Origin of the sequence: Paenibacillus bouchesdurhonensis, assembly GCF_900155685.1 — a bacterium.
GTDB lineage: Bacteria > Bacillota > Bacilli > Paenibacillales > Paenibacillaceae > Fontibacillus > Fontibacillus bouchesdurhonensis.
Genome location: NZ_LT732548.1, coordinates 2,748,294 through 2,978,979 on the forward strand (window position 1 = coordinate 2,748,294; position 230,686 = coordinate 2,978,979).

Consider the following 230,686-nt stretch of genomic DNA (forward strand, 5'->3'; position numbering starts at 1 on the left):
CGCAGGGCCGCCCTGCGGGGCGCGGGGGCGCTGCTGCCTCGTATGGCAGCAGCAGCTACGCGCCCCCACAGGGCGGCCGCATGCCGGAAGCGCTGTACGGCTCGCCAGAGGCGGCGCCGGAGCTTCCGGCCTTCCCGGAGCTGACCCTGATCGGCCAGCACCATGGCACCTATCTGATCGCTCAGAATGAGGAGGGGTTGTATCTCATCGATCAGCACGCCGCTCATGAACGGGTCAACTATGAATACTACTATGAAAAATTCGGACAACCTGCGGACGCGTCCCAGGAGCTTCTTATTCCGATTACCTTGGAATTTACGTCGGCAGAGAGCGAGAAGCTGAAGGAGCGTCTGAACTGGTTCGAGAGCGCCGGGGTCATCCTGGAGCACTTCGGGGGCGGAACCTTCCGCGTCGTCTCGCATCCCTACTGGTTCCCTTCAGGAGAAGAGGCGGCTATTATCGAGGAAATGGCTGAATGGGTGCTCCAGGAGCGGCAAATCGACCTTGCGAAGCTGCGGGAGAAATCGTCGATTCTTGTCTCCTGCAAAGCTTCGATCAAGGCGAATCAGAAGCTGACGCCGGAGGAAGCGAATACCCTTATTCAGCGACTGGCGGCCTGCAAGCAGCCGTACACCTGTCCGCATGGTAGACCGATTGTCGTCAGCTTCTCCACCTATGATTTAGAGAAGCTGTTCAAGCGAGTCATGTGATCGGAGGAAGAAGATTGATAATTACGACCGGAGAGCATCATGCGCCAGCCGCCGTAGAACGTGCCGCGGCTCTTGCAGCAAAGTCCGGCTGTCGCTACGTCCCGAGAAACCGGGCATCGATGGCAAGGCTTGCTGAGCTTCATCCCGGCGAGGATATCCTCGTTATACTTGAAGGCGGAGCGCGCCTGCATCGTCCTGGCGAGCAGCCGATGACCTTCCATCCCAGTATGTCCTTTGTGCGGGCCAAAAGGCTGCTCAAAGGCGAGAAGGACACCATGCTGGAAGCAGCAGGCATTAGGCCCGGAGACACGATAGTCGATTGTACGGCGGGGCTGGGGGCGGATGCCATCGTATTCTCCCTTGGCGCCGGACTGGAAGGCAAAGTGATCGCCATGGAGGATTCGCTGCCGCTTTGGGCACTCATGCATGAGGGGTTCACTTATTATGCGTCCGGGCTCCAGTCGTTCGATGATGCGCTTCGGCGCATTGAGCCGAAGCGCGGGCCTCATCTGCGGCTGCTGCGGCAAATGCCGGATCAGAGCGCAGATGTCGTCTATTTCGACCCTATGTTCCGTGATCCGGTACGGGAATCCTCCTCTATTTCTCCTTTACGCGCGTTTGCCAACAATAACCGCTTGGAGGAGGCGGCGATTGCCGAAGCCTGCCGTGTAGCCCGCAGAACGGTCATCTTAAAAGAGAAAATTGGAAGCGGCGAGTTCGAAAGACTAGGATTTCACGTCCTTGGCCGCGGCCGATCGAAAATAACGTACGGAGTGATTACCCCTTGAACAGGCAGCATAAACCCAAATTGCTCGTGCTTGTCGGACCGACCGCAGTAGGCAAGACGCGTCTCAGCATTGAGATTGCCAAGGCCTTCTCCTGCGAAATTATATCCGGCGATTCGATGCAGGTGTACCGGGGGATGGATATCGGTACGGCTAAAATTACGCAGGATGAAATGCAGGGAGTTCCCCATCATCTCATCGATGTGCTGGAGCCGGACGAACCGTTCTCGGTCGCTCAGTTCCAAGAATGGAGCAAAGCGCTTATTCCAGAAATCCATGATCGTGGTCATCTGCCGTTTATCGTTGGCGGAACCGGCCTTTATGTGGAATCGGTTTGCTATGAATACCAATTTACGGAGGCGGGTGTGGACGAAGCTTTCCGCGAAGCTCAGAAGCGTTTTGCCGCGGAAGAGGGGGTTGAGGCGCTGCATCAAAAACTGGCCAGAGTCGACCCAGATTCGGCAGCTAGACTTCACCCTAATGACGTGCGCCGGGTCGTACGGGCATTGGAAATTCATCACCTGACGGGCGAGACTTTATCGTCTCAATTGGAGGGGCAGACGAAGCAGTCTCCCTATGATTTGTGCTTTATCGGTTTGACAATGGACCGTCAAATGCTTTATAACCGTATTGAACAGCGAATCGACGAAATGATCGCTAACGGACTGGTAGATGAGGTAAAGGGACTGCTGGATAAAGGATACAACAGGGATATGATATCTATGCAGGGACTCGGCTATAAGGAGATTGCAGAACATCTTCAGGATGGTGTGCCCCTTCACGATGCGATAGAGAAATTAAAGAGGGATACTCGGCGATTTGCCAAGCGCCAGCTCTCTTGGTTTCGGCGGATGAAGGACATTTCGTGGATCGACGTGGGTGACGGTCAAAATTTTTCCGGGAATTTAAAGGCCGCTCATGCTATAATAGCAGGAAAGTTTCCCACTGATCTTGAATATAATTCAAAACACTAATGATTTCTATTGGGGGTACGACTAATGAACAAGTCCATTAATATCCAAGATACGTTCTTGAACCAATTACGCAAAGAGAGCATCCCTGTTACGGTCTTCTTAACCAACGGTTTTCAGATTAGAGGCACGATTAGAGCGTTTGATAATTTCACGATCGTGATCGACAGTGATGGCCGCCAGCAAATGGTGTACAAGCATGCAATTTCGACGTTTCAGCCGCAGCGGAATGTTTCGCTGATGCAAGAAAATCAGAACGAGGCATAGGCTGGTTGAAACTTTTTTAAAGCTGTTACGTTTAATGGTATAGGAAATGGAGCAGAGCAACCTGACAAAAGGTTGTTCTTTTCTTTCCGCGTATAATGTGAGAGCGGCAAGAAGGGAGTCAGAGATAACCATGTCTACAAAGAGACCTTCCAGATTGGAAAGAAGCAGCAAGCCGGAACAGAAGTCGACGAAGCCGAAGCCGAAGGCGAAGAGAAAGAAGAAGCTGACGGCCAAGCGAGTATTGTGGACTTCGTTTTTTACGATTGCGTTTGCTATATTTTGCGCCCTAGCGGGCTACCTGTACATTACGATCAACGGCGAGAAAATACTGGCAGAGAACGAGGGAAAGCTGACGGTCTATGAGACGTCAAAGGTATATGACCGTAATGGCAACCTGATGGGTGAATTGTCCCTGGAAAAAAGCGAACCGGTTACCTCGGAGCAAATTCCTAAGCTCTTGAAGGACGCATTCATTGCCACGGAGGATAAGAGATTCTATGATCATAACGGAGTCGACCTGTGGGCGATCGGGCGGGCCGCCGTGAAGGATATCGTTGCGCGCAAGCTCGTTGAGGGCGGCAGCACGATTACCCAGCAGCTTGCGAAGAACATCTTCCTTGATTTTGACAAGACATTTTTCCGGAAGGCGACTGAAGTGTCGATTGCGATGGCGCTTGAGCGTGATAAAACGAAAGATGAAATTATTACTTTGTATTTGAATCGGATTAACTTTGGCGGTACGGTGTACGGCATTAAGGCCGCATCGATTCGTTATTTCGGCAAAAGCGATTTGAATGATCTTGAATTGTGGCAAATGGCTACCCTGGCGGCGATGCCGAAGGGACCATCCAAATACAATCCGCTTCGCAATCCGGAGCTGTCCATGCAGCGCAGAGCGGTCGTGCTCCAGTTAATGTACGAACAGGGCTATATTACGCAGGCCGAGATGGAGCACGCCAAAGCGGTCGTGTATGATTATGAGCCCCCGGCAAGGAACCAAAGCTTCGAAGCTTTTAAGGATTATGTGCTTGAGGAAGCGGAGCGTAAATGGGGCATCACGGAAGACCAGTTGAACCGCGGTGGGTATAAAATTTATACGACGATGGATATGAAGGCGCAGAAAGCGCTGGAGAAGGCGTTCGATAATGACGACTTCTTCGAGAAGAGCAAGGATGATCAGCAGGTGCAGGCCTCCATGGTCATTATGAACCATGAGAACGGAAGCCTGGTGGCTTTGCTAGGTGGTCGCGATTACCAACGCAAGGGCTTTAGCCGTCTCGACAGCCGCAGACAGCCGGGCTCGACATTCAAGCCGATCGTATCTTTTGCTCCAGCACTGGATACAGGCAAATTTACTCCAGATTCCATGGTCAGTAATGAGAAGCAATGCTTCGGCAATTATTGTCCTAACAATTTGGGCGGGTCCTATTCGAAGACCATGAGCTTTAAAACCGCGTTGACGAAATCGATCAATATTCCTGCGGTCTGGCTGCTAAATGAGGTTGGCGTTGGCACGGGCGTGAAATACGCGACCGAGATGGGCATCACCATGGACAAGGAAGATCGCAATCTGGCGATCGCGCTAGGCGGGCTGACGCATGGAACGAATACGCTGGAAATGGCATCTGCTTTCAGTGTGTTCGCAAACCAAGGCAGATACAATGAGCCTTATTCGATCAAGTCGATCGTTGACCACAGCGGTAAAGAGGTTCATAAAGCGGATGCGCCGAAGCAGAAGCAGGTGCTGAAGGAGCAAACTGCTTATCAAATGACGCAAATGCTGCAGGATGTCGTGAATGAAGGCACGGGGAAAAAGGCAAGAATCAACCGTCCGGTTGCCGGTAAGACGGGAACGACGCAGCACGGCATCAAAAATCTGAAGAGCAGCAAGAACCGTGACGTCTGGTTCGTCGGCTACACGCCGGAATGGACGGGAGCGGTTTGGATGGGTTACGACAATGTTGATAAGGATCATTTGCTCAACGGAAGCAGTGGCCAGACCGCAGCATTGTTCGCAGCCGTTATGAAGGAAGCGCTGGAGGGCGTTCCGGTTAAGGACTTCCCGGTACCGAAGAACATGCAGGAAACGGAGCCGCCAGTGGAAGAGCTTAGCACACCGAGCGGACTCACCGCTTCTTATAGCGAGGATACGCAGACGGTATCTCTCAACTGGAATGGTGTTGACCAGGAAGGCGCAGTTTACCGCATTTATCGCAAGGAAGCTTCCGAGACGGAATACACCTATTATTTGGATTCGGCCACGACGGCGATTGAAGATTTGAGTGTTGTGCCGGGCACAAGCTATGAATACTATGTTACCGCATATGATCCGGTCAATGATACAGAGAGCAGCGCCTCTAATAAGGTAGTGGTCGATATTATTGACGAAGAGCCTATGGACGACATCGAACCCGACCAGGATGATCAGATCCCGTTACCGCCTGATCAAGGCGAGGATGGAAGCGATCCAGGTCAAGGCCAGGGGGGAGATAGCCAAGTCGGCCCAGGTCAAGGAAATGGCCACGGCCAAGGCAACGGCCAAGGCAACGGACAGGGTAATGGTAATGGCAATGGATCAGGCAACGGTTCAGCTACGCCTCCAGGCCAGGGCGGCACGGGGGAGGGCAGCGGAAATTCAGGAGGGACAGACGGCTCCGAAGCCGCGGATCCGGGAAGCGGAGATGCGGTTACACCTCCACCGGAGGACGGCGGCATGGTAGATCCGTTCGCAGATCCTGCTGCCGGAATGAACTCGGGCGGTTAAGCTCAAGTACAATATAGCTGAACGCTTCAAAGTAATTTGCACCGACATTTTTCCGACAATGGGAATGTCGGTGTTTTTTTTGTTTTGCTCGGCGGTAATTGCCGTTTAATAAAGTTAAGCTGCTGAATTTCAGTTTTGTGACTCTCTTTCAAATATGGTAAGCTGAAATTACATTGTGTTGAAAGGGTTTATACCATGAAGCGAAAATTTGGAGACCGAGCGAACTGGCGACGCATCACCCAGCGTCAATTTAAATCAAAGTATGTGGAAAGCGACAAGTTTACAGGCTATGTTACATTGTACACTATCTTTGCGCTGCGAGATCCCTTGTGGAAGACTTACGGTGGGCACACCTTTCGCATCGCAGATAAAGGCTATACCTGGCTCCAATATTATCCGAAAGGAAGCCACTATGTCGTTACGGCGATGTTCGATGACAAAGGCGATATTGTGGAGTGGTATATCGATGTGTGCAAAAATCAAGGCATTACCGATCAAGGTGTGCCCTGGTTCGATGATTTGTATTTGGATATTGTTGTGCTCAAAAATGGGGAAGTATTTTTAATGGACGAGGATGAGCTGGATGAAGCGCTGACGAAAGGCCATATCACGGTGAAAGACTACGACATGGCGATGGAGACGGCTAGGCATGTGCTGCAGGCGATTAATCAGCAGAAATTTCCTTATTTCAACATGTCCCTGGAGCATTACCGCAGCGGTTTTATGGATTCTGAGCCGTTTCGACCGGGAGGTTAATATGTTTCAATCTGGCAGGAGGTCAGGCAAGACCTCATATTTAAACATGAAGCAGGGCAGACCGAAATCGCGTCCGCTCTACATTCGGCTGTTGCGCTGGGTGCTGGTGCTGGCCCTGCTTGGCATCGGCTGGTTCCTGTACGTGCTGGCGCAGATTGGCAGCGTGGAACGCAGTCCTGCTCTAGCAATTAAAGATATGCCTGCAGCGGATGTTGGGATTGTCCTTGGTGCGTCCATGTGGGGCGATCGGCCTAGTCCAGGACTCGAAGAGCGGCTTCGCCATAGTCTGGAGCAGTATCAGGCTGGAAAATTCAAGATGTTCCTGCTCACGGGAGGCCTGGATCAAGAAGGGTATAAATATACCGAGGCCGAAGGCATGGCCAATTATTTGGAAGAGCACGGCGTGCCGCGGGAGGCTATGCTGCTGGAGAACAAGGCGACGAGCACGTATGAGAACTTAAAGTTCAGTCAAGAAATAATGAAGGAGCACGAGCTTAGCTCTGCACTCATTATGACTCATACCTTCCATGGGAACCGTGCTCTTGAAATCGCCGAAGTGTTGGGTTATGAGCATCCGAAGCTGTCCTTAACCAAATCGAAGGTGCTGCAGCCCATTCCGAATACGGTGCGGGAAGTGCTGGCGTATACGAAATGGAAATTGGTTCAGGCCGGACTTGCGCTGGGACTGGATTTATAGTCTTCTAATAAAGGCCCGGAAGAGAGAATACACTGGAAGAAGAGAGTGATCCTACCCCTTATACGAAGAGGTGATTCTACGATGCCAGGGCATGTTATGGCCAGAAGCGGATCTTCCGAAGAGAGGCCTTCCAGACAAATCAATGTAATTCTCCGAAATCCCGAGCAACCCGTCGTAACGCAGAGCATTCCTGACGCGGACTTGCAGTCAACGGCCAAAGCAATCCCTCAACAAGGCGTATTCGCAGAAATCCAGAAAGAATTAGATCAGCTCATAGGTCTTCATCATATTAAAGACTTAATGTATGAAATATATGCGCTGCTGCAAATTACGGAAATGCGTTCTGAAGCGGGACTATTATCGAATCCCCAAGTGTACCATATGGTGTTCAAGGGAAATCCAGGAACGGGCAAGACGACGGTCGCCAGAATCGTTGCGAAGATGTTCCAGCGGCTTGGAGTGCTCAGCAAAGGGCACTTGATCGAAGTTGAGCGTGCGGATCTCGTTGGGGAATATATCGGTCATACAGCCCAGAAGACGAGAGATTTGGTGAAAAAAGCGCTCGGTGGTATCCTGTTCATCGACGAAGCCTACAGTCTGGCGCGGGGTGGAGAGAAGGACTTCGGCAAAGAAGCGATCGACACGCTCGTCAAAGCGATGGAGGATCAAAAAAATCAGTTTATCCTTATCCTGGCAGGCTATTCCGACGAGATGGACTTTTTTCTGCAATGCAATCCCGGTATGCCCTCGCGTTTTCCCATCGTGATCGATTTTCCCGACTATACCGTGGATCAGTTGATTCAAATATCGGAGGGAATGGCGAAGGAACGGGACTATATTCTGATGCCGCAGGCGATACTCAAATTAAAGCAGCATCTGCTGCGGGAAAAGTGTGAGGGCGAGCATGCTTTTAGCAATGCCAGATATGTCCGCAACGTCATTGAACGCTCAATACGCAGTCAAGCTGTACGCTTGTTGACGCAGTTTAGCGGCAGCAGCTCGCCCGGCAAGCTTGAATTAATGACGCTGCGGCAGGAGGATTTGAAGCTGGATTTGAAGGAAGAACGGCGCCTATAAGGAGCGAAAGATGGATGACAAACTCGCTGTATGAGACAAAGACGGAAATCCCTGATCGGGCGATTCTAGTTAGTTTGAATACCTTGGAAGTGAAGAGAGGCGGGATTGATCCCGCCTATTCTATGGATGAGCTGGTGCAGCTGGCCCAGACTGCTGGCGTCGAGGTGGTGGACACGCTTGTCCAAAATCGGGATAAGCCCGATTCGAAATGGTTTATCGGCAAGGGGAAGGTCGATGAACTGCACGAAGCGATTCAGGATTACGATGTGAATACCATCATCTTCGATCAGGAGCTGTCAGGGGCTCAGGTTCGTAATCTTGAAGATATTTTGGATGTGAAAATCATTGACCGGACACAGCTGATACTGGATATTTTTGCTCAGCGGGCGAAGACGCGCGAAGGGATTATTCAGGTAGAACTCGCTCAGCTTACCTATTTGCTGCCGCGCTTATCCGGCCATGGCAAAAATTTATCCAGGCTAGGCGGCGGGATCGGTACCCGTGGTCCGGGCGAGAGCAAGCTGGAGACGGATCGTCGACATATTCGCCGGCGGATCGGTGAGCTGAAGCGGCAGCTTGAGGAAGTGACCCGCCATCGCAAGCTGCACCGGGAACGGCGCAAGGAGACTGGCGTCGTTCATTTAGCTCTTGTAGGCTATACAAATGCGGGCAAATCGACACTTCTGAAGGCGCTGACTTCGGCGGACGTATATATCGAGAATCAGCTGTTTGCCACGCTTGACCCGACAACCCGGGCGCTTGAGCTGCCTAGCGGCAAAGAGGTGATTGTGACCGATACCGTTGGCTTTATTCAGAATTTGCCGCATGATTTAATAGCAGCCTTTCGTGCCACGCTAGAGGAGGCGAACGAAGCTGATTTGGTTCTGCATGTGGTCGATGCATCTTCACCAATGCGAGAGGATCAGATGCATGTGGTCGATCGCATTCTGGATCAGCTTGGAGCGGGAGGCACACCGCAAATCGTGCTGTTCAATAAGAAAGACATATGTTCTGCGGAGCGGCTTGAAATGCTCCCGTCCGGAAAGGGATACTTGAAGGTCAGCGCCTTTGATGAAGGCGATTTGCTGCGTATTCGGGAAGCGGTGCAGCAGCATTTGGCCGGGGGAACATATACCTTCCGCATCCCGGCCCTTCGTGGAGATCTTGCTTCATTGCTCTATCGGGTGGGTAATGTGATAGAACGGGGTATTGAGGAGGACGTGATCGTTTATCGTGTAATCCTTCATCAGAAGGATTATGAGAAGTATGGCTCTGAGCTCGTTCCATTTAAGAGTAATCCGGGACTGGACAGCGAATAAGTTCACAGGCTAAGTGCCTTTTTAGCAGATGGAGCTTTGAAGATCGATAGGATACGAAATTTTAGTAGCAATGAATTTTGAAAGCATGGGCAGAGGAGAGTTTTTACATTATGGCAGTTTTTGCAGAAGAAATCGTAGCATGGTTAGAAGAAGCGGAGCAGCAGGTCGCTGAACAATTCCGCGTGATTGATCGAATTGTCGACCGGAATCAGTGGAAGGTGATCGAAGCCTTCCAGCGGCATCAGGTAAGTGATTATCATTTCGCAGGCTCTACTGGATATGGCTATAATGATCGCGGACGTGAAGTGCTTGATCTTGTGTATGCCGATGTGTTCGGCGCCGAGGCGGCTCTGGTGCGTCCGCATTTTGCGTCCGGCACGCATACGATTGCTACGGCGCTATTTGGTGTACTTCGTCCCGGGGATGAATTGCTTTACATATCCGGCACGCCGTATGATACCCTTCACAAAGTCATCGGAGAACCCGGTGATGGCACGGGCTCGCTGCAGGACTTTGGCATTCGCTATGACGAGGTTGCACTGCTAGAGAACGGCGAGATCGATTGGGATAGTGTGAAGGCAAAGCTGAACAAGCGAACAAAAGTGATCGGGATTCAAAGATCACGCGGCTATGACTGGCGAGATTCCTTTACGGTCGCTCAGATCGGTGAAATGGTTCGTAAGGTAAAGGAAATGAGGTCGGATTGCATTGTATTTGTTGATAATTGCTACGGCGAATTCGCTGAGGAGTTGGAGCCGACGCAGGTAGGTGTCGATTTGATGGCGGGGTCTTTAATTAAGAATCCGGGCGGCGGACTAGCCGAGACGGGCGGTTATATTTGCGGCCGCACTGATTTGGTGGAACTCTCTTCCTATCGATTGACCGCACCGGGCATTGGCGGGGAAGTAGGAGCGATGCTAGGGACGACTAGAGGTATTTATCAAGGATTGTTCCTGGCCCCGACGACGGTTGGGCAAGCGGTGAAGGGGAGTATTCTGGCCGCTGCCGTGTTTGAGCGTGCCGGATTCGAGAGTCGCCCGCGCTGGAATGCAGATCGCACGGACTTGATTCAGGCGATTGCATTCAGCGGCCCGGAGCAGCTGATTGCTTTTGTACAAGGGATTCAGCGCGCCGCGGCTGTGGACGGCTACGTTGTGCCGGAGGCCTGGGACATGCCGGGGTACGAGCATCCTGTAATTATGGCGGCAGGCACCTTTATTCAAGGGGGCAGCCTGGAATTGTCTGCAGACGCTCCTGTACGCGAGCCCTACATCGCCTACATGCAGGGCGGATTAACCTACTCACACGTCAAATTCGGCCTATTAACGGCCTTGCAAACGATGAAGGATCGAAATTTATTATAAGAAAACCTTACATGCTTGTTGACATGTCAGGTTATCTGACATAGAATATTTTCGTGAAATATATGCGGAAGGTTGAGAGCGGTGAGTGAGGAGATTCGCAGAAACATGGCTTTGTTTCCGATCGGTATCGTCATGAAGCTTACCGATTTAACGGCTCGGCAAATTCGCTATTATGAGCAGCATCAATTGATTATGCCGGCCCGTACATCGGGGAATCAGCGTCTTTTTTCATATAATGATGTTGAACGATTGCTTGAGATTAAGAAACTGATTGAGAGAGGCGTCAACATGGTAGGAATCAAGCAGGTTCTTGCGCCTGTAGTTAAAGAATCTCAGGAAACTGCGGAAATGACGAAAGATACCGAACAGAAACGTAAAGAGCTGACGGATTCAGAGCTTTATCGCCGGCTGAAGCAGGAGCTGGTAACTGGGAACAGAATGGGTCAGGTATCACTGATCCAAGGGGAGTTATCCCGCTTTTTCAAAATCTAGAAATCGATAGGAGAGAGAGATCTTGAGTTATTCCAAAGAAGACATTTTACGCATTGCCAAAGAAGAAAACGTGCGATTTATCCGTTTGCAATTTACCGATTTGCTCGGAACGATCAAGAACGTAGAAATTCCTGTCAGTCAATTGGAAAAAGCGCTTGATAACAAAATGATGTTCGACGGATCTTCCATTGAAGGATATGTTCGTATCGAAGAATCCGATATGTATCTGTACCCGGATCTGGACACTTGGGTCATTTTCCCGTGGGTTGCCGAGGATCGTGTGGCACGGCTTATCTGTGATGTTTACATGACGGATGGCACTCCATTCTCCGGAGACCCGCGCAACATTTTGAAGCGAGCACTGAAAGAAGCGGAAGAAATGGGATATACCGCAATGAATGTAGGCCCAGAGCCTGAGTTTTTCCTGTTCAAAACCGATGAAAAAGGCAACCCGACGTTGGAGCTGAATGACCAAGGCGGTTATTTCGACCTTGCTCCAACAGACCTGGGGGAAAACTGCCGTCGTGAAATCGTCCTCACCCTCGAAGAAATGGGCTTCGAAATTGAAGCATCCCACCACGAAGTAGCTCCGGGTCAACACGAGATTGACTTCAAATATGCCGATGCGATCAAGGCGGCTGACCAAATCCAAACATTCAAACTCGTCGTTAAGACGATTGCTCGTCAGCATGGGTTGCATGCGACCTTTATGCCTAAACCGTTGTATGGCGTGAGCGGCTCCGGTATGCACTGTCACCAGTCCCTATTTAAAGAGAAAGTGAATGCTTTCTATGACGAAAGTGATGATCTTGGCCTAAGTAAAGATGCCCGCCACTATATGGCTGGTATTCTGAAGCATGCCCGTGCGTTTGCAGCGGTAACGAACCCGACCGTAAACTCCTATAAACGCCTTGTTCCAGGATATGAAGCGCCTTGCTACGTGGCATGGTCTTCCAGCAACCGCAGCCCGATGATTCGTATCCCGGCTTCTCGTGGACTAAGTACTCGCGTAGAGGTTCGCAATCCGGATCCGGCAGCTAACCCATACTTGGCACTGGCTGTTATGCTTAGAGCTGGCCTTGACGGCATCAAGAACGAGCTGGAGCTTGTGGCTCCGGTTGATCGCAACATCTATGTGATGTCCGAGGAAGAGCTGATCGAGGAAGGCATCCCAAGCCTGCCGTCCGATCTCAAAGAAGCTTTAAACGAAATGGTCAACAGCGAAGTGATTTCCGATGCGCTTGGCGAGCACGCTCGCACGCACCTGTATGAACTGAAAGAGATCGAATGGGATATGTATCGTACGCAGGTTCACGAGTGGGAACGCGATCATTACATTAGATTGTATTAATTTGAGGAATCCCCTGGCGCTATAGGCGTTGGGGGATTTTTGTTGAGTTAGAACAGAAATAAACAGATATTCAATTCAACTTATAATTGTATTTCTTGTATCTAACCAGCCCACGATGCTGATCAAAGTGAATTTAGATGGTTTTCTTGTGGTTATCATGGGAATTAGGAGGTATAAGGCGGAAAAGCATTTTTAATTGCAAGGGATACAGTTTTTTGTAAAAAACATCTATTTCGTTCAAAAGTAAATCCAGGAAATCCAGTTATTTAATTTGAACACAAAGAGTAAAGGAATCAAGATGCACAGCTTCGTATAACAAGCCTAGAAGAGAAAGAACCTCCAAGCTTCTATGATTCCTGGAACTATCCAGATTGGGCAATGGTAATTGCTGCAATATGAAATTGTGACAGAGGAGAGCATTTTGAGAATTATACCATTTCTAAAACAGGAAATTTCTGATAGCATGAAGTATAATAATATATTCTCATTTAAGGATAAATATAATAATAGAGCATGGACGGAATGGAGCGATGAAGATTCGGCTTATTCGAAAAGTGATGTCTTCGATTATTATTCTGGTGCTGTTACTGACATCAGTATCATTTGCTGATAATAGCGGGAAATATATAGCTAATCCTTCCATCCTGTCTTCTGAAATGCTAGGCAAAGGATTGTCCGGGGATTTTAAAATTTATGTGTACATGGTAGATGGCTCGATCCTTGATCTTGAAATAAGTGCAGAGCAGTTTTAAAGTGGAGAAGAGTATGCTTTTCATCTTCAGGTAATTAATGAAAATAGCAAGGAGTTCGACGGATGACAAGCTCGAGAGCTTGTCATTTTGTCGTTCGCTAAAATGACCTCGTTGTCGAAATGATTCCATAAATCATCTTGCTAGCGCTTACACTTGGAGTTAGGATAGTCATTGAGGTGAATAGGGATGGACAAAAAATGGCTGGCCGCCGCAGCGGTCTTGATTGGCATACTTACATATCTGTTTATCGGCTTTGCGCACCATTCTGGCAAAATGAGCAGGATCGTAAAGGAATTGCAAGGACATGAGGGCAATGAGACGAACCGCTATCATATCGTATTAATCGAGCAGGAGCGCTATCATCCGTATTGGGAGATGGTGGAGAAGGGTGCGGAACAAGCTGCGGAAGAGTATGGGATCGATATCGAATTTGCCGGAGCCGTCCGCAATAATATGGATGAGCAGCTTAATTTACTGGAGAAAGCGATCGCCGCCCGGGTAGATGCGATTATTGTGCAAGGGCTGAATGAGGAGAAATTTACGCCGCTCATCGATAAAGCGGTGGCGCGCGGTATCCCAGTCGTGACGATCGATACCGACGCACCGGATAGTAAGCGGCTCGCATATGTGGGAACGGATAATGTGGCGGCTGGCGAAAGCTTGGGACACCTTGTGGTGAAAAAGACAGGCGGATCGGGCAAGATCGGCGTCATTATCGGCAGCGACCTTGCCGAGAGCCAACTGCAGCGGCTGGATGGGCTAAGGCAGGTAGTGGAGCAGTACAGTGGACTAGAAATTGTCGCGGTGCGCAGCTCCAATATTTCGCATATGGAGGCGATTCAACAGGCATCCGAGATGCTGCGCGAGCATCCGGAGATCAGTATCATGGTCGGCACTAGTGCGACGGATGCACTAGGGATGTTGCAAGCCGCCAAAAGTTTAAAGCGCGATGAACTGACGATTATTGGTTTTGACAATCAGAAGGAGACTCTGGCCGCGATCCGCAGCGGCGAGATTCAGGCGACGGTGGCGCAGCAGCCTTATTTGATGGGCGGGACAGCGGTCAAGCTGCTTTATGATCACTTCCAGGGAGAACCATTGCTTCCCGCCTACTACACGGAGGTTAAGGTGCTGGATGGCAGTAATGTGCAGGAGGGAGAGAGTCTGTGACGATACGGAAGAAGCTGTTTATATTTATACCGCTACTGGTAATTCTGCTGAGTTCGGTTTCCTTCTTCCTGTTCGAGAGCGGCAAAACAGTGCAGGAAAGCTATCATTTAATGATGAACCGCATTTTACTATATAAAGAAGTATCTTATGAGGTCGGTGAGAATATGCGGTCGATGAACCGCTATATTATGCAAATGGATGCCGAGAGTATGCCAGAAGTAATCAAGCATCTGAATGCCGTAAAGGAGCTGCGCACCGAACTGGACAGTTTGGCGACAATTGGGCCAAGTGATTTGCCGCTAGTCACCTATCGAAATATTATCGATACGTTTATTGAGCAGGCAGAGGGGATGATCGCACAAATCGATGCTCATGATTCAGGCATAATGGCTGGGCAGTATATCGAAGCAGAAAAGACGGAGCGATTCATTCGCGAAGAGGCTCAGGCGCTTGTCGATCTTGAGTTGGAACAGTACAAGCCAATCTACCAAGAAATGATGTTTACTTCAGAGCGGTTGAATACGCTCGGTATTTTGCTCGTAATTACCGTGGCGGCACTCAGTATTCTGCTGGCACTTTGGCTTTCAAAGAGTATTACGGGGCCGATTCGCCGTCTTGTCGCCACCGCCAAGCAAATTTCGAAGGGACGAATGGATACGAAGGTGCCAGAGAGTGACAACCATGATGAAATCAGCATTCTGTGTCGGGCGTTTAACGGGATGATCGATAACATCCAGCGGCTGATGGATGAAAATATGGACAGCTTGGAAAAGGATCGTCTCGTAAAAGAGCTGGAGCTGAAGACGCTGCAGAGTCAGATCAATCCGCATTTTTTATTCAATACGTTAAATTCGATTTCAAAGCTTGCATACATTGAAGGAGCAACAAGAACGAGCGATCTTGCCGTTTCCGTCTCCCGCTTGCTTCGGTACAATCTGCAAAAGCTTGATCAGGCGGTGCCGCTTCGCGAGGAGGTGGAGCATGTGAGCGAGTATTTGAATATCCAGAGAGCAAGATTCCGTGACCGGATCGAATTCGTGATGGATATTGATGAACGGGCTCTGGATTGCATGATTCCGTGCCTAACATTACAGCCGATTTTGGAGAATGCATTCGTTCACGGGATTGAGCAAATGGAGGCCGGGGCTATGTTAAGGCTCGGGATCAGCTATACCGAAGCCGGCATAGTGATCGAGATACGGGACAATGGCGTGGGAATGAGCAAGGAGACGGCGAATATGCTTCTCCAATCGATCCGTGAGGACTCGCCGCGTTATGGCGGGAGAAAGGGACAATCCACCGGGCTAGGCACGCATAATGTGTTCAAAAGGCTGCATCTATTCTTTGACGGGCAAGAGCGCATCGAGATCGAAAGCGCAGAGGGAACGGGAACCGCAGTGGTGTTCACCTTGCCCTTTCGCCTCGCGGCTTAATTGCGGATGATCTGCTCAGTGGCTAGGCGGCGTAAGCTAAATACGCTAAAGCTTAATCGGACATTTTTATATCAAAAAAAATGGGGATTAAAGTGGGGGAATGCAAATTGTACACATTGCTTATAGCAGACGATGAAGCTCTTGAGCGTGAGGGGCTGGAGCTTATGATTCAGCATATGATGCCGGATACATTTACGTTTCTTCATGCAGAGAACGGCAGAAGAGCCATTCAACTCGCCGAAGAAACAAGACCGGATTTTATTTTCATGGATATTAAGATGCCGGGCATTCAAGGGCTGGAGGCGGTGCGTGAAATTTTGGCCAAATACCCGATGACTAGAATCGTGATGATCACGGCTCATGATTATTTTACCTACGCCAAGGAAAGTCTGGCCTTAGGGGTTCGCGATTATTTGCTCAAGCCAGCCAAGCGGGAAGAGGTTCTGGACGTGCTCAAAACCTTGATCGATGAGACAGAGGAAGCACGGCGGGAGAGGAACGAGCGGCTGGACATGCAGGAGAGGCTGTCACAGCTCATACCTATCGCGGAGAATGAGCTATCCCTTATGCTGATGCTGGATTGCGTGCAGGAGCTGGAATTGTCGCAGCTTGCCAAGCTGTTGCAATTGGATTGGCGGAAGGGATATGCGATGGTGTTGTCATTTGCCCGGCATGCAGCTAAAGAATGGGAAGGATTTCAGCTTGTTAAAAGAGATGTCTACGAAGCCGTCAAACAGTTCGCGAAGCCGAATTTATCCTGTCTCGTCAGCCCTATGGTCGGCCATCAGATGGCGTTGTTCATTCCTTTTCAGCCTGGACAGTCAGGATACTACCAACGTGTCAGTTCTCTCGATTGGGGCGGGCGTATCAAAAAATGGGTAGAGGAACGCTTCGACCTGGCGCTCTCCGTCGGAATTGGTTCGATCCGGGAAGGCTGGGAAGGGATGAGCCGATCTTACCGGGAAGCGGTTCGCGTATGTGCGAATGATCAGGGTATCGTTAGCGTCCGGCATTATGATGATATTACTCTGAGCACGGGGCAGGAAATTATTTTCCAGGAGGAAGAGAAGAAGCTGCTGGATGCGCTTTTGCGGCAGGATAAGCTAGAGGTGTCGGAACGCTTTGCTCTATTCTGGGAACGGCTGACGCATAGCGAGCTTCCTGCTTTTCCGCAGCTGCGGGGAGAGGTAATTGGATTGCTGCTGTACTTATGTCGGGGGGCGCAGTCAGGGGAAGGAACTGAACTAATCGCCTCGCTCAGTTCGTTCGAGGAACGGGAAGCGCTGCGGCAATGCGCCCAAATGTGGCTGGATAAACTCATCGATGGATTAAAGGAAGAGAAAGATCGCAGCCGTTCTCATGTGCTGCAACGGGCACTGCTCTATATAGGCCAGAACTATAAAACGGATATTTCCATGGAGCAGAGTGCAGAGTACGTGAATCTCAGCCCTTATTATTTCAGTAAACTGTTCAAGCTGCACACGGGAGAAAACTTCATTGATTACGTGACGCGGCTGCGTATCGATGAAGCCAAGAGACTGATTGGAGAGCAAAGCCTCAGCATGAAGGAAATTTGTTTTGAGATCGGATATAATGATCCGAATTATTTCAGCCGGGTCTTCAAGCGAACGATGGGCATTACGCCCAGCGAATATCGTCAGCAAATCGAGAAGCCAAGCCCTTGTTAACCAGCAAGGGCTTTTTTGTTATCGTATTTTTGATTTCAATGAAAATAGATTAGAACAATAAAGTGCTATGAAAACGCGAAGGATGAATTTCATTACATCAAGCTGCAATTCATTGAAGATGGAGAGCAAAGAAGTGCAGGGAATCGTCCGTCCGCTGTGATTGATCGGATGCTAAGATTTGAATGTAAGCGCAATCAAGGCGATTAATCAACGAAAAGGGGCGAAAGTAGAATGAAAAAATACGGTCAACTTTTACGGATGAGCTTAGTGGCTATTATGTTGGCATCCTCACTTGTAGGCTGCAGCATTGTGTCGGATGGCAGTACCAGCACCAAGAACAACGCAGGGACAGAAAATAATACCGCAGGCAAAGATGAAGGCAAAATCGTCATTGGGCTATCGATGGATACGTTAAAGGAAGAGCGTTGGCAGAAGGATCGGGATATTTTCTCGGCCAAAGTCAAAGAGCTCGGCGGCGATGTGAAGGTGCTGGCCGCGAACGGCGATGATGCCACGCAGCTTAGCCAAGCGGAGCAGTTGATTTCTCAAGGCGTTGACGTACTCGTTGTTATCGCGCACAATGCGGAAGCTACCGCGCCGATCGTAGAGAAGGCGCATAAAGAAGGGATCAAGGTTATTGCGTACGACCGCCTGATCAACAATGCCGAGGTGGATTACTACATTTCATTTGATAATGTCCGGGTCGGGGAACTTCAGGCCCAGGCCGTCATCGACCGGGCGCCGAAAGGCAATATCGTCTACATTGGCGGAGCTGATACGGATAATAACGCGCATATGTTCAAGACGGGGGCAATGAACATTTTGAAGCCGCTCGAAGAGAAGGGCGATATTAGAATCGTATATGATCAATTCTCAAAGGATTGGAAGCCGGAAGAAGCTTTGAAAAACATGGAGAATGCGCTAACCGCCGTGAAGAATGATGTGCAGGGCGTTGTGGCGGCGAATGACGGAACGGCAGGCGGAGCGATTCAGGCCCTGACTGCACAAGGCATGGCTGGCAAAATTCCGGTATCCGGTCAGGATGCGGATCTGGCCGCAGTGCAGCGGATCGCGGAAGGCACGCAGCAGATGACGGTGTATAAGCCGATTAAGTCGATCGCCACGAAGGCGGCCGAGATGGCCATGGCGGCAGCGAAAGGTGAAGACATTGCGACGGACACGACCGTATACAACGGCAAATTCGACGTTCCGTCCGTTCTGCTCGATCCGATTCCGGTTAGCAAGGATGAGCTCTCCATTTTGATCGAAGACGGTTTTCATAAGCTGGAGGATGTCTACAAGAACGTTCCAAAAGATCAGTGGCCGCAGCAATAAGCTCAGTTCATCCGTCAGGGGAGGCACGGGGCATAAATGTTGAAAGTCTGGCGCTGCTGCTGGCTGCACAAACTGTCCCTGTCCCTTGCTGATGACTCGGCGTCAGAAGGGAATAGAAGCCTATGTACGTGTTAGAGATGGTAAACATTAGCAAGGAGTTTCCAGGCGTCAAAGCACTCGATCAGGTGAATTTCAAAGTAAGAAAAGGTGAAATTCATGCGCTTTGTGGGGAGAATGGTGTCGGTAAATCGACATTGATGAAGGTACTCAGCGGTTTATATCCGACGGGAGCCTATAGCGGGGAACTTGTCATCTGCGGTGAGAAGCAGCAATTTCATAGCATTACGGATGCGGAGAAAGCGGGAATTACGATCATCCACCAGGAACTGGCGCTTGTAAAGGATATGACGGTGGGTGAAAACATTTATCTCGGCGCCGAGCCGCAAAAGCATGGGGTAATCCACTGGGATGCGCTGTATCACAATGCTGCTCTATGGCTAAAAAGAGTGGGGCTGAACATTTCGCCGAACACTAAAATCGGCAGTCTGGGCATCGGTCAACAGCAATTGGTGGAAATCGCCAAAGCGTTATCCAAGCATACACAAATTTTGATTTTGGATGAACCGACGGCGGCGCTGACCGAAAGTGAAGTGGCGATTTTGATGAGCATTTTGAATCAGCTGCGCAGGGAGGGTGTCTCCTGCATATATATTTCGCACAAAATGCCGGAAGTGTTCGAGCTTGCGGATTCGATTACAGTGCTGCGCGACGGACAGACGATTGCGACGCTGGAACGCCACCAAACGAATGATAACCAAGTCGTATCGTTGATGGTCGGCCGGGAATTGACGGAACGCTACCCCAGGGTCGAGCATATGCCGGGAGAGACCGTACTGGAGGTAAAGAATTACAATGTATGGCATCCTGAACAGAGGGATCAAAAAGTGATCGAAAATGTAAATTTCACCTTACGCAAGGGAGAAATCTTAGGAATAGCCGGATTAATGGGTGCAGGACGCACTGAGCTGGTTAGCAGCCTGTTTGGCGCCTATGAAGGACGTTCTACAGGGGAAGTTGAAATTGAGGGCAAGGCAGTCCGCATCCGATCGGTTGCTGACGCGATTGAGGCGGGTTTCGCTTTGGTCAGCGAAGACCGCAAGCGTCAGGGACTCGTGATGAATATGGATGTAAAGACGAATACGACGATGGCTACGATGAGCAAAGTGTCAAAGCTTGGCGTTATCAATGAGAACGAAGAGATTAAATGGGGAATGCGTTATGTGCAGGATTTGAAGACGAAAACAGCATCGCTTGAGACGGCTGTCGGTACTTTGTCCGGCGGAAATCAACAGAAGGTCGTCATCGGCAAATGGCTGATGTCAGACCCTAAGATCCTTATCATGGATGAGCCGACCCGGGGGATTGACGTTGGAGCGAAGTACGAAATATATCATTTGATGAATCAGCTTGTGGAGCAGGGCGTAGCCATTATTATGATTTCCTCGGAGCTTCCGGAGGTGCTGGGGATGAGCGATCGGATTCTGGTGATGAGTGAAGGGAAATTTGTGCGCGAGTTCGCTTGGCGTGAAGCGACACAGGAGAATATAATGCAAGCTGCAACGGGAGGGAAATAACTATGCTACAAAATGAACTTCAGAAGCAAGAAGCTCCCGCAGCGAAAACGTCGCTCTGGGGAAGCCTATTCGGCAAAATGGACGTACGCGCTTATACGATGGTCGGAGCACTCGTACTCATTTGGATACTGTTCGGGATACTGGATCCCACGTTTTTGACCGCACGTAATCTTTCTAACTTATTTACGCAAATGTCAGTAACCTCGATTTTGGCCATCGGAATGGTGCTTGTTATCGTCGCGGGTCATATCGACCTGTCGGTCGGCTCGATCGTAGGTCTGACGGGCGGGATTGCCGCCATTCTGAGCAACTGGATGGGGCTTCCGCCGATCATCGTCATCGTTGGTACATTGGCAGCTGGCGCTATACTGGGGATGGTGCAAGGCTGGCTCGTTGCCTATAAAATGATTCCCGCTTTTATCGTTACGCTCGGCGGGATGATGGTGTTCCGCGGTGTGCTGATGGGGGTTACGGAATCGATGACGATTCCGGTATCCGATCCGGTGCTGGCGATGCTGGGCAACGCTTATTTTGCCAGAGGGTTCGGGATCATTATCGCAGCTATCGCTATTGGATTGTTCGTGTGGAGTGCCTTTAAAAAGCGCCGCTCCCGGCAGAAGTATGGCTTCGAGGTAGCCCCGCTTGGCGTGGATATTATTAAAGTAGCCGTGGTCTCCTTGATCATCGTCTCCTTTGTGCTGATCATGAACAACTACAAGGGCATTCCGTTTCCAATTATCTTCGTAATAGCATTGGCCGTCATCTTTTATTTCCTGTCCACGAAGACGACGTTTGGACGCCATATCTACGCTATTGGCGGAAACAAGGAGGCAGCCCGCTTATCGGGGATTAATATCCACCGGAAAACGATGCTGATTTTCCTGCTCAGCGGTCTGCTCAGCTCGATCGCTGCCATCGTCTTAACGTCCCGTCTAGCATCGGCGACGATCACCGCAGGTACGATGGCCGAGATGGATGCCATTGCCGCTTGCGTCATCGGCGGCACCTCGCTGATGGGCGGTGCAGGCACCGTCATCGGCGCGCTGATTGGCGCCCTCGTCATGACCTCGTTGGACAACGGCATGTCGCTGATGGGGCTGGAATCGTTCTGGCAATATGTCGTTAAAGGTTCCATCCTCGTCTTCGCCGTCTGGCTGGACATTTCCAACCGCCGCAAAGGTGTGAAATAAGCAGACTGAAGCTAATAGAATATACTGATTGCTCAAGACCTAGGGGTTTCTTCTGTTAAGAAGGAACCTGAGGTCTTTTTGCTGTTATGCGGAAAATAGACATTAATCTCTATTTTCCTGTTCTTAAAGTAGGATAGGTTGCTAGCTAACTTGGTAATAATGATTCAGGCCCTAGGATTCAAAAATGTCAATTCGACATTATAAATCAATATCCAACAAATTAAGCCGATTGATTTCTAGTTAAATATTGATATTGTAGGAATAATATCTCAGAAAGGGTGATGTTTTTGTCAACGTTTAGAAGAAAACTCTGTACTAGTATCTTGGTTATTGTAGTACTCATTTCTCAGTCGACAATTTTATTCGCTGACACCCAGAAGTCCAAGCTTTCAGTAGTTAAGGTTCAACAGGAGGAAGGGCCCGCAATCCCGGATGATAGTCATAATGAAGAAAATCCAGATCCGAATGCGGAAGGCTTAGAAAGTGAAGGAGCCGATCCAGACACCGAATCTTCTTTGGAAACAGCAGAAGAAGTAGCGGAGGAGGATGTTCCGACAATCCCTGAAGATGAAATAGAAATTTCATCTGATCCTGATAGGGAGGAGCTGCTAGAAACGCCATATCCATTTCTGAAGGCAATGACTTTGTTAGCCGGTCAGCATGTATATGAATTTGAGAACATTTACACAGGCAGCCACTCGGGAGCACGTCTCACTTTTGTCAAAGAAGATGTATCCAGCGGAGGTCGCCATGCATTCTATGAATCTAATGCGACTGGGGATTGGATTGAATTTTCTTTTGAGGCAGAGGAGGGCATTTACCAGCTAGATTTGAGAATCAAACAGTTTAAGAACCGTGGAATTTCGCAAATATACATAAATGGTTCGGCTGTGGGTCAACCCTTGGATTTTTATAACCTGACAGCTAGACATATTGATACGGAGATCGGACAGATTATCTTGGATGACAGGTTAACACATACGATTCGCTTTGAAGTTATCGATAAGAATCCGGATAGTACAAGTTATATTCTAGGTCTGGACGCCATGTATTTAACTAACCAAGAAACGTTACCGGTTCTAGATGCCCCAACTAACTTAAAGACGGGAATCCAATCAGATACTACAGTGAATTTGGAGTGGAGTCCATCTGCCAATTCATCCGGAGCAACGATCGAGTCTTACGAAATTTTTGTAAATGACGTACTGTCAGCTGCTGTTCCTGCTGCGAAGAATCAGTATACCGTTGTTAATCTGACACCAGGCACATCTTACGCGTTCAAAGTAAGGGCGAAAAGTCACGGGGGAGATTACTCGGAGTTCAGCAGCACGATTCAAATCGAAACCCTATCAGGCGTCTACGTTTATGAATTTGAAAGCCTTGAAGGGGCAACTCATTCAGGTGACAGGCTGAGCCGTATTGAGGAGAATGTATCCAGCGCGGGGAAACACGTTTTTTATGAATCTAATGCTGCAGGGGACTGGATCGAGTTTCCTTTTGCTGCCGAGGCAGGAATCTATCAACTGGATTTAAGAGTCAAGCAATTCAATAATCGCGGTGTTTCGCAAATTTACGTAGATGGGATCGCTATTGGCCAGCCGCTGGATTTATACAATCCATCAGCAAGACATATCCATACTCAGGTCGGTCAGATTACCTTAGACAATAGGGCGGGGCATACGATTCGTTTTGAAATCATGGATAAAAACTCTGCCAGTTCCAACTATATACTAGGCCTGGATGCGATGTATTTGACGAAGCAAGCACAGCCGACTGCACCTCAAGCGCCATCCAATTTAATATCCGATATTCAATCGGATACCACGATCAATTTGGAATGGACCGCTCCTGTTCAAGATCCGGGTATTGTTATTGAATCTTATGAAATTTATCAGGACGATGCTTTAGCAGCGACTGTTGCTGGAACAAAAACATTTCATACTTTGACTGGCTTAACGCCAGGGACGGAGTACTCCTATAAAATCAGAGCCTTAAGCGAGCATCAGCTCGCCTCGGAATTTAGTGAGAGCATAGTTGTATCGACACTTTCCGGCAAACTGATTTATGAATTTGAGCAGCTGCCAGGCATTACGCATTCGGGCGATAAGCTTAGCATGCTGGAAGAAAGCAAATCCAGCGCGGGACTCCACGCTTTCTATGAATCCAATGCTACAGGAGATTGGATTGAGATGCCTTTCACTGCTGAGAAAGGTACCTATCAACTGGATATGAGAATCAAACAATTTAATAATCGGGGTATTTCACAAGTTTACGTCAATGGTTCAGCTATTGGGCAACCTATAGATTTCTATAATCAATCTGCTAGACATATCGATACTCAGGTGGGGCAAATCGCTTTGGATCAGAGACCAACTCATACGATTCGTTTCCAACTTACTGGCAAGAATTCGGCAAGTACGAATTATATTCTTGGCTTGGATGCGATGTATTTAACACCTGTGAACATTGACACATTCGAGCCTAACGACACGCCGGAGACCGCAACCGCAGTCAATGTTCTCCAAACCTATGAATCGTATATTTCCAGCAAGACAGATGTGGATTTCTATAAGTTCACGGCCCTGGAGGGGGACACCTATTTCTTGACCTTACAATCTCCAAGCGACCATGAATACAAATTAGAGATACTGAATGCCAATAAACAACCTGTTTCAACGCTGAGACAAACTCAGGGCGGGGATGAAGAGGTTTCCGTTTATTTAGCGAAAAATGCGTTCATATATATCAAAGTGACTTCCTTGAACGGTGATTTCAGCTTTGAGCCCTATCGTTTTAGAATCACGCCGGCTCCTACGAAACAATATGTTTACGATGATGCTAACCGGCTAACTAGAACGGAATATGTCCAAGGATTGTACCGTTATCAAATTCAATACGAATATGATCGGAATGGAAATCTGTTAAAGAAAAAAGTGGTAAGAACTATAATTACTCCTTAATGAGGTGGAAAAAATGAAAAAAACGAAAATAAATCGCAAGTGGCTTGTATTACCGCTTTGTGCTGGGCTTGTTGCTTCTCTAATTACTCCGGGCTCCATTGGGTTTGCTGAAGAGTTCGTCGGAAAGATGAACGAAGTGATGTTTGGTTTGCCGTCGCGGGATCATATGATTCAGGTTCCAGATCAGGAGCCACATCTTCAATTTGAATTAAATCATGATTTGGAACCTTTTACAGGGTTTCATACGGAAGAACAGGTCGTGTTTGAGAATGAAGAAATTCAGCCTGAAGTGAATCCCGCAGTTGCCCGAACACTGACGGTTGACGTGGAAAAGAAAGACCTGTTCCAGCTAACCGAAGAACAAATGGAAGAGCTGGTTACCGGCGGGTATTCGATTGAAGATGTATACCAGCTGGATCATTTAGCCAATAAGCTAATCATTGAACCCATGGAATTGGCGGAACGTAGAGATGCCAGTGGGCTGGATTGGAATGAGTTGGAGGTGCAGGTCACTAGGGAAAATCAACTGAAGCAGTTATCCCAATTATCCGAAGAGCATCCTCAGGCCTATGCCCAACTTAGTCGTGAGACGCTAGAAGATGAGGAACAACTCATTATATTAATTGCTTTTGACATGGGGAAAGGAACAATTGCGGAACTCATCAAGGCCTATCAAACGGGCGGTGAACAGGCGGTTGCCAACTATCAGCCTCAACCGAATGCGAAAATGCAGACCCAAAGCGTTAAAAGCAACAACAGCAATTCATCTGTCGATGCGGATGTTCTCAAGTCCATCCGTTCGATTGCAGAGGAGACAGGGATTTCTGAAAGTGAACTGATCCAGCAATACCACGCTGCTAAAGAAGCGAGCAAACATGCTTTGGCAGAGAAGGAGTAGCGAAATGAGAAAAGTCGCAGCATTTATTCGAAATTGTATCGTTGCCGTACTGGTATTTGTTATCGCTTCTCAATCAGGCGTCTCCAGTGTACATGCTCAGATCGATAGTCAGCAGCTTGAAAGGGTATTGAATGGCCTGGTTACGCCCAAGCTTGTGAATGAATCCAATAAACCTAATCTATCAGATCGCAGCATGGTATCCGAGACCGTTGATCCAGCCTCAGGAACACTTGCGCTTTACGAAACGGATGTTAGTCTACCCGGAAAGGATGGCTTGGATTTAACGTTAGGACGCATATACAATTCTAACCAAGCCGAAGTAGGAACGAAACGTGTATCTGTGACATCGAGCACTTCTCAACGGGCGGGATGGGGATCCGGTTATTATGTCACCATACTCTATTGGGACAAAAATACCAACAAATACGGCACTCATTTTCCAGGATATTATTCTACTACTACTGCAGCACACAACATAGCTAACCATTATATTAAAAATCAACCTGATAGCAGCCGTGTCTACTTGGATTATGATATGGAGTACAAGGATGTTCTCTACATCCAAGTGACCTACACGACAACGACGAAAATTTATCCTGATGAAAATTCATATAGCCGTCTAAGGTATGATTTGGGCGGTGGTTGGTCCCTTGCCTTCCCGTCTTTACAAATCGAGGGAACTTATCTTCATTATCATGATGGAGCTGGAGCGGCTTATACCGTAAAATTTGATGCGAATAACCGGGGGAAATTGGAAGATTACAGTCGAAATGATGTTGAACTGTTAAGAGATACCGGATATTCAAACGGTCAGATGACTTCTACCTATGTGCTCGTCGATCAGAATAAGAAAAAGACTTATTTCGGGAGCGACGGAAGACTGCTTGGGATTAAGGATCGGTTCAATAATGAGATAAAGTTCACACATATTAATCGAACATTGAATGGCCGGAGTTATCCTGTAATTTCAAAAATAGTGGATTCTATTGGTCGAAATGTTGATTTTGCCTATCAAAGCAATTTGACTGATCCTAACTTTGACAATCAAAACATGACGGAGAATATTACGATAACGATTAGTCATCCTTCTACGTCAGAAAGACGTTCTATTGTTTATGCCAAAAAACGTGAGGAAGTTAGTATATTTGAAAATGGTTCGCTGATCGGGCGCAGATATGAGCCGTATTTATATCGAGTAACCGATATGAAAGGCTACAGCACTTACTATGAGTATTATTTGGCGTCCGAAAAATTTAACGCAACCAGTAAATCGCTTAATAATTCTGCCGGCACCGCAGTCTATTTATTGCAATATGCGATGTATCCTCATTCCTCTTCATTTTATGAATATACTGTGGTACCTCGAAATTGGGGGGGCCAGGGCGCATATCAAGCTTTTCAAGTGACCAAAAGATGGGATGGGTTAAATCGCTACAATTATGATGCGGCAAATCCATCGATGTATGCTGAGGGACCTTATAACCAACGGGATTATACTTATTTCGGCGATGTGACAGGATATCCTACCTATTATGCCGAGGAGTCCATTCCGGAGTCCTACCGATTCGGGTCGGAATATGTGAATCAGGATGGAATCAGAACAAAGTACACTTTCAATGGCAAGAAGCAATTGCTAATGACCGAGCAAACGGCTGCGAATGGAGAAAAAATTACAGAAACAGTACAAGCCTTTCACACAGCTTATAAATATAAGCCGACAAAGATCGAAACGAAGACAACTAGCGGAACCAGGGAGAACAAGCTTTATCAAACATATGATTACTACGACTGGGGGGATTTGAAAAGTACAACACGCCCATTAACTGCTGCTCAGTTAAATGATACAACTCAAGTTCAGCAGCATACGACAACCTATGATTATGATACAAACTATAGACTGCCGATTAAAATTGAATATTATCAATCGGCTGACAACTTGCTTACTGAGCAATTTACGTATGACGCCCAGGGAAGGCTAAAAACAGCACAAAATGCTAATGGAGAAATGACAACATATCATTTTACGCAAGCGAGTGACGGCAGAACCGAAGAAGTAATCATGCCGCTAGAGAATGGCAAGACGGCGAAAACGGTCTCGCATTATAGCCAAAGTGGATCCTATCAGCTATTCCCTACCACAATAAAAAGCTATTATACGAATGAGTCAGGCCAGCAAGTAGAGGTGTCGGTTCAGCGGACATATAATGTGCTGCTTGGACTGATGACTTCCGAGACGAATGCAGACAATAAGACAACACAATACCAGTATGATGTCTACGGAAGATTGACCAAAACGCTCTATCCCGCGACCAATAACCAAAGCGGAGAGCGTTATCAAACGGAAGAGGTCTTTGTGTATAACGATCAGACCGTAGATAACACTCCTAATTATTTTGATAGTGAGAATAAATATCTGATCACGACGCGGGTTGATTCGCATACGATGACGACGCGTTTAAGTGATAGTGCCGTCAATTACGACAACATTACACACGAGTTTTACGACGGATTTGGAAATGCAGTCCTTATTGGGCAGCTGGACAATACAACTAACCGTCATTTAATTGTCGCGCAATATCATTATGATGTTATGACTAGGCCCAATTATGTGATAGATACGAGTCACAATGTATCCACTGCTAAATATGATGCTTGGGGAAGAGCATTCGAATCTACAGATCCGTTTGGAAATTTGTATCGTACGGATTATGACATCATTGATCGCAAGAGTACCTCCTATATGGTGGCGGCGAGTGATATTGCCTCTTTCCGTAATAGTCCACAGGATGGCTTGAAACGAAACGTATTAGAAACGACCTCTGATCAGTGGGGACGAGGGATATCCTCCAAGGCATTTTCAAATTGGCCGAATCGGACGGCAGGTGTTGTGCAAGAAGACGTTGCTTATGATCATTTGGGAAATGTGATTAGCTATACGAATCCGAATCGGAACACAACAAGCTATAGGTATGATAAGCATAATCGCTTAATATCGGTGGTAGACGCATTAAACCAGACGACTTCATATTCGTATAACAAGCTCGGACAGCTTCAATCCATATCACAAAGCGAGGGGAGCAAAACCTGGGCAACGACAAAAAGCCATGATGAGACAGGATTTTTGCGGACGAGTACGGATCCTGCTGCCAATCAGGATGTGTTCACTCGAAACAAACTCGGACAAATTGCTAGCCGCAAAGATCCGAATAACACTCTTATTAGCTACGCTTACGATGAAACTGGCCGCAATATCATTAAAGTTGCTGGATCAACCACTTTAAAAAATGTATATCAATATCGTATTTTTGGCCCTTTGCGTCAAGAGGAAATCCGTAATGGCTCCAATTATATGACAGTGTATAATGATTACAATATCTTCGGTTCCTTGAAATACAAAGCGACCGTATACGATGGAGTTGCCACGGTTGTCCGCCATGAATATGATGACCAGAATCGATTGAAGAACGTGGCTGACGCCTTCGATTACTTTACACATTATTCGTACGATAAGACGCGAATTAGCCGGGTACAGACCAACGGTACGTATTCATTGACGACTGCCGAAAATGCGAATGCCCAGTACATCTACGAACCGGACGGCAAGCTGAAGCGGGTGACCTATCCCAAACTGACGGATGGCAGTTTCCTGACCAGTGATTATGCCTATGATGGTATTGGCAGACTCTTGAAAGTCACGAATAAGAAAGGGACGACGATCCTATCCGAGTACCAATATCAATATGATGCCAATGGCAACATCACCGCCGTGACGGATGGGGCGGGTACGACGAGCTACCAGTATGATAAGCTGGATCGGTTAATTCAAGTAAAACGCCCTTCCGGTCAGACCATCGTCTATACTTACGATGCTAGGGGGAACCGCAAGACGCTGAAAGGCGACAGCCTAATTGAAGACAGCAATGAACAGACGTACACCTTCAACATTTGGGATCAGCTTAAGAGTGTGGCGAAAGAGAATGTGACGACCGAGTTTGAGTATGAGATGCAAGGACTACGGCTGTCTAAGACGACCACTACAACACCAGCCCACGAAAGTGGAACGGCTACTCCCCCTACGCCAGTTACGGAGAAAGTACGTTACGCGTATAACAATAGTGGCCAAGTTATTTCCGAATCTGATGCTTCGAATCGGGCGATAGCGAATTACGTCTGGGGCCCGGATCGGATGCTCGCCAAACGGGATGTAGCCACAAACAAGAAGTACTACTATCTCTATAACGGCCACGGTGATGTCGTACAGATTGTGGACGAGAACGGCACGAAGGTCAACAGCTATCAGTACGATGAATGGGGCAACATCCTGGCTCAGGAAGAGGGCATTCGCAACTCCTTCAAATATGCTGGGGAGATCTTAGATCAGGAGACGGGGCTATATTATTTGCGGGCTAGATATTATAATCCAGAGATAGGGCGGTTTGTAAGTAAGGATACGTATGAGGGGAACGTTACAAATCCGCTTAGTCAGAACTTGTATACGTATGTGCATAATAATCCGTTGATTTATACTGATCCAAGCGGACATAAAGTTTGGCTAATACATGGTACTAATCTTAAAAAACGAAAAAATCCTGAAGCAACCTGGACACCTGAATTTATTGATTATATAGGAAATTTATATAATGAAGATGTTGCTACTCCACGCTGGTCAGGGGGGAAAACAGGAAATAATAAGGCTGCTAGAGAGAAGGCTGCTGAAGCTATAGCCGAGGATATATTAAAATGGCAAGAAAAGAATCCTGATGATCCCATTAGATTAGTAGGCCACAGCCACGGTGGAAATGTTGCTATTTTGGTTGCTAACATACTAGGTGAGAAAAAAATAAAAGTCGATACTGTTGTAACTGTTGCAACTCCAGTACGAGGGTATCAACTTAAGCAAGAAGTAGGACAGCATCTTCATGTGTATAGTGATCGAGATAGCATTCAAGTAAATGGGGGTACCCCATGGTTGTTATTAAAGGCAGGACGGACATTTTCTGCAGCAGCCAATGTGAAAATTGATGTAGATAAAAAATACAATAACATTGAGGCTCATTCAGCAATGCACTCAAATGTAGATGTGTGGAAACAATATATACAATCACTTTTAGCAGATTTCTATGTAAAACCATAATTAATTCACCGATATATAAGGACTACGCTTAGTAGTCCTTATATATCTAATAAGCATAACAAAGGGGGGATATTATTGTTGCTTTTAATAAGAGGCGTATGGATACTAGCTCTTTTAATTAATCTATCCGCTGTTATGTGGTTTATCTTTGGGACAACAGCAAATTTTCAACGAGGAATGGATCTAGTATCAACTGTCATTTTTGTCTATTTTGGAATACCATCGATATTGTTGATTGTTTTATCAATATTTTTAATTATCAAAGGATGGATTCCTTCATCTCCATGGCGTATAGTTGCTGTTTCCATACTAATATTGGGCCTGCTATCCTTAAGTCCAACATTGTTTAAGTACGTAGACACTAGTGGATGGCTAGAAGAGAATGTTACAACTGACACATTACAAATTACATCGGATAATGCGTATGAGTATAACCTCGAGATAATTAATTTGTTTCAAAGGAATAGTTATGCTCGGCTACATCTTAAAAGTACATCAACAGATGAAGAAATACGTATTCCATTAGACATCCCAGTGAAAGAGATTGTTGTACTGTTCGAAGAGAAGAATTATCATTTAATTTTTCTGAAAGCGACTTCAGAAGCAGATGTTTATATATTACATCCGACATCAAAACTGCCCTTTCCTAATGAAAAATATAAAATTGATGTAAAGAAAAAAGAAGCAGTGAAAATACCATGAAGTTCACTACTATACTATATAAAATAGATGATTTCCACTGTTATCAATAATTTTATACTAAGCCACATGCGAGAGTAACAGGTCAAGACCCTATTTAGTGAACATTGAAAATAAAGCTAGGATGCGAGCTGACGCCGGTAAAGTATCGGCGTCAGCTTATTTAATTTCCACTGTGGCCGTTGTTGATTATAAAATCGTATGTGTATCTCTTCCAAGTTGCGGATATGATAGGGATAGAGCTCTTCTGTTTTGAGATGCGAGAATGACTTGAAAAATAACAATATAAGGAGAGAGGATTAGTTTGGTAACTTTTCTTTATCCATATGAATTAGATGGTAATTGGGACTATGTTCGAGAAAATGGGATGTGTAGCATCCTTCCTAATTTTCTGAAGTAGATTTTTTCAGAAAAGATTACAAACCTTTAGAATTATTCTCGGATGGCTTAGCGTTGGTTCTTTTCCTAAATTATTGGTTTGGTTATATTAATAAACAAGGGGAAGTTGTTATTCCTGCAAGTACTAAAGTTGGTAGTTCCTATTCTGAAGAAATGGCTTATTTCTACAATCCCACAAAATCTAAATACGGCACATTAAGTTAAAAGGTGAAATTTCTATTCCACCTCGGTATGATTTTACCCTTTGTTGAGGGGCTTGCATTTGTCAAACGAGGTGATCAACCTAAAGTGCTTGATAAGCAGGGTAAGACCTTATATTATTTTCCAAAGGAAATCCAGATTGACTTAGAAACATATTCTAATAAGTCAAAGCTTATTTCAATTACAGATACTATGAGGAGAAATTAATCCTACGGCCTTCGGGGCAGATAATTAATGTAAGCAAGCCAGCGCTTTAATATAAGGTTAGCTAGTCATTCTTCTTCCTGTAAAATTATATTAATGAAACACATAAAAGCTTAGTTCTTCGTGAAGTTTTAGCCGCAATTGAGTCATTTTTCTCAATTGCTGTTTTTTAATAATGGAACGGGTCATTCAGGTAGTAACGGCACTAGACACGCTAAAGCTAGTAAATGATGACTAGGAATGCAAACTGAAATTTCAAACAAATTTCCAAAAAAACATTACAATATCTTTGGCTCCTTGGATGCCTTCGATTACTTCACGCATTATACGTACGATAAGAAGCGAATTAGCCAGGTTCAGATCAACGGTACATATTCATTGACGACTGCCGAAAATGCGGATGCCCAATACAGCTACGAACCGGACGGCAAGCTGAAGCGAATAACCTATCCGAAACTAACGGATGGCAGTTTCCTAACCGGTGATTATGCCTACGATGGTAAGGGCAGAATCTTGAAAGTCACGAATAAGAAAGGAATGATCCTATCCGAGTACCAATATCAGCATGATGCCAATGGCAACATCAGCGCAGATGTTCCTGACGAGAATGCTACAAACTTTGGGCGAACAATTTTCGATGCGGGAGTAGGGAAATGGTATCCAGAAAGTTCATTTCATATTAATTGGGATAGGACTGTAATATCAGATGCATACATTGGTTGTGCTTATGATAGTCAATGTGGTGGTTTTGTTGGTGCAGCTATAGTTGAAATCCCTGCAGCATATAATATTGCTAAGTCTGGTGGTTCAAAAAGTACTGGCTTTGTAAAAGGGTTAATAAATAAAAAAATAACTGCTAACACCAAAAGTTATAAAGATATACAAAGGAAACATTAATATCTATTCGCGCGTAATGTAATGTGAACCTAAGTTGGCTATTAAACGCTGTCGCTACACCAGACGGGAAGACAGATGAAGATGAATTCGAGAAAAGGCTGATTGAAGTTTTTAGAAATCTTGATGAAGGAAATAATTGAGTTTATATGAGTAAAAATGAATTTAAGATCATCAATCTAATATATACCTTTATTCCTCTAGCAAGCTACCAAACAAAGTTAGACAAAGCACAGCAAGAAATACAGTGACTTTAAGGAGTTACAAACAAAATTCGCAGCCATAAGTGCAGTAAACAACAATTCAAATTAGAATATGTCAAATGCCCTAAGCTGTCAAAAAGATACTTTTATCGAAACGCGCGTAATTATGATCGGCGGTCAGGCTGAAATTTTCTATGGTAAGTGCGATTATTCCGAAATTGAAACTAGTCAAGTAGAAAAGGAGAAAATCAATAAAATACATAATACCCAGAAAAAGGTATACAAAAATGCAGATATTTGGTAATATATGTACATGATACCTTTTTGAAGGCTCTTTATGTCATATTTTCTTTGAGGACTTCTGCCGAATTCGTATGGGATAGGAATGAGATTGAGGCTTGAATTTGTGTAAAGGTGACAAAGCTGAAGTTTGGAGAGGATTAAGATGTTTAGAAAAGACGATCAGATTTATGAAGCTCAAGAAAATGGAGAATTTGTTCTGCTCAATCTCCGAACAGGGCAATTTTATGGGCTAAATCATATTGGGAGCGAATTTTGGAAACTCTTATTTACTACCGAAATGAGTGAAATTCACCAATATTTTGAAAAGGCATATAAAGCCGATCCGGTCATTGTGCGTCGCGACCTCGAGGCCCTATTAAGTGATCTCATCCGGAACGGGCTGGTACATAGATCATGAAAAGATATTTTCAATTTATACAAGTCGCGTTTGCTCTTATTCGATTTCAAATCGAACTTCGAATATACGGTTTTCAAAAGATTTTCCCTAAATATGTCGAACGATATCCGATACCCAAGCACTCAGAAAATGAACGAAATCATATTGGTCAAATGAATCATTTACTACGTACAATCGACATGGCATGCGCACTGGCTCCATTTAAAGCAGAATGTTTACATCGGTCATTTCTCGGTTTTCGATTTGTTAGGACAAAATGCTCTATACCTGTAGATCTAGTGATCGGAGTAAAAAAATTTCCATTCACCTCACACGCATGGCTTGTTCTTAATGATAAAAACATTAATGAAGCCGAGGGATACACAAAACAATTTATTATCATTCTAAGTTCGAAAGGATTGAAATAATATACGATGCGATGGTTCTCAGGAGTCATAAAACTTGATCATTCTGAGCTTTCATTTGAGGAAATTGGAAGGATAAATCGTAATACATCCTTTAATTATAACGTCTATAAACATCAAATTATTCAAAAATCGTTGGCACTTTTCAGTATCGATTCTTCCTATGAACATAATCCCATAACACACAAAGACAATTGTTATTTTGTTGGCGATGTACGGCTTGACAATAGAAAAGAGCTTTTAACTCTGTTGCCCTTTTTAGGAGCAGACATATCTGATGAACAACTTATTTTACACTTGTTTCAAGAAAAGGGACCCGATGTATTTTCCATATTGCTCGGAGAATTTTCATTTTTGATCTGGGATACATCTCGTTATCAAGCAATATTCGTTCGCGATCAGCTTGGAATAAAGACATTATTTTGGTCTCTTCAAGAAACGACACTTTACTTTGCTAGTGACATTTTTTTAATGGAATCTTGTATACGGTTACAGCGTATTAACGATGAATATTTTTTTGATTTCTATAAGTCCAATGCAAGCGCCGACAATGATATCACACCATTTAAAGATTTATTTCGGATTAGGAGCGGAACGAGGGTATTGGTTGATACTAGAGGAGCAAATTCTCAACGCTATTGGAGTATAGCGAATGTCAATCAATCGATTAACTATCGAGATTTGAGTGAATACATCGAGCACTTATTCCATCTATTAGCGGAGAGCGTTCAATATCGGCTCAATTCTACACATCCCAATGCTGTCTTAATGAGTGGCGGGTTGGATTCGACATCTGTTTTTGCAATTGCACAACATCTATCCAAGTTCAATTCCGGTTATAAGACTTTTGCGGTAAGTGGAGTCTTTAATCTTCATAAGTCAAGTGATGAAAGGGAATATATTCATCCTGTTCTTCAACAATACGAGGTCGAACCGCGCTTTGAAGTTTGCGACGACTATGGAGTATTTTATAATTTTCCTCAAGACACATCGTTTTCATTTGAACCTGCTGTCAACGCCGCGACATATGCCTTGACTAGAGCAACAATTGAGCGGAGCGTCAAGGAAGGAGCAAAGACAATCCTGACTGGTTATGGTGGTGACCATGTTATGGGAGGATCAGAAGCAGTTCTCGCAGATCTAGCTGGACAACTAAAAATAAAAGCCTTGTTCAGTCATTTATATCCGTTCGCGCTTCATAGACGGTTGTCTGTCCCGAAAGTGCTCTGGCATAGTGCGATTGCTCCTCATCTTAATCTCGGATTAATAAAAGAGTGGACGACCGATCGAAAAGCAGAATATATCTATGAGCTAAAAAAAATAAATACGTTTAATAAACAAAATTTTTTTCGTCAAATTTCGGGTACAAAAGCACGCATTTTTTCTGATCGAGTTATCGCAGCGGAATTTGGCGTTGATATTAGCCATCCATTTCTTGATCGGCGATTAATTGAATTCCTATATTCGATTCCGGGAGAGCTGTGCTGGAATGCCGGAACGACGAAGTGGCTACTTAGGCGTACGATGCAGAACAAATTGCCTAATGAAGTGATTTGGAGGGAAAACAAAACCGATCATCTCTCGCTAACCTTTCAAGGTTTGCGGCAGAGTTGGCCGGTTTTGTATCCCGCTATTGAAGAAGGAAGAGTATGTCGATTTGGATTTATCGACTTGAAAGAATGGCGAGCAGCATTAGAGCTATGGAGACAAGGCCATTTGACAAGAGATGACATATGGGTTTTATTGGCGATCGAGATTTGGCTGTATAGGCTTGAACAAAAAACGAGTGTGTCATGATCTGAAGATTAAATATCGGTGTGCGTACCCGCAAAGGGAGTTAAAATACAAATTATTTGGGAGGAATTCTAATGAATTATTCAACTCCAATGCTTACTGTTTACGGAGATTCAAGCAATTTGATCAAAGGTGATTGCGACTGGGGCACTGAAAATTGGTGGGCAGACAAAACGGGATATTATAAATATACGTACTCCGACTGCATTATGACGGTAACTTGCGCCACCATTGGTGATTGTCATTGTGGGTCAACTTCCATGTGTACAACGTCTCAACCAAGGGATCAATGCAGTTCTGATAACGATTGCTAATCTATATCATTAAGTAATCTAATTGCAGGTGCGCACATTCTTTTTTCACTGCTATCGGAAGTGAGTGATTAGATGATAATATTTTCTTTATCCATTAGCTTAGCACTTATATTGATCCTCGTGATAACCGCTAGGAGACAGATATTTCAGCAAGAAAATGCTTTAGCGAGCATGATGCCTGTTAGAGAAGTTAGGAATAAATTGTATGGAGGGTTTACTGGCTTTGTTTTATGTCTTGATTTTACGCGTTATCCGAATACTCGGAAGATGAGAGATTTCATTTGCCAACATATTGAGAGCGAAAAGATTCTTATTTATGACATTTCTATGTTTAGCTCTAGCGATATGTCAATGTTTCAAGGGATTACTGATTATTTTTATCCGTCACTTGGATGCGTTAAAGAAGGGATCCTGGATCAGGATATGATTGTTCTAAACAGATTTGACTCTGAATATAAAAATCAAATCGTAGAGTTTATTAAACATTTTGAAAAGGAAAATGAGCATGATTAACTGGCTGGGTATCCTCCAATGGATGACTGCGATCGGAATGGCAGTTATCTACTATAAAAGCAGCACACAAAAATTACGAAATGCGTATGGCTTTTACTGTATCGTTACAGGGGACTATAAATTGACAAACAAGCAAAAAGCAACCGTACTTTCTCCCTTTCTTGGTGCAATTGAACTCATCACTGCCCTTTGGCTGGTTGTACCTTGGATGCAGGTGTTTGGCTTCATGATGGTTGCGTGTTTGCAGATCCTATTTCTATTTGTGTTGATACCAAGGAAAGGGCTTGTACTCAAGAATGGATGTGGATGTTTTGGCTTAAACACTCCTAAAGAGATTACAGGTCGTGATCTTGTTAATAACAGTGCGATATTATCTGTTGTATTAATATTTATCGGTATTAATTCGTTGGGAGTATGAAATTGTAGGAGGGCCGAATGTTGGAAATTACTTCGCTTTTGATGGCTTATGCAATTGCGATTACACTCCTTTTGTCTGGTATTAGTAAGATTTACGATATTCAAGGTACGATAAGAAGTGCAATTGCCGTTGGGATTTTACCGACTAATCTTGCCCGTGGTTTTGGCTTCTTACTGCCGTTTGCGGAAGTCATACTAGCGGTAATCTTATTTATTACTTCAGAATCGTATCTGTTGCTCGCTGCCTTGCTTCTTGTGTTTGTCTCGTTTGTAATTGCGAATGCAAAAGTAATGCTTGAGAAAAAAGACCTCGCCTGCCATTGTTTTGGAAGATTTATAACAGGTGAGATGGGATTAGGAACTTTGATGCATTCGCTAATCTTAATCATCTATTGGATTCCTGTTTGCATACAGCCTACAAATTATACTAAACTGCTTCACACCATTCATGATCCTAGTTCAATAGCTATCATTTTTATGGGAATTCTTTGTTTGGTTGGAACTGGAATGATTTCTCGTCTCATCGATTAAATGAGGAGGTTAGAATCTTTGGTGCAAAGTCAACTTGCTCTTTGGATGTTATTGAGTATTCAAACAGTGCTCCTATGTACCCTGGCTTTACAATTTCGCAAACAAAAAAACGGGGGGGGATTGCCCCCCGGCATGCGCATTCCGAATATTCCAGTTGAAACGGCAAGCGACACACAATACTTACGAAGCATTGCTAAGGAAAATAATATTACTTTTATTTTGCTCGTCTCGGGCGGGTGTAAATTTTGTGTGGCCGTACTTAAAGAACTTTCAAAACAGTATAACGATCAAATGATTCCAATTCGAATTCTTTATTATGGGAAAAAAGATGAAACGATAGATATTCCTACAGAAATTCCTGTATACCAGATCAGAAAAGAGATGACTAGTCTTTTAAAAATTAATAAATTTCCATTCGGTTTAATATTAGATCAGAAATCAGTTATTTTGCGCCGGGATATTGTATCTGTTCAACAATTAGAGTCTTGGCTAAAAGCACAGCTAGAAAACTTCCCTGAATTTACGGGTGAATAGGGATGAACCAGGGGGATATACGTCGCTTATCTTTGGATTCATTACGGCATATTAAATTAATATTTATGATCGGATGGAAAGCGCATCCTAGATTGATGTCTGTATGGATCTTCATCATGTTTATTTTGGCCTTTATACCTACTGTTCAAATCTGGCTTCATAAAACCCTGATTGATCAAGTTTCGACTTTATCAACAGGACAAGGGTCTATTTACATCGTTATGTTTTCTTTATTTATTTACTATGGCTCAGGATTCGTGTTGGTTACCATAACAGAAATCCAAAAATACATTTACACAATTGTTCAGCAAGATGCCAACATGAAGATGAAACATGACTTGTTGAAAAAGATTAACGACGTCCCTCTTCAACACTTCGAAGATCATGCATTTTTCAATCAAATGACGATGGCTCAAACTGCATTAAATTTGGGATGTTTTGATTTCATACAGTACTTGTTTCAAGGGATGAGAACTCTACTAACAATTATAAGTGTATTTGGACTTTTAGCATACGTCAGTTGGGCTCTTCCCTTGGGATTAATTGCGTCTACGTTTCCCGGGATTCTCTTACTATTTATTGCAAAAAAGAAACGTTTCCGTTTTACGCTTCACAGTACGGAAGAAGGACGTGAAATGGATTATTTGTACCGATTATTGCAGCTTAAAGAATCAGCGCGTGAAATAAGAATCTTTCAACTTGCAGAACACCTGATATCGCGGTGGAAACAAATTCAGTTAACCTTTCGAGAGTTCCAACTAAAGAATAAAAAGCAAGAAGCTCTCGGTGGTACTTTTGGTTCGATGTTTATGACATCCTCTGCGATTGTTGTGGGTTTGTTATTACTTTGGCAAGTAAAAGATGGGGCGATTAGTATTGGTAGTTTTGTAGCATTAATTGCGTCAGTATTAACCATTCAGGGTATGGTGGGCAGTTTGGGGGCAGCGGTGATGCAACTGTGGGAGAGCCTGTTTAATCTAAATCATTATTATTCATTTCTGAACAAGAATATCGAAACGGAGCAGGGAACTCTTTCTTTTCCAAAGCCTCATTTTCACGCAATAGAATTCCAAGAAGTTAGTTTCCGATATGGAAACCATAAAGAGAGTATTCGGAATGTTTCACTCCAAATTAGGCAAGGTGAAAAAATTGCTATCGTAGGGGAGAACGGTGCGGGTAAAACAACATTAGTCCAACTGATGCTAGGCCTCTATTCTCCAACACAGGGGCGGATATTAATTGGCGGGCTAGATATCCGTGAAATCGATCAAACTTCTTTCCTAGCAAATGTCACTTGCGTATTTCAGGATTTTGTACGCTACCGTCTATCGTTACGCGACAATGTCGGTTTCGGGCAACTTGCAGAAATCGAAAATGATGAAAAAATTAGAGATGTGCTTGAAAATACAGGTTTAAATTCATTAGTAAAACAATTACCGAAGGGTCTGGAAACGAAATTAAGCAGTCAGTTCATTTCAGGACAAGAACTTTCAGGGGGACAATGGCAGCGAGTAGCGATAGCTAGAGCTCTAATGAAAAATGCAGAGATCGTTATACTAGATGAACCGACAGCTGCACTAGATCCGCGTACCGAAGTAGACATCATACAACAAATGCACCAACTATCGAATCAGAAAACAAGTATTATCATTTCGCACCGACTTGGTCCAGCTCGATTATGCGATCGTATAATAGTTATGAAGCAAGGTGAAATAATTGAAATTGGAAACCATAAGGAATTGCTTTCGTTAAACGGGGAGTATGCTAAAATGTACCACACCCAATCGCAATGGTATCAAGACACCGAAATCGAATCGAGGCGAGCACTTTGACTGTGATTCTGGAAATAGAAAAACTCAGCAAATTCTATACAACGCATTCAGAAATGACGTATGTCATTAAGGATATTAACCTAACTATATCGCGTGGAGAATTCATTGTCGTCATGGGGAAAAGCGGCTCTGGTAAAACAACTTTACTACAACTTATCGGAGCATTGATTGATCCGTCTGATGGTAATATACGAGTGGATGGTCAATCTTTGCAAGAGATTTCCGTTGAACCACATGCCACACAATACCGAAGAGAAAAAGTCGGATTCATATTCCAGTTTTTTAATCTCATTGCTTCGATTAATGCCGAAGACAATGTTGCTATGCCCTTGTTGCTGGCAGGCGTGAAGAAGAAAGAGGCTTATGATAAAGCGAGAGATCTGCTTGAGAAAGTAGGTTTACTCAACAAAAGAAAACAATACCCCCACACTTTATCGGGTGGGGAGCAGCAACGTATCGCGATCGCGAGAGCACTCGTGCAAAATCCTTGCCTACTGCTTGCTGATGAACCAACAGGAAATTTGGATTCAGTAACGACCTCTCATATTTTGTCTCTGCTGGTTCAACTTCAAAAACATCGTAATCAGACCATTTTGTTAGTTACTCACGATCCTCAAGTCGCTGCTCATGCGGATCGGGTCATTTTTTTACACGATGGCAAACTGGTTCTTGATCATGCTAATGATAAGGCATGTGACCACAATAAGCGAGTTTCGGTTATCGTCGATCTTCAACTTGAATCGCAAGGAAAGGTTGGTATCTGATGGTTATTCTGATGCTAGCCCGGAAGATGCTTCTTGCGAAAAAGAGCAGAATGATGTATATGCTCGTCGGCGTAATGTTAGGTACGATTCTTTTAACTAGTGTAGTGCTCTTGGGTCAGATGCTTCATGCTTCAATAAAAAAACAACAGTTTGTTCAATTTGGATATACAGATATTATGGTGGGATATAGGACTGCTGAACAAGGACTTACCCCAGAACAAATAGATCAAATTACAAGCAGTACGATGGTTCAAGGCTTTGCGCAAATATTGGCGGCGCCTAAGATTCCCGGGCTTTCTCCTGATTTTTATGTTGTTGGGGTTGATAATTCCGAAATTGCGAAATCAACCTATAAATTTACGCAAGCCCTGCAGCCCTTTGAAATTGTGTTGACCGAGAGGCTTGCCGAACGTTGGGGTGTCGAATTACACGGCAAAACATCCATACCGTCATTTCCATCTTCACAGCCCTGGGTGGTAAAGGAAATTATTCCTGATCGTTACGGACCAGACGGCCCGTTGCCGGATTATGCCATTTTTCATCTGCAATCCCTGCAAGAGAATGTAGGAAGCGACGTAAAAGTTAATCTTCTTTTAATAAATTTAGTCAAAGATCATGATAAGCAAAGGTTTTCGCGGTTTGTGAAGGATAACTTTGATCCCATACCGGATGTGGATATCGTAGGTGACTCTGAAGAGGGAGATAAATTAAATAGTTTTCTCGTCATCGGATATGCATTAGGGGTTATGGTTGTATTTGCTAGTGGTTTTATGATGCTGAGTAGTTTCTACATTACTGTTCAACAGAGAAAAAAAGAGTTAGCTCTTCTACGTATGATCGGTGGAAGTCCGAGTCAATTGAAGTTGATGGTCTGTATAGAGGGGTTGGCGATTGCCATTATCGGGTCATTTCTCGGCTCGCTTATGGGTGTATTATTAACAAAGTTAACTATAAACTGGATGGCTCGATATCTTGCGATCCCATTATTTTCAGTGTCAATTTCATATGAGTACGTTGCGGTCACTGCAATAAGCATCGCTTTATTTGTTTTTTTAACTTCCTTGATTCCTGCCCATAAATCCTCAAGAGTTTTGCCAATGGAATTCCTTAATGAGATACTTGATGAAAATTTGCGTCCTCGGAATACTCAGAAATGGATAGCGGTCGGATTATTGGTGATTAGTCTTCTTTGCGCAGGTATAGGCAGATGGGGGGATCAGGAAAGTTCCTTGCATGTTCTGTTCTATGTAGTAGGAGGATTAATGATCTCCAGCTCCCTTTATATGTTCACTCCCTTTTGGATATCACCTGTTTTGCGCATATTGTCCCCGCTCCTTGAACGAATAGCAGGCATAGAATCCAAAATTGCTGTTCAAAATCTGATTTTTCAACGAGCCCAAAGTACATTGGCTGTTATTATCATTGGTTTATCCATGACATTGACTATTCCGATTGTCACTATTTATACATGGATTGGAGATAACATGTTGAAGCAAATAGAGTCAAATTACATCTCTGATATTTTAGTATCGAGCAATAAAAGCATGCGTTCCACTGTTCCGTTGGAAATACAAGAAGATTTGCAACAAATACCAGGTGTGAAAACGGCTATTGCGGTTAGCGTCAATCGGACATTAATTCTGGATAATTATGATTTCTCAAAGAGCAATCAGAGATGGTTGAATTTAAAGTCATCTCCTTCTCCACTTTTTAAAAATGAACACAATAAACCTGTTTTGAATCGAGAAGTGGCGAACTATAAATTAGTAAATATCCATTCTCTCGTCAAGGAACTTAATCTGCAATTGCCACAAGAAATCGAACTACAAAATGCGGTAATGATAACAGCGCGTTACGCCGAAATGTTGGGTGTTAGGAAGGGGGATACTTTGGAGTTTTTAACCGTTCCTTCAGCTTATAAAGAACCTTACCGCCAGGTGAAAGTTACGATTGCAGCAGTACTAGATCAGTTGTATGCAAACGAAGACACGCTGCTGCTTTTGGATTGGAACAACTCTGCGCTCACAGGACTGGATCAACCCAATGTGCATAGTGTCATGCTATACGTCGATCCGACCCAGAAAGCGCTTGTGGCTCAGCATATAAAGATGCTTCAAATGAATAAATATGACGAAATTAATTGGAGCGACAGATCTACTCAGTTGCAGGAGCTGTCAAAGCAAATGTCCGAGCGCATTTTGATATTGGGAGCGACTTTTGTGTTGTTGCTGATAATGGGACTGAGCGGGATGGCTAATCATCTATCGGCCATCCTCCTGACTAAACGTCGTGAAATGTCAATACTTCGTATGATAAGTGCAACCCACGGTCAAATTCGGAAGATTATTATCGTTCAATGTGGATTATTTGGCATGATAGGAATTGTCATCGGAGTTATCACGGGGTGGCTCATCACTTTATACTTTTCACAGATAGACAATGGTCACATTTATAATGCTATAAGAGAACAAGTATATATTGTAATATGTGTTGTGGTTTTTACTTTTATCTTATCGTTCCTATTAGGAAGCAAAGAAGCCAGAATGGTTTCTGAGTCCAAGAAGTCCAACATTCAAATGGATTAGTAAACAGCTTCACCGATGGTTCTCCCTTGGTCAAGACCCCATTTAGTGGACATTGAAAAAACACCTAGGCTGTAAACTGGCGACGGCAATCTGCCGGCGTCATGTTGATTTAATTTGCGTTACGGCCGTAATGGGAAAATATTCACTCCTACTAATAAAGATTGGGAAAACTTCATTCATATGATTATGTAGAAGATCCGATGCTTGGTAATACAGGGAGGTTGAAAGGCAAAGGAGATCCTAAACCTTAGGGGCATCAAATGAGTATAAACTCATCAAAAATGGCAAAATGGTTATTTGAAGATATACAACCAGTCATATTACTTCCAGGTTATGGAGGAAAAAAAGAGGGTTGAAAGAGCTAGAAATGATAATAGATCAAAGTGCTGAAGAATATTTAAAATCTATTATTAATGAAATGATTAAATTATTTCAAATTTCCGAGGAAGAAGCATACGGACGAATCAATAGATTTTGGTCTGGAAAGAATCTAGTTGGTGACCATATCATGCTTTACCATCTTAATGAAAATTATTGGGCAAACACGATTTATTATAGGAAAAACTCGTACTGGTGGTTACGAGAAGGTGAAAAAATAGAACCTTTACCGTACCCATAAGAATGGATCACATGGAGTAACATAACTCCATGTGGTTTTCTAAAAGTATATTCTATTGCTACTACTGATTGGTTCAATGCTTCTGTATAAGTTGGTGCAACTACTATAAATACTGTGAGGAAGTATTTAAACCACAATGCGTTTAATTCTCGAAATGTGATTAGCTATACGAATCCGAGTCGGAACACAACAAGCTATCGATATGATAAGCTTAACCGCTTAATATCTGTTGTGGACGCTTTTAAACCAGAGGACTTCTTATTCGTATAACAAGCTCAAACAGCTTCAATCCACGTACAAAGCGAAGGCAGCAAAACCTGGGTAACGACAAAAAACTATGATGAGACAGGATTTTTGCGGACGATTTACGGATCCTGCTGCCAATCAGGATGCTTTCACTCGAAATAAACTAGGACAAATTGCTAGCCCAAAGATCCGAATAACGCTTATTAGCTATGCTTACGATGAGGTTGGCTGGAATATCATTAAAAATGTAGGATCAACAACAGTAAAAATGTCTACCAATCGTATATTTGGCCCGCCGCGTCAAGAGGAAGTTCGTAATGGCTCAAACTACATGACGGTGTATAATGTTTACAATATTTTGGTTCTTTGAAATACAAGGCTACCGTATACGATGGAGTAGCCACAGTTGGTTGTCCGGCATGAATGTGATGACCAAAATCGATTGAAGAACGTAGCGGACGCATGAGATTATTTCACGCATTATACGTAAGATCGCGAAAGCAACCACTGGGATTTCACGAATACGCTCTATTGGGACAGTAGATTTAGGAATCCTGGTATCAATAAGTGGTAGCTTCCTAGCCAGTGATTATTCACGGACTAGGCAGTTTCAGACCAACTGCTCGCTCTCCATTTGATTTTCATTTAAAATTTCATTAAATTATTTATATGTCAAATTTAATGAAAGGGTTGAAGTGATGGCAGAAAGCAAGCCAAAAACAAGTAAGGCAGGTAGTAGAAAGTCGAATGTAAGCAAACCAGTGGAATTTATTTCAAAGATTTTATTTATTACAATCGGAGCGATTATAGCTGGGGTTGCTTTGGAATTATTCCTCGTGCCCAATGCGATTATCGATGGTGGAATAACGGGGATATCGCTGATGTTAACGAATATTACAGGCATTCCTTTAGGGATCTTCCTCTTTGTGATCAACCTTCCATTTATATTTGTCGGCTATAAGCAGGTAGGCAAAAAGTTCGCCCTCGCTTCACTTTATGGTATTGCTGTACTCTCTTTAACGACGGGGTATTTGCACCACGTGGAGGCTTTTACGCACGATAAATTACTCGCTGTACTATTCGGTGCTCTTCTTCTTGGTGTAGGAGTCGGGTTAGTGCTAAGGCTTGGGGGAACGACGGATGGAGCGGAGATCGTAGCTATTTTAATTTCGAAAAAAATAAATGTTTCCGTGGGTCAGATCATTCTCATCATTAACATTTTTATTTTTATCGCTGCAGGCTTCTTGCTTGGCTGGGATTCGGCGATGTATTCGATTTTTACTTACTATATTGCCTCTAAGGTAATGGATGTTATTGTACAAGGTCTCGATGAGTCGAAGTCAGTCACGGTCATTACGAAGCAATATGAGGAAGTAGCAGAAGCGATTATGAGCAGTCTGGGGAGAAGTACGACCTACTTGTATGCTAGAGGCGGTATGAACAAAGAAGATACTCAGGTCATTTACTGCGTAGTCAGTCGGCTGGAACTGTCCATGCTAAAGACGGTCATTCGCGAAATTGATCCTGGAGCGTTCATTGCGATTGAGACCGTGTCTGATGTTACGGGCGGTAGCTTTACAGAGGAAAAAACGCATTGATGTGTTAAGGGAGGCTGCAGCCATGCACCTGTCAACGGGGAGGGTATGGGGTATTCTGCGTTAACGCATCGCTTGTTAAGTAGAGGATGACCAACCGAAGTAACCCTGGGGCACAAGCTCCAGGGCTTATTGCTGTTTACATCAGCGGCTAATCTCCGGTAAGCTTAATATAGCTAATTGTATATCTGAGGGGATAGGGTATGTGGATTTGGATGATTGGATTATTCATTATCGTTATTATTGCTGCCGTATGGGCTGTTATTGCCATAACTAAGAAGAACAGCTCCGAAAGGCGAAAAGACAATATCGTTCAACTCACCAAAAGACGGCGCGCCATGAAAAATTCGGAGACTCTAGCTTCACGAAATCAGAAATGTTCCAGGTGCAACAAAGCGAAGAGGCTCATTTTCTACTCGAATGATTGGGGCCATGTTGCCGGATTATGTAAAGAGTGCAGAAAAGAAATAGGGGATAAGCAGGAGCTATACCCGATATAAAGCATAGGTTTGCTGCATACCTTCTTTATTATGCGCTTAATCAGCGCGATTGGAGGGGAGCTGAAACGATGCCCTATATCAAAGTCGAACGAGGGGTAACTATATTTGTCGAAGATGTGGATCCTGGCCCCGGAACTATGCCGATCCTATTTATTCATGGTTGGCCTGTCAATCATAAAATGTTTGAATACCAGTGGAATGTCCTTCCCAAATATGGGTACCGCTGTATTGGCATTGATTTGCGCGGGTTTGGAAAATCCGATCGACCGTGGACGGGGTATGATTACAATAGACTTGCCGATGATGTATTTGCCGTTGTGACAGCGTTAGGCCTAAATTCATTTATACTTACAGGCTTCTCGATCGGAGGAGCGATTGCGATCCGCTATATGGCTCGTTATTCAGGTCATGGCGTGTGCAAGCTGGCGTTGATTTCAGCGGCGGCCCCTCGATTTTCAAAATCGCCTAACTATCCTTATGGACTTCCTGTCCAAGATATTAATATGCTCATCAATCAAACCTATAGAAATCGCCCGCAAATGTTAGTAGAGTTTGGAGAGAAATTTTTCTATAGTAAAATTACTCCTGCCTTTCGGGATTGGTTTCAGGATTTAGGGCTGGAAGCTTCCGGCCATGCAACAATTCAAGGATTGGTAACCTTACGGGAAGAAGATTTGCGTCATGACCTGAACCGAATTTTGGTTCCGACAGGATTATTCCACGGCGCTCATGACCAAATCGTCCCCTTTGCCTCGGCAGAGGCATTGTACCGGGGGATACCGCAGTCGGAGCTTTATCGGTTTGAAAGGAGCGGGCATGGCGTGTTCTACGATGAGCTAGAGGCATTTAATGAAGCTTATGTACAGTTTTTGCGTAAATAGATAAGTTTATAGTTGAAAAAAAGAAAGGGCGTACCTCTCGGGGTATGCCCTTTCTTGCATTGCAAATTAGTGTAGATCTCGGAATAGGCCGACGACTTTCCCAAGTATAGTCACATGCTTCAAACGCAGAGGCTCCATGGTCGCATTCTCAGGCTGAAGGCGAATATGATCCTTCTCCTTTTAGAATGTCTTCACCGTTGCCTCATCGTCTTCGGTCATTGCAACGACGATCTCGCCATTGTTGGCTGTTTGCTGCTTACGCACAATAACATAGTCTCCGCTATGAATTCCAGCTTCAATCATGCTGTCGCCAACGACGGATAACATAAAAATTTCGCCTTCTCCTGCATAATGCTGTGGAAGCGGAAAATAATCCTCGATGTTCTCGGTAGCTGTTATAGGAACTCCCGCAGTAACTTTGCCGATTACGGGAACGCGAGCTACAGAATGAGCAAACAGGCCGAGATTCTCCGAATCCTCTTGTCCCAGCAATTCGATTGCTCTAGGCTTCGTAGGATCACGCCGGATAAAACCTTTCTTCTCTAGCCGATCCAAGTGACCGTGTACAGTGGAACTGGAAGCTAGTCCGACGGCTTCGCCTATTTCGCGTACGGAAGGCGGATAACCTTTCAATCTTACTTCTGAGCGTATAAATTCAAGAATAGCTTGCTGACGGCTAGAAACTTTCGACATAATCCATCAACCCCATTTAGTAACGTTTGGAAAAATTATAACATAGAACTTCCGTTCGCACAAACATAAGTTCTAAATATGATGAGCCTGATCGAAATATGGTTAGATATACATACTCCTAGTCCAATTTTGCCGCATAACATAGCTTCAAAGTAGGTGTCAAAAAAAAGGGGAACAATTGTTCTAAAAACTATTGAATCAAACAAGTGTTCGTGTTAATATGAATTCAAATCATAAGAACATCTGTTTGGAGTGATAATTTTATGTTGAGATACAGTACTTATCAGAGCATTTATGATCGTAAACCGAATTCACGGAGCCAAGGCACGCTGCGGACAATCGCCTCCCGATTGAATGAAGGGCTCACGAACTCTATTTCGAATATTGTTTCTAAAATAACTTTGTTCAAAGTGATGCTATTTATTCTATTAGTAGCGACTGCATGGGCCGGGATGGTTACGGTTGTTGCCTCTTCACCTGATCATGAATACGATGTGGCAGAGTCCGTTGTGGTCAAACGGGGGGATTCTCTATGGAAGATTGCTGCAGATCATAAGCCGAGTAATATGGATACGAGAATTTATATCGATGCTATTAAGCGTGCGAATAGTTTAAAGGGCAGCAATATTCAGCCTGGGGATATTCTGGTTATGCCTGCGAGATGAGTATTCGTATTTCCGAGCTGTCTAAATACAAACCATATTTATGTGAGCATTTTGCATAATTCCGTTTTTGACATAAAAACAGCAGGATCCAATTGGATCCAAGCAAAATGCAGCTAAATTCTAAAAAAAGGGCAGACATTTTTGCCTTTTGTAATTTTTAAGCTGCTGTTTCTTTTTTCTTACAGCGTGCTGATAATGCGGAGACAAGCAGTACAATAGCATTTAGATACTGGTGAGTCGTCACTTTCTAAATCCCCCAGACATGCATGTCGTCTGCGGTAAGATAGGTTTTCATTCTGAAGTTGAATCTCTCTACGCTAGTGCGTTCGTTGTAAAGTCCTTTCCAGCGTCTGGTATCCCGATGTGGACTGCTAAACCGCCGGATGTTGTCCTTTGCATCTACTTAACCACCATACCGTAATTGGAAGAAGAACAGGCGCTCATTTTGCTGCAATAAATCTTAAGAAGAAATTAGGCAACTGGACTTGGGTAAGTCCAAAAGTTGCGTAAAAAGTAAATAATCCAAAGTAATAATTTACACACATTTTTAAGGTGTAATATAAAAAATAATAAAATTTTAAAAGGCATTTGGGAAAAAAGAGCTTTCCCAATGCCCTGTGTCTTTACTAAAAGGGGTTATTATTACGAATTATTTTAATTACATAGCGTTTTTGATGATTTCCATAACCTCTTGTAATTTAGGTTTACGTGGATTAGTTGCTGCAGTGGCATCTTTCATCGCATTTGTAGCCAATGTTTCAATATCTTCTTCTTCAGCCCCTAGTTCTGCGAAACCAGCTGGAATATTCAGGTCTCGACTCATCTGTTCAATCTTCGCAATACCTTTTTCAGCAGCTTGACGAGTGCTTAAACCGTCTACATTTTCGCCTAATGCTACTGCGATTTCAGCAAAGCGTTCTTCTCTAGCAATTAAGTTGAACTTACATACGTGCGGTAATAATATAGCGTTACATACTCCGTGTGGATAGTTATAAAATCCGCCGAACTGGTGTGCAATCGCGTGTACATAACCTAATGAAGCGTTGTTAAATGCCATGCCAGCTAATGATTGAGCATAAACCATTTGTTCACGAGCTTCAATATCTTGTCCATTTGCCACTGCTTTTGGTAAATATTTTGGAATGATTTTAATTGCTTGGATTGCAAGTGCATCTGTAATTGGTGTTGCTGCTGTTGACACATATGCTTCAATCGCGTGCGTCAATGCATCTAAACCTGTTGCTGCTGTTAGTGAAGGTGGCATACCGATCATTAATTCAGGGTCATTGATCGATAACGCTGGTGTTACATGTTTATCTACGATCGCCATTTTCACTTTACGCGCTGTGTCAGTAATGATCGTGAATTTTGTTACTTCACTACCTGTTCCTGCTGTTGTATTGATAGCGATCAAAGGAACCATTGGCTTCTCCGACACATCTACACCTTCGTAGTCATGGATTTTCCCGCCATTAGATGCAACAATTCCAATCCCTTTACCTGCATCATGAGAGCTTCCTCCACCAAGAGTAACGATGCTATCACAGTTTTCGGCTTTGTAAGCTTCTAAACCTTCTTCTACGTTTTTATCAGTGGGATTAGGTTCGGCTTTTGGGAAAATAGAAACTTCCACGCCTGCTTCACGAATAATACTTGCGATACGTTCTGATAATCCTAATCCATGTAAACCTGCATCAGTTACTAATAATGTTTTCTTAGCCCCTAAACCTGCAAGTCGAGTTCCTGCTTCATTGACTGACCCAGGACCAAATAAGTTTACTGACGGCATATAAAATGCGCTTTGTTTGTTAGCCATAAAATACACTCCTATTCCGTTTTTGTTTGTATGATGTTAGCTGCATAGAAGATATATGGCAAAAACAACCACCTGAATTGCAACTGCCTTCCCTTTTCAATTCAATTGCTTGCATTTATTTTCTGTAAAAAAAACATAATTATACATCATAGTTTGTCATTTGAACGTATGAGGAATAAAACGGAAGAGAATGTAGAACTCCGTTAATATAAATGTTGAAATAATCATTTGTAGCGGCAATCGTTGATTAATCAGTAATTGTAGCATTGCATTTATATATTCACGGCGTCCTGCAAAAATAGGTGGATTGTTCAGTTTGACTGGAGCTGGCTTAACACTTATTCTTGAAGGAGATACTGTATTGGCTAGGTCGCTAATTATCGCCCTGTAATGTCGCGTTTGTCGCCCTTATCCAATAGAAACCATATCCAGGCTAAGTGTCTTGACAAGCTCTATTTGTCATGTCAATGTAATGATGAATACCCGCGCGCGGTACGGCCGATTTCACGGCATTTTGGCTAGTATTGTGACATTAGAGGTTTCATGAATAAACCATCAGGAGGATAATATGGATATAGATGCAATGGTTCAGCGTATTAATGAATTAGCACGAAAAAATAAAGCCGAAGGGCTGACAGAAGATGAGATGCTGGAACGTGCGCAGCTGCGCGAGACCTATCTTCAGAACATAAGAAGAAATTTCCGCCAGCAGCTCGAATCAATCGAAGTGGTGGATAAATAAGGCCGGCCCATGGGTCCGGCTTTACATATGAGCAAGGAGGGTTCTTATAGATGGAATACGCATATCTTGGCAAAAGCGGTTTAGCCGTTTCGCGGCTATGTTTGGGGAGCATGACCTTCGGAGGTCAGACGGATGAAGCGGAATCGGCCAAAATGATCCATGCTTTTCTCGATCAGGGAGGCAATTTTATTGATACGGCTGATGTGTATACCGAAGGACGCTCCGAGGAGATCGTCGGTAAACATATTAAAGATCGGCGCTCGGAAGTTATTTTAGCAACCAAGGTTCGCATGCGAACGTCATCCGATGTTAATGGGTTTGGCGCTTCGCGCAAGCGAATCATGGACGGCGTTGACGCCAGTCTGAGAAGGCTAGGAACCGATTACATCGATCTCTATCAAATTCATGTCTGGGATGCGGATACCCCGGTTGAAGAAACGCTGCGTGCCTTGGATGACTTGGTTTCCTCCGGGAAAGTGCGTTATATCGGGTGCTCAAATTATTTGTCATGGCAGTTGATGAAAAGTCTTGGCATAAGTGATTTTAGAGGATATTCTAGGTATATTTCTTTGCAGCAGCAGTATAGTCTAGTCAATAGAGAAGCCGAGCGCGAAATCGTCTCACTTTGCGCGGAGGAGAAGGTTGGAATTATTCCGTGGGCTCCGCTGGGCGGCGGCTTCTTGACCGGAAAATACCGTCAGGGCAACACGCCAAGCGAAGGCCGTCTAGGTACGGCAAACTCTGGGGAAAGCAGCTGGGAGAACCGTGCGTATGACAAGAACTTTGCGATCTTAGACACCGTACTTAAGGTGGCCGAAGAAACGGGCAAAACCCCTGCGCAGGTGTCGCTGAATTGGCTGCTCGAGCAGCCTTGCATAACATCTCCGATCTTTGGAGCGAGTAAATTTGAGCAGTTCGAGGAGAATATGGGCTCGGTTGGCTGGAGATTGCCGCTTGAGCTGCGTCAACGCTTGGATGAGGCAAGCGCGTTGCCCAATGAATATCCCGCCCGGTTTTTAAGCAAATTTAGCAGAAACATTTAATCACCTAGGAGGAAGAACGATGGCTTCATTTGACAGAAAAGTTGAGCGCAACCAGATGAAACTAAACAAGAAGGGGAAAAATCCACTAAACAACAAGGGCAGCGGACGGATGGGCACGGGGAGTGCGATGGGAGCTAGAGGAGACGGTGATATTTTTAAAGGTAGAAAATTAATTCTGCCGCTTTTGTTGATCCTTCTGGCTGGACTATACGCAGGCGTAGCCTTAGCGGGTGGCGGAGCAGAGGTAAGTACAACGATGTTCTGGCTTACTATTGTTCTCTATGTCATTTTGGCCGTTGCATTATTCCTCAATAAGCCTTATTTGCGAGTCAATAAAAACTATTTGTTCACGGCGAAATTTAATCGCGATCGGATGCTGGAAGCCGGGCAAATCAGCAAGATCACTGCTTCTGCAAACAAAATCGTAATCACGCCAAAAGCTAGCGGACAGAACTGGGTGTTCCACCGTAGACGTAATTTGTTCGATACCTCGGCGATAGCAGAGCGATTGGAAACCTTCGCGAAAACGCATAAAGTTAATTTCATTAAAGAATAAATGGAGTACAATCTAGATGATGTAATAATTAATATATAGGGAGAAGAGAGGACAGATAAAGATGACAATCAAGGCGGTATGTTTCGATCTTGACGATACGCTGCTCTGGGACGAGCGTAGTGTGCAAGAGTCTTTTACAGAGACGTGCTTAAAGGCCCAAGCGGCGGTAGGCACTGATCCGGTGAAGCTGGAGGAGGCAGTGCGCAAGGAAGCCAGAGCGCTATATGAATCGTACGAGACCTTTCCATTTACAAAAATGATCGGGATCAATCCTTTTGAAGGTTTGTGGGCTCATTTCTCGGCTGGCGAGCAGCCTGAATTCCGCAAATTGGAGCAGTTGGCACCGGTATATCGCAAGGAATCCTGGCGCCGCGGTTTGCTGGCTTTAGGCATAGACAACGAAGAGCTTGCATCTGAGCTTGCCGAACAGTTCGGCAAAGAACGCCGTTCCCGCCCGCATGTATATGAAGAGACATTTCAGGTGCTGCAAGAGCTTCAAGGAAAAGTAAAGCTGCTGCTTCTTACCAACGGCTGCCCGGCGTTGCAGCAGGAGAAGCTGGATGGCGTTCCGGAACTGGCATCATTTTTTGACGAAATTATCATATCTGGGGCGTTCGGCAAAGGCAAGCCGGATTCGACGATATTCCAGCATGCGCTGGAGCGGCTTGGCGTTGAGGCGAAGGAAGCGATCATGGTTGGGGACAAGCTGACCACAGATATCATCGGTTCGCTTGGCGTTGGCATGACGGCAGTTTGGGTCAACCGTGTTGGTCTTACGCGGAATGATGAAATTGTTCCAAACTATGAAATCAAGCATTTGTCCGAGCTTCATGAGATTATTGCTGCAAACTAGAACAGAACGAACAATAGAAGAAGCTGCTCCTGATGTCCACGTCTTGTGGAGGTCGGAGCAGCTTCTTTTTAAATGAGCTTTGACTTAAAATTTAAGCTTTCTGGAAGGTTGGATCATCGTACGGATGGGCGATCCAGCCATTCTCTTCTACGAAGAGGCGGACAGCTACGACTTTGCGCTCATCGGTTAATGTGAAGAAATGCGCCGTATTCTCCGGTACGGAAATCAAATCCCCTGGTACGAGATTGACATCAAAATAACCTGTTTCATCATCGCCTTTAATGATAAACGTTCCGGCTCCAGAAACAATGACGCGGATTTCATCTTCCGTATGCGTATGAACCTGCTCGAATTTGGCAAGCAGTTCCTCGATATTTGGTGTTGCTTCACTTAATGTAATAACATCCCACGTACGATATCCCCGGCGTGCGACCAAATCTTGAATTTCAGCATCAAAGGTATTAAGAATTTCACTTTTTTGTTCATCGGACAAAGTGAAATTGTTATGAAGCTCAGCAGGCAGTTTGCCCACGTTCCAATGCTCATAAATTACCTCGTATTGTCTTAGGAATTCCCGAACATTGTCGTCTCCGGAAATGATTTCGTTCGTGTTTCTTATTCTGATTTCCGCCATGGGATTACCCCGCTTTCATATTGATATGATTGCATTATATCCGATACCTCCCCGGGTTGTCGACACTTAAATTGATTTGAGGCTTATCAGTCTTATCTCATGCCGTAAAAGGGTTTGCACAATCATGTAAATAGGTTGGAGCCCTTTTCTTTAGCGCTTTGTTCTGTTAAACTAAATGTTAATGTTTTGTGGGAGGGATAAAGATCATGAGTAAGCCTAGCTTAGAGTTCAGAATGAAAGAACGAATATTGATCCTCGATGGTGCCATGGGTACTATGATTCAGCAGGAGGATTTATCGCCAGCGGATTTTGGTGGCGAAGAGCTGGACGGCTGTAATGAGATGCTCGTGCTCACCCGTCCTGACGTGATCCAGGAGATTCACGAGAAGTACTTGGAAGCCGGAGCAGACTTAATTTCAACGAATACATTCGGTGCGACATCCGTCGTACTAGCTGAATATGATATACAAGATAAGTCGCGTGAAATCAATCTGGCAGCGGCCCAGTTGGCGATCGCCGCTGCCGAGAAGTACAGTACGCCCGACCATCCGAGATATGTTGTCGGGGCTTTGGGCCCGACGACCAAGACCTTGTCGGTTACTGGAGGCGTCACCTTTGATGAATTGATCGACAGCTATGAGGAGCAGGCGCTTGCATTGGTCGAAGCGGGGGTAGATGTATTGCTGCTTGAGACATCGCAGGATACGCTGAACGTGAAGGCTGGCAGCATCGGCATTGCCCGTGCATACGAAGCAGCGGGCAAGAAGCTGCCGCTGATGATTTCGGGTACGATCGAGCCGATGGGCACGACGCTCGCGGGACAGAACATCGAGGCCTTCTACATCTCGTTGGAGCATTTGAAGCCGATATCCTTCGGTCTGAACTGTGCTACAGGCCCTGAGTTTATGCGGGATCATATTCGTACTTTATCCGATATGTCCAGCGCAGGGGTAAGCTGCTATCCGAATGCGGGGCTGCCTGATGAGAACGGTAATTACCATGAATCCCCAGAATCGCTGGCGATGAAAATGGGTGCTTTTGCCGAACAAGGCTGGCTGAACATTGCCGGAGGCTGCTGCGGAACGACGCCAGAGCATATTGCTGCGCTTGTAGAGACGATGAGCCAGTATGCCCCGCGTGAGCTCAGCGGCAAGCATCCTGCAGCCGTGTCTGGTGTAGAGACGGTATATCTTGAGGAAGATAATCGTCCGATAATGATCGGTGAGCGGACAAACATTTCTGGTTCTCGGAAATTTAAACGCCTGATCAAGGAAGAGAAGTTCGATGAAGCATCTGAAATTGCTCGTTCCCAGGTGAAGGGCGGAGCAATGGTCATCGATATTAACCTTCAGGACACGGATATTGACGAAGCATATGCGGTGAAGAATTTTTATCCGATGGTGACGAAGAAGATCAAAGCACCGATTATGATTGATTCCACCTATGATCATATTATTGAGTTGGCGCTCAAATATTCCCAAGGCAAAGCGATAATTAACTCCATTAATCTTGAGGATGGGGAGTCGAAGTTTGAGCAGATCGTTCCGCTTATTCATCGATACGGTGCTGCGGTCGTCTGCATTCTGATTGATGAACGCGGCCAAGCGGTATCCCGTGAAGCGAAGATGGAAGTGGCCACACGGGCCTACGAACTGCTTGTTAATAAGTACGGCATGCAGCCGGAAGATATTATTTTTGACCCGAATATGTTCCCGGTTGGCTCCGGAGATCCTCAGTACATCGGTTCTGCTGTAGAGACGATTGAAGGGATCCGTATGATTAAGGAGAAATACCCGAGAGCCAAGACGATTCTCGGTCTGAGCAACATTTCCTTCGGTTTGCCTGATGCCGGACGCGAGGTGCTGAACTCTGTCTACTTGTACCACTGTACCAAAGCAGGTCTCGATTATGCGATCGTTAATACGGAGAAGCTTGAGCGATATGCTTCGATTTCGGAAGAAGACCGACGTTTAGCGGAGGAGCTTATTTTTAATACGAATGATCAGACGCTTGCTGCGTTTGTCGCTGCTTTTCGGGACAAGAAGGTTGAGAAGAAGGTTAAGGCTGATAATTTGACCCTAGAGGAGCGGCTTGCCAGTTATGTCGTGGAAGGCAGCAAGGAAGGGCTGATTCAGGATCTGGAGGAGGCTCTTAAGAAATACAGCGCCCTTGAGGTCATTAACGGCCCGCTGATGGCGGGTATGGAAGAAGTTGGGCGCCTGTTCAACAACAATGAGCTGATCGTGGCAGAGGTTCTGCAAAGCGCTGAGGTCATGAAGGCCTCGGTAGCGTTCCTGGAGCCGTTTATGGAGAAGGACGAGTCCTCGGTCAAAGGTAAAATCCTGCTAGCCACGGTAAAAGGCGATGTTCATGATATCGGGAAGAATCTGGTGGAGATCATTTTGTCCAACAATGGTTACCAAATCATTAATTTGGGTATAAAAGTACCACCGGAGCGTATTATTGAAGCTTACCGTGAAGAGAAGCCTGACGCAATCGGTTTATCCGGTCTGCTCGTGAAGTCTGCACAGCAAATGGTATTAACCGCTCAGGACTTGCGCAATGCGGGAATCGAGGTTCCGATTCTCGTGGGGGGAGCTGCGTTAACTCGCAAATTTACGAAGACCCGGATTCGTCCGGAGTATGATGGCATGGTTATTTATGCCAAGGATGCGATGGACGGGCTGGATTTAGCGAACAAGCTGATGGATCCGGTCAAAAGAGAAGAGATGCGCGTAGAAATGGATGCCGAGAAAGAGGCGGAGGCCAATGTGGCAGTAGCGGTTAAGGAGCTGCCGAAGCTGACTCGCGTCGAGCGCTCTAACATATCTACGGATGCGCCCGTATTTAATCCGCCGGATTTGGAGCGGCATATTCTGCGTAACTATCCGATAAGCCATATTATTCCGTATATCAATATGCAAATGCTGCTGGGACACCATTTAGGACTTCGCGGCTCCGTGGAGCAATTGCTCGCTAAAGAGGATCCAAAGGCATTGCAATTGAAGGAAACCGTCGATCAAATTCTATACGAAGCAGTCACGGACGGCATTGTTCAAGCCCAGGCGATGTATCAATTTTTCCCGGCGCAATCTTCTGGGAATGAGATCATTATTTATGATCCGGAGGATCATTCCAAGGTGCTGAAGACGTTTGATTTCCCGCGTCAACGCGTCGAGCCGTTCCTCTGCCTGTCGGACTTCTTGAAATCCGTCGATAGCGGCATTATGGATTATGTCGGTTTCCTCGTGGTGAGTGCTGGTCAGGGAATACGCGACCGCTCTGAGAAGCTGAAGGAGCAGGGCGATTATCTTCGCTTTCATGCTCTGCAATCAGTAGCTTTGGAGGTCGCGGAAGGCCTTGCAGAACGGGTTCATCACATGATGCGCGATACCTGGGGCTTCCCTGATCCGCAAGATATGACGATGAAGCAGCGTTTAGGCGCACGTTATCAGGGAATTCGCGTATCCTTCGGTTATCCGGCTTGTCCTGATTTGGAATACCAAGGGCCGCTGTTTGATTTGTTGAAGCCAGAGGATATTGGCGTCGAACTGACGGAAGGCTTTATGATGGAGCCGGAAGCTTCGGTATCCGCCATGGTATTTGCACATCCACAGGCGCAATATTTCAATGTAGAAAAAGCCTAACGATAAATTAACGAAACCCTCCGTTATCGGAGGGTTTTGACCATATGGACGGAAGGAGAGAGAAGAATGGAGCTATATTTCATGGGGACTAATGCAGGCGTTCCTTCGTTAGAGCGTAATGTCACTTCACTTGCGCTCCGCATGCTTGATGAACGTCGGACGTTCTGGTTGTTCGATTGCGGAGAAGGAACCCAGCATCAGATTCTTCGTTCTCCTCTCAAGCTTAGCAAGTTGGAGAAAATTTTTATTACACATTTGCACGGAGATCACTTGTTCGGCCTGCCGGGGCTAATATCGAGCCGCGCCTATCAAGGCGGGGAGGATCCGCTGACGATATATGGTCCGGTGGGATTGAAGCAGTATATTCGTACCTGTTTGGAGCTCAGCGAATCGCATATCAGCTATAGCTTGGATATTGTGGAGCACGACGGCGGGCTTCTCTTTGAGGATGACACCTTCCGGGTAGAAGCTTCACTGCTGGAGCATCGGGTGACCAGCTATGGTTATCGGGTGACCGAGAAGGATTTGCCGGGCAAGCTTAATACAGGCATATTAGAGAGCTATGGCATTCGTCCAGGCCCGCTCTATGGTAAATTAAAGCGGGGGGAGAGTGTGGTAGCGCCGGACGGACGTATACTACACGCATCTGCGGTACAAGGCAAGCCTAAGAAAGGCAGAGTCGTGACGATTCTCGGGGATACTCGGCCATGCGAATCCGTGCATTCATTAGCTAGAAATGCTGATGTGCTCGTGCATGAATCAACGTTTCTTCATAAGCTGAAGGATACGGCGCATACTTATTATCACAGTACGGCACGCCAAGCGGCAGAGGCTGCACGGGAAGCGGGAGCGAAGCAGCTATTCCTCACTCATCTCAGCTCACGTTATAAATATGAGGAGCAGTTGATGCAGCTAGAGCAGGAAGCGCAGGCTATTTTTCCGAATTCCACAATAGCGCGCGAGCATGTCTTGTACGATGTGGAACGGGCAGCTCAACCATAATATTTTCCGGGAAAGCGCAGGAAATGACAGGCCGCTTCAAAGTTTGATAAGGGCTAAGCGTGGAAACTTATCCTGCTTCGATGCCTTTCGACTTGATGCGGCTCTAATTTGCTTGTTGGTGTTTAAGAAGGGGTGAAATTTGCCTCTGCTTTGTTTTTCTATGTAGAATATAAGAAGCAATCGTTTATGGAGGTACAGACAATGAGGAAAATTCCTTTTGTTTTGCATGGTTTTGGTACAATCGCTAAGACGCATATCGTTGCACTACGGACGCTGCCTGTGATTAAGAGGCTTCCATTTGTGCCTGTACTGGATACGCTGGTGACTCGACGTCCTGATTTACATAAAGAACAGGCCTCTGCAATGGGCTTTGAACACATAACAGACAGTCTTGAGGAGGCCGTTAACCGGGAATCGGTGGTGGCGGTGAGTGTATGCACTCCTAACGCGCTTCATCCCGACAGCATTCGCACGGCTGGGGAAGCGGGCAAGGCGCTTTACTGCGAGAAGCCAATTGCCGATAACTATAGTGAATCTGTACAGGCTGCGGCTGGATTCCCTAAACAATTAACCGCACAGGTTGCGTTGATGTTCCGCTATCATCCTGCAGTACAGCGAACGACGGAACTGCTTCGTCAGGAGAGCATCGGCCAAATCCTGCAGTGTAAAATATCTTATCTTCGCTCCGGTTATCTGGATCAGGAGCGACCCTTCAGTTGGAGGGTCAGCAGCGAATTATCCGGGGGCGGGGCCATCACGGATATCGGGGTGCATGCGCTTGATCTCATCTGTCATTGGTTCGGAGACTTATCCCATATTGATGGCACTACCGAGACATTTGTAAATGAACGCAAGGTAGAGCCAGGAAGTGAACGCAAAGTGGCGATAAAGGTCGATGATTGGGCAGCTATAAATTATGAGACGGTTACAGGTGTTCGTGGTATGGTGGAAGTATCACGCATAGCATGGGGAAGTGATGCTTTTTCCGTTCAGATTGTCGGAACTCGGGGAAGCATTATTATGGATCTGGAAAAGGACACCTATCCACAGGTACAACTGCTTCGAGGTGCTTTGAGCCACTTCCCGGAGCCTGCTGGCCTGAAGCTGCTCCCTGACGCCAAGGCAACGATGGGCGTATTTGTAGACTCTCATTTTGCTGCACTGCATCACTTCATGCATAGAATCGTTGGCAACGATGAATTTCAAGGACTCGCGCCTACACTTGGCGATGCATTGCGGGTGGAGAAATACGTCGATCAAGTTCGGAAGAAGGAGTGAAATCATTGACTAGATGGAGTGCTTATTTGATTGATCTGGATGGCACTATGTATCATGGCAGCCGCATGATGCCTGGGGCTGATGATTTGATTAATGCAATGAAATATAATCATATACCGTACTTATTCGTAACCAATAACTCTTCGAGAACGCCCAGTGACGTGGCAGAGCATTTACGGCAGATGGGAATCCCTGCAGAAGCGGAAGATGTCTGCACCTCCGCTGTTGCTGCCGCAGAGTATATCGCAAGTATGCAGCCAGGCGCCAAAGTGGCGCCGATCGGTGAATATGGCTTAATTGAGGCGCTCAAGCAGGCTGGGTTAACGATCGAAACGGAGAATCCCGAATATGTGGTGCAGGGTATTGACCGTTCGTTCTCCTATGATAAGCTGGCGCAGGCCGCGAAGTGGATCGCAAACGGTGCCCGATATATTTTGACGAATCCGGATTTGCAGTTGCCTGGACAGGAAGGGATTATGCCTGGAGCTGGTACGATCTCTGCTGCAATTGTGGCGGCTTCAAGCGTAGAACCGGTGATTGTCGGCAAGCCCTCGGGTATTTTGATGAAGCATGCGATGGAGCGTTTGGGTGTACAACCTGATGAGACTGCGGTAATTGGTGATAATATGCTTACGGACATCTCGGCGGGCGCCCATGCGGGCTGCGGAACGATTTTGACATTGACTGGGGTAACGAATCGCACTAACCTCCCGGGACTCATAGAGAAGACAGGTGTTACTCCGGATACTATTTGTGAAAATATAACCGATGTCCAATCCTTGATTGTGAACTCGCTGGAATCAGCCACCTAGGCCTAATGAGATAGAGAAGGGAAAGATGATGATGCCGGAACTGCCGGAAATGGATAATTATCGAATTCAATTATCCAAATATGTGTTGGATTTGCCAATAACGAATATTGTGATTAATCGGGAGAAGTCAGTCAACGTGGAGCCTGATGCTTTTATAAATGCTTTGCTGAACAGACAGATTATTTTTATAGAGCGTCGTGGCAAACATTTACTGTTCCATTTGGATAATGGGCGAAGACTTGTGCTGCATTTAATGCTTGGGGGACTTTTATACCTAGGTTCATTGGAAGATCGACCTGACCGAAATACGCAAATTGAAATTTCTTTTGCGAACGGTATGGTGCTATATTTTATCGGGCTGAGACTAGGTTACTTGCATTTGCGCACGGCGAAGGAAGCGGAGGAATTGATGTCCGATTTAGGGCCAGAACTGTTTGACCGTAAAATGAATGAAGAGAAGTTCAAGGCCATTTTCAGAAAGCGCCGGGGCAGTCTGAAGACAGCACTGATTAATCAGGAGATCGTTGCCGGGATTGGTAACTGCTATGCGGATGAAATTGCGTTTGCTGCAGGGCTGCGTCCCTCCGCTAAGTTGCAGAATTTGACCGAGGATGATCTGTCGGGGTTGTATCAGGCAACCCGGGATGTCTTGATCCATGCCACCGAAGCAGGAGGCTACATGGAACATCCATTGACGAAGGATGATCCGTTGACGGGCGGCTTTAATGAACTGTGCCAGGTGTATGATCGGGAAGGGGAGAAATGCAACCGCTGCGGGGACGATATTGTGAAGACCGAGATTGCTGGTAAAAAGGTCTTCTATAGTCCAGGCTGCCAGCATGAGCGTTAATCAGCCAGCAGTAGGCGGACATCTTAGTATCCGGGGTGGATATGCTGCGGCTGCGCTAATTGCTATCTCTTCTGGCGCAAGTGCATTCCAGTATTTTCCCAAGAACCCAAGGAGCTTAACGGTCAAGGATTTTGATCGTCAAGACGCGGAACGCTGCCGGGTGCTTTGCGAGAAACATGGGATTGTAACTGTAGCTCATACCCCTTATCCCAGTAATTTAGCGGTGGATATGGATACAGCGCGCGAGCAGTTTGAAAGAACCGTAAACTCTCTGCGAAATGATCTAGAAATTGCAGAAGCCTGCGGATCTATGGGGATAATTGTTCATTTTGGCACATATAAGGCTGGAAGCCCCTTACAAGGCTATCAAAATATTATACAATGTATTAATCATGTGCTCTATGGCTGGAAAGGCAGAGCTAAACTAATTATCGAGAACCAGGCTGGTGACCATGGTGAGATGGGAATGACTCTGGAGGAGCTCGTTCAGATTCGAAAGTTATGCCATTCACCCGAAAGTATAGGCTTCTGTCTCGACACATGTCATGCCTTTGCCTCTGGAATGTGGGTAGGTGAGGATGACGATGTTTTTGTCGGCAAAGCAACGGAATTGGATTTTTGGAATGGATTAGCTGTGATTCATCTGAATGACTCGAAATATCCGGCTTATTCCCGTAAAGATCGTCATGCTCGCATAGGTGAGGGTTACATTGGAGAGGGTGGCTTCCGCAAGCTGCTCCAACTGGAACAGGCACAAGGAATACCATGCATTTTTGAGAGTGAGAAAGGCGAAGATGGAACCTATAGAGAAGATATGGAACGGGTGAGGCGGTGGGTGAAAGCCTAGTGCTGGAATTCCGCGGGAAAGGACGAAGAGCATTGATTCATGTATATATGGATGATTTACGGCGCTGTCCCTTAGGATTTACGTTAGTTAGGACCGTCGATGAATGTATAGAACTTCTGCGAATTTCCGAAGTCGACATCCTGTCACTAGATTACGATATGGGTCCAGGAGAGAAGACCGGGGCGGAAGTTGCCTCAGCGATCGCGAGGGAAGGATTATATCCTAGGGAGATTTTCTTGCATACCTCGAGTATAGCGGGAAAGAAAAGCATGTACGAAATATTGTATCAGAACAAGCCAGAGTGCGTAATTCTGCATAACGGACCGATTCCATTTGACCGCCTGGATGAAATTGAGAGTTTGACCAGAAGAAGCACCCGCAAATAGATCCGATAAAATTGAGCCGCATGTTGATACGGCAATTACTTCTGGGGGTTTTACAAGTTGAAAATTCAGGAAATGGAAGCAAACGGGACAGCGGAAAAGCTAGGTGCGGCTACCCATTGGATTTGTACGGCGAACCATGGCTTTGCGCCGTATGCTCAAGAAGAGCTGCGTAGAATGTTCGGTGCGGTAAAGAGCACAGTCATCATTCCCGGTGAGATGCTGCGAGTTACCTTGCAGAAGGAGGCGGAGCAGGTGATCGGTGCGATCTTAAGCAAACCGCCCATTTTTTTGCGGCACCTTTTCCATATCGATTGGGAATGGCATGTGCTGGAACAAGGGGATTTAGCAGAGGCTATCGATGCTCTGTCGGCATTTGTTTTGTCTGATCCAAGGCTGTTGAATGCGGGTAAAATAGCTGTCCAGCCTAGAAAATCTGAGCAATCCTTATGGAATGGCAGTGCGTCAGAGCTAAGGGAGCTGCTTCAAGACAAATTATGTGGGCTGAAAGCTGAGTTTGTCGTTCGCGATGCGGATTACATCGTTTCTGTATTTGTGGGAAAAGAGTTCGTTTATGCGGGAATATCGCAGCCTGAGTATAATATATCCGACTGGAATGGCGGTGCTGTACGATTTCAGCGAGAGGAAGGACAAATCTCCAGAGCAAAGTTCAAACTTCTTGAGGCTGAGCTGACCTTTGGCATCGATTTCACGGCATATCGGGAAGCACTGGATATTGGGGCAGCTCCTGGCGGGTGGACATCATTTTTGCTGGAGCGCGGAATTAAAGTTACGGCTGTAGACCCGGCCAAGATGCATCCATCCTTAAAGAACGAGCCGAGACTTACGATTATAAGAAAAAATGCAGGAGAAGTGAAGCTTCGAGAGCATCAATTTGACCTGCTAGTCTGCGATATGAGCTGGAGTCCGAAGCTAACGGCGAAGCTGGTTAGTGAATTGCTATACGCGTTGGTGCCTGGGGGAACAGCCATCATAACCGTGAAGCTGTTGAGCAAGAAGCCGATGGCGCTTATTCAAGAGGTGATTGAGACGTTTCAGCAGTCACGCATGCAGGTGCAGAGGGCCAAGCAGCTGTTCCATAATCGAGATGAAATTACGTTGTATATGATTAAATATTAATGAGGTTAAATAAAAAGGTTACAAAAAGTGCTTTACAAAACATACCGTAATCACGTATACTGATTCCAAAATTATACATTAGCCAGTGAAGGGAAAGCATCCCATGATTCTGCTCCGGCGTAACCGGAGAGTAGAGGCATGGATGCTTTCCCTTTTTTGTGCATGGAAGGAGGCTTACGATTGGCGTTGGTTGAGAAGCTTGCTGTCGGTGATATCCTCGCGGGCAGATACAGAATCGAGCGGTTGATCGGCGCGGGCGGGATGAGTCGCGTGTATCTCGTCGCGGATTTGAAGCTGTCTGGCAAGACATGGGCGATGAAAGAGGTGCGAGCCGCGCCTCATATGCATATTTCGATGGAAGAAGAGGCTGCACTGCTCATTGCCCTTAACCACCCCAGATTGCCAAGAATGATTGACATCTGCAGACAGCCGGAAACGGGACACTTTTACATGATTATGGACTATGTGGAAGGAGTGCATTTAGATCATTATGCAGTCGGGCAGGGAAATGATTTATCTCTGCAAATGCTTGTGTCCTTTGGTCTTCAAATCTGTGAAGGACTACATTACTTGCATAGCCATGAACCCCCGATTATTCATCGGGATTTAAAACCCGCTAACTTACTAGTGGATCAGAATGGAGAGATTCGGTTTATCGACTTTGGAATTGCGCGAAGATACAAGGAGGATCAGCAGGAAGATACCGTGCTGATCGGATCAGTCGGCTTTGCCGCGCCAGAACAGTACGGAGGCAGACAAAGCGATGGACGTACAGATCTGTATTCCCTGGGAGCTGTACTGCTCTATTTAGGAACCGGAGGCCTTCATAGTGGTTGGTCTGAGAAGGCGGCAAATGTAATGCGGCACAACGGATATGAGCCAATGCTCCCGGTTTTGCACAGGCTGCTGCAGGCTGAGCCGCAGGACAGGTACAGTACTGCACTGGATACAAGCCGGGCATTATCGATGATTACTGTGGAACCGCAAAGTGAAAAGGCTCGGCCGGTGAATCGATGCAGCGTCATCGCTGTGCTTGCGGCGAGTCCAGGCGTGGGTGCTACACATACGGCTATTATGTTAGCCCACACTTTATCCCGTGTTTCGAAGCGTGTAGCTATTGTTGAAATGGAGACGAAGTCAAGAGCGTTCCGGCAATTGGGGCAAATCGTTTCAGGCAGCGTGATGTGCAGGACGGAGCATTCTGTTACCCCGCAGCGGTTCCATATTCACGCCGTCGATTATATTCGCCATCCGAGCCGCGCCGAGTGGATCGAACTGCTTGCGGACGGCTACGATTATGTGATATGTGATCTTGGCTCTAATGCCCGCAAAGAGTTGCTTGAGGAATTCATACGGGCTGATCTGCCGATTATCATCGCTTCCGGGGCTGAGTGGAGAGAGGAAGATGCGATGTTAATCGGCGAACGAGTTGGGGAGGGCATTCGGCGAAAATGGGTTTGCCTCGTTCCGATGGGAGGACGGAATGCCATTCGCAGACTGCGTAAGCCGCTTGGAACCGAACGGGTGCATGAGATCGGGGCGGAGAACGATCCTTTTGAGCCTGGGGAAGAAATGATGGCGGCATTGATGAAAGTTTGCAGTCCCGTGCTTGCAAAGACTTCAAGAATGGAAGGCAGAGGATTTGGCTTAAAGAGAAAACGGTGGAAAGGAAGGGGTGACTAGATGTCCAGACTTAGGCAGCGGACGAAGCAGTTAATTATCGTTGGCATAGCAGGAGCCGGTGCAGTCGGTATCCTCTTTGCCGGTTATGCCATATACCAGGTGAAGCACATGCATGACATGAAGACCTCTCTTGTAAGACGTTATGAGACCCAAATTCAGCAGCTGAAGGACGAGAACAAGCGCCAATCGATTTCAGGCTGGGCACTTTCTCGCGACATTTCAGCGGGACATCCAATCCGTATAGAAGACATTAGAAGAGTTGAATTGCCGGCCGACAGTGTCCCCGCTAATTTTATCAAATCAAAGGATGAGATCGCAGGTAAAAATGCCAAGATTGCTTTGTCCTCGCTAACGCTGCTGACACCAGGGGTATTGTATGCGGATGAACCAATACCCGATGATCTTCGTTGGCGGGAAATGGGATTTATTCAGCTCCCTGCGGCGCTTGAGAGGAATGACGTTGTAGATGTGCGGATTCAGTTTCCTACCGGACAGGATTATATTTTGCTGTCTAAGAAGAAAATAGAGCAGTTGAGTGGGGAAGCGGTTACGGTGACACTGGACGAAATGGAGATACTGTCATTATCCAGTGCAATCGTGGATGCCTATTTACATAAAGCTTCGATTTATGCCCTTGCTTATGTGGAACCGCAATTGCAGGCGAAGGCGATCCCGACCTACCCGGCTAATGAGGCCGTCCTGCAGCTAATTAAGAAAGATCCCAATATCATTGCGCGGGCTGAACATGCTCTATCCCTTGCTACTCGGCGAATTTTAGAGTCCGATTTATCCGGCGTGTCGCCCCAGAAAGCCGCCGAATTTGCAGGGGGCCAGGCTGATCGAACAGCAGCATCGATAAAGCCGTCCTCCGGCGACGGCTTCGAAATGAGCCCCTAATACGATATAAGGAGACGATTTGGTGGAACGATGGGTATTTATCGGTGCCGTAGATAAACGTGATTTACTGCTTTACATAAGCAAAGTATTGGCTTCATCAGGTCATCGTGTATTGCTAATAGACGCAACCGACAAGGGGAAATACCGATATGTGATCGGAGGGATCGTTGAAGAGGAGGAACTGATCGAATTTAATGGGTTTGATGTTGCGCGAGTCGGAACGAATATAGGCGATGTGCACATTAACAGCTATGACTATTGTCTTTACGACATTGACCATGTGTCACAGAATAACGGTCAACTTTGGAGCATAGCCGAGAAAATCACTTGGGTGGCAAGCTATGATCGATATGAAATTGCAGAGAGCATCGATTTTTTTAGTCAACTATTTAGGATATGGCCGCAGCTTCAAGGAATGAAGGTACATTCTGTGTTTACACGAACGATGGACAGCCACGTCGATGAACGGTATGTAATGAGCCTAATGGATCAGCTGCCAATTGAATGGATATCCACTGAAATAAGAGTACCCTGGGATGAAATTAATATGGCGGTTCAAACAGAGAACGAGCATTCGCAAACCTTGCGCATGAATCGTATAACAAGGGTTTATAAACGAGCGCTTACAGACCTGATCACCCAGTTGGGTGGCTGGGAAATTAAAACGGTAAAGAGAGCTTTTCGCAAAGCTGAAAGGAGAAAGGCATGAGTAAAGTCGTATTTTGGGATTTAGGTTATGGAGGCTCAGCTGAAGTAGCGGCTGCCTTTGGTGTACAGGCTGCTCTTTGTGATAAATACCATTTGCTGCTTATGAATTGCGGATACTCGGGAACAGGCCTTGGGGAAGGATTTCCTGCGCGTGATCTTGAGCATGATCGTGATCTTAGCTTGCCTATACAGGATTATGGAATGGAGGCGCTGTTGCGGCTAGCCGAAAGTGGGCGCCTATTCCAAGCCAATATGACGGACTATACTTATCCGCTACTGCAGGGACGACTTGATTTGGCGGATGGCATAAAAACCATTAATGATCTGAGGCATCCGTCATTTGCTCATTTAGAAGCAATATTGGATATAGCTGAGCGTTATTATGACATCGTTGTTATGCAGACATCTGGCTCTTGTTCTTTATTTACAGATAGAGAACGGGAGGAAGACACTCTAATAGCCGTCTTAAGGCAAAATCGGGTTGAGTTGGATACGTTTTTTGAAATCGTCGGATCTAATGCAGCTAGAGGAAATACGCCCTTGGCTGTTGTCATTCACCAGTATGACGCAGCTTCAAAATGGAGCTTGCCAAATATTAAGCGCCGTTACAACTGCAAAATACCGATGATCGGTATTCCCTACCATACCGAATTTAGTGATGCTTGGAACGGGCAGGATATCATATCGTTTTTTCGCAGGTACAGATTGTTGAAGGGGCGGGGGTATGAGCGGGAACAGTTCCTTTTTAGCTTTAAGGAGCTGGCTCGTTTAGCGCTTGCCGATCAAGGGCGAAGCAAGACCTCTGCTGTTGACGACAAGGTGAAAGGGGCGTGACCCGTGAATCAGTTCGCGAACTTGCTTGGTATCTTTGTTGTTCTGCTGCTAGGCATCGCGTACATCTGGATTAAAGCACGAACGACTGAGAAGATGGCTCCAGCGGTAGAGACATATGAGGAAACCTACTCCATAAATACGCTTATTGCATATGTGAAGAAGCAGCTTCATGAATTGAGCCGAGCGCAGATCAACGATTGGGGAATGAGTGAGGAGGCTTGGAATCGGAAGTTAAAGAGTAGATCCGAACTGCGAAAAGCGCTTCGAGGGTGTACTTGGGGTGATCGAAATGACAAGCGTTATGTGAAGTCTTATATTAAGGATTTGCTGCTCAAGGGCTGTGGTCTGAATGAGCGCACGATCGACAATTACATCCCTTTTCATCAACGCGATTTGTTAACGGCACAGGATCGCTTCGAAATCGTTTTATACTTATTCTCCCTTCGTTATGGGGATGAGGCATTATCGATGTTAATTGATACGTATCGCTTGGATCTACCTAAGGAATCGAATTTCGATCATGCTGCGATTTATGATATTACGGGCGAAGACATCGAGGAAGTGTTTTTTTTGGAGTACCGAGAGCTCGATTTTCGCGAGAAACTGGATATTCTAGTGCAGCGCGTATACCAGCAGTATAAGGGCTTCTCTGTAGTGGATGAAATTCGGGAGCAGCGTATCGATGGATTTAGCGGTGGAGTAAACGGGATTACTGTCATAGAGGATAACTGGCAGCCTCTAAGTTCTATTCAATCACTAGAAGGCTGGAGTGAAGAAGGGCTGGAGGATGAAGATGGTTGCGTGAAAGCACGAGTCTGGGATAGCGTGTGGATTTTTTATAAAGGAAAAAGCATTCGTTTATCCTTTCTGACCTTCGGGTGTGAGACAGAGCTCAAGCGAGTTTGCCAGAACATTTATAAATACAATTTGCCTGGCCAGCTATCGGAGGCAAACGGCTACAAGGTTAATGAAATGAAGGATGGTTCGAGAGTCGTAGTAGTCCGCCCCCCCTTTGCTGAAACATGGGCTTTCTTCGTTCGAAAATTCGATATGAGAAGCGCCGCTCTGGAACAGCTTATTGAAGGAGACAATGCTGAGCTGCCTATACAATTGCTGAAGTTTTTAATGAAAGGCAGCAGAATCACATCGATCACCGGCTCCCAGGGTTCCGGAAAAACAACGCTGCTGATGGCCTTAGTCAAGCATATTTATCCTTCCTATACATTACGAGTTCAGGAGATGTCTTTTGAGCTGAATTTACGCAAATTGTACAGCACAAGAAATATATTGACGTTTCGAGAAACGGAATATATATCGGGTCAAGCCGGGCTGGATTTACAGAAGAAAACAGATGGTACCGTAAACATCCTGGGTGAGGTAGCTAGTGATGATGTGGCAGCGTGGATGATTCAGATGGCTCAGGTGGCCAGCATGTTCACTTTATTTACTCATCATGCCAAAACATTTCGTGATCTAATCGAATCACTTCGTAATTCCCTTCTCAAATCGGGAATGTTCCGTGATGAGCATGTCGCGGAAATGCAGGTCGTCAGCGTAATCGATTTCGATATCCATTTGCGAAAAAGTATGAGCGGTCAGCGTTATATTGAGAAAATCACGGAATGCGAGCGGGATGAGCGGGGATACCGCGAACGAATTGTGCTGGAGTATCGGAACGGGCAATATTCGTCCGTTGAGCCGATCTCTGATCGAATGAGACGGGAAATGGCCCGCGAAATGACAGATGAAGACAAAGCGGTATTTACGCATTTTCTCGGAATCTACTGGGGGGAAGAAATTGGAGCTTAAGTCCGTATTAATATGGATTCTCTTCATTTGCCTGCTGCTATTCCTCGGTTTATTAGCGGCCTCCAAACGAATGTCACGTCTTGAGTCTCGGAACGAAATCAGCAATCGTCCGGCAATGGCTTTCGTTCGCCAGCGCATTACCGGCTTGCTTATCCGATCCTATGCTTTATTTATGAAAATAGCTCCTCTAAGATATTATGTGCTCAAAGTTCGCGGTAAATTATCGCATCTGCATATGTACGCCGAGTTTGAACTTCGCCGAAAGACTATGCTGCTGGTCTATACGTTAGTGCTCACTTTTGGCTTAGGAATAACCATGCTTACCTGGATGAATCCAAGCTTTCTATTTTTCCTGACCCTACTCATAGCGACAGCTGTATTGCAGGGGCTTTTTCTCGACGGGTTCGTGAATCGAATCGAGCGCAAGCTGCTGGAGCAAATGCTGGAGTTTTTTGCAGCGGTTAGGCATGCTTATCATCGCCACGGCATGATTGTTGATGCGATTGACGAAGCGGCGGAAGGACTCGGCGAAGAAATTGGCTCTCACGCGTATCGGATTAATGAGGCACTGGCTGCTCCCAAGCAGGAAGAAGCGTTGGAGCAATACTATGAGACTGCGCCTAATCGATTTCTAAAAGCATTCGCCGGGATATCCAGCTTGGTGCTGGAATATGGGGATAAGTCAGCAAAGCAAGGCTCGGTTTATTTGCGGGCGATCGCCAGCTTGACACAGGAAATTCACTTAGATCTAGTTCGCCGGAACAAATTAGATTACTTGCTAAAGGGCCTGCATATTATTGCCCTTGCACCATTATTCTTTACGAAGCCGATTGAGGTGTGGGCGAGACAGAACTTCCCGCTCATGGATTATTTCTATCTAAGTAAAGCCGGAATTGTGATTAAGATCATTATTTTTCTTATCATACTAGTTTCATATATTTTGCTCCAAAAAATAAAAAATGAAGAGGAGACATCATATCGTGCTGCTGGCAACAAAGTTCCTTGGGAAGCGCGAATCTATAAAACGCAGTGGATTAGAGCAGTTGTCCAATGGTTTGTTCCTACGAGATCATCACTTTCTTATTATCGGTTAAGCCGGTTATTTAAAGATAATAATCTGACAACGAAAGTTGAGTGGTTTCAACTCAGGAGGATAGGGCTGTTTATCATTGCCTCCTTGTTTACTATCGTGCTATGCATCACCCTGCATATGGTGAGCCAGAGCAGAATACTGCAGGAACCGCCGGAAAGCACGACATTCTTTGGCTCGATGTCCCGGCAAGAGGAGGAAGAAGCGAAGCAAACTGCCGCTATGGAGAAATTAGCGATGAAGGAGCTCAGCGGCTCTTCGGCAATAGATTACGATACTGCCTTCAAGTCGACAGAATTGGCGGTTGCTGCTCATGGAAAATCGTTAAGCCGTGAAGAACTGGCGATGATGGCAAAACGGATTATAAATAAGCTGGATCGTTACAACCATGAATATTTAAAGTGGTGGGAGGTTGCAATTGCATTGGCGTCTGGTTGCGTAGCTTATGAGACTCCGCTCTGGCTGTTATGGTTTCAAAGAAGAATGAGACTAGCGGATATGCGCCATGAAATCTATCAATTTATGACGATGATCGGGATTTTTAAGGAACTGGAACGGATCTCTGTGGAGGAGATTTTGGAATGGCTGTACGTTTATGCCGTTATTTTCAAAGTACCGATAGAACGATGCCTGCTGAATTATAGCCAAGGTGCCGAGTCCGCATTGAGAGAGTTGAAAGAGGAGGTATCCTTGGAAGAATTCGGGCGGCTCGTAGATAAGCTGCTGCTAGCTGCGGAGAAGATTGCTATCGTCAAGGCATTCGATGATTTGGAATATGAAATGTCGTTTCAATTTGAGCGTCGCCGTCTCGATTATGAAAAGTCGCTGGAAACCCGAGCCGGGCTTGGCCGCTTCATTGGCTTCTCGCCTATGTATAGCCTAGTATTCGCCTATTTAGTTATTCCATTGATTTGGATGAGCTTCAAACAAATGGATATGTATTTCGAGCATATACAAAAATTATAAAGACTAGGGAGGATATGAAATGAATAACGCTTCATCGGCATTAAAGGTTGCTGCAGGTATTTTTCTGACGATTGCACTAATAACGATCGTTGTCATATTGTTCGTATCTGCACAGGAAGCAACTAAAACCGCGCAAAATAATTTTTCCGATATTCAAACAGAGCTTTCGCAGGCATCATTTACCGTTTATGACGATACAACCGTCAGCGGGTCGCAGGTAACGAATGCCCTCAGGAAATTCAAGGATCGGGAGCAGTTCGGAATCCAGGTCAAGACCGGGAAGAACAGAAACGGGCAATGGTACGGCAATATGCTGCGTGTAGGAGACAGCGCATCCATTGAAGATTATGGCGCCGTTGTGAGCGATAAGGTTGGCAATATTAATAATTCCTGGAATGAGGTTTTGGACGAATATGTTAATCCGAGTGGCAAGTTCAAGGCTAAAGTCATCAAGGACAACTCTAATGTCGTAAGAGGAATAATTTTTACGCAGACGACTGTGCTGGCTATTCCTTAATAACATGTATAACAGTTTAAAAAGTATGTTATGGCTCCTGTTTGCTTGCATGATTTGTTTTAGCGCAGTTTGGATTGCATATGATCAGACCAGGCTTGAGCACGGAGTGCTGGATCAACTGGTACCGTTTACGCAAGGGCAGAAGGATAGCCTCTACACGGGGAGCGGGATAGCTGTGCGGCATGAGCAATATTCAGGAGCGGAGATCATGCATAGCTTAAGAGAACTGGCTATACACTGTATCACTGTTGAAATAGACGGTGTAAGAGCAGATTTGAATGGAGTAGACAGCGACGATTATTCTGTTCAGGATGCTTCCGTGATTAGAGCCTCTGGTCTTTTGGATCTAACGGCAGGCTATGGGGTTCAGATGGAATATGACATGGATGGACGTGCACGAAAAATATCCTTTTTTAAAGAATAAGGGGCTGTGCGATGTCAAACGCGCTATCAAAAATTACGGCCGCGATATTGGCTGTCGTCTTGCTGTATTTAGTTCCGGCTGTTCAGTCGGCTCAGCGGGAAAAGGATTATAGAGTGCTTGCGGCTTATAATACGCTTGTTCGCTTTACGGATGCGGTTCGGAATAAAGGCTACTTATCGCGGGGTATGTACAATGACTTCGTAAATGAGCTTGCTACAGCTGGGGGAGAATACAGGATTGATCTGGAGTATCGGCATAAAAAATATCATCCAGAGTATAGCGATCCTGCTGACTCGAGCACCTTTCTTGATCGTTTCAGCGTCCATTATGAAGCCTATTATAGTCATGATATACTGCCGCTCTTGTTTCCGCAGGATCCCGTTTCTGGTAGAGAGGAGGAGCCTATGTATAGGTTGGAGGCTGAGGATTATTTCACTGTAACAATTACTAATCTGAGTCGCACACCGATTATGGTGTTCCATGATATCTTGTATGGGGGGACAAGAACCCATAGTTCGGAAGTTTTGAATTACGGGGGCATGGTGCTTAATGAAGATTACTGATTGGGCCATTATTTTCGTGCTGCTTGCTGCGCCTGTTCTATGGCTACTTCAACTGCATACCGGTGATGTGCGTGAAGTTCATCGGCTGCAGGTTCGTTATACGACTGCTCTACATACAGCTGTGCAGGATGCGGCTAGCGCTCTGAATCTGAATGAGCTGCAGTATTTCGAAATGGGCTACAGCTCAGTAAAGTATATGAGAGCGGATAAAGAACAAGCTCTATCTGCATTTATTCGTACGATGTCGGTCAATCTGGGAATCGAGGACGATGATCTAAGTCTGGGATCAATGATGACTTACATCCCGGCTATAGTAATCCTAGAATATGACGGGTACTCTATTTATGCGGTTGATGAGAGTGCCGAAAATCTGAGCAAAACGCCTGAAATTTCACATCGCTGGCGTCCTAAGAAGCCATATGTGTATATGGATCAATTGGGAAATAGCGTATCCTTCACGCTCGATGATGCTTTAACAGCTTATGAAAGTTCTACCGGTCAATGGTATAGGGGCAAACTGGATGAGTTGCAGCGGATAACGAGCATTCCCTTGCTTCAGGATACAAATACGTTTGAGCAGGTAAGAAGATTCACGATTGTACGAAGTATCGAAGATGAGCTTGCTGGATACATGAATCGGCATAATGAATATGCTGCGCGCCTGGGTATGAATTATATTTTCACGCTGCCGATCTTAGGACAGGAAGACTGGAATAATACATTGAATGATGTTGGAGTGCTCGCATTTTTGCAAGGCATCCCGGTAGGTGACCGCTATTACAACAATTATGCCTTTGGCGGCGGCCGTATTGTTCAAAGCGCGCCATTGATCGGAGGTGTGGACGACGCAACAGGGCTGAAATACCAGTATAGGGATAGATGCGCTCATCGTTATCGTGGTGAACAAATTTTTGCTAGGCGGCGAGATGCAGCGGCTCAAGGATATTTTGAGGCTGCTTGCCCTTGATGCTTTAAATAAAACAGTTTCAGACCTTCTCCTACTTGTGCTAAAATAGGTTCTTGAATGTCATATAGAAGGAGTATTGGTCGCAAATATGAGTTTATTAACTGTAGAGAACGTCTCCCACAATTTTGGAGACCGGACTTTATTCAAAAATGTTTCGTTTCGCCTGTTAGCTGGGGAGCATGTCGGCTTGGTTGGAGCTAATGGCGTAGGCAAGTCAACTTTAATGAACATCTTGACAGGACAGGTTCTAAAGGATGAAGGCAAGGTGGAATGGACACCGAAGCTTCGTTACGGCTATCTCGATCAGCATACCAAGCTGACTCCCGGCAAGACGGTTCGTGATATATTGAAGGATGCATTTCTTCCGCTGCTTGAGCTGGAGAAAGAAATGATGGCAATTACCGAGAAGATGGCAGATGCTTCACCTGAAGAATTAGAATTGCTTTTAGAGCAAATGGGTGAGATTCAGGAGCAGCTGGAGATCGGTGATTTCTATTTGATTGATGTGAAGGTCGAGGAAATGGCGAATGGACTCGGTTTGTCTGCGGTCGGCCTGGATCGTGACGTGTCTGCGCTCAGCGGCGGGCAGCGTACGAAGGTGCTTCTGGCTAAGCTATTACTGGAGAAGCCGAACGTGTTGCTGCTGGATGAGCCTACGAACTACTTGGATGTGGAGCATATCCAATGGTTGACCAACTATTTGCAGAACTATCCGTATGCTTTCATTCTTATTTCCCATGATACGGAGTTCATGAATAAGGTCGTCAATGTTATTTACCATCTGGAATTTGCTAAATTGACCCGCTATTCAGCCAACTATGAGAAGTTTCTCGATATGGCGGATATTAATAAGAACCAGCATATCGAAGCATATGAAAAACAGCAGGAATTCATTAAGAAGCAAGAGGATTTTATACAGCGGAATAAAGCCAGGTATTCGACATCGGGCCGCGCGAAGAGCCGGGAGAAGCAATTGGATCGCTTGGAACGGATCGATAAGCCCGAAGAAGCCGCAAAACCCGTATTTGGCTTCAAGGAATCCCGCGCGAGCGGCAAAACCGTATTCGAAGGCATCGATTTTGAAATCGGTTATACGCATGCGCTGCTTCCAAAAATGTCGATGACGATTGAGCGCGGGGAGAAAATTGCGATCGTCGGCTGCAATGGCGTCGGTAAATCAACGCTGTTAAAGACGATTCTTGGTAAAATACCTCCGATCAGCGGGAAAACGTATCAAGGAGATTTCCTCTTCCCGGCTTATTTCGAGCAGGAGGTTCGCGCCGGGAATGCTACGCCGATTGACGATGTATGGAATGAATTCCCACATCTTAACCAGCATGAAGTGCGAGCTCATCTGGCGCGCTGTGGTCTGAAGAACGATCATATCACCCGCCAGCTTAGAGCGCTGAGCGGTGGCGAGCAAGCCAAAGTCCGCCTTTGCAAGCTAATGATGAGAGAGACGAACTGGATCTTATTCGACGAGCCGACGAACCATTTGGATGTCGTAGCCAAAGAAGAATTGAAGAGGGCGTTGAAGGAGTTTAAAGGCACGGTGCTGCTTGTGTCTCACGAGCCGGATTTCTATGAGGACTGGGTTACAAAAGTATGGGACGTGGAGCAATGGTCCACTCACTAAACAGAAGTTCCATGGAAAGGAGCTGGTCTGAGAATGCCAGCCAAAAAAATTGAATTCCCAGCGGCGGCAAACGCTGATCCAAGGGGGCGCATGGATCGATACTCTAGGCAGGAACGTTTTGCGATGATCGGCATAGAGGGACAGCGCAAGCTGTCCGCGAGCGCTGTTCTTATTGTCGGCGCAGGAGCGCTTGGAACGGGAATTGCCGAAACGCTTGTTCGTGCCGGGGTAGGCCGAGTGGTTATTGCCGACCGGGATTACGTGGAATGGAGCAACTTACAAAGGCAGCAATTGTTTGCTGAAGAGGATGCCGAGCGACGCTTGCCTAAGGCGATAGCGGCCCAAAAGAGGCTGCAGGCGATTAATAGCGAGGTGACTATTGAAGCGCATGTTATGGATGTAACTTACGCTGAAATCAGCTCCTTACTTCCAGGCATCCATTTGATCCTGGATGCCACCGATAATTTTGATACGAGAATGGTCATTAATGACATCTCTCAGAAGCAAAGCATTCCATGGATATACGGTGCGTGCGTCGGCAGTTATGGAATTACGTATACGATATTGCCGGGGGAAACGGCCTGTTTGAACTGCCTGCTAGGTTCGGTTCCACTCGGTGGTGATACTTGTGATACTGCGGGTATTATCCCGCCGACAGTTCAGACCGTTGTTGCCCATCAAACGACGGAGGCGCTAAAGCTGCTGACAGGGCAAATCGAAAGTCTTCGAGGAACCCTGCTGACCTTCGATTTATGGCGAAATGAGCAAGCTTCGCTCAAGATGAATGCTGCCAAAAAACCAGACTGCCTATCCTGTGGACAAGGGGCTACTTACCCGTATTTATCGCATTCAGGCTCGCGAAAGACAGAAGTGCTATGCGGCAGAGATACTGTACAGATTCGGCCGGCTCAACCTCGGAAGTGGAATTTGGAGGAAACGGTCAAGGCATTAACCCGTTTGGGGGAAGGAACCGCCGAATTCAATAATTTTCTTCTGACCTATACGATCGGAGCGCGTCGCCTTGTCTTATTTAAAGACGGCAGGGCGCTCATCCATGGGACGAAGGATATTGTCGAGGCGAAAGTGCTCTACGATAAATATTTCGGTTAATGCGATTCGTAAATCTGTGTAGCAAACCATTTCCGGTTATTTGGGGAATGGTTTGTTTGCATTTTGACCATCTTAATAAATGAATTTAGGGATGTGGATGCATAAAGGTGGGCGGCGAAAAGTATGGAAGTTCACATATTGTCGGCAGGCGGGGAATCCCAAGAAAGCAGCCGGTTATACCAACAGCTGAACGACGCGGGATATGGTGTAACTTGGTTTCGCAATAAGGATGTTACGAAGGAAGAACTGCTTAAGCAGAAACCGGATATCATGCTGGTTGAAAAAGGGCGCTCAGAAGTGGACACTATGGAACTGCTTCGAGCGCATGAGGGAGTGTTATCGTTCCCCGTGATTGCCGTACTGCTTGAACGCAGCACAGAGCAGTTAATTGATGCATTTGCAGCGGGAGCGAGCGATGTTGTCGATGGCAGTGTGCCGTTTAAAGAACTGGAGACGCGCATGGAGAATTTGGTCAAGCTGTTCATGAGCATGAATGATGGTCAGCCAAGTGAAATCATATTTGAGGACTTGCGAATCGAGCCGAAGAGCCGTAAGGTATTCCGCGCAGGAGAAATCATTAAGCTGACTCCTAAGGAATATGATTTGCTCGTGTATCTTACGAAGCGTGCCAATACTGTATGCGAACGAGAGGCCATATTGCAGGAGGTATGGGGATACGATTTTGCGACGGGTACGAATGTAGTGGATGTATATGTCCGCCATCTGCGCAAAAAAATCGACCGCGGCAGAACGCGTAAAATTATTCATACGGTTCGGGGGACGGGCTATATGATACATTAAGCTTCGACCTCTGTTCCTGTTAGACAAACAGCAAGCTCCCCTTTAAGCAGTCGGTATATTTTTTAAACCAGTCTGCTTAAAGGGGAGCATATTCGAGTTGCATAAATACGTACTAGAGTACGCGACGAGCTTTAATATAAGTTCTTTTCCATGTTCCGGAGTTCAAATCAGAAATCGTTACACCTGGTTTTCCATAAGTATGCAGAATTTTTCCATTTCCGACATAGACAGCGACGTGAGTGATATTTTTACCTGTAGAACGACTGCCGCTAGAGAAGAATACAAGATCTCCTGCCTTCAAATTCGATTTGGAAACAGCTTTACCAACTTTAGATTGAGCTGCAGATGTACGAGGCAGGTTAACTCCATATTGCTTGAAAATATGTTTCATGAAGGAAGAGCAATCAAATACTCTAGTAGTAGATGTCGATGCACCGAATTTATAAGGTGTGCCCATATATTTTTTTCCGAAATTGACAACTTTAGTTCCTTTAGAAACGGCTACACTTTCCGCAGATAGGGATGCTGCTTGTGCTGTGCCCGCACCGCTAGCAAGCAAAGTACCAAATCCGAGCGCTGATACAATACCTACCGTCAATACTTTTTGGGATATAGTATGCATTTTCATGTTGTTGTTGTACCTCCAAAGTTTTTTTTGACCGGCTTGATTTGAAGTATAACAGGTTTGAAACCAGCTATAATTTGGTAGAATTGCGGAAATCACTGTCCCTCTTAGCCTTAAAGCTATTTATTAAAAATCTATTAAAGTTTACAAAAAATTAAGAATATAGCATGCATTTGAGAGGGAGAAAGAAAAGAAACCCTGATAGATCAAGGTTTCTGAAAGAATTACAAACTTGGAAGCAATGGTTACAATTTTGTCTTTTGTTAAGCTTAATCTCGGCTTTGTATGATCAGGAGCAGGCCGCTCTCGATCCGAATGGTTCCTTCCTGTTCTGCAAGCTGATTGCTAATGCCTAATGATTGTCCCATTCGAAGCGTTGCATTTTCAAGCGGGTACTTAAATCCCGTCAAGCAGATACCGGTTACTTCGGGCGTAAGAGGTACTAGGGATACATAGGTGAAGCCTCGTTCCTGGATGATGCTGTCGGAACCGGTAAGTGTAATATAGTTATGGGTGTCGTATATGGCACTTTGTATTTGGTGCTGCAATCCCCGCAGCATAATTTGAATGTTGGCGAGGGTATGATCCAGTCTTGTGCCGGTTACACCCATCATGACGATTTCTGTAGCTTGATGATCCATGGCAATAACATAAGCCAATTCAGTATCGGTTAAATCTTTGTTTACGGGATCGCAAGTGATGATCTCGCCGCTGACGCTTTTGACCTTGTCCAGCTCATTCTGCGTAATTGAATCGAAGTCGCCGACGGAGATATGAGGATGTATTCCGTGTTCTACGAGAAATAACGCACCTCGATCTGCACCGATAATCAGATCATCCTGACGAATTTCTTCTAAATATACAGGACTCATATTGCCGCCTGCAAAAATAAGTACTCGTTTTTCTGTCATCTCTCTACTTCCTTTCCTATTGCGGAACATACCCCGACTACAGTATAAAACAGATTTGATGCTTGCACAATTTTACCATGGCGGACTAAAATGGATTTAGAGTGGCGTCTGGTCAGACAGGCGGGATAGTGAAGACAGGAGTTGACGCATTGTACTCATTATATAGGAAAGAAAGAGAGAAGCCGAAAAGCAGCTTCCCCTATACAGCGAGAAAATGAAAGCGCCACCACGCTCATGGGGCAGCTTCTTTTTCTTAATTTAAGTTATTTTTTTCGTCACTAATTCAGAAAATGGAGTAATGCATCCGGCAGCTCGTTTTGCCAGAAGCCCCAAAGATGCTTGCCGTCCTTTTCTAAATATTGAACCTTGGCGCCTCTTTCTTCTAAAAGGGCCTTTGTCGTTCGGTTTAACTCGACAAAGTTATAGGTTCCGGTATCGGTCGTGTAATGATCTTCCTGCAGACCGACGATCATATATAAGGAAAGGAAGGACAAATCGGATTCCTCAGTTACCAGTTGCTGGCTTTTCTCGTAAAACGCGCCGGACAAGCTGATGACTTTGGAAAACAGTTCACGGTTTTTCATCGCGATATGAAGCGATACGGTTCCGCCTAGAGAATCTCCGGCCAAGATCCGTTCATCGGGCTCGCGGCGAACCGGATATTTGCTCTCAACGTAGGGAATAATTTCTTCAGTGAAGCAAGAAACGTAAGCGTCGAAACGGTTGCCGAAGGGAGCGTATTCTTCCGTTCGAACCGATGTATCGACCTCTACGCCTACGATAATGAAAGGATCTAATCCTTCATCCAGAATGAGGCGATTAGCATGCGTGGCAATTCGGCCGTAATTGAAAAACTCTTCTCCGTCCTGACAATATACGACAGGATAACTGAGTATTTCGTTATAGCCCGGAGGCAAATAAATGCGTAGAGAGCGTTTTTCACCTAAGTATTTGCTGTTAATTTCCTCCTTGATAATTGTACGTTTTAAATAGCGCGAATCCGTCATTATACAACACACTCCCGTCTTCATATTTTGCTTTTGAATGGCTGATAAGATAAGATAACCGTTAGAGTACCTGTACAATTCTTCGGCCATAAAACGGCCCGCTGTTATAGTAATATAAATACTCTGTTATACATACAAAGATAACTGTAAAGTACAAATTACCGGAATATCTTTGACTTATTGAGTGAAACAGATGTATAATAATTCTATAACAGCAGAACATGATAATCAAATTTTTTGTCGAGGTGAAGAAAATGAGCAAGAGCAAGATTCCTTATGAAGTTTACACAGAGGAAGTCGAAGCTTTGTCCGTGCTATCGCCGGACGGTGAAATCGTTAACAAAGATAAAGCTCCAAAATTAAGTGATGATCAATTGAAGGAACTAATGTACCGCATGGTATTTACCCGTACTTGGGATGAAAGAGCGATCAATCTGGGACGCCAAGGCCGTCTTGGTTTCTACGCTCCAGTATCCGGTCAAGAAGCAACGATGGTTGGAAGTCAGTTCGCATTGGATAAGAATGACTTTATTTGCCCGGGCTACCGTGATATGCCGCAGCTCGTTTGGCATGGTCTCCCGCTGTACCAAGCGTTCCTGTATTCCCGCGGGCACCAGCATGGCGGTCAAATCCCGGAAGACGTTAATGTACTTATGCCACAAATCATTATCGGTGCCCAAGTACTGCATGCCATGGGTATCGCAATGGGTTATAAATTGAAGAAACAGCAGCAAGTCGCTATCACGTATACAGGTGATGGGGGTTCCTCCGAGGGCGATTTCTACGAAGCATTGAACTTTGCTGGAGTCTATAAACTGCCGGTTATTTTCTTTGTGCAGAACAACGGCTATGCAATTACTACTCCGTTCTCTAAACAAACGGCAGCTCTGTCGATCGCGCACAAAGCGGTTGCAGCAGGCATTCGCGGCGTGAAAATCGATGGTATGGACGTGTTCGCTGTAATCAGTGCAGTTGAGGAAGCCAGAGAGCGCGCTCTCAAAGGCGAAGGCGCAACATTGATTGAGGCTGTAACTTACCGTTTCCGTCCGCACTCCTTGTCTGACGATACTTCCAAGTACCGCACGAAGGAAGAGGAAGGCGAGTGGAGCGAGAAGGACCCGATTGCACGTCTTGCTAAATATTTGGAGAAAAAAGGTCTATGGACAGAAGAAGATACAGCTCGCGTTAAAGAAGAAGCAAAAGCAACGGTGAACGAGCAAATTAAGAAAGCAGAACAAACCGAAAAAATGACCATTCCTGGTCTGATTGATAGCATGTTCGAAACTACGCCTAAACATCTGGAAGAGCAAAAGGCAGATTTCCAATAATCAAAGGCACCTAATAGGGCACTCTGGATGCTCGGCAGTATCGGTAGTAAAAGTTTGATTGTTTCTTAATGAGGAGGATATGAATCTAATGGCACAAATGAATTTAAAAGAAGCGATTCGTGATGCGATGCGCGTGGAATTAGAGCGTGATCCTAGCGTCCTAATTTTCGGCGAGGACGTCGGTAATGTCGGTGGCGTATTCCGCGCCACAGAAGGCTTGCAAAAAGATTTCGGCGAAGAGCGCGTGTTCGACACGCCGTTGGCAGAATCCGCAATAGGTGGTATGGCGGTAGGTTTGGGCGTTCAAGGATTTCGACCGATTGCAGAAATCCAGTTCGTAGGTTTTATTTTTGAAGCTTTGGATCAGATCGTTGTGCAAGCAGCCCGTATGCGTTATCGCTCTGGCGGCCGCTACAACGCTCCAATCGTATTCCGTACCCCGTTCGGCGGCGGTGTTAAAGCGGCTGAGCTTCACACAGATGCACTGGAAGGTTTGATCGCGCAAACTCCGGGTATTAAATTAGTAATCCCATCTAACCCTTACGATGCGAAGGGCTTGATGATTTCCGCAATCCGCGACAATGACCCGGTATTCTTCATGGAGCACTTGAACCTGTACCACGCTTACCGTGAAGAAGTGCCAGAAGGGGAATACACGGTTGAGCTAGGTAAAGCGAAGGTTGTTCGCGAGGGCTCCGATGTAACGATCGTGTCATATGGCCTCATGGTGCACACTGCTGTTAAAGCGGCGGAAGAATTGGAGAAAAACGGCATTAAAGCAGAGGTCATCGACCTGCGTACGCTTGTGCCTCTGGACATTGATACTGTTATTGAATCGGTTAAGAAAACGAACCGTGCGATTATCGTCCAAGAAGCGCAGAAATCAGCAGGAATCGCTGCTGAGGTCATCGCTCAAATCAACGAGAAAGCTATTCTTCACTTGGAGGCGCCTGTACTTCGTGTAGCTCCGCCGGATACCATATATCCGTTCGCGCAAATTGAAGATCAATGGCTTCCGTCTCCGGCTACGATTATCGCAGGAGTGAACAAAGTACTCGAATTTTAAACTTATTGAACTAGGAGGTCTTCCAGGTGGCTAAATTTGAATATCGATTCCCTGAGCTTGGTGAGGGACTGCATGAAGGCGAAATTATTAAAATGCATATCAAAGTCGGCGATAAGGTAACCGACGACGATATTATTATGGAAGTACAGAACGACAAGGCGGTCGTTGAAGTGCCTTGTCCGGTAAACGGTACAGTACAAGAAGTGTTCGGTACGGACGGCGCCGTATTCCGCGTAGGGCAAGTCGTTGCGGTCATCGATGCTGAAGGCGACATTCCAGAGCAGGCAGCTCCTCCAGAAGAGCAAAGCGCACAAGAAGCAGATGCTGCGCAAGGCGGAGCAGATACGAAAGACTCTCCGGCTACCGAGAATCCAGCTGCAGGCAAGGATAGCGCTGCTGCTCCAGCAGCACCTAACCGCGAAGTTTTGGCTACGCCAAGCGTTCGCAAGTTTGCTCGCGAGAAGGGCGTAGATCTTAGCCAGGTTCAAGGCTCCGGCAAGGCCGGCAAAATCACCCGCGAGGACGTAGAGGCATTCCTGAACGGCGGCGGAGCGCCAGCTTCTGCTCAAGAGAGCGCCAAGACCGAGGAAGCAGCACCAGCTGCAGCAGCGGCTTCGACAGCTAGCGTAAGTGCTGAAGAAGAACGCGTACCGTTCAAAGGTATTCGTAAGGCGATTTCCAATGCGATGGTTAAATCTGCATACACAGCTCCTCACGTTACAATCATGGACGAAGTTGACGTGACTGACCTTGTTGCGTTCCGTACGCGCATGAAGCCAATCGCTGAGAAGAAAGGCACGAAAGTGACTTACCTTCCGTTCATCGTCAAAGCGCTTGTTGCAGCTGCTCGTCAATTCCCTGCGCTTAACGCTTCGATCGATGAAGAGAACAACGAGATTGTATACAAGAAACATTATGATATCGGTATCGCAACCGATACGGACAATGGTCTGATCGTTCCAGTCATCAAGGATGCTGACCGTAAGAGCATCTGGATGATCGCTGATGCGATTCGTGATTTGGCTACTCGCGGACGTGAAGGCAAGTTGGCTGCTAACGAGATGAGAGGCAGCACGATTTCTATTACGAACATCGGCTCTGCTGGCGGTATGTTCTTTACACCAATCATTAACTACCCAGAAGTAGCTATCCTTGGAACTGGCCGTATTAGCGAGAAGCCGGTTGTGAAGAACGGTGAAATCGTCGTAGCTCCGGTTATGGCTCTGTCCCTCAGCTTTGACCATCGTCTGATCGATGGCGCAACTGCTCAGTACTTCATGAACTATATCAAAGAGCTGCTCTCCAACCCTGAGCTGCTCGTAATGGAGGTATAACAACATGGTCGTAGGAGACGCTTCTCTTGATATTGATACACTGGTAGTCGGTGCAGGTCCCGGCGGTTATGTGGCAGCCATTCGCGCTGCCCAATTGGGACAAAAGGTATTGATTGTCGATAAATCAGAGCTTGGCGGTGTGTGCTTGAACCGTGGATGTATTCCGTCTAAAGCATTGATTTCCGCTGCTCACCAATATGAGTCCGCCAAAAATGCGGATGCGTTCGGTATTTCTGTGGAAAATGTGAAGGTAGATTTCACTAAAACTCAGGAATTCAAGAACAGTGTCGTTAAAAAAATGACCCAAGGCGTTGGCGGCTTGCTGAAAGGCAACAAGGTCGAGGTATTCAACGGCGAAGTGATGTTCATCAATGAGAACGAAGCTCGCGTATTTAACGATTATGAAGCGCCTCGCTACCGCTTTAAGCATTGCATTCTGGCAACGGGTTCCCGTCCGATTGAGCTTAAGCCATTCCCGTTCGGAGGACGAATTCTGTCTTCAACGGAAGCATTGGAGCTGCCAGAAATTCCAGGCAGCCTCGTCGTAATCGGCGGTGGATACATCGGTGCAGAGCTTGGTCAAATGCTGTCCAAGTTCGGTACCAAAGTTACGATCATTGAAGGTATGGATACAGTACTTCCTGGCTTCGACAAAGACATGACTCGTCTTGTGGCAAAAAGCATGGAGAAAACGGGCATTGAGATCGTAACGAACGCAAAAGCGGAAAGTGCGGTGCAAACCGATAAGGACGTTACGGTTAAATATTCCGTAAACGGTGAAAACAAGGAAATTACGGCAGACTATCTGCTGGTTACTGTAGGACGCCGTCCTAACACGGACGGTGAACTAGGCCTTGACCTTGCCGGCGTTGAACTGGACGATCGCGGACTTGTTAAAGTTGACCATCAAGGCCGTTCATCCAATCCGAAAGTTTTCGCAATTGGCGATATCGTTCCTGGTCTGGCGCTCGCTCACAAAGCTTCCTACGAGGGCAAAGTGGCGGCTGAAGCAATTGCAGGACTGCCATCCGTTGTGGACTATAAAGCTATCCCTTCAGTAGTCTTTACAGATCCTGAGTGCTCCAGCGTCGGTTTGACCGAGAAGGATGCGAAGGAGAAGGGCATCAAAGTAAAATCCGGCAAATTCCCGTTTGCTGCCAACGGACGCGCGACTTCCTTGAATCAGCCTGACGGTTTCATGAAGCTTGTTGCCAATGCGGAGAACGATCTGGTCATCGGCGCGCAAATCGTCGGTATCGAAGCATCCAACCTCATTACTGAAATCGCCCTTGCGATTGAAATGGGTGCAACGCTTGAAGATATCTCCTTGACGATCCACGCTCACCCAACGCTGGGTGAAATTGCGATGGAAGCGGCAGAGGTTGTCGAAGGCAAGCCGATCCACATTATTTCTCGTTAATTGTTACGTGTCATTCCGTAACTCCTAAGAGTTACACAAACTCCTAAGCATATTGATGAGCTGCTTCTGCAGGTTTATATAAAACCTGCTGGCAGCTCTTTTTTTGCGCAGACTGAGAAATTATTAACAAAATAGGCGTTTAATAGGCGTTTAACTGGTAAAATGAGTTGGTGATGGTTATTAGAAATAATCAGGAGGGCTATAATGCCGATCATTTATAGAAAAGCTATTACGTTAACTTCGTATATCTTGGTTAACCTGCTAACTTTTATTATGACTAGGAGCACTGATTATTTTGGCATGAGCGCTGGATTAACTACCTTAACCCTAGCTGTGATAACGAAGTTATTTCCGGATTTTAACGGTTTTAAGTTCAAGGATAATTTTTCGTTTCTATTTATGATTGTCGCAGGTTTCTGCTCCCTATTAATAATGCTGATATAATTGCTAAATTTCCACTAAAAGAATTACAATAAATATACCAAGAGTCGTTATTATAATGGTAAGATGTAACTATAGTTTACAAAGCTTGTATGAATCTATGAAATCGCTTGCGTAGAAGGGGAGGACGGTTGGATGCAGAATAGGAACAAGATCAGATCCCTAGCTATCACAGCTTTAGTGATCTTGGGCATAACGATAACTCCCCCGGTTGAAGCCAATCATCCGCTGATCGTATCATTGAATGGACAGCAACTAAAGTCCCGGTTTGAAGTGAACAACGGCCAAGTCTATGCACCACTTCTTCCTCTAGCCGCAGAACTGGGCTATAAAGTGAATTGGAATAGGCAAAGCGCTCAGATAGATATCGTCACTGATTCTGCAAGTCGTGTGCGAGAACAGTCAGTTGCAAAGATCACGAGCAAGCAGGTAGCGGATTGGATCGTCGAGCAGGGCGCAGAAGACCGTTATTATGTGGAGGGTCTGTCCTTTGAGCTGCTGGATCTGGACGGCGACGGGGAAGTGGAAATTGTAGCGGCAATTGACGGGGGCGTGCACCTGGGGAATTATTTTATATTTAAAAAAGCTTCCGATGGAGAATACCAAATGGTTTTCGAAAGCCGCTGGAAGGTGGATTCCTTAAAGCTGGGCGAACCGATCCAGGTAGGAGACAAGCTGTTATACGAAACGCTTGAGCGTACCGGTGGGACCGGGCTTGATGTTGAAATTGCCCACCTTTGGTATATCGAGCAGGGACAGGTAGTCGAAGCGTGGAAAGGGGCTGTAAAGGAAATGAATGCGATGATCCCAGACTCTTATTCAATGACTGTAGCTGGATACCGCATTCAAGATGACCAGTTGTACTACTGGAGAACTTTAAGCCTGCTAGAGGATGACGCTGAGACATTACAGGGAACGCCTGATACTAGACTGACTATGTTTACATTTGATGGAGCTTCTTTTATACAAAAATAAGATCAGAAAATCAGGAAGAAGGGTGCAATAGAATGCACTCTTTTTTTGAGAATATAGAAATTATAATTTACAGCTTGGTTGAACAAACTTGAGCTATCTTTCCGAGCTGAATATCGAGCCGCATCAGCTCGATGTCATTCGCAACGAAATGAACCTGTCCTATGGTTCTACATATGGAATTTATCGAGAAGAGGAAGAAATCGCTTCTCTTACTCATAAAATGATACAGCGGCGAGTTGAACTGCAATTCTTTGCGGATCAAGCTTCGTATCATATCGCGAAGCAGGCCGATGAGCTGACCGTGCCCGCTTATTCTATGCCGGTTACAGGAATCAGCCAATAGCGCGCCATGTGCCGGATCGCCCGCATTCACCAAGCATCCATAGTGTCGATTGATGGAGTTTCCCAAGGAGCCCTTCTTGAAACAGTTAATTCGATAAGAAAGAGTGGTGATTGAGCTGAAGCGCTCCCTTCATATTGGCATGATCGGTCTAGATACTTCGCATGTCAGTATTTTTGCTAAGCTGCTGCATCGCGGTCGAACGGAACCAGCATCGAGGCTGTCCGGCGCGACGATCGGGTGCGCCTATCCTGGAGGTTCCCCGCGAATGGAATTAAGTTACAGCCGAGTAGACCGATATCGTAATGAGCTTGTTCAGCAGTTCGGCGTTCAAATGCTCGATAGCATTGAGGCGGTAGCAGAGGCATCGGATGCGATAATGATCGAATCTGTCGATGGCACTACGCACTTGGAGCAATTCAGAAGAGTAGCTCCCTACGGCAAGCCTATATTTATAGATAAGCCTTTTACGACAAGCCTGGAAGATGCTTATGAAATCTTTTCGCTATCTGAGCGAAATAAAGTACCGGTGATGAGTTCTTCTTCACTGCGCTATGCAGCAGCTTTGACGAATGCGCTGCAGCGAGAAGAACAAGGCGAAATCATCGGGGCGGATGTACGCGGGCCGATGCCCTTTGTGCAAGGACAGCCGGGTTATTTCTGGTATGGCGTTCATACGGTGGAAATGTTGTTTGCGATTATGGGTCAAGAGTGTCGGCAGGTTCATACGATCTGCAGCGGCGAGCATGAAATGATTATAGGTTGTTGGTCGGATGGACGTATCGGTACTGTGCGCGGCAGAAGACGGGGCGGCAGCTTTGGGGCAGTCATTCACAGGCAGAGCGGCAGCGACTATGTGGATATTCAAGCTGGAAGCACTTATTACGAGAGTTTGCTGGAGCAGGTCATCGGCTTTTTTCACACGGGCCACTCTCCTGTATCGCTTAAGGAAACCCTTGCGGTCATTGGTTTTGTGGAGGCTGCCAACCGTAGCCGACAGACGGGCAACGCCTGTTTTTTGTAGCTAAAATGCATGCTGATTACAGTCAAGCACCGGAAGGTGCATTTTTTTGTTCTTGTGCTTCAGTGCGGCCTTTTCATAAGTCGCTTCTGGAGCATTTTGTTAAATCTAATTTTAATTCACCGCTATTTGCTATACAATATGATGTACTTGCTTAGGTAGTATGCATTAGAGAAAATAACCCGAGTGATTGAGGGGGGATTATGATGATTCATGGATTATATGAAGCGCATTTGCCCGTGAAAAATTTGGAGGTCTCGATGGATTTCTATAGCAAATTGGGTTTAAAGCTAGCTTGGCGTGATGAGGATACTGCTTTCTATTGGATTGACGAAGGCCGGAGCTGGCTTGGGCTGTGGGAAGGCCGGGAGCATGCAACCCCATATCATCCCTCTTTGCGTCATATCGCCTTTCGCGTATCGTATGAGGATCTGAAGCGGTCATTGGTCTGGCTGGCATCTATTCAGGTAGAGGCTGTCCCATTTGGCGGCAGAACGTCGATCGAGCCCTTTGTTCGTCCCTATCAAGGCAATGCTTCGATTTATTTTGATGATCCGGATGGAAATAGTCTGGAGCTGATGTGTTATGTGGAGGTTCCTGAGGAGTTAAAGCATATTACGAATAAGCTGTCCATAAATGAATGGGAGGATCTCTCGCGTTCATACTCGAAATAGATAACAGCGCACTTGAGGAGAGATGGGCTTTGTACGAGGAGCGATTAAAGCGATTGATCGCGGATTGCGAGCCGTTGATGAGCGATTTACGTACCGTGCGGCGGCTGAAATTGCCCGACTGTTATATAGCGGCAGGGTATATTCGGAACTATGTGTGGGATGTGCTGCATGGATACAGATTTCGTTCGCGGCATGACGATATTGATGTCGTCTACTTCGATAAGGAGTGTTGCACCGAGGGCAGAGATATGGAACTGCAATCGCAATTAATCGAACAGACAGGAAATGAACGATGGTCGGTTAAAAATCAGGCGCGGATGCATTTGAGAAACGGAGCAATGCCATACACATCCACGCTCGATGCTATGAGCCGATGGCCCGAGACTGCAACGGCTATTGGCGTTCGCCTGACGGCTTGCGATGAGCTGGAGCTCTATGCCCCTCATGGACTGGACGATCTATTTAGCATGGTTGTGAGACGGGGCCCTTTTTTTGCTGATCGGCACGATTATTTGGAGCGGGTTCATAGGAAGAACTGGTTAGTAGATTGGCCTTTGTTGACCTGGATCAAAGACTAGGCGGGCTCACGCATTTTGTAATGGGGTATTTCTAATTGAAAGAGCGGAGAGGAAGATCGTGATCATGAGACGGGTTGATGTAGTATATACCTTGCTGGTCAATGAAGAGGGAACGAAGATTTTGATGGTCAAGAATAGCGGCAGGGATACGTGGACGCTTCCAGGGGGCGCGGTGGAGCAAAACGAGACGCTCGAAATGGCGGCAATCCGGGAAACCAAGGAGGAGACCGGGCTGGATGTGGAAATCCAAGGCGTAGCCGCTGTCAATGAAGGGGTGTTTACGGAACTTAAGCAGCATGTCGTATTCATAACTTTTCGTGGCATCATTGCAGGAGGCCGTATGGAAATTGTCAGGCCTGACGAAATTCTCGCGGTGGATTGGATCGATGTGGAGCAAGCTGACGAACTGATGCCTTTTTATAAAGAGAAGCTTAAGGACATCGTGAGAAGGGATGCGGAAGTAGCCTATTATGATGAAGGGGTTATGACCAAGTAAGGCGTAGTGGAAGGGGGTAGGGAGCTATAGGAATGTGATAATTTATGGCGATCCTTACTTTCCGGGCAAATTTAGCTCAAACTTTGCTATAATAACTAAGAATATGACTAAAGACTACAGTTCGGGGTGCGATATATGAGAGCGTATTTAGATTTATTGCAGGATGTGTTGGATCATGGGACGGCAAAGGAAGACCGTACAGGGACGGGGACGCTGTCCGTATTCGGCCGTCAGTTACGATTTGATTTAAGTCAGGGATTCCCGCTTGTCACGACGAAGCGAATTCATTTGAAATCGGTAATTCATGAGCTGCTCTGGTTTCTTAAAGGGGAAACAAATATAGCGTATCTTAAAGAAAATAACGTCCGTATTTGGGATGAATGGGCGGATGAGAACGGTGATCTGGGCCCGGTGTACGGCTCTCAATGGCGATCCTGGGAAGCGCCGGACGGCAGAAAGATCGACCAAATCGCCAACGTCATCGAAGCGATCAAGAACAATCCCGATTCACGGCGCCATCTTGTCAGTGCCTGGAATGTGGCTGAAGTGGATCAAATGCAGCTGCCGCCCTGCCATTTTGTCTTCCAATTTTATGTTGCGGACGGAAAGCTATCCTGCATGCTGACCATGCGTTCGGTAGATACTTTCCTAGGACTTCCGTTCAACATCGCCAGCTACGCCCTTTTGACGCATATGGTGGCTCAGCAGTGCGGATTGGAGGCAGGCGAGTTCATATGGTCTGGAGGCGACGTGCATATTTACAGCAATCATTTGGAGCAGGTGAAAACCCAGCTTGCCCGGGAGCCATATGAGCTGCCAAAGCTGGTCATTAAGCGCAAACCGGATTCCATCTTTGATTATGTTTATGAAGATTTTGAGTTTGTCGGCTATGAGCACCATCCGGCGATTAAAGCAACGGTTGCCGTATAAATTAGCAGTTTAGCAGTTTAGTAGCTTTAGAAGGGAAAGGGAGTACTGTATGGGAATATCGTTAATATGGGCGATGGATCGGAACGGCTTGGTCGGTAAAGGCAACGATTTGCCCTGGAGACTGCCTAACGATATGAATTTTTTTAAGCGGCAGACTAAAGGCAAGACGGTCGTAATGGGTCGGAAAACCTGGGAATCGTTAAAAATCAAGCCTCTTCCTGGGCGCCGCAACATCGTGCTTACGGGTGACCGCTCTTACGAAGCGAAGGGTGCAGAAGTGGTGCACGCTGTGGAAGAGATCCTAAATATGGCGAGGGACGGCGAGCTGATGATTATCGGGGGAGGCAGCGTGTACGGGCAGTTTATTCCCTATGCGGATCGTTTACTGGTTACCCGAATCGAGGAGGAGTTTGAGGGAGATGTTCATTTTCCTTCCTTCGACTGGTCGCAGTTTGCATTGGTTGAAGAGATGGCTGGTCTTCGGGATGAGAAGAATTTATATGATCACCGATTTATGATCTATGAGCGTCGCTAGAATAGTATTAGAGGGGTTCCTACTAAATATGATATAATATAGTGTGCTTTAGAGCTGCGCTGAGCGCAGCTCTTTGTTATGGTAGCGAAACAGAAGTGAACGTGTAATTGTGAAAGAGAGGCGGCTTTATCGATGAAAACGCTCGTAATCGCAGAGAAACCGGACATGGGTCGAACGATCGCTGCCGTCATCGAACCGAGAGCGAAGAACAACCGGTCGTATTTGGAGGGCGAGAATTACATTATTACCTGGGCGATCGGCCATTTGCTTGGCTTAGCAGAGCCGGACGCTTATGATGAGAAGTATAAGCGATGGAATTTCGGTGATTTGCCAATTTTGCCGGAACGATTCAAAATCGTTCCTAACCCGAAAACGAAGGATCAGCTTAAGATGATCGGTGAGCTGGCCAAACGCTGTGATCGCATAGTGAACGCCTGTGACGCCGGAAGGGAAGGCCAGTACATATTTGCCCTTATTCAGCAGCAATTGAAGCTGATGCAGCCCGTGAAACGGCTATGGATTTCCGATTTGACGGCGGAAAGCATTCAAAAAGGCTTTGACACCCTGCATGAAGAAACTGAATTCGAAAATTTGACGCAAGCGGCAAGAGCGCGGAGCGAAGCGGATTGGCTGATCGGAATGAATGCGTCGCGCGCTTTTACGACGAAACACCGGACGCTCCTTTCCGTTGGCCGGGTACAGACGCCGGTGCTAGCGCTCATTTATGACCGGCAGAAGGAGATCGAAAGCTTTGACTCGCTGACTTATTATGATATCAAAGCGGAGCTCGAGCAGCTTGGTCGAAAGTATACAGGAACTTGGCAAGGGGAGCGGATGACGGATGCCGAGAAAGCGGCGGCTATCGCGGATAAAGTGCGGGGGAAAGAAGGCCGAATCCGTGAATATGAGGTCAAGGATACGAAGGAGTATCCGTTCAAGCTGTACGATTTGACGCTGCTGCAGCGTGATGCGAATGCGAAGTACGGGTATTCGGCCAAGAAGACACTGGATTTGGCTCAGGCGCTCTATGAACGACATAAAGTTATTTCTTATCCCCGGACGAACTCGAACTACGTTACCGAACAAAACATCGATGGGATGCATAAAGCGCTGCATATGCTGAAGTCGGGTCCTTATCAGCAGTTAGTAGAGGGCGCAAATCCTCGGCTGGTGCATGTGAATAACAAATCGGTCTGTAATCCGGCGCGAGTTGAGGATCACCATGCGATTCTTCCTACGCTTCGGCGTGCCGGAACGCTTAGTAAAGAAGAGCAGAATGTTTATGATCTCGTCATCAGGCGCTTTCTCTCGCATTTCTACCCACCGGCGGAATATAAACAGCACTCGGTGTTGACCGAGGTCGAAGGGGAAACATTCAAGACGAATGTAAAGGAGCTGTTGTCTTTGGGCTGGAAGGTGTGTCAGCCTGAGGATACCCGTTCTGGCACCCGAGGGAAGAAGAAGGATGAGGAGGAAGAGCAGGAGGAGCTGGTCAGCGAACCGTTTCACATCGAGAAGGATGAACCTGTACAGTGTCTGAATGCGGAGGCAAAGGAGAAGGCGACACAGCCTCCGAAAGCTTATACGGAAGGAACTTTGCTAAAAGCGATGGAGAGTGCGGGCAAGCAACTGGAGAACGAGGAGCTAAGGGACGCAATGAAAGATGCGGGCCTCGGTACGCCGGCAACGCGTGCAGCGACGATCGAGCGCTTGAAAAATGTCGGATACATTACGATGCAGGGTAAGCGCATCACCGTGACCCAGAAAGGAAGAACCGCCATAGAGCTCATTCGCCACGCCGGAGTCGAGCTGCTGACTTCGCCAGAAATGACGGGGCAATGGGAGCGTAGGTTGTATCAAATTTCGAAGGGCGAGGCAGCTAGAGAAAAGTTTATGGACAACGTCAAAAGGTTCACCCTATCGATCATCGATAAGGTGCGCGTCCAGCCCAAGGCCGATGCTTCTTTATTTGAAGTGGCGGAGGAAGAGCGGAAAGGCAGCCGCAGCAAAGGCGCGCGGGGCTCTCGTCAAAGCAAGTCACCCGGACAAACGGGTAGCTCGGCGACCACGGCTGCTCACGCTGCGACTGCGAAAAAGACCTCTTCCTCCCCGGCGCCAGGTTCGATGCAGCCGCTTGCCCCTTGTCCACGTGAAGGCTGCGGCGGGCAATTGATTGAAGGCCGCAAAGGTTATGGCTGCACCCACTATAAACAAGGCTGCGGATTTGTAATATGGAAGGAATACGCAGGAAAAAATATATCGGTCAGCATGTTATGTTCACTGATCAGCAAAGGCCAGACGCAGTTATTGTCTTTCAAACAGCCTGAAGGCGACTTTAAAGCTCGAATCGTGCTGGCTGATCCCTTGAGCGGGAAGCTGGATTTAAGCAAAGTTGAAGAATAACGGACAAGAGGAATGGTTTACCCGACAATACAACAAGGTTGCCTATAAGCATAGGCAACCTTGTTGTATTGTGATGGAAGCAACCCACGGCGTATGACGAGTGCTTCTACAGCATGTTTCTCCGGGCAGCCATGGCAAGGCTCTCGGCGATTATGCCGGGTACTTGCTCCAAGGAGGAGATGGTGTACATGGATGTATCCGTATTTTCTTTAATATCTATAAGATTGTACGACCATTCATTCGGATGCTTAATATAAATAGAGTTAATTCCCGCGGTAAGCGCAGGGGCGATGTCCGTGCGTAGGCTATTGCCGATCATCCAAGTGCGTCTTCGATTAAATTGACGCAGTTCTAAAATTTCCTCCAGCGCTTCGGCATTTTTATGCGCACGGATATAAATCCGATCATCGAAATAAGTAGACAGCTTCATGCGATCGATTTTGCGCTGCTGAATGAAGTCGTCGCCACCCGTATATAGATTGAGCTCATGCCCTTGCCCGCTTAATACATTGAGCGTCTCCAGCATGCCGGGATAGGGCTCAACCTCCTGTTCATAAACGCTCATACCGAGATGGGCTAGATGCTCTTCTTCCGCCAAATGTGTATCTCTGCCGGTTACAGAGCTGAAATAGCGGTAAGTATCAATGAGTGATTGCGCAAAATGATTGCTTACGAAGCCTACTTTCTTCACGCCGGCAACATCGATTTCCGTTTGCTTAGCGATGATTTCTTTCGTTGTAAGGCGCTCTGCGTCAAACCATTCTAGCAGTTGACGCGCAAAACGATCCAATATTTCCTCGAAATATTTATTACAGTGAATCAGTGTGTCATCCAAATCAAAAATAATTTGCTGTCGTAGGCTCAATACAGTCACTCCTTAGTTGCAGCGAGACAATAATACTATAACCGGATATAAGACTCCAAGAACATCTGAAGCTCAGCTGCTCCATCCGGGCGAATGGTGAATTTCTCTGTTTTGGCGTCGACAAGGTGAACGCGGAGCAGGCCGGCTACACGCAGCCGCATAAGATGATGCATGAGCTTATCTTCGGATTCATTCAGATTATTTATCATTTCCTGCAATGATTTCGGTTCATTCGCAACATAGCGAAGCAAGCGCAGGCGCTCAGGATTGGCGAGGGCGCGTGTCAAGCGTAAAAGGCAGGTAGGTGGTTCGTCCTCGTCGAGCTCTGGTATATCAATCGGATATTGGATAAGCAAAGCGCCGCTGTAAAAGCAGTAGGTATTAATCGGTCTAAAATGGACAGAAGGAACAAGTACGACCTGTTCGATCGGCAGCCCAGGCTCCAGGACGATGCCGCCGGATGCATACTCGACAAGTGCTTCGGGATCCATTTTATGCAATAAGGTAGCTTTCTCGGCAGCATCTTCTTCGAGTAGAGGACTGTACTGCGGAGCGACGTCCATGAAGTACAGAGCATTCCATTTACGAAGTAAAGGGATATAGCTGCTGCGTATTCGTTCGACTTCCTCAGTTGTCATATCAGGAATATAGGATTTACTACTATGGTAAAGGATATCATTTGCAGTTTTCTCGAGATCATCCAGGAAGGCTGCAACATTGCGGCTGGGACGATCTATGGCCCATGCATAGAGAACATCGTAATCGCTGAAAGGAAACTTTGCGGCGGCGGTGAAAGCTTGCTGTGCATCCAGGTTTAAGCGAGAGCTGATGTCTTCAAGCCATTCCATTCCTACATCTAAATTGTTTACCCATTTACGGGTCGTAAATACAAGGAAGCTGCTTATGAGCTCATATATTGGAGAAACGTCAACTTTGACATTGTATGCCATGACAAGAAACCTCCCAGACTTCTTTACATCATAACCATTATGGCTTGTTTGCTATGAAATTGTCTACTATAATGTTTATTATTGCAGGCAGTCGGTTGCTGGCTTATTTGAATTATATCCTACAAGTGATTGCAGAAAGTCGTCATCTGTTGACGATTTTCTTTCTTTTTAGTGAAGGAGCAGACATTACATCTATGGAAATACAACAAAAACGTTTGATTTCACCTGTATTTATTCTAATTATGGTAGTTATCGTCGCTGGATTGAGCCAGGGACTGCTGCTGCCCGTTTTATCGATTTTTATGGAAGAAAGGGGAATCTCCTCCTCGGTAAATGGATTGCATGCCGCAGCGCTCTATGTCGGTTCCTTCGGCATGTCACTGGTTGCGGTGAAAGTGCTCGAACGCATCGGTTTTAAGAAATTGATTCTCTGGGGAATGGTGCTGGTTACAGTCGCACTGCCGATATTTCCGTTGATCTCCAACCTAGAGGTTTGGTTTGTCCTCCGACTACTCGTCGGGATCGGGGATAACGCGCTGCACTTTGCCTCCCAGCTCTGGATGCTGCTCATCACGCCCCCGCACCAGCGAGGCAAAAATATTTCGATCTACGGCATGTCATATGGAATCGGCTTCAGTATTGGACCTTTAGCCATAAAATTGCTTCCTTACGGACGACTCGTCCCTTTTTTGCTGCTCGCTATACTTTTTGCGTTGGTTGCGCTGCTCGTATATTTGAAAATGCCGGATACGGTACCTGACAAAATGAACGAAGGACAGGAGCAAGCGACTGGCCAGCGAAAAGTTGCCCGAATATATCGATTGGCATGGTTTGCATTGATCCCGTCGCTGCTGTACGGCTATATGGAAGCAGCTATGAATAGCAACTTCCCGATTTATGGGCTGCGCACTGGACTGACTGCAGGGCAAATATCGACATTATTGCCGTTCTTCGGTATCGGCGGACTTATTCTCCAACTGCCGCTTGGTTATTTAAGCGATCGCTATGGACGAAAAATCATTCTCATGATCGCTGGTAGCTTGGGAGGCCTGCTGTTTCTCTTCGTACCTTTAATAGGTAATCATTATTTCGGATTAATGCTGATATTCATGGTTACCGGCGGATTGGTCGGTTCTTTCTTCTCGCTGGGTCTGGCTTACGCCGCAGATATTCTTCCGCGCCACTTGCTTCCGACGGCAAACGTGATCGCTTCTATTCATTTTAATCTTGGCAGTATTGTTGGCCCGAATTTCGGCGGGATAGCCATGCATTTCGGTTCGGCGGGGTTATTGTTCGTGTTATTAGGATTGTTTTATTTGTTATTCACGATAGCAGGTTTTGCTTTCCGGCCGGAAAGTGGGAATAAATCAGCAAATATGAAGATGGTGTAATGGATTTTCAGAGCTATTTCCAATAAACTAAAGGAAGAGAAGCATTGACCAAAGGAGAATTGACATGATTAAGGTGAATAACCTCAAGAAATCAGTAGAAGGCAACACCAAAGAAGTACTGCACGGGATTAGCGCCGAGTTCGAAGCCGGCGAAATGATCGGAGTTGTCGGGCCTAGCGGCAGCGGTAAAAGCATACTGCTCCAATGTCTCGCTCTTCGCGAGAGCTGGAATGATGGGGATTATGCCTGGGATGATAAAACCATTATTCGCGGTGGCGGTAAAGGAGCGAGAAAATACCGTTCAAAATGCGCATACTTGGAACAGAACCCTACATTGTATCCTGAGAAAACAGCCTTGAAAAACGTGCTGATTGGACAAGCAGGCCAAACCTCGCTGCTTCGGAGGCTGACAGGCATGGTTCGTTCGGATGATTATATGGGAGCGATGGACGAGCTTGAGAAATTCGGCCTGCTGGATAAAGCGCATCTGAAGGCCGGCAACCTGAGCGGAGGGGAGCGCCAGCGCGTCGCTATATGCCGAGCGCTCGTGCACGGTGCGGGCTTTATCGCTGCGGATGAACCGGTCATTGGTCTTGATCCTCATTCTGCGGACAAGGTGATGGCTACGCTCAAAAATTTATGCACCGAGCAGGGAACGACAGTGGTCGCTGCTCTTCCTATAGAGCTGGCCGAGCGGTTCTGCACTCGAATTTGGGGCATATACGATGGGGAGCTCAAGCTTGACATCAAGGGCAGACGTCTTACCGGAGAAGAGAAGCGGCAAATCGATTTAGCATGAAAAGAGTGATACGATGAATGTGAATAGATGGCTTCCCTTATTGGGAAGCGCATTGCTGCTGCTTGTACTAAGCGGATGCAACTTTATGATGGATCCAAAATTGTTAATGAAGGCTCCCGAGCTAAGCTCAGAGAAGGAGACGCTTAGAAGCGTCATTAATGCCGAACTGAAAGGGGCGGAGATTCGGCCTCGTGACGCAGCCGATATTAGCTCGATTCGGGTCGTCGATCTGAATAAGGACGGCGTAATGGAAGCGGTAGTGTTCTACGAAACTCCGCTGGAAAAGGTCAAGGTTCATGGCATGATTTTGGAAAACAGGGACGATACATGGGTGCCGAAGGTTAGATTCGATGGAGAGGGCCAGGTGCTCGAATCGTTTGAGCTCAAGGATGTCACCGGCAATGGCGAGATTAATATCGTTGCAGGGTTCTCTAGCGGGGAGAAGCAGACTCAGAAAGGGCTTATCGTATATTCGTACACAGGTACGTCGGTCGAAAGAATTCTTGAGCTGCCTTACAATTACTTCATAATAGATGACCTAAATAATGATGATAAGCTGGATATCACGGTCGTGTCGCTGAAGAAAGATCAGTACTCGACGATAACGACATATCAATTTGACCAATCGTTTCAGGAGCTGGATAAACTGCAGTTGGATAATGCGGTTAGTGGCTATTATAACGTGGTTCATGGCAACATTACGGCAGATAAGCGAGGCATTATTCTCGACGCCATTTCGGGAGAGCTCTCCGGTTATTCGATCATCGTCGTGATGGAGGACGGGAAACTTGTGGATCTCATCCCGGATCAGAGCTCAACGCTCAAAGATTACCAAATTATGAGCGGGGATGTTAATGATGACGGTATTCTGGAGATCGGCATGCTTGAAACCCCGAGAGGCTGGGAATATATTGCTTTTGATGATATCCCATGGCTGTTCTCTTACTATCAATGGGATCCGGAGAAGGGATTAACGTTCGTCATGCAGCAATACATGGACTTGGCTGGACGATTCTATTTCAACCTGCCGAAGGAATGGTGGGGCAAAGTTACGATTGATATTAAATCCATCAAGGATGAGCATATCAAGTTCGTTGATATTGATACAAATGCCACACTTGCGGAAATTCGATTCTTCTCTTTGGCAGAGTGGGAGCTGGTTCAGGAAGATTGGGCGTTATTCGCACGCGACAATGATAAAGTCATCGGATTCCTCAGTCATACTGATTTGAAAGTGAATAAAGGCGAGAAAGAAATTAAGCGTTGATCGTTTCATGTTAACAAAAGGGAGGAAGGCAAAGTTGAGTAAAGTGTTAATCTTGGAAGATGAAGAATCCATTCGCAGTTTTATCGTAATCAATTTGAAGCGCAATGGCTTTGAAGTCATCGAAGCGGCTGATGGCAATGAAGCTTTGGAGCGTTATAACAGCATTCCGGATATCGATATCGCTTTACTGGATGTCATGGTTCCGGGAATCGACGGATTCGAGGTATGCCGCAAAATCAGGGAAACCAATGAACGGATCGGCATTATATTCCTGACCGCAAAGGTACAGGAGCAGGATAAGGTGTATGCTCTCTCTGTCGGAGCCGATGACCATATCAGCAAGCCTTTCAGCCCTACAGAGCTCATTGCACGCATTCAATCCCTACTTAGACGGGTTAATGTATACCGTGAGAATAGCGCAAAAGTAAGCTTTACTTCCGGGCCGTTCACACTCGATCTAATCAGCAAGCAATTCAAGAAAAACGGTCAGCTGATTGAGCTTACGCCAACCGAGTTTTCATTGATTCAGTATTTTTTGGAGAAGGAGAACACGCCGCTGAGCCGTGACCTGCTGCTGGATCACGTTTGGGGCAAGGAATATATGGGCGATCCCAAAATTGTTGACGTAAATATTCGCAGGCTCCGTCAAAAAATTGAGAACAACCCTTCCGAACCGACCTTCCTGCAAACTGTATGGGGTCATGGTTATAAGTGGAAGGGCGAGGGGCAATGATCAAAAAAGGAATTGGACGCCAAATCGTCCTGCATTATTTCATCGTAGTATTCGTAACCTTGTTCATGGTTGAGGTCATATTTGCATTTGCCTTAAGAACGTATTACTACCAAACGATAGAGAACCATATGTCCAATCATGCTACCCGGACTTCGGATTATTACCAGAAATTCGTAAAGCTGTACGCTGAGAGGGATCCGGATTATTTCACAGAGATGCTTCGCACGTTTGAACTGGATAATACGGAGCTGATGATCTTGAATCGCAAGGGCGAGGTCATGGCGAGCAGCACTCAGTTTCAGGCGGAAAAGGCGATTCAAACGAGTGATGTCCCGCAGGCTGTCGCTGGTGTAGTCGGCACATGGGTAGGAAGACAGTCTACTGGAGAGTGGGTCATGTCTGTCTCGACCCCGCTGCAAGTCCGGGGAGAGAACCGTTATATCGTCAGGTACGTCACTTCGCTGGAGGACGTAAATGCCAAGCTGATGAATTTGACGCTGCTCTCCGTCGGCGTTGGCTCAGCCGTGCTTGCTTTGGTTACCTTATTTAGCATCGGACTGGCCAATTCGATTGTGAAGCCGATCAATAATATTCGAGCCGTATCTGCCCAAATGGCTAAGGGGAAATTCGATGCAAGGATCAAAGGGAATTATAAATTTGAGCTGGGTGAGCTGGCCTCAACCTTGAATTATATGGCGGAGGAAATCGTCCGCAGCAACCAGATCAAGGATGATTTTATTTCTTCAATCTCCCACGAGCTTCGCACACCGCTTACGGGCATCAAAGGCTGGAGTGAAACTTTGACATCCGGCGGCTTTGATCCGGAAGAGACGAAGATCGGGATGCAGATCATCTCAAAAGAGACGGAACGGCTGATCGGTCTCGTCGAGGAGATGCTCGACTTCTCGAAGCTTCAGCAAAATGAAATGAAGCTGGTCATCGGAAGGGTTAATTTGAAGGAGCTTTTACAGGAAATCATGCTTAACGTTTGGGCTAAGGCGGAGCAGAAGCAAATTCAACTGAAGCTCGATGACCGCACGGAACGTCCTGTCATTATTATTGGCGATGGAAATCGCCTTAAGCAGGTATTTTTAAATTTGGTGGATAACGCCATTAAATTCTCCAATGAGAACAGTTGGATTCATCTCGTCATATCCTTGAAGGACAGCGGTACAGCACTTGTACAAGTGGTGGACAGCGGTATCGGGATTAGTGAAGAGCATATCGGCAAGGTGAGAGACCGCTTCTTCCAGGTCAATCATAACCGAGGCGGTACGGGATTAGGACTGGCAATCAGCCAGCAGTTGGTTGAGCTGCATAAGGGTGAGATGCATATTCATAGCGAGCTTGGTGCCGGAACAACGGTATTGGTAACATTGCCTATGTTGGAGATGGCCGGGGAAGCGGATTCCGATGCGCCTTCTTTAGAAGGCGAGGCAAGTTCGGTGCTGGCGGAAGTGAATGAACAGAATGGATATGATGGGATGACCGAGGATGAATAATCAAGTATGGGATGAAATCAATACACAGTACGGTACATTTGCAATCGCTCTTGCTAATGCATCGGATAAAGCGATTGTGCGTGAAATGTTGATCGAAGCGGCGGTATGGATGGCAGGACTCGGAGTACAGCAGTGGAATCCGGAGCAATTTACCACGGACGAAATCGATCAGTATTTTGCAGAGCGGGAAATTTATCTGCTGATCCGGGAAAATAAGCCTGTAGGCATGTTTACGCTGCAAAGCAGCGACCCTGAATACTGGGGAGCTCTTAACGAAGAGGGCTTCAGTTATCTCCATCGGTTAACTGTCCGTTCTGCCTGGCGGGGCAAGCAGCTTGGCGGGGCTATGATCGAATGGGCTGCCAAACGCACGAAACAGCTGAATAGGAAGGCGCTGCGCCTGGATTGCTGGGACGGAAATATTAAGCTGAATCGTATGTATGAAAGCATGGGGTTTGCCCTTAAGGGCTCGGGAAAGAAGCAGGGAAGAGGTTATAACTTATATGAAATGAACATAAATACGCAGTAATTTTTAAAGAGCGGATCATGAGGATCCGCTCTTTGTTATATACATAATAATATAGAACTTGGACAAGGCTCCTAGGAAGACAATCCTTCGGCGCGCAGTCGTGCTGTATTGTCGTATACTTCCTTGAGTAAGCGGGAAGGCTGGGTACGGACGGCAGGTTTTGCCAGCACGGTCTCGTTAGGGCCGATCACAAGGATTTCGTTGGCTGTCCCTTTAATAATTGCACCGTCTTTGATGATCGCTCCTTCGCCGATGATCGCCCGCTCAATAAGGGCGTTCCTGCCAATTTCTACGTTCGGCATAACTATGCTTTCTTTGATTTTGGTGTAACGGCCAATGACAGTGCCGCCGAAAATGACGGAGCGCTCGGTGCAGCCTTCGACCGTGCAGCAATCATGCACCATTGATGATTTGACCTCGGCATACCGTGTCTTGACGGAGTTTAGCTTCGTCCGTATTTCACGGGTGTACATAGGCCATTTATCGTTCAGCAATGCCCAATTACCGTCTCCGCTCAGAAGATCCATATGAGCGTCCCATAAGCTTTGTACGGTACCGACGTCGCGCCAATAACCTTTAAATTCATAAGCATGCAGCGCCATGGAACCTGCAAGCATCTTGGGAATGATGTCTTTGCCAAAATCATGACTGGAATGGGGGTCGTTCGCATCTTCAATTAAATGCTGCTTCAAGAAATCCCATTTAAACAGGTAGATCCCCATTGAAGCTAGGTTGCTTGCTGGCCGCTCCGGTTTCTCAGCGAATTCCGTAATTCGATACTGTTTGTCGATCGACATGACACCGAAACGATGGGCTTCCTCCCAAGGAACTGGCATCACCGATATGGTTGCGGATGCTCCCTGGCTCATATGGGATTTTAACATCTCGCGATAATCCATATGGTAAATATGGTCACCGGACAAAATAAGGACATTGTCTGGAGAATAACGATCTACGTACTCCATGTTTTTAAAGATGGCATCGGCAGTACCCACATATTCTTCATTTCCTGTGCTGCTTGCACCATAAGAAGGAAGCAAAGCAATACCGCCGTTCTCCGTTCTGGGCAAACCCCAAGCTTCACCGTCTCCAATATGCTGATGGAGCGAATCTGCTTCATATTGTGTCAGAACACCGATCGTATCGATTCCTGAATTTACACAATTGCTGAGAGGAAAATCGATAATACGGTATTTGCTACCAAACGGCACTGCCGGCTTAGCCTGTTTGGACGTGAGGGGAGATAATCTTCGGCCTTCCCCTCCGGCCAACAGCATGGCAATGCAATCCTTTTTGTTCATGTCGTTTTCCCTCCCTGTGGATTTTCAATGTAGTACTTACATAAACGAGATATGCAGACGTTGAAACGATAAGAAGAAATAATTGATGAAAAGTTTACATTTTATTTTTCAAAGCTAACAATCGGTATTCAATGTTGAAATAAATGGGTAATTTAGTTGGTGGAACTTTATAAAAAGCAGGTGATCCGTTGTTATTTCCAGAGCAATCGTCCAAACAGGTCATTTCTGAAAACGATATTTACTTATTTCATGAAGGTACGCTGTATCGCAGCTACTATGCATTCGGCGCCCATCTGACGGTTGAGGATGGCCGAACAGGCGTCAGGTTTACCGTATGGGCACCACATGCGCTTCGTGTTGGTGTAGCGTCTGATTGGAATCAATGGAGTGGGCAGAACGATTTATTATATAAGATACCCGATTCGGGAATTTGGACTCGCTTTTTCCCGGGTGTTGAGGAAGGAACTTTTTACAAGTACGAAATTACGGGCTCGAATGGAGACACCTTTCTTAAGGCAGACCCGTTTGCTTTCCATGCTGAGGTGCGGCCCGCAACAGCTTCTGTCGTCAAGTCGCTGTCTGGCTACCGATGGAATGACGGAAATTGGAGGAGAAAGAACAGAGTGCCATTCCGCAGGCCCTTGAACATTTATGAAGTTCATTTCGGAACTTGGAAGCAGAAGAAGGATGGCCGTTTTTTCTCCTATCGGGAAATGGCTGATGAGCTGATCCCTTATGTCGTGAATATGGGGTATACCCATATCGAAATTATGCCGCTGGCCGAGCATCCTTATGATTTGTCCTGGGGTTATCAGGCTACCGGTTATTATGCGCCGACGAGCAGGTACGGCGAGCCTGCGGATCTCATGTACTTTGTCGACCGCTGTCATCAGGCAGGCATTGGCGTCCTGCTTGACTGGGTACCTGGTCATTTTACGAAGGACGCGCATGGCCTGCGTATGTTCGATGGAACGCCGTTGTTTGAGTACGCCGATCCTCTACTGGCAGAGAAGCCGGGCTGGGGGACGCTAAGTTTTGATTTTTCCAAGCCGGAAGTTCGTTCTTTTCTGATTTCCAATGCCTTGTATTGGATGGATTTTTATCACTTTGATGGTCTTCGCGTGGATGCGGTCACAAGCATGATTCGTTTGGATTTTGAGAAGAAAGACGGCGAATACCCGCTCAATGATCGGGGAGGCATCGAAAACTTAGATGCTATCCGATTCCTGCAGCAGCTCAACCAAACCGTATTCGAATACTATCCACATGCTTTAATGATGGCCGAGGAATCCAGCGCATGGCCGCTCGTAACGGCTCCCGTCACGGAGGGCGGTTTAGGCTTCAACTATAAATGGAATATGGGCTGGATGAACGATACGCTGGAATATATCGGGAAGCCGTTCTGGGAGCGGCCGAATCATCACAACTTACTAACCTTTCCTATATGCTACGCTTATTCAGAAAATTTCATCCTGCCTTTTTCCCATGATGAAGTGGTACACGGCAAGAAATCACTGCTCGACAAAAATCCGGGCAATTATGAAGAGAAATTCGCAGGGCTGCGTCTGCTGCTTGGTTATCAACTTACATCTCCAGGGAAGAAGCTGCAATTCATGGGCGGAGAGTTCGGTCAATTCATTGAATGGAAGGATCAAGACCAACTGGACTGGTTCCTCCTGGAATATGATTCCCATAGACGCATGCTGGAATATACGGCAGCATTGAATAAATTGTATTTGCAGGAGCGGGCATTATGGGAATTGGATCATAGTTTTGAAGGCTACCAGTGGATCAACCCTCATGATGCAAATCAAAGCGTCATTTGTTATTTGCGAAAGGGCAAGAAATCCGGGGATACAATTCTCGTCATCATTAATTTTCAGTCTGCAGCACGGTCGGATTACCGTGTAGGCGTACCAAAGTCTGGAGAATATAAGCTTATATTCAACAGTGATGACATAGCTTTTGGCGGCACAGGGTCGATACAGCAACGAAACTTGGCTTCCGTGAAAATACCTTGGCATGAGCAGCCCCACAGTTTGGTCATGGATATGACTCCACTCAGCACGACGATTTGGAAGAAGACGGTGAAGCGACAAGCTGCTACGACGAAGAGGAGGACGAAGAAATGAAAATACTGTTCGCTGCGGCGGAAGTAGCGCCGTTCATCAAAACAGGCGGTTTGGCCGATGTCATAGGAGCACTGCCTAAAGCGCTGCATCAGGCGGGGCATGATGTTCGCGTCGTGCTGCCGAAGTACCGGGATATATCCGCTGAATACAGTGACCTCCTTGAACACTGGGGTGCGGTTGACGTTCCCGTCGGCTGGCGTCGGCAGTATGGGGGCATCGAATATTTGGCGTGGGAGGAAATCCCGGTTTATTTTATCGATAATGAATATTATTTTGGCCGAGAGGGGGTATATGGCTATTGGGACGACGGGGAAAGATTCGCTTTTCTAAACCGGGCCGTATTGGAAATGTTGCCTGCCATTGATTTCGCGCCTGACATTCTGCATTGTCATGATTGGCATACCGCCATGATTCCGCTGCTGCTGAAGGAGCATTTTCGCCATGACCCTTATTACGCTGGCATTCGTACCGTATTCACCATACACAATCTGTTGTATCAAGGATTGTTCCCATATGAAGTGCTTGGTGACCTGCTGAGTTTGCCGCACACTTATTATACGCCGGAGGGCGTCGAATATAACGGTGCTGTAAGTTTTATGAAAGCAGGCTTGGTGTTTTCAGAGCATGTTACAACAGTAAGCCCAACTTATGCTAAAGAGATCAGGACGCCGCACTATGGATACGGAATGGATGGATTGCTACGGTCTCTCGGAGAGCGGTTATCCGGTATTGTCAACGGTGTGGATACGAAATTGTATAATCCTGCAACCGATAAAGCACTCGCGGTCAATTATAAGACAAGCGGATTAAAAAAACAGGAAAACAAGGTCGCCTTGCAAGAGGAATTGGGCTTGCCGACCTCGCCGCGCATTCCTATCGTGGCCATGGTTACGCGTTTAGTCGAACCGAAAGGTCTTGACCTGGTCATACGTATTCTTGACGAATGGCTGCAAAGTGATGAGGTACAGTTCGTTATCCTTGGTACAGGCGACCGTGCTTATGAGGATTGGTTTCGAGAAGCGGCGCAGCGCCACCCTGAGAAACTATCCGTACAAATTACGTTCAGTGATGCACTTTCGAGACGGATATATGCGAGCAGCGACCTATTCCTAATGCCGTCAAAATTCGAGCCCTGCGGCATAAGCCAGCTCTTGGCTCTGCGATACGGGAGTATTCCCGTGGTACGGGAAACGGGAGGGCTGAACGATACCGTGAAATCTTACAACGAGGAGACCGGAGAAGGGAACGGCTTCACATTTACAAACTTCAATGCTCATGATTTGTTATATACGCTGCGTCGGGGCATAGACTACTATCATCAGCCGGAGCACTGGAAGCGGCTGATGCGCAATGCCTTTGCCGGGGACTATAGCTGGGGGGCATCTGCCAGACAATATATTGACATTTACAAGAGGGCAGCAGCGCAAAGCTTCTAACTGGATCAATAATGAATCTATAAGGTATTGGGAATGCAAAAAATAAATGACTCCGATGCACCTAAGACAGGTGTATCCGGGGTCATTATTATTTATAAGAGGGTTATTTAAGTTTGCGGAATAATATGCGATATCCGAAGGGATCAAGGCTGATATTCATAACCCCTTTATCGGGCATAACGCGTTCATCCGTCAAAGCGTCATACCAGTCGTTCGTATCCATGGGATGCGATAGCGTGCGCTTCTTCTCCGTATTGTTCATCCAAATGGTAAAATGAACTTTCTCGTCTATTCGTTCATAAATAATGCATGGGTCATGGCTGTCCGCGTGCAGAAAGCGAAACCGCCCCTCGCGTAAAGCGTTGTGCTTCTTGCGCAGAGCAATCATTAATTTATAGAAATCATACAGCTCGCGGTCTTGTTTATTCGAATCCCAGATCATGCATTTGCGGCAATCCGGATCTCCGTTTCCAGATATTCCGACCTCATCACCGTAAAAAATACATGGTGTGCCAATATACGTAAACAGAAATACGACACAGAGCTTCAGTTTGCGCTTATCGTTGCCAACGCTAGTGAGCAGTCTTGGCGTATCATGGCTGCACAGCATGTTGAATATAACTTCATTGGTTTGCTGCGGATAACGCATAATAAGAGCGCCCATATCATTAGAGAAGCTATACCCGTCCATGCCGCCATTGAAGAAGGCGAGTACTTTCTCAGCGAAGGGGTAATTCATTACGGAATCAAACTGATCACCAAGCAGCCAATTCAAGGAATCGCTCCACACCTCGCCGATGATATACGCTTCAGGGTTTACTCCCTTTACAACATGTCTGAAATCGCGCCAGAAGTGATGATCCACTTCATTCGCGACATCAAGACGCCAACCGTCAAGATTAATTTCTTTGATCCAGTATTCGGCTACGCCAAGCAAATAGTTTTTCACTTCGGGATTTGCGGTGTTGAACTTGGGCATGTTTCCATAGAAACCAAAAGTGTCGTAAGTGGGAATGCCATTTTTGATGGAAGCTGGGAATTCATTGATGTGGAACCAATCGATGTATTTCGAATCTTTCCCATGCTTCAGCACATCCTGAAACGGAGGGAATTGTTCGCTGCAATGATTAAATACGGCATCAAGCACCACCCTTATACCTCTATCATGACAAGCCGTAACAAGCCGTTTTAAGAGGGCGTTGTCCCCAAAATGAGGGTCGACGTTCTTGTAATCGACCGTAGCGTATTTATGGTTGGAAGGGGAGGTGAAGAGCGGCGTAAAATAGATTGCGTTAATCCCGAGATCTGTTAAATCGTCGAGGTGATCGAGAACTCCCTGTAGATCGCCTCCGAAATAATTGTCGATTTTGGGCGTGCCGCCCCACGGCTCGGTATGCTCAGGATCGTTCGACAGGTCTCCATTCGCGAAACGCTCGGGCATGATTTGATAAAATACGGCTTGCTTGGCCCATTCAGGCACTTTAAAAACATCGATTTCGTGAATGTAGGGAAATTCATATAATTCTCCTGGCGGTGTGGGAGGATCATGTCCAATTCCACTATCCTGCATATAGACGGTTTCGTTGCCGGCCATCAGTTTGAAGGCATAGGAGAGCCGTTTATATTTAGGCTTTACAGCGATTTCCCAGTAATCGAACATCGCGTCATGGGCTGCTTTTTCCATCGCAAATTCCTGATAGGTCGTTTGCCAGTCATATTTGTCCCCGGTCATGGCGAATACTCGCTCTACGTCATCTCGTTTGGTGCGCACACGCAGATGAATCGTCGATGGATTATAAGCATAGGCCCACTTATCTCGAGGCACGTGGTACAAAGCTTCCAGTAGCATGTGGCCACCTCCTTTAACATCGTACTACAGCTAATTAATAACCAATAGTTCCTTGTTATGAACCATTATTCCCTGAATAAGGTGCAGACATGAATCATGGCGCATAATGATTTGTTTATGCAATACGATAATGTGATAAAGGGCACATGATGATGGCTAAGTTAAGGGATGCGAGCAGGATCGGAGAGTATGACTGTTAAATAATGCAAGTGGAGTAAGGGGAATAAAGTGAATGATGAAGAAGCTCAATTGACCGGAGGTATAATAACAGAGTGAGGTAGTAAGAAATTTGTCGAAAATTTCTTTTGCATATATATGCATTATGATTTATAATTAGCCCAGTGAAATCATGAGACGATAATTTATTTTCATAACAATCAAGGAGAGAGACAGATGAAAAAATGGGGTATATTATTAATGGCAGTAATGCTGCTAACTACCGTGTTGGCAGCTTGTGGACAGGATAAGGAAGCAAAGAACAGCACGCAGGGCTCGGGAGCGAGTAAGAAATTGATTCTTGGCTTGAGCGCGGACTTTCCGCCTTATGAGTTTCATATCAAAAATGACAAAGGCGAAGACGAAATCGTCGGATTCGACGTAGAAATCGCCAAAGAGATTGCGAAGGATATGGGAGCCGAATTGGAAATCAAGGATATGGTGTTCTCTTCCTTGCTGAATGAGCTTGGTAGCGGTCGGGTAGATATGGTCATATCCGGGCTAAGTCCATCACCGGAGCGTGCTAAAGAAATCGAAATGTCGCAAATTTACTATAATGCGAAGCAGGCCGTCGTCGCTCGCGAAGCGGACAAGGATAAATATGCAACCCTTGAATCGCTGGAAGGCTTAAAAATAGGCGTTCAAAAAAGTTCTATCCAAGAAGACATCGCTAAAGAAATCCCTGGGGCCAAGCTGACATCTCTGGCGAAAATCTCCGACATTATTATGCAGCTGAACTCGGGCCGCGTTGACGTAGCGATTATTGAAGGTCCCGTAGCCGAATCGTTCGTAAAGAATGTTGAGGGAATCGTTATTACGGATGCTGTGCCGGTAACTGAGGATGAAGGCTATGTGGTAGGAATCAAAAAAGGAAACAAAGAGCTGCTTGACCAGGTAAATGCCACTTTGGATCGTCTGATCGAGGATGGCAGCATTGAGAAATTCGTAGAAGAAGCCAGCGAACTGTCAATTAGATAAACTGGGATTGGCTATTTCACGGAAAAGACAAGATAGGCAGAAAATAGCGGAGAATTTTCGCTATTTTTCTGTTTTTTTAGAAACAGTCGACAGCGAACCAGTTTGTCTTTAAGATATAAGGAGTGCATGATTCGAATGCCTCTGCTTCCTTATATCCACGTTTTTTCGATCATTGGAGGAATGATAGGCTTATGGATTTTTTTGTTGATTTTGCAACGATGTTTTGGGAATATCGCAGTTATTTTTTGACTGGACTGCAGTATACTTTGTGGCTGGCGGCTCTTGGCGTATTTTTCGGGTTTATTCTCGGATTATTTGTGGCTTTGATCCGCATGTCGCCATGGGGGATCGTTCGCTTTATCGGACATGCTTGGGTTGAGTTTTTGCGTGGTACGCCAATGCTTGTTCAACTGATGATTATACACTATGGGTTGGCTTACATGTTTGATATTAATTTCGATCCTATCCAATCGGGGGCAATTACGCTGTCGATCAACAGCTCTGCGTATCTAGCCGAAATTTTCAGGGCTGGGATTCAGGGCGTGGATCGGGGACAGAGCGAAGCTGCTCGATCACTCGGGATGACGAAGGGGCAGACGATGCGCTTCATCGTTATTCCGCAGGCAGTCAAAAATGTGCTGCCAGCCATCGGGAATGAATTTGTGGTCATCGTCAAGGAATCATCGATTGTTTCTTTTATCGGGGTAACCGAAATTATGTTCCAGGCGGGTGCCGTGCAAGGCATTACTTATAATGGAATGCTTCCATTCCTGATTGTTGCCGTGATGTATTTTATCGTTACATTTACGCTTTCCCGTATTTTGGGTCGCTTCGAAAGGAGATTGCAGGCTAGTGATAACCGTTAAGGATCTGCATAAGAAATTCGGTCAACTGCATATTTTGAAAGGCATTGATCTGGAAATTAACCGCGGCGAGGTTGTCGTTGTAATTGGGCCGAGCGGGTCGGGGAAGAGTACATTTCTTCGCTGCTTGAACCGGCTGGAGGAGCCGACCAGCGGCGAGATTATTTTTGAGGGCGAGCTTATTACGGAGAAGCGTCACAATATTAATAAAACCCGCGAAAAGATGGGGATGGTGTTCCAGCATTTTAATTTGTTCCCGCATAAGACGGTGCTGGATAATATCCTGATGGCTCCGATTCAAGTAAAGAAGCAGGACAAATCCGCGGCACAGGCCAAAGCGCTTGAGTTGCTGCGTAAAGTGGGTCTGGAAGACAAGAGTGCAGCATATCCGTCCCAATTGTCGGGAGGTCAGAAGCAGCGTATTGCGATAGCCCGGGCTTTAGCGATGGAGCCGCATGTCATGTTGTTTGACGAGCCGACGTCGGCACTGGATCCCGAAATGGTAGGAGAGGTGCTTGAAGTCATGAAGGGGCTAGCCCTGGGGGGAATGACGATGGTCATCGTCACCCACGAAATGGGCTTTGCCCGCGAGGTAGGGGATCGTATTCTGTTCATGGATCAAGGTGTTATCATCGAGCAAGGCACGCCGCAGCAAGTGTTCGGTTCGCCTCGCAACCAGCGTACACAAGATTTCCTAAGTAAAGTACTATAAAAAGATCACATTATTGAAGCATGACCTAAGGTCGTGCTTTTTTGGCGTGCACAGGCAATTCTTTAATTTTTTGTCATAGCTGCCGAAATGATTTTTCCATGATAAATGCTGGGTTTATTGCCATTGGTAACATTTGCATCCTCCACAGGTTACAAAATTGTGATATATTCAATACGGCCGAAACACTGCTAAAGCAGGTGCGGGGGACGCATTATGACAAGCGGATGTAAAATGAAGAGTCATTTGCATAGTTTGTCTCGGGGTGAAGCGCAGAAGGATTTGCGCCGGGAGCTATCCTTTTTCCCGAATCCGACAACTAACTCCGCAGGCAAGGTTAAAGGAGGAGCAACATGTTTAAACAACTTAGAGGACGTAAATTTGCGAAGGGGATTAAGACAGCGGTGGTTGCAGCAGGTCTAATAGGAACGCTGCACGCGATGCCGGCTTATGCAGATTCAGTACATACGGCAAAGGATGGAGATACATTCTTCTTCTTGGCCAAGCAGTACGGAGTCAACATGGACAAGCTTATGCAAGCGAATCCAAACATACAGGCAACGAATATTTACAAAGGATTGAAGATTACGATTCCAGGTGAAAGCGTGCAGGTGCTTTCAGCTCCTGGCCAAGATGTAGAGGCGCTTTCTACGCTGAAAGTCCTATCTGCGGATCGCGTAGTTCAAGCTTGGGGGAAGACATTCAACTATAAATCTACGGTCAATGTGAAGGCAACGGCTTACTCCGCTGCGGCGAGTGAGAATGGAAAATGGGGCCCGGTTGATTATTACGGAAATCCATTAAAGCTTGGCACGATCGCCGTTGATCCTAATGTTATTCCGATGGGTACAAAGGTGCTCGTAACCGGTCATAGTCATCCTGATCTGCCGAAAAATGCGTTTGTCGCGACGGCAACAGACCAAGGCAGTGCAATTAAGGGGAATCGCATCGATATATTCATTCCGGCCACTCCGCAGAAAGTTAGTCAGTTTGGCTTCCAGGATGTGAAGCTTTACGTTTTGGATTAAGCTAGATAGATTAGAATTCATATCATCTTCCATGATCGTAAAAAGGACGTTCCACTAGCAAGGTCTAGATATTAGACCTGCTGGGATGTCCTTTTTGTGTATTTCTTAGTGCGTACGGTTATAAGGCTTTCTGTTCATGCAGTAGGTCGGGAATTGTCACGAAATGGTATCCGCGATTTCGCAGAGTCCGAATGATATCGGGCAAAGCTTCGATCGTCCCTGTCAAATTAGACCCGTCTCCGCCGCCGGCATGCTGTAGAACAATAGATCCTGGCCCAACCGCGCTGAGCACATTATGCTTCACTTTTTCTTTGCTGAGCGCTTTCCAATCCAAGGAATCAACGTTCCAGTTGACGATTTTGTAGCCTTGCTTCTTGGCCCACCTGAGCTGCTCTTCATTGATTTCACCGTAAGGTGGGCGAATAAAGCGAGGCTTGTAGCCAATAAGCTTCACGATTACTTTCTCGGTTCGTTCGATTTCATTCTTGAATTCCAACGCCGACTTCTTCTTGAACAGGGGGTGGCTGTAGGAATGATTGCCCACTATATGCCCTTCACGGTGAATTCTCCGCAACAGTTCGGGATGCTTCTTGGCCCGGCTGCCTACCACGAAAAAGGTGGCTTTAACCCCATGCTTTTTTAATACATCCAACACTTTGGGGGTGAAGCGAGGATCTGGAACATCGTCGAAAGTTAGGGCGATCTGCTTAACCTCGGGTCCGTTGAATTTGAAGGTTTCGGAATATTTGCGGCGTAGTTCTCCCAATGTCATGGGCTTGGCTTCGGCAATAACGGATTGGTCGGAGGAGGTGGATTCCGGGTACGGTAGTGCTCTGGCGGAAATGGGAGCCATTCCCGTAGCAAGCGCCAAGCAGATCAGCATCGCAAACGGCGCTTTAATGAAATTGAACATGGATTACCTTCTCCTTTAGCCACTGAATTGTTATCTATTGGTATGCCCAAAACGGCATATGATTATGACCTCCAGCCGAATTGATGTTTATTCGTTCTGCAAAATGATTACATCAAAGGATATGTGCTAAATGTCACAGACTTGCTTGCGCAAAAATAGCATCTTAAATAAAGCAGTAGTCGGTGCTTATATGCTAGAGAGGTGAGAAAACATGGCGGAAGTTATGGCAAATGTAGAAGTAGCCCCGAACATATTCAGACTCAAGGCAGCAGGAGAGTTTGCGGGACGGATGGGACAGTTCTATATGGTTCGGGCGTGGGACAAGTATCCGCTGCTCTCCAGGCCGCTTAGCATCTTTGATCGGGACGGGGCTGGCATTGAGTTTCTGTACCAAGTGACAGGAGAGGGGACAACGCTCCTCAGCAATTTGCAGCCCGGAGACGAGTTGCAGCTCGAAGGGCCGTTTGGCAATGGATTTCCGGAGCTTGAGGATGCGGGAAGTATAGCTTTGGTAGGAGGCGGAATCGGGATTGCTCCATTGTATTATGCGCTGCGTCGTTATCGTTCCCCCGACGTATATCTAGGGTTCAGCCAAGAGGCATATCTTACCGAGCAATTTGAAGCCGCAACAACGGGCAAAGTGGTTGTGGACGTGGGCGGCATCGTGCTGGAGCAGGTGGATTTTCAGGCCTATGATACGATTATAGCCTGCGGACCGGAGCCCATGCTTAAGGCTGTGCAGCGCAAGAAATTGGAATCTCACAGCACGGCCGAAGTCTACGTTTCTCTGGAGAATCGTATGGCCTGCGGCATTGGCGCTTGCCTCGTGTGCAGCGTAAAGTGTCAAGATAAGCGGCGAAAGGCTTGTACGGATGGCCCGGTGTTTCTAGCTGAGGAGGTGGTGTTCGAATGATCAATATGATGTGCAGCATAGCGGGGGTTCATTTTAAAAATCCGATCGTCATGGCCTCGGGCACCTTCGGCTTTGGCCGGGAATACGGTTCCTTATATGACATTAACCGTTTGGGCGGCATTTCCGGGAAGGGATTGACCCTGCACCCGAAGGAAGGAAATAACGGAATTCGTGTTTATGAGACCTCATCCGGAATGCTGAACAGCGTTGGGCTGGAAAATCCGGGGGTCGAGGCGTTTTTACGCGAGGAATGCGAATATTGGGCGGGTCTGAATCTAGCTCGTATAGCGAATTTGGGCGGCAATACACTTGAAGATTACGTCGAGGGGGCACGCTTGATAGAGGAGGACGCAGTTCTGCGCAAGGCGAACGCCAAGCAAGCTGTTGATATGATTGAGCTCAACATTTCTTGTCCGAATGTTAAAGCCGGTGGAATGGCCTATGGCATTAAGACTGAAATAGCCCGCGAAGTCGTCAGGGAAATTCGGCAAGTGACGGCATTGCCATTAATGATCAAGCTGTCGCCTAATGCCGAGGATGTTGTTCAAATGGCGGTCATGTGTGAGGAAGAGGGCGCGGATGCGGTTTCTCTCGTCAATACATTTTCCGCGATGAAGATAGATATTTACAAGCGCCGCAGTGTGTTTGAGAATTTGTATGCAGGACTGTCAGGGCCGGCGATTAAGCCGATTGCCCTGCGAATGGTTCATCAGGTCAGCCAAGCTGTGTCCATCCCTGTAGTCGGAATGGGCGGTATTCGAAGTGCGGAGGATATTATTGAATTCATTATGGCCGGGGCTGCGGTTGTTCAGGTCGGGACGCACAATTTCGTTGATTTGCGGGCGGGAGAGCATCTCATTGATGAGCTGCAAGCCTTCATGGAGCGTGAGAAGATCGCATCCTTGGACGAGATTAGAGGGATTGTGTAGTATGGAGCGATTTAAAGACATCACTATGCAAGCGATCATTGTGGGGAAGGATTTGCTGCTCATCGTGTCTGGGGGAGACCGGCATATTGGGGCTACATCCACAGCGTACTGGGAGCAAGGGCAGGTTTGCGTGGAGACCAGCGTCGTTCCCGGACATAAGGAGCATGTTCTTAGCGAGGAATTGGCTCTCCGGGCGGCGGCGAAGCTGCGCCAAACCGTCACACTCGTCATGGGCATACATTACGACCAGCTTCAGCGTGATGACATTGATCGTATATGTGAGCATGTCAGCTCGATGATGGATGATTACTTATCGCAAAATGACGGGTTTAAGTTTAAAATCGATTGTAATTAGGTTAATGATTTGGAGCAGACCTTGCCGGGTTGCTCCTCTTTTCGTTGGATAGATTGATTTTCGGATGAATAAAGCTATAACATGGATATTATGGCACATGAATAGCAGGATAGGCAGATGGAGGAAAGGTAAAATGACAAACAAGTTGAGTGTTGATAAATTTCGCCGTAATATCGTCTCAGTTCCGGAGGCTCAAGCAAAGATTCTAGCTTATGCTCAGCAAGGTGAAATGGAGCTGGTTCCAATTACGGAGGCCAAGGATCGAATCCTTGCACGCGATGTGACCGCACCCCATCCGTTTCCCCATTTTCGCCGTTCGGGAATGGACGGGTATGCCTTGCACAGCTCGGATACAAGGGGAGGCAATAATGACCAGCCTGTGCAATTGGAGGTCGTTGACGATATTCCCTGCGGTTCCCTTCCAACGGCAAGTGTGAAGCGTGGTACCGTCTCACGAATCATGACTGGAGCGAAGGTGCCGGATGAGGCGGATGCCGTCATGATGTTGGAGATGACTGAACCTTTCGAGCGGGAAGGAAAAAGGTATATTCGCATTAAACGGGAAATTGAACCGGGTAATAATATTACTCCAGTCGGACACGAGCTTACCGAGGGAGAATTGATTATGGAAAAAGGGCGGCGAATCGGAACGGGGGAAATATCGGTGCTTGCCACATTTGGCATTCATCAGGTGCCGGTTGCAAAGAAGCCTCAGGTGGCTATATTCTCGACCGGCTCAGAGCTGCTGCACATTGAGGACCCTCTTCAGGACGGCCGAATTCGCAATAGCAACACATACATGCTGGCAAGTCAGATTCGAGAAGCCGGCGGTGAGCCACATTTGCTGGAGGCAATTGAAGATGACTTAGACAAGGCGAGACATAGAGTGGAGGCAGCCTTTGCTGAGTACGACATCGTTATTACGACCGGGGGGGTATCCGTCGGCGACTACGACATTATGGCGGATCTCGTCCGCGAACCATCGACAGAAATGCTGTTTAATAAGGTGTCGATGCGTCCGGGGAGCGTAACAACCGCGGCGGTGAAGGAAGGCAAGCTGCTGTTTGCCCTCTCGGGTAATCCGGGGGCCTGCTTTGTCGGCTGCGAGCTCTTCGTCCGTCCGTTTATTGGTACAGTTTTGGGAATCCCCGAGCCTTTCTTGCCCAGATATCGAGCGGTATTGGGTACAACCTATCATAAGGTCAATAATTTTACCCGGTTTGTGAGAGGCAGCTTGACGTTTGAGGATGGAAGGCTCGTTGCCTATCCGGCTGCCCTTGATGAATCAAGCGTCATGGTTACTATCAAGGACAGCGATGTTCTGATCGTCGTACCGCCTACGAATAAAGGTGTAGAAGCCGGGGAACTGGTCGATGTCCTCTTACTGCCCGGAGGCAAGCTCACGTCGAAGTAGAAAGGAGAAGGTATTAAATGTCGGTTATTCAAATCGTAGGCTATAAAAATAGCGGTAAGACGACGCTGATCGGCAAACTGCTGGAAATACTGAATGCGATGAATTTACGAGTGGCTGTCATTAAGCATGACGTACACGGATTCGAGGCGGATCGGGAGAGCACCGATACGTTCCGCCACCGTCGGGCCGGCGCGGTCGCAACGGCAATTACTTCTCCTTGGCGAACCGCTATTATAGAAGAGCAGGAGACGAGGCTCAGCGATCTGATCAAGCATTTTGAAGATTATGATATGACAATCATTGAAGGCTTTAAGCAAGAGAGCTACCCGAAGATAGTGTTGATCCGCGATAAGGAGGATCTTGCGCTGCTGCAGGAATTGACACAGATACGCGCTGTGGTATTTAGGCAGGAGGCCGAGGAATGCTTGGATAATGACGGAACCGGCGGTGTGCTTATCGGCTCGAAAGTACCTTGTTACAAAGCAGATGAAGTCGAAGAAATTGCGAAGCTCGCCATTGTTTCGATCCTATCTTCAGAGAGTTAACGACAAATCCCCCTCGAGACAGCTTGGAGGGGGATTTAAAGTGGCTTGGGCAACAACACTAGGAGTCGGAGAGGGAGCGCCGTTCAATCGCTTCAGACATCGTTTTGTCCGTTAGATGCGCATATACCTCCGTCGTCTCGGTTGAAGCATGGCCTAACTGCTCCTTCGTTTTGTAAATATCGTTTTGCAGGTAGTAGTCCGTTGCGAAGGAGTGACGCAGCTTATGCACGGTTAAATAAGGCTTGCCAAATCGTTTGGCATACTTAATAATCATCGCCTGGATGGCTCGCTTCGTCATCCGCTTGCCTTCCTTCAGGCCATTTGGAAGCGCGACGAATAACGCTTTTTCCCGTTTGGGCGTGTTATAGCGCGTTTGGCGCAGCTCCAAATATTCGATCAACTCGTCTTTGGATTGTTCACGGAAATAAACAGGCGTTTTAAAGGTCTCATCATTGTTCCCTTTTCGGAATACATAAATGATTTTATTGGCTATATCTAAATCGTCGACATTTAAATTAACGACCTCCGAGACCCGAAGCCCGGAATTCAAAATAAGGCTGGCGATACAGGCGTCTCTTTCTTTATTGAGCTCATGGGCATAGAGGGCTTGCTTGTTGTTATGAACGTCCGCTCCGTAACCCTCACGGATATATCCAATAAAATCAAGCAACTCCTCATCCTCCAGCAGCTTGCCCTTAAGCTTGGCCGCGGTATCCTTGGGCTTATGGATTCGTTTGATCTCAACCTTAGCCATAATATTGCGTTTGAGTAGAGGATAGAAATCCTCGTCCTCGGCAATTTGACTTAAATAGTGAAAGAGCGATCGCAGGGAAGACATTTTGCGGGATACGGTGATTTTAGTGTTGGTGCCATCGACTCGTGTAGTTAGGTGAAGACGGAACCCTACGATGCTCTCCATACGGAGCGTCTCTAGATCCAACAGTGTAATTTGGGTATTGCTTTCCGCAGTAGAAAGACCCTCGGCACGAAGCCAGTTAAAGAACGACTCATAATCCCTAATATATTCCAGCAAAGTGGATGGAGAGAGATCTGGAAGCTTATAATCAATAAATTGTTGGACGAACCAAGGCATGTGAACAACTCGCTCATCGAGTTTTTTACGATCAATTGCCTTTTGAATATTCATGTAGGTGTACCTCCGAATTCAATCGATTATGCTCTATATTGTAGCACAGATGAAGCAGCGCCTGCGTTGAAAAGGGTCAAATCCTCACAAGAACGCTAATTATAACCACTAGAATGAAAAACACACTATATGAAAAATTCATAATAGGAAACCATAAAATTCTCAGCATATCTAGCTACTTCTAAATAAGTTGCATCATATTCAGCACTCTAGCACCTTCCCAAGGTTAAAAAGTATATTTAAACAAAAACAACCTGAGATGATCAAGCCTCAGGTTGTTGTGTGTAATATTTACAGCTCTAATTTCTCGATTTCTTCCTTAAGTTTGCGTGCGGAATGCTGAAATTTCTCCAACTCTTCACCATTCAGTTTCAAGTCAAGTACTTCCCGAACCCCATTGCGGTCGACGATGCTTGGTACGCCAAGATATACGTCGGATACCCCGTTATAATCGTTAAGCAGGGTGGAGACGTTCAGTACAGACCCCTCGTCTTGTAGGATGGAGGTGACGATCCGATCCAGCGCCAAGGCGATTGCATAGAAGGTAGCTCCCTTGGCATTGATGATTTCATAGGCCGCATTTTTAGTGCTGTTGAAAATATTGGTTCGATCTTCCTCCGTGAATTCCAAATCGATGCCTGCTACATTGGCAAGACTCCAAAGCGGTACTTCAGTGTCGCCATGCTCCCCGATAATATGCGCGTGAATGCTGCGCGGGTTGATCTTCTTGTTCTGGCCGATCAAATAGCGGAACCGCGCGCTATCCAGCAGCGTACCCGAGCCAATGACCCGATTGGAAGGGAAGCCGCTCTTCTTCAGTGAGACATAGGACAGAATATCTACGGGATTCGTCGCTACAAGAATAATTCCATGATTGTTGTACTTCACAATATTCTTGATGATGCTGTCGAAAATGCCCGCATTACGTTTAAGCAGGTCAATGCGCGTCTCACCAGGAGCTTGGGATGCACCGGCTGCAATAATGATAATATCAGCATCCTTGCAATCGCTGTAATCCCCAGCCCACAGTTTGACCCCGCCTGTAAAAGGCATCCCATGATTCATGTCCAGTGCTTCCCCAAGCGCTCTTTCTTTATTCGCATCAATAAGCACCAATTCGGATATACGATCACGCAGCAATAATGTATAGGCTGTTGTAGCACCTACAGCACCTGTTCCAATAATAACAACTCGGCTAGATCGCAATTGTGTTGTCAATTTATCATCTCCTTCTAAGCTATGACGGATATGTATTAACCCATCTTCATTGTACATGAATCGATTAAAATTTAAAGCACATTCTGAAAGTTTAAAATATTCGTTATCTTAATTAATAAAATTGTAGTTAAAAAATAAAAATTATGATCATTTCTAGTTTTTGAGATATTTCACAAATTCTAATGAGAACTTTGTAACCAGAGGGTAACCTTTCTGTAAGGACGTACCCCCTCTTTTTATATTATTCTAGTAATACATAAAGAGAGAGGGAAATGGTGATCAGCATGAAGATGTCGAACAAGGATAACACACAGCACAAGGCAATTACTCGAAAAAAGTCGAATAAACGACTTAAAAACCCGCTAATGATTCTGGCAATATTATTATCATCTGTAGCGTTAATTATGTCCGCAATTGTAGCGACATCTTACCTGAATGTTCAATCCGCTGAACTAAATATCGCGTCTGTCGTAATTCCTAAATTCGCCGGAAGCAACGAGAAAAGGCCAGTTCCAGATAAAAGTTCTCCCGAAGCTGAACAACGTCAGAACGAATCTGAAGTAACGGAAACCGATAACGAGCCTGTAACTACCGATGTCTCCGAAAGCGCTCAAGAGCAGGGTAACCAGTCGGAATCTCCCGCAAATGCGGAGCAGCTTCCCGAGCAGCCGAAGGCATCCACACCCAAAGTGGCATACTTAACTTTCGATGATGGCCCAAGCAAGTATATGGATGAAATTGTAGACATTCTGAACGAATATGGCATACATGGAACGTTCTTAATGAGAGCTCTCTAAAAGCAGCTTCAGAGCAAGGGAATTATATCGGATTACATAGTATGACCCACGATAAAAATTTATTATACAAAAGCGGAAGCTCGGTTAAATTCATGAAGGAATTCAATAAAGTACAGAGCATGGTTGAGGAGATCACTGGAAATACTCCCTGGCTGATTCGTGCCCCGTATGGCAGCAAACCGCTAATTAATAAGGAATTTCGAAATGATATCGTAAAATCCGGATATAAAATGTGGGATTGGACTGTAGACTCAAAGGACTGGAAGCATACGAACAGACCGGATAAAGTGATGCAGGAGATCAAGCGTCAAGTGCATCGGGAAGTCGAAGTCATTTTGCTTCATGAGAAAAAACAAACCGTCGAAGCATTGCCCCAAATCATCGAGTATTTAACCAATAAAGGATATGCCTTTGCGGTATACAAACCGGATCAGCATTTTTCTGTAAATTTCGCGAACGATTCCCGTTTGTAAAAGGCTATTAATCTATGTTTCTAGTCTATGATATAATATGATCTGATCTGCAGGTTGAAGCTGGCAAGTGAGGTGCTGATATTTGAGTTTATTATATAAATTAACTGGGGCATTGCTGGTTTCATGCCTGCTGCTAACATCCTGCTCCTCAAAGCAGAATGAGGTAGTAAGTCCGGTTCAGAATGAAGCGGCGGAGGAAGGGCAAACCATTACGATAGAGAACCCAGAGGTATTAATGGAACAGACGTCTGCCAATAAGGAGGAGGGGAAGCAATACCAAATCCAAACGCGGCTCACCGATTTTCATCTTCTTAGTGAAAGTGCTGGTATTGCCTGGGGATCGACTCGCAGTGAATTGCGTCTCTATCTGACTCAGAACAGCGGCAAAACATGGACGAGCATATCGCCAGCCGCTTCGGTTCAGTTTCCATACCATCCGAAGTATAATCGCGATATATTCTTTATCGATGCAGCCCATGGCTGGATCGTTCGTAATCCGGTAGGCTCAAGCGATGCAATCGTGCTGCGCACCCGAGACGGAGGTGCGACCTGGAAGATTGCTTCGCTGCCGGGTTCGGATAAAGTTGCCGCGATCTATTTCACGGATGATACCCACGGTTGGATATTAGCGGCCAAAGCATATCCGGACAAGGAAGAGAAGACGTTGTTTCAAACGGAGGACGGGGGAGCAACCTGGTCTAAGATCATGAGTAGTCCGTCTGAAGCGGATGCAGCGCAAGATCATGTTCTTCCAAATTCCGGGGCTGAGATATCGATGGTATTTCGTGATCGGATGACTGGCTATGTCAGTATGATCAGCTCCGGTATTCCAAAGCTGTATACTACGGATAATGGAGGCATCAGCTGGTCCGAGGTGAAGGACTTCTTCTCCACGGCCAAGTATAAGTCTTGCAAACAATTTATTGCAGGCGAGCTGCAGTTCTTCTCAGAAGAGCCACTAAATGGCTGGATTCCCGTAGGGTGTGTGAAAGAGGAAAGCACGAAATTCAACGGTTATTATACGGCCGATAACGGAGCAACCTGGAGTTTAGCGCCATTTGAATCATTCTGGCAAAACGGGTTGAATGAATCGCTGAAGCCTACTTTTGTGAGCAGCAGGGAAGGGTGGCTTCTACATAATACGAAGGTTTACCATACTTCGGATCAAGGCAAGAGTTGGAGTGAGCTGCCGGAAAGCAAGGTGCTCACAAATATCTTGGCTGAATACCCGGAGATCGTCAAGCTGCGGTTCTCATCTACTAAGGTAGGCTGGCTGCTCGTTGCCCAAAGCAACCAGAAACGCTCCTTATTGCTGCAGACCTTAGATGGGGGCAGCAGTTGGCGAGTTCTATAGACATCTCACAAAACAAAGCCATTTTTTCCGTCTGACGGGATAAATGGCTTTTCTGTATGATTTATAAAATAAAGTTCATATGATTGTGAAAATTATCACATTGTCTTATGGGAGTATGTGATATATTTAACTCAGAAAGAACAAACGCGATACCTACTTATAAAATAGGAGTGATTGAGATGAAAACAAATAATCAAGATCAAGTAACTCGTAACCTGCTCCAATTTTGCTACCATTGCGAAGATGCTCATCTGTGCACGACAGAAGAAATATGCAAAGCTTGCTGGGCCGAGAATGGTGTGTATGAGGCTGAGGCAGAAGCAAACGGAGCGGAAGAGACTCGTCAATTGTTACAAAGCTACTATGCATAACTCCATATCTTACAGACGATCAGCATAACCTTCGGTTCAAGGCTCAGGAACCGGAGGTTATTGTTGTTTCTAAACGATTATTCCGAGCGATTGAATTAATCATGGGTGCTATGACAAGTTTCACTGTCCAAGGCATATACATAGAAGAGAAGAACAGGGGCGACAAAAGCACTATAATCTTGTTCTGCTTACCGGCGTGAACGTTGAGGGAGGGAGAAGGATGCAATCTTGGGTGGAAATGTTCAGCGTGATGAACACTGCACTTCCAATTTTCTTCATCATCGTCCTAGGGATCATTCTCATTTCTGTGGGCCGGGGAATACTAAGGTACGCCTTTAACTCGAAACAGCCGCTGCTCATTGTCCCAACAGTTATCGTCGGCAAACGTACGGAGGTTTCTCATCGCCATAACACGGATACCGCAGTCACCCATACGGACAGCAAGTACTACATTACCTTTGAGGTGGAGAGCGGCGACCGCCTTGAATTTGCAGTAACTGGACAGGAATACGGACAATGTGCGGAAGGAGATCAGGGGAAGCTTTCATTTCAGGGAAAACGTTACTTAGGATTCGAGCGTTTGGCGAGGTCATCTTTGAATATAGATGAAGGATATCGCGATTATAGGCGTAATTATTAGACAAGAATAATGGGCTCCAAGCAGTCGCTGCATAAAATAATAAGAGAGCTGGCCCGATCGGGACAGCTCTCTTTGTAATGCATCAAGAGTAAGATAGTGCTTTAACCTGGGCCGTACTGGCCAGAATATCCTGGGCGACTTTGCGTCCACTCGAGAAGGCTCGTTCTGCCAATTCGCCCTTGCCCTCGCAGCCGTCTCCACAGAAATAGAATGGAACTTGATCAAGCTGATTAGGCAGGAGCTTGTTGGTGTGGATATTCTTAACGCTGGCCACCATCGCTTTCTTGGAAATGCGCTTGACAGCCGTATTGTCGCGCCAGCCCGGGTAGTAAGTATCAAAAAGCGCTTCCATTTGCAATGTTTTACTCTCTAAATATTGTTTCTTCTGATCATCGTCCGGGAAGTCATCGTTTAGATAGGCGATGCCCTGCAGCAACTGGCCGCCTTCCGGGACAATAGTGTGATCTGTAGCCGAAACGTCACTGATAAACAGCTTATTGTTCATGTCACTAATATAGTGGAAGGGTCGATTGATGACTTTGGAAAATCCAACGTCGTATACAAGAACTTCAGTAGATGTATTGTTCTTGTAAGGTTCAAGCGATTTGCCCCATGGTGTCGAATCAAGCAGCTTGGCAACCTGCTGTACCGGCATAGCGAAAATGACTTGATCAAAGACTAATGATTCGCGAGTTTTGGTATGAAGTAGAAATTTGTCATTTTCAATCGTGATCGATTCTACAGGTTCTTTTACAGCAATTTCCCAATCTTGGTTCTGAGAAATTTTGTCTACCAACTGATTAGTGATGGTCGACCAGCTGCCAAGGATGTAGTTAACCGGCTTATGCGAGAGAAACAGGTTTTGATAGTATTCAGCGATCACTTCGCCGGATACTTTTCTAGCCTCTTCAGGAGTAATGAAGAAGTTGGAGCTAACTAAATGTTCCCACAGTTCTTTGACGTCAGGAGAGGCATTTGATTTATTCAAATAGTCACCTAACGTTGGATAATTCTTCAGCTGATGAATATTAGTGATGACAGCGGCAATTTCGGCAACGAAGCGAATTTTCTCCATCGCCGTTAGGACGCCAGTCTTCATAATATTTACGAAATCAAGCGGAGCGGGGGTGACCTGACCATGCTTAGTATATACAACATTACGTTTATCCACCTGCTTGCTGTGAAAGCGAAGATTGAGCTCATTCTCCATATTCAGCAACGTATGTCTATCCATACCGTAAACCGCATGTGCTCCATAATTTAGTGTGAAACCTGATTTTTCATAAGTAAAGGCTCTTCCACCCAACTGTGGGCTACGCTCGAACACTGTTCCCTGTATCCCCGGACTATCGGACAGATAAGCAGCGGCTGTTAACCCAGAAAGTCCACCGCCAACAATCGCGATTCTCATTAGTCGTACCTCCCATTCGTTTTGTGAAGCGGCATGGATAACCACTTCTCGCAACATTTTGCTCCGAATCGAAGCATGGATTCACTATTAGTATATGCTATTCATGTAAGCGCGTCCATAGAAATAGACACGATTTGTTCAAATTTGCAATCGTAATCATTGTTACCCTTGGCAATATTGGGTTGACGAATAGGTTAAAGTAAAAAAACAGGCACAAATATGGGCAAATGCACATAGGATATATCGTTCATAAGAGACTGAAGGAGGAAAGCCCGTTGGCTGTCATAAAAGCAAATTCAGCGGATGTCAGACTGCTAGCCCGGCTCATGCGAGCTGAAGCTGAGGGTGAAGGTGAGCAGGGCATGATGATGGTCGGCAATGTAGGAGTGAACCGGATCCTCGGCAATTGCCTCGACTTTAGAGACATCCGCAACATGGATCAAATGGTATTTCAATCACCAGGGGGATTTGAAGCTACTCAGAAAGGATATTTCTATCAAAGAGCCCGCGATGCCGACATCCGGCTAGCACAGAGAGTGATTAACGGCGAACGTGTATGGCCTGCGAGCAACGCATTATGGTTTTTCAGGCCTGCAGGGGATTGCCCAGCTACATGGTACGACCAGCAGAACACAGGAAGGTTTAAGTCTCACTGTTTCTTTACCCCGACTTTTGAAAATTGCCCATCTGTATTTTAAGAGATGATTTTATTTTTCCATAAGAAAAACCCATATTATTCAAGGAGGTTGTTATCCCATGTTCAATCCAAATTATCGGCCGGTGACCTATAAAATCGGCAGCGGCCAATCCGGCACCTACGGCGGTGGGGGCGGTTATCCTACCCATACCCAATATCCATCCCAAGGCGGAATGTCTTATCCGCCCCAAGTACCAAGCGGCAGTCCCATGACGACGACGGGGACGGTTGTGCCGACTTCGATCCCACAGTTCGAGCAATCATATATCGAGAACATTTTACGCTTGAACTTAGGAAAAGTTGGCACCTTTTACATGACATATGAAAACAACTCCGAATGGAACGCAAAAGTATTTAAGGGCGTTCTTGAAGCCGCAGGTCGTGACCACATCATTATCAGCGATCCGACAACAGGAGTTCGTACGATCTTACTTATGGTGAATTTCGATTATGCTACCTTCGATGAGCCGTTGGCTTATCAATATCCTGGAACGATCGGAAATCCGCAATCAGCGAGATAACGAGATTCAATATGATCTTATTTCCGTCAAAACAAGGTTGTCCTTTAAAGAAAAGGGCGGCCTTGTTTATATTTGGTTGTCTTTTTTACAGACTAAACTTGGAAAATGACATCAAAACGATAGGAAAAGCCAGCAAAAGCTATGCATGGCTGTACCAACAGCGACTTTCTGTGGAAAACAAAATAAATTAGCCCTGTACTCTTGTCTGTTGTCATACGGTGCCGTTTGACTGTGTAGTGTATAATAATATAATTAGATGTAAAAGGTCATGAACCTGTGTCACAGTCAAATTAATTCAAACCGCGAAGGAGGTGCACCTGTTCTCCGCTTTGGTTAGCGGGAATAGGAAACGTATTGACTGACCCTTTACCGAGTATTTATCATGTAGGACTTATGATTATATTAGTTCTGCTTAACGGATTTTTCGTATCGGCTGAATTTGCGATTGTGAAAGTTCGCGCAGGCCGAATCGATTCCTTGATTGAAGAGGGGAAGAAGAGCGCAAGAACGGCTAAAGGACTCATGAGCCGCTTGGATGGCTATTTGTCCGCCTGCCAGTTGGGTATTACGCTTAGCTCTCTTGGTCTCGGATGGCTTGGTGAGCCAGTTGTGGCACGTCTGTTGAATCCGATTTTTCAGCTAACGGGAATAGGGAGTAAGACCGCTTATACTATTTCGCTTATTACTGCATTTTTAATTATCGCTGTACTGCATATTGTGCTTGGAGAGCTGGCTCCAAAAACTGTAGCTGTCCGCAACGCAGAGAAGGTGACGCTATTGTCGGCTCGCCCTATGCAAGTATTCTATAAGCTGATGTTTCCGATGATATGGGTGCTGAATAGCCTGTCGTCCGGGCTGCTCAAAATATTTGGCATCGAACCGCTCAAAGAACAGCATGATCCTGCACATACCGAGGAAGAGATCAGGGTCATGATGAAGGAGAGCAGCGAGATCGGTCTTATTGACAGTACGGAAATGTCACTCGTCGACAATATCTTTGAATTTGCAGATACAACAGCACGGGAAATTATGATACCTCGAACCGAAATGATTTGTCTATATACTCAGAATACTCTGCATGAGAATTTAGAAATAGCCTTGGAAGGAACACGTACACGTTATCCGGTGTGTGCTAACGATAAGGATCACGTGATTGGCTTTATTCATATAAAGGATCTGATCCGTTCGAATTCAGCGAATTATTTAGATTTACTCCGACCGATCATGGCGGTTCCGGAGTCTACTCCGATCAGCGATTTGATGAAGCGGATGCAGCGTAACAAGACGCAAATTGCGATTCTGATCGATGAATACGGAGGAACATCCGGGCTTGTCACGCTTGAGGATATCGTAGAGGAAATCGTTGGGGAAATACAAGACGAATTCGATGAAGAACGCCCTGGTATCGAGCAATTGGGCGAGAACGCTTACTCCATCGATGGACTTATGCTGATTGAAGCAGTGAACGACCGATTCGGCTTAGAGCTTGATTCCGATGATTATGATACGATCGGAGGATGGCTATACTCAAGAATCCAAGTGTTGCCGCCTCAGGCTGGGCAGTCCGTGGAATACGGTGGTTATCTGTACATGGTGGAACAAACCGACAACAAGAGAATATCGCGCGTAAGGCTTGCTAAGCAAGAGCTGATTCCACTTGAGGGAGCGGGCGCGTAACATATATAACGCATGAAAGAAGGGTGCCCGCGGAGGGCACCCTTCTTTCATATTAATTATTCAAGCCGTTAGCGATCTTGAGCAGTTCGCTCTTATCGAATTGTCCGGCAGCCAAGAAGCAAATGTCACCGATCATAAAGGTGATCTGGGCAATCCTTCCTGGCGTGTAATAAGCAACGGTACCGTTATCTAGAGTGAGGGTCTCGATGTTTTCCTCGTAGGGCATTCGAATAATCTCATCTTCCTTCAGCGTCTTGAACATCATTGTCAACTGCTCATGCTTCTTCGTTTCGAACAATAAATATACGCCTTCCATCAAGCCGGCGTCTACGGAATCCGGCGTAGGGTTCTGTGCGGTGATTAATTCTGCAGAATTAAACATGTAGCCCTCCGGCATATAGGCGATCTTCGGAAGCTCAAAGGGCAGGCTGTCACGCAGATCTGCCATATGGGCCTTCATGGACAGGGGGAATAATTTGGGACAAGGCAGTTCCTCGGGATTTATCATGTCATCTGAAGAATCGTTAGCGAATATTACGCTAGTGTCCTTCAACTGACGACCATTCCCAAATATAATCTGACTCATTCCATTTCCAAAGTTTCTTAATTCCTGATAAATGGGGGAGACCGCTTGCGTCACGATGGGCGGCGTAAACAATACTGCACTAAACAACACGAAGGCAGTAATTACGGCGATAATCTTATATTGCCGCAGCCAGTGCAGTCTTTTCCGGCGTTTGGCCCGCTTCAGAAGCAGGGGCTTGACCTTACTCCAGGATTGTTGCTTATAAGCATCCGTGTAGAGAGGCAGTTCCTCGGCGGCCTCCTCGAAAGCTTCATCAAACAGGGCGTTAAACTCCGCGGGATATACGGGATCGCGGGGACTGCTTCGTTTCAATATGGTCACCCCACTCTTTAAACAGCATTTTTTTGATTCCTTCTCGGGTACGGTGCAGCCGCTGCCTGACGACATCCTCACTGACGTTCAGCCTTTCGGCGATTTCCCTATAGCTCAGACCCAGCTTCCAGCGATATTCCACCAATAATCGGTATTCCGGCTTTAGCTTTTGCAAGTAATCGACAATAGCCTCCTCCATCAATTTGGTTTCCACCATCTGTTCAACCGAGCCGCTGGGATTGATAAAAGGGTCTATTTCTATATAAACACTATCTGTATCCAAATGGTTACGGTACTTTTTACTTTTTCTCAAAAAATTAATGGCTGTGTTCCGCGTAACTACTTTAAGCCAGGATTTCATTCCAGCTTCGCCGTCAAAGCTAGGCTTATGATCTACAACTTTCATAAAGGCTTCTTGTATAATGTCTTCCGTTGTTTGATGATCCTTAACGATATAATAAACAGATCCGTAGACGAGGTCGTAGAAAGCATAATAAATCTCTTCCTGAACGTTCTCTGCCAAGTCGTTGAAATCAGCGACGAGCAACCACTTCAGGCGTTCAGACATGATTTTCTCCTCTCCAATTCCATAAAACCGTATTTCATTTTCACCTATATGCATTCTACATGATTTTAGGAGCAAGAGGAATCTTTTCCCTGTAAAAGAAATCTTAAACTTAATTATGAATCTTTCTTTTGTCCAAGCTTTGGGGAGGTGACGCAAACGTTACTTTAATCTACAATGGAGTAGTTGGCTGGCATACATACAAAGATGTTTACATCAGGAGAGGAGCTTTGCATTTTACATGAAACGCTTAATATGGATGGGATGCTGGGCTTATTTATTGATCGGTATGGCGCATGTCGTTGTTGGATCAATTATGCCTAACTTACTTGAGTATTATGGTAAAGAGTATACGGCCGGGGGGAGCCTTATTTTTGCGCAATTCGCCGGATTTCTTGTTGGGGTTCTCGTCTCGCCGCTGCTCATATCTAATTTTGGCAAAAGAACAGGCATTATTATCGCCACAGGCATGCTCTGTATCGCCGAAGTAGGCTACACTTTGCTGCTTCCATGGGAGTGGGTGTATGTAGCCGGTACGGTCGCCGGGTTTGGATTCGGCATGATTGAAGCGGTTATCGGCACCCTGATCATCGTAGCTGTAAAGGAAGGTACTGCAGTTGCCATGAGCAAACTGGAGGTATTCTTCGGCATCGGGGCCCTGGTCATGCCGCTGATCGCCGGTTGGCTGATACGGACAGAAATGTGGCGGTTTTCCTTTCTATTCATCGCTTTGTCGGCTTTAATGATGCTGTTGGCCTGGTTGAAAAGTGATTTCGGGGAATTAAATAATTTGTTGAATGAGAAGGAGGCAAAGCAGGAGAAAAAAGGGGCGCTGCTAGCGCAATACCAAGGGTTCCGGGGGCTATTGCTCATCGTATTCACAATTTTCTTCTTCCTCTATGTCGGAACGGAAATGAGCTTCGTGAACTTCTTGCCGTCCTTGCTGATCGAGAAGTTGGGCACCGACAAATCGACGGCTGCGTTTAGCGTTACTTTATTTTGGATAGCTATGACCGTTGGGCGAGTGTTCTGCGGCATTATTGCTGAACGTATATCCTACGGTCGTTATGTGTTATGGAGCTGCGCGGCAAGCCTTGTACTGATCTCTCTATTTTCGATTACTGGGCAGTTATCCGTGATGCTTGCTCTTATTTCATTATTTGGATTGTTCATGTCTGGTTTGTTCTCTATTGCCCTCGTTTTTGCAAGCAAGCTGCTGCCTGGAGCAGAGGAATCTACGCCAAGCATACTGATCGCCGCAGGGGGAACAGGGGGAGCTATTCTGCCGCTCGCTATGGGGAGCAGCATGGACATCGTTGGAGCAGATACGGCAGCCTGGATGTTGGCCGCATTTGTCGCTTTATTATTACTCCTTAGCATATTAGCCGTATTAATTGAACGATCTCGTTCTAAACGTATTGCCGAAGCCTGAGACATTTGTCATAATCAATGGAAGAAGGAAGCGAAAGGGGTTAACGAATAGTGAGCTGGATGTATGTTGTAATTATCGTCATGGTCATCATCGCAGGTATAGGTACACTCTTGGTGGGAACATCCAGACAGAACAAGACGGGAAACCCGAACTATGATAAGCGGACGAAGAAGAATATGGTAGGGTTAACGCTTATGTATGCCGCGTCTATTATTGTTGTCATCGTATTGGTTGCGATGATCCTTGATTGATGATTGGGAGAAGATGCAAAGAGCCAAGTCAGCGATAGGTTTTATGCCGACTTGGCTCTTGTTCAGTTGTTTGGAGCGTGATGAATTTAAATCGCCCAGTTGCCTTTCGAGAATAATTGCTCTTGTTTGCCGTCCGCGGTAATGCCGTAAATGTCCATTTCTGCTGAACCAATCATAAAGTCCACATGGACGAGGCTATCATTGATCCCGGCTTCCCGCAGCTGCTCCTGAGACATGCTAGTGCCGCCTTCCAGCGTAAATGCATATCCTGCGCCGATCGCCAGGTGATTGGAGGCATTCTCATCAAATAATGTGTTGTAGAAGAGAAGGCCGGATTGAGATATCGGAGAGTTGTGCGGCACGAGGGCTACCTCACCTAGATATCTCGCGCCCTCATCCATTTCAACTAGCTGTTTCAAGGTTTCCTCGCCTTTCTCGGCCTTGAAATCTACAATTTTACCGTTCTCGAAGGTCAGGGAGAACTGATCAATGATATTTCCGCTATAGCTCAGCGGCTTCGTACTCGATACTGTTCCATTGACGCCAGTCTTCAGCGGGGCAGTAAATACTTCCTCGGTTGGCATATTCGCCAGGAAACTAACGCCCTTATCATTGTCGCTTTCCGCGGCAACCCATAAATGATCGGCCGGAAGTTCAATGGTCAAGTCCGTACCCGGAGCGATATAATGCAGCTTCTTGAACTTCTTATCGTTGAGATAATCCGCTTTTTGGCTAAGATTGGCAATGTGCTCTTTCCAGGCAGCTACCGGATCGGCCTGATCGACCCGAACGGTGCGGAAAATCGCCTCCCACAGCGCATCAACCTGCTGCTCCGCAGGCAAATGCGGAAATACCTTGGCTGCCCAAGCTTGCGAAGGAACGGCAACGATCGACCAGGTAAAATAGTTGGCCATTTGCAGCTGGCGATATTGGCTCATCGCTTTGGAATAGGTTTTCTGATGATTGGTTAGACGTTCGGTTTTAACACCATTCAGCAAATCAGGATCCGCGGAAATAACGTGCAAGACGGCGGCGTTATTTTCAATGTACTCCAGCATTTCGCCAGCATACCATTTGGGCTCGTCTAGGAAGGTTTCATCAGCGGCCATATCAAACCGCAAGCGGGTAACGGTATCATCGCTCCAATTCACTTTTACGAAGCGAGCCCCTTCGTGATAAGCTTCCTTTACGATTAGGCGAACCAATTCTGCAGAATCCAGGGTCGCATTGATAATAAGATTTTGGCCTTTCTGGATTTGAACGCCGATCTTTACGGCAAGCTCCGCATATTTCTGCAATTTCTGTTCGTAATCTGTCATATTTGTAACCCTCCATGTGTAATAAAAAATTAGCTATCCTTATATTGTACTACGAATCGGAAAGTGTATCCAAGCGACAGCGATCTAAATATATTTATATCGTGTATTGTTTTTTAGTCAGCCGATGATGAAATCACCCTCAGGGTAGCGGTACAGTTCCTTGCGTGACTTAGGCGTAGTTAGGGCATAAGCCAAAGTCAGCGGGCCGATTCGGCCGAGAAACATAACCAATGCAAGAATCACCTTGCTCAGATCTGTTAGCTTTGTCGTGACATCCAGGCTAAGTCCAGATGTCGCGAATGCCGAGGTTGTCTCGAACAGCAATGCCAGAAAGGTGCGATCCTCAATGGCCGACAAAATCATAGCTGTTAAAATGACAAGGAATAAAGCCAGCCATGTCTGAGTGATCGCCCGCAGAATAGATACTTTGGACAATCGCTTGCGAAAGAATACGATATCTTCCTTTCCACGCAGCATGGCATACATAGCACCGATTAATATAGCGAATACAGTTACCTTGATTCCGCCGCCTGTCGAGCCCGGAGCCGCACCGATGAACATCAGGAGGAGGAGCAGAAACTGTGTGGATTGCTGCATATCCGCCACACTCATAGTAGAGACCCCGCCTGAACGTGCGCTAACCGAGTGGAAGATCGAGGCGAAGATTTGATCCATGAGCGACAATTCCTGAAAATCAGGGGATTTGAATACCTCCATGACAAAGATCAAAAGCGCTCCGGACACAATAAGTATTCCCGACACGGTAAGCACCACTTTGGAATGCAGGGACAGTCTGCGGGTGACACGATAGGATAGCAAGTCCGACATGACGATGAAGCCAATGCCGCCAAGCACAATCAATATGATGACTACAATGTTGACAAAAGGGTCGCTTACATATGCGGATAGTCCGCTATAGGGTCCATGAACGGCTCCGAACAAATCAAAGCCTGCATTGTTAAAAATGGAGATACTGTGAAATACTCCATAATACAGTGCTTGCTGCAGGGGCATATCAAATGACCATCTTGCGGCAAGCAGCAAAGCGCCGATCGATTCTATGACAAGGGAATATACTGTAACTCGGCGGATTAGCGACACTAGACCTTCCAGCGTATTTTGCTTCATCGCCTCCTGGAGAACCAGCCGATCGCGGAGAGAAATACGCCGATTGAAGGCGAGGGCAATCATCGTTCCCATAGTCATAAAGCCTAGGCCGCCTATTTGGGTAAGTATCATTAAAGTGAGCTCCCCAAATAAAGAAAATTGGGTCGCAGGATCGACGACGACGAGTCCCGTTACGCAGACCGCTGACGTGGCCATAAAAAATGCGTTGATCAGGCCGAGCTTCTCTCCGTTTGCCGAGGCTGGGCCAAGCGACAGGAGAAAAGTACCGATAATAATAATAATCGCAAATCCAAAGGTTAATATTTTTGCTGGTGATAAAGAATCTTGCTTTTTTTTGCGCTTAAGCACGAAGAATGCACCTCAATTGAACTTCTTGAAATAGATACAAAACGTGTTACGATATGTTAAGCTGTACAAGGAAGTTGGCTACGGTTACAGTATACCGATTATAGAGCAAATCTTTCGAGATTTACACTGTTTGTCAGCAAACGATTAATTTATTTGCAGAGGAGAGTCGACCACGAATGGAACTGCACATCATTGACGCAAACATGCATAAACAAGAGGATGGTACTTACATAGGCAAAACTGTATTTAAAGTCGAGTCGCATAAGGCCAATTATGAAATTACCTTCTTCAGCAAAAAGGGTCAGGATTGGGACTATAGCTTACATTATGCGGACGAACCGGGGATTGAAGAGCAATTCCTTATCGTTGATGCACGCATTGAAGAGGATGATGAGTGGTTTGATCGGCTGCTGGACGCAGCTTGGGATACGCTAGCAGCACAATGAGCCGAGTCATTGATTGATTGTGTAGGCTGAGGGGAGGAAATTGCTTGCTGCAGAAGCCATTTTATCGTATAAGCTTAGGAATCATTATGATTCTAACGATTATACTTTTATTGTCCAAGGTCAGCTTTATTTTTATGCCGGTCGTCGCTTTAATTAATATTTTGATTGTTCCGGTCATGCTGTCCGGTTTTTTATATTATTTGCTGAGGCCGATCGTCCAGTTCCTGGAGAGGAAGAACTGGAATCGAATGCTGTCCATTTTAACCATTTACTTGCTCTTTGCCGGAGTAGTCACGATCTTCCTGATGGTCGTCTGGCCTCCGCTGCAAAAGCAGGTGACTGATTTCCTGAACAATGTACCGCTGCTGCTTCGGGAGATGCAATCTCAGTTTACTGAGATTCGGCAGTCTAAGCTGTTCTCGATGTTCAGCAATGAGAATGCAGAAATCTCAGAGAAAATTACGGAATATATTAATTCGGTAATCGATGCGGCCACGAAGTCAATTTCTCATATCGTGACCTTCTTGAACGATTTCTTCATCGTCGTAGGAACGGTGCCTATTTTGTTGTATTACATGCTGAAGCAGGATGATCGGGTAACGCCTACCTTGACCAGAATGCTTCCCAAACGCTATCGCCGCGACGGTGAGCAAGTTATTCATGAAATCGATAATGGGCTGAAAGGTTTTATCGCCGGGCGCATGATTAGCGCAGTATTGCTCGCTGTAATGGGCTTTATCGGGTTCTGGCTTATCGGTCTGCCATATCCGCTGCTACTTGCGATCGTAGGGGCGCTGTTCAATTTCATTCCTTACTTTGGGCCGTTTCTTGGAGCTATACCTTGCGTTATTGTTGCATTTACCGAGTCGCCGTCCATGGTGCTGTGGGTGATAATTATCGTTGTTGTATCCCAGCAGATTGAGGGCAACTTGATCTCTCCTTATATTTATGGCAAGACGATTAATATCCATCCGCTGACAACGATTGTCCTATTGTTGATCGCAGGCGATTTTGCCGGCATTCTCGGGATGATTCTGGCGATTCCTGTGTATATGATGGTGAAGGTCATTATCGTTCGCGTATATCAATTGTACTTGTCTGGCAAGCAGGGAGAAGAGGATGAAGAGGCTTTAGATACCCCAGGCATCCCTTTGCAGCATAAGCCTGTTACTACATCGGATGAAGCACAGCCTTAAGCTCATTTCACTCAAATGGTGATAAATGTCATATCTCCATCCCTATCCGTTGGGAGATGATTAACCTACAGGCTATCATTAATTCTCGGGGGATGATAAGTATGGCAGCAATCGCCAAAGGCGGGAAGTACTTCTACGCATGGAGTACAATACTTCCTGACGGATCTTTTTACCTGCCGGATCAAGCCCTGCAGGAATACAATATTAAGCTGAACTCCAAGATTATTTTAATGACGGGTCGCAATACGACGAAAGGCTTCAGCGTCGTGTGCAAAGATTTAATTCCCAATTCGCCACTCGCAGCGATCTTTGGCAGCTTACCTGAACTGCAGCAGCATACTATTCCTGAAGGGCAGACCGTTACCTTTAAGGAACGGATGTTCTGCTGGGCTTTGTTGAACCAGAATCGCTATATTACTTTACCGCTGAAGACATGGCAGCAGTTTGGTTTGAAGCCTGGTGACAAACTGCTATGTCTCCGTGCGACTCATTTGGCATTTAATATTTTGTCGGAAGGTCCTTATATTGAATTGGCTAAGCAAATGAGAGATATTCTTGTGTACGAGTAGTTGTTGAATTATTGATTGTTGAATGCGGTTCCACCATGGGCATCTATTTCTCCAGCAGGAGAGGCAGATGCCTTTTTTATTGTTCCTTTTTATATGTCCATAATGGGGAAAAGATCGGGTAATTATAAGGGGAAGGTTACACATAACGAGGTTATTTAGGAAAAATGCTGCTGTAGTAAGGAGGGAACGGGGGGCATATTTTTTAGTGAAAGAAACCATGGTTCCATTGTATAATAAAAAAGTAATTTCCAGAATTTAGCCCCAGCCCTAATTAGTTTACATAATAAAATTATGGTACACCAGGAGGTCTGTGTATGAATGCACATGAAATTGATTATGAAATTATTGGTAGCGAGATGCAATGCGTTGAAATTCAACTGGATCAAGGTGAAAGTGTAGTAGCCGAAGCTGGAAGTTTTATGATGATGGATCAGGATATTCGAATGGAGACGATATTTGGAGATGGAAGTCATTCGGGGGGAGGCTTAATAGGCAAAATGATTGGAGCCGGTAAAAGGCTCCTCACCGGAGAGGGTCTGTTCATGACCGTATTTACGAACACCGGATACAACAGACAAGGCGTGACGTTCGCTTCGCCTTATCCGGGCAAAATCATTCCGCTTGATTTGCAAATGCTGGGCGGCAAAATTATTTGCCAGAAGGATTCATTCCTATGCGCTGCAAAGGGCATAGCGATAGGTATCGAGTTTCAACGTCGGCTTGGTACGGGTTTCTTTGGAGGAGAGGGCTTCATTATGCAAAAAATTGAGGGAGACGGACTTGCCTTTGTTCATTCCGGCGGGCTGGTACTCGAGAAGGATCTGGCCCCAGGCGAGGTGCTGCGCCTCGATACTGGCTGCCTAGTAGCGATGACAGCCGGAATTGATTATAATATTGAATTTGTGAAAGGCATCAAATCCGCGCTGTTCGGGGGCGAAGGTTTATTCTTTGCTACGCTCCGCGGCCCAGGTAAAGTCTGGGTTCAATCCTTGCCATTCAGCAGATTGGCGGATCGGGTGCTCTTTGCGGCGCGTTATTCGAGCCGGAAGGATGAAGGCAGCGTCCTAGGGGGACTGGGCAATTTATTTGATGGCAAGTAAACACGGTTATGATGCAGGATATTGTTCGCGATTTAGCGAGCAACGCTGAACAATTAACTTTTATCATCTTGAAAAAGGTCGATCTCTCGAATAAGAGGAATCGACCTTTTTAGTGGCATGTATGGACTCAAGGCTCTTGTTTGGCAATTTTAGCGACGTTGTTCAGTTTATTGCGGATTGGATGCTTGGTTAGCTTCTTGCTTACGATTTTGGCCTCGAAGCTAATGATTTCTCCGATTTCGAGTTCAACCTTCTTCATGGTTGCGCTATGGCTGGACCAAGCATCGCCTATTTCCATTTCAGGATCGGTGATCGCCACATTCTCGTAGATAACAACCTCGTCATCGTTATCGGAAAAATGGTTCGGGATCGTAGTGAATTCTTTGACCGTTGCCACCATTTTTACTTTGCCTTCTGGAAGCTCAACCTTGGCTTTCACGGATTTTTTGCCGCTGGCCTTTGCACTTGCTTCGCCAGCCCCCGTTTTGTCCTTCGTTTCATCAACTTGCATTTTTGCTTCTGTCTTGGGAGGAGTCGCCTTAGATTCGGCCTTTCCTTCAACTTCTGTCACTGTTTTGGCAGCAGGTTCCACGTCTGCTTCAGCGGCTTCAGTTGCTGCGTCCAAGTTTTTTATTCCATAATTTGCAGCCTGCATTTCCTTCAAGTAAGAAGGATGGATGCAGTGCTTCTGATTGTTGTCCAATTGAATGACAGCCGTAATATGATCGACATAGCCGATAATGCTGCAGCCTTCATTTAACCCATGGCCCTTATAGTAAAAGGCTTTAATTTTAGATGCCTTACTCGATAACAGGCCCCATTCCTTACACTTGTCCATCAGCTCCGTTTCATCTACGAAGGCCGTATACGTATCTGGTTCGATCATAAACGAATGCACCATGTTTTCTCCGCCTTTATTGTTTATTCCCTACTATTTTATCATGTTTTTCGCGGAAAGCGGCAATTTGCTCGGAAGCGCCATCGCACTTTTGCTGCTTAATAGAGGAATCTCCAAAGATAGAACGTTGCATAAGCCTCCCAATCCGTCCATGCCGCAGACAGTTTACGGATCTCTCTCTTCGTTGGTTTACGCTCACTGCCCGTTAATTTCTTGATCGCATTATGCAGGCCGACATCGTCAATCGGAAAAGCGGACGGTATGCGTAGACAACGCATTAATACGTAATTGGCCGTCCAAGGCCCGATGCCGCGGATCGAGACAAGTATTTCCTCTGCCCTTCCTGCACTTCCGGCCTCCAGCAGTATTTCCTTGGTCAGTGTACCGTCCGCAATAAGCTGAGCCGCACCGATCAGGTATTCACATTTCTTCACGGTCATTCGCAGCTCACTTAAATCCTGAACCGTCAATCCTGCGATGTCGGCGGCAGAAGGGAAAACCCAGTGCTGCCTACCGTCACATACGATAGGCTTGCCGAAGCGCTCAACAAGCCTTCTTTTTAGCGTATAAGCATAAGTCAGATTGATTTGCTGACCTAGAATTCCCCAGCTTACCGCCTCGAATAAATCGGGAATGCCGATAATGCGAAGTCCATGGAACAAAGAGACGGCCTGCTGCAGCAATGGGTCTGTCCGGGCTAGCTCGTAGAAGTGCAGCAGATCGCGATCCAGGTCGAACCACTCTCTAACATATTTCGTTACTTCTTCGTGAATCCAACCGCTTGTTGGAGGTCTGTTTCCTTGGAAGGTCACTTTTAAGCTGTGATCTGCATTTTCGCTAATTTCAATCACTGGGGTAAATTGTCCGACTGGTATCGCCCGGTAGATCCGTCCATCCCGGATCTGAAATAAACATTCATTAGGCGACCTCGATAAATAATTCAAGTTTTGCGTAAAGCTAAATGGCTCTCGTACGGGGATAATGAGATGCCTCTCTGGGCTTGTATTCATTGCGCTTCCTCCAATCCTGCTGATCCTTGTTCTCTAGTTGTACCATGAATAATAAATTATTAGTTTAGAAATCTTGCTATTACATTGGATCGAGCGTTCAAAACAACGAATCGAGAGTTATACTTGTCATGGAGGCGAATAGACAATGAGTAAATTAGGACAGCCGCTATCTGATGAGAAATGGCAAGCTATCATTCAAAATGACGCTTCTTGTGATGATAAATTTATTTATGCGGTGGAATCGACCGGAATTTTTTGCAGGCCATCCTGTAAGTCCCGAGTGCCGAAGCGGGAGCATGTGCGTATATTCGACAATACACAGCAGGCTCTGGCCGCAAGCTTTCGGCCCTGTAAAAGATGCAAGCCGATGAGCGGGCCGCTGCCTGAGGAAGAGTGGGTTGAGCAGATTGCAGGATATATTGACGCTCATTACTCGGAGAAGCTTACGCTAGGAACCTTGGCCGGTATGTGCCACGGCAGTCCGTATCATTTACATCGAACGTTCAAGCGCGTCAAAGGAGTGACACCTGCCTTCTATATCCTTCAAACGAGAATCGATAAAGCCTCGGAATATTTGCAGAAGACCGATAAAGCAATTTCCGAAATCGCTCTAAGGGTAGGTATGGGCAGTACATCTTATTTCATAACTGTATTTAAAAAAATGAAGGGCCAAACGCCTGCAGAATATCGTGAGAAGAGTACAACTATGAATTCATCGGAGGTGCTAAATTATGAGAATGACAAATGAAGCTGTATTGTATTGGACAAGGCTGTATACGGACAACTGGAATATCTGCTTCGCTGCCACGGCAAAGGGGCTGTGCTACGTTGGTTCCCATAATCATTCCTTTGAAGAGCTATCGGCTTGGGCTAACAAAAAATATCCGGACTATAAGTTGGTTGAAGACGAGGAGAAGATGCAGCCCTATGCAGAGGAATTAGCCCGGTACTTGCAGGGAGAGCTTCAAGGCTTTTCCGCGCCAATTGATGTCCAGGGCACCGCATTTCAACAGATGGTTTGGAAAGCCCTATGCGAAATTCCCTATGGACAAACGCGTACTTATTCCGATATCGCACTTAGCATCCATAAGCCGGCTGCGGTGCGTGCCGTTGGGGCAGCTATTGGAGCTAATCCTCTACTGATTGTCGTACCGTGTCACCGTGTCAACGGGAAGAACGGGACACTTACTGGCTACCGAGGTGGGCTGGACATGAAAGCTCGACTGCTTAGACTGGAATTGGAATTTTAATAAATTGTTTTGCCCTTTAAAATATTATGCTAAAATGATATAGGTAATTCTGAAATTAAATTTCTATATATTTGAAAATATGTAAATATGAGTAATTTGTCCTATTGATTTTCTAGTTTTTCTCGACTAATCTGTGGAAGGGAGACGATGTTCACAATTCTGTCAGAAAATGCAGACGTGTGCATTTCCTCACCACACCTTAATCGGGAGGATGAATTGTATGAAGAAAAAAATTAGTTTTTTCCTCGCATTATCGTTAGTGCTGACGCTATTTGGGGCGGTTCAAGCTTCCGCAGCGTCCATAACGGTAGACTCTACAATTATCGTTAAGGCAGGAGAAACGTTTGACGGTAAAGGCCAAACCTATGTTGCCAACCCGAAGACCCTAGGCGACGGCAGCCAAGCTGAAAACCAAAAGCCGATTTTCCGTTTGGAAGCGAATGCAACACTGAAGAATGTGATCATCGGAGCGCCAGGAGCTGACGGAGTTCACTGTTACGGAAATTGTAACGTCACCAACGTCACGTGGGCGGATGTAGGCGAGGATGCACTCACTCTGAAGGCTTCTGGAACCGTTAACATTACAGGTGGAGGCGCTTACAAAGCTTATGACAAAGTGTTCCAAATGAATGCAGCCGGTACAATTAATATTAAGAACTTCAAAGCGAATGATATCGGCAAATTGGTGCGGCAAAACGGAGGTACGACATTCAAGGTAGTGATGAATGTGGACAACTGCGACATTTCTAAAGTCAAGGATTCAATTTTGCGCACAGACAGCAGCACAACGACCGGAAAAATAACGAATACGAGATATTCTAACGTCCCAACTCTGTTCAAGGGCTTTGCATCTGGCAATACGAGCCAATCCGGGAATACGCAATATTAATTGTAGCTTCATATTTTAAAGTTACGGCCTGCAATTGACGATAGCAGTTGTCAATTGCGGGCCGTTTGTATATTTTAAATATTAAGGTTGACCTTCACGTTACGTCAAAGTGTACAGTTGAATTGTCAGGAGGTGATTCCATGGAATATACCGTGCAGAAGCTGGCCCGATTAGCTGGGGTGAGCACAAGAACGCTTCGTTATTATGATGAGATTAACATTCTTAAGCCGGCAAGAATCAACTCATCAGGATATCGGATTTATGGGCAGGCGGAGGTAGATAGATTACAGCAAATTTTGTTCTATCGAGAGCTGGGTCTTCCGCTGGAACAAATTAAAGCGATCGTAACCTCACCTGCATTTAACAGCGTTCTGGCGCTTCAAGAACACCGTGAGCAGCTCCTTGACAGAAGACGGCAATTGGATATTCTTATCTCCAATGTGGATAAGACAATTGCTACGCATGAAGGGAGAATCAGTATGACTGACCGAGAGAAGTTTGAAGGGTTCAAGCAAAAAATGATTGTTGATAACGAGCAAAAATACGGCAAGGAAATCCGCAAGAAATATGGGGACGAGAAGATTGACCGATCCTACGACAAATTGCGTGGTATGAGCCAGGAGCAGTATGAAGAGGTTGAGCGACTTGCTGAAGAGATACATCGGGCATTGGCCGAAGCTTATAAGACAGGCGATCCTGCAAGCGAAGCAGCTCAGCAAGCGGCTAAGCTGCATAAGCAATGGTTAGGCTATTATTGGAGCGAATATAGTAAAGAAGCTCATGCCGGATTGGCGCAGATATACGTCGACGATGAGCGATTCACAGCATATTACGATATGCACCAGCCGGGAACGGCACAGTTTCTCCGTGACGCTATCCTCATTTATACAGGGATAGAACAATGAATCTGAGCACCTTAATTTTTGAACAGGAACTTTAAGGCTAAGCATTTTTGTATCTTCGCTCTGATTCATTAAAACATGGAAAGGGTAATAATAAACAAGTGGGAAGTGGTCATAATCAATGAACAGACGGAACGACAGAATACTGTGTATTCCGAAAGGTAGTTGATTCACCATGTACTCTCTCAGAAGGAAGAGAAGATCGATCCTTCGTCGATTATTCTCTGGCACCCTAGCCGCCTGAATGGCTGCATAGCAAAATTTCATAATTAAATGAAGCAACCGCTTCCCACGTTTAAAGACTCTGCGCCCCTGGCGTGGAGTCTTTTTTTTTGCGCTTGGTGGAGGAACACGCAGGAATTATTAGTTTTACTAATCAAAGATATAAGATCATTCTAATTGACCGCCTGAACTTGCTATGATAAATTTTATTAAATGACAAATTAGATAGTAATACTAGGAATTAGTTTAAATTCTATGTATACTGCGTGAGGTGGATATTATTGGAACTACAAGTTAGTAACAGTCCTTTTAGTCAAGAGCAGGCGGAGCTGCTCAATCGTCTTCTTCCTACGCTATCGGAAAACCAACGAATTTGGCTCAGCGGATACTTGTCTGCATTACAAGGCGCTGGGGCGGTAACGGCTGCAGCTACGCTCGTTCAGGCGGTAGCTTCTGTGGAGCCAGCCATTTCCAAAGAAGTAACTGTACTTTACGGCTCGCAGACAGGAAACAGCCATGGGCTGGCTAACAAGCTGTCGAAGAAGCTGGAAGAACAGAGTTACCAGGTTACTTTGACATCGATGGGCGATTTTAAACCTAATGGACTAAAGAAAATCGAGAACTTATTTATTGTTGTCAGCACGCACGGCGAAGGAGAACCGCCAGACAGCGCTATTCCATTTTACGAGTATCTTCATAGCAAGCGTGCGCCAAAGTTGGAGGGACTACGTTATTCTGTACTTGCGCTTGGCGATACTTCCTATGAATTTTTCTGTCAGACGGGCAAGGATTTTGACAAACGTTTGGAGGAGCTCGGCGGTGAACGGATTACTCCGCGCGTAGACTGCGATGTCGATTTTGATGAACTTGCCGCGGAATGGATGGGGCTCGTTCTGAGTGAGCTCGGCAAACTTTCTGCATCAGGCACTGCGGCGAGCAGCGTAAGCACGATTGTGGCAAGCAGCGGTACGGAGTCTGAGTACTCGAGAACCAATCCCTTTAACGCGGAAGTTTTAGAGAACCTGAATCTCAATGGCCGCGGATCGGATCGGGAAACACGCCACATCGAGCTTTCCTTGGAAGGTTCCAATCTTCAATATGAGCCGGGGGATAGCCTAGGCATTTATCCGGAGAATCACCCGCTACTCGTCGATGAGTTGATTGCGGCCATGGGCTGGAACGGCGAGGAAAGTGTAACCGTGAATAAGAACGGCGAACAGCGGACGCTGCGTGACGCATTGCTGCGCTACTATGAAATTACGGTTCTTACAAAGCCGCTGCTGGAGCAAGCCGTACAGCTCAGCTCCAGTCAGGAGCTGAAGAAGCTGCTTGAAACAGGGCATGAGCAGGAGCTGCGCGCCTATTTAGCCGAACGCGATTTGCTAGATTTGGTGACGGATTACTCTTTTGAAGGGGTTAGCGCCAGTCAGTTTATTTCAATTCTACGCAAAATACCATCGCGGCTTTATTCCATTGCGAGCAGTTCCAAGGCGTTTCCGGATGAGGTACATCTGACTGTTCGTTCCGTACGTTATGAAGCTCATGGCCGCAACCGATATGGCGTATGCTCCGTTCAGCTTGCGGAACGGGTAGAGCCCGGGGATACATTGCCGGTATATATTCAACATAACCCAAGCTTCAAACTTCCTGAGAATCCGGATACGCCGATTATAATGATCGGGCCAGGGACAGGGGTCGCGCCTTTCCGAGCTTTTCTTGGGGAGCGGGAAGAGACAGGAGCAGAAGGGAAAAACTGGTTGTTCTATGGAGACCAGCATTTCTCTACCGACTTCCTATATCAGGTGGAATGGCAGCGCTGGCTGAAAGACGGCGTATTGACCCGAATGGATGTCGCGTTCTCTCGCGACACCGACAAGAAGGTCTACGTCCAACACAGGATGCTTGAGAAGAGCCGGGAGGTTTATGAATGGCTGCAAGAAGGAGCCGCAGTGTATGTGTGCGGGGATGAGAAGAAGATGGCTCATGATGTGCATGCCGCTTTGGCCACCATACTTGAGCAGGAGGGCGGTCTTAGCCCAGAGCAAGCAGCGGAATATTTGACGCGTATGCAGCAGGAGAAACGTTATCAACGGGATGTATATTAAACGGGGAGTCCCGAGGATTACGAGAGGAGAATGGCCAATATGTCAGATAACAACTTAATGTCGCCAAACAGTGCACCGCACAGCGATGTTGAAGATATTAAAATTAGAAGTAATTATTTGCGCGGGAGTCTAGAAGAGACGCTTGAGGATCCAATTACGGGCTCCATACCGGAAGATGATAATCGGCTGATGAAATTCCATGGCAGCTATATGCAGGATGATCGTGATTTGCGGAACGAGCGCCATAAACAGAAATTGGAGCCAGCCTATCAGTTTATGCTTCGAGTGCGCGCGGCGGGCGGTGTCGTTACACCGGAGCAGTGGCTGATGATGGACAGCGTATCCCAGAAATATGCGAACGGAACCATTCGTCTGACAACCCGGCAATCCTTTCAGCTCCATGGTGTTATCAAATGGAACTTGAAGAAAACCATTCAGGAAGTGAATGAGGCATTGCTCAGCACGTTGGCCGCATGTGGCGACGTTAACCGAAACGTGATGTGCAATCCCAACCCATACCAGTCGGAAATTCATTCCGAGGTATACAACTGGGCGAGCAAGGTAAGCGATCATCTTGATCCGAGAACCAATGCTTACCATGAGATTTGGCTTAACGGTGAAAAGGTGATTGACAGCAATGACAGCCAAGCGGAGCAGGAGCCTATTTACGGACATGTCTATTTGCCGCGTAAGTTCAAGATTGGCGTAGCTGTACCGCCTTCGAACGATGTTGATGTTTTCTCGCAGGATTTGGGGTTCATTGCGGTTGTAGAGAACGGAGAGTTGAAGGGTTTTAACGTCTCTGTGGGCGGCGGCATGGGAATGACGCATGGGGATACAAAAACCTATCCGCAGGTGTCCAAGGTAATTGGCTTCTGCCTGCCGGAGCAAATGATTGATGTAGCGGAGAAGACTGTTACGATTCAGCGGGATTACGGTGATCGTTCTGTCCGGAAGCATGCCCGCTTTAAATATACGATTGATGACCGGGGAGTCAATTGGTTTGTCCAAGAGCTATCGAATCGGCTTGGCTGGAGCTTGCAGGAGGCAAGACCGTTTCATTTCGAGCACAACGGCGATCGATATGGTTGGGTGAAGGGCAGCAATAACAAGTGGCATTTTACGCTATTTATCCAGAATGGCCGCATTAAGGATGAGGAGGATTACAAGCTGATGACAGGCTTGCGGGAAATAGCCAAGGTGCATACAGGCGACTTCCGCTTGACACCGAACCAGAACCTGATCATCGCGAATGTAAGCAGTCAAAAGAAAAAGAAAATTGAAGGTCTTATTAAAGAACATGGCCTGACAGACGGTTTGCATTACTCCGCCTTGCGAAGAAACTCAATGGCGTGCGTAGCGTTTCCTACCTGCGGCCTCGCCATGGCTGAATCTGAGCGCTACCTTCCATCCTTGCTGGATAAGATTGAGCCCATGCTGGAGCAAGTCGGCTTGCAGGATGATGATATTGTTATTCGAATGACCGGCTGCCCGAACGGCTGCGCCAGACCGATGCTGGGGGAAATTGCATTTATCGGCAAGGCACCTGGGAAGTACAATCTGTATCTTGGCGGCGGGTTCTCTGGAAACAGACTGAATAAATTATATAAAGAAAACATCGGTGAAGATGAGATTTTAGAATCCTTGCAGCCGATTATTACGCAGTACGCCAAGGATCGAGAAGAAGGCGAGCATTTCGGCGACTACGTCATTCGTGCTGGTTATGTCCAGGAAGTAACGGATGGACAGAACTTCCATTCTTAGGTTGTTGATTTTGATCGGATATTGTGAATAATCAGAAAATAGGATTTGAAATTAATTATTATAATGAATAATTAACTAGATTAATCATAATAAGAGTCATAACAAGTGCGGGAATAGAAAGAACGGTACAAACGAAGTGCTTCCCTTTAACGGCGAGGCACTTCGTTTTGGCTATTATTTCATCCAACTTTCCTGGTTTATTGTATGGTTTCGCAGGTGTATTCCTTAGGAAAAATCGTATCTATTATGTCGAATTTATGTCAAATTTCCCTTAAAATCGCAGTTAGTTCATTTCGAAAACTTGGAAATTCACGTCGTAAAATGTATTAATTTGTCGCTTTATGCCGAAATAATAAGGTTGAATTGGATTTCTCGATTCGATATAATATGTACTAATTAATGGATTGTGTTCCGATTATCGGATTCACTGGAACGGTAATTAAAGTTTGGATTTAAGTTATCAACATGGCAATATTACACCGTATAGGCTTACAAAGGAGCTTCTTAACAACATCCACCAAGAATTAATATGCATAAATCATCTTTTAATTTTGGAGGATTTGAAATCTATGGGGTGGTATGTTTTATTTGTACGAAATGGGTATGAAGATCATGTGCAGAAAAGTCTAGAGAAGATAAGCGATAATAATATAGCTCGTTGTATAGTTCCCACGAGGAAAATACCGGAAAGAAAAAAAGGGCAAATCAAAGATGTTGAGAAAATTATGTTCCCTGGATACGTTTTTATTCAAACTCAGATGACTAAATCGATTTACTATACTCTTAGTAGTCATCCGCTAATTTATTCCTTATTAAACTATCGCAATAGAAAGGATTTAAATTATAATCAGCGAAATTCAGATACTACAATCCAGGATTCGGATGATTTTTGTTTCAAACAAGTGCCAAAAGAAGAGATTGAACAAATCCTGCAACTTCTTGACGATCATGGGAAAGTCGATTACTCAAAAGTACATCTATTGGATTCCCGGATTAAAGTTATTTCGGGGCCGCTAAAAGGCAAAGAAGGAATAATCAAAAAAATCGATAAGCGTAAAAATCGAGCTAAAGTGAATATAAATTTAATGGGTTGTCATAGAATGATCGATTTAGGGATAGAAGTTTTAAGTTATAAAAACTGAAAAATATAATCGATGTTTCGGCACGTTATACAGATTCAGTTGGACATAGGGGAAGTCATGTAGTGCTTCGCAAACAAAGCATGAAAGGGCGAAGCTATGCGTTTTAGTACATAAAAAAATAAAAGAATGGTGTTTGTAGCCTAGAATTATTTATTTTTTTAAACTGCGTCCAGATACATGGATACGCAGTTTTTTTATATTGATATCATGTATTAATAATATTTCTCAATATAATGCAGGGGGAACGAGAATATATGCCGAGGACAAAGATTCGGAATAAGATTGTATTGATTACTGGAGGAGCATCGGATATTGGGAAATCCATTGCACTTGAATTACTTCATAATGATAACACTGTTATTTTGTGGGATATTAATGAAAGCGGTCTCAATGCTTTTAAGGAATCCACGTTAACACCAAGAAGTACTTTAATAACGCAAAAAGTGGACATGACCATATCTGAAGAAGTCAAGCAAGCCTTTGAGAAGATATCTTCTCAATATAAGCAAATAGATTATGTGTTTAACATTGTAGGGTATGGGTTGGTCGGGGAAGTTAAGGATATGAGTATTCAAGATTGGACGCAAATAATAGATACGAATATTTATGGGGTTCTATATCCAACCATATTTGCTTATGAATTAATGACCAAGCAGGGTTCTGGCCACATCGTTAACATGTCTTCACTCGGCGGACTTATCCCGTCTCCATTTAATACAGCTTACTCGACGACTAAGCATGCAATCGTAGGTCTGTCCTCCTCTCTTCGCGAGGAAGGCAAAGCTCGTGGTGTGAAGGTTACCGTATTATGTCCAGGGGGCATTCGAACAAAACTGTGGGACTCCGTCAGGTTGATCAACCTACAACGTGATCTGTTTAAGAAACTGGTTCCAGAAAAAACACTGCAGTTGCCGAACGAAGCAGCTAAAATCATTTTGCTGAATGTGGAAAGAAACAAAGGAATCGTTATTTTTCCCGCTTTTGCAACCGTTTCCAATATAGTTTATAGATTTTTTCCTATGATTTTTCGGAAGGGGATCCAGATGTCCGTAAAAAGTTTACGGGCGATTCGGGAGGAAAGCTCATGAAACAAAGCAAATTTAAGGTTGAGCCTTTAGATCAAATTATGTACATAGCAGAAAGCGGTTCTGATCAGCAATTCCGTTGTTATCTTGAATTCGATGGAAAGTTAGAGGAGGAGAGACTGAGAACAGCAATTAATCTTAGTCTGCAATTAGAAGAAGTGCTTATTCATAAGTTATCAAAAGGTTTCTTTAGGCTTGCTTGGGAGAAGCTAGAATCATCTGATATAGATATGGTATTCCGCTTCAAATTAACCGAAAATGTTGAGAGGGACATAGAGCAATTTTTTATTCAGAAAATTGATACTTGCGCTGGCCCGCAAATTCGTATTGGTTTGTTTCGAGATGGGGAGAAAGATTATTTGGGATTTGTCATTCACCACGATGTATCAGATAGCACAGGATTAATGAAATACATAAAAAAACTAGGTGAAATCTATAATCGTTTAAATAAAGATCCAGCCTATATTCCCAACTCATATAAAAAGGTGGATCGCAGCATTCAACCCTTATTAAGGAAGTATAGTGCAATCGAGCGGTATAAAAAGATGCTGCCCAGTTCAGACATTAAGATCAAAGGTCAAATTGATCCTTTTCCTTGGAGCCAGCAGAATAATGATCGGAGGGAGAGGTTTCTTCTTCATCGGATATCATGGGAACAACTAAGCAGCATATATGATTATTGCCAGCGTAACGGATGTTCATTTAATGACTATTTTCTTACAGTATTCTACAAGGCTTTCTATACGTTGCGAAATCAGGAAACTGGAAATCAAAGAGAGCATAATCCTCTCTTCTTGACCGTTGATTTTAGAAATTATAACCGAATTCATCATGAAAACTGCATTCTGAATTTCAGCTCGGGCATTCTTGCACAACTAGATATTAATCCTTCTGACGAGTTTAAAAAAGTGTTAGCCGAGATCATGGTCTTTACGAAGCAAGTTAAAGTTGATTTGGTTAACTATGGAAAGCAACAGGTGCCAGGAATCAACACAGTTTTTATGTTAAATGCTTTATTCAAAATAATGCCTTTTAATATTGTCCAAAAGCTGTCTAATGTGATGCAGCGAAAGGTGCTTGGGATCCCTTACTTATCGAATATAGGGAATATAACAAGAGCGGTTAACGCGTGGGATGGGCTGCGGATTGTAGACGCTTACTTTTTGGGGCAGATTGTATACTATCCGAAATTTTCTTTGGTTCTCTCCCAATTTGAGAAGGAAGTAACCATCTCGGTAGGCTTTTTAGGAGGTGATGAGGATGTTGAAATGGTCCAGAGGTTCTACAGGTTATTGGATCAGAATTTAGTTACATAAAGGAGGGAAATAGAGAGGACAATTCGTATAATCTTTGGAGGTGCAACGATTGAAAACGATTTTGCAAACTTGTGATTTAACGAAAAAATATAAAGATGCAACAGTAGTGAACGGAGTTAATATTCATATTGAGAAAGGTGAGGTTTACGGTTTCATTGGTCAAAATGGCGCTGGAAAGACAACATCCATTCGTTTAATCCTGAATTTGTTAAATCCGACAGGCGGCCATGTAGAGTTGTTTGGTGAAAAGGTTACAAACCAAAATATTTACAAACACTTGAAAAAAATAGGCTCTATTATTGAAATTCCGGGTTTCTACTCCAATCTATCCGGACAAGAAAACCTGGAAATCCATCGAGTTCTTATGAATGTGAAGGACAAGGCGGAGATCAACCGTGTGCTGGAGCTAGTGAATTTAAAAGATGAAAAAAATAAAAAAGTAAAGAATTATTCGCTAGGTATGAAGCAGAGATTAGGTATTGCTAGAGCTATGCTGCATGACCCTGATTTTTTAATCCTAGACGAGCCTACGAATGGATTGGATCCAAAAGGGATTGTAGAGGTCAGAGATTTAATTGTTGAGATAGCGAAAAACCATGGTAAAACGATTTTTGTATCATCGCATATCTTGGCGGAAGTAGAGAAAATGGTGAGTAAAATAGGAATTTTGCATCGAGGAAGATTGTTGGAGGAAATTGATAAGCAAGAGTTTCAAAATAAAAGCAAGAAACAGTCCATATATAAAGTCAGTGATGTCAATGAATCGATGAAACTTATACAGAAACAGTTTAATATCAATCAAATGACGGTAGATGGTGATATGCTCATTGTTAAGAATTCGGACGAACATATGAACGGATTAATTACGAAGCTATTGGTCGAAAACAATATCACAGTTAAGGAAAGTAAAGTTGTTACGCCTTCTCTCGAGGAGTTTTTTATTAAGCTAACGGAAGAGAGTGGGGAAGCGATATGAGCAAACTTGTCTATCTAGAATTTTTGAAGCTTAAGAGATCCTATATTAACATATTTCTCTTCTTATCCATGTTTCTCCCTATATTATTCATTGTAATTCAGTATTTCCTCTCGCAAAATGAGGAAACGTTTTTTCTCACCATTACGAATAACACCAGCACGATATCCATTAGTATTTTCTCCATTATTATGATTTTGGCCAGCTATATTATGGCAAGGGAATATAAGGAGAATATGTTCAGCTATTTGTTCATTACACCCAATTCTAGAACCAAAGTATTAATAAGCAAGTTACTGCTCTTATTCATCGTGATTTTACTGTTGGAACTGATTACTTTTGTCACGCTAATCATTATTCATATGTTTGTTGGAGAGTTCACGATGGAGAAGGCCGGCATGCTGCTTGAAGCATGGATACTCAGTTCATTGATGTTTTTTTTACTAACGCCTCTTGTCGTATATATTGTATTGCTTAGGCGAGGGTTTGTTTCTTCTTTACTAATCTTGTTAGCGGGCTTTATTTTCACGTACCCTTTTATTTACAAAGAGTATTATTATTTTCTTCCGCATCTAATTCCTTTGGTAACCGTTTCGGATCACTTAGGTGCCGATGTGAACGCTGCAAACGGTTGGATGACGATGGCTATCATGCTAGGGGTGTTCTTTTTATTTACTTTCCTATCCATCAAAAAAATCAACAGGAAGGATTGATATCCAATAAGAAGGCTGATTTATATAGAATTTAAAAAGCTCCTATCCTCTAAAATACTTTGGATGATTGTGGTTGGTGCAGTTATGCCAGGCATTATTGCTTCTTTGACTTTATTGGATCAGGAACATTTGAAATGGGATGAATTCCATCATGTAGCGCTTTTTATATTTAACATTCAATCTATTTTAACGTTTTCGGCATTTGCCAGCTATATTTGGGCAAGGGAGTATGAGGAAAATATGATGGAAGAACTCTTATGTTATCCATTTCCCAAATATAAGTTATTTCTTTCAAAACTGTTTATACTGCTTCCAGTCATTGCATGTACTTCTCTCTTGTTTGTGTTCAATAGCGGTGTTATGGCAAGGTTCCTAACCGAAGGAGGCATACCTGCAGAATTGCTTGTGGAGTATTTGCTCATCATTGGCCTTATGATACTTATGCATTTTATGCTTATGCCCTTCATGCTTTTGGTTTCGATAGTCTCAAAACAGGCCGTAACCGGTATCGTCATTGGGGTGGTATTTATGCTGGTATGTACGATTTTTTACAATACATCTTTTATTCAATACATCCCTTTTATTATTCCTATGGTACTGACTGACCATCTGTTGGGCTTTGATAAACTTATTTTGTCAGGGTATAGGGCTCCCACGGTGATCTTATTATCCACCTTTGTTGCTTCGTTAGTTGGATGTTTATGGCTTTTGAAAAATAGTATTCTTTTTGACAAGAACTAAGGAATTGAAGCCCGTTTAATGTAATCAGATTATAATTCAATTCAATAAGGAGATCATGATGGGGAGTATATCTGGAATCCTAAGTTATCGTATGACTAAAGCAGAGAAAGAGTCTTCGATCCGGTCTATGATGCAGCATCTTCACCACCGGGGGCCGGATGCGGAAGGATGCTACGTCGATTCACTTGTAGCGCTGGGTTCCACCCGATTAAAAATTATTGGTCTTTCCAATGGAAATCAGCCGATCTACAATGAGAGCAAAGATTTGGTAATGGTATGCAATGGTGTGATTTTTAACTACCAGGAACTGAGGGAGCGACTAAGGTCAATAGGACATTTGTTTGCAACTGAAACCGATGTTGAAGTTCTGCTTCATTTATATGAGGAATATCAAAACGATTTTCTGTCATATGTCAATGGACAATTTGCTTTCGCGATCTACAATATCCTCACCGGAGAAATCATTCTAGGCAGAGACCGGACGGGCAATTGTCCACTTTTCTATCACCAGACGGATGACAGCTTTTACTTTGCGTCTGAAATGAGAGCGCTTCCTGAACAGATGATTCAGAGATCCCTCTCCATTGATTCGCTATACGAATCGATATGCTTGTGGAGCGTACCGCCACCGAATACACTGTTCAATCAAATTTATCAAGTCGTTCCCGGTGAAATGCTGCGAGTCAAGCTGAATGCGAATGAGAAGTTGACCGTGGAACGACAACGTTATTGGAGTCTTATGTTTACACCCACCTTCGAAGGCGACTTTGAAGAGGCTGTTCAAGAGCTGCGCTGCACGATGCTGGAGAGCGTGCAGCGAGCGCTGACGGCCGATGTGCCGGTCGGATTGTATTTGAGCGGTGGTGTGGATTCGTCCATTTTGGCATGCATTATTGCCAAACAGCTTGGGAAGCAAATCGACACCTTTTCTATTCAATTTGAAGATGATAGCCTAAACGAATCCCATTACCAGGATATGATCGTCAACGAGATCGGCAGCTATCATCACACCATTCTTTGTCGGAACGGTGATATTGCCCGCTATTATCCGGAAGCAGTGAAACGTGCTGAGACTGTACTTTTCCGATGTGCTCCAGTTCCGTTATATATGCTGTCACAATCTGTTCAAGATTCCAACTTTAAGGCGATACTTAGTGGAGAAGGAGCAGATGAAATGTTTTGGGGCTACGATACCTTTCGAGAGCTAGCGATCCGTAAATTTTGGAACAAGGCTCCTGATTCTCAAATGAGACCGCAATTATTTAAAAAAATATTTCCTTATTACAATCAGTTTCGAGATCCGAGGTATTTTCAATTTATTAAAGCATTTTATAAGAAGGATCTCACGAAGACCGAGCATCCGTTTTATTCCCATCTGCCGCGTTGGAAGACTAATCAAGCTTTAACCTCTTATCTTTCAAGAGAACGAATGGACGAATTGTCCATCAGTTCCTTTGGTGAACGTTTGGAGAGCAATTTGCCTGATTCTTATTTTTCTTGGAATCACACAGAACAAGCGCAGCAGCTTGAACTAATTACTTTATTGAACGGATATCTTCTCTCTTCACAAGGCGATCGGATGCTGATGAGTCATAGCGTTGAAGGAAGGTTCCCTTTTCTGGATACGGAGTTGGTTAAGCTCGCCAGCGCTCTACAGCCCAAATGGAAATTGAATGGATTGAGCGATAAGTACATATTGAGAGAGGCTTTTAAAGAGATTATTCCCCATGATATTTATAAACGTAGCAAGTTTGCTTATCGTGCTCCTGATTTCAAGAGTTTCTATCAAAATGACCGCGTCGAGGATTACATTTCGGAAATGATGAGTGAAGAATACACTCGTACGGTAGGAATGTTCGATCCAGTAAAGGTAAAGCTGCTTCATGAGAAAGGGATGCGAAAGGATTTTCGTAATATCACGAATGCGGACAACATGGCGATTAACATCATTATATCAACTCATTTGTTGCATCATTATTTTATTAAAGTCTCCTAGGAGGGATTAGGTTGGGTAAAGATCAATTAACTGAAAAAGTGTTTCAAATGTATCAGGAGTACCCGTTCCCCGGAGATGTTCAATATCAGACGGAGTACTTGTTTCCTTTAATGCGATTTTTTGCTGAAAAGGCGGGGCCAGGCAAGCGCAGCATCTTGGAGCAGGCCAGAGTTATTGAGATAGGATGCGGTACAGGAAATACTTTAGTTGGTTTAGCGGAGAAGTACCCATCTGCTAATTTCACCGGTATTGATATGACGGTCAATTCGTTGAACATCGCTCAAAAAAAAGCAGAAGATAAAGGTTTAACCAATATTCGGTTTATGGAAAAAGATATATTGAACTTGGATCTTGAGGAACAGTTTGATGTAGTTATGTGCATAGGGGTTCTTCACCACTTAGCTGATATGGAAAAGGGACTGGAGAATATCGCCAATTTGATGCATGAAGACAGTTATCTAATTCTATGGTTGTACGGGAAACATGGTAGATATCGTTTAAACTTGAATCAACAAATGCTTGCGGTTCTTCTGAAAAATGTTGAGAGCCTGAGTGAGCAGGTTGCAATCACCAAAGAAGTTCTTGAGAAGGCAAATGACGGTCTCATGTCTTGCCATTTCAATGTTCCAAATTCAAAAATGGAAGACGATTGGGAGGAATCCTTACAGTTTGTTATTCAAGAAGAAAGCTGGCTCGTCGATCAATTTCTGCACTACAATGAGAAAGTGGTAGACATGATGGAGATTGTGGAACTCGGGAATAAATGCGGATTACAGCTAAGCAAATGGATAGGCGTATCCGAAGATATTGCCGATTACATACCATCCGAAGAAGTAATAAGACAGTTTGCTGTTTTAGAAGAGGATGACCAAAGGTTTGTGCTTGATCGGCTGTTGAAGCCGAATTATTACACTGTTGCCTTGCAGAAAAAAGGTACATAAAACAACCCAATTGGAGGAGATTCATTGTGGAAGAAGTAAAAACTACGATTATAGATTTTATAGCGAGCAACTTTATCGTCAACCTGGAACAGCTAGAAGAAAATGATTCTTTGGTAGATAGAGGAATCGTAGATTCAACTGGCATTATTAGTATCGTATCCTTCATTGAGGATACATATGAATTTCAAATTAAAGATCATGAAATTACGATTGAAAACTTTGGAAGCATTCATTCGATTGTGCAATTTGTTCAAACACGTATTGAGAAAACATCAGCCTAGGTACTGGATTCGAATCAATATAAAGCAGAGGGAGCTTTTATGCCATTCACTCATTCTTCAAAACCCGTTGTATTTTTGTTTTCCGGTCATGGAACTCAATATTATCAAATGGGTATTGACTTCTATACACGACATGCTGTTTTTAAGCAATGGATGGATACTCAGGATGAAATTATCCAACGAATAGGCGGTTACTCAGTATTGGAGCAACTGTTTAATCCAGCGAATAAAAAGAGTGATCATTTTGATGCAATCAGATATACGCATACCTCTTTGTTTATGGTGCAATATGCGTTGGCGCGACTATTAATGCAAGATGGTATTCAACCTGATTTAGTGGCTGGAACAAGTCTGGGAGAGTACGTGGCTCTTACTGTGGGGGGGGCAATCCCGCTTGAAGATATGCTTCAGATGCTAGTAGATCAATCGGATTGGCTATTATCATGTGAAGCGGATGGCGGAATGATGACCGTGCTGGATGACTACGAAACGAGGATTCAGGATTCCATCATTGTTGGCAATGCTGAGTTGGCAGCAATTAACGATCCCAGGAATTTCGTTTTGGCAGGGGAGCAAGATGCTTTAAAGCGAATCGAAATTTCCTTGAAAGGCATCTGCCCTTGTTTTCGTCTTCCCGTAAAATACGCCTTTCATTCGTCATTTATGGATCAGTTTCAAGAAATACATAAGTCATATTTCCATCAGATAAAACTGTCAGCAACGCGAATTCCTTATTACTCCTGTGTATACGGCAAACAGTTGAAGGAGTTATCTTCTGAATACTTATGGGAAGTAGTTCGCAAGCCGATTCAGTTTCTTGATACCCTTAGAGAGCTTGAATCGCGCGGGCCTCTATCTTATGTTGATTTAAGTCCGACAGGGACATTGAGTAATTTTGTGACCCACTCACTGGAGCGAGAATCGCTATCTGATGTGTTCCGGTTAATGAATCCTTATCAGGAGCGAGGAAAAGATTATTATGCGGACTTCCAAGCGAAAATACAAAAAACCAAAGCAGAAACAGGTAAGGTGGCGAAAAATATGAAAGCATTTGTATTTCCAGGACAAGGTTCTCAAAGGCTGGGAATGGGAAAGGATTTGTTTGACGAATTTAAGGATGTTACTGCACAAGCAGATGCTATTCTTGGCTATTCCATACGAGACCTTTGTTTAAATCAGGCCGACTTGTTGGATAAAACAGAATACACTCAACCAGCCATCTACGTGGTGAATGCCCTACATTACATGAGAATGATGAGAGAGCAGGATCCGCCTGCTATGCTGGCCGGACACAGTCTAGGAGAATACAATGCACTACAGGCTAGTGGGGTCATTAGCTTTGAAGACGGGTTAAGGCTAGTGATCAAACGTAGTCAGCTAATGGCGCAGACAAGTGGTGGAGGTATGGCCGCCGTTATCGGCCATACCTATCCTGAACTTCAACATATAATTGGAGAGCATGGTTTTTCACTGGATATAGCCAATCATAATACACCTACCCAAATTGTAGTTGCCGGGCTGCAGGATCAACTGGAACAGCTTGGTAACATAATATTGGGCAGCGGAAAAGGGAGATATGTCCCCCTTCGGGTAAGCGGTCCTTTTCATTCTAAGTATATGAGCGGGGCGAGCCGGGCTTTCATGCCTTATCTGGAGAAGGCGACTTGGCGGATACCCGAAATTCCGGTCATAGCGAACGTTACAGCCCAACCTTACGGTTACCATAATATTCATACTTTGTTAGCCGAACAAATTGATCATTCGATCCGATGGACGGAAAGTATCCAATATATGCTGCGAGAAGGAATAACCTCGTTTATCGAGGTTGGCGACAGTATCATATTGTCAAGAATGATTCAGGAGATCAAGCAAGATGAAGTGAATCGGGCTCCGTCAGGGCAGCATGCGCAAGCGAGGGAAGAAGTCGCTGCATCGGCACCGACAAAAGAAGCGCCTAACGTTAATCCGCCTGTCGCAAAAAAAGGGGCAACCCAGCTATTAAACTTTTTTGACAGCAGCGAATTTTTGGACGATTATGGGGTCAAGTATCCATACGTTTGTGGAGGCATGCGCCACGGGGTCTCCTCGGTTTCTCTCGTTTTGCGTGCAGCCAAAGCTGGAATGATGGCTTATTTTGGGACGTCTGGATTATCGATAGATCGAATAAGTCAAGCGATAGACGCTCTTAAGCAAGGTACAAGCAGTGGATATGGCATGAACCTTACCCCCAATTATGTGGGTCAGAGCCTGAATGCTAGTCTGATTGATTTATTTTTGCAAAAAGGGGTTTGTCATTTGGAGCTTTCTGGGTTTATTACGATGGATCCAGCCGTCATTAAGTATCGACTGAAGGGCTTGAAGCTAGGGGCTAACGGCTCAGTCATATCAGAACATAAAATCATGGCTAAGCTGTCTCGCCCGGAAATTGCCGCGATGTACTTAAGTCCAGCTCCGCAGGCAATCGTAGATCAATTGCTGGCAAGCGGAGAAATTACCGAGGAACAAGCCTTCCTGTCAAGGAAAATTGCTATAGCTGACGATATATGCATTCATGCGGATTCCGCGGGCATGACAGATCGGGGAAGCTCATTTGTCATTTTTCCTTCGATCATGCGGATGGCAGAGCAGTATCAGTCCATGCACGGCTATGCAAAGCAAGTCAGACTGGGAATCGGAGGAGGCATTGGCTGTCCAGATGCCGCAGCAGCAGCATTTCTGCTGGGAGCTAAATTTATTGTAACGGGATCCATCAATCAATGCACTGTTGAAGCAGGGACAAGCGATATCAGCAAGCAACTGCTCGCTTCCATTGGTGTGCAAGATACAGAGATCGCTCCGTCTGGGGAGATGTTCGAGCTTGGTGCTAAGGTGCAGGTTTTAAAGAAAGGTGTCTTTTTTCCAGCCCGGGCCAACCGACTGTATGAAGCTTATAAATTTTATCCATCATTAGATGATATAGATCCCGTTTGGAAAGGGCAGATTCAAAAGCAATATTTGGGACGGAGCTTTGAGGAGATCTATGAAACAATCGCTTCCGAAATGCCTGCTGAGGCAGAACAGGCGCAGAAGAATCCTAAATATAAAATGGCACTCATTTTCCGTCAATATTTCCGTCTTTCTACACAGGCTGCTCTGGAAGGTAACCCGACACAAAAGGTAAATTACCAAATACCCTGCGGCCCTTCGATGGGAGCCTTTAACCAATGGATAAACGGCACTCCACTTGAAGATTGGAGACTGCGGCACGTCGATGAAATCGGATTGAAAATAGTAGAGGAAGCCAAGTGGATGATGAATAAGCGGTTAGAAATGTTCTCGTTAAGTTCCAAATAGCCGTACTCGCTACTAAGTTAAATCACTGATATAGGGAGATTATAGATGATTAAGACTGGTGATGTTTTAGGATTAAAAGAGATTAAGATCTCCTTTACGAAAAAGGAGTTATCCTTGTTTGCCCATCTTAGCGGCGATTTCAATCCCATGCATATGGATGCGTTATTTGCCCGAAAGTCGCCCTATGGACAGCAGATTGTATTTGGAGCGTTGAGCACGATTGCTTGTCTTCAACTCATTGAGGATGACAGATTTCTACAACCGAGTGAAATAGAAGTGTTTTTTGAAAAACCGGTTTTTATGAACAAGGTCTATAGTGCAGTATTAGAAGAGAAAAGCGAGGATACGGCCGTGATTGGTTTGTATGATGGCCACACAACCTGTCTTCGTCTTTCGTTGCGAGCGTCAGTACCCACAAAGGCTTTGGACGAATGGGTATGTCCGATGCCGGAGGATAACTCCGAAATGTTAATGCAACCGATGGACATTGACGATGAAGCGTTAATTTCTGCATACAAAAATGTATGCGCTTACAAGGTTGATCCGATACAGCTTAAGAAATTTGCGGAGGATGTCGGCTGGAGAAACGTGGCACAAGGAATCGGCCTAGTAAAGGTACTTTCTTTATGCAGTTATATCATCGGGATGGAGTTTCCCGGAAAACGAGCTTTGTTTTCCAAATTGCATTTGGAACTATCGAACTGTCTGAGAGACATCTCAGATCAGTTGGTTTACTCCATCTCAAAGCAGCATTATGACGAATACTACCGGATGTTGGACTTAGCTGTAGAGGTTGGATCTTCCGGGGTGCCGATGGCCCGGGGAACCTTGAAGGCGTTTGTTCACAAAAAGCTTCCAAGTACCGATCCTCTACATTCGGCTGACACCACTGTTCGACCATTAAATGGGAAAACAGCATTAGTCATTGGAGGGAGCCGCGGTCTTGGGGCTGCAATCGTAAGGGAATTGGTCATTCAAGGCTACCAGGTGGTGACAAACTATTATAAGAGCACTGAGGAAGCTAAAACATTGCAAGCAGAGCTTAATCGCTTGGCCCCCTCGGCTGTTCATATCATAGAAGGTAATGCTGCGGACGAGGATACTTGTGAGCGAATGGCGCAGTATATCACAGCTGAGTTTGGCCGGCTTGACTTGCTCGTCTTAAATGCCTTCCATCCGCCGCTTACTCACCTATCACCCGAGGATTATGTGCAGGAAAACTTGAAGCTTTTCGAGCGTCCATTCGAGGCTTGCAAGGACTTGCTTGCGACTTATCGCGGCTGCATTGTTGGAATTTCATCTATTTATGTAAAGGAGGGGCCAAAGGAGCTTGCAAATTACATCGAAGCTAAGAAGCTTGCTGAAGCGTATTTGATTCAAAAGTCGGAGGAGTATTCACCAATCACCATTCTCCTTGCGCGTCCGCCGCAGCTGCTGACAGATATGAACAATACGCCAACAGGATGGATACATGCACAGCCGCCAGATAAAATTTCCAAAGTGATAGTAGACGCAGTAAGTGAGTCAGTCATCGGACTGACAGAAGAGAAGGGAGTACAGTGGATCGAACACTTTGATGTCGTTTCCAAGAAGATGAATATCATATCATCGTTTACTGCCGATCCAATTAAAACCGGGTTGTCGTATTGGTTGAAGCTATGGAATTGGCCTTATGAGATCCGCTTTTCCTCCTATAACCAAATGATCCAAGACTTATTTCACTTAGGAGGCGTTTTATACCACAAGGATACGGAAATGAACGTTTTGCTGATCCGACTTGAGGATTGGTATCGTTATAGGGCCCAAGAGGATGCTGAAGGTAATTACATAGGCATGCCGTCTTATTCAGAAGAAATACTTGCATATTATGAGCAGTACTTGAATGAATTCATCGCAGCACTTCAGTTTTATCATGAGCACTATCAAGGAAGGACACTTCTGGTGTTCTGTCCTAACCGGTTGCAGCTGCAAGATGATTATCATTGGAGTCAATTGTTATCGGACATGAAGCAAAGGATCTACGAGGCGGCAGGGATGCTTGCCGGGATCGAGATGGTTGACGCCGAAGCTTACCATGATTTATACGGAGTCTCTAGCATAGAAGATATGACAGGGGATATCCTTGGGCATATTCCGTATACTCAGGAGTATTTCTCCTATTTAAGCACCCTGATAGCACGAAGATTCTTTTCAATCCATCGAAGGACATACAAAGTCATCGTTTTAGATTGTGATAATACGCTTTGGGAAGGAATTGTCGGAGAAGTCGGTTATGACGGTATCAATATTAACGATGTCTATGCCTCATGGCAAAGCAAGCTAATTGAGCTCTCGGAAAAAGGTTACCTGCTTTGCTTGTGCAGTAAAAACAACCCTCAGGATGTACTAGATGTATTCTCTAAAAATCCATCTATGAAACTAACAATGGATTATATCGTCGACTACCGAATAAGCTGGGGCCCCAAATCTGTTCATTTATATGAGTTGGCAGAGTCTCTTAATGTTGGAATTGATAGTGTAATTTTTATTGATGACAGTCCGTTGGAAATCGCCGAAGTTCGAAAGCATTGTCCGGAGGTGCTTGCTTTGCAGTGGCCGTCCGACAAGTTACAGGCGAAGTGGTTTGTTCAACATATGTGGGCCTTGGATCATGAAAAGCCGATCACCATCGAGGATGCTAGCCGGACTCAGCTATATAAAGCAGACCAAGAACGTATAAAGATGAAGCAGACCAGCTCCAGCTATTTGGAGTTCATTCGAAATTTGAACGTGTCGGTGAAGTTTGAGCCGGTGAACGAAGCTGCTTTGCAGCGCGCATCCCAAATGACGCTGAGAACGAACCAATTCAATACAACGGGAAAGAGAAGAACGGAAAAGGAATTGAAAGAGCTCCTTGAAGAGAAGGGAGTTCAGGTGTGGAAAGCGGAGGTGGAGGATCGCTTCGGTTCATACGGTTTTGCCGGTTTGATCGTCTCTAGGACAAGAGATTCGGATATTTACGTAGACTCTTTCTTGCTTAGTTGTCGGGTTTTGGGCCGAGGTGTTGAATTCGAGTTGCTTCGAAAATTGGCTAGAGAGGCACAAACAACGGGATTAACGAGTTTAGTTGTTGCGCTTTATCCTAACAACAGAAACCATGCAGCGCATCAGTTTCTCGAGGGACTTTCTGAATTTGACGCAAGTATTAAGCAACAGGCACTGCCGGAGGGGGGCATCGAATGGGTTATTCCAGTAGAATGGCTTGTATGTTTTGATCAAACAACCGTCAAACAAGCTATCTCGGAACCAGCCAAAAAATATAAGACTGACAATCGTGAGCAGCCGAAGAATTTTACCAGTTTGAGAGTACTGGAAGAAAGGCTCGAATATATTGCAACCAATCTCACGAGCCAATTGAAGATATACGGCGAACTCGGCAACCATTCCCTGTCTGGAAATCAGAGTGGGCTAGTTCAGGATAGGCAAGCTGAAGAAATCCGTGCCAAGGATGCGATCAAAAGCGTGTTTCAGAAACATACTCGGCTTACAGAGATTGATTTCAGTAAACCAATTGAAGAGTTCCAGTTGGAATCCATGAAGAAAGTTGAGATCAGCTCGGACTTGATTCGAATATTTCCACAGCTCGCTCCAACATTTTTATTTGAATTCGAAAATCTGAAAAGCGTTGTGCAGTATCTGGAAGCAGATGCTTCGATCACGGCACCGTCCAAGGCCGTCCATCTGGAGGCTACTAACGAAGCACATGACGCAAATGATATTGCAATAGTTGGTGTGAATGCCAGACTGCCGCAAGCAGACAGCGTTCAGAGGTTTTGGGAACATCTTGTGAATGGCAACAGCTGCATCACAGAAATTCCTGCAAACCGTTGGGAACTATCGGGCTTCTATAGCCCTGATTCCGGAGAAATCGGTAAATCACATTGCAAGTGGGGCGGATTTTTACAGGATATTGAATCATTTGATCATCAATTTTTTAATATATCCGCTAAGGAAGCCGAAGCGATGGATCCCCAACAAAGACTCTTTCTAGAGGTTGTATGGGGATTGTTTGAAGATGCGGGATACAAGCCAGAGGATATTGATCCCAAGACCGGGGTCTTTGTCGGGGTTATTTCTACTGACTTTGGCCAGTATTTGAATCAACAAGCCGCACATGGCCTGACCCCGTATCGATGGGGCGACGCTTATCAGATCGCTAATCGCATTTCTTATTTCTTTAATTTCAAAGGGCCTAGCCTATCGATTGACACAGCCTGCTCGTCCTCGGGCACGGCATTGCATTTGGCATGTCAAAGCATCTTGAATAAGGAATGCCGTACTGCCGTTGTGGGCGGAGTGAATTTAATCTTGGATCCTTCCAGATATATTCAGTATACGCAAATGGGACTCCTGACTTCCGAGGATAAGTGTCGACCTTTCGCAGCCGAGGCCAAAGGCACGATCATGGGCGAGGGCGTTGGGGCTATATTACTCAAACCGTTAAGAGAAGCCTTGCAAAACGGAGACCAGGTTTATGGAATTATCAAGGGCAGCGCAATAAACAGCGGAGGCAAGACAAATGGCTTTACTGTTCCCAATCCGAAGGCACATGCTGAATTGATTCGGGAAGCAATTCGAAGGGCCGGTATAGAAAGTAAAACCGTAAGTTATATAGAAGCACACGGAACGGGAACGATTGTCGGTGATCCGATCGAAATTAGCGGATTGTCGGAGGGTTACTCATGGAGTGCTAATGCCCCTGGAGAAACATGCTCAGTTGGCTCAGTAAAGGCGAACATTGGTCATTTGGAGTCGGCGGCTGCAATTGCAGGCATTATTAAAATTGTTTTACAAATGAAGTATCAAAAGCGAGTGCCTTCCCTTCATGCGCTTCCAATGAATCCAGTTCTTAATCAGGCCGGATCTGGCTTTGCGGTTCAACATGCACTTGAGGATTGGAATTCTGTTAGAGAAGAGTCGGTGAAGGCGACACAAGCGCCTAGAAGGGCTGCCATAAGCTCTTTTGGAGCGGGTGGAAGCAACTTCCACGCTATTCTGGAGGAGTCACCTAGGCAGCGGCATGCCGTGGGTAAGTCGAATGACTATAACCTGATTGTTTTCTCAGCCCGGAAAGAGAAGACGCTGCGTGAAATGACCTCAAATCTAAAAAAACACATTCAGTTTGAGCTGTCGCAGCAAACGGTTATAGACCGAGATGCGTATTTCGAAAGCTTGGCTTTTACGTTGCAGACTGGACGTTGTTGCTTTAATCATCGTTTGGCGATCGTATCCAATTCCTTGGACGACCTGTTGGAGAAGCTTACACATTACAATAATTCAGGAGCCTTGAGCGACGACATTCAATATGGGGAATGCTATAACGAGCATATAGAAGAATGGCAAGGAGAACTTTTTGAAAGGGAGTACTTCAAGAACTTATTTACTAGAGGTGAGGTCAAGAAGCTCTCTTTTCTATGGCTGAAGGGAGTTTCAATTAACTGGAACGATTTTTATAGTAGGCCCAAACCTTTTAAAGTCGCTTTACCGACTTATCCTTTCGATAAACGGGTTTTTCCGTTGAGAAAATTCACTGGGCAGAGAAGCATTGCAAAGTTATATGAAACGATAGAAGCCCCCTCACTGCAAAACGATCATTATCAGCTCACAACGGAAATCGAGAGATTTCCTTTTCTGATTGATCATCAAGTGAACAGAACGATCATCGTACCCGGGGCTTTCTCTTTATCTTTAATGATGACAGCTCTTGTAAAAGAACATCGGTTGACCAGCCTGCATTTTAGCGATGTTACATTTAGGAAAGCTTTCCTGTTGCAGATGGACAGCCGATGCTTGACCCAAATTGTTTTTCACAAGCAAGAAAGTCCCAGCAAAATTGAAGTATACGTCAAAACGGAGAACGAAGATCCTGCTTGGACATTGCTGACTAAGGCGCAAGTGGATACAGATGTTGACAAGATCGTACGCTCTGTCGATCCACTGCTCATTCAATCCCGAGCGGACAGCCGGATGTCGAGGGAAGCCTTTTATCATAAAGGTTCTTCTCTAGGCTTTTCATGGGGTGAGCAGTTCCAATGGATTACTGAGGTTTGGATCGCGGAAAAGGAGGTGCTGGCCAAGCTGTCATACCGAAGCTCTGCTGAGGCAGCGTTCGTATTCCCTCCATCTCTTCTGGACGCCTGCCTGCAACCGTATATTTTTGCTTTGGAAAATCATTGTCAGGCGATGGGGATTACCGACACCTTTATCCCGTTTAGCATTGAAGAGTTAAACATGCATATGCCGATCCCGGAAGAGCTTTACTCTTATATTACGTTCCAACAAATCGGTGAAGGGCAATGCGATTATTTTATGATAAATGTCATGCTGTTGGATCCAAAAGGTGTCATTATAGGCGAAGTATTGGGGCTGCGTCTTAAGAGGGTTCATCAGGGCCTTTTTCAACAGTCTGGTCAGTCTAATAATGTTGAGCACTTGTATCGGCCCGACTGGGAGCTGATCCGTTTTGAGGAGTGGGAACCTCCCATGGAAACTCCCATCTCAAATCGAAGCTTAGCGGTTGAAATGTCATTTGGTAGCAGCGCATCACTTGCAAAACAAGCAGTACAGCGAGTACTTGCGGAGCAATACGGGGTTGACGAATGGTTGCCGATTGAGCTCCTCCTTGAGGAATATGTCACAAGGCTATCGACCGTTGAACATTTGTTCGTTTTCTGTGACGTATCACGAAGCACAATACAATACGGCGAGGGTATGAAGAGGCAATATGAGGAGATTTACGAGAAAGGCATCTTGAAATGGTTTCAGTTTGTCAAGGCTGTTGCTGGACAGCATGGGGGACAGCCGCTGCATATCACATTCATTACACAAAATGCTCAAAAGATGCTGAATCATGAAACCTTATCACCTGTTGTTCAGTCCTTCATGGGAATGGCGAAGGTGCTAAATTCGGAAAATGGCAGCATTACGGTCAAATGTATCGATCTTTGCGCTGTCGAGACAGGGCGCCTAGAGGATGAGAGCCGAGTATGGGATCGGATATGCAGAAGTGTCGTATCCATTGGCCCGAAGTCGGGCCGTTTAGGTTATGAGGAATACGCATTGAGAAACGAGCGCCTATTTAGAAAGAGGCTGATTCCATTAGAGTCTCCGATCAGCGGCGAGTTGAAGCCTATATTCAAGGAGAAGTCGGTTTATTTGATTGTAGGTGGCTCTGGAGGTATAGGGCTTGAACTGTCAGAGTATTTGATTACAAAGTGGAAATCCACATTAATTTGGATCGGAAGAAAACCGCTAATTGCCGTGCAATCGAAGATAGATCGCTTGGAGCAGCTTGGCGGAACGGTTTATTATGTGCAGGCCGATGCGCAGTCGGCAGATGAATTGATTAAAGCCTTCAAGGAAGTTCAAGCGGGGATTCCCCGGATTGATGGAATCATTCATGCAGCGCTTGTCTTAAGGGATGCAACTCTTACGCAGATGAAGGAAGCGGATTTTACCGAAGCTTTCAATGCGAAAGTATTGACGATGCTTAATACACTTGAGCTTGCGGAACCATCGAGACTTGATTTCATTATAAGCTTTTCTTCAGAGTGCAGCTTCAGAGGTTCGCCTGCACAAGCGAATTATGTTTCGGCTTGCCGATACCTGGATTCTTTCCTCCTGTCATTAGGGGAGAAAGAACAAATTCCGGTTAGAATCATGAACTGGGGCTATTGGGGTGAAAGCGGAATTGTCGCTACCGAGAGGTTCAGAAGATTACTTGAGCTGCAAGGCTTGCTTCCATTTAGCAATGCCGAGGGAATCGCAATGACAGAAATGATCTCCAGTTTGCCTTATACACAGCTTATGGCCGCCAAAACGAATTCGATTTATGCAGATAAGGTAGGGATTGCGGCAGACAGAAGCATGCAGCCCGCGGGAGGAGACCGTTCCGAGTTTCTTTATGCAATAGCTGAAGAGATCAACTCTTTCGCGGCATCATATGACGGGCGGTCTATAGCGGATTATTATGAACAGCTGAAGCACGTGATTCAAACGGTTCCTGATTATGCTGAACGGATATTGCAAAATATGGAGGGAATTGAGCTTGAAGAATTGAAGCCGCAGTTCCAACGCTACATTAAAGCTTTACGTGCACTGCCGAAAACAGCCGATGTACAAAGCGTAGGCGGCAAGAAGGAGCAGCAGCACCGCACAGAATCGGTTGATGCATGGAGCCGAATGCTGGATATTTCCCAGCGTCAGGCCGCGAACATCTTGAAGGAACGAATTTTGGCAAGCGATGTATTTTTCCCGGACGGATCCAATGAAGTTGTGGAAGGCATATACAAGCACAACCCGCTCTCGGAGTATTTCAATCAAATGATGGCACTGCTGGTTGCGAAACTGACAGAGCGTTTGCTTGAACAACGCAAGGACGGAACTCCTGTCCGCATATTGGAATTCGGCGGAGGTACAGGAAGCACGACTTCACACGTGCTGCGTGGATTGAATGAAATCGCTGGTCAAGTGGAGTATGTGTTTACCGATGTTTCTCCACATTTCTTGCATAAAGCTAAGCAACGGTTTGCAGATTACGAATTTGTCAAATATCAGTTGTTTAACCTCAATGATGATCTTGAACCATTACGGTCGGATTGCGGATTTTTCGATATCATTCTGGGGACGAATGCCATTCACATCAGTCGTGATCTAAGCAGAACACTTTTAAATCTCAAGAATGCATTGACACCATACGGGCATTTGATTATTAACGAACTGACGCATAATCATGAGCTGCTGCCAGTGACCTTCGGTTTATTAACAGGATGGTGGGACTATGAGGATTCTGAGCTGCGGATCGATCACTCCCCCCTGGTGTCATTGTCGGGATGGGAGCGCTTATTGGAAACGCACGGGTTTCGATATGCTACAGCGTTCGATTTCACGGAGCCATTCCAGGAGAACCTCCACCTTCAGCATGTGTTGATCTGCGAGAATAATGGAGTAATCCATAAAGCGTTAATCACTTCTGAGACGAAGGGGAGGGACAGCGTCGGAGAAATGAAGGCTGAATCTGCTCATGTGAAGCCTTCACTAACGCCTTCAAGCGCAGCTTCGGAGAAAAATGATTCAGCCCTGATGAAGATAACCGGAAATTTGTCTGCTGCTGCTCAATGCCAGCAAGTAGAAGAGAGCGTAATGCAATTGTTGAGGGAGCTATTACTTATTCCAGAAGACGAGCCGATTCGCGGCGGGGCAGGTTTCCAGGAGCTTGGATTGGATTCGCTGCTTGCCGTTCAATTCAGAGATTTGCTATCGGCGGCTACTGGTCTAAAGCTTGCAGCTACGATAGTTTACGATTATCCGACGATAAAATTAATGGCCGAATACATTGTTAGCAAGCAAGTTCAGCCGGTTACTGTTTCGCAAAGCACATCGGATGTCAACGATAGTGCATTGATTCAAGGGGATCGAACTGCTCAAGCATCCGGCGCTAAAGACAGTATGCGAACAGGAGCAGAGGATTGGCTGTCGGAGGTTCAGGAAATGACGGAGGAAGAGGCCGTTCGTGAATTGATAAAGGAACTTCAAAACTTATGAGATAAAGAGTGATGCTATTGGAAACCAAGGATTTAGTTAAGCAAGCACTAGTCGAAATAAAACGGCTCAAGAGTGAAAAAGAAGCTCCGATTGCGATTGTCGGCATGGCTTGCCGTTTTCCAGACGGAATCCATACGCCTGAACAATATTGGGAGGCATTGGTTAACAAGCGGGACTGCATTGCGTCCATTCCTCAGGAACGCTGGAATATAGACGATTATTACAGTCCCAATCATGCCGAACCAGGAAAGATGTATGTAAAGGAAGGCGGGTTCGTTCATCCGATTGATCTGTTCGATTCGGATTTATTCAAGCTGCCTGATAGAGAAATTAAGTACATGGACCCGCAGCAGCGGATGTTTCTGGAGGTTGCGTGGGAATGCTTGGAGCGGTCAGGGATCGATCCTCTTGGACTAAGAGGATCGAAGACGGCCGTCTACTTGGGGATATGCACATCGGATTATGCGCTTCATAGTCTATACTCGAAGCGGCCTGAGAATATTGACATATATTCTTTTACCGGCAGCGCCCATAGTATTGCTAGTGGGAGATTGTCCTATATGCTCGGGCTGGAAGGGCCAAGTGTTTCAATTGATACGGCTTGTTCCTCATCACTGGTTGCCCTTCATGAAGCATGTGCTACCTTGCGCGCCGGGCAATCCGAAATGGCTATTGTGGGCGGGGTTAGCTTGATGACTTCCCCGGAGCACACAATTCAGTTCTGCAAGGTGGATGCATTGTCTCCAACTTCTAGGTGCAAGGCTTTCGATGCTTCTGCTGATGGGTATGTTCGGTCGGAAGGCTGCGGGGTCGTACTTTTGAAGCGATTGGATCAAGCGGTGAAGGATAAAAACGTGATTTTGTCAGTTATCCGGGGAACAGCGATTAATAACGACGGAACGACTAGCAGTCTGACCGCTCCTAATGGTCTTTCTCAGCAGCGGTTGTTTCAAGATGCACTAAGCTTCGCAAAGCTGCAGCCCAACGAGATCGCTTATGTGGAAGCCCACGGTACAGGAACCCCGTTAGGCGATCCGATTGAAATCAACGCCCTTGGCCGTATATATGGCACCGATCGAGATGATCCACTGTGGGTAGGCTCTGCCAAAACGAACATAGGTCATCTTGAGGCCGCGGCAGGTATGGCCGGATTAATCAAAAGTGTGCTGGCAATTCAAAATCGAAAAATCCCGCCCAATTTGCATTACAATCGCCCAAATCCGGAAATTATGTGGGACGAGTTTAAGATCAAGGTGCCTAAGCAAGTGGAAAGCTGGCCAGCGGGAACGAAGCGTGCTGCGATAAGCGCTTTTGGCTTTAGCGGAACCAACGCCCATGTCATCATCGAGGAACCGCCAGTTTCAGTGACTCCCGAAGCGGGAGAGTTGATTCCGTTAATGACAGTGTCGGCCCAGAGCGAAAAAGCATTGTTAGAAAAAATACGAAATACATCTTTATATATTGCAAAACAAAGCGAAGATTCGCTGGACGCTGTTTGCTTCACTTCTGCGGTATGCCGTCCGCATCTTCCATATCGCAAGGCTTTTGTATTTACGAGCCGTGCGCAATTGTTAGAACTGCTCGAGCAGAGTTCATACAGTGCTAGCGAGAGGCCATCGACAGCATGCAAAGTGGGCTTCTTCCTGCCTGATACCTTGATTTGGGATGAGCGGCTCGTCTTAAAACTGTACGAATGCAGTGACGTATTTCGCAGCGCCATTTCCTCCTGTATAAAGGAGCTGTCTTTTAGTGATCTTGAGGAGCTGCTTCATACAAGTCAGAAGCATATCACCCATTTTGTTTTTCAATATGCAGCGATATTGGCTTTGATCGACGCTGGAATTCACCCGGATTGGATGACAGCCGACCGCAGAGGTTGGATTGCAGCACTAGCAGTAACTCAAGTCCTTACGTTAAAAGAGTGCCTGATTTGGTTATGCGAAGCTTCTGCTATGGATATACCTTACAGCTTGCTTTCAGGAAGAACGATCTCTCCGCAAATTCCACTTGTAACGTCGGATGGAACGCGAATAGATGAGACGGTAGTCAATGACGGTATTTTCTGGAATGCTGCACATTCAGCGGAAATTACTTTTTCAGATGCTTGGCTGCTTCAATTCAATGACGAAGAAAGAGACAGTAACATTGGCAGCCGATTGAATTGCAATGTCAGAGATGTGAATGCGATCTTTAAGACGCTTGCTTTCTTTTACGAAAGAGGCATACATATTCGGTGGAAATCGGTATTTCACAAATCGCTTCAGCCGATGCCACTACCGACAACGCCATTTATCGGCAAACGCTATTGGGTAGAACAACCCAAAATTGCTCCATCATCGGGCGGTTTCTCAAACGAGAGTAAATCATTCTTTAAGCATAAGCTGCCTATCTATGGGAAAAACACATTTTGTTACATGTTCCGCATTGAAGGCGCAAAGCATCGTTTTGTTAAGGATCACGGTTTTTTGGGGCAAATTGTGCTACCGGCGACCGCATTTCTCGAAATGATGACAACCGTGGGGCAGGATATGTACGGTCCATATGGCTTTGATGTTTGCAATATTAGCTATGAGCAGCCTCTCATCTGGAGGGATGAGGATGTCGAGCTTCATATAAATGCAGATAGAGGCGATAATGGCAACTTGAAGCTTTCCGTCATGAGCTTCCGAAGTAGCGATCATTCGGACATAGTATGGATACAGCACGCAACTGCTTCGATAGTGAAAAGAGCGTCAACTAACATGCCGAGTGCATTTATAACTCCAAAAGAGGTGGGCGGGCTGCAGCCTGTTGCCAGTGGGCAGTTCTACAAGCGTTTGGCTGAAATCGGGTACTACTTTAAAGACCTTCACCAAGGAGTCTCCGAACTTCAAGCAAGCAATAGCCTGGCAAGGGCCAAAATCAAGCTGCCCGCCGCACTAGCGAGTGAAGCTTCAAGCCACTCGTTCCACCCGGCTTTATTGGATGCTTGTACCCAAGTGTTTCTGGCCTTTTTGCCTGAGATGAGTGCAGACCAGGACCAAATTAATATTACGATGGGAACGGATCAATACAGCCTATATCTTCAACCAGAGGATGAGCTTGAGGTTGTTGCTGAAATCATAGAGCAGAATGCTCACGGTTTCAAAGGAAATATGCATATTTATAATGGGCATCAAGAGCTAGTCGCGGAAGTCAAGGGTTATATGACTAAAAGAGTCGATAAAACAGCTCTCTTGTCATCTTTAAACAAGTCCGACCAGCCTTTTTATCGGGAGAGATGGGTGCCTAAGGTTCATGAAAGCAGTCAAGAGCTTCAAACAGGAACTTATCTGCTATGGGCAGACGATACTATATTTGCCTCCAAAGTAGCTGAACAGTTCCGAACCCGAGGCTGTTCCGTTCTATTTGTGCGCCGCGGTAGGGAGTTCCGCCGGCTTCCAAATCAAGGATATGAGATAGATCCGTCAGTGCCAGAGCATTATTTACAGCTTGAAAGAGAGCTTCAAGAGCAAGAGGATTGCAATTTTAAAGGCAGTCTCTATATGTGGAATTTGGATTGCGCTTTCTCACCGGTTACCCGTACAGTTTGGAATGAGGCAGAGGCGGCTTGCCAGCCGCTACTGCTTATCGCAAAGCATTTGTACTCTAAGTCAACTCATTTGGGCAGTTTTTCGATAGTCACCCAGAATACAAGCCGAATTGAGCCTGGGGACTATTGGGTGCATCCCGTATCAGCATCAGCTTTAGGTTTCCTAAAGGTGATGCGCTTGGAATACCCGTATATCCGATGTTTGGGAATCGATTTGCATGATCTTACTCAAGCCTCAAGTAATCAAGTTGTTACGGAGATTTTGGAGGCGACAGCAGATCATCTCGTGGCATATCGAAATATGCAGCGGTATGTGCCGCGTTTAATTGAATGGCCTACACCGATGCCAGAAGAAGATACCGACTTAACGGTGTTTGAGCAGCCATATGCTCTAAAATCCCAAGGCAAAGGATCTATTGAGGAGCTTTATTATGAATATGCGGCACGAATGAGTCCAGCTGACGATGAAGTTGAATTGGAGGTATTGGTAGGGGGCTTTAATTTCCATGATATCATTCACGCCCTTAATCTGATGGAGGAACACAATGAGCGCTTCGGTTTAGATTGTGTAGGGAAAGTGAGCAGAGTAGGAAAAGCTGTGACGGATTTGAGCGTCGGCGACCTTGTGGTGGCGTTTGCTCCAGGCTGTTTCGGCAAATACATTGTCGTGCCTCGCGACTTTGTAACGGTGAAGCCGAAGAGTCTGAATATTAATGAGACGGCGACTATTCCTTCAGCATACTTAACGGCATATGGCATTATGAAACATCTGACTCAAGCCTCCGCAAACGTACAATCTATGTTAATTCATGCCGGCTCCGGCGGGCTGGGCGTAGCGCTTATTCATCTGGCTCGCCGCTTAGGAATTAAGGTATATGCTACAGCCAGCAGCAGTAAGCACTTTTTGCTGCGTCAGCTAGGGGTTGAGTATATTTTCGATTCCAGAAGCCTCGATTATGCAGAACAAATTTTGGCGGCAACCGATGGCAAAGGCGTTGACGCAGTCGTTAACTCTTTTACAGGCGAGCACATTCCAAAAACATTCTCTGTTGTGCATAGCGGCGGTTATTTCGTCGAAATAGGAGAAAGGGAACGTCTGACCGATGAGCAAGCGTCCCAACACCGAAGCGATGTTATCTATGTGTCCTTCTCGTTGTTTGATACGATTCGCCACAATCGTCGTATTGTTAGAGAAATGCTGGAGGATCTGAATCGTTGGTTCGATCAAGGGGAAATTCGCCCGATTCCGTTTCAGGTATTTGATAAATCGGATATCAAGGCTGCCTTTCGTTATATCCAAAAGGGCAAACATATCGGGAAGGTATTAGTTCGCTTTGCAGAGCCGCAGATCCAAGCTGAAGAACGAAGAACAGTCGTCATCGCAGGTGGTGCAGGCGGTATTGGTTGGGAAATTGCACAACACTTAGCAAATACGTCCTCGGATACGATTGTGCTGTTAGGTCGAAGTGCTGAATCGGAGGCATTAAGAGAAAAGCTAGATCGGTTGCGTGTCCAGGGAAAACAAATTGTATATTATTCGACCGATATCGGCGATATTGATGCAGTTCTTCAGGTAATCAAGGATATAGACACCTGCTATCCTCCGCTGCGAGGCGTGATCCATTCGGCTGGAATTATCAATGACCAACTCATTCGGAGCGAAGAGTGGGATAATTTCAAAGAAATTATCCATCCCAAAATTCAGGGGGCGTGGAATCTTCACTATGCAACTCTTGAGAAGGAACTTGAGTTTTTTATGCTGTTTTCATCGGTTACGGCACTGATGGGATCTATTGGGGTAGCCGGTTATGCAACAGGAAATAGTTTCTTATCCGGCTTAACGGCATATCGTTTACAGCTTGGTTTGCCATGTCTTTGTCTGAATTGGGGGCCTTGGCAAGAGGTTGGTATGCTGACCCGCCTCAATCCGGTCGCTAAGGAAATATGGACGAAGAACGGCTTCAATGCGCTGTCTACAAAGGAAGGTTTACGTCTATTTGAAGCAGCGAAAAATCACAACGGGGAGCTATCGGTTATGCCTGTCGTTTGGGAGAAATGGCTCAAGCAATATCCTAAGGGCTGTATCCCGGATACGCTGTTATCACTTGCGGATTATAGCAGCAATCAGCCATCTGCGAATGTATCACATACAGTGGGCGCTGCGAAGTCCGTAGCAGCAAGAAATCGTTCGGCAAGTACACCGGAAGCCGTGTACAACGATATTTCCACCCTGCTAAAAAGAGTGCTGCAGCGTTCTGTTACGACCGAGGAGCTAAATAATCACTCCTTCCAGGAAATGGGTTTAGACTCATTGATGTCTGTTGAGTTTCGTAATCTTTTAAATGAAAGCTACGCATCGGAATTTCCAATTTCGCTGCTCTACAGCTATCCAGATCTAGGGAGCCTTTCTTGTTATATTTGCAGCGAAGTGCTGTGCTTGGAAACAGATACGGAAGTGGAAAAGATGCAACAGGAGCCTAGCGACCAAGCTCCATCAGATTCGGAGGACCGCGACTACTCCCTAGAATATCTAAGGGAACAGTTGGACAAAAAACTTAAACTGTACGATAGCACAATATCGTATTAAAGGGGTCAATGAAACTGTGAAAGTTAATAGCGAAGATTATATTCGTTTGGAACGCGCTTATCATACTATTCTGAGCTTAGAGCAGAAGTTAGAAACGTCGAAACTGGGAGCATCCGCCGAGCCCGTCGCGGTGATAGGGATGGCGTGCAAATTTCCCGGCATGATCGACAACCCTCTTGATTACTTTAGGATGTTGTCTCAAGGCAAGGATGTCGTAGGGGATATTCCCGATGAACGCTGGAATTTTAATGAATACGACAGCGAGCTGAAAAGCAAGATTTATTGCCGAAAAGGCGGATTTATATCTGAACCTTATCATTTTGATCCGCTGCATTTCAATATTTCTCCGATGGAAGCGGAATTTATGGATCCGCAGCAGCGTTTGTTTCTGGAAAACTGCTGGGGAGCAATTGAAGATGCCGGTTATACGCCTGAGAGATTAGATAATGTTCGCTGTGGCGTATACGCAGGTGTTGTAAGCAATGATTATTATACCTATCTGGATTCTATTCCGCATAAACCCGAGCCATATGAAGTAATAGGCAATTATTCTTCAATGCTATCGGCTAGGATTGCATACTTCTTAAATTTGAAAGGGCCTGCTATTACGTTGGACACGGCGTGCTCGTCCTCGCTTGTTGCGATTCATACAGCATGCAAAGCAATCCAAAATGGCGATAGCGATATGGCCTTAGCAGGAGGAGTCACGCTTTATGTGACTCCTCGTCCTTATTTATTAATGTGCGAATCCATGATGCTATCAAAGAGCGGAAGTGGATTTGCCTTCGACGAACGGGCCGACGGTTTCATCCCTGGCGAGGGCTGCGGGGTCGTCTTGTTAAAAGCATTAAGCAAGGCTGTACGGGATGGAGACCAGATTTATGGTGTCATTCGCGGCACCGGCATTAATCAAGACGGCAAATCCAATGGCATTACAGCGCCAAATGCGCTTGCACAAACCGAGCTTCAACTGGATGTATTGAAACGGTTCGGGTTGAATCCGGAACAAATTACCTACGTAGAGGCACATGGCACGGGAACGGAGCTTGGGGATCCGATTGAGCTGGAGGCGCTGACGAACGCGTTCTCTAAATTCACAAATAAAAAACAATATTGCGCCATCGGCTCGGTCAAAAACAATATGGGACATTTACAAGCGGCGGCTGGGGTCGCGTCATTAATTAAAGTGTTGTTGGGAATGAAATATGAATGTATATTCCCGACGATTCATTTCGAAAAGTCAAACCCGCATATTGATTTTCCTAAGACTCCTTTTTATGTAAATACATCATTGCAGGAATGGGTGACAGCGGGCGCTCAGCCTAGAATGGCGGCGATTAATTCATTTGGTTTTAGCGGAACTAATGCACATATGATTGTAGAGGAATACAGGCAGGATGAGAAAGCGGAACCTGCTTCATATTCGGTTCAACCAACCTTGTTTTTGATACCGATTTCAGCGCAGAATGATCAGACGCTACATACATATGTACAAGAGCTTCGTGATTTTGTTCATGCATCCGAACAAGATGTTACGGTACACAAAGAGTTGTGCGACCAGATCGTGGAAATGATGGCTACGCATCTTCATGTCTCAGTCAATGAAATCGATGTCTTTACAGATTGGGATCTGCTTGGACTTGAGCCTGCAGAACTGCAGCGCCTGTTGCTGGAAATCAATAACAAGCTGGGCATATCGTTTGCCTTGAATGACCTGGTGAACTTGAAGAACATTTCTATGCTTGTCGAGCAAGCTGTTCAAACCAAGGAGCTCGGCGCTCCTTCAACTTTTCTTGCCAATGTGGCATACACTTTTCAAACCGGTCGTATTGCGATGAAGACAAGACAATTGTTCATATCTCGATCGACTAAGGAATTGATTAAGCAATGTGATGCTTTTTTAGGAGGAGAAGCTGTTCATTATCCTACAAGCTTGCCTTCTGAAATTGCAGCCTGCAAACAAGCCTGGGAATCAGGCGAACATTCAGTACAATGGCAAGACCTTTACGATAATATGACTTTAATGCCGAAGCGAATTTCAGCGCCGACTTACCCGTTTACTAAGCAGGAATATAGGCTCAAGCCCGAAACGCGCATTAATAGCTCTAGCCTCACGAAAATAAACGAGACCATTAGGTTCGAGCATCGGATCACGAACAGCGGTAGGAGCAAGAACGGCCACCAGGTGAACCAGGTCGAAATTGTGTCAGGGGCTTATATATTGCATTTAATGCTGCAAACAGCTAATGAGGTATTAGGCGAAGGGATAAATTGTCTAGAGCAGGTTCATTTCAAAGCTCCCATTTATAACGAAAACGAGAAGATGGTCTGCGTGGAGCTGCGGAGTCGAATAGATAGCCAATCGGCCGAGTGTCTGGTTTTGGATATGGACTCGCCGCATCAACAAGCATACAGTATAGCTGAGCTCTACAAGAAGCCGAACGATGAGACCCTGACTGAGGTGCGTCTACCGGATTCCTCAGAAGCGGTTCAAATGTTTGAGCGCGATACATGGTATTCCTTTGTAGCGGAGCAAGGCTTTACCTACGGTGATCTGTACCGCACTGTAGAGAAGATTGAGGTATTTAAAGATGAAGCCGTGGCTACAATTGCTGCATCACCGCAATTTGCGGATAAAGAGGGACATAGCTTTGGATTTGATCCATATCTTATTGATGGAGCAATTCAGCCGGTTATCGCACTGATAAAGGGTGATTTTTCTGATCAGGCTATGCTTTTGCCTCATAACATTGAATCGCTGCGCCTTTACCGTCCATTGCCTCGCCGATTTACTAGTTATATGAAACGCACCAACACAATACAAGAAGCTTTACATTCATGGCGTTGTTATATTGATCTAACAGTATTGGATGCTGAAAACCAGATCATCCTGCAGTTGAAACAGCTTGTCGTGCGTGTGATCACAAAAACAGAGCAGGCGTTGGTTAGCGGTGGCTTAAAGGAAGGCAGTGAAGTGACTAAATCGGAAATTTGTGTTGCCACTGTAAGGATGGAAACCAAGGAACGCACGAAATCCAAGCAATTGGAGGCTATCCAACAATATTTAATCCAGTCGCTTGCTGATTTGCTCAAAGTAAGCGCGAGCAGAATTGAGCTGGACAAGTCGTTTCCAAACTATGGCCTTGATTCGTTCCTCTCTTTGAAGTGGATGTCGGTGCTGGAAAGCGAATTTGGCAATCTGCCCAAAACGATTCTTTTTGAGCATTTCGATATTGTCAAGTTAAGTCATTTCCTGCAAGACCATTGTCCAGACAAGTTTGCTCCAGTTGACGATTCCAGTTTAGAGGATCCCTGCGAGATTGAGTCTCAGTCAGTTATACTGGAAACCGAACAAAATCGACAACAGCAGGCGATGCTGATCAGTGAGCAAGATTTGCCTATGTATCCGGATGAGAAAAATTACATTGACAATATTATCGCTTGCTATGGGATGGAAGGCTTGGCGATAGCGCGAAAGGATATAGCTCCGCAAATATTTGTTGGCGCTAATCGTAAGAGCTTCTTCTATGTAGCCGAGAGAAATGGAATTGTCTTGGCCTTTCTGTATCACGGGCAAGAGGCGGGGCTTAGTGAACTCGCCCATGAACTCACTGAGTATGTTAACCGATCTGGCAAGCAAGTAGTTTTTCTATTGGAACAAAGGCTAGAAGCGATCAAGGATAGACCAATCGGGGCTGTGGAGATTGGTGTGCTCCAACGCTTGGAACGGCTTCCGCTGGATTTGAAAGGGAAGAAGTACAGGCATTTGCGCTATGCGATATCCAATTTTGAGAAATCAGGCGATTGCCGAGTCGAAGAATACCAAATGCATAGTGACTTTGAAATAGATCGTCGCATTGTTTCCATCATTGATGCATGGAGCAGCACAAAGCAAATGGTGAATCCGTATATCAATAAGGTGAGGGAGCAAATTACTACCCGGAGCTTCCCAAGTATGTATCGTTGCTTCCTTACTTATCTTAACCACGAGCTCGTAAATATTGTGATTATTACACCTGTACCTTCTCGTGGAGGTTATTTAATGGATTTGGAGTTTTATCCAGCTACGATGCCCCTAGGTGGACTGGAGTATGCAATCCTCCATATTTATAAGCAGCTTCTTAAGGAAGGGGCTACTTTTTTGAGTCTCGGGGCTACCTTTGGTGTAGCGAGTGCCCCGGAAGCAAATTCAGATTCGCTTTGGGAAGAAGGCTTGTCTGAACTGTGGGAGCAAGGCATATTTAACGGAAGCGGCAACTATCAATTCAAAAACAAGTTCAGAACAGAGAACTGTCCGCTATACTTGCAACGGTTTACGGATACGGCACCGCCTAGTATCCTCGATATAATTATGTTCATCGCTAATCCCGTAGGCGTATCAGAGTCCATCCAAGCAATCGACGATGAAGTGCTGGCACGATACGATTACAATACTTTATTTGTACCGCATGACAAGGTGGCTTATGATTTGCTTACAGATTCTTGGTCTGAGCTTCCTTGGACTAGTAACCAGGCAGTGAAGAATCAAACTCAGGTTAAATCATGTACAGAGGCAGAGCTCATTCAGCGCTTGAGGGATTACTTCCCTTTCCCATATGTTTTGCCGGTTTCTTCCGGCCGCGAAGCAGAGGGGCTGTTGTTTGGCGCACTGCCGAAGACCAAGCCAATGATTGCTCAGAACATAATGTTCCCTACAACCGTGCATCACCAAGTGGAGAATGGCTTCCACCCTATAGAAATTCCGGTTACACCCATATCTGCATTGGAGGGGGCGGCAGACAGGGCTCATCTGGATCTTGGTCGTTTGCAAGAATTGCTTCATGCAGGCAATACAGCCTACGTCGCTGTGGAAATTGAGAACAATGCTGCCGGCGGGGCAGCGGTCACCTTGGAGCATCTAAAGGAAATTCGCAGTCTATGCGACAAAACCCACACTTCCTTAATCCTGGATGCCACTCGAGTGTTGGAAAATGCTCTTATGGCAACAAAGCAGGGTTTGACGCCGACAAGCGATTGGGCTCCGGCATTAGAAGCTGCACAGCAAATGCTAAAACTGGCTGATTATGTGGTCGCCAGCTTAACGAAAGACTATGGAAGCCCAATTGGCGGCATAGTGGCTGTTCGCGATGAGGAAACCTTCGAGAAGATGGCCCAGCGGGCTGCCGCTGAAAATCATAGCCTGACTGAAGCCGAGAGGATCATGCTGCATCGCGCACTTTCGGATACAAATAAAGTAGTGGATCAGGCAGCGAAGAGAGTGGAGCTTGTTCAAAAATTAGGGATGCAGTTAAAGTCTATATTGCCTATCGTTTTCCCGATCGGCGGTCATTGCTTGCTGATTGATGTGAAGCAAATAAAAGGTTTGGCGGAGGTGAACTATCCCGCACAAGCCTTTTTGAATTGGCTGTACTTAACAACAGGAATACGGGGAGGCGTTCATTGCGGCGGTACTGTGCCAAGACAAGCCAATCAACTGGTTCGTTTAGCTATTCCTGTAGGTATGAGCGAGCAGGAGATTCAGGATATCGCGGATCGGCTGATTAGGGCATGGGTTCAAGAAAAAAACTGGAGGGATCTAGAGGCCATCCATGAAGATTCGGGTATGTATGGCGTCGCCAAGAACCGTTATCGCTTAAGAGCTTCGGCTCATACGGAGGCCTCCTCCAAGCCGTTTGAAGCACAACGCACAGCGGAAGGGCCAGCTGCCGACAAAGAGGACGATGCGCATCTAGTCGCCATTATAGGAATGAGCGGACGTTATCCCCAAGCAGACAATTTGGAGCAGTTCTGGACGAACCTGGTCAATGGCCAGGATGCGATTAGTGAAATTCAAGGGGATCGCTGGAAACTGGAGCTTTTTTACGATGTGGATAAGAAGAAAGTTGGAGCGAATCCATGCAAATGGGGAGGCTTTCTCCAGAATGTCGATCAATTCGATCCGCAATTTTTCCAAATCACTCCGGTTGAAGCAGAGAAGATGGATCCGCAGCAGCGGCTGTTTCTCCAGACCGCCTGGCATGCCGTAGAAGATGCGGGTTATGCGCTAAGCGATCTGTTGAAGCAAACAAACCATAATGTCGGTGTCTTTGCCGGTGCGACTTGGTCGGAATACAGCTATTTAGCTGATGCAGATCAAGGGTTTTATCCGGAGGTGAACCTGGGCTCCATTGCGACACGGGTCGCTTATCACCTGGGCTTCCAAGGCCCCGTCATGACCGTGGATACACACTGCTCTTCATCGTTGTCGGCCATCTATCTTGCCTATGAATCTATCAAAAATGGCACTTGCAAAGCGGCTATTGCCGGTGGGGTCAACTTATCCCTGCATCCAAATAAATACCAGTTTGCTAAATACTTTTTGTCTCCGACGGGCAGATGCCACAGTTTTGGGGCGAACGGGGACGGTTACGTTCCGGGAGAAGGCGTAGGCGCTATCTTGTTAAAGCCGCTTAAGGATGCCGTGGCGGCGAAGGATCACATTTACGGTGTTATTCGTTCAGTGCGGATGCGTCACGCGGGCAAGACTGCCGGGGTTCACGTTCCGAACCCGAAGAGCCAGGCTGAGTTAATTCAAGAAACGTTGGAGCAAGCTCGCATTCATCCAGAGACTTTAAGCTATGTGGAAGCGCATGGAACGGGGACGGATTTGGGGGATCCGATTGAGATTGAAGGACTCACCCAAGCGTTTCGCCAATTTACAGATAAGAAGCAATATTGCGCCATTGGATCAGTCAAATCAAACATTGGCCATGCGGAGGCGGCGGCCGGTATCTCGCAAATGACGAAAGTGCTGCTTCAATTCAAGCATAAGAAGCTGGTTCCGTCTTTGCATTCGAAGGCGCTTAATCCGAACATCGACTTTACGAATACGCCCTTCTACGTTCAGCAAGAGGTTAGCGATTGGCTCTTGCCAAAATTCGATTCGCAGCCTAGACGAGCGGCTATCAGCTCCTTTGGAGCGGGCGGAGTGAACTGCCATTGTATCGTGGAGGAATATACGTCAAAGGCATTAAGCACATCTGTAGTGAATGAAGTAAATCAACAGCGGGTATTTCCGTTGTCCGCCAAGAGCAAGACTGCTTTAGCGGAATATGTGAAAGCTTTGCTCGGGTATATAAAGCAGGCGGGACAAGATGCTGCTCTAACAGATATCGCTTACACGCTACAGATTGGAAGGGAAGCCTTTAACGAACGGATCGTTTTTATCGCCTCAAGCCATGGAGAGCTAGCGGATCTCTGCTCTTGTTATCTGGACGGAGGGAAGAATGCTCAAATGGTTGTTGGTTCACGTTCAAGTAAGGGACGAACATCAGATGCTCCTGTATTGATTTCAGGGGAGACGATCGAGCGTGCTGCTTCCTTGTGGTGCGAGGGAGGCGCAGTGAATTGGCAGGAATGCAAGGGATTTGAAGCGGGAAGACGGATTTCGCTGCCAGTGTACCCATTTGCGAAAGAGCGCTATTGGGCTCCTGGCACAACAACTACTGCCGGGGAAGCTAAAAATATGTTCCTAACCGATGAAGCCATAACAGCTGACCCGGGATCAAGCAACGACAGTGTTGTGTATTACCGTAGAGCCTTGACTCCCTTGGAGACACCATTGAACCGCAACCAGCAAAAAACAAACACTCTCGTAATTGTCTTTGCAAACGATCCGGATTGGGTTCAACAGCTAAAACGAGAAGGCTATACCCCGATCCTAGTCTCGAAGGGAAAACACTTTGAGCGCCATGCGCCGGATCGTTTTATTATCGATCCTTATGTTTTAGCGCATTATGAGGCAGTCTGGAGTTCGCTTTTTACAGAAGATTCAGGAGCGAACGCCCAAGTGCTTTATTTATGGGGCAATGAAGCTAAGGAGCAAGAATGGGAGCGCTATACCAAGGAGTTGATACATCCTCTGCTGCCTCTTTGCACTTCCTTGAATAAGCATGCTTTAAAGAAGCCGATATCTATGGTTTACGGGTATGTATCGGATGACAGTGAAACAAATCTGTTTCAGCATGCGTTAGAGGCATTCTTCAAAACCATTCATCTTGAAAACCATCATTTGCGATTTAAATTGGTAGATATAGATGAAAGGACAAGTTTTGAGAGAAATGTAATAGAAGAACTGCAAGATGATATTGAGAACGTACAAGTCGTCAAATATCGCAAACAGCGGCGGTACACTTCATATTATGAGGAGTTCCAAGCGGATACAAAGCTTCGAAGTGAAGACGGGGTTCTTCGTACAGCTGGCGTGTATATTGTTACTGGAGGCATTGGTGGAGTCGGATATTTAATTAGTCAATTTTTAGCTTCTACCAAGCAAGCAAGACTAGTACTGACAGGAAGGACTCCAAACGACGCCAACATCGATAATAAGATTGCGGAGCTAAGACGATTAGGCGCCTCAGCCATCTACATGCAGACTGACGTATCTCGACGGGAGGAAGTGCAGAGCCTTATACTCGCAGTAAAGCAAGCCTATGGAGAAATTCATGGCATACTTCATTGTGCAGGAGTATTGCGCGATGCGTACTTTATACAAAAAACCCCTGAACAATTCGACGAGGTTGCAGCGGTTAAAATACTCGGTACGGTTTATTTGGATGAATACACTTCGAACGAGCCGCTCGATCTGTTTTGTTTGTTCTCTTCCTTATCATCTGTGTCAGGGAATATAGGGCAATGCGATTATTCGTTTAGTAATAGCTTTATGGATCAATATGCCGGCTATCGCGAGCGCTTACGTCAACAAAATCAACGTTATGGACAAAGCGTTTCATTGAATTGGCCCCTTTGGGAAGATGGCGGTATGCGTATTCCTGAGACAAAGAAGGCTCTTCTATATGAGCAGACAGGGCTAAGGGGGTTGTCTACAGAGGCGGGGATTGAGGCTTTTGTACAAGCAATTCACTCCGGATACAACCAAGTGCTTGTCACAGTGGGAGATCGGGAGATGATCAAGCACACGCTGCTTGGAGGCATGCAAAAGATGGAGCTTGAAGCGGATGCAGAAATACTCCAGAGCCCTTCTAATGAATCAGAGGAGGCGGAAGCATTCATTTGCGATCTGATTAAAGGCTGGATCGTGCAATGCACCAAGCTTCCAGATTACAGAATTGATATCCATACCCGCTTTGAAGAATATGGGCTGGATTCGATCATGATTGAGCATTTGATTGGCGAGCTGGAGCAGTATTTTGGTAAAATTTCACCTACTTTATTATTTGAATATCAGACCATTGCGGAGCTGGCGCAATTTTTGGCAGCCAGTCGACCCGAAGCGCTTCGAAACCATTTCAAGAGCAGCAGTTCAGTAAATGTTGGTACAGAAAATGTGCCAGTTGTGGCTTCTGCCGCCCAAGAAATTGCAGTTGCCGATCCAGAGGAGGCTGCAGGTAAAGAATCAGAAGAAATCGCGATCATCGGAGTCAGCGGAGCGTATCCTAAAGCCGGCAATCTGGAAGCGTTTTGGACGAATCTTGAGCAGGGCATAGATTGTGTAACCGAGGTTCCCCAGGAACGATGGGATTGGCGGGACTACTACGATCAGGATCCAACCCAAGCAAGCAACGGGAAGATCTATTGCAAATGGGGAGGATTCTTGGACGATGTTGACCGTTTTGATCCTCTGTTGTTTCAAATATCGCCTAAAGAAGCTGAGACGATGGATCCTCAGGAGCGCCTATTCCTTCAATGCGTTTGGGACTTAATGGAGCATAATGGCTATACAAGAGAGGGGCTGGCCAAGAAGCTTCCGAGAGATAAGGGAGCTGATGTCGGAGTTTATGTGGGGGTTACCACAAACAGCTATCAACTGCTCGGCCATGAACAATGGGAGAAGGGGAGCTCTATCGTTCCGACTTCCCTCCCTTGGTCGATACCGAATCGGGTGTCTTATTTTTATAATTTTAACGGCCCGAGCATTCCAGTAGACACGGCCTGCTCGTCCTCTTTGGTTGCCATTCATATGGCCTGCGAAAGCCTTAGAAACAAGGAGTGCAAAATGGCCATAGCGGGCGGAGTCAATCTTTATTTCCATCCGTCCAAATATTTGGCGATGTGCCAGCTTGGAATGCTTTCAAAGACAGGCAAATGCCATGCGTTTGGCGATCAAGCAGACGGTTTTGTGCCTGGCGAGGGGATCGGCGCTGTGCTGCTTAAGCCGCTGAAACAGGCGGAAGAAGACGGTGACGAGATCTGGGGAATTATTAAAGGAACGTCGATCAATCACGGGGGGCGAACGAACGGATACAAAGTTCCAAGTCCGCACTCTCAAGCGATGCTCATCAAAAAGGCTATAGAGCAAGCACAAATAGACCCTTCGACGATTAATTATCTTGAAGCTCATGGAACAGGTACGAGTCTGGGGGATCCTATTGAAATAGAAGGATTGACTCAAGCCTACCGAGAGTATTCCGTTGATCATCAATATTGCTCTATCGGTTCAGTCAAATCCAACATCGGACATGCTGAATCAGCCGCAGGCATTGCTAGTCTCACTAAGGTACTGCTCCAAATGAAGCATAAAAAGCTTGTACCGTCCTTGCATGCCAATCAGTTGAACAAACATATTGCTTTTGAAGATACGCCTTTCAAGGTACAAACTGAAAGCGAGACATGGCACCCAGTACGAGAGGGTCAGCCGTTGCGGGCCGCTATCAGCTCCTTTGGGGCTGGAGGAGTGAATGCACATTTGATTCTGGAGAGCTATGCGGCCTCTAAAGAAAAATACAAACCCATCGAAAGCGATCTGTCTCGCGGAGAGGAGAGTATGAAGCCAGAGCATATATTTATTTATTCCGCGCGAAATAAAGAGCGGCTGGATGCGCTGCTAGAGCAACACCTGGATTGGCTATGCATGCAGCCGTCTGGCGAGGTTAGCTTAGAGGACTTATCGTATACGCTTCTATGTAGCCGAGAGGAAATGGAAGAGCGTATAGCATTCGTCGCCTTCAGTCAAGAATCGCTGAAAGAATCGCTTCGCTCCCACTTGAACGGCTGGTCACTGCCAATCGGGTGCGCAGTTTTTGCTGGGAATAAACATGATCGAAATAAGCAAGAGCACCCATTAAGCGACAGACGCCGCAAGGAGTTAATAAGGAGCCTGCTCTTGAATCACGAGCTAAAACAAGCCGCTGCGTTTTGGGTTGCCGGGGAGACATTAGATTGGTCGGTATTGTTTGAAGGCCGTAAACCCCGAAAACAGAGCTTGCCTACTTATGTGCCGGCACGTGATAGCTACTGGGTTACGCCAAAGGAGAAGCAGCCATTGCTCTGCCTTACAGCCGATTGGATTGCTTGTGATGTACCCAGTGGCGAATCTTCTGCTGTAAGTCGCTCGGAGCACCACATTATGCTGGTAGGAACGAAAGCGCAGGCGCGTTACTGGCCCGTGTTCGAGCAGCATTATGAGAGTAGTCGTATCACGAAAGTGTATTTAAGCAATCGCAATTATTGCGTCAATCCGAATCATTTTGAAGTGGACATTACTATGGGGGAGCCTGATTTTTCTATCGTGGCTACGCCGCAGGCTGTAGATACGATCTACTTTATGGGCGGTATGAGTGACGAAGTAAATTCAGGCTCCATGGAGCAAACTTACGAGCAAAAGCACAATGAAGGCGCCTTGGCCTTGATCGGCTTGATTAAGGTATTTCATGACAGCTGCACTTTAAAGGTGGTTACAAGCGGCAGTATGCCGGTGCCCGGTTACGAATTCTGCTTTGATAATATCCACGCCTCTGCGATAGCGGGAATAACCAAAACTATTCCGTTAGAGTTTCCTGCGGTAAATGTGATGCACATAGACCTTCAGTTTGCTCATAATGATATTCGCACTGAATCGGAGACGACCGAAGAGTTATTAACTGCGATGAAGGAAACTTATAATGCGGATTATCCTTATGTTGCTTACCGCAGTGGGAAGCGTTATCGGCGAGCGCTGATTAAAGCTGAATTGGGCAAGCAAGAGGCATTTGAGCCTGTGATTAAAGCGCACGGGACTTATCTTGTCCTTGGAGGCAGCGGAGGGATCGGATTTGAAATCTCGAAGTTTTTGGCTAAGCGCTATGGCGCAAGGCTCATCCTCGTAGGAAGAAGTCCGATGAATTTAGAGAAGCAAGCCCAGCTGGACTTATTGAATCGTCTAGGGGCAGGAGCAGCCTACCTGGAGGCGAATCTGCGGCAAACCGACGATACGTTGCAGCGGATTCGGGAACTATCAAAAAGCTACGGTACCATTGATGGGGTGATTCACTCTGCAGCAGATGTTGAGAATAGCCTACTCAGAAATATGACGCCAGACGTTTACCATCGTGTTGTAGGCATTCAAGCCACAAGCTGCGATCTCTTAAAGCAGATTCATCTTACGCTTGGCGTTAACAACTTTATTGTGTTTTCTTCGGCTGCGAGCTTCTTTGGAAGCCAAGGGGGGGCTAATTACTGCGCTTCAAATACGCTTAAGGATATGTTTGCGGCTGTATTCGCTAAGCAATACGGGGTAAACGTACGGGTGATCAACTGGGGTTTATGGGGTCAAGTCGGTCTAGGCAAGGCTTTTGATAAAGTGCTGCAGCAAAAATTTCGTTCGGTCGTACCGATTGAGCCCGAGGAGGGGCTGCGAGCATTTCAGCGAATCGCTTCCGCGGATATAATTCAGGTTATGGCGACGACTGCCAGCGATCAATTTATCCGAAGTGAAACGGATTATTATGGGCCGAGGCAAAATGCAAAGACGCCTTTGCGACAGGAGACGCATGACAAATTAGAAGATCAACAGACAACACGGGGACAAATGTCCATGAAAGAACAGCTTATGCAGCGTTTAAAAGCAACTGCAGCTGCTTGCTTAAAGCTCGATCCTTCGTATATCCACGATAGGGTGCATTTGGGTGATTACGGCATGGATTCCATTGTCGGCGTTGCCATACTTGAGGAGCTTAAGAAGTGGCTGCCTGATTTGCCATCGACACTGATGTATGAGTATTTCACGGTGGAATCTTTGGCTGACTATTTGTTAAACGAGTATGCCGATGAAGTGAAGCGAATGTACGCCGCCGATACTTCCACTAAACATACCGCTGCTATTGTCCAGTCAGTAAAGCCTGCTCCCGTAGCCGCAGCGATCGAGGATTCATCGGAAGTGGAAGCTGTTGAGCAGGACATTGCAATCATTGGCATAGCAGGCGTCTATCCGCAGGCTAAGGATCTTCGAGAGTTTTGGATAAATCTATTAAATGGTGCGGATTGTGTAACTGAGGTTCCGGCTGATCGTTGGAATTCGGATCATTATGCGAATAACGGTTCGATTTATTGCAAATGGGGCGGATTTGTGGATCAACCAGATTTATTCGATCCGCTATTCTTTCAAATATCGCCCAAAGAAGCAAAGGGGATGGATCCACAGGAAAGGCTGTTTCTACAGATAGCTGCTCAAACCTTTGCTAATGCCGGTTATTCAAAAGCAAGCTTAGGAGGGCGAAAGGTCGGCGTCTTTGTTGGCGTAACGAATAACACCTATCAATTGATCGGCGTGGAGCAATGGGATCATGCCTCAAACGAGGATATTCCGAATTCGCAGCCGTGGTCAATTCCGAACCGGGTATCGTTCCTATACAATTTGACGGGGCCAAGCGCCCCTGTCGATACAGCCTGCTCCTCTTCGTTAACGGCGCTGCATCTGGCCTGTGACAGCATTCGCAACGGCGACTCGGAGATGGCTTTAGTCGGCGGAGTTAACTTATATCTTCACCCGTACAAATACAGCGGTCTTTGCCAGATGAAAATGCTGTCGCCAACAGGACAATGCCGAGCGTTTAATGATGAAGCCAACGGCTTTGTCCCTGGCGAGGGGGCAGGGGCAGTGCTAATCAAGCCATTGGACAAAGCGCTGTTGGACGGGGATTACATCTACGGGGTTGTAAAAGCGACCTCAGTAAATCATGGTGGGCGAACCAATGGCTATACTGTACCGAATCCGCATGCCCAGGCAGCTTTAATCGAGGATGCGCTAAAGAAAGGGAATATCGATCCGCGCACTATTACTTATGTTGAAGCACATGGGACAGGAACGGTTCTAGGCGATCCGATTGAGATTAGCGGGCTTACGAATGCTTTTAAGAAACATACCTCGGATAAGCAGTACTGCGCGATCGGCTCAGTGAAAACTAATGTGGGCCATTTGGAGGCGGCAAGCGGGATCATCGGCTTAACCAAAATCTTACTTCAAATGAAGCATCAGACCTTAGTTCCTACGCTCTATCACGAGCCTGTAAATTCTCGCATTCGTTTTGAAGAAACGCCTTTTTATTTGCAAAAACAAGTAGAGGCATGGAGAAGGCCGACACTCAATGTCAATGGGGAGGAAGTCATGTATCCAAGAAGAGCTGGAATTAGCTCATTCGGCGCAGGGGGCGCCAACGCCCATGCGATTATTGAAGAGTATTTGCCAGGGAAATACTCGGATGGCGGTGGTGAACGGAAGCATATTGTACCGTTGTCTGCAAAAAGCTCAGAGCAACTGCAGACGTTAGCGAAGAATCTCATTAATGATCTCCATGACAAGCTGGCTTCAGGGGAAGCGGATGTGACTTTGGAGAGGATAGCCTACACGCTGCAGATTGGCAGGGATTCGATGGAGGAGCGTCTTGCAATCGTAGCAACCAACATGGAGGAGCTTACCGACAAGTTGAACCAATATGTTCAGGGCGCTGCAGCGGAAGAAAGCGGTATATTTCAAGGGAAGACCCAGCGCCATACCCATGCTAACGAGCGGATTATATTGGATGACACAAAGATGGAGGCCGCCGCTAAGGCATGGGTTCAAGGCGCCGAGCTTCAATGGGAATTGAGCTACACTAAGCCATATCCAGTGAAGCTTCCGCTTCCTGCTTGTCCATTCTCTCTGAACAGCTACTGGCTAAAGCCTGCTGCTCGGAAGAAAGAGCAGGCTTCCACCGGCATGCAGCCCACCGCTATGCCGCATCCGATTCTTCAGAAGCAGCAGCCCGAGAAAGGCCGCATTCGCTTCAGCGGACAATTTACGGGCGAGGAGATGTTTATCAGTCAGCACCAGGTACAAGGCAGCCTTGTTTTCCCGGGAGCCGCATTTCTTGAAATGGCGTATAAAGCGGCTTGTATATCATCGGATGTAGAGCCGCTGCTATTGAGTCAGGTAACTTTTATTCAACCGTTGATCGTCAGCAATGGCCAAGTAACTGCAGAGCTTACCCTAGAGCGAAATTCCAAGAAGGCAGGGTTTGAAATTCATTCTGCAAGCAGTGAACATGATGCAGTCAAACACGTTCAAGGCGAGATCGTGTACGGGAGTTCAGTTGATATTTCCGGGTTATACGAAGATGTTGATCTGCAGGAGATGATGCTTAACGCGGTCAGCTTCGACAAGGAGCAGATTTATGCATACTATCGACAACTGGGAATCGATTATGGTACCGCTTTTCAAAGCATTAGCAGGTTATATGTCCGAAATAACCATATTCTTGGGGAGCTTGCGCCTCCTAAAGAGGTAGATCAAACGATAGAGCTATATGAGATGCACCCTGCTTTATTGGACGGGGCTCTCCAGTGTATGATCGCCTACGGGTTGATTGGGCACTCACAGGGGATGCAGTTGCCATTTTATATACGGGAGCTTCAAATCTTGCAGCGTAGTAAGCAATGGAAATATGTTTACATTGCTCCTTCAGCCGATAAGGGTTATGCGTATAATATTTGCATCCTGGATGAGAGAGGGGTGCCGGTAGTCAGTATATCGGATTTTACGGTACGCCCACTCCTGGAGACAGACCAAGAGATCCTTGCTGAGGATGACCCGATATCCAAGAAGCAGACTGAGGGAACGGCTCATCACGGTGCGCAATTAGCGGCAGACTCTAGCCTGTTACAATTTATGTCTGATCAGATCAAGATAAAAATCGCCACTATTCTTGAATGGAATATGGATGATATTGACAATGACACGGAGCTTGGAGATTACGGCTTTGATTCGTTGTCTTTTACCTATCTTGCCGATCAGTTGAATGAGGATTTTCAAACCGATGTTTCGCCGGCTTTATTTTTCCAATATGCTACAGTCCGCAGGCTGGCGGAATATTTGGTGGAAGCTTATCCACTTCATGATGCCGTGCGGCAAACCGCGACTGCCGACGAGGCGCTCAACCATACAGCCGCCAATCCGCTTGAAGCGTGGGACAGCCGGTCAGAGATCAAACCTGAGAAAACGACTGCCCATGCAGAATTAGGCCCGGAAAAAAAGTCGCCCGGCAGTGAACCCAGCGGACGTAGCGATTTTCCAGTGGCGGTTGTCGGGATGGCTGGACGGATGCCGCAGTCCAAAACGCTTGAGCAGTTCTGGGAGCATCTGAAGGCAGGTCGCGATCTCGTTACTGAAGTCCCAATGGAACGATGGGATTGGCGTGAATATTACGGCGATCCGATTCAAGAAAAGAATAAAACGAAGGCCAAGTGGGGCGGGTTTGTCAACGATATTGATAAGTTTGATGCTCGTTTCTTCAAGATTGCTGCTAGGGAAGCAGAGCTTATGGACCCTCAGCAGAGGTGTATGCTCGAGCTGGCATGGCACACGATTGAGCACGCGGGCTACAGCATGGCATCGCTTTCCGGTTCTAGGACTGGCGTATTTGTCGGGGTTGCTGCAAACACAGATTATAACGATCTGATCAATCGGGAAGCCGAAGAAACAGAGGCTTATCAGTCTACAGGTGTTGCTATTTCGGTTCTTGTCAACCGAATCTCTTATATGTTTAACTGGCACGGACCCAGCGAACCGATTGATACCGCGTGTTCCAGCTCGTTAGTAGCAATACATCGGGCAGTAGAATCACTGCGAAGCGGGGAATGCGATATGGCTCTGGCCGGGGGAGTCCAGCTTATACTAAGCCCACGGGGGGCCATTTCATTCAGCAAATCCGGTATGCTAAGCCCGGACGGCCGCTGCAAAACATTCGATGAATCAGCCAACGGTTATGTTCGCAGCGAAGGAATGGGTTTAGTGCTCCTAAAGCCGTTGGCGGAGGCCATGCTAAACGGCGACCAGATCTACGGAGTTATTCGGGGAACAGCCGTAAATCACGGGGGCAAAGGTAATTCAATTACATCTCCGAATCCGAACGCCCAAGCCGAAGTCATCATGAAGGCTATCGAGAAGGCGGGCATTGATGTTGATTCAATCAGCTACATCGAGGCTCACGGCACCGGCACTCAGCTAGGGGATCCTGTAGAAATTAACGGATTGAAGCAAGCCTTTGAAACATTGGCACATGTGCAAGGCAAAGGCCAGCTGTCAGTTGGATCCTGCGGTATTGGCTCTGTGAAAACAAATGTAGGCCATATGGAGACGGCCGCCGGAATGGCTAGCTTGTTTAAGGTGCTGTTCTCTCTACAGCATCAAGAGCTTCCACCTAATGTTCATTATCGAGAGCGCAATCCGCAGATTCAACTGGAAGGCAGCCCGTTTTATATTTTAGACCGCTTGCAGCCATGGACCCAAAGCTCGAAGGCGATAGCGGACGGCAGCCCTAGGAGAGCGGGGATTAGTTCGTTTGGCTTTGGTGGAGCGAATGCCCATCTTGTAATAGAAGAATATATCAATGATCGGGAAGCAGATGCTTCTATAGAAGACACCCAGACAGAGCATTTAATCGTACTGTCTGCTAAAGACCGCAACCGCCTCCGTGTGAAAGCGGAGCAATTGGCTGATTACCTGGAAAGCTATATGAGCGCACCGCCTCAAACGCATTCCTACGAGGCTATGAAGCTGGAGCTGCTGGAGCAGATGGGGAAGATTCTCTCTGTATCTTCAGCAGAGATAGAACTCCATGGCGATTTGCTTGATATGGGTTTTGATCAGATGAGCTTGTATCAGCTGATCAGGAAAGTGGAGGAACGATATGAAGTAAGCCTGCAATTTAAGCAGCTGTTCGAAATGAAGACACCCGTGCAAATCATTAATGAATTGTACAGAAAAATAGGGGGCAAGGCTTCCTCCGAGCCGGGCGGCCTTTGTTTAGCTTCTGTAGCCTATACGCTTCAAGTAGGGCGCGATCCGATGGAAGAGCGTGCCTGCTGGATTGTCACGAATATGCGACAGCTAATCCAGGAACTGCGGAGCTATTGTGCGAATAACACGACTCGATTCGCGGGTAGTGTCTCCAAGACAGGCAATCGGATTGTTGAAGCGCTTGAAATCAAGGTACGGAAGGCGTTGGATTCTAAGGACTACCTTCACCTTGCAGACCTTTGGATACAAGGAGCAGGCATAGATTGGGAACGCTTGTATGACGGCAACAAGGCGATAAGACGTTTGGCGCTGCCCGGATACCCTTTCCATAGGACGCCATATTGGTTTCAGTCAAGCAAAACCATCCAATCAGAGAGCGCAGAGGGGCAGAGGATCACTATATTACTAGATCCGTCAGACCGGGAAGACTTTGCTTACATGCTGGACTTGGATCAGGTGTATGCAAATTTTGCAGATCATGTAGTAGGCGAACATATTGTATTGCCAGGAGCAATGTATTTTCAAATCGTTTATGCAGCAATTGAACAAAAAGGTCGCAGCATCGAACAGGAAGGTCGCAGCATCGAACAGGAATTGACGCAGCTGTTCTGGCTGCAACCTTACACGTACTGTAATAACGGTTTAGGAAATCGCCTATATATCGGCTGGACAGACACCGAGTCAGGGGAGACGAGAGTCAAGCTTTCTTCTTTTGGGGATACAGGGCGACAGGATCACTTTCAGACTACGATACGATGGAGAGAGCAAAGACCAAGCATTGTGGAACATTCTATTCGTTCGATTCAACAGCGCTGCAAGTCAAACGTTAGTATTTCTAAGCTATACGCTCGTTTTCAGGCAAACGGACTTTGCTACGGTCCGACCTATCAAACTGTCGTTAGCCTTAGCAGCGGAGGCCAGGAAGCAATAGCCGAGCTTGTATTGAATGATCTTCCCACAAAAGCCTGGCATTGCCCGCCTTCGATAATTGACGGCGCATTTCAATCCCTAGCGGCTGCCGGCGCGTGGAATGGTGAATCTGGAACGTATTTGCCCTTTTCGGTGAAACGCGTATGCTTCTATAAGCCAGTACCGCCATCGTGCTATGCCTATATTCGCGAAAAAGGTAAGAACGGCAAGCTGATGGTGTTTGATATTCAGTTCATTCATTCGGAAGATCATACCGTCATTGCAGAATTTGAAGATTTTGGCTTAAAGCCGTATATGCAATTTGAAGCGGATATCGATACGTCCTTTTTTATTCCTGAATGGCAGCCATGCGCTATTTCCGAGGCAGCGAATACGCCGGGGCAATTTATGCCGGTTCTCGTTGTCGATTCGATGGGCAAGCTGAGTGACTCACTGGCTGATCTGGAGGATGCACGATGGCTTCAGGCAAATCTTACGGATTACAAGCAGCTTGAGCAGGCTCTGCAGTCAATTATTCAAGATGGATTAGAGAGCTTGTCCATCGTTATTCATCCTGAGTCAGATTTTGAAGCAGTTAACGGCTATCCGGCCTATGAAGGGATGCAAAATCTAATTCAATTTTTGCTCAAATCATATTATAAGCTGCCTGTCAGGTTTGTTTACTTATACGGATCCGGAGATGAATATATTGCGCACCGGGCTTTAGCAAGCTTCGGCAGAACGGCTGCATTGGAGAATCAGCAGTTTACTTTTTGCTTTATAAGTTATGACGACCTGAGTACCGTGCCTTTACAAGCGGAAGTACGGAGCAATTTGAGTCAGGGATGCGTAGAGATGAAGTACGAAGGGAATGTAAGGCTGATTCGGCAGCTACGAGAGATGAAAATCGACAGCCATCTCGCGTTGACGCAGTCAAAGCTCAAGCAGGGCGGCACTTATCTTTTTACTGGAGGAAACGGAGGCTTGGGCGTACTGTTTGCCACTTATGCGCTAGCCAAATACCAAATCAATGCGGTTATTGTCGCCCGTTCCGCTGTTACGCCTGATGTCATGACTCAGTTAGAGGAAGCAGCAAAGCTTGGCGGTACTGTTCGTTGTTACAGGGCAGACGTATCCAAGGAAGAAGAGATAAAGCGCTGCATGGCGCAAGTCAAAGACGATTACGGAAGTATTGAGGGGGTTTTTCATTTTGCTGGAGTCTTGAATGATTCGTTCCTATTTAGAAAGACGATGAGTGAGGCGGCGAATGTGTTGGATCCTAAAATTCGGGGCATCCATAATTTGGATCGTTTTACTCTCGGAGAAGAGCTGGAATTGTTCGTTGTTTTTTCATCCATTACAGGGATTACCGGCAACCAAGGACAGGCAGATTACGCCTATGCCAATCGGTACATGGACGAATTTATTCAGCTGAAAAATCAGAGGGATAGAGCCAATGGGATGGCTTGCAAAAGTTATTCTATCAATTGGCCGCTTTGGGAGCATGGGGGCATGCAGGTAAAAGATGCCGTCAAACAAAAATTGCAAAGCGACAATGGACTTGAAGTCCTGCAGGAACGTCATGGCTTGGACATATTTGAGATGGTTCTTGCTGCGGGCTGGGAGCAAGTATTGCCCCTTCGGGGGAATAAAGAACGAATCAAGCAGTCGCTCGAAGCGTTGCAGCTGCTACAAACAGCAGACGCTAATTCAGAGCCGTCCTTCTTGAAGGAAGCCTCGGAGCAGTTAATGACCGCTCAACACGAATCGGAGCAGTCACTCCTGGTGAACCTGCAGCGTTTATTCAGCGAGATATTAAAAATGGATATGGATGAGCTCGATGTCACCGAGGACTTGGAGATGTACGGTTTCGACTCTATGATGATGGTGGAAGTATTAAGCCGAATGGAGGCCGAGTACGATGTTGTTCTGGAACCTAGCGCAATCAATCAATATAAAACACTCCAAGCGCTGTCGCGGCACTTGTCCACACAGCTTGACATTGCGGTAAACAATACGGAAAAGGCACCTCAATTCAAGCCGCGAGCAATTGAGCGAGAAGCGATTTCTGGTATGCAAGTTGCTAGGAGCTCTGCTGACGCAATAGACGATATGGAAGGAAAAATCGCGGTGATTGGTATGGCTTGTCGTTTTCCACAATCGGATAATCTAGAGCAATACTGGGACAATTTGTTAAAAGGAAAAGATTTGATATCAGAAGTTCCCAAGAACCGCTGGAATGTAGAGCACTATTACGATCCGGATCGCCAACGCAAGGATTCCACTTATTCGAAGTGGGGGGGCTTTCTATCGGATATCGACAAGTTTGACCCCGGCTACTGGGGGATACCGGACGAGGTCGCATTGGTAATGGATCCTCAGCACCGCATCATCCTTGAGCTGGTAGAAGAGCTGTGGAGCCGCTCCGGTTACCTTAAGGAAGAAGTGAGAGGAAAATCAGTTGGAGTCTTCATCGGCGGAGCTGAAAGCTCTTACTTAAAAAACAACTTGGATAAAGTGCCGTCAGAGTCCATGAAGCATATTGTTGTCAATACAATTTCAAATATGATGGCGGCTCGGGTGTCCGATACGTATGATTTGCGAGGCCCTTCATTGACTTTGGACACCGCATGCTCCTCCTCGCTGGTATCGATTAATGAGGCGTGCTCGCAATTATTGAACGGGTCATGTGAAATGGCGATTGCGGGAGGCGTCCAAGTGCTGTTGGATCCAATCGACCATATTGGCATGAGCCAAGCAGGCGTACTTTCACCGAGCAAGCATGCTTATGTTTTTGATGAGCGGGCTGAGGGGATTGTCATCGGCGAGGGAGCCGGGGTTGTGTTGCTTAAGCCTTTGAAGAAGGCAGTGGAGAACGGGGATCGAATTCAAGCGGTAATATTGGGCTCTGCCGTGAATAATGATGGTCATACGATGGGGTTAACGACACCGAATATCGAAGGGCAAAAAAGTGTTATTCGGCAAGCTCTTCGTAACAGCGCTATTTCGCCCGATTCGATTTCGTATTACGAGGCGCACGGGACAGGCACCTTACTAGGCGACCCGATTGAAATTCGCGCAGCCAGCCAGCTTTACCGCGAATTAACAAGCGATGTCCAGTATTGCGGCGTGGGATCGGTTAAAGCCAACATGGGTCATTTGCTGCGTGCTGCCGGCATAGGCAGCTTCATTAAAGCGGTATTGGCTGTTCAGCATGGAGTCATGCCCAAATCAATTCATTGCGAAAAGCCGCATCCGCGATTCCAGTTTAAGCAATCGCCTTTCTATCCGGTTATGGAAAGCAAAGCCTGGGAAGGAATCAACGGAAAGAGAAGATCGGCAATTTCTTCCTTCGGCTTCGGCGGAACGAACTGTCATATGATTATTGAAAACTTCACCGGGGAGCATTTTCCCGGCTATTTATTGCAAAGACAGCCGCTCCAGCCACCCAATTTCAATAAAAAGGTGTATTGGCTGGGGAAGAGCGCGGTAGAAGAGCAGGAGCACTTTTACAAGCGCTTGTTAGCGCAACTTCAAAGCGGAGATATTACGCCAGAGCAAGCGCTGCAAATGGAATTGCAAGCGCTCAAAGGGGAGTTTGTGTGATAAATGGATAAGTATAAAATTTTCCAAGAGGTCGCAAAACATGGCATGTCGATCAAAAAAGCTATGGAATTAATAAAGCAAGAGCAAAGCGAGGATTGGACGGCATACCGATACAGCGATAGGTATGTATCGGATCATCTGGTTTACGGAAAAGCCATTTTGCTAGGGGTAACATACTGTTCCGCGGGATTAGACGCTGAATTTGAGCGCAGTGATGGCAGGATGCCCCTAAGACTTTCTAGGTTTGTTTTTCGTAAGCCCGTTATAGTTGAACCTCAGCAAGAAGTTCTGATTCGGGCTGTTTCGGAGAATGAACGCACTGCTCGTCATATTGAGTTTCGTTCGGACGCCGAATCCACACCTGAGGTGGTGGCTGTCTATGAATTGAAGCAAGATCGTGGTGAAGGTCAGCTGAACTCAGAACCTATTGATATTGCGGAATTTATTAATTTTTCTGATCATGCGGTAGAGAGCCATACGATATATCAAAGAATGCGAGAGGTACAGGTAGAATTCGGCGATTCGTTAAGAACGGTACAGCGAGCCTGGATTCGCGGCAATGAAGTGCTGAGCGAGCTGAGATTGAGTTCGGAGCATTCTGATCACATATCAACCATACATCCCGTTTTTCTCGACGGGGCAATCGTAGGAAGCATGGCTCCTTATTCGGCTGCGGAACCAAAGCCCTTCATCCCGATGTCCATCGGGGAAATCGTCTGCTATGAGCGCTGCACAGGCTCTGTTTGCTACAGCCATGCTGAGCTGGTCAGGAGAAATACGGAAATACTTGTGATCAATGTGGCGATTTATTCTGAAGCAGGCCAGCTTCTGGTTCAATTGAAGGAAGTGACACTTAAACGGGCTGAGCTTGATAGTCTGTTGGATACGTATGAACCAGTGAAGAAAGCGGAGATTGCTGCTCCGCTTCTTTCCGCTGCCAACCAGCACGAACAGGAGGAAGAGAGTGAGCATCTTCTGGAGAATTTGTCTCAATATATCCAGAGGAAGGTCGGACAATTCTTGCCAGGCGTGCCTGTACCGTTAGATACAACTCGGAATTTTCTAGACCTGGGCGTAACCTCTAATGACTTGGTCAAGCTCGTTCAGGATATAGAAGCTGAGCTGAGCTTGGAGTTATATCCGACATTGTTTTTCGAGTACCAAAACATCGTCGAGGCGAGCCGCTACATGGCCGATCAGTATCGAGAGAAGCTGGAGCCATATTTTGAATCTCAGGCTGCCGCAGATCCTACGGCTCAGCTGAAACAAAGCGTGCAGTCCAAGCTTCTGGAGCTCGAAGAATTGCCTATCGCTAGCTCAAGCAATTCGGAAGCTGGCTCAACGTTGAAGCGGGAAGACGGAGACATCGCCATTATCGGAATGAGCGGACGCTTTGCCAAGTCGCAAGATTTGTTCGAATTTTGGGGGCATCTGCTTCAGGGCTCAGATTTAATTACGGAAATTCCGCAGGATCATTTTGATTATAAACCTTGGTTTAACCAAGACCCGGATATGAAGGATACAATGTACTCCAAATGGGGCAGTTTTATCGACGGTGTCGATAAGTTCGATGCTCCGTTTTTTAATATATCGCCGCGAGAGGCCGAAGCAATGGATCCACAGCTGCGCCTGTTGCTTCAAACCTTGTATCATACAGCGGAGGATGCAGGGATGATGCGCCGAATTCGGGGCTCCCATACCGGGATGTTTGTCGGAGCATGCTTCCAGGATTATTCTTCAGAGATGGGCAGGGTCGGCAAACCGGTCGAGCCTTACGACGGATCAGGCAATGCCCAGACGATGTATTCGAATCGGCCATCGTTCTTCTTTAATTTGACTGGCCCTAGCCTTTCCGTTGACACGGCTTGCTCATCTTCGCTGGTAGCCATTCATTTGGCATGCCAAGCACTGCGCAACGGAGAATGCGAGATGGCCTTTGCTGCTGGCATTAACTTGTTGCTTTCATCTTGGCATTATCGTTATTTTTGCAGCATTGGGGCTTTATCTCCGACGGGAAGATGCCACACCTTCGATAAACGTGCGGACGGTTATGTGCCCGGCGAAGGCATTGCAGCTATCTTGCTCAAGCCGTTAGAACAAGCTATTGCCGACGGTGATCGCATTCACGGGATCATTAAAGGATCGGCTATCAACCATGGCGGCTACACCCCATCCATTACAGCGCCGAGTATGAAGCTGGAGGCTGAGGTTATTCGGACTGCATGGAAGGCGGCCCGGATCGAACCGGAAACCTTAGGATACATTGAGGCTCACGGCACGGGTACAAGTTTAGGGGATCCGATTGAAATCAACGCGATTAAAGAAGCCTTTAAGAACTACACGGACAAGCAAGGTTTCTGTGCTGTAGGCTCGGCCAAAGCCCACATCGGTCATGCTGAGGGGGCGGCAGGCATTGCTGGCGTTATTAAAGCAGTGTTGTCCATTCAGAATAAGACCATTCCCGCGATGCCTCAATTGGAGGAAATAAATCCGTACATTGAGCTAAAAGGCTCTCCGCTCTTCATCAACCGAGAGCCATTGACATGGCCTTCAACTGATGCGCATCCGCGAAGAGCTGGAGTAAGCTCTTTCGGCTTTGGCGGCGCGTATGCACATTTAGTGCTTGAGGAGTATGTGGAGCAGCGCTTCGAACCTTCTGAGTCGAACGAAGCAGAGCCGCAGCTTATCGTTCTTTCGGCCAAGCAGCCAGAATCATTGCTGGCTCACGCCAAACAACTTAAGCAATTTTTATCAGCTGCATTGGATCCGCAATTAGACTTGCCGAGTATCGCTTCGACATATGTTTATGGCCGAGAGGAATTTGAATACAGGCTCGCCATCATGACCTCGTCCGTGCAAGATCTAATCTTCAAGCTTGGCGAATACATAGCCGGAAAATACGAAACTAATGCTGCGGTGATAACGGGTACGAAGCAATCTCAAATCTCTAGGGAATGGAAAGCAATACTGGAGCAAGCTTATCAGGAAAGAAATCTTCAAGAAATAGCGAACCTGTGGGTATGCGGGGCTTCCATTCAATGGGAGCGTGTTTGCCAGAGGCGTCAGCCATTAGGGTTGCCGGGGTATTGCTTTGAGGAAAGGCGGTATTGGGTGTTGGATCAGTATGCGGAAACCATAAAGCCTCAAGCGCCTACCAGGCTGAGCGTACTGCTAGATGCGAATCAGTCCACTTTGGATAAACAGAAGTTCCTAAAAATACTTACGGCCGAAGATGTGTTCTTACAGGATCATGTGATCCAGTCATCCCAAGTATTGCCTGGTGTGATTAGTTTAGAAATGATGCGTGCCGCAGCGCTTCTTGCCAATGATAAACGGGATGCGCTTTGCATTCAAAATTTCGAGTGGAGTCAGCCAATCGAAGTCAATTCAGGAAGCATGGAGCTATCTGTCGAGCTTAGCATACAGGAAGAAAAAATTTACGCTAGAGTGTACTCCATTGCATCCGATAGCATCAAGCTTCACGCTTCAGGAAATGTTCTATACGAATCCAGGCCGACAGACAGGAATGAAATCAGAGCGAAGACAATCGGGGCTAAAGATTTCCAACACGGAAAAATGATCACTGGTGAGATGTGTTACAGCAGACTTGCCCGACTTGGATTAAACATTGGTCCGAGTTTGCAGTCCATTCAGAAGCTTTATATCGACGGTAATCAGATCTTCGCTGAGCTCATGATCGATCAGGACAACAAAGATCAATACGAGGTTCACCCAGCACTGTTGGATGGTTCTATCCAAGCGGTCGTGGGATTTTCAGAACCGGACGATCACGTTTTGCATATTCCGTATTCTATTCAAAATGCCCGCTATTTTGCCAAGCTGGGAAGGAAGGCTTTGGCCAAGGTGACGCTAAATCCGCAAAGCAGCCGGTCAATTGCGGCTAAGGAAGTCGATATTGAGATTTTTAATGAAGAAGGAGAACTCGCTGTACGGTATGACGGATTGATATTGAAGCCGATGAGGCTGCTTGCTCCCGCAGCTGAAAAAGCGGAATTTGTCACCTTTGCTAACGATTGGATTGAGGTGGAGGCTTCCATTCAACAAGCAGTGACGAAGCCAAGGACGACACTGCTTCTGGCCGATCGACAAGACACCTCTATATTGGAGCGGCTGGCCCGCAAATTGGAGGCGAACGGTTGGAATGTCGCTCAAACAGCAGCGTTGGACGGAGCGGACATACTCGTGGAAAAATTGAGAGTCGAAGGCCTCAGCCCCGAATGCGTGATCGTTTTGCAGGGGGATCCGCAGCAAGCTGCAATCGGGGTTGAACAAGCTCAGCTCATCACTCAAAAGTTTACGCAGCTCCATCAGCTGACTCAATATTTGATTCGAACCCGAACGAATATTCCAATTTATTATTTGACCACAAGCCCGTTATTTTCAGGTGCAGCGCCATTTCTCCAAACCGCTGCTGAAGAGTCGGGCTTTTTGAAATACAAATATGTAGAATTGCTGTCCGAACAGCAGCTGGATGACGCAGTTATGGAAGTGGTTACGACGGAAGTATCCTCTGAGCGTGTGCGATTTCAAAGCGGTAAACGGTATGAGCGGAAACTTGCGCCTTTTGCTGGTTTGACCTCGGGGCCCCCGTTATTTCGCGATGGCGAGCTCTATCTAGTATCAGGCGGTTTTGGACAAATTGGTCGACGGCTAACAGAGCAAATACTTGAAGCTGCGAATTGCCGCCTCATACTCGCAGGACGTTCCGCAATGACTCAGCAGCTAATGGCCGAGATTAACGAGTTGAATTCACGAAATCCTCGAGCGGAGGTCGTTTACAAGACTTGCGATATAACGAATCCTGCGGAGCTTAATCGTTTGCTGGAAACCGTGCGCAAGGAATATAAGCCGATTGATGGTATCTTGCATTTAGCCGGACGAACGAGTGACTCGTTTATTGTCAATAAACAAGCCGATTCAATGCACTCGGTACTCGCTCCCAAAGTGACGGGAACGATCCTTCTGGATCGCTTGACTCAAAACGATCCGCTTCGTTTCTTTATCGCCTTTTCTTCTATTTCAGCGGTGCAAGGCAATGTGGGGCAGGGCGATTATGCTTTTGCCAACGCCTTTATGGACGCTTATGCGGAATGGCGAAATAGCAGGGTGCTAGAGGGCAACGGCTCAGGGACGATGATTTCAATCAATTGGCCTTACTGGGCAGACGGAGGAATCCGGATGTCCGACGAGGCTGTCGAGCGCCTTAAACAAACTTACGGTTGTGAACCGATTACGATCGAGCAAGGCTTCCAATATTTGAAGCGGTTGGAACTAAACGGGGCATCGCCTGTGCGCGTGGTTCTATATGGCGAACAACAGAAGCTTATGGCAAATGGGGAGGGCTTTTCCCAAGCGGCCAACAATGCTGTGAAGGTGCCGGCGGTCGAGGCGGCATTGAAAGAGCAAGGTCTCTTGGAAGAAGAGCTGATCGAGATGTTTGCCGGTATTATGAAGCTGGATGCAGCTTCCATCAAGCCATCAGCTTCTTTAATACAATATGGCCTGGAGTCGATCTCGATCTCGGAGTTTTCTAAAGAAATCTCCAATGCTTTAGGGATCTCGTTGATCCCATCCATATTTTTTGAAATCGACACGATTAGGGATTTGGCTCATTTACTTGTTTCACGTTACCGGGAAGCGTGCGAGCCTTATTTGTCCCTGCCTGAGGCAGCGAATAACGCTTCTGTGCCGGAACCAACGCCTATTGTAGCAGCAATGCCCGAATACCAGCAGTCGGACAAAGAAATGGGAATCGCAAGTGGCGGAAGCTCCTTCGGAGATAAGCCTGCACATGTATATTCGTCAGAGATTGATAAGGCGTCTGCAACGGAGGAGCCAGTGGCGATTATTGGAATTGCCGGAACCTTTCCTTCCTCAGACAGTCTTGAGCAGTTTTGGCAAGCGATAGAAGAGGGACGTAGCTTGATCGGCGTTGTACCCGAAGATCGTTGGGATTGGAAGCGGTATTATGGGGATCCCAAGAAAGAAATTAACAAAACAAAAGTTAAATGGGGAGGTTTTATTACCGGGGTTGACGAGTTTGACGCAGCCTTTTTCGGTATTTCGGCGCGCGAGGCGGAATTGATGGATCCGCAGCAAAGGCTCTTTTTGCGAACGGTTTGGGAGGTCATTGAGAATGCAGGATACAAAGCATCGGAACTTGCTGGGTCGAAAACGGGGCTGTTCGTAGGCGTAGGGAATTTCGATTATAGCGACCTTATGAAGGAAAAAGGCATCTCTATCGACGCTTATGCTGCCACCGGAATTGCGCATTCAATATTGGCCAATCGGATCTCCTACCTGCTTAATTTGCAGGGGCCTTCGATGCCTGTGGATACGGCGTGCTCAAGCTCATTGGTTTCTATCGACCATGCGGTTCAAGCTATTGCCCGGGGATACTGTGACATGGCGATCGCCGGCGGAGTGAATTTGATTCTAAATCCGAACATGACGATCTCCTTCGATAAAGCCGGCATGCTGAGCGAGGATGGACGCTGCAAAACGTTCGATAAAGCCGCCAACGGCTATGTTCGCGGTGAGGGAAGCGGGGCTGTGCTGTTAAAGCCGCTAAAGCGCGCCTTGGAGGAAGGAGATTATATTCATGCTGTCATTGTCGGCTCGAGTGTTAACCATGGCGGGAAGGTCAATTCACTCACGGTTCCTAATCCGCATGCTCAAGCTGAAGTCATCCGAGATGCGTATCGCCGGGCTGGTATTCGTTCGGACACGGTCAGCTACATTGAAGCGCATGGCACAGGTACACCGCTAGGCGATCCCGTAGAGATCCAGGGACTTAAGCATGCATTTCTAGCCGGAACTGAGACCCGCCAGCCTTATTGCGGCATCGGAACTGTCAAAACTAACATTGGGCATCTGGAGACAGCAGCGGGAATTGCAGGCATTCTGAAAGCTGTAATGGCTTTAACGCATAAAAAACTGCCGGCCAACGCAAATTTCCAAGAACTAAATCCATACATTGAGCTGGATGGCAGTCCATTTTATATTTTAGAACAGACAAGAGCTTGGGAGCCCCTACAAAGCAGCACAGGACAAACCATTCCAAGACGTGCAGGGGTGAGTTCCTTCGGGTTTGGCGGTGTAAATGCTCATATTGTACTTGAAGAGTTCGTACAGCAGTCCGATGTGCATAACGAGAAATTGGAACCGCAGTTGTTTCTGCTGTCTGCTCAATCCCATGAGCAGGTAAGACAATATGCCAAACAGCTTCTTTCAGCTCTTGATCTATTGCCGCTAAGGGAACCTAATGAAGCTTTGCTGCTTCAACGTTTGGCTTATACGCTGCAGATCGGACGAGAGGAAAAGGATTGCCGATTGACGATCATTGCTGAAAGTTTGGCAGAGCTTCGCGAGGAGCTTAAGCAGTTTATAGAAAGTGGAGAAGGGGATGCCAGACAAAAAAGGCGAATTTACCGGAAAGCAGATATGGGACAGCTCTTCTTGCTGGATTGGGATGAAGCCGATGAGATGATTGATCACATCGTAAGAAAGCGTGATCTAGTCAAATGCGCGAAGCTCTGGGTTCACGGCATCCATATTCCATGGAAATCCATGTATATCGGCCAGCGTCCTCGGCGGCTGCCGCTGCCAACATATCCGTTCTTACGCACGAAATATTGGCTTCCTGACAACGTGCAGCAAGTGAATGAAGGGAACACTCTTCACCAGCTGCTGGATCGGAATGTATCGAATGTACATGGTTTAGTCTACAGTAAACGTTTTTCAACCAGGGACTTTTATTTAAGGGATCATATCGTAGCACAATCCCCGCTGTTGCCAGGCGTTGCTTATTTGGAAATGGCTCTGGCCGGGGCCGAGCTAGCTAAGCCTGGCGGGAAGGTTGAACGACTCAATAGGATTGTCTGGACGCGTCCGATCGTATTGGATAACACCGATGGATCGCGTGTCGGCTATTTGAAACTGTCCGGCCAACAGACCGGGCCTCGCGTCAGCGTAGTGACTGAACAAGGGGAACAGAAATCGGAGAGTCATTTCCAATGCAAGGTTGAATATAAGCACGATGTGGATCACGAAATCATGCCTTCCACGGTGCTGCCAATCTCTGATATTCAGGGCAGATGCGTAAGCGAGCTGAGTGCAGAACAATTTTATTCGGCTTTCCAGGGTATCGGCTTGCAATTAGGATCAACGCTCCGCGCAATCCAGCATGTGCAGCGAAATGAACATGAGGTGCTAGCCGCCTATCGGCTGCCGGATGAATTAACAGCGAGCTTCCCTGAATTTACTTTGCACCCGAGCATCATGGATGCGGCAATTACATCGCCGAAGGGGATGTTGGGCGGCGATGCCAAGCAACTTTATTTGCCGTTTTCGATTGAGTCGTTAGAGGTAATAGCTCCTATCGCGGAGCAAGGATATATCTATACGAAGACGATCTCTGATCTAGACAGTAAAGGGAAGGCTGTGCGAAAATACGATATTTATATTGTGGATCGAGACGGGCATGCTTCGGTTCGTATCAGCCAATTCATGCCTAGGCCTTATGGGGCGATGGACAAGCTGCAATACTTAACCAATGAATGGCAGGCGTGCGATCCACCTGTATGGAAGGAGCCCGCTGCCTCAAGCCGCTTAGTGCTGTTTGCCCGCGATGAGCATGAATTTGAAGCCGCCCGCAACGCAAATCCGCTCACTGCTAACGCTGTGGTTATCGGGGTGCTTCCGGGTACGGAATTTGCAGTATTGGACGCTAATAAATCGTTATTCCGGGTAAATGTACGGTCAGCGGAGGATTTTACAAGGCTGTTCCGGGAAATAGGAGCCGCCGATGAATGGTATATCGCTTATGGCTGGGCTTTGCATCCGGTGGATAGTCCTACTTCAAGCGTGAAAGAGCAGTTTGTCAAAATCATGCAGCCCCTATTTGAATTGACACAAGCACTTCATCGAGAATCTGCACGATATGACATCTGCAAATTGGTATTGCTATATCAGGAGGATAGAGCCTACTTACCAATGCAGGCGCCTTTAGGTGCATTTCTTCAATCGCTCGTCAAGGAAAGCAGTAAATTCCAAGCAAAAATTGTAGGGTTGGCAGATGATAACTTCGTACAAGACAGAATGCTGCTTGGAATCGATGAGCTGTTCGATGAGCATTTTGATATTCGCCCGTTGCGTTATCGTGATCAGGCTCGTTGGATTCGTTCTCCACATATTCAAGAGCACAAGGAGGAAAGCCTGTCCGGCATATCAAAGCTCGATCCTATTCGCGCAGACGCCTGTTACCTTATTACCGGAGGACTTGGTCAGCTGGGAATGCTATGCGCCTCTTACATCGCAGACAAGGGAGGCAACCTGATTTTGGCGGGCAGAAGTGAGCCAAGCGAATCAGCGTTGCTTAAGATTCGCGAGTTGGAAGCGAAGGGTGTGACTGTTCGATACGTTCGCTGCGATTTGGCTCAAGAGGATCAAGTGCAACATCTTATTCTGACGATCCGCCAGGCTGGAGCCGGAACTTTGCGGGGGATTATTCATGCTGCTGGCGTGATCCGCGATAATCGATTCAGCAATAAGCGCTTTGCAGAGTTTGAAGACGTTGTAGGTGGGAAGGCGTTCGGCGCAATATGGCTGGACGAAGCGACGAAGCATGATGCTTTGGACTTCTTTGTTCTCTTCTCCTCCTTGGTCGGAATCACAGGAAATGCCGGTCAAAGCGATTATGCTTATGCGAATGCATGGTTAAATGAATTTGCCGATCACAGAGATCAATTAGTCAAGCAAGGAAAAAGACAAGGGAATAGTCTATCCATAGCTTGGCCGCTTTGGGAGCAAGGAGGAATGCAGATATCGGAGCAGCAAAAAGAGCATCTCAGCAAGACAATGGGACTTCAGCCGCTTCGACATGATGAAGGCGTAGTGTGTTTGGAGGAGTTATTAAGCTCGGATTTGTCGAATGTGATCGTATTTAAGGGTGATGCATCTAAGTGGATTGCAATGCAGCACCGCGTTCGAAACGTCAAAAACGAGCCATCAAAGGCACTACAGGAAGATGATCATCAATGGAACGAGCGGTATGAGGAAATCAATCGTTTAATGGCCAAGATTATTAAGCGGGAGGAAGCCATTGAACCTCAAAGGGATCTAAGCGCTTACGGATTTGACTCCATCACATACACGGAGCTGGCCAATCAGTTGAATGCCAATTACAGTATAGAACTTTCCCCTGCTGTCTTTTTCGAGTACCCGACCTTATCGGCGTTGTTCCAATACTTAAAAGCGAATCACGGAGAGGCTCTAGCAGGTACTGCATCTGTAAAGGCACTAGACACAGCGGGTCAAGATCACGGTTCGCCAACGTTCACGGCAAGCGAGGAAGAGGTTCCTATATGGAAAAGTGGCGAAACGTTAGCCGAATCGCTTGAGGATGAACAAATTTATGGAGTAAAGCCAGGCCAATCTCCAAAGGAAGCAGAGGCGGAGCCGATCGCAATTATCGGGATGAACTGTGTGATGCCCCAGTCGAAGGACGCTAAGCATTTCTGGGATCATTTGGCGGCAGGAAACGATCTTATTGAGGAAATCCCAGCCGACCGCTGGGACTGGAAAGCATATTACGGAGATCCGGACAGCGGAATCAATAAGACAATGGCCAAGTGGGGCGGATTTATTGATGGTGTTAGCGAGTTTGACGCCAGATTTTTTCGAATCAGTCCTAAGGAAGCGAGTCTCATGGATCCGCAGCATCGAATTTTTATCCAAACGGTATGGAAAACAATTGAAGACGCAGGTTATAAAGCATCGGATTTATATGGATCGAATACGGGGATCTTCGTAGGCATTAGCGGTTGGGATTACAATGAGGTTCTGCGCGAAAACAAAGAGAATGTTGAAGCGTTGTCTATTATCGGGATCGCGCATTCGGTTCTTCCTAATCGAATTTCTTACTTGATGGATTGGCACGGGCCTAGCGAGCCCGTCGATACGGCATGCTCAAGTTCACTCGTTGCCATTCATAAAGCAGTGGAGCAGCTTCGACTGCAAAACTGCGATTTGGCTGTTGCCGGGGGCGTTAATTTGATCATGTCTCCTGCGGTCAACATTTCTTTCAATAAATCAGGAATGCTTAGTCCTGACGGGCGCTGCAAAACGTTTGACAAGCAGGCTGACGGTTATGTTCGGGGAGAAGGTGCCGGAGCTATATTGTTGAAGCCGCTTAGCAAAGCTATTCGGGACGGCGACCATATTTATGGCGTTATTCGTGGCAGCGATGTAAACCATGGAGGCCAAGTTAACTCCTTTACCGTGCCTAATCCGAACGCCCAAGCGGAAGTGATTGAGCGGGCGCTGAATAAGGCGAACATTGATCCTCGGACAGTTACCTATATTGAGGCGCACGGTACAGGAACCAGTCTTGGGGATCCTGTTGAGATTGCGGGTTTGAAGAAAGCTTTCAAGATGAACGGTCTGAATGAGCGGGTGCCGAAGCCTTATTGCGGATTGGGAGCTGTTAAATCCAATATTGGGCATTTGGAGGCTGCCGCTGGCATTGCCGGCGTAATTAAAGTGCTGATGGCCATGAAACATAAGCAGCTACCGCCGACACTGCATTTTAAGGAGCTCAATCCTTACATCGGACTAAAAGACAGTCCGTTTTATATCGTTGATCAAGCCACATCATGGCTACCGCTGCAAGATGGGAAGGGCGGCTTCACTCCGCTTAGAGCAGGGGTGAGTTCTTTTGGCTTTGGCGGCGTGAACGCGCATGTTGTGCTTGAAGAATACCAGATGCCTATAACTCCGAGGGAGGAACAGATGCCTAATCCACCTTACCTGTTTGTCCTTTCGGCGAAGAATTCTGAGCGGCTAGAGCAGTATGCTGAATCGTTCAGACAATGGTTGACGGGATCTGGCGCTAATATTGATTTGAAAGATGTGTCCTATACGCTTCAGGTAGGCAGAGAAGACATGGAGGCACGATTAGCACTGCTGGCGGCAACCCGCGATGAGTTAATTAATAGTCTTACAGATTTCATGCTTGGAGTAGAGCGCCCGGGCTTGTTCGTTCGCAGATCAAGCAAACCTGCAGTGTCTGCGGAAATGGAACAAGAAGCGTTACGCATGAACGCTTTGTTGCGGAACGGATTCGCAGCTGTCCCCTGGGAGCAAGCGGCTATCTTATGGGTTGCTGGAGCAAAGCTGGATTGGAAGGAGCTCTATGATTCCAGCTTCAGAAGGGTTTCCTTGCCGACATATCCATTTGCCAAGGATCGGCATTGGGTGACTAAAGAGCAGTCCTCTACACGTCCATCTGATTCTTACTTAGCTTCAAGCGTAGCGCCGAATAAAGCTGAAGCGGCCGCTGCTCTGAGTTATGTCGGGCAAGAGAAAAACTGTTCGATTAGTTTGGATGACCAGACTTTCATGCCAGAATGGGTCGAAGCGGCCGCTGCGGAAGAAGAGAGGCCGGGAGACGATGTGCTAATCGTTGTCAATGAAGCGAGCCGGCCGCTGGGCGAAATGATCTTAGCCCGCTGCAGAAACGGTAAAGGCCGGTTGGTGGAGGCAGCGGCGCTACGGCAAGGAGCGTCGTTAGCAGAGGTGAAGCAAGCTGACCGCATCTACTTCTTAAGCGGTATGCAGCCTTTGCATGAAGCGGTGGAAGAGGAACGCTTCCTCAGGCAGGCCGAGGAGGAAGGCCTCCTCGCTTTATTCACCCTCATCAAGGAGCTCGATGCAAGCGGCAGCGAGCCGCTTGGGCGGCGTTTGACCGTCGTAACGGGCAACGTCAGCCGAATTGTGCCGACGGATCAGATTCAACCGAGCGGAGGCAGCCTGTACGGGTTCTTGAATGCGGCCGTGAAGGAATACGATTGGCTGCAAGGCGCCTATTTGGACATTGAAATCCAGCCGGATGGCACCGTGCCTGCGAGTACAGCGGAAGCTATTATGTCGGAGAAATGCGGCAAGGAGCTGGAGGAAGCCGGGCTTCGTCAGGGCCGGCGGTATGTGCGCCGCTTGTATCCCGTGCGTTTAAGCGCTCAGGAGCCAAGCCGATTCCGGCAGGAAGGTGTCTACGTTATCCTTGGCGGCAGAGGCGGAATCGGAACAGAGCTGGCTCGCTATTTGGGTCGAAGCTACCAGGCGAAGGTCGCCTTGATCGGCAGGAAGCCTGAACACTTGCTTACCGCGCAGGAGCAGCAGGAGCTTGAATCCATTGCTTCGGCGGGCGGACAGGTCAAATACGTGGCGGCTGACGGGGGCAGCGAGGCGGAGATGAAGGCGGCGATCCGTGAGGTGGAGGCGCAATTCGGCGCTGTGCACGGGGTTATTCATTCCGCGCTGGTGCTTAACGATAAGCTGATCCGCAATATGACGGAGCGCGAGCTTCGCGAGGTGCTGCGTCCGAAGGTGGACGGGAGCATTGGACTTTACCGGGCTTTGGCGGGCAAACCGCTCGACTTTGTGCTCTATTTGTCCTCGGTGCAGTCGTTTACGGGCATGCCGGGTCAGAGCAATTACGCGGCGGCGTGTACGTTTAAGGACAGCTACAGTCGGTACGTTGAGAGCAAAGAGAATTGGCGCGTCCGTGTGATCCATTGGGGCTACTGGGGAAGCGTTGGCGTGGTGGCCGGGAGGGAATATCAAGAACGCATGAGGCGTCAAGGTATTCATTCCATTGAGCCAGAGGAAGGCATGGCGTGTATCGAACAGTCGCTTAGCAATCCGGTAGCACAGGTGGTTATGCTCAAGGCGGATGCGCCAACACTTGCGCGTATGGGGATTCAGTCGAACCGTGAAAGGGTCGTGCTGGAGCCGAGCATCGGAGAGATTCATATAGGCTTTGAAGCTGATGAGGAGGAATTCTTGCAGATCGCAAGCGATCCGCAAGGCTTCCGGGAGCTCGAGGCCTACAGCCGCGCGAGGCTGCTGAAGGTGTATCAGGATGCGGNCCTTGGCGGCAGAGGCGGAATCGGAACAGAGCTGGCTCGCTATTTGGGTCGAAGCTACCAGGCGAAGGTCGCCTTGATCGGCAGGAAGCCTGAACACTTGCTTACCGCGCAGGAGCAGCAGGAGCTTGAATCCATTGCTTCGGCGGGCGGACAGGTCAAATACGTGGCGGCTGACGGGGGCAGCGAGGCGGAGATGAAGGCGGCGATCCGTGAGGTGGAGGCGCAATTCGGCGCTGTGCACGGGGTTATTCATTCCGCGCTGGTGCTTAACGATAAGCTGATCCGCAATATGACGGAGCGCGAGCTTCGCGAGGTGCTGCGTCCGAAGGTGGACGGGAGTATTGGACTTTACCGGGCCTTGGCGGGCAAACCGCTCGATTTTGTACTCTATTTGTCCTCGGTGCAGTCGTTTACGGGCATGCCGGGTCAGAGCAATTACGCGGCGGCGTGTACGTTTAAGGACAGCTACAGCCGGTACGTTGAGAGCAAAGAGAATTGGCGCGTCCGTGTGATCCATTGGGGCTACTGGGGAAGCGTTGGCGTGGTGGCCGGGAGGGAATATCAAGAACGCATGAGGCGTCAAGGTATTCATTCCATTGAGCCAGAGGAAGGCATGGCGTGTATCGAACAGTCGCTTAGCAATCCGGTAGCACAGGTGGTTATGCTCAAGGCGGATGCGCCAACACTTGCGCGTATGGGGATTCAGTCGAACCGTGAAAGGGTCGTGCTGGAGCCGAGCATCGGAGAGATTCATATAGGCTTTGAAGCTGATGAGGAGGAATTCTTGCAGATCGCAAACGATCCGCAAGGCTTCCGGGAGCTCGAGGCCTACAGCCGCGCGAGGCTGCTGAAGGTGTATCAGGATGCGGGATTGCTGCGCCGGGCTGAGGAGCAGTGGAGCCTGGAGGAGCTGAATCGTAAGATGGGCATCGTACCCAAATACGTAAGGCTCGCTAGAGAACTGCTGCGCATCCTGGAGCGCGGCGGTTATGTGCAGCTGGACGGCGAGCAAGTCCTCGTCACCGCTGCGGCGGAGAAAGGCGCCCTCGGGGTTGAAGAGAGAGGGGATCGACTGGAGACCGAATATGCGGAGGTGCGAAGTTACGTCAAGCTGATTGACGTCTGCATGAGCCAATATGGCGAACTGCTGCGTGGAGAAGTCGAGGCGACGGAAGTTCTGTTCCCGGACGGCAACATGGATCTCGTCGGCAATATATACAAAGGCAATCCGTTATCGGATTACTATAATCGCAAGGCGGCGGCATGGGTGCGTCGTTATGTAGAAGAGGCGCGCAGGCTGGTCAAAGGCCGCAAGCTCAGATTGCTGGAGGTTGGAGCCGGCACGGGCGGAACCTCGACCTTCATTCTGCCGGAGCTGCAAGGCTTTGCGGAAGATATCGAGTACGCCTACACCGATGTGTCTGAAGGGTTTGTTCGCTATGGAAAACGAACGTACGGCGAGGCCTATCCGTTTACCCGATTCAAGATGCTCGACATCGAGCAAGGCCCGAGCGAGGAGGAGCTAGGCGCATACGATCTGGTGATCGGCACGAACGTTCTGCACGCGACAGCGGACATGGAAATGACGCTTGCCAACGTGAAGCGATGCTTGCGTAAAGGCGGCGGTCTGCTGGTCAGCGAGATGGTGAAGAAAGAGGATTACGTTACGCTAACCTTTGGACTCTTGGACGGCTGGTGGCTGTACCGCGACGAAGGCAGACGGATTGAGAGCAGTCCGCTGNNNNTGGATCTCGTCGGCAATATATACAAAGGCAATCCGTTATCGGATTACTATAATCGCAAGGCGGCGGCATGGGTGCGTCGTTATGTAGAAGAGGCGCGCAGGCTGGTCAAAGGCCGCAAGCTCAGATTGCTGGAGGTTGGAGCCGGCACGGGCGGAACCTCGACCTTCATTCTGCCGGAGCTGCAAGGCTTTGCGGAAGATATCGAGTACGCCTACACCGATGTGTCTGAAGGGTTTGTTCGCTACGGAAAACGAACGTACGGCGAGGCCTATCCGTTTACCCGATTCAAGATGCTCGACATCGAGCAAGGCCCGAGCGAGGAGGAGCTAGGCGCATACGATCTGGTGATCGGCACGAACGTTCTGCACGCGACAGCGGACATGGAAATGACGCTTGCCAACGTGAAGCGATGCTTGCGTAAAGGCGGCGGTCTGCTGGTCAGCGAGATGGTGAAGAAAGAGGATTACGTTACGCTAACCTTTGGACTCTTGGACGGCTGGTGGCTGTACCGCGACGAAGGCAGACGGATTGAGAGCAGTCCGCTGCTCAACCGGGAACAGTGGGTCGAGCGATTGAGCGAGCAAGGCTTTGAGCGGGTGTGCATGCATAATCAGGGCAGTGGGCTAGAATCTCCGCAGGAGCTGATCGTTTCTTTCAGCGACGGGGTGATGGTTCAGGAGTATGGTTCGGAGTTCAGCGTTTCCGAGGCTCTGCTTGTGGTGAACGTACCGGAGCCGCCAGTTACTGCACGGGATGCAGGCGGGGGCGATCCACAATCGAACAAACCGAAGTATAAGGAGCAAGAAGTCGAAAAGGTACTCCTTGATAGTCTCTCTCTCGTGTTAAGTATGAATCGGGAGGATTTCGATTATGACACGCCTTTTGTGGAATTTGGGATAGACTCGATTTTGAGTCTTGAGCTCATTAAAGCGGTGAATGCTGGACTCGGAATTGAGCTGCGCCCAACGGAGCTTTACAGCTCTTCCAACATTGCTCTGCTGGTTGAGAAAATCTGCAGCGATTACATGATACAGCCAGCGAATTCTACCCAATCGGAGGATCATGCGGGAGCGTCCAGTTTGCCATCGAAGCAAAAGACGACCCCAATCGCTGTTAATCATCAACAACAAGACGAGCCTCGGAAACTAGACATGCTTGAGCAATTGACTAAGCTGTATGAAGGTCAGATTGGGATCGAACAAATCAAAATAAATGGAGAGTAGGCCAATATGGGTGAAGTGAAGTTGAACAAGAACCAAATTCTCGAGCTTGTTAAAAGCCAAGAGCTGGTTCCGTCAGCAGGCGTCCGGCTCTTACATGAGCTTCAAGAGGAAGAAGTGGATAAAATTGCTGTCATTGGCGTCTCCGGGCAATTTCCAGGAGCTGAGAACATCGACCGCTTCTGGGAAAACCTTAAACAGGGAATAGACTCGGTAACGGAAATTCCCGATAGTCGCTGGAGCATGGAAGACTGTTACGATCCTAATCCGAAGGCACCGAGAAAAAGCTATAGCAAATGGTGCGGCTTATTGGAGGATATGGATAAATTCGACCCAATGTTTTTCCATATTTCTCCGCGGGAGGCGGAGCTGATGGATCCGCAGCAGAGGCTGTTTCTGATGGAAGCTTGGAAAGCTTTAGAAGACTCGGGAAACGGCAGGCAAGGACTCGACGGTAAAAAATGCGGCGTGTTCGTCGGCTTTGGAGGAGGAGATTATACCTCCGTGCTGCGAGAGTCCAACATAGACGCTGAAGCTTTCTCTTTCATGGGTAACTCCGGAGCTATTCTGGCAAGTAGAATTGCTTATTTCTTAAATTTGAAGGGGCCGGCCGTTGCTTTGGATACGGCCTGCTCATCCTCTTTGACAGCTATACATCTGGCTTGCGAAAGCATTCGCAGCGGCAGCTCGGATATTGCGCTTGCGGGCGGTGTGATGTTGTTTTCTACAATGGATTATATGGTTATGGCCAGCAAAACAAACATGCTTTCTCCAACAGGAAAGTGCCGAGCGTTTGATGACCAAGCAGATGGCTTTGTCGCTGGAGAAGCTGTTGGAGCTGTCGTATTGAAGTCCTACAAGCAAGCGATTCACGATGGGGATCATATTTATGGGGTTATTGTTGGTTCAGCCATAAATCAGGACGGCAAAACAAACGGAATTACGGCGCCTAACGGCGCCTCCCAAACCCAGCTGATATGCGAGGTGTACGACAAATTCAATATAGATCCGGAAACGATCGGCTATGTGGAGGCTCACGGAACGGGAACACCGTTAGGCGATCCTATCGAGGTGTATGCACTTGCCGATGCGTTTAAGAAGTATACGGAGCGCAAGCAGTTCTGCCCGATTGGTTCTGTCAAGACGAATATCGGGCATACGCTGATCGCTGCGGGAATCAGCGGATTTATTAAAACTTTATTATGTTTGAAACATCGCCAGCTTCCACCATCCCTGCACGTGAGCACACTGAATCGGCACATTGATTTTGAGGGCAGCGCTTTTTACGTAAATCAGAAGTTAATGGATTGGACTCCCAGCGATAGCCATCCGCGCAGAGCAGCCATTAGCGCCTTCGGATTTAGCGGTACCAACTGCCATATGGTTATAGAGGAGTATGTGGAGAAGGCGCTTCCTTCCACGTCGGAATCACACGGAGCGGACAAATCGAACGATTATTTGTTTCCGATTTCAGCTCATAATCAAGAGTCGTTCTGGGCAAACGCGCAAGCGTTGTTAAGCTTTTTGGATGATGAAGGTACAGGGAATGCATCAGCTCTTTCTTACTCCCTGTCTACAGGCCGAACCCATCATGCCGTTCGCGCAGTTATCCTGGCAAGCAGCTTGCCTGAGCTAAAACATCATTTAACCGAACTTCTGAAGGGGAATTGCACAGAACGTCACTTAGGTTTTCCGAGAGAAGCTGTAGTGGGCGAAGCGCTGCCACTTGTTGATCATCAGAGTCCGGACGGTATTGTAAGAGAACTGGCAGCCCGATACGTTCAAGGCGAGCTGCCGGATTGGAGGACGCTCTTCACATCCGATCCGCTCAGTTACAGAAGGCTAAGCTTGCCTTCATATGTCTTCTCTCTTGAGAGGCATTGGGTTGAAAAGCAAGCTCCGGAAAAAGAGACAAAAAGCGATGGTGCCGTGCAGCGATTACATCCAATGGTAGTATCCAACGAGTCTACGCTGGTGGAGCAGCGTTATAAAGTGAGCTTTAGTCCAAACGATTTTTATGTAAAGGATCATATTGTTCAAGACCGCCAAATCATACCCGGGGTCGCATATCTGGAAGCAGCTAGCTTTGCTGCCCGTAAATCGGGTGTCTCGAACTTTAATGGGCTTCGAAATGTGACATGGCTCCATCCCGTGGACGTTGCACAAGAGGATGTTTCGATGTATCTTTCGTTCCATGTCTCGCCGCAAGGGATTCAGTTTGCCTTTCACCGAGCGCTCGGAGCGGACGTCAAAGGAGAAAAGCTGGTCCAAGGCGAGGTGCATAATGTGCCAATCCATGAAGATGAGCCGATTGTGCAGCTAAAAGAGCTGAAGCGGGACGCCGTTCGAATTGAGGGGGAGCGATGCTATGAAGCATTTCATACCGTTGGCTTCCGCTATGGTTCTAGTTTCCAAACCGTTCGAGAACTGCATTATACGGATCGCCATGCCGTAGCGCGGTTGGAGCTGCCTGACGTTGCGCTTGAAGCCGCTTCAGATTATTTGCTGCATCCATCCTTGATGGATGGCGCGCTGCAAACGGTCATCGCGTTTATGCATCATAAGAACCCAGAATTGCAGCAGTCATACGTACCTTTTTCATTACAAAATCTAAACATTTACAGGCCATTAACTAAGCATTGCGAGGCCGTAGTCTCCTATGATGAAGTCAATTCAACATCGGGAGGCAAGAGGTTCCATGTCACCCTGTGTGATCATGAAGGACGTGTCCTTGTGAAAATGAATGACTTCTTGGCTCGGCCAATCGTAATGCCGAAGGCAGAGGTTGCTTATATTAAGACCCGTTGGGAAAAGCAATCCCTGCCGACGCCGGGCACTGTATCTTCAGGATCGGATTTGCTGATCATGATTTGCCAAGACCCGGAGCACACGGACTACTCTTTGCACGACACGGCTTCGATGTATACGATTACGGTCATACGGGGCGAACGCTTTGAACAAGTAAATGAACGCCTGCTGCGAATAAATTTAGATAATCCCGAGCATATTGAGCGGCTGCTGAAATCTTACTCCGGTCAGATGAGCCGGGTGAGCGTCATCGTGGAGGGCGAGCGACAGCCAAGTGTTATGTCCGTAAAAGAAAGCGCTCAACTTAAAACCGTTCCCAGGGTGTTGTTTCATTTAGCAAAGACCTTGCTCACGCTTGAAGGTCCTAAAAATACCGCGCATAGACTTGTTTATGTGTATGCAGATCCAATGCCGATTCATAAGGCAGTTGATGGTTTTTTCCGGGCATTGAAGCTGGAAACAAACTCGTTGCAGTGTAAGACGGTTGAACTAGAGCCTACTGCTCGGGATCAGTGGGTCAAAAAGGGTCTGCAGGAATTGGACGAGGATTCCTGGGCGAGCACCGTGATTCGGTACCGCAACGACGAAAGGTACATAAGCGGCTTTGAAATGTCTACTCCTTCCCCTTCGACTGCTCCTTGCGAAGTGGTCAGTGACGGGGTGTATGTCATTACGGGCGGATTGGGCGAGCTAGGCTTTGAGGTCGGTCATTATACCGCACAAAAAGGCGGTCATCTTGCCCTTATCGGCAGAAGCGGCCTAACGACGGAGAAACAGAAGAAACTCGATCTCCTTAAGCGAGAAGGCAATCAAGTAAGTTACTATCAGGGAGATGTTTCAGATCGTGTATTCGTCCGAGAGGTCTTGAACCGAATTAGGGTCGAGCTTGGCCCGATTCGAGGAATTGTTCATGCGGCAGGCACTCATGCCGACAAGCTTTTGGTCGATAAAACGCTGGAGACATTTGATCAGGTCGCTTCATCGAAAGTATGGGCATCCGTTTGGCTGGATCTGGAAACGCTGGAGGATTCACTGGACTTCTTCGTCTTATTTGGCGCGCTAGCGGGGGTTCTTGGGAATGCGGGACAAACCGATTATTGTTATGGAAATGCGTTCTTGCATCATTATGCCGAATATCGCGAGCAATTAAGGGCTGCCGGGAAGCGCCAAGGCAAAACGCTCTCAATCGCCTGGCCGTTATGGAAAGACGGAGGTATGCGCCCAAGCGAGCAGCAGGAACGTTATTTACAGCAAAAACTGGGTATGCTTCCGTTACCCAAAGAACAAGGAGTTTTGCAATTTGAACAATTACTACTGAGCGATGCCGTAAGCATTGCGATGTTGTACGGCCAGACCGATAAGGCGAAGCGGGAGCTGGAGCGCCAAATCCACGCGGTGAAAACTTCGGTGAGCGTTGAAGATCATCCGCTTCCGGCGAAATCATCGGATGATCATCGGGATCGTTTGCTGGCAGAGGAGCTAAAGGCGGAGATTTGCCAAGTATTGAAGATCCCTCCGGGCTCCATTCATCTGCGGACAGATCTGGGTACGCTTGGTTTTGACTCGTTAACCTTCACAGAATTAGCTGATCGATTGAATAGTCGTTATGAGCTGGCCTTAACCCCGGCGTTGTTTTTTGAATATACAACATTCAACAGTCTCGTTAACCACCTCCGCTCCCTTGGCGCCGGGAAGGGGAATGCAGACGCTGAGGGCGTTCTGGCAAAGCCCGATGTGACGCAGCCTTACGAATCCGATCAGCAGCAGCCTGCCTTGGCTTTGGAGGAATCAGGTCATGAATACGAGCGGTTTTTGCCGTTGGAATCGAGTGCTTCTTATGTAGATCGTCCCGAAGCAGCTGCCGCTCCGACTCCAGGGGGATATGCTCCGATCGCCGTGATTGGAATGAGCGGAATGATGCCACAATCCGATAATCTGGATGATTTTTGGGATAAGCTTGCAGCAAGCCGGAACTTAATCACAGAGGTGCCGCCGGAGAGGTGGTCGTGGGAGCAATACCATGGCGATCCGCACCGCGACAAAAACAAGACCAACTCCAAGTGGGGTGGATTTCTTAACAAAGTAGATCTCTTTGATGCTGAATTTTTCGGAATTTCTCCGAAAGAGGCGGAGCTAATGGATCCGCAGCAACGTTTATTTCTGCAATGCGTGTGGAATGCCGTGGAGGATGCCGGTTACAACATTGCCGAGCTTTCCGGACGAAAGGTTGGCTTATTTGTAGGCGTATCCACTTCTGATTACCAGGAGCTGCTTCGGGAAAATGAGGTGGATATCGAGGCGTACTCTGCTTTAGGTGTTACACATTCTGTGCTGGCAAACCGAATTTCGTATCTGTTTAATTGGCATGGACAGAGCGAGCCGATTGATACGGCCTGCTCCAGCTCGCTAGTTGCGATTCATCGTGGAGTTTCTTTGCTCCAAAGCGGGGAATGCGAGCTAGTCGTAGCCGGGGGGATCAACTGCCTTCTCTCGCCTTCGATTTACATTTCGTTCGGGAAGGCAGGGATGCTTAGCCCAGACGGCACGTGCAAAACCTTCGATAAAGACGCTAACGGCTATGTTCGCGGTGAGGGCGGAGGCGCCATTGTGCTGAAGCCGCTCGACAAGGCAATCCGAGACGGCGATCATATTTACGGTGTTATTCGTGGCAGTGCGGTGAATCACGGAGGACGAACGAATTCGATTACATCACCCAACCCTTCCGCACAAGCAGAGGTGATCGCAGAGGCTGTCAGAAAGGCGGGAATTGAAGCCAGCAGCATCGGGTATATCGAAGCCCATGGCACAGGGACATCTCTCGGCGATCCAATCGAAATATCCGGATTGAAGATGGCTTTTGCCAAAAATGGAGCAAAAGAGGCTGTCAATGAACCATTCTGTGCCTTAGGCTCTGTAAAGACCAATATTGGTCATTTGGAGTCGGCGGCGGGGATCGCAGGCGTGCTGAAAGTGCTTTTGGCGATGAAGAATAAGACAATTCCGGGAAATGTTCATTATAAAGAACTTAATCCATATATTGATCTGAATGGCAGTCCATTTTATATCGCCCAACATACAACAGCATGGGAAGCAGCTACAGACCTTAGCGGCAGGACGCTCCCGAGAAGAGCAGGGGTCAGTTCGTTCGGCTTCAGCGGCATCAATGCCCATATCATCTTGGAAGAGTACGTTTCACCCAAACGGCAAGAAGCAGCGAAGCGGAAGATGAATACCGAAGGGCTTTACCTATTTGTTTTGTCCTCCAAAAAAATAGATCGTTTAAAGGAATATGCAAAGACGATGCAGGACTTTATAAAGCATCGGGGAGACGATCTGAATCTGATGGATCTAACCTATACGCTTCAAATCGGCCGCCAACCGTTCGATGAGCGTTTGGCTATTGTTTTCGGTAGCAAGGAAGAACTGCTGCTCAGCCTGGACGATTACTTGGCAGGACGGGGGAATCTGCGTGTATTCGCTGGACGAGCAGTTGAAAGCGGACAGCTATGGGACGATCTGTTTGCTGATGAAGCAGGCTCGCTTCATCTCACTCAGCTCATTAAAGCAGCGAGGTTCGATAAACTGGCCAAACTTTGGGTTGGAGGGATTGCAATCCCTTGGCACGAGCTGTACAGCGCTAAGCAGCCAATGCGGATGTCATTGCCAACGTATCCATTTGAGCCCCGATCCTACTGGTTGAAGCAAAAGTCAAGCCGTCAATTGCTGCACTTGTCCTATTTACCTTTTGACGGGCCGGCGCGGACAAACGAAGCCAACCGAATCATATACGCCAAAACGATTTACGCTACCGATTGGTTGGTCAGCGAGCATCAAGTGAATGGTCGTCGTATTGTTCCTGGAGCCTATTCGCTTAATCTGGCTGCTGAAGCGATTCGATTAGCGGAGCCGCAAGCGCATTACGAGATCGGAGAGGTAATCTGGCAGCAGCCGATATGGATCCATGAAGCAAGCCGGCAAGTGGAGCTGCGGGTCATTACACGAGAAAGGGGACGCTCTTTCGAAGTGATTTCGCATGACGGGACAGGACAGGAGGTAACGCACTGCAGAGGGGAATATACTCTTAAATCCGCAGCGGGGGCGGCATCGGTTAAAAAGAGAATGTCGATAAGGGACATACAGCGCAGATGCAAGCTCGAGATAGACGGGACAGAACATTACCGCTTAACCGAGGCAGTTGGCTTGGAGTTTGGAAGTGCCTTCCGCACGGTCGAACGAATTCGTTATCATACCGATGAAGCGTTGGTTTATCTTACTGAGAGTGCTCGAGTGGATCAGGCGGCCAGCGTATTGCCTTTCCTAGCGATCGACGGAGCCCTTCAGGGAATTAGCGTCTTTCACCAGAACAAGGCTGATTTGAGACCGCTACTCCCTTTTTACTTAGACAGTCTTGCCTATACGCAGTCATTCAGCACGCCTGCTTACGCTTATATTCAACGAGTGAAAGACAACCAGTTTGATATTGCTTTGTTGGATTCAAACGGGGAAGTCGGTATTATGCTATCTGGCGTTGTGGTAAGCGAAGCGAAGAATGAACGAAAGATTTCAGATATGACCTTCATGCCAGAATGGGTCGAAGCGGCCGCTGTGGAAGAAGAGAGGCCGGGAGACGATGTGCTAATCGTTGTTAATGAAGCGAGCCGGACGCTGGGCGAAATGATCTTAGCCCGCTGCAGAAACGGAAGAGGCCGGTTGCTGGAGGCGGCAGCGCTACGGCGAGGAGCGTCGTTAGCAGAAGTGAAGCAAGCTGACCGCATCTACTTCTTAAGCGGTATGCAGCCTTTGCATGAAGCGGTGGAAGAGGAACGCTTCCTCAGGCAGGCCGAGGAGGAAGGCCTCCTCGCTTTATTCACCCTCATCAAGGAGCTCGATGCATGTGGCAGCGAGCCGCTTGAACGGCGTTTGACCGCCGTAACGGGCAACGTCAGCCGAATTGTGCCGACGGATCAGATTCAACCGAGCGGAGGCAGCCTGTACGGGTTCTTGAATGCGGCCGTGAAGGAATACGATTGGCTGCAAGGCGCCTATTTGGACATTGAAATCCAGCCGGATGGCACCGTGCCTGCGAGTACAGCGGAAGCTATTATGTCGGAGAAATGCGGCAAGGAGCTGGAGGAAGCCGGGCTTCGTCAGGGCCGGCGGTATGTGCGCCGCTTGTATCCCGTGCGTTTAAGCGCTCAGGAGCCAAGCCGATTCCGGCAGGAAGGTGTCTACGTTATCCTTGGCGGCAGAGGCGGAATCGGAACAGAGCTGGCTCGCTATTTGGGTCGAAGCTACCAGGCGAAGGTCGCCTTGATCGGCAGGAAGCCTGAACACTTGCTTACCGCGCAGGAGCAGCAGGAGCTTGAATCCATTGCTTCGGCGGGCGGACAGGTCAAATACGTGGCGGCTGACGGGGGCAGCGAGGCGGAGATGAAGGCGGCGATCCGTGAGGTGGAGGCGCAATTCGGCGCTGTGCACGGGGTTATTCATTCCGCGCTGGTGCTTAACGATAAGCTGATCCGCAATATGACGGAGCGCGAGCTTCGCGAGGTGCTGCGTCCGAAGGTGGACGGGAGTATTGGACTTTACCGGGCCTTGGCGGGCAAACCGCTCGATTTTGTACTCTATTTGTCCTCGGTGCAGTCGTTTACGGGCATGCCGGGTCAGAGCAATTACGCGGCGGCGTGTACGTTTAAGGACAGCTACAGCCGGTACGTTGAGAGCAAAGAGAATTGGCGCGTCCGTGTGATCCATTGGGGCTACTGGGGAAGCGTTGGCGTGGTGGCCGGGAGGGAATATCAAGAACGCATGAGGCGTCAAGGTATTCATTCCATTGAGCCAGAGGAAGGCATGGCGTGTATCGAACAGTCGCTTAGCAATCCGGTAGCACAGGTGGTTATGCTCAAGGCGGATGCGCCAACACTTGCGCGTATGGGGATTCAGTCGAACCGTGAAAGGGTCGTGCTGGAGCCGAGCATCGGAGAGATTCATATAGGCTTTGAAGCTGATGAGGAGGAATTCTTGCAGATCGCAAACGATCCGCAAGGCTTCCGGGAGCTCGAGGCCTACAGCCGCGCGAGGCTGCTGAAGGTGTATCAGGATGCGGGATTGCTGCGCCGGGCTGAGGAGCAGTGGAGCCTGGAGGAGCTGAATCGTAAGATGGGCATCGTACCCAAATACGTGAGGCTCGCTAGAGAACTGCTGCGCATCCTGGAGCGCGGCGGTTATGTGCAGCTGGACGGCGAGCAAGTCCTCGTCACCGCTGCGGCGGAGAAAGGCGCCCTCGGGGTTGAAGAGAGAGGGGATCGACTGGAGACCGAATATGCGGAGGTGCGAAGTTACGTCAAGCTGATTGACGTCTGCATGAGCCAATATGGCGAGCTGCTGCGTGGAGAAGTCGAGGTGACGGAAGTTCTGTTCCCGGACGGCAACATGGATCTCGTCGGCAATATATACAAAGGCAATCCGTTATCGGATTACTATAATCGCAAGGCGGCGGCATGGGTGCGTCGTTATGTAGAAGAGGCGCGCAGGCTGGTCAAAGGCCGCAAGCTCAGATTGCTGGAGGTTGGAGCCGGNTCTTGGCGGCAGAGGCGGAATCGGAACAGAACTGGCTCGCTATTTGGGTCGAAGCTACCAGGCGAAGGTCGCCTTGATCGGCAGGAAGCCTGAACACTTGCTTACCGCGCAGGAGCAGCAGGAGCTTGAATCCATTGCTTCGGCGGGCGGACAGGTCAAATACGTGGCGGCTGACGGGGGCAGCGAGGCGGAGATGAAGGCGGCGATCCGTGAGGTGGAGGCGCAATTCGGCGCTGTGCACGGGGTTATTCATTCCGCGCTGGTGCTTAACGATAAGCTGATCCGCAATATGACGGAGCGCGAGCTTCGCGAGGTGCTGCGTCCGAAGGTGGACGGGAGTATTGGACTTTACCGGGCCTTGGCGGGCAAACCGCTCGATTTTGTACTCTATTTGTCCTCGGTGCAGTCGTTTACGGGCATGCCGGGTCAGAGCAATTACGCGGCGGCGTGTACGTTTAAGGACAGCTACAGCCGGTACGTTGAGAGCAAAGAGAATTGGCGCGTCCGTGTGATCCATTGGGGCTACTGGGGAAGCGTTGGCGTGGTGGCCGGGAGGGAATATCAAGAACGCATGAGGCGTCAAGGTATTCATTCCATTGAGCCAGAGGAAGGCATGGCGTGTATCGAACAGTCGCTTAGCAATCCGNTTGCCCGGAACAGTGGATCGAGCGATTGAGCGAGCAAGGCTTTGAACGGGTGTGCATGCATAATCAGGGCAGTGGGCTGGAATCTCCGCAGGAGCTGATTGTTTCTTTCAGCGACGGGATGATTTCTTGGTCGGGCATGAAATCAGTTGTAAGTGAGCATCGGTTGCCTAATGAGCAAATGCGTTCGAATATGATTCCAAATGTTGTTTCGCCATCGGAGGACCGAGCTGTTGAGGCGCTATCGGCGAAGGATAACCATTTACCTCCTTCACAAAGTTTCCAGACATTTATTGAGTCCACGGTAAAGAGGAGCTTTTTCGATGCGCTTGGCATCAGGGAAAGCTCCGTAGATCCTCACAAGCCATTTAGAGATTACGGCATTGATTCGATTACAGGCGTCAACGTAATCAACGCCCTGAACGAACAACTGGGTATTCAGCTTAAAACCATTGTTCTTTTCGATTACACAACGATTGCAGACTTATCTGAATATATTATTAATGAATATAAAGATCAAATACGTATGGATTCGGCAGAATTTGAGGCCGCCGAATCTGAAGATCCGCTCAAAACGATGCTTCGTCAGCTTGAGCAAGGCTTAAAAACGGTTGAGGATGTCAATGACTTTCTGGAGAGGATAATATGAACCCAATCAAACAAGAGCAGTGGAATATTATCAATATGATACAAAAAGGCATCATATCTGCTGAAGACGGGTATAATCGCCTGCTAAAGTTGAAAAAAGAAGCAGCAAGCGAAAAGGATGCGACGCGAGTGATACCGCTGGACTTGAGTCTGGCGGATCACCCTTCCGCTTCGAATCACATCTTGTTCGGCCAGCAGGTAATGACGATCGACGGATTGGTAGAGCTAGTCCTAGGAGCGCTATTCGGTGAACGAAACGCTTTGCCTATGAGCTTGAGCAATCTTCATGCGCTAGAGCCCTTGGCGGCTCCTCTTGGCGTTATATCGAAGCATTCGCTCGTCATTGAGTACCGGAGCGGCGATGGCTCATTCATCCTGCGAGATGCCGTGGGAACGCCACCAAAAGTTTACTTGAAGGGGATTGTCACAGAGCATCCAGATCAGTTATTACCGCAAAACTTCGAATTGACTCAAGGTTTTTCGGAAAAGGATGCCTCACTCTTGGCGGATGAGGATATTTATAACATTAACCAGGACGTCTACATCGGCGATTTCTACCGAAATTTGTTCGATTTCAGAATATCAGGCAGCCAGGCGGTTTTTCAGCTTCGTCCTCAGAAAATAGGCCAGTTCGTTCTAGACCCAGCCGTCTTGAACAGCGTAATCCTTGGCGGAATTAAGCTAGCACAGTATAGTCGACTCCACAGAGATAGCTTCTATGTGCCGGTTTCCGCCGATCGAATTGATCTGTATCAGGCTAGGGAAGGCGCTCAGCAGAGTGTAGTCGATTATCCGCTGCAAGGTTTTTTGGAGCTGCAAGGCACAGACGGGGATGACTTGTTAATCAATGCTGCAATTGTGCAAGCCGACGGGACGACCATATTATCCTGCGAAAACCTGCGTTTAAAGCGAATTCCCGCAGAGTCGTTAACAGCGTCGGCGGGCGCTCCCTCTTTGCAGTTGTCTCAGCCATCGGCCGCAGAGGCTGATGATCAGGAGATTGCAATTATTGGTATGTTCGGACGCTTTCCCGAAGCGGAGAATTGCGAGCAGTTTTGGCAGATGCTCTCCGATGGACGATTAGGAATCCGTGAAGTGCCTAAGGATCGCTGGAATATCGACGAGCTGTATAGTAAAAATCTCGGTGATTATGGAAAAACGTATTGCCGCTACGGCGGTTTTTTATCCGATATTGACCAATTCGACGCCCGATTTTTTAATATGTCGGACAAGGAAGCTGAATTAACTGATCCCCAGCAGCGTTTGTTTTTAGAGGCTTGCTGGAATGCCCTGGAGGATGCCGGTTACGCAAACGATGCTATCTCTCGTTCCGCCTGCGGCGTATTTGTCGGTGTGGGTCAGAGCGATTATCAGGATCGGATGAAAAATGAGAATGTCCAGGTCGGGCCTCAATCTTTCTGGGGCAATGACAGTTCGGTTCTCGCCTCGCGGATTTCATATTATTTAAACCTAAAGGGGCCGAGTATTGCTGTCAATACGGCATGCTCCTCCTCCTTAGTATCTGTCCATCTTGCCTGCCAGAGTATTTTGTCGGGAGAATGCAAGATGGCTTTAGCAGGCGGAGTTTTTATAGGGACTACGCCTAATTTCTTTATTGTGAGCAGTAACGCTCAAATGCTATCGCCGGATGGAGCCTGCTATGCATTCGACCATCGGGCCAACGGCTTTGTACCTGGCGAAGGGGTAGGGGCTATCGTATTAAAATCGAAGAAGCAGGCAATCGAGGACAACGATCTTATCCTTGGTGTAATTAATGCCAGCGCTCTGAACCAGGATGGCAAGACAAACGGCATTACTGCGCCGAGCTCACTCTCTCAATCGGAATTGGTAGAAAATCTGTATCAAAGTGCTGGCATTGATCCCGAGACAATTTCATATATCGAGGCTCACGGCACTGGCACGCCGCTCGGAGATCCTATTGAGTTTGAAGCGTTAACCCGCACGTTCCGTAAGTTTACGAACAAGGAGCAATTTTGCGCGCTTGGTTCCGTGAAGGCCAATATCGGGCATGCGGCAACAGCGGCTGGCATTGCCAGTATAATCAAGGTGCTGCTTGCAATGAAGCATAAACAGATACCTCCTTGTATTACCTTCGAACGTGAAAATCCGAATATTCATTTGAATAAGAGCCCGTTTTATATCAATAAGGAACTTATTCCTTGGCCGAAAGCCGGACAATCGCCGATGCGCGCGGCTGTGAGTTCCTTCGGTTTCAGCGGTACGAATTGCCATATTGTTATAAGCGAGCCGTCACCGCTAACGAGAAGGTCTGTTTCTACCCGTCCGTATCTTGTCCCTTTGTCTTCACGAACAGCAGATTCATTAAAAGAGCAGATGCTTCAATTGATCAAGCGGCTAACCTGCGGGGAAGAGCTGTTGTTAGCCGATGCCGCCTACACATTGGGCTGTAGAAGAAAGCATTTCCAGTATCGAAAAGCGTTTATTGCTAACAGTTTGGAAGAGCTTGTCCACCAGATTGAGTTGGCGCTTAAAGAGCCTGCTATCTCTCCGGGCAGGATAGCTCAAAACACTGATAGAGGAAGTAGAGCGGACAAGTCATGCCTGCTGACACATGCCGCAGATTGTCAGGATAAGTCAAGTCAATGGTATCTTGAGCGGCTAAAAGAGGCGGGTAGTCAGTATGAAGAAGGTGCCGAGCTAAATTGGGACTTACTATATCGGGACGAGGATGTAAGAGGCATCTCCCTGCCTACCTATGCTTTCCAAAAGCGCAGTTATTGGTTGGAAGTAAACGAGTTTGCAGATTCTCAACCGATCGACAGAAACGCTAAAAGTAATGATTTAAGAGAGGCGCTGGGAGAAGAGACATTATTTTATAGAAGACAATGGAAATCTGTAGCTCCCTTAGGTGTGGATGACGTCGAGCGAGTACCGATGTTTGTCGTTACGGACGTGGCTGAAGCGGAAGCTAAGCAAGACGGTGATATCCGAATCATCACGGTTAACCATTCTGATTGGCAGGATGATTGCCGGTCATTAGGCGAACGGATCGCGATGGCAGTGCTAAACGGAAATGGTCAAAACCCGTTTGAACGCGTAAAGCTGGCGATCCAACTAAGAGGAAGGGAGCAATCGTTTCAGCAAGATAACTTTGGTGACGAAGATGAATCATACAAGGAACTGTTGACGCAAACCTTCTACCTTCTGTTTCAGATCGCCCGTTCGCTGTCCCAACTAAAGGCGGCAAACATAGATATCGTCTATGTTTTTGAATCAACAGATCAAGGTGCGGTTCCCTTCCATGCCGCACTGGAAGGATTGAGCAAAGCTATTGTTTTGGAGCAGACGCGATTTGCGATTCGAATTGTGGAGCAGCACGGAAATTCAGAACTCAGTTACGGTTTGCATACTGTGTTACAGATGGAATTCGCCGATTTGGCATCTTCAAGAGGAGCCGCTTACGTGCGTTACGTATCGAAGGACAGGCAAGTTTTGTCGCTTCATGAGGTGCATCTTCCGGCTGTTGCCACGGAGCCAGCTCAGTTGCAAACAGGTGGAACATATTTGATCACAGGCGGGCTGCAAGGGATCGGATTCTCCCTTGCGATCTATCTGTCGAATGTTTACCGTGCCAAGCTTTATCTTGTGGGCAGATCGCCTGTAAATGGTGAAATAGAAGCCAAGTTGAAGCGCTTGACCGAATTCGGAGCAGCGGCCCGATATATTCAAGCTGATGTGACTGTGCCCTCAGAGGTTCAGTCAATGGCCGAAACAGTGAAACATTCTGATTCACAGCTTGATGGCATCTTCCACTGTGCCGGCTCCATCTCGGACGCCCTAATAAAGAATAAGCAGGCGATTCAAATGCAGCAGGTACTCGCGCCAAAGGTTGTTGGAACCATCCACTTGCTTCGCTACTTGCAGCCAATAACGAAAGATTTCATAATGCTATTCTCATCAATTGCTTCTTTGTTCGGTGGTAGGGGGCAGACGGATTATGCGTACGCCAACAGCTTTATGGATCATTTAGCGATGCAGTATAGCAGCATGAAACGTCCGTATTTATTAAGCGGTAATTGGTTCTACTGGCTTTGCGGAGGCATGCGCCCTGAATCCGAAATGCTCAGTTATATGCAGCGCGGCTTTGGATTGCAGCCCGTTACAGAGGAGGAAGGAACCGCTGCGATCGAACGCTGGCTACGGTCAGATTATGCGAATCTATTGATTCTCCAAGGGAAGCCTTCGAAAATTCGTCAGGCGCTAGCAGCTTGGGATCAATCGCAAATTTCTGCAACGGGCAAGCGAGCGGCTGACGGCCTGAAGGAGGATGCTTCTACAAGCGAAACCAAGTCGTATATCAGTGAGCTAGAAATGCTGCTGAGAACGATCATTTCCGAGGAAACAAGCATTCCCGCCGAGGAATTGGAAGGGCAGTCGGGCTTTGAAGCGCTAGGCTTGGACTCCCTGATGATCAGCAATATTACAGAGCATTTAGGGAAGTGGTTTGAAGGTGTTCCTAAAACGATCTTTTTTGAAATATTCACCTTACACGATTTAGCCGTATATTTAAATGATAAATACCCATCGGAATGCAAGTCATTATTTGGCGAAGCTCATAAGAAATTAACAAATTCAGTCTTCGAAGACTATCCGATGCAAGGATTGTCAGAAGCAATTGATTTCCCGAAACTTAATGAATCGGTTAAAGGTGAGAATAAGGCTCCGCGCGCTGACATAGCAGTCATCGGAATAAGCGGCGTTTATCCAAAAGCATCGAATCTAAATACATTTTGGGAGAACCTGAAGGCGGGTGCTGATTGCGTTGAAGAAACTCCCCTCGAACGATGGAAGGATTATTTCGAGACTCCAGAAGGCAAGCTCGAGCGGCGGGGGTATGGCGGTTTTATTGCGGAACATGACTGTTTTGATCCGCTCTTCTTCAGAATTTCTCCGAAAGAAGCGGAGTGGATGGATCCTCAGGAAAGATTATTCATCCAAGAAGTATGGCATACGTTGGAGGATGCGGGTTATACACGGGCATCACTGCAAGGACAAAAGGTAGGCGTGTTTGTTGGCGTCACCAATGGTCACTATCAGCTTAACCAGACCGAGATCGACGGCAAAGTGGTAACGCCTTTAAATTCCTATGCGTCCATTGCGAATCGCATCTCTTATTTGCTGCATTTGGATGGGCCGAGTCTCGCTGTTGATACCATGTGTTCTTCGTTTGTAACAGCGCTGCATCTTGCTTGCGAGAGTCTAAAGCGCGGCGAATGCGACTTGGCTATTGCAGGTAGCGCAAACCTAATCATGCACCCCAATAAGCAATCACAGCTGCATCTAAGCAAGTTTGCCTCGACTAAAGGCCGCTGTCATAGCTTTGGTATGGAGGCTGACGGCTACGTTCCGGGTGAAGGAGTAGGGGCCGTATTATTGAAGCCCGTTCTCCAAGCGGAAGCGGATGCC

149 protein-coding genes, 4 pseudogenes and 1 riboswitch (1 of these 154 running past the window's edge) are annotated in these 230,686 nt (G+C 46.6%); of the genes and pseudogenes, 131 read left to right on the top strand and 22 right to left on the bottom strand.

What is annotated here, in order from left to right; genetic code table 11:
• The 23 genes and pseudogenes from CZ379_RS26715 to CZ379_RS16800 all read left to right on the top strand — a co-directional run.
• Positions 1-710 (top strand): annotated as a pseudogene (locus CZ379_RS26715) (DNA mismatch repair endonuclease MutL); the annotation flags it as partial.
• A gap of 14 nt (positions 711-724) precedes the next feature.
• Positions 725-1,498, top strand: a complete 774-nt coding sequence (locus CZ379_RS16695; protein ID WP_110932655.1) for a class I SAM-dependent methyltransferase — start codon at positions 725-727, stop codon at positions 1,496-1,498.
• The gene (miaA, locus tag CZ379_RS16700; protein ID WP_110932656.1) at positions 1,495-2,469 is read left to right on the top strand and encodes a tRNA (adenosine(37)-N6)-dimethylallyltransferase MiaA; all 975 of its coding nucleotides are present in this window, start codon (positions 1,495-1,497) and stop codon (positions 2,467-2,469) included. The genes CZ379_RS16695 and miaA overlap by 4 nt, the downstream gene beginning before the upstream one ends.
• A 24-nt stretch (positions 2,470-2,493) precedes the next feature.
• Positions 2,494-2,733, top strand: coding sequence for an RNA chaperone Hfq (gene hfq, locus CZ379_RS16705; protein WP_110932657.1), 240 nt, complete (start codon positions 2,494-2,496; stop codon positions 2,731-2,733).
• Positions 2,734-2,863: 130 nt separating this feature from the next.
• Positions 2,864-5,497 carry a transglycosylase domain-containing protein gene (locus tag CZ379_RS16710; RefSeq protein WP_110932658.1) on the top strand — a complete coding sequence of 878 codons (2,634 nt, stop codon included), beginning with the start codon at positions 2,864-2,866 and terminating at the stop codon, positions 5,495-5,497.
• Positions 5,498-5,692: 195 nt separating this feature from the next.
• Positions 5,693-6,253 carry a ribonuclease FAU-1 family protein gene (locus CZ379_RS16715; protein WP_110932659.1) on the top strand — a complete coding sequence of 187 codons (561 nt, stop codon included), beginning with the start codon at positions 5,693-5,695 and terminating at the stop codon, positions 6,251-6,253.
• Between the two features lies 1 nt (position 6,254).
• Positions 6,255-6,950, top strand: coding sequence for a YdcF family protein (locus tag CZ379_RS16720; protein WP_234404935.1), 696 nt, complete (start codon positions 6,255-6,257; stop codon positions 6,948-6,950).
• 81 nt (positions 6,951-7,031) lie between these two features.
• Positions 7,032-8,027: an AAA family ATPase gene (locus CZ379_RS16725; RefSeq protein ID WP_110932660.1), complete on the top strand. Its 996-nt coding sequence runs from the start codon at positions 7,032-7,034 to the stop codon at positions 8,025-8,027.
• 14 nt (positions 8,028-8,041) lie between these two features.
• Entirely contained in the window at positions 8,042-9,346 is a 1,305-nt protein-coding gene (hflX, locus tag CZ379_RS16730) for a GTPase HflX (RefSeq protein ID WP_110932661.1), read from the top strand.
• 110 nt (positions 9,347-9,456) lie between these two features.
• Entirely contained in the window at positions 9,457-10,710 is a 1,254-nt protein-coding gene (locus CZ379_RS16735) for a methionine gamma-lyase family protein (RefSeq protein WP_110932662.1), read from the top strand.
• Positions 10,711-10,791: 81 nt separating this feature from the next.
• Entirely contained in the window at positions 10,792-11,202 is a 411-nt protein-coding gene (locus CZ379_RS16740; RefSeq protein ID WP_110932663.1) for a MerR family transcriptional regulator, read from the top strand.
• A 22-nt stretch (positions 11,203-11,224) separates the two neighbouring features.
• Positions 11,225-12,553 (top strand): type I glutamate--ammonia ligase, encoded by a 1,329-nt coding sequence (glnA, locus tag CZ379_RS16745; RefSeq protein WP_110932664.1) that lies wholly within the window; start codon positions 11,225-11,227, stop codon positions 12,551-12,553.
• A gap of 530 nt (positions 12,554-13,083) precedes the next feature.
• Positions 13,084-13,305, top strand: coding sequence for a hypothetical protein (locus CZ379_RS16750; RefSeq protein WP_110932665.1), 222 nt, complete (start codon positions 13,084-13,086; stop codon positions 13,303-13,305).
• 186 nt (positions 13,306-13,491) lie between these two features.
• Positions 13,492-14,475 (top strand): sugar-binding protein, encoded by a 984-nt coding sequence (locus CZ379_RS16755; RefSeq protein ID WP_110932666.1) that lies wholly within the window; start codon positions 13,492-13,494, stop codon positions 14,473-14,475.
• Positions 14,472-15,908: a sensor histidine kinase gene (locus tag CZ379_RS16760; protein WP_110932667.1), complete on the top strand. Its 1,437-nt coding sequence runs from the start codon at positions 14,472-14,474 to the stop codon at positions 15,906-15,908. Before CZ379_RS16755 ends, CZ379_RS16760 begins: the two co-directional genes overlap by 4 nt.
• 107 nt (positions 15,909-16,015) lie before the next feature.
• Positions 16,016-17,596, top strand: a complete 1,581-nt coding sequence (locus tag CZ379_RS16765; protein ID WP_110932668.1) for a helix-turn-helix domain-containing protein — start codon at positions 16,016-16,018, stop codon at positions 17,594-17,596.
• A gap of 231 nt (positions 17,597-17,827) precedes the next feature.
• Complete coding sequence (xylF, locus tag CZ379_RS16770; protein ID WP_110932669.1) at positions 17,828-18,931, top strand: D-xylose ABC transporter substrate-binding protein; 1,104 nt, start codon at positions 17,828-17,830, stop codon at positions 18,929-18,931.
• 122 nt (positions 18,932-19,053) lie between these two features.
• Positions 19,054-20,565: a xylose ABC transporter ATP-binding protein gene (locus tag CZ379_RS16775; RefSeq protein ID WP_110932670.1), complete on the top strand. Its 1,512-nt coding sequence runs from the start codon at positions 19,054-19,056 to the stop codon at positions 20,563-20,565.
• 2 nt (positions 20,566-20,567) lie between these two features.
• The gene (locus tag CZ379_RS16780) at positions 20,568-21,755 is read left to right on the top strand and encodes a sugar ABC transporter permease (protein ID WP_110932671.1); all 1,188 of its coding nucleotides are present in this window, start codon (positions 20,568-20,570) and stop codon (positions 21,753-21,755) included.
• Positions 21,756-22,042: 287 nt separating this feature from the next.
• Positions 22,043-24,715 (top strand): fibronectin type III domain-containing protein, encoded by a 2,673-nt coding sequence (locus tag CZ379_RS16785; RefSeq protein ID WP_234404936.1) that lies wholly within the window; start codon positions 22,043-22,045, stop codon positions 24,713-24,715.
• A 13-nt stretch (positions 24,716-24,728) separates the two neighbouring features.
• The gene (locus CZ379_RS16790; protein WP_110932673.1) at positions 24,729-25,613 is read left to right on the top strand and encodes a hypothetical protein; all 885 of its coding nucleotides are present in this window, start codon (positions 24,729-24,731) and stop codon (positions 25,611-25,613) included.
• A 4-nt stretch (positions 25,614-25,617) separates the two neighbouring features.
• Complete coding sequence (locus CZ379_RS16795; RefSeq protein ID WP_199925647.1) at positions 25,618-30,747, top strand: RHS repeat-associated core domain-containing protein; 5,130 nt, start codon at positions 25,618-25,620, stop codon at positions 30,745-30,747.
• Positions 30,748-30,822: 75 nt separating this feature from the next.
• Positions 30,823-31,449: a hypothetical protein gene (locus CZ379_RS16800; RefSeq protein WP_110932675.1), complete on the top strand. Its 627-nt coding sequence runs from the start codon at positions 30,823-30,825 to the stop codon at positions 31,447-31,449.
• A gap of 116 nt (positions 31,450-31,565) precedes the next feature.
• On the opposite strand, the gene CZ379_RS27075 is transcribed toward CZ379_RS16800, so the two are convergent.
• The gene (locus CZ379_RS27075) at positions 31,566-31,730 is read right to left on the bottom strand and encodes an IS3 family transposase (protein WP_324616461.1); all 165 of its coding nucleotides are present in this window, start codon (positions 31,728-31,730) and stop codon (positions 31,566-31,568) included.
• Between the two features lie 760 nt (positions 31,731-32,490).
• Between CZ379_RS27075 and CZ379_RS16810 the strand changes: the two genes are divergently transcribed.
• The 15 genes from CZ379_RS16810 (at position 32,491) to CZ379_RS16895 (ending at position 47,576) form a co-directional block, all read left to right on the top strand.
• Complete coding sequence (locus CZ379_RS16810) at positions 32,491-33,147, top strand: hypothetical protein (RefSeq protein ID WP_110932676.1); 657 nt, start codon at positions 32,491-32,493, stop codon at positions 33,145-33,147.
• A 645-nt stretch (positions 33,148-33,792) separates the two neighbouring features.
• Positions 33,793-34,047 carry a PqqD family protein gene (locus tag CZ379_RS16820; protein WP_110932678.1) on the top strand — a complete coding sequence of 85 codons (255 nt, stop codon included), beginning with the start codon at positions 33,793-33,795 and terminating at the stop codon, positions 34,045-34,047.
• Complete coding sequence (locus CZ379_RS27185) at positions 34,044-34,454, top strand: lasso peptide biosynthesis B2 protein (RefSeq protein WP_110932679.1); 411 nt, start codon at positions 34,044-34,046, stop codon at positions 34,452-34,454. Before CZ379_RS16820 ends, CZ379_RS27185 begins: the two co-directional genes overlap by 4 nt.
• A gap of 6 nt (positions 34,455-34,460) precedes the next feature.
• A complete protein-coding gene (locus CZ379_RS16830) occupies positions 34,461-36,248 on the top strand; it encodes an asparagine synthetase B family protein (RefSeq protein ID WP_110932680.1) in 1,788 nt (595 codons plus the stop codon).
• A gap of 383 nt (positions 36,249-36,631) precedes the next feature.
• On the top strand, positions 36,632-37,072 hold the full coding sequence (locus CZ379_RS16835) for a hypothetical protein (RefSeq protein WP_110932681.1): 441 nt from the start codon (positions 36,632-36,634) through the stop codon (positions 37,070-37,072).
• Positions 37,065-37,490 (top strand): MauE/DoxX family redox-associated membrane protein, encoded by a 426-nt coding sequence (locus CZ379_RS16840; protein ID WP_199925649.1) that lies wholly within the window; start codon positions 37,065-37,067, stop codon positions 37,488-37,490. Before CZ379_RS16835 ends, CZ379_RS16840 begins: the two co-directional genes overlap by 8 nt.
• A gap of 17 nt (positions 37,491-37,507) precedes the next feature.
• On the top strand, positions 37,508-38,020 hold the full coding sequence (locus tag CZ379_RS16845; RefSeq protein WP_110932683.1) for a MauE/DoxX family redox-associated membrane protein: 513 nt from the start codon (positions 37,508-37,510) through the stop codon (positions 38,018-38,020).
• An 18-nt stretch (positions 38,021-38,038) separates the two neighbouring features.
• Positions 38,039-38,554: a hypothetical protein gene (locus CZ379_RS16850; protein ID WP_110932684.1), complete on the top strand. Its 516-nt coding sequence runs from the start codon at positions 38,039-38,041 to the stop codon at positions 38,552-38,554.
• A 2-nt stretch (positions 38,555-38,556) separates the two neighbouring features.
• Positions 38,557-40,386 (top strand): ABC transporter ATP-binding protein, encoded by a 1,830-nt coding sequence (locus tag CZ379_RS16855; RefSeq protein WP_110932685.1) that lies wholly within the window; start codon positions 38,557-38,559, stop codon positions 40,384-40,386.
• A gap of 2 nt (positions 40,387-40,388) precedes the next feature.
• The gene (locus tag CZ379_RS16860) at positions 40,389-41,150 is read left to right on the top strand and encodes an ABC transporter ATP-binding protein (protein ID WP_234405058.1); all 762 of its coding nucleotides are present in this window, start codon (positions 40,389-40,391) and stop codon (positions 41,148-41,150) included.
• A complete protein-coding gene (locus CZ379_RS16865; protein ID WP_110932687.1) occupies positions 41,150-43,735 on the top strand; it encodes an FtsX-like permease family protein in 2,586 nt (861 codons plus the stop codon). The genes CZ379_RS16860 and CZ379_RS16865 overlap by 1 nt, the downstream gene beginning before the upstream one ends.
• A gap of 352 nt (positions 43,736-44,087) precedes the next feature.
• Positions 44,088-44,354 (top strand): hypothetical protein, encoded by a 267-nt coding sequence (locus CZ379_RS16870; RefSeq protein ID WP_110932688.1) that lies wholly within the window; start codon positions 44,088-44,090, stop codon positions 44,352-44,354.
• Positions 44,355-45,298: 944 nt separating this feature from the next.
• Positions 45,299-46,198 (top strand): YitT family protein, encoded by a 900-nt coding sequence (locus CZ379_RS16885; RefSeq protein ID WP_110932691.1) that lies wholly within the window; start codon positions 45,299-45,301, stop codon positions 46,196-46,198.
• A 200-nt stretch (positions 46,199-46,398) separates the two neighbouring features.
• Positions 46,399-46,695 (top strand): hypothetical protein, encoded by a 297-nt coding sequence (locus CZ379_RS16890; protein WP_110932692.1) that lies wholly within the window; start codon positions 46,399-46,401, stop codon positions 46,693-46,695.
• Between the two features lie 68 nt (positions 46,696-46,763).
• A complete protein-coding gene (locus tag CZ379_RS16895) occupies positions 46,764-47,576 on the top strand; it encodes an alpha/beta fold hydrolase (RefSeq protein WP_110932693.1) in 813 nt (270 codons plus the stop codon).
• 66 nt (positions 47,577-47,642) lie between these two features.
• Here the strand turns inward: CZ379_RS16895 and lexA are convergent.
• Positions 47,643-48,269 (bottom strand): annotated as a pseudogene (lexA, locus tag CZ379_RS16900) (transcriptional repressor LexA).
• Positions 48,270-48,532: 263 nt separating this feature from the next.
• Between lexA and CZ379_RS16905 the strand changes: the two are divergent.
• On the top strand, positions 48,533-48,934 hold the full coding sequence (locus CZ379_RS16905) for a LysM peptidoglycan-binding domain-containing protein (RefSeq protein WP_110932694.1): 402 nt from the start codon (positions 48,533-48,535) through the stop codon (positions 48,932-48,934).
• Positions 48,935-49,091: 157 nt separating this feature from the next.
• Here the strand turns inward: CZ379_RS16905 and CZ379_RS26720 are convergent.
• Positions 49,092-49,378, bottom strand: a pseudogene (locus CZ379_RS26720) (transposase); the annotation flags it as partial.
• Between the two features lie 214 nt (positions 49,379-49,592).
• The gene (locus CZ379_RS16915; RefSeq protein ID WP_110932695.1) at positions 49,593-50,750 is read right to left on the bottom strand and encodes an iron-containing alcohol dehydrogenase; all 1,158 of its coding nucleotides are present in this window, start codon (positions 50,748-50,750) and stop codon (positions 49,593-49,595) included.
• A 568-nt stretch (positions 50,751-51,318) separates the two neighbouring features.
• On the opposite strand from CZ379_RS16915, the gene CZ379_RS16920 reads away from it, so the two are divergent.
• The 4 genes from CZ379_RS16920 (at position 51,319) to CZ379_RS16935 (ending at position 53,944) form a co-directional block, all read left to right on the top strand.
• The gene (locus CZ379_RS16920) at positions 51,319-51,492 is read left to right on the top strand and encodes a DUF896 domain-containing protein (RefSeq protein WP_019638617.1); all 174 of its coding nucleotides are present in this window, start codon (positions 51,319-51,321) and stop codon (positions 51,490-51,492) included.
• A gap of 50 nt (positions 51,493-51,542) precedes the next feature.
• On the top strand, positions 51,543-52,535 hold the full coding sequence (locus CZ379_RS16925) for an aldo/keto reductase (protein WP_110932696.1): 993 nt from the start codon (positions 51,543-51,545) through the stop codon (positions 52,533-52,535).
• 19 nt (positions 52,536-52,554) lie between these two features.
• Positions 52,555-53,091, top strand: coding sequence for a hypothetical protein (locus CZ379_RS16930; protein ID WP_110932697.1), 537 nt, complete (start codon positions 52,555-52,557; stop codon positions 53,089-53,091).
• A 61-nt stretch (positions 53,092-53,152) separates the two neighbouring features.
• A complete protein-coding gene (locus tag CZ379_RS16935) occupies positions 53,153-53,944 on the top strand; it encodes an HAD family hydrolase (protein ID WP_110932698.1) in 792 nt (263 codons plus the stop codon).
• A gap of 91 nt (positions 53,945-54,035) precedes the next feature.
• Here CZ379_RS16935 and CZ379_RS16940 read toward each other — a convergent pair whose 3' ends face one another.
• Positions 54,036-54,578 (bottom strand): cupin domain-containing protein, encoded by a 543-nt coding sequence (locus tag CZ379_RS16940; RefSeq protein WP_110932699.1) that lies wholly within the window; start codon positions 54,576-54,578, stop codon positions 54,036-54,038.
• Positions 54,579-54,784: 206 nt separating this feature from the next.
• Here CZ379_RS16940 and metH point away from each other — a divergent pair, with 206 nt between their 5' ends.
• The 21 genes from metH to CZ379_RS17045 all read left to right on the top strand — a co-directional run bounded on the left by metH (position 54,785) and on the right by CZ379_RS17045 (position 78,542).
• Positions 54,785-58,225 (top strand): methionine synthase, encoded by a 3,441-nt coding sequence (gene metH, locus CZ379_RS16945; protein WP_110932700.1) that lies wholly within the window; start codon positions 54,785-54,787, stop codon positions 58,223-58,225.
• A gap of 66 nt (positions 58,226-58,291) precedes the next feature.
• Positions 58,292-59,227 (top strand): ribonuclease Z, encoded by a 936-nt coding sequence (gene rnz / locus CZ379_RS16950; protein ID WP_110932701.1) that lies wholly within the window; start codon positions 58,292-58,294, stop codon positions 59,225-59,227.
• Positions 59,228-59,428: 201 nt separating this feature from the next.
• A complete protein-coding gene (locus CZ379_RS16955) occupies positions 59,429-60,505 on the top strand; it encodes a Gfo/Idh/MocA family protein (RefSeq protein ID WP_110932702.1) in 1,077 nt (358 codons plus the stop codon).
• A 5-nt stretch (positions 60,506-60,510) separates the two neighbouring features.
• On the top strand, positions 60,511-61,317 hold the full coding sequence (locus tag CZ379_RS16960) for a TIGR01457 family HAD-type hydrolase (RefSeq protein ID WP_110932703.1): 807 nt from the start codon (positions 60,511-60,513) through the stop codon (positions 61,315-61,317).
• Positions 61,318-61,348: 31 nt separating this feature from the next.
• Positions 61,349-62,167 carry an Fpg/Nei family DNA glycosylase gene (locus CZ379_RS16965; protein WP_110934421.1) on the top strand — a complete coding sequence of 273 codons (819 nt, stop codon included), beginning with the start codon at positions 61,349-61,351 and terminating at the stop codon, positions 62,165-62,167.
• Positions 62,157-63,014, top strand: a complete 858-nt coding sequence (locus tag CZ379_RS16970; RefSeq protein WP_110932704.1) for a deoxyribonuclease IV — start codon at positions 62,157-62,159, stop codon at positions 63,012-63,014. Before CZ379_RS16965 ends, CZ379_RS16970 begins: the two co-directional genes overlap by 11 nt.
• Before the next feature lie 35 nt (positions 63,015-63,049).
• Positions 63,050-63,400 carry a cyclic-phosphate processing receiver domain-containing protein gene (locus CZ379_RS16975; RefSeq protein ID WP_234405059.1) on the top strand — a complete coding sequence of 117 codons (351 nt, stop codon included), beginning with the start codon at positions 63,050-63,052 and terminating at the stop codon, positions 63,398-63,400.
• A 72-nt stretch (positions 63,401-63,472) separates the two neighbouring features.
• Positions 63,473-64,537 (top strand): SAM-dependent methyltransferase, encoded by a 1,065-nt coding sequence (locus CZ379_RS16980; protein ID WP_110934423.1) that lies wholly within the window; start codon positions 63,473-63,475, stop codon positions 64,535-64,537.
• A 180-nt stretch (positions 64,538-64,717) separates the two neighbouring features.
• Positions 64,718-66,220, top strand: coding sequence for a serine/threonine protein kinase (locus tag CZ379_RS16985; protein WP_234404937.1), 1,503 nt, complete (start codon positions 64,718-64,720; stop codon positions 66,218-66,220).
• Positions 66,221-67,117: a hypothetical protein gene (locus CZ379_RS16990; RefSeq protein WP_110932705.1), complete on the top strand. Its 897-nt coding sequence runs from the start codon at positions 66,221-66,223 to the stop codon at positions 67,115-67,117. It abuts the gene before it with no gap.
• A gap of 22 nt (positions 67,118-67,139) precedes the next feature.
• Complete coding sequence (locus tag CZ379_RS16995; protein ID WP_110932706.1) at positions 67,140-67,826, top strand: hypothetical protein; 687 nt, start codon at positions 67,140-67,142, stop codon at positions 67,824-67,826.
• Positions 67,823-68,659 carry a hypothetical protein gene (locus CZ379_RS17000; protein ID WP_110932707.1) on the top strand — a complete coding sequence of 279 codons (837 nt, stop codon included), beginning with the start codon at positions 67,823-67,825 and terminating at the stop codon, positions 68,657-68,659. The genes CZ379_RS16995 and CZ379_RS17000 overlap by 4 nt, the downstream gene beginning before the upstream one ends.
• A 3-nt stretch (positions 68,660-68,662) precedes the next feature.
• Positions 68,663-70,468 (top strand): P-loop NTPase family protein, encoded by a 1,806-nt coding sequence (locus CZ379_RS17005; protein ID WP_234404938.1) that lies wholly within the window; start codon positions 68,663-68,665, stop codon positions 70,466-70,468.
• Positions 70,458-72,524: a hypothetical protein gene (locus CZ379_RS17010; RefSeq protein WP_110932708.1), complete on the top strand. Its 2,067-nt coding sequence runs from the start codon at positions 70,458-70,460 to the stop codon at positions 72,522-72,524. Before CZ379_RS17005 ends, CZ379_RS17010 begins: the two co-directional genes overlap by 11 nt.
• Before the next feature lie 19 nt (positions 72,525-72,543).
• Positions 72,544-73,041 (top strand): ABC transporter permease, encoded by a 498-nt coding sequence (locus CZ379_RS17015; protein WP_110932709.1) that lies wholly within the window; start codon positions 72,544-72,546, stop codon positions 73,039-73,041.
• A gap of 106 nt (positions 73,042-73,147) precedes the next feature.
• Positions 73,148-73,465, top strand: a complete 318-nt coding sequence (locus CZ379_RS17020) for a hypothetical protein (RefSeq protein WP_234404939.1) — start codon at positions 73,148-73,150, stop codon at positions 73,463-73,465.
• 11 nt (positions 73,466-73,476) lie between these two features.
• Positions 73,477-74,028, top strand: a complete 552-nt coding sequence (locus tag CZ379_RS17025; protein WP_110932711.1) for a hypothetical protein — start codon at positions 73,477-73,479, stop codon at positions 74,026-74,028.
• Positions 74,015-74,995 carry a hypothetical protein gene (locus CZ379_RS17030; RefSeq protein ID WP_110932712.1) on the top strand — a complete coding sequence of 327 codons (981 nt, stop codon included), beginning with the start codon at positions 74,015-74,017 and terminating at the stop codon, positions 74,993-74,995. The genes CZ379_RS17025 and CZ379_RS17030 overlap by 14 nt, the downstream gene beginning before the upstream one ends.
• An 88-nt stretch (positions 74,996-75,083) precedes the next feature.
• Complete coding sequence (locus tag CZ379_RS17035; protein ID WP_110932713.1) at positions 75,084-76,631, top strand: ABC-F family ATP-binding cassette domain-containing protein; 1,548 nt, start codon at positions 75,084-75,086, stop codon at positions 76,629-76,631.
• Positions 76,632-76,664: 33 nt separating this feature from the next.
• Complete coding sequence (locus CZ379_RS17040) at positions 76,665-77,741, top strand: ThiF family adenylyltransferase (RefSeq protein WP_110932714.1); 1,077 nt, start codon at positions 76,665-76,667, stop codon at positions 77,739-77,741.
• Between the two features lie 123 nt (positions 77,742-77,864).
• Positions 77,865-78,542 carry a winged helix-turn-helix transcriptional regulator gene (locus CZ379_RS17045; protein ID WP_110932715.1) on the top strand — a complete coding sequence of 226 codons (678 nt, stop codon included), beginning with the start codon at positions 77,865-77,867 and terminating at the stop codon, positions 78,540-78,542.
• 112 nt (positions 78,543-78,654) lie between these two features.
• On the opposite strand, the gene CZ379_RS17050 is transcribed toward CZ379_RS17045, so the two are convergent.
• From CZ379_RS17050 to CZ379_RS17060, 3 genes are all read right to left on the bottom strand, one after another.
• A complete protein-coding gene (locus tag CZ379_RS17050; protein ID WP_110932716.1) occupies positions 78,655-79,170 on the bottom strand; it encodes a C40 family peptidase in 516 nt (171 codons plus the stop codon).
• Positions 79,171-79,436: 266 nt separating this feature from the next.
• Positions 79,437-80,078 (bottom strand): thiamine diphosphokinase, encoded by a 642-nt coding sequence (locus tag CZ379_RS17055; RefSeq protein ID WP_110932717.1) that lies wholly within the window; start codon positions 80,076-80,078, stop codon positions 79,437-79,439.
• A 278-nt stretch (positions 80,079-80,356) separates the two neighbouring features.
• Positions 80,357-81,085, bottom strand: a complete 729-nt coding sequence (locus tag CZ379_RS17060) for an alpha/beta hydrolase (protein WP_110932718.1) — start codon at positions 81,083-81,085, stop codon at positions 80,357-80,359.
• 254 nt (positions 81,086-81,339) lie between these two features.
• On the opposite strand from CZ379_RS17060, the gene pdhA reads away from it, so the two are divergent.
• The 13 genes from pdhA (at position 81,340) to CZ379_RS17130 (ending at position 94,626) form a co-directional block, all read left to right on the top strand.
• Complete coding sequence (gene pdhA / locus CZ379_RS17065) at positions 81,340-82,413, top strand: pyruvate dehydrogenase (acetyl-transferring) E1 component subunit alpha (protein ID WP_110932719.1); 1,074 nt, start codon at positions 81,340-81,342, stop codon at positions 82,411-82,413.
• Positions 82,414-82,501: 88 nt separating this feature from the next.
• Positions 82,502-83,479: an alpha-ketoacid dehydrogenase subunit beta gene (locus CZ379_RS17070; protein ID WP_110932720.1), complete on the top strand. Its 978-nt coding sequence runs from the start codon at positions 82,502-82,504 to the stop codon at positions 83,477-83,479.
• Between the two features lie 26 nt (positions 83,480-83,505).
• A complete protein-coding gene (locus tag CZ379_RS17075; protein ID WP_110932721.1) occupies positions 83,506-84,813 on the top strand; it encodes a dihydrolipoamide acetyltransferase family protein in 1,308 nt (435 codons plus the stop codon).
• A 4-nt stretch (positions 84,814-84,817) separates the two neighbouring features.
• Positions 84,818-86,233: a dihydrolipoyl dehydrogenase gene (lpdA, locus tag CZ379_RS17080; protein ID WP_110932722.1), complete on the top strand. Its 1,416-nt coding sequence runs from the start codon at positions 84,818-84,820 to the stop codon at positions 86,231-86,233.
• Positions 86,234-86,809: 576 nt separating this feature from the next.
• Positions 86,810-87,649 (top strand): hypothetical protein, encoded by an 840-nt coding sequence (locus CZ379_RS17090; protein WP_110932724.1) that lies wholly within the window; start codon positions 86,810-86,812, stop codon positions 87,647-87,649.
• A gap of 88 nt (positions 87,650-87,737) precedes the next feature.
• Entirely contained in the window at positions 87,738-87,992 is a 255-nt protein-coding gene (locus CZ379_RS17095; RefSeq protein ID WP_110932725.1) for a hypothetical protein, read from the top strand.
• A 106-nt stretch (positions 87,993-88,098) separates the two neighbouring features.
• Positions 88,099-89,013 (top strand): Gfo/Idh/MocA family protein, encoded by a 915-nt coding sequence (locus tag CZ379_RS17100; RefSeq protein WP_234404940.1) that lies wholly within the window; start codon positions 88,099-88,101, stop codon positions 89,011-89,013.
• A 203-nt stretch (positions 89,014-89,216) separates the two neighbouring features.
• Entirely contained in the window at positions 89,217-89,684 is a 468-nt protein-coding gene (locus CZ379_RS17105; RefSeq protein ID WP_110932726.1) for a VOC family protein, read from the top strand.
• Between the two features lie 29 nt (positions 89,685-89,713).
• Positions 89,714-90,262: a nucleotidyltransferase family protein gene (locus CZ379_RS17110; protein ID WP_110932727.1), complete on the top strand. Its 549-nt coding sequence runs from the start codon at positions 89,714-89,716 to the stop codon at positions 90,260-90,262.
• 64 nt (positions 90,263-90,326) lie between these two features.
• Positions 90,327-90,758 (top strand): NUDIX hydrolase, encoded by a 432-nt coding sequence (locus CZ379_RS17115; RefSeq protein ID WP_110932728.1) that lies wholly within the window; start codon positions 90,327-90,329, stop codon positions 90,756-90,758.
• Positions 90,759-90,893: 135 nt separating this feature from the next.
• Positions 90,894-91,688, top strand: coding sequence for a thymidylate synthase (gene thyA / locus CZ379_RS17120; RefSeq protein ID WP_110932729.1), 795 nt, complete (start codon positions 90,894-90,896; stop codon positions 91,686-91,688).
• Positions 91,689-91,737: 49 nt separating this feature from the next.
• Positions 91,738-92,223 carry a dihydrofolate reductase gene (locus CZ379_RS17125; protein WP_110932730.1) on the top strand — a complete coding sequence of 162 codons (486 nt, stop codon included), beginning with the start codon at positions 91,738-91,740 and terminating at the stop codon, positions 92,221-92,223.
• A 132-nt stretch (positions 92,224-92,355) separates the two neighbouring features.
• Positions 92,356-94,626 (top strand): type IA DNA topoisomerase, encoded by a 2,271-nt coding sequence (locus CZ379_RS17130; RefSeq protein WP_110932731.1) that lies wholly within the window; start codon positions 92,356-92,358, stop codon positions 94,624-94,626.
• Positions 94,627-94,732: 106 nt separating this feature from the next.
• Here the strand turns inward: CZ379_RS17130 and CZ379_RS17135 are convergent, their stop codons facing one another.
• Positions 94,733-95,491 carry an HAD family hydrolase gene (locus CZ379_RS17135; RefSeq protein WP_110932732.1) on the bottom strand — a complete coding sequence of 253 codons (759 nt, stop codon included), beginning with the start codon at positions 95,489-95,491 and terminating at the stop codon, positions 94,733-94,735.
• A gap of 35 nt (positions 95,492-95,526) precedes the next feature.
• The gene (locus CZ379_RS17140; protein ID WP_110932733.1) at positions 95,527-96,441 is read right to left on the bottom strand and encodes an ArsR/SmtB family transcription factor; all 915 of its coding nucleotides are present in this window, start codon (positions 96,439-96,441) and stop codon (positions 95,527-95,529) included.
• A gap of 194 nt (positions 96,442-96,635) precedes the next feature.
• Here CZ379_RS17140 and CZ379_RS17145 point away from each other — a divergent pair, with 194 nt between their 5' ends.
• The 6 genes from CZ379_RS17145 to CZ379_RS17170 all read left to right on the top strand — a co-directional run bounded on the left by CZ379_RS17145 (position 96,636) and on the right by CZ379_RS17170 (position 102,662).
• A complete protein-coding gene (locus CZ379_RS17145; RefSeq protein WP_324616464.1) occupies positions 96,636-97,832 on the top strand; it encodes an MFS transporter in 1,197 nt (398 codons plus the stop codon).
• Between the two features lie 64 nt (positions 97,833-97,896).
• Positions 97,897-98,631, top strand: a complete 735-nt coding sequence (locus tag CZ379_RS17150) for a phosphonate ABC transporter ATP-binding protein (RefSeq protein WP_110932735.1) — start codon at positions 97,897-97,899, stop codon at positions 98,629-98,631.
• Positions 98,632-98,644: 13 nt separating this feature from the next.
• Positions 98,645-99,898: a hypothetical protein gene (locus CZ379_RS17155; RefSeq protein ID WP_110932736.1), complete on the top strand. Its 1,254-nt coding sequence runs from the start codon at positions 98,645-98,647 to the stop codon at positions 99,896-99,898.
• 34 nt (positions 99,899-99,932) lie between these two features.
• Positions 99,933-100,631, top strand: a complete 699-nt coding sequence (locus CZ379_RS17160; protein ID WP_110932737.1) for a response regulator transcription factor — start codon at positions 99,933-99,935, stop codon at positions 100,629-100,631.
• Positions 100,628-102,133 carry a HAMP domain-containing sensor histidine kinase gene (locus CZ379_RS17165; RefSeq protein ID WP_234404941.1) on the top strand — a complete coding sequence of 502 codons (1,506 nt, stop codon included), beginning with the start codon at positions 100,628-100,630 and terminating at the stop codon, positions 102,131-102,133. Before CZ379_RS17160 ends, CZ379_RS17165 begins: the two co-directional genes overlap by 4 nt.
• Positions 102,126-102,662: a GNAT family N-acetyltransferase gene (locus CZ379_RS17170; RefSeq protein ID WP_110932738.1), complete on the top strand. Its 537-nt coding sequence runs from the start codon at positions 102,126-102,128 to the stop codon at positions 102,660-102,662. Before CZ379_RS17165 ends, CZ379_RS17170 begins: the two co-directional genes overlap by 8 nt.
• 71 nt (positions 102,663-102,733) lie before the next feature.
• Here the strand turns inward: CZ379_RS17170 and CZ379_RS17175 are convergent, their stop codons facing one another.
• Positions 102,734-103,963 carry a glucose-1-phosphate adenylyltransferase gene (locus tag CZ379_RS17175; RefSeq protein WP_110932739.1) on the bottom strand — a complete coding sequence of 410 codons (1,230 nt, stop codon included), beginning with the start codon at positions 103,961-103,963 and terminating at the stop codon, positions 102,734-102,736.
• A gap of 188 nt (positions 103,964-104,151) precedes the next feature.
• Between CZ379_RS17175 and glgB the strand changes: the two genes are divergently transcribed.
• Together glgB and glgA are read left to right on the top strand one after the other, a co-directional pair.
• On the top strand, positions 104,152-106,095 hold the full coding sequence (gene glgB, locus CZ379_RS17180; protein ID WP_110932740.1) for a 1,4-alpha-glucan branching protein GlgB: 1,944 nt from the start codon (positions 104,152-104,154) through the stop codon (positions 106,093-106,095).
• Positions 106,092-107,531, top strand: coding sequence for a glycogen synthase GlgA (glgA, locus tag CZ379_RS17185; protein ID WP_110932741.1), 1,440 nt, complete (start codon positions 106,092-106,094; stop codon positions 107,529-107,531). The genes glgB and glgA overlap by 4 nt, the downstream gene beginning before the upstream one ends.
• A gap of 103 nt (positions 107,532-107,634) precedes the next feature.
• On the opposite strand, the gene CZ379_RS17190 is transcribed toward glgA, so the two are convergent.
• Positions 107,635-109,380, bottom strand: a complete 1,746-nt coding sequence (locus tag CZ379_RS17190; RefSeq protein WP_110932742.1) for an alpha-glycosidase — start codon at positions 109,378-109,380, stop codon at positions 107,635-107,637.
• A 393-nt stretch (positions 109,381-109,773) separates the two neighbouring features.
• Between CZ379_RS17190 and CZ379_RS17195 the strand changes: the two genes are divergently transcribed.
• The 4 genes from CZ379_RS17195 (at position 109,774) to CZ379_RS17210 (ending at position 113,174) form a co-directional block, all read left to right on the top strand.
• A complete protein-coding gene (locus tag CZ379_RS17195) occupies positions 109,774-110,574 on the top strand; it encodes a transporter substrate-binding domain-containing protein (protein WP_110932743.1) in 801 nt (266 codons plus the stop codon).
• A gap of 191 nt (positions 110,575-110,765) precedes the next feature.
• Positions 110,766-111,440, top strand: a complete 675-nt coding sequence (locus CZ379_RS17200) for an amino acid ABC transporter permease (RefSeq protein WP_110932744.1) — start codon at positions 110,766-110,768, stop codon at positions 111,438-111,440.
• On the top strand, positions 111,427-112,149 hold the full coding sequence (locus CZ379_RS17205; protein ID WP_110932745.1) for an amino acid ABC transporter ATP-binding protein: 723 nt from the start codon (positions 111,427-111,429) through the stop codon (positions 112,147-112,149). The genes CZ379_RS17200 and CZ379_RS17205 overlap by 14 nt, the downstream gene beginning before the upstream one ends.
• A 165-nt stretch (positions 112,150-112,314) precedes the next feature.
• A riboswitch (cyclic di-AMP (ydaO/yuaA leader) is annotated at positions 112,315-112,497 on the top strand.
• Positions 112,498-112,499: 2 nt separating this feature from the next.
• The gene (locus CZ379_RS17210) at positions 112,500-113,174 is read left to right on the top strand and encodes a 3D domain-containing protein (protein ID WP_110932746.1); all 675 of its coding nucleotides are present in this window, start codon (positions 112,500-112,502) and stop codon (positions 113,172-113,174) included.
• A 118-nt stretch (positions 113,175-113,292) separates the two neighbouring features.
• Here CZ379_RS17210 and CZ379_RS17215 read toward each other — a convergent pair whose 3' ends face one another.
• Positions 113,293-114,087, bottom strand: a complete 795-nt coding sequence (locus tag CZ379_RS17215; RefSeq protein WP_110932747.1) for a polysaccharide deacetylase family protein — start codon at positions 114,085-114,087, stop codon at positions 113,293-113,295.
• 211 nt (positions 114,088-114,298) lie between these two features.
• On the opposite strand from CZ379_RS17215, the gene CZ379_RS17220 reads away from it, so the two are divergent.
• From CZ379_RS17220 to mobB, 5 genes are all read left to right on the top strand, one after another.
• Positions 114,299-115,000, top strand: coding sequence for a dihydroorotate dehydrogenase electron transfer subunit (locus tag CZ379_RS17220; RefSeq protein ID WP_110932748.1), 702 nt, complete (start codon positions 114,299-114,301; stop codon positions 114,998-115,000).
• Positions 114,997-115,929 (top strand): dihydroorotate dehydrogenase, encoded by a 933-nt coding sequence (locus tag CZ379_RS17225; protein ID WP_110932749.1) that lies wholly within the window; start codon positions 114,997-114,999, stop codon positions 115,927-115,929. Before CZ379_RS17220 ends, CZ379_RS17225 begins: the two co-directional genes overlap by 4 nt.
• Before the next feature lies 1 nt (position 115,930).
• Entirely contained in the window at positions 115,931-116,284 is a 354-nt protein-coding gene (lpdD, locus tag CZ379_RS17230; RefSeq protein WP_110932750.1) for a prenylated flavin chaperone LpdD, read from the top strand.
• A gap of 133 nt (positions 116,285-116,417) precedes the next feature.
• The gene (locus CZ379_RS17235) at positions 116,418-117,698 is read left to right on the top strand and encodes a molybdopterin molybdotransferase MoeA (RefSeq protein ID WP_110932751.1); all 1,281 of its coding nucleotides are present in this window, start codon (positions 116,418-116,420) and stop codon (positions 117,696-117,698) included.
• 17 nt (positions 117,699-117,715) lie between these two features.
• Positions 117,716-118,243 carry a molybdopterin-guanine dinucleotide biosynthesis protein B gene (gene mobB, locus CZ379_RS17240; RefSeq protein WP_110932752.1) on the top strand — a complete coding sequence of 176 codons (528 nt, stop codon included), beginning with the start codon at positions 117,716-117,718 and terminating at the stop codon, positions 118,241-118,243.
• Between the two features lie 58 nt (positions 118,244-118,301).
• Here mobB and xerS read toward each other — a convergent pair whose 3' ends face one another.
• Together xerS and CZ379_RS17250 are read right to left on the bottom strand one after the other, a co-directional pair.
• Positions 118,302-119,390: a tyrosine recombinase XerS gene (gene xerS, locus CZ379_RS17245; protein WP_110932753.1), complete on the bottom strand. Its 1,089-nt coding sequence runs from the start codon at positions 119,388-119,390 to the stop codon at positions 118,302-118,304.
• 291 nt (positions 119,391-119,681) lie between these two features.
• The gene (locus CZ379_RS17250) at positions 119,682-120,608 is read right to left on the bottom strand and encodes an L-lactate dehydrogenase (RefSeq protein WP_110932754.1); all 927 of its coding nucleotides are present in this window, start codon (positions 120,606-120,608) and stop codon (positions 119,682-119,684) included.
• Between the two features lie 728 nt (positions 120,609-121,336).
• Here CZ379_RS17250 and CZ379_RS26725 point away from each other — a divergent pair.
• The 4 genes and pseudogenes from CZ379_RS26725 (at position 121,337) to CZ379_RS17270 (ending at position 124,243) form a co-directional block, all read left to right on the top strand.
• Positions 121,337-121,878, top strand: a pseudogene (locus CZ379_RS26725) (polysaccharide deacetylase family protein).
• Between the two features lie 82 nt (positions 121,879-121,960).
• Positions 121,961-123,232, top strand: a complete 1,272-nt coding sequence (locus CZ379_RS17260) for a VPS10 domain-containing protein (protein WP_110932755.1) — start codon at positions 121,961-121,963, stop codon at positions 123,230-123,232.
• A 179-nt stretch (positions 123,233-123,411) separates the two neighbouring features.
• Complete coding sequence (locus tag CZ379_RS17265) at positions 123,412-123,603, top strand: hypothetical protein (RefSeq protein ID WP_110932756.1); 192 nt, start codon at positions 123,412-123,414, stop codon at positions 123,601-123,603.
• Positions 123,604-123,823: 220 nt separating this feature from the next.
• Positions 123,824-124,243, top strand: a complete 420-nt coding sequence (locus CZ379_RS17270; protein WP_110932757.1) for a DUF2500 domain-containing protein — start codon at positions 123,824-123,826, stop codon at positions 124,241-124,243.
• A gap of 82 nt (positions 124,244-124,325) precedes the next feature.
• On the opposite strand, the gene CZ379_RS17275 is transcribed toward CZ379_RS17270, so the two are convergent.
• Complete coding sequence (locus CZ379_RS17275; protein WP_110932758.1) at positions 124,326-125,654, bottom strand: FAD-dependent oxidoreductase; 1,329 nt, start codon at positions 125,652-125,654, stop codon at positions 124,326-124,328.
• Positions 125,655-125,929: 275 nt separating this feature from the next.
• Here CZ379_RS17275 and CZ379_RS17280 point away from each other — a divergent pair, with 275 nt between their 5' ends.
• From CZ379_RS17280 to CZ379_RS17290, 3 genes are all read left to right on the top strand, one after another.
• Positions 125,930-126,352: a cell wall hydrolase gene (locus tag CZ379_RS17280; RefSeq protein WP_110932759.1), complete on the top strand. Its 423-nt coding sequence runs from the start codon at positions 125,930-125,932 to the stop codon at positions 126,350-126,352.
• A gap of 58 nt (positions 126,353-126,410) precedes the next feature.
• Positions 126,411-126,872: a spore coat protein GerQ gene (gene gerQ / locus CZ379_RS17285; protein ID WP_110932760.1), complete on the top strand. Its 462-nt coding sequence runs from the start codon at positions 126,411-126,413 to the stop codon at positions 126,870-126,872.
• 393 nt (positions 126,873-127,265) lie between these two features.
• Positions 127,266-128,549 carry a hemolysin family protein gene (locus CZ379_RS17290; protein WP_199925655.1) on the top strand — a complete coding sequence of 428 codons (1,284 nt, stop codon included), beginning with the start codon at positions 127,266-127,268 and terminating at the stop codon, positions 128,547-128,549.
• Between the two features lie 52 nt (positions 128,550-128,601).
• Here the strand turns inward: CZ379_RS17290 and CZ379_RS17295 are convergent, their stop codons facing one another.
• Together CZ379_RS17295 and CZ379_RS17300 are read right to left on the bottom strand one after the other, a co-directional pair.
• On the bottom strand, positions 128,602-129,447 hold the full coding sequence (locus tag CZ379_RS17295; protein WP_110932762.1) for a hypothetical protein: 846 nt from the start codon (positions 129,445-129,447) through the stop codon (positions 128,602-128,604).
• Positions 129,401-130,015, bottom strand: a complete 615-nt coding sequence (locus CZ379_RS17300; RefSeq protein ID WP_110932763.1) for an RNA polymerase sigma factor — start codon at positions 130,013-130,015, stop codon at positions 129,401-129,403. Before CZ379_RS17300 ends, CZ379_RS17295 begins: the two co-directional genes overlap by 47 nt.
• A 238-nt stretch (positions 130,016-130,253) precedes the next feature.
• On the opposite strand from CZ379_RS17300, the gene CZ379_RS17305 reads away from it, so the two are divergent.
• Together CZ379_RS17305 and CZ379_RS17310 are read left to right on the top strand one after the other, a co-directional pair.
• On the top strand, positions 130,254-131,444 hold the full coding sequence (locus tag CZ379_RS17305; RefSeq protein WP_110932764.1) for an MFS transporter: 1,191 nt from the start codon (positions 130,254-130,256) through the stop codon (positions 131,442-131,444).
• 59 nt (positions 131,445-131,503) lie between these two features.
• Positions 131,504-131,695, top strand: coding sequence for a hypothetical protein (locus CZ379_RS17310; RefSeq protein ID WP_234405061.1), 192 nt, complete (start codon positions 131,504-131,506; stop codon positions 131,693-131,695).
• Between the two features lie 86 nt (positions 131,696-131,781).
• On the opposite strand, the gene CZ379_RS17315 is transcribed toward CZ379_RS17310, so the two are convergent.
• Both CZ379_RS17315 and CZ379_RS17320 read right to left on the bottom strand, forming a co-directional pair.
• Positions 131,782-133,014: an aminopeptidase gene (locus CZ379_RS17315; RefSeq protein WP_110932766.1), complete on the bottom strand. Its 1,233-nt coding sequence runs from the start codon at positions 133,012-133,014 to the stop codon at positions 131,782-131,784.
• 117 nt (positions 133,015-133,131) lie between these two features.
• Positions 133,132-134,490 (bottom strand): TrkH family potassium uptake protein, encoded by a 1,359-nt coding sequence (locus CZ379_RS17320; RefSeq protein ID WP_110932767.1) that lies wholly within the window; start codon positions 134,488-134,490, stop codon positions 133,132-133,134.
• Between the two features lie 176 nt (positions 134,491-134,666).
• Between CZ379_RS17320 and CZ379_RS17325 the strand changes: the two genes are divergently transcribed.
• The 4 genes from CZ379_RS17325 (at position 134,667) to CZ379_RS17340 (ending at position 137,801) form a co-directional block, all read left to right on the top strand.
• A complete protein-coding gene (locus CZ379_RS17325; protein WP_110932768.1) occupies positions 134,667-134,936 on the top strand; it encodes a hypothetical protein in 270 nt (89 codons plus the stop codon).
• 44 nt (positions 134,937-134,980) lie between these two features.
• Complete coding sequence (locus tag CZ379_RS17330) at positions 134,981-136,132, top strand: AI-2E family transporter (protein WP_234404942.1); 1,152 nt, start codon at positions 134,981-134,983, stop codon at positions 136,130-136,132.
• A 101-nt stretch (positions 136,133-136,233) separates the two neighbouring features.
• The gene (locus CZ379_RS17335; RefSeq protein ID WP_110932769.1) at positions 136,234-136,701 is read left to right on the top strand and encodes a hypothetical protein; all 468 of its coding nucleotides are present in this window, start codon (positions 136,234-136,236) and stop codon (positions 136,699-136,701) included.
• Positions 136,702-137,015: 314 nt separating this feature from the next.
• Positions 137,016-137,801, top strand: a complete 786-nt coding sequence (locus CZ379_RS17340; RefSeq protein WP_110932770.1) for a TIGR00266 family protein — start codon at positions 137,016-137,018, stop codon at positions 137,799-137,801.
• Between the two features lie 127 nt (positions 137,802-137,928).
• Here CZ379_RS17340 and CZ379_RS17345 read toward each other — a convergent pair whose 3' ends face one another.
• Both CZ379_RS17345 and CZ379_RS17350 read right to left on the bottom strand, forming a co-directional pair.
• The gene (locus CZ379_RS17345; protein WP_110932771.1) at positions 137,929-138,702 is read right to left on the bottom strand and encodes a hypothetical protein; all 774 of its coding nucleotides are present in this window, start codon (positions 138,700-138,702) and stop codon (positions 137,929-137,931) included.
• A gap of 95 nt (positions 138,703-138,797) precedes the next feature.
• Positions 138,798-139,709 (bottom strand): DNA-3-methyladenine glycosylase 2, encoded by a 912-nt coding sequence (locus CZ379_RS17350; RefSeq protein WP_110932772.1) that lies wholly within the window; start codon positions 139,707-139,709, stop codon positions 138,798-138,800.
• Between the two features lie 145 nt (positions 139,710-139,854).
• Here CZ379_RS17350 and CZ379_RS17355 point away from each other — a divergent pair, with 145 nt between their 5' ends.
• The 24 genes from CZ379_RS17355 to CZ379_RS17470 all read left to right on the top strand — a co-directional run.
• A complete protein-coding gene (locus tag CZ379_RS17355) occupies positions 139,855-140,457 on the top strand; it encodes a bifunctional transcriptional activator/DNA repair enzyme AdaA (RefSeq protein WP_110932773.1) in 603 nt (200 codons plus the stop codon).
• Complete coding sequence (locus CZ379_RS17360) at positions 140,441-140,959, top strand: methylated-DNA--[protein]-cysteine S-methyltransferase (RefSeq protein ID WP_110932774.1); 519 nt, start codon at positions 140,441-140,443, stop codon at positions 140,957-140,959. Before CZ379_RS17355 ends, CZ379_RS17360 begins: the two co-directional genes overlap by 17 nt.
• Positions 140,960-141,179: 220 nt before the next feature.
• A complete protein-coding gene (locus CZ379_RS17365; protein WP_110932775.1) occupies positions 141,180-141,848 on the top strand; it encodes a pectate lyase in 669 nt (222 codons plus the stop codon).
• Between the two features lie 140 nt (positions 141,849-141,988).
• Positions 141,989-142,753 carry a MerR family transcriptional regulator gene (locus tag CZ379_RS17370; protein ID WP_110932776.1) on the top strand — a complete coding sequence of 255 codons (765 nt, stop codon included), beginning with the start codon at positions 141,989-141,991 and terminating at the stop codon, positions 142,751-142,753.
• 500 nt (positions 142,754-143,253) lie between these two features.
• Entirely contained in the window at positions 143,254-145,077 is a 1,824-nt protein-coding gene (locus tag CZ379_RS17375; RefSeq protein WP_110932777.1) for an assimilatory sulfite reductase (NADPH) flavoprotein subunit, read from the top strand.
• 39 nt (positions 145,078-145,116) lie between these two features.
• On the top strand, positions 145,117-146,841 hold the full coding sequence (cysI, locus tag CZ379_RS17380; protein WP_110932778.1) for an assimilatory sulfite reductase (NADPH) hemoprotein subunit: 1,725 nt from the start codon (positions 145,117-145,119) through the stop codon (positions 146,839-146,841).
• A 569-nt stretch (positions 146,842-147,410) separates the two neighbouring features.
• Complete coding sequence (gene loaP, locus CZ379_RS17385; protein WP_110932779.1) at positions 147,411-147,983, top strand: antiterminator LoaP; 573 nt, start codon at positions 147,411-147,413, stop codon at positions 147,981-147,983.
• A gap of 287 nt (positions 147,984-148,270) precedes the next feature.
• On the top strand, positions 148,271-149,071 hold the full coding sequence (locus CZ379_RS17390) for an SDR family NAD(P)-dependent oxidoreductase (protein ID WP_199925656.1): 801 nt from the start codon (positions 148,271-148,273) through the stop codon (positions 149,069-149,071).
• Positions 149,068-150,384 (top strand): condensation domain-containing protein, encoded by a 1,317-nt coding sequence (locus CZ379_RS17395; RefSeq protein WP_110932781.1) that lies wholly within the window; start codon positions 149,068-149,070, stop codon positions 150,382-150,384. The genes CZ379_RS17390 and CZ379_RS17395 overlap by 4 nt, the downstream gene beginning before the upstream one ends.
• A gap of 49 nt (positions 150,385-150,433) precedes the next feature.
• Positions 150,434-151,360 (top strand): ABC transporter ATP-binding protein, encoded by a 927-nt coding sequence (locus CZ379_RS17400; protein WP_110932782.1) that lies wholly within the window; start codon positions 150,434-150,436, stop codon positions 151,358-151,360.
• Positions 151,357-152,070: an ABC transporter permease gene (locus CZ379_RS17405; protein ID WP_110932783.1), complete on the top strand. Its 714-nt coding sequence runs from the start codon at positions 151,357-151,359 to the stop codon at positions 152,068-152,070. Before CZ379_RS17400 ends, CZ379_RS17405 begins: the two co-directional genes overlap by 4 nt.
• A 24-nt stretch (positions 152,071-152,094) precedes the next feature.
• On the top strand, positions 152,095-152,811 hold the full coding sequence (locus tag CZ379_RS17410; RefSeq protein ID WP_267890521.1) for an ABC transporter permease: 717 nt from the start codon (positions 152,095-152,097) through the stop codon (positions 152,809-152,811).
• 58 nt (positions 152,812-152,869) lie between these two features.
• A complete protein-coding gene (asnB, locus tag CZ379_RS17415; RefSeq protein WP_199925657.1) occupies positions 152,870-154,807 on the top strand; it encodes an asparagine synthase (glutamine-hydrolyzing) in 1,938 nt (645 codons plus the stop codon).
• 11 nt (positions 154,808-154,818) lie between these two features.
• Entirely contained in the window at positions 154,819-155,748 is a 930-nt protein-coding gene (locus CZ379_RS17420) for a class I SAM-dependent methyltransferase (protein ID WP_110932786.1), read from the top strand.
• Between the two features lie 26 nt (positions 155,749-155,774).
• Positions 155,775-156,029, top strand: a complete 255-nt coding sequence (locus CZ379_RS17425; protein ID WP_110932787.1) for an acyl carrier protein — start codon at positions 155,775-155,777, stop codon at positions 156,027-156,029.
• Positions 156,030-156,068: 39 nt separating this feature from the next.
• Positions 156,069-159,362, top strand: a complete 3,294-nt coding sequence (fabD, locus tag CZ379_RS17430; RefSeq protein WP_110932788.1) for an ACP S-malonyltransferase — start codon at positions 156,069-156,071, stop codon at positions 159,360-159,362.
• Between the two features lie 45 nt (positions 159,363-159,407).
• Positions 159,408-168,944, top strand: coding sequence for an SDR family NAD(P)-dependent oxidoreductase (locus tag CZ379_RS17435; RefSeq protein WP_110932789.1), 9,537 nt, complete (start codon positions 159,408-159,410; stop codon positions 168,942-168,944).
• A gap of 11 nt (positions 168,945-168,955) precedes the next feature.
• A complete protein-coding gene (locus tag CZ379_RS17440; RefSeq protein ID WP_110932790.1) occupies positions 168,956-175,102 on the top strand; it encodes an SDR family NAD(P)-dependent oxidoreductase in 6,147 nt (2,048 codons plus the stop codon).
• Between the two features lie 16 nt (positions 175,103-175,118).
• Positions 175,119-197,645 (top strand): SDR family NAD(P)-dependent oxidoreductase, encoded by a 22,527-nt coding sequence (locus CZ379_RS17445; protein ID WP_110932791.1) that lies wholly within the window; start codon positions 175,119-175,121, stop codon positions 197,643-197,645.
• A 222-nt stretch (positions 197,646-197,867) separates the two neighbouring features.
• On the top strand, positions 197,868-214,562 hold the full coding sequence (locus CZ379_RS17450) for an SDR family NAD(P)-dependent oxidoreductase (protein WP_456093808.1): 16,695 nt from the start codon (positions 197,868-197,870) through the stop codon (positions 214,560-214,562).
• A 6-nt stretch (positions 214,563-214,568) separates the two neighbouring features.
• Positions 214,569-224,039: an SDR family NAD(P)-dependent oxidoreductase gene (locus tag CZ379_RS17455; protein WP_110932793.1), complete on the top strand. Its 9,471-nt coding sequence runs from the start codon at positions 214,569-214,571 to the stop codon at positions 224,037-224,039.
• A complete protein-coding gene (locus CZ379_RS17460; protein WP_199925660.1) occupies positions 223,990-224,622 on the top strand; it encodes an SDR family NAD(P)-dependent oxidoreductase in 633 nt (210 codons plus the stop codon). The genes CZ379_RS17455 and CZ379_RS17460 overlap by 50 nt, the downstream gene beginning before the upstream one ends.
• A complete protein-coding gene (locus tag CZ379_RS17465) occupies positions 224,619-225,239 on the top strand; it encodes an acyl carrier protein (protein WP_110932794.1) in 621 nt (206 codons plus the stop codon). Before CZ379_RS17460 ends, CZ379_RS17465 begins: the two co-directional genes overlap by 4 nt.
• Positions 225,236-230,686, top strand: partial view of an SDR family NAD(P)-dependent oxidoreductase gene (locus tag CZ379_RS17470; RefSeq protein ID WP_110932795.1) — the 5' portion only. Its footprint extends 5,196 nt past the window's final position; the window shows 5,451 of its 10,647 coding nt (coding positions 1-5,451); the start codon lies at positions 225,236-225,238; its stop codon lies beyond the right edge, outside the window. Before CZ379_RS17465 ends, CZ379_RS17470 begins: the two co-directional genes overlap by 4 nt.

What these genes read in the sequence shown, in the direction of transcription:
- hfq (WP_110932657.1), top strand. Translation starts at nt 2,494, where the DNA reads ATGAACAAGTCCATTAATATCCAAGATACGTTCTTGAACCAATTACGC.
- CZ379_RS16710 (WP_110932658.1), top strand. Translation starts at nt 2,864, where the DNA reads ATGTCTACAAAGAGACCTTCCAGATTGGAAAGAAGCAGCAAGCCGGAA.
- CZ379_RS16715 (WP_110932659.1), top strand. Translation starts at nt 5,693, where the DNA reads ATGAAGCGAAAATTTGGAGACCGAGCGAACTGGCGACGCATCACCCAG.
- CZ379_RS16720 (WP_234404935.1), top strand. Translation starts at nt 6,255, where the DNA reads ATGTTTCAATCTGGCAGGAGGTCAGGCAAGACCTCATATTTAAACATG.
- CZ379_RS16725 (WP_110932660.1), top strand. Translation starts at nt 7,032, where the DNA reads ATGCCAGGGCATGTTATGGCCAGAAGCGGATCTTCCGAAGAGAGGCCT.
- hflX (WP_110932661.1), top strand. Translation starts at nt 8,042, where the DNA reads ATGACAAACTCGCTGTATGAGACAAAGACGGAAATCCCTGATCGGGCG.
- CZ379_RS16735 (WP_110932662.1), top strand. Translation starts at nt 9,457, where the DNA reads ATGGCAGTTTTTGCAGAAGAAATCGTAGCATGGTTAGAAGAAGCGGAG.
- CZ379_RS16750 (WP_110932665.1), top strand. Translation starts at nt 13,084, where the DNA reads ATGAAGATTCGGCTTATTCGAAAAGTGATGTCTTCGATTATTATTCTG.
- CZ379_RS16755 (WP_110932666.1), top strand. Translation starts at nt 13,492, where the DNA reads ATGGACAAAAAATGGCTGGCCGCCGCAGCGGTCTTGATTGGCATACTT.
- xylF (WP_110932669.1), top strand. Translation starts at nt 17,828, where the DNA reads ATGAAAAAATACGGTCAACTTTTACGGATGAGCTTAGTGGCTATTATG.
- CZ379_RS16775 (WP_110932670.1), top strand. Translation starts at nt 19,054, where the DNA reads ATGTACGTGTTAGAGATGGTAAACATTAGCAAGGAGTTTCCAGGCGTC.
- CZ379_RS16780 (WP_110932671.1), top strand. Translation starts at nt 20,568, where the DNA reads ATGCTACAAAATGAACTTCAGAAGCAAGAAGCTCCCGCAGCGAAAACG.
- CZ379_RS16790 (WP_110932673.1), top strand. Translation starts at nt 24,729, where the DNA reads ATGAAAAAAACGAAAATAAATCGCAAGTGGCTTGTATTACCGCTTTGT.
- CZ379_RS16795 (WP_199925647.1), top strand. Translation starts at nt 25,618, where the DNA reads ATGAGAAAAGTCGCAGCATTTATTCGAAATTGTATCGTTGCCGTACTG.
- CZ379_RS16810 (WP_110932676.1), top strand. Translation starts at nt 32,491, where the DNA reads ATGCAAACTGAAATTTCAAACAAATTTCCAAAAAAACATTACAATATC.
- CZ379_RS16820 (WP_110932678.1), top strand. Translation starts at nt 33,793, where the DNA reads ATGTTTAGAAAAGACGATCAGATTTATGAAGCTCAAGAAAATGGAGAA.
- CZ379_RS27185 (WP_110932679.1), top strand. Translation starts at nt 34,044, where the DNA reads ATGAAAAGATATTTTCAATTTATACAAGTCGCGTTTGCTCTTATTCGA.
- CZ379_RS16830 (WP_110932680.1), top strand. Translation starts at nt 34,461, where the DNA reads ATGCGATGGTTCTCAGGAGTCATAAAACTTGATCATTCTGAGCTTTCA.
- CZ379_RS16835 (WP_110932681.1), top strand. Translation starts at nt 36,632, where the DNA reads ATGATAATATTTTCTTTATCCATTAGCTTAGCACTTATATTGATCCTC.
- CZ379_RS16840 (WP_199925649.1), top strand. Translation starts at nt 37,065, where the DNA reads ATGATTAACTGGCTGGGTATCCTCCAATGGATGACTGCGATCGGAATG.
- CZ379_RS16845 (WP_110932683.1), top strand. Translation starts at nt 37,508, where the DNA reads ATGTTGGAAATTACTTCGCTTTTGATGGCTTATGCAATTGCGATTACA.
- CZ379_RS16855 (WP_110932685.1), top strand. Translation starts at nt 38,557, where the DNA reads ATGAACCAGGGGGATATACGTCGCTTATCTTTGGATTCATTACGGCAT.
- CZ379_RS16865 (WP_110932687.1), top strand. Translation starts at nt 41,150, where the DNA reads ATGGTTATTCTGATGCTAGCCCGGAAGATGCTTCTTGCGAAAAAGAGC.
- CZ379_RS16885 (WP_110932691.1), top strand. Translation starts at nt 45,299, where the DNA reads ATGGCAGAAAGCAAGCCAAAAACAAGTAAGGCAGGTAGTAGAAAGTCG.
- CZ379_RS16890 (WP_110932692.1), top strand. Translation starts at nt 46,399, where the DNA reads ATGTGGATTTGGATGATTGGATTATTCATTATCGTTATTATTGCTGCC.
- CZ379_RS16895 (WP_110932693.1), top strand. Translation starts at nt 46,764, where the DNA reads ATGCCCTATATCAAAGTCGAACGAGGGGTAACTATATTTGTCGAAGAT.
- CZ379_RS16905 (WP_110932694.1), top strand. Translation starts at nt 48,533, where the DNA reads ATGTTGAGATACAGTACTTATCAGAGCATTTATGATCGTAAACCGAAT.
- CZ379_RS16915 (WP_110932695.1), bottom strand. Translation starts at nt 50,750, where the DNA reads ATGGCTAACAAACAAAGCGCATTTTATATGCCGTCAGTAAACTTATTT.
- CZ379_RS16920 (WP_019638617.1), top strand. Translation starts at nt 51,319, where the DNA reads ATGGATATAGATGCAATGGTTCAGCGTATTAATGAATTAGCACGAAAA.
- CZ379_RS16925 (WP_110932696.1), top strand. Translation starts at nt 51,543, where the DNA reads ATGGAATACGCATATCTTGGCAAAAGCGGTTTAGCCGTTTCGCGGCTA.
- CZ379_RS16930 (WP_110932697.1), top strand. Translation starts at nt 52,555, where the DNA reads ATGGCTTCATTTGACAGAAAAGTTGAGCGCAACCAGATGAAACTAAAC.
- CZ379_RS16935 (WP_110932698.1), top strand. Translation starts at nt 53,153, where the DNA reads ATGACAATCAAGGCGGTATGTTTCGATCTTGACGATACGCTGCTCTGG.
- CZ379_RS16940 (WP_110932699.1), bottom strand. Translation starts at nt 54,578, where the DNA reads ATGGCGGAAATCAGAATAAGAAACACGAACGAAATCATTTCCGGAGAC.
- metH (WP_110932700.1), top strand. Translation starts at nt 54,785, where the DNA reads ATGAGTAAGCCTAGCTTAGAGTTCAGAATGAAAGAACGAATATTGATC.
- rnz (WP_110932701.1), top strand. Translation starts at nt 58,292, where the DNA reads ATGGAGCTATATTTCATGGGGACTAATGCAGGCGTTCCTTCGTTAGAG.
- CZ379_RS16955 (WP_110932702.1), top strand. Translation starts at nt 59,429, where the DNA reads ATGAGGAAAATTCCTTTTGTTTTGCATGGTTTTGGTACAATCGCTAAG.
- CZ379_RS16965 (WP_110934421.1), top strand. Translation starts at nt 61,349, where the DNA reads ATGCCGGAACTGCCGGAAATGGATAATTATCGAATTCAATTATCCAAA.
- CZ379_RS16970 (WP_110932704.1), top strand. Translation starts at nt 62,157, where the DNA reads ATGAGCGTTAATCAGCCAGCAGTAGGCGGACATCTTAGTATCCGGGGT.
- CZ379_RS16980 (WP_110934423.1), top strand. Translation starts at nt 63,473, where the DNA reads ATGGAAGCAAACGGGACAGCGGAAAAGCTAGGTGCGGCTACCCATTGG.
- CZ379_RS16990 (WP_110932705.1), top strand. Translation starts at nt 66,221, where the DNA reads ATGTCCAGACTTAGGCAGCGGACGAAGCAGTTAATTATCGTTGGCATA.
- CZ379_RS17000 (WP_110932707.1), top strand. Translation starts at nt 67,823, where the DNA reads ATGAGTAAAGTCGTATTTTGGGATTTAGGTTATGGAGGCTCAGCTGAA.
- CZ379_RS17015 (WP_110932709.1), top strand. Translation starts at nt 72,544, where the DNA reads ATGAATAACGCTTCATCGGCATTAAAGGTTGCTGCAGGTATTTTTCTG.
- CZ379_RS17025 (WP_110932711.1), top strand. Translation starts at nt 73,477, where the DNA reads ATGTCAAACGCGCTATCAAAAATTACGGCCGCGATATTGGCTGTCGTC.
- CZ379_RS17030 (WP_110932712.1), top strand. Translation starts at nt 74,015, where the DNA reads ATGAAGATTACTGATTGGGCCATTATTTTCGTGCTGCTTGCTGCGCCT.
- CZ379_RS17035 (WP_110932713.1), top strand. Translation starts at nt 75,084, where the DNA reads ATGAGTTTATTAACTGTAGAGAACGTCTCCCACAATTTTGGAGACCGG.
- CZ379_RS17040 (WP_110932714.1), top strand. Translation starts at nt 76,665, where the DNA reads ATGCCAGCCAAAAAAATTGAATTCCCAGCGGCGGCAAACGCTGATCCA.
- CZ379_RS17045 (WP_110932715.1), top strand. Translation starts at nt 77,865, where the DNA reads ATGGAAGTTCACATATTGTCGGCAGGCGGGGAATCCCAAGAAAGCAGC.
- CZ379_RS17050 (WP_110932716.1), bottom strand. Translation starts at nt 79,170, where the DNA reads ATGAAAATGCATACTATATCCCAAAAAGTATTGACGGTAGGTATTGTA.
- CZ379_RS17055 (WP_110932717.1), bottom strand. Translation starts at nt 80,078, where the DNA reads ATGACAGAAAAACGAGTACTTATTTTTGCAGGCGGCAATATGAGTCCT.
- CZ379_RS17060 (WP_110932718.1), bottom strand. Translation starts at nt 81,085, where the DNA reads ATGACGGATTCGCGCTATTTAAAACGTACAATTATCAAGGAGGAAATT.
- pdhA (WP_110932719.1), top strand. Translation starts at nt 81,340, where the DNA reads ATGAGCAAGAGCAAGATTCCTTATGAAGTTTACACAGAGGAAGTCGAA.
- CZ379_RS17070 (WP_110932720.1), top strand. Translation starts at nt 82,502, where the DNA reads ATGGCACAAATGAATTTAAAAGAAGCGATTCGTGATGCGATGCGCGTG.
- lpdA (WP_110932722.1), top strand. Translation starts at nt 84,818, where the DNA reads ATGGTCGTAGGAGACGCTTCTCTTGATATTGATACACTGGTAGTCGGT.
- CZ379_RS17090 (WP_110932724.1), top strand. Translation starts at nt 86,810, where the DNA reads ATGCAGAATAGGAACAAGATCAGATCCCTAGCTATCACAGCTTTAGTG.
- CZ379_RS17105 (WP_110932726.1), top strand. Translation starts at nt 89,217, where the DNA reads ATGATTCATGGATTATATGAAGCGCATTTGCCCGTGAAAAATTTGGAG.
- CZ379_RS17115 (WP_110932728.1), top strand. Translation starts at nt 90,327, where the DNA reads ATGAGACGGGTTGATGTAGTATATACCTTGCTGGTCAATGAAGAGGGA.
- thyA (WP_110932729.1), top strand. Translation starts at nt 90,894, where the DNA reads ATGAGAGCGTATTTAGATTTATTGCAGGATGTGTTGGATCATGGGACG.
- CZ379_RS17125 (WP_110932730.1), top strand. Translation starts at nt 91,738, where the DNA reads ATGGGAATATCGTTAATATGGGCGATGGATCGGAACGGCTTGGTCGGT.
- CZ379_RS17130 (WP_110932731.1), top strand. Translation starts at nt 92,356, where the DNA reads ATGAAAACGCTCGTAATCGCAGAGAAACCGGACATGGGTCGAACGATC.
- CZ379_RS17140 (WP_110932733.1), bottom strand. Translation starts at nt 96,441, where the DNA reads ATGGCATACAATGTCAAAGTTGACGTTTCTCCAATATATGAGCTCATA.
- CZ379_RS17145 (WP_324616464.1), top strand. Translation starts at nt 96,636, where the DNA reads ATGGAAATACAACAAAAACGTTTGATTTCACCTGTATTTATTCTAATT.
- CZ379_RS17150 (WP_110932735.1), top strand. Translation starts at nt 97,897, where the DNA reads ATGATTAAGGTGAATAACCTCAAGAAATCAGTAGAAGGCAACACCAAA.
- CZ379_RS17155 (WP_110932736.1), top strand. Translation starts at nt 98,645, where the DNA reads ATGAATGTGAATAGATGGCTTCCCTTATTGGGAAGCGCATTGCTGCTG.
- CZ379_RS17165 (WP_234404941.1), top strand. Translation starts at nt 100,628, where the DNA reads ATGATCAAAAAAGGAATTGGACGCCAAATCGTCCTGCATTATTTCATC.
- CZ379_RS17170 (WP_110932738.1), top strand. Translation starts at nt 102,126, where the DNA reads ATGAATAATCAAGTATGGGATGAAATCAATACACAGTACGGTACATTT.
- CZ379_RS17175 (WP_110932739.1), bottom strand. Translation starts at nt 103,963, where the DNA reads ATGAACAAAAAGGATTGCATTGCCATGCTGTTGGCCGGAGGGGAAGGC.
- glgA (WP_110932741.1), top strand. Translation starts at nt 106,092, where the DNA reads ATGAAAATACTGTTCGCTGCGGCGGAAGTAGCGCCGTTCATCAAAACA.
- CZ379_RS17190 (WP_110932742.1), bottom strand. Translation starts at nt 109,380, where the DNA reads ATGCTACTGGAAGCTTTGTACCACGTGCCTCGAGATAAGTGGGCCTAT.
- CZ379_RS17195 (WP_110932743.1), top strand. Translation starts at nt 109,774, where the DNA reads ATGAAAAAATGGGGTATATTATTAATGGCAGTAATGCTGCTAACTACC.
- CZ379_RS17200 (WP_110932744.1), top strand. Translation starts at nt 110,766, where the DNA reads ATGGATTTTTTTGTTGATTTTGCAACGATGTTTTGGGAATATCGCAGT.
- CZ379_RS17210 (WP_110932746.1), top strand. Translation starts at nt 112,500, where the DNA reads ATGTTTAAACAACTTAGAGGACGTAAATTTGCGAAGGGGATTAAGACA.
- CZ379_RS17215 (WP_110932747.1), bottom strand. Translation starts at nt 114,087, where the DNA reads ATGTTCAATTTCATTAAAGCGCCGTTTGCGATGCTGATCTGCTTGGCG.
- CZ379_RS17220 (WP_110932748.1), top strand. Translation starts at nt 114,299, where the DNA reads ATGGCGGAAGTTATGGCAAATGTAGAAGTAGCCCCGAACATATTCAGA.
- CZ379_RS17225 (WP_110932749.1), top strand. Translation starts at nt 114,997, where the DNA reads ATGATCAATATGATGTGCAGCATAGCGGGGGTTCATTTTAAAAATCCG.
- lpdD (WP_110932750.1), top strand. Translation starts at nt 115,931, where the DNA reads ATGGAGCGATTTAAAGACATCACTATGCAAGCGATCATTGTGGGGAAG.
- CZ379_RS17235 (WP_110932751.1), top strand. Translation starts at nt 116,418, where the DNA reads ATGACAAACAAGTTGAGTGTTGATAAATTTCGCCGTAATATCGTCTCA.
- mobB (WP_110932752.1), top strand. Translation starts at nt 117,716, where the DNA reads ATGTCGGTTATTCAAATCGTAGGCTATAAAAATAGCGGTAAGACGACG.
- xerS (WP_110932753.1), bottom strand. Translation starts at nt 119,390, where the DNA reads ATGAATATTCAAAAGGCAATTGATCGTAAAAAACTCGATGAGCGAGTT.
- CZ379_RS17265 (WP_110932756.1), top strand. Translation starts at nt 123,412, where the DNA reads ATGAAAACAAATAATCAAGATCAAGTAACTCGTAACCTGCTCCAATTT.
- CZ379_RS17270 (WP_110932757.1), top strand. Translation starts at nt 123,824, where the DNA reads ATGCAATCTTGGGTGGAAATGTTCAGCGTGATGAACACTGCACTTCCA.
- CZ379_RS17275 (WP_110932758.1), bottom strand. Translation starts at nt 125,654, where the DNA reads ATGAGAATCGCGATTGTTGGCGGTGGACTTTCTGGGTTAACAGCCGCT.
- gerQ (WP_110932760.1), top strand. Translation starts at nt 126,411, where the DNA reads ATGTTCAATCCAAATTATCGGCCGGTGACCTATAAAATCGGCAGCGGC.
- CZ379_RS17290 (WP_199925655.1), top strand. Translation starts at nt 127,266, where the DNA reads ATGATTATATTAGTTCTGCTTAACGGATTTTTCGTATCGGCTGAATTT.
- CZ379_RS17300 (WP_110932763.1), bottom strand. Translation starts at nt 130,015, where the DNA reads ATGTCTGAACGCCTGAAGTGGTTGCTCGTCGCTGATTTCAACGACTTG.
- CZ379_RS17305 (WP_110932764.1), top strand. Translation starts at nt 130,254, where the DNA reads ATGAAACGCTTAATATGGATGGGATGCTGGGCTTATTTATTGATCGGT.
- CZ379_RS17310 (WP_234405061.1), top strand. Translation starts at nt 131,504, where the DNA reads ATGTATGTTGTAATTATCGTCATGGTCATCATCGCAGGTATAGGTACA.
- CZ379_RS17315 (WP_110932766.1), bottom strand. Translation starts at nt 133,014, where the DNA reads ATGACAGATTACGAACAGAAATTGCAGAAATATGCGGAGCTTGCCGTA.
- CZ379_RS17325 (WP_110932768.1), top strand. Translation starts at nt 134,667, where the DNA reads ATGGAACTGCACATCATTGACGCAAACATGCATAAACAAGAGGATGGT.
- CZ379_RS17335 (WP_110932769.1), top strand. Translation starts at nt 136,234, where the DNA reads ATGGCAGCAATCGCCAAAGGCGGGAAGTACTTCTACGCATGGAGTACA.
- CZ379_RS17340 (WP_110932770.1), top strand. Translation starts at nt 137,016, where the DNA reads ATGAATGCACATGAAATTGATTATGAAATTATTGGTAGCGAGATGCAA.
- CZ379_RS17345 (WP_110932771.1), bottom strand. Translation starts at nt 138,702, where the DNA reads ATGGTGCATTCGTTTATGATCGAACCAGATACGTATACGGCCTTCGTA.
- CZ379_RS17350 (WP_110932772.1), bottom strand. Translation starts at nt 139,709, where the DNA reads ATGAATACAAGCCCAGAGAGGCATCTCATTATCCCCGTACGAGAGCCA.
- CZ379_RS17355 (WP_110932773.1), top strand. Translation starts at nt 139,855, where the DNA reads ATGAGTAAATTAGGACAGCCGCTATCTGATGAGAAATGGCAAGCTATC.
- CZ379_RS17360 (WP_110932774.1), top strand. Translation starts at nt 140,441, where the DNA reads ATGAGAATGACAAATGAAGCTGTATTGTATTGGACAAGGCTGTATACG.
- CZ379_RS17365 (WP_110932775.1), top strand. Translation starts at nt 141,180, where the DNA reads ATGAAGAAAAAAATTAGTTTTTTCCTCGCATTATCGTTAGTGCTGACG.
- CZ379_RS17370 (WP_110932776.1), top strand. Translation starts at nt 141,989, where the DNA reads ATGGAATATACCGTGCAGAAGCTGGCCCGATTAGCTGGGGTGAGCACA.
- cysI (WP_110932778.1), top strand. Translation starts at nt 145,117, where the DNA reads ATGTCAGATAACAACTTAATGTCGCCAAACAGTGCACCGCACAGCGAT.
- loaP (WP_110932779.1), top strand. Translation starts at nt 147,411, where the DNA reads ATGGGGTGGTATGTTTTATTTGTACGAAATGGGTATGAAGATCATGTG.
- CZ379_RS17395 (WP_110932781.1), top strand. Translation starts at nt 149,068, where the DNA reads ATGAAACAAAGCAAATTTAAGGTTGAGCCTTTAGATCAAATTATGTAC.
- CZ379_RS17405 (WP_110932783.1), top strand. Translation starts at nt 151,357, where the DNA reads ATGAGCAAACTTGTCTATCTAGAATTTTTGAAGCTTAAGAGATCCTAT.
- asnB (WP_199925657.1), top strand. Translation starts at nt 152,870, where the DNA reads ATGGGGAGTATATCTGGAATCCTAAGTTATCGTATGACTAAAGCAGAG.
- fabD (WP_110932788.1), top strand. Translation starts at nt 156,069, where the DNA reads ATGCCATTCACTCATTCTTCAAAACCCGTTGTATTTTTGTTTTCCGGT.
- CZ379_RS17435 (WP_110932789.1), top strand. Translation starts at nt 159,408, where the DNA reads ATGATTAAGACTGGTGATGTTTTAGGATTAAAAGAGATTAAGATCTCC.
- CZ379_RS17440 (WP_110932790.1), top strand. Translation starts at nt 168,956, where the DNA reads ATGCTATTGGAAACCAAGGATTTAGTTAAGCAAGCACTAGTCGAAATA.